The sequence below is a fragment of the Paraburkholderia sp. IMGN_8 genome (assembly GCF_038050405.1).
Taxonomy (GTDB): Bacteria; Pseudomonadota; Gammaproteobacteria; order Burkholderiales; family Burkholderiaceae; genus Paraburkholderia.
Genome location: NZ_CP150900.1, coordinates 1,540,274 through 1,770,959 on the forward strand (window position 1 = coordinate 1,540,274; position 230,686 = coordinate 1,770,959).

Here is a 230,686-nt window from a genome sequence, read left to right on the forward strand (position 1 = left end):
GCACGAGCTTACTTCTGCTTGAGCTTGGCGAACGCAGCGGCCATTGCGCTGCCCGCTTCCGGTTCGCGCGAGCGCTGTTGCGGCGCGCCGCGTCCGCCGCCGCCCGAACGGCCAAAGCCGCCGCGATCCTGCTGGGCGCCGCCACCGCTGCGCGGTGCTGCCGCTGCGCCGAACTCGTCGGCGAGACGCATCGTCAGCGCAATACGCTGGCGCTTGACGTCTACTTCAAGCACTTTCACCTTGACGATCTGACCGGCTTTGACGACTTCGTGCGGGTCCTTGATGAACTTCGTCGACATCGCCGACACGTGCACGAGACCGTCCTGATGCACGCCGATATCGATGAACGCACCGAAGGCCGCCACATTCGTCACGACGCCTTCGAGCACCATGCCCGGCGTCAGATCGCTGACCTTCTCGACGCCCTCGCGGAAAGTCGCGGTCTTGAACTCGGGGCGCGGATCGCGGCCCGGTTTTTCGAGTTCCAGCAGAATGTCGCGCACGGTCGGCAGACCGAAACGTTCGTCGACGAATTCCGCCGGCGACAGGCCACGCAGCGCGTCGCGATTGCCGAGCACTTCACCGACGTGCTTGCTGATTTTCGCGAGCATCCGTTCGACGACCGGATACGCTTCCGGGTGAACCGATGAGCGGTCGAGCGGATTTTCGCCGTTGTTGATACGCAGGAAGCCGGCGGCCTGCTCGAACGTTTTGTCGCCCAGACGCGGCACTTTGCGCAGATGTTCGCGCGACGGGAACGGGCCGTTCGCATCACGGTAATCGACGATGTTGCGCGCGAGCGTCGCGTTCAGACCCGACACGCGTGCGAGGAGGGCGACCGACGCCGTATTCGCATCCACGCCGACCGCGTTCACGCAATCCTCGACCACCGCATCCAGCGAACGCGCCAGTTCGCGCTGATTCACGTCGTGCTGATACTGGCCGACGCCGATCGCTTTCGGCTCGATCTTGACGAGTTCCGCGAGCGGATCCTGCAGACGGCGCGCAATCGACACCGCGCCACGCAGCGACACGTCCATATCGGGGAATTCCTTCGCCGCGAGTTCGGATGCCGAGTACACCGACGCGCCAGCTTCGGACACGACGATCTTCTGCAGCTTGAACTCAGGATGACGCGCGATTAGTTCGCTCGCGAGCTTGTCCGTCTCACGCGACGCCGTACCGTTGCCGATGCTGATCAGTTCAGCTTGGGTCTGCGCGCAGATGCGCGCGAGCTTCGCGATCGAGCCGTCCCAATCGCGGCGCGGCTCATGCGGATAGATCGTGTCGGTGGCGAGCACCTTGCCGGTCCGATCGACCACCGCCACCTTCACGCCGGTGCGCAGACCCGGATCGAGGCCGATCACGGCCTTCGGGCCCGCCGGCGCGGCCAGCAGCAGATCCTTCAGATTGCGTGCGAACACGCGAATCGCTTCGTGCTCGGCTTCGTCGCGCAGATTGGTCAGCAGTTCGTTCTCGATATGCGGCTGCACCTTCACGCGCCAGCACCAGCGGCACACGTCGGAGAGCCACTTGTCGGCCGGCCGGTTCTGATTGGCAATGCCGAAGTGCCGCGCGATCAGCGCTTCGCCCGGATGCGGCACTTGCGCGTCGAGCTCTTCGCCGAGCCCCAGCTTGACCATCAGCACGCCCGCGTTGCGGCCGCGGAACAGCGCCAGCGCGCGATGCGACGGCACGGTTTTGATGGTTTCCGCGTAGTCGTAGTAGTCGCGGAATTTTTCTTCTTCCGCGTTTTCCTTGCCTTCGACCACTTTCGACGAGACCACGCCCTGGCTGAACAGATACTCGCGCAGTTTGCCGAGCAGTTCGGCGGTTTCGCCGAATTGTTCGGAAAGAATGTCGCGCGCGCCGTCGAGCGCGGCCTTGACGTCCGCGACGCCTTTTTCGGCGTCCACGTAGGCGGCGGCTTCGGTTTGCGGGTCGAGCAGGGGATTGGCCAGCAGCGCGTCGGCAAGCGGCTGCAGGCCGGCTTCGCGGGCGATCTGCGCGCGCGTGCGGCGTTTCGGCTTATACGGGAGATACAGGTCTTCTAGGACCTGCTTGCTTTCGGCGCCTTCGATCGCGGCGCGCAGCTCGTCGGTGAGCTTGCCCTGTTCGTCGATGCTGGCGACGATCGCGGCGCGCCGGTCTTCCAGCTCGCGCAGATACAGCAGGCGTTCCTCGAGGTTACGCAGTTGCGTGTCGTCGAGATTGTCGGTCACTTCCTTCCGGTAGCGGGCGATGAACGGAACAGTCGCCCCTTCGTCGAGAAGTTGCACCGCGGCCGCGACCTGGCGCGGCTGGACGGACAGTTCGGCGGCGATGCGCTGTACGATCTTGAGTGCTACGGTTTCCGTCATAAGGTCTTGGTGTTCCTGCCGGACTCAATCAAAGGCCGCGCTACGACACGCCGGGGCACGCCGGGCGTGCGCACTGCGGCCAGGTTGCTGAAGCGGGGCATTTTGCCATAAATGCCAAAGGGCTCAACCGCAGGGTGATAGAATTTCGGGCATGTTCCGTTGACTATCTACGACGTTGCCGATCTCCTTGTCCCTCAACCGCCTGGGCTCCCGCTTGGTCTCTCGCTTGTCACAATTGCCGTCACTTTTGCCGCTTTCGCCACTTACTTCGCTTATGTCGGCGTCGCGGTCCGTGTTCAAGTTCGCGTTCTTGTCCAATGGGACGTCTTTTGTGTCGTGCGCCATCGCCGCCTCGATTGCCGTGTGTGCGCCCGCCTCGGCGCAGCAGCAGAGCGCAGCGCCGATCGGCAGCAGCGCGGCGTTGCCCACCGGCGCCTCGGGTGCTACGGGCACAACGGGCAATTTGGGCGCCGATAGCGCGGAGCCCGCCGGCAACAGCTTCGACGCGCGGCAAAAAGTCCTGGATCAGCGCACTGAGGAGAACAACTACCGCTACGCCGTCGCCGAGCACGACTGTTATAGCAAGTTCCTCGTCAATTACTGTCTAGGCAAGGCGCGCGACAAGATGCGCGTGGTGCAGGCCGACATTCGCAAGGAACAGCTTGCGCTCGACGGCGAGCAGCGGGCGGAGCGGGCCCGTCAGCGCGACGAACAGGCAGCGCTCAAGCGCGCGCAGGACGAAGCGAGCGCGCCGCAGCGCGCCGCGGAAGACGCGCGTAACGCACAGGCTTACCAGGACAAGCAGCGTCAGCACGAACTCGATCAGGCCCAGCGTAACGCCGAAGCGCCGCAGCGCAGCGCCAACGCTCAGGCCTATCAGGACAAACAGCGCCAGCACGCGATCGATCAGGCGCAGCGCGGTATCAGCACGCCGCAGGCCGCGGCTAACCAGCAGGCGTACGATCAGAAGCAGGCCGACTTCCAGCGCAAGCTCGACGAGGCGCATCGGCAGGCAGCGCAAAAGGCCCAGGAGCGCGTGCAGAAGCAGCAGAGCTTCGAGAAAAAGCAGACCGATGCGGCGCAGCACAAGGCCGACGTCGAAGCGCGTCAGAAGCAGGCGGCCGAGAAGGCCGAGCAGAAACGCCAGGACCAGTTGAAACAGCAGCAGCAACTTGAACAGCAGCAAAAGCAGCAACAGCAACAAGGACAGTAATCGTGCTGTAGCTGGCTAAAGTTTTGTAGCAGGGCAGTAGTCGCCGTAACGCGTTTTAAGCCGGACAGCAACCTCAGGCATCGGGCTGCACCACCCAGCCCATGCCGCTGACGAGAGGAGGCGAGCATGCGCGGTAACAATCACGTCATCGACGCGAACACACTTCGCGACCGTATCCTGCAACTGGAATCGGAGCATAGTGGGCTCGATCGTCTGATCGACCGAATGTCGGATGAGCCCGGCATCGACGACTTCGAGTTGCAGCGCCTGAAAAAGCGCAAACTCAAAGTCAAGGACACCATCATCTTGCTGCAATTGCAGCTCGAACCGGACGCGAGCGCCTGAGTTCGCGGCCTGGCAGGTGCCGGGTCGCGCCGCGCGCGCCGGACTTTGCAGGAAACGCTTGCCTTGAATTCACCGCTTGTCACTCCGCCTGTAACTCGATCAGGCACGAGCCCGGACGACGCCGCCGCTATGGCCGGCACTGCCCAGGCCCGCGCCGCTGCGCCCTCATTGGCCGCCACGCTGAACCCGCGCCGCGTCGCCGAGCTCGACGATATCTTCGCCGCCGACGGGCTGCTTGCGCGTCAGATCGACGGCTACCGCTCGCGCGCGTCGCAGATCGAGATGGCGCGCGCCGTGGCCGCGGCTATGGAAGCGTCGGGCCGCGCCATGCCCGAGCCCGCGATGTTCGAAGCGCAGAAGCGTCCCGCGCGGCGGTTGCCGTCGCAGGGTGCAGCCGATGCATCGCTAGCCGCTGAAGCTCGGGCAACCGACGAAGCGAATGGTCTCGACGGCAGCGAAAACACGCTGATCGTCGAGGCGGGCACGGGCACCGGCAAGACCTATGCGTATCTGGTGCCGGCCATGCTGTGGGGCGGCAAGGTGATCGTCTCCACCGGCACCAAGCACTTGCAGGACCAGCTCTTTCAGCGCGACATTCCAACCGTGCGCGATGCGCTGGCCGTGCCGGTGTCGGTCGCGATGCTCAAGGGGCGCGCGAACTACCTGTGCCATTACTACCTGCAGCGCACCGCGGACAACGGCCGCCTGCCGTCGCGTCAGGAAACCTCGTATCTGCAGGACATCGTCCGCTTCGCGAAAATTACGCGCACCGGCGACAAGGCCGAGCTTGCGAGCGTGCCCGAGACGGCGGCGGTGTGGTCGATGGTGACGTCGACGCGCGAGAACTGTCTCGGTCAGGAGTGCCCGCATTACAAGGACTGCTTCGTGATGCAGGCGCGGCGCGAGGCGCAGCAGGCCGATATCGTGGTGGTCAATCACCATCTGTTTTTCGCCGACATCATGTTGCGCGATACCGGCATGGCTGAATTGCTGCCCACGGCCAACACCATCATCTTCGACGAAGCGCATCAATTGCCGGAGACCGCGACGCTGTTTTTCGGCGAGACGCTCTCGACCGCGCAATTTCTCGAACTCGCACGCGACTCGGTGGCTGAAGGCCTCGGCCATGCTCGCGAAACGGTCGATTGGGTGAAGCTCGGCGCGACGCTCGAACGCGCGGCGCGCGACGTGCGGCTCGCCTTCAAGGAAGACTCGGTGCGTTTGTCGATCGGCCAGTTGCCCAACGACCACCCGCTTTTCCCCGCACTGGAAACGCTCGAAACCGAGCTCGATGCATTGGCTTGCGCATTGGCCGGCCAGGCCGAGCGCGCCGAATCCATCGGCGCGTGTTTGCGCCGCGCGCGCGAATTGCAAGGTGTGCTCGCGGGCTGGACTACGCCGCCCACCGAAACCGAACGAGAAGCCGCTGACGCCGCCGCGTCGGATGTCAGGGCTGAACGCGCCGATCCGAATGAAAAGGTCCGCTGGATCGAAGTCTTCGCGCATACCGTGCAGTTGCACGAGACGCCGCTGTCGGTCGCGCCGATCTTCGCGAAGCAGCGCGCCGGCGTGCCGCGCGCATGGATCTTCACGTCGGCCACGTTGTCGGTGCGCGGCGACTTCACGCACTACGCGGCGCAAATGGGGCTGAATGCGAAACGCTCGATGACACTGCCGAGTCCCTTCGACTACCCGACCCAAGGGCTTCTGTACGTGCCGCGCAATTTGCCGCAGCCTTCGTCGCCGATGTTTACCGACGCGGTGTTCGACGCCGCGTTGCCCGCGATCGAGGCGTCGGGCGGTGGTGTGTTCATGTTGTGCACGACGCTGCGCGCGGTCGACCGCATCTCGGCCAAGCTGCGCGACACGATCGAAGCACGCGGCTGGAATTATCCGTTGCTCGTGCAGGGCGACGCGAGCCGCACGGAGTTACTCGAACGTTTCCGCTCGTATGGCAATGCGATTCTGGTGGGCAGTCAGAGCTTCTGGGAAGGCGTGGATGTGCGCGGCGATGCGTTGTCGCTGGTCGTGATCGACAAGCTGCCGTTCGCGCCGCCTGACGATCCGGTGTTGTCGGCGCGTCTCGATGCGCTGACGAAGAAGGGGCTGAGCCCGTTCGCCGTTCATCAGTTGCCGCAGGCTGTGATTACGCTGAAGCAGGGCGCAGGACGTCTGATTCGCGCTGAGACGGATCGCGGCGTGCTGATGATCTGCGATACCCGTCTCGTCGACAAACCGTACGGGCGCCGTATATGGCAGAGCCTGCCGCCATTCAAACGCACACGCGAGATCGACGTCGTTCGCGAGTTCTTTGAAGAGAATGCGACACCGGCTCAGTAAACAATGTAATGGGCGCCGTTTTAAAAAACGGCCCTTAAATGACAAAACGCCACGGATGTGAATCCGTGGCGTTTTGCTTTACTGCCCGGGAAATCAAAGAGATTTCCCTGATGCAGTTTTCGCCCAGAGGCGAACCCTATGCGACAGCTTACTGGCTTGCGCCCGAAGCCGGAGTAGCAACAGCAGCCGAAGCGGCAGCAGTAGCTTCCGAAGCGGCGGCCGTAACCGAAGCAGCAGCGTCGCTCGCAGCAGCAGCAGTGCCCGAAGCAGCTGCAGTCACTTCCGAAGCAGCAGCCGTTGCTGCCGAGGCAGCAGCCGTTGCGTCGCTAGCTGCGGTCGTAGCTGCCTGGTCGCTGCTCTTGTTGCATGCAGCCAGTGCCACAGCTGCCAACAGGGATGCTACGAGGAGGGATTTCTTCATGATCACGTCCTTTTATGGTTAAAGGTAAGCAACAGCGCAAATAATACCGGTAATGTGTGCTCCAACACCGACCTGGGCCGCTGGTGGAGACGCTCTTTGGGCGAGCGTGAATCTTCCCTACGGCTTGGGCGGAAATTATATGCACTTTCGTACTGACAGTCGATAAATCCGGGGTCAATACGTTGTCTTTCTCATACAAAATTTCACAGTACGGTAGTACAAGCAGGCAGAGTTACGCAAGCTCGCCGACTTGTATCCAGCCCGCACAATACCACTCGTGCAGCAGTGCTGTCACCGACGAATCGTATGAGAGTGTTACAAAGCGTTTCGCACTCATAGACCGCCGGTCGGCGAGGTCAAACAACCACTTTTTCCCGCCAACAAACGCTGTTTCCTCTCCATTTAGGAAGAAAAAACGGCGGTTGTACAACAAATTAGTCTTGCGATCCAGCCGCACGCCGGACTTCGACGCCTGTGCGATGAAACGGGCCTCATTGAGGGGCCGTTGCGGCGGATCGAAGACGACGCTCGGCTTCGGTTCGCTGAGATACGAACCAAGAAACGACGCAATGTCCTGCTCATCCCAGTTGACCCTCGCAAGGATCGCGCCAACCCGATCGACCAGCGCCGCGGGCAATTCCGCCGGACGGTCGACGGCGGGTTGCTGCGGATCGCGATAAAGCGCGCCGGGTTGTCCGGCGGCTTCGCCGCGCTCAGCCAGATGGTAGAGAAAATGCGCGGTCAGTTCGCCCGCCGACGGCGCGCGAAAACCGATCGAGCAGGTCATGCATTCGCCTTCCGCGACACCGTCATGCGCGATATGCGGCGGCAGATATAGCATGTCGCCGGGCTCGAGCAGCCATTCCTCTTCCGGTTCGAAATGCTGTAAAACTTTCAAAGGCAGTCCCGGTTGCAGTGTCAGATCTTTCTGCGCGCCGATGCGCCAGCGGCGCTTGCCTTGAACCTGCAACAGAAACACATCGTAGGAATCGAAGTGGGGACCTACGCCACCGCCATCGGTCGCGTACGAAATCATCAGATCGTCCAGCCGCGCGTCCGGCACGAAGCGGAACCGGTCGAGCAACGCACGCGCGCGGTCGTCGTAAAGATCCACGCCTTGCACGAGCAGCGTCCACGCGCGCTGCTTCAGTGGCGGCAATTCGTCGGCCGCGAACGGGCCGTGTTCCAGTTGCCATTTGTTGCGAAAGTGCGTGATCAGGCGCGCTTCCGCTTCATCCTTATCCGCCAATTCGAAAAACTCGTCGCGCGACAGCGGCGCACTTACGTTCGGAATGGCCTGGCGGATCAGCAGGGGCTTCTTCTGCCAGTAGCGGCGCATGAATTGCGACGGCGTCAGATTGCCGAGCAGCGGCATCGGCGCGTCAGGCGAGGGCGGGAGAACCGGCGTCGGCGCCGGTGAAGAATTCCGTGCCGAAGCTGCGTCGGCCAGGTGGTCAGTGGGCCGCTTGGGCATCGTATAATGTGAGTTGTATTCTGGAGAATCGAATGAAAATCGCAAAGAACACCGTCGTGTCGGTCGCTTACAAGCTGTCGGATGCGCAGGGCAATCTGATTGAAGAAAGCGACGAGCCGATGGTCTATCTGCACGGCGGCTATGATGGCACGTTCCCCAAGATCGAGGAAGAGCTCGACGGCCACGAGGCCGGCTTCGAGACCCAGATCCAGCTCGAGCCGCAAGACGCGTTCGGTGAGTACGATCCGGACCTCGTGAAGATCGAGCCGCGCGATCGCTTCCCGGAACCGCTCGAAGTCGGCATGCAATTCGAAGGCACGCCGGAAGAAGGGGACGAGGATCTCGATTCGCTCGTCTACGTGGTGACCGACGTTGCTGAAGACAAAGTCGTGCTCGATGGCAACCATCCGCTCGCCGGCATGGCGTTGCGTTTCGCGCTGACGGTCAAGGACGTGCGTCCGGCAACCGAAGACGAAATCCAGCACGAACATGCGCATGGCGCGGACGGGCTGGAAGTCCTCGACGAAGACGACGACGAAGCCGAAGACGACAAATCAGGGCCCACGCTGCACTGAGCCCGCGGGTGCGCCGGGAATGCCTGAGGCGCCTGGTGCGCCTGGTACATGAGGCAGGGCGGTCGAGGCGGGAGCATTCTCGTTCTCGTCCACCGGTGCGTGTTGTTGCTGATTCAGTTGCTGTTGATCCGGCTGCCCCGGCATCTGCAACAACGGCGGCAATTCGGAAGCAGGACCGAGCGCCGGCACGGCCGGCATCGACGCTGCCGACTCCTCGCGCGGCGGCACAGGTTGTACCGTGGGCATCGGCATCTGCTTGGGCACGTCGCGCACACTCACGCGGAACGGCGGTTTCCTGCCGAGATCCGCTTCAATCCGAATCCACTGGTTAAGACGATCATGCGGCGCAAGCGCGACGCGCGTGAGATTCGTCACCAGCATCCCCTTGTCATTGCGTAGCGGCTGATCGATCACGAAGCCGGCGCTCGTGCGCTCGTCGTCGCAATGAATCACCAGCACCGGTCCGCGAAAAATCTGCGCGAGTTTGACAAGGCTGCGTTTGAATTCCAGAAAGCCGTCACGGCGCGCGTTGCGTGTAAAGCGCAGCCATGCGAAACGGTCGGGCCGTTCGTAACGCTCCGGTTCGGGGTCTCCCTGAATGAACACGACGATCGCGCGCGCGTCGCGCCGTTTCGCGTATTCGGCGGCATGTTCAAGCCAGAACGCATTGGCGATCACGCGATCTTCGAATTCGCCATTACGGCCGCCCGCAGTCAGATAGTGATTGTTCGGACTCGGCGCGTTCAGGCCGACGAACACGGTATCGCCGACTTGCCAGCGCACGTTCTCGCGAAACGGACGAAAGCGCGGCACTTCGCTTTCGCGCGTCAACGCGATCGGGTTCTGACCCATCGACGTCGCGTCGGCGAACATTGTCTGGCGCAACTGATCGAGCCGTTCGACCGGATCGAAGCCGCCCGCCTCAGCGGTGCCGCAGTTGGTCCAGTCGTGTTGGCCCGGAATGAAGAAGAGAGCGGGCCGCGCCGATTCGAGCAGCGCGTGACGCCGCTCGTATAACGCATCGCGGCAGGCTTCTTTCGCGCCTTTCAGGTTGCCGTCGTAGACGATGAACGATATCTCGCGATCACGGCCGATCGCATCGATCAGGCGCTGTGTCGGCGCTTCGTCGGCTGGACCTTGCATCGTGCCGGCGACGATCGCGAACGCGTAATGCGGCGTTTCCGCGTGCGCGAGCTGCATACCGCCGCCAGTGAGCGTCAGCGTGAGGACAAAGGTCAGCGCCGCGCAAAGTTTGCGCGGGCGCTGCGAGGGTCTGTGTGCGTCAATGGTCCGCATCCGGCGCGGCGGCCAGGTCGTGCAATTCGTACAGCAGATCGAGTGCTTCGCGCGGCCGCAATTCGTTTGGATCGATTGCGCGCAGACGCTCGACAAGTGCTTGCATAGCGGGCGAAGCGGCTGCCGTTTCCGGCCTGGCGTCGCGTTCGTCATCGGTATCTTCGACCAGCATCGGTATGGGCGCCGCGAACAGATCGAGTTGCGGCGCGGGCTGCGCCGCCGATTGCTGCTCGAGATGCGCGAGATGCTTGCGCGCCGCGCGAATCACCGCCTCCGGTACGCCGGCCAGTTGCGCAACCTGCAGGCCGTAACTCTGACTCGCCGGCCCTTCGCTGACCGCGTGCAGGAACACGATGCCGTGCCCATGCTCGACCGCCGACAAGTGCACATTGGCCGCGTGCGGAAACTCGGCGGGCAACTGCGTCAACTCGAAGTAGTGCGTTGCGAACAGCGTATGGCAGCCGTTGTGCGCGAGCAGATGCCGAGCGATCGCCCACGCCAGCGCGAGGCCGTCGAAGGTCGAGGTGCCGCGGCCGATTTCATCCATCAGCACGAGACTCTGCGGCGTCGCATCGTTGAGGATCGCGGCGGCTTCCGTCATCTCGACCATGAAGGTCGAGCGGCCACCCGCCAGATCGTCGGCTGCGCCGATGCGCGTGAAAATGCGATCGATCGGCCCGAATGCGGCGCGCCGTGCCGGCACATAACTGCCGACATACGCGAGCAGCGCGATCAACGCGGTCTGTCGCATGAAGGTCGACTTACCGCCCATGTTCGGGCCGGTGATCAGCAGCAGCTTGCGCTCCGGCGTGAGCGTGCAGTCGTTGGCGATGAACTGCTCGACCTGCGCCTCGACCACCGGGTGCCGGCCTTGTTCGATGTCGATGCCGGCGGTCGGCGAAAACATCGGCGCCACCCAATCGAGCGCGCGAGCGCGTTCGGCGAATGCAGCCAGCAGATCAAGTTCGGCGAGCGCCGCGGCGACGCGCTGGCAGTCCGCGATAAACGGCAGTAGCGCTTGCAGCAATGCGTCGTACAGCGAGCGTTCGCGGGCCAGCGCGCGTTCCTGTGCGGACAGCGCTTTGTCTTCGAAGGTTTTCAGTTCCGGTGTGATGTAACGCTCGGCATTCTTCAGCGTCTGACGCCGGCGGTAATCGTCCGGCACCTTGTCGGTCTGGCCGCGCGTGACTTCGATATAGAAGCCGTGCACCTTGTTGTATTCGACGCGCAGATTGCCGATACCGGTACGCGCCCGTTCGCGCGTTTCGAGGTCGATCAGGAACTGCCCACAGTTCTCCGAAATATCTCGTAACTCATCGAGTTCCGCGTCGTAGCCACGCGCGATCACGCCGCCGTCGCGCACCATCGCCGCAGGTTCCTCCGCGACCGCGCGCTTGAGCAGTTCGACACACGCTTGAGGCGGTTCCAGCGACGCGTCGATGCGCGCCAAAGAATCCGCATTGGGTGAAACGGCCGCCAGTTGCATGCGCAGTTCGGGCAACGCAATGAACGTGTCGCGCAGGCTGGACAGATCGCGGGGCCGCGCCGACAGCAGCGCCAGACGCCCGGTAATCCGCTCGATGTCGGAGATCTGCCGCAACGCGCCGCGCAGCGAATCGACACTCGCGCCGGGCGGCGCATCGAGCAACGCGCCGATCGCCTGCTGGCGCGCCTGCGCAATCGCGGCTTCGCGTGGCGGATGATGCAGCCAGTGACGCAACAGGCGGCTGCCCATTGTCGTGCAGCAGGTGTCGAGTAGCGAACACAGCGTCGGCGATTCAGTGCCGCGCAGCGTTTCGGTGAGTTCGAGGTTGCGGCGCGTGGCGGGGTCGAGGCCGATATATTCGGATTCATACTCGACTTTCAGGCTGCGCACATGGCGCAGTTGCTGGCCTTGCGTGGCCGCCGCATACAGCAGCAACGCGCCGGCCGCGCCGCACGCGCTTGTCAGCGAATGCGCGCCGAAGCCGTCGAGTCCCGCTACTTCCAGCTGGTCGCACAGGCGTTGCGTGCCTGACGCGATATCGAAGTGCCAGACCGGCACGCGGGTGAGGGCGCCGGCATTCACGGGCGGCGTCCAGCTCGCCGAATCCGCGGGCGTATCGGCCACCAGAATTTCCGCCGGACGAATCCGTTCGAGTGCGGCGGCCACCTGATCCGGTGCGACTTCCGCGAGACGCAATGCGCCGCTCGCCAGATTCAGCCACGCGAGCCCCACGCTGGTCGCGACGCCGCGGCGGTTGTGCGCGACGCACATTGCCAGCAGGTAGACATCGCTTTTGTCGGACAGCAGCGCGGCGTCCGTCAGTGTGCCCGGCGTGACGACGCGCACCACCTTGCGCTCCACTGGGCCTTTCGACGTGGCCGGATCGCCGATCTGTTCGCAAATCGCGACGGATTCGCCGAGCTTGACCAGTTTCGCCAGGTACTGTTCGACCGCATGATGCGGCACGCCTGCCATCTTGATCGGATTTCCCGCCGACGCGCCGCGCTGCGTAAGTGTTAAATCGAGCAGGCGCGCGGCTTTCTCCGCATCTTCGAAAAAGAGTTCGTAGAAGTCGCCCATCCGGTAGAAGACGAGCGTGCCCGGATGATCCGCTTTAATGCGTAAATACTGCTGCATCATCGGCGTGTGTTGTGCGACGTCGTTGGCCGCTGCGGTTTGAATGCCCATCCTCGGTGTCTTCTTGCGTTAGCTGTTCAGGGCGTGAGTTTAACCTGCCGGCGCGGCGAGCGGACCCTGACCGAACGGCTAATCCGCCCGGCAAAGCGCATGCCGCTGCGCGAAATCTCACGTCGTCATTCTTCGACCAGCGACCGCATGTCCACCGTGCGTTCATTCGCCGCGCTGCGCCGTTTCGCGAGCCACATCATCAAGGTGACGAAGCTGCCGAAGACGACGATGATCCACTGCGCCGGCATCTTCGCCGTCAACAGCAGCGCATAGGCGCCTAGCATCAGCAGTACGGCCAGATTCTGGTTGAAATTCTGCACCGCGATCGAATGCCCGGCGGAGAGCAGAGTCGCGCCGCGGTGCTGGAGAATCGCGTTCATCGGCACGATAAAAAAGCCGGACAGCGCGCCGAGCAGGATCATCAGCGGATAGGCGAGCAAAATATAGAAGGGCGCGACGTACGAGCCGATACGGATGCCGGCGCCGGCAGGAAACAGGTCCTTGTTGTAGAACGCGATCGCGATCGCGACTGCGCCGGTGAGGATGCCAACCGGCAGCACACGCAGCGAGTGACGCAGTGGTATCCACGCGGCCGCTGCTGCCGCGCCGACTGCAATACCCAGGCCCGTGACGCCTTGCATCACCGCCGCTTTGGACAGCGACAGCCCGAGGTTCACATTGGCCCATTTGAGCACCAGCAGTTGCAGCGTGACCGCGCCGCCCCACATTAGCGTCGTGACCCACAGCGCGATCTGCGCGAGCTTGTCGGCCCACAACACGTTGAAAGAGTTCACAAAGTCGCCGACCAGCTTCTTCGGCTCCGTCAGACGGTTCGGATAACGCGCGCCGGTGTCGGGGATGAAGATGTTGACCGCGGCGGCGATCGCGTAGGTGACCATCACCGCGAACATCGCCAGATCGGCGGCGGAGCGGATCAGCGGCAGATGCGCATGCGCGACGAATTTGTCCGCGAAGGTGCTGATCAGCGCGCCGCCGACCATGGTGCCGACGATGGTCGACAGCACGGTGGCCGATTCGAGCCAGGCGTTCGCCTTGACGAGTGTTTCCGCGGGCAGCAATTCCGTGAGAATGCCGTACTTGGCCGGCGAATAGGCAGCCGCACCGAAGCCGACCACGCCGTACGCGATCATCGGGTGAACGCCGGCGATCATCATCAGGCAACCGCTTGCCTTCAGCGCGTTCGAGACGAACATTACGTGCCGCTTCTGCATCGCATCGGCGAAAGCGCCGACGAACGGTGCGAGCAATACATACGAGACGGTGAAGAAAATCTGCAGGAGCGGCGTGACCCAGGCGGCCGAGCGGATTACCGACAGCAACGCGATGGCGGCGATCAGCAGTGCATTGTCCGCGAGCGACGAAATGAACTGTGCCGCGATGATTGTGTAGAAGCCTTTTTTCATGAAGCGGATCGGAAGCTGCGCGGAAATCTCGCGCGAAGCAGGGCGCGACAAAAAGCGCGCGAAACACACCCGGCGTGTCGAGGCGCGCCGGCGCGGCTTCCCGCTTTGTAGCACGAACGCCTGCCGGATGCAGGCTCGCCAACGAAAAAGCGGCCGAAGCCGCTTTTTCGTACTATCTGTTGCCGGCGCGCCATCCACCGGACAAAGGCCTTAACATGACCTTAAGCCGACTGCTGGCGGGTACGGCTAAAGCGCGACAGGATAGGGATCATCTGCGCATACACCTTCGGATTGCCGGCAACGACTTCACCCACGTGCAGGAAGTCCGAGTCGCCCGTGTAGTTGCCTACCAGGCCGCCGGCTTCCGTGATCAGCAGGCTGCCCGCGGCGACGTCCCACGGACTCAGACCCTGCTCGAAGAAGCCGTCCATGCGGCCCGCGGCGACGTTCGCCAGATCCAGTGCGGCGGCACCCGGACGGCGCAGGCCGGCGCAGGCCTCGGTCATTTCGGCGAACTGGCGGCCGTATGCTTCGATGCCGTCCTTTTCGCGGAACGGGAAGCCCGTGCCGATCAGGCCGTCGGCCAAACGGTCGCGCTTGGCCACCCGGATGCGGCGATCGTTCAGGAACGCACCACGGCCGCGCGAGGCGGTGAAGAGATCGTTGCGGGTTGGGTCGTAGACCACGGCCTGCGTCACGATGCCCTTGTGCGCGAGCGCGATCGACACGCAGTAGTACGGGAAGCCGTGGATAAAGTTGGTCGTGCCGTCGAGCGGATCGATGATCCACTGAAATTCGGATTCGTTATCCGACTTGCCGGATTCTTCGGCGAGAATCGCGTGATCGGGGTAGGCGGTCTTCAGCGTATCGATGATCGCCGCTTCGGACGCTTTGTCCACCTCCGTGACGAAATCGTTGTGCTGTTTCTTGCTGACCTGGAGCAGATCGAGGTCGAGCGACGCGCGGTTGATGATCTGTGCTGCGCGGCGCGCGGCCTTCACAGCGATATTGAGCATGGGATGCATGAGCCTGGATCCTTGTGCCGGGGCAGCGCGGCTGCGTACCGGTAATTGTGCGCAAACGAAGCGCGGAAACAACACGGAACGCACGTCCGATACGGGACCAGGTGCGCATTCCGCCGACGGAGACAAATTGAATAAGAACGAGGCGCTCGTGCGAAGACGGCGCGAATCGCGGTATTTTACCTGAGTCCGGGGCGCTCCGGCAGCGTGCGCTGCGTCGGCCGCCGCATAGGCGCGTTCCTGGCCGGGTTCGCGCTACTGTATGTGCAATTCGGCGCCGGCCCCGGTTGGCGCTACCATACGCGTTCTTTAGCTTGTCGAATTCCATCGTGGACCACACCCACCATTCTTCCGATCCCACCGTAGCCGAGCTGCGCGGCGGTTTTACATCAACACGCTTCGTACTTGTCGAGCCGAGCCATCCCGGCAACGTCGGGGCTGCGGCGCGCGCGCTGAAAACCATGGGCTTTTCGCGCCTGGTGCTGGTGTCGCCGCGCGTGCCGCACGTGCAGAGCGATCCGGAGGCCATCGCAATGGCAAGCGGCGCCGACGACGTGCTGGCGTCCGCCCACATCGTGCCGACGCTTGCCGATGCGTTGAACGGCGTGCATTGGTCGATGGCGCTGACCGCACGGCTGCGCGAATACGGGCCGCCACAACTGACGCCGCGTGCCGCGGCCGGCGTCGCGCGCGAGCAGGCGGTGCATGGCGAGATCGCGCTGGTGTTCGGTAACGAGCGCACGGGTTTGTCGAACGAGGACGTCGAGCGCTGCAGCGCGCTTGCGCATATTCCGGCCAATCCGGCCTACAGTTCGCTCAATCTGGCGCAGGCCGTGCAGGTGCTGTCGTATGAGTTGCGAACGATCTACCTGTCCGCGGACGACGCCGTGCCTGCGGCGCCTCGAGCGCCCGGAGGGCCGGGCGAGCCGGTTGGCGCGCGGGCGGCGAGCGACGAAATCGAAAGCATGTACGCGCATCTGGAAAGTGCGCTGGTCGCGCTCGATTTTCTCGATCCCGCCAATCCGAAGAAGCTGATGTCGCGTCTGCGCCGCCTGTTCGCGCGTTCCGGGCTGGAGCGCGAGGAAGTGAATATCGTGCGCGGCATCGCCAAGCATATCCTGCTGAAGACCAAACGCCCGGACGGCGACGCGCCTTAACTGGGCCACAAGGCAGGCCATAAGCCAGACTACAGGCGCACCATAAAAGCGCCTGGCCGACAACTTCGCGACGACCTTGCCGCCAGCGTGGGCTTCCGGCAGGTTTTCCGCAATCGTCCTACAATCGCTCGAAACGTTCTAAGCAAAGCTGTCGATCTGCTATGCGACAGCTAGCCGTCGTGCGTGGGTTTTTCGCGCCGACGGTTTTCTCCCCCCACAACCACGTCCCCTGCCATGTTCACGAGACTTCGCGAAGACATCGCCACGATCCGCGAGCGCGATCCCGCCGCCCGCAGCGCCTGGGAAGTCCTCACGTGTTACCCGGGTCTGCACGCACTCGTGCTGCACCGGCTCGCGCATGCATGCTGGCGCGCGAGGCGCCGCTGGCTGGCGCGTTTCGTCTCGCAGATGGCGCGTTTCATGACCGGCATCGAGATTCATCCGGGCGCGACGGTGGGCCGCCGCGTGTTCATCGATCACGGCATGGGCGTTGTGATCGGCGAAACCGCGCAAATCGGCGACGACTGCACGATCTATCAAGGCGTGACGCTCGGCGGCACCTCGCTTACGCGTGGCGCGAAGCGGCATCCGACGCTCGAGCGCGGTGTGATCGTCGGGGCGGGGGCGAAGGTGCTCGGCGGCTTTACGATCGGTGCGGACGCGAAGATCGGCTCGAACGCGGTGGTCACCAAGCCAGTACCGGCACGCGGTACGGCGGTGGGCAATCCGGCGCGGATCATCGTTCCGGCGGGCGCTGCCACGGCTTCGGCCGCGGCGGCGAGCGCATCCGCGAACGGCGCCGCGCGTGACTCGAGAACCGCGCCGGAACGTTCGGCATTTTGTGCGTACGGCATCACGCCGAACGCGGACGATCCGGTGTCGCTGGCGATTCACGGGCTGATCGATCACGCGGCTACGCAAGCACAACGTATCGATGAAATCGTCGTTGCGCTCGAGCGATTGGGGACGAGTCTGGAAGGGCTGCAAGGCGCCGATGCGGCGTTGCTCGATCTGCGGCGTCTGTCGGCCGCGATTGCGGGAAAAGTGGAAGGGGCTGCGGCGGACCGCTAAGACAATTGCATCGGGCTCACTTCAATCCAGCCGCAGCGCCCGAATTCCTTCCGCGTCGATCCGCAGATAACCGCCACGGCGCTCGCCGTGGTCGAGATCCCAATCGGGCAGGACCCAGCGTGTGCCGCCCGGCTCGTGATGCCGCGCCGGACGATGCGTGTGCCCGTGGATGATCGTTGCCGTTTTCGTCGATTTGAATAGGGCGGCCACGCCTTTAGGCGTCACGTCGTACTTCGGCGATACCGGGCGCGCGCGGCCTTCGTCGCTGCTCGAGCGCATACGCTCCGCGAGCGCCTGGCGCCAGCGAAACGGCCATGCGAGAAACAGCAGCTGCGCGACACCGCTGCGCGCAAAGCGCCGGAACCACTGATAGCCGCGATCGGCCGTGCAAAGCCTGTCGCCATGCGCGAGCGCAATGCGGGTGCCGAATGCGGTGATCACAAACGGATCGGGCAGCCAGATTGCGCCGGCCGCTTTCATGAAGCGTTTGCCCAGCAGAAAATCGCGATTGCCGTGCATGATGTAAAGCGCAATGCCGCGCTCCGACAGCGTGTGCAGCAATGCCGCCATCCGCGCGACGAAAGGCTCGACGAGCATGTCGTCGCCGATCCAGTACTCGAACAGATCGCCGAGAATAAAAACCGAATCCGCCTGCTCGGCGGTCACGCGGACAAAGTGTTCGAACGCGACGACCGTGCGCGGAATCGCCTCGCTCAGATGAATATCGGAGAGGAAAAAAAACGGGCGTGCGGCGTGCGGGCGTTTGCCCTCGCCAGGCACGCCCGCGGCGACGCTTCGCAGCGGCGTTTCTTGCAGCATTGAAGGTGCCTGATATCAGTTCAAACGAGCCAACCTTAGTCGACGATCACCGCTTTTTCGATCACGACGTCGTCGACCGGCACGTCCTGATGGAAGCCCTTCGAACCCGTCTTCACCTTCTTGATCTTCTCGACGATGTCGAGACCTTCGACCACCTTGCCGAACACGGCGTAGCCCCAGCCCTGCGGCGTCGGCGACGAGTGGTTCAGGAAGTCGTTGTCGTTCACGTTGATGAAGAATTGCGCGGTGGCCGAATGCGGATCGTTCGTGCGCGCCATCGCGACCGAGCCGTTGACGTTCTTCAGGCCGTTGTTCGCTTCGTTGGTGATCGGCTCGGCCGTCGGCTTCTGCTTCATGCCGGGTTCGAAACCGCCGCCCTGGATCATGAAGCCGTCGATCACGCGGTGGAATACCGTGTTGTCGTAGTGACCGGCCTTCACGTAGTTGAGGAAGTTCTCAACCGACTTCGGCGCCTTTTCAGCGTCCAGTTCGAGTTTGATGACGCCGTGGTTCGTATGCAGTTCAACCATGATGGAATCCTTTGATGAACGGGGTGGGTAAAAGGCGCGGCGAGTCGTCACATGAGATGACGACGGGCCGCGCCGGGGCGTAGATGTAGCGCTTGCCTGTTTTGTGCAGTTACTTGCCGACAACCGTAGCCGACTCGATCACGATCGGCTTTTGCGGCACGTCGCTCATCGGGCCGCGGGTAGTGGTGGACGTGCCTTCGATCTTCTTGACGACGTCCATGCCGCCCGTGACCTTGCCGAACACCGCGTAGCCGTTGCCGTCCGGATTCGGATAGTCGAGGCCGGCATTGTCCACCGTGTTGATGAAGAATTGCGCGGTGGCCGAATTCGGATCGCTGGTGCGCGCCATCGCGAGCGTGCCGGCGGTGTTCTTCAGACCGTTACGGCTTTCGAGCGGAATCGGCGCGCGCGTCGGCTTCTCGGCAAAGCTCTGCGTATAACCGCCGCCCTGGATCATGAAGCCGCGAATCACGCGATGGAAAATCGTGCCGCTGTACTGGCCGGACTTCACGTAGTCGAGGAAGTTGGCGACGGTCTTCGGCGCTTTCTCAGGATACAACTCGACGCGGATGTCGCCTTCCGATGTTTTGAACAGGACGGACGGATGCGCGGCCTGCGAACCGGACTGGGCAAATGCGGGTGCGTTTGCGATCAGGGCGGCGCTGCCGAGCGCCAACATCAACCATTTCATGAAGATCCTCAGGGTTGGAAAAAACGTATTGGCGAAAACTGTGACGGGCTTAGTTCGACGGCGCCATATACGGTGGCATGGCAAGCGAGCCGTTCGCGCCGCCGAACTGGAAGCTCGGTGTCTCCGTCATGTTCGACGTGGCGCGTTTGGTGTATTCGTCGTCAGGCGTGACGGCGGCTTTTTTCACGGGCGGCGTTTTGGTCTTGGGCGGCGAGACGATCTTCTGGATGTCCGCGAGGCGCTGGTTGGTCGTGGCGCTCGCTTTGCCGAGGCCTTGCGCGCGGCGGTACGCTGCGTCTGCCATGCGCAGATACAGGTCGCCGAGATTCTCATACGCGAGACCGTAGCCCGGATTCACCTTGGTCGCCGTTTCGAGCGCGGCGCGTGCTTCGGCATAACGGCCGTGTTTCGCATAAAGCGCCGCAAGGTTGTTATACGGCTCGGGCAGCTCCGGATACAGCTGCGTCAGCTCGGTGAACGCGGCGATCGCATCGTCGTCGCGGTTCAGATGGGCAAGCACCGTGCCGCGCTTGAATTTGGCCTGCGCGTCGCGCGGATTCGACGCGATTCGCGCGTCGAGCTGCTTCAGCGAGGCTTCCCAGTTCTTCTGCTCAATCGACGCGTCGATCTCCGGCGTGTTATCGCGCACAGCGGGGCCTGTCGGCAACGCGGCGGCTTTCTGCGCGTACGCCGCAGTGGCCGGCAAGACCGTGAGGGCAACGGCGCACAAGGCCGTCGCGGCGAGGGTCGCAGCGCTGCGCGCGCGGCCGCTGGAAGGTTTCATAGGCTCAGGTCTGGATGTTATACTCCGAGCCATTCTAACAAAAGGTCTGCGCGTTCCGTCGAACCGCCGACTGTCTTTTCGCCACTCGTGGTCGTCTCCGCCTTGATCGCAGCCTGATCGCCGCACCAGGTGCGCCGGTTTGCTGCTGTAAGTGAAGCACCCGCCAGTCTGCTAGCGGGGTGCGGCACGCACTAACACATTGCGGATTTCTTTCGGCCCACGCACCGTTCTCTATGGAATCACTGCGCATCTACAACACGCTCGCGCGTGACAAACAAACTTTCGTGCCGCTGCAAGAAGGCGTTGTGCGGATGTACGTCTGCGGGATGACCGTGTACGACTATTGTCACGTCGGTCACGCGCGGGTGATGGTCGTGTTCGATATCGTGCAGCGGTGGTTGCGCACGCTCGGCTACGACGTGACCTATGTACGCAACATCACCGACATCGACGACAAGATCATCCGGCGTGCGGTGGAGAACGGCGAGACGATCAAATCGCTGACCGATCGCTTCATCGCCGCGTTGCATGAGGACGCGGATGCGCTTGGCATCGAGCGACCCGATATCGAGCCGCGCGCCACCGATTTCATTGCGCAGATGCTCGGCATGATCGAGAAGCTCGAAACGAACGGCTACGCGTATCGGGCGAGCGACGGCGACGTGAACTACGCCGTGCGCAAGTTCGTGGGCTACGGCAAGCTGTCGGGCAAGTCGCTCGAAGATCTGCGCGCGGGCGAACGCGTCGCGGCGAACGACGCGAAGCAGGACCCGCTCGACTTCGTTCTGTGGAAGCAGGCGAAGCCGGAGGAGCCGGCGGACACCGGCTGGGAGTCGAAGTACGGGCGCGGCCGGCCTGGCTGGCATATCGAATGCTCGGCAATGGGCTGCACGTTGCTCGGCGATCATTTCGACATTCATGGCGGCGGTCAGGACCTGCAGTTTCCGCACCACGAAAACGAGATCGCGCAGAGTGAAGCTGCGACCGGACAAACATTCGTCAATTACTGGATGCACAACGGCTACGTGCAGATCGACAATGAGAAGATGTCGAAGTCGTTGAACAATTTCTTTACGATCCGCGAAGTATTGGCGCAGTACGATGCCGAGGTCGTGCGCTTTTTTATCGCGCGAGCTCATTACCGTTCGCCGTTAAATTACAGCGACGTGCATATCGACGACGCCCGCAATGCCCTTGCGCGTTTGTACACCGCGCTCAAGGACGTCACGCCGGACAGCGCGGAACTCGACTGGAACGAAGCGCATGCGCAGCGTTTTCAGGCAGCGATGAACGACGACTTCAACACGCCGGTCGCGGTGTCGGTGTTGTTCGAGTTGGCAACTGAAGTAAACCGCACGCGCGACCCCGCGCTGGCCCGTCAATTGCGCTCGCTCGCGCAGGTGATCGGGTTGCTCGGCCGTGAGCCGCGTGCGTATCTGCAGCAGGCTGCGGGCAGCGCTGTCGAAGGCGCGCTCGAGCCCGCCGCGATCGAAGCGAAGATCGCCGCGCGCGTGGCCGCCAAGCAGGCGAAAGATTATGCGGCAGCGGACCGGATTCGAGCCGAATTGCTCGAGGCCGGCGTTGCACTTGAAGACAAACCCGGCGGGTTGACCGAGTGGCGGCGCGTGTGAGCGCACCTCGTACTTCCCTTTGATCGACTCGCCAGGCAGGAGGCAGGATGGCAACGGCCACGAAGACGCCGGCTAAACGAGCCGCGTCTCAAACAAACGCAGCAGCCGCAGCAAAATCGACCAGAACGTCGACTCGCGCGGGCAGCGTCGCGGTAAAGAAAGCATCGTCGAAAGCCACCTTGGTGGCGGCAAAGACCGGCGCGAGTGCAGCGACGGGTGCAACGAAGAAGCCCGTGGTCAAACGCGCGCTCAATGGTGCGTCGGCACACGCGCCCGCTTCGAAGCGGGCCAAAACACAGCGGCCGTCGCGCGCAAAAGGCAACGGCGCATTGCCGGCTGAACTGGCCGGTGACGTGCAGGGACTCGCGCGCGACGCGCACGAGGGCGAAGTCGTGCGCAAGACACGCTCGTCGGGCAACGCAGGCGGCGAAGCGGCGAGCGATATCGAAGTCGCGGTGCCGGTGCAGATCGGCGGGCTCACGCCCGAGGTCACGCGTCCGGCGTATTGGGACAAGGCGTGTGCCGACCTCGTCAAGCGCGACCGGATTCTGAAGAAGCTGATCCCGAAGTTCGGTCCGGTGCATTTGCTGAGCCGCGGCGATCCGTTCGTCACGCTCGCGCGTTCGGTGGTCGGGCAGCAGATTTCGGTGGCGTCCGCGCAAGCGGTCTGGGCGAAAGTCGAGACGGCGTGTCCGAAGCTCGTGCCGCAGCAGTTCATCAAGCTCGGTCAGGAGAAGCTGACCGCGTGCGGACTGTCCAGGCGCAAGGCCGAATACGTGCTCGATCTGGCGCAGCATTTCGTCTCGGGTGCCTTGCACGTCGGCAAGTGGACCTCGATGGAAGACGAGGCGGTGATCGCCGAGCTGACGCAGATTCGCGGCATCGGCCGCTGGACCGCGGAAATGTTCCTGATCTTCAATCTGTCGCGCCCGGACGTTCTGCCGCTCGACGACCTGGGTCTGATCCGGGCCATCAGCGTCAATTACTTTAGCGGCGAACCGGTCACGCGCAGCGAAGCGCGTGAAGTCGCGGCGAACTGGGAGCCGTGGCGCACTGTCGCCACCTGGTATATGTGGCGTAGTCTCGATCCGTTGCCGGTCGACTGCTGAAAAACAAGAAGCGATGCTATTTTAAAAGCTATCAACTGTTAACAATTGATAGTTGCGAGATGGTTTTGACATCCGCGCGCGCGGTTAGAATACGCGCTGCCGGTAAGTCCAAGGATTACAACCAATGAAGACCACCTTTCTGGATTTCGAACAGCCGATCGCTGAACTCGAAGCGAAGATCGAAGAATTGCGCTTCGTGCAGGACGATTCGGCCGTCGATATTTCGGAAGAGATCGAGCGGCTGTCCAAGAAGAGTCAACAGCTCACCAAAGATCTATACGCGAACCTCACGCCGTGGCAGGTTTCGCAAATCGCCCGTCACCCGCAACGCCCGTACACGTTCGATTACGTGAACGAGCTGTTCACCGATTTCCACGAACTGCATGGCGACCGCAATTATGCGGACGACCTGTCGATCGTCGGCGGCCTCGCGCGTTTTAACGGCCAGGCCTGCATGGTGATCGGTCATCAGAAAGGCCGCGATACGAAGGAGCGCGCGCTGCGCAACTTCGGCATGCCGCGCCCGGAAGGCTATCGCAAGGCTGAACGTCTGATGCGCCTCGCCGAGAAATTCGGTTTGCCGATTTTCACGTTCATCGATACGCCGGGCGCTTATCCGGGCATCGGCGCGGAAGAGCGCGGCCAGTCGGAAGCGATCGGCCGCAACCTGTACGTGATGGCCGAATTGAAGACACCGCTGATCGCCACGATCATCGGTGAAGGCGGCTCGGGCGGCGCACTGGCGATTGCTGTCGGCGACAGCGTGCTGATGCTGCAATTCTCGACCTATTCGGTGATTTCGCCAGAAGGCTGCGCGTCGATTCTGTGGAAGAGCGCCGCCAAGGCGCCGGAAGCAGCGGAAGCGCTGGGCCTGACCGCGCATCGTCTGAAGGCGCTCGGCCTGATCGACAAGATCGTCAACGAGCCGCTCGGCGGCGCGCATCGCGATCCGAAGGGCATGGCCGCGATGCTGCGCCGTGCGCTTGCCGATTCGCTGCGCCAGTTCCAGGGCATGAGCATCAACGACCTGCGTCAACGCCGCTTCGAACGGCTGATGTCGTACGGCAAGTTCAAGGAAACCACGCCGGGTGCGTAAGCCCGCGCGCGTTTTCTTTCGTCATCCAGCGCTCAAGGCGCTAACGACGTGACCACCCCCGCAGACTCGCCCGCCGACCGCCTCGTTCTCGAGGCGGTCGGCTTGGCGTTGTCCGCGCTGCCGGCGACGGCGCGCTTTGCGATCGCGTTTAGCGGCGGCGTCGATTCGAGCGTATTGCTCGACGCAGCGGTGCGCGTTGCCGGAGCGTCACGCTGCGTGGCGCTGCATGTGCATCACGGGCTGAGCGCCTTCGCCGATCAGTGGCTCGCGCACTGCGAAGCGTTCGCGCGAGAACGTGGTGTGGAATTCGCGGCGCAGCGTGTCGAAGTGTCGCGCGACGCGGGCGTGAGCGTCGAGGCTGCAGCACGCGACGCGCGTTATCGTGCGCTGGACGCATTGTGCGCGGCGCGTGACGTGCACACGCTGTGGCTCGCGCAACACGCGGACGATCAGGCGGAGACGGTGCTGTTACAACTGCTGCGCGGCGCCGGGCTCGCCGGACTGGCAGCGATGGCGCCCGAGTACTTGCCGCCGGGCGCATCTGCCGTGCGTGTGCGGCCGTTACTCCACCTGCTGCGTGCGCAACTCGAGCAATATGCGATCGCCCGAGATCTGTACTGGATCGAAGACGAATCGAACGCGGATACACGTTACGCGCGCAATGCGCTGCGCCACGACGTCACGCCGGCGCTGGCGGTCCACTTTCCTGGTTTTCGCGACGCGCTCGCGCGCGCGGCGGCGCATGCAGCGTCGGCGCAGCATCTTCTTGATGAGCTGGCGCGCATCGACATGAGCATCGCAGCGCGCGAGGAAGGGCGAGCGCTATCGCATGACGCGCTGCTCGCCCTCGACGACGCCCGCGCGCTCAATCTGATGCGCTACTGGGTGCGCTCGCTGGGTCTTGTCGCCGCATCGACCGCGCGTCTGACCGATGCGTTGCGCCAATTGCGCGAAGTCGGTGAAGCAGGCGAGGGACATAGTCTGCGTGTCGATCATGCGGGGCAGGCGCTGCGCAGCTATCGCGGCCTGATCTACTGGGAAGCGGGCGATAGCAGCGAACCCGCCGATGAAACCGCGCTTGCCACGCGTGCTGTTAGCGAACTTGCATGGCAGGGCGAATCGATCTGGCGTCTGCCGCAATGGCGCGGCACCTTTGTGTTTGCTAATGTCGATGCCGCTTCTGACGATCCTGATGCCATTCCCGTCAGCGCTCTACGCCGCGCATTGCTGAGCGCGCGTTCGCGCAGCGGCGGCGAACGCATGCGCATCGGCGCTGTGCAAAAGAGCCCAAGCCGTACGCTGAAGAACCTCTTCCAGGAGCGCGGCATCCCCGCATGGAAGCGCGATGTGCCGCTGCTTTACGTCGGCGACGAACTGCTGTTCGTGCCCTTGCTCGGCGTGAACCGCGCTGCGCTGTCCGGGCATGTGGACCCGGCCGGATCGAGCGTCAAGATCATCTGGCGTGAGGATCTGCTGATCGCCTGACCGGCCGGTCGGACACTCGGGTTATCTATCCAGTGAATTCCCGAAATAGGGCGTAAAACCGCACCGGATAAGCCTTTTCAGCCCTTATTCTGGCCATTTCGGCTTGTCTTTTTGCGCTCGATCGGGTACGTTACCTTGTTTGCCCGACCCGCTTTTACTGTCGCTTTTGACGTGCTGCCGATCGTGTTCTGTAGTTTCCGGTAAGCCGTTAGCGATCATTCACGGGCAAATCCGCGCGTGCTGCACGCGCGCTGCATCTACGCCGCCACACACTTTGCCGTCGTTCCAGAAACGTTGCGCTCTTGTGCTTTTGTGCGGTCGTCTCCAGCGCGCCAGCGCGGTTTCTCCTCCAGTTCAGAACGACAATGGCACTCATCGTACATAAATACGGCGGCACCTCGATGGGCTCGGTCGAGCGCATCAAGAACGTCGCCAAGCGCGTCGCGAAATGGCACAAGGCCGGCCACAAGATGGTCGTCGTGCCGTCGGCGATGTCCGGCGAAACCAACCGCTTGCTCGGTCTCGCGAAAGAAATCACGACTCAGCCGAGCCCGCGCGAACTCGATATGATCGCCGCCACCGGCGAGCAGGTCAGCTCGGGACTGCTGGCGATTGCGCTGCAGGAAGCGGGCGTCGAGGCCGTCAGCTATGCCGGCTGGCAAGTACCGGTCAGGACCGATAGCGCGTTCACCAAAGCGCGCATTAACGAAATCGACGGCGAGCGCGTGCTGCGCGATCTCGACGCGGGCAAAGTGGTGGTGATCACCGGCTTCCAGGGCATCGATCCTGACGGCCACATCACCACGCTCGGCCGCGGCGGTTCGGATACATCGGCGGTCGCGGTCGCCGCGGCACTGAAAGCGGACGAGTGCCTGATCTACACGGACGTCGACGGCGTCTACACGACCGACCCGCGCGTGGTGGAAGAAGCGCGCCGGCTCGATCGCGTGACGTTCGAAGAAATGCTGGAAATGGCAAGCCTGGGTTCGAAGGTGCTGCAGATCCGCTCGGTGGAATTCGCCGGCAAATATCAGGTGAAGACGCGCGTGCTGTCGAGTCTGACCGATCCGCTGATACCGCTCGACGCTGAAATGAAGTCGGGCACCCTGATTACTTTTGAAGAAGACGAGACCATGGAAAAAGCAGTCATCTCGGGCATCGCGTTTCAGCGCGACGAAGCTCGCATCGCCGTGATGGGTGTGCCCGACAAGCCGGGCATCGCGTATCAGATTCTCGGCCCGGTGGCGGACGCGAATATCGACGTCGACATGATCATCCAGAATCAGAGCGTCGAAGGCAAAACCGCCTTCACGTTCACGGTCGGCCGCGGCGATTATCAACGCGCCATGGATATCCTCACCAACCAGGTGAAGGGTCACGTGCAGGCCGAACAGGTGCTGGGCGATCCGAAGGTGTCGAAGGTGTCGGTGGTCGGCGTCGGTATGCGTTCGCACGTCGGTATCGCGAGCACGATGTTCCGCACGCTGTCGGAAGAGGGCATCAATATCCAGATGATCTCGACCTCCGAAATCAAGATTTCGGTTCTGATCGACGAGAAATATATGGAGCTCGCCGTGCGCGCGCTGCATAAGGCGTTCGAACTGGATCAAGCGTAATTTGCGGTAAACGACAGGGCGTACAAGAGCGTCTTGTCCGTTATGCGCGGTCAGCGTGAACAAATTGCGTCGTTGATGACAAACCTGGCACAAAAAGTGTGCGGTAGACATTGACCTCTGCAGTTCGGCCCGCTATTATCTTGGCTTCGTCGCGCTGACTCCCTGCGCGACCGAAAGTTTGGGAGACGTGGCCGAGAGGTCGAAGGCACTCCCCTGCTAAGGGAGCATCTGGGCCAAAACCTGGATCGAGGGTTCGAATCCCTCCGTCTCCGCCAGCAATGGCGCCAAACCCCGCAGAGTCTAAGCTCTGCGGGGTTTTGTTTTCTGCGACTTACAAATCGACCATCAAATAATAGGCGGCTTCCCGTCCATGGGAAGGTCTTTGACCATTTGTTCACGTCGACCGGAGCCAACGAGAACGGTCGAATCGCAGTACGAGCAATGGCAGCCCGCTGCCTACGAGGCGAAACCGACAGCGAAAGAACCTCTCCGCCTGTCCGAAATAACTTGACCACTACAACTTAACGCACGCTGTGGAAGCACGAAACAGGAAATCGTTGTGCCTGTTTCAGAACGCACGCGCGGCATCCGTATCGGTATCCCTACTCTAAGATATCTCATCCGACGAGATCACCGAATTCATCTTGGAAGCCGCGCGACAGCGCAGCTAACGAGGCTCCGATTGCACAGCAATGCCGAATTGAATGAATCGGGACGCTGCCGCGCTGCGCAGGCGAGCGATCCGTAGGTGGCCGCGGACCGTTCGGGCGTCGTGCGATCTTCACGAGTTGTTTTCCCTGATACACCGCCGCCAATAGGTGCAATGGCGTTCCAGACAGGCTTGTATTTCAACCATGTTCAGCACGAGAGTTTCATGAACGACTCGATTGAAGACGCAGTTTTCTCAGGCCGTCGCCGGATGTTGCTCGCCAGCGCTGGCGCGGGTGCCGCCGCTGCAGTTGTCGGCACGCCCGTATTTGCAGCGACGGGAGAGGGTGCCAAGGCACGCAACGCACATGCACTTCACCAAAAAGGCATGCATACAATGAACACAGTCACGACGAAAGACGGTACGCAAATCTATTTCAAGGATTGGGGTAGCGGGCGTCCAGTTGTTTTTTCTCACGGCTGGCCGCTGGATGCAGACGCATGGGATCCCCAGATGCTCTTTCTCGTGCAGAAGGGCTATCGTGTGATCGCTCATGACCGCCGAGGTAACGGCCGTTCGGATCAGCCTGGTCACGGTAACGACATGGACACCTACGCGGACGACCTCGCGACCGTCATTGACACGCTTGACCTGAAGGACATCACGCTGGTGGGGCACTCGACCGGCGGTGGCGAAATTGCACGCTATGTCGGGCGGCACGGCTCGAAGCGCGTGGCAAAGATGGTCCTGATCGGCGCCGTGCCTCCGCTGATGTTGAAGACCGACGCGAATCCAGACGGGCTGCCAATAGCTGTGTTCGACGGCATTCGCGCGGGCGTCGCAGGCAATCGCTCACAGTTCTACAGGGATCTCGCCGGGCCGTTCTACGGCTATAACCGCCCGAACGCGAAGATCTCGCAAGGCGTTATCGACGAGTTCTGGCGCGAAGGCATGTTGGGTTCGATCCTCGGGCAATACGAGTGCATCAAGCAATTCTCCGAAGTCGACTACACCCCCGATCTGGCGAAGATTAATGTGCCGACGCTGATCCTCCAGGGCGACGCCGACCAGATCGTGCCGCTCGACATTTCGGGGCGCGAGTCCGCGAAGATCATCAAGAACGCAACACTCAAAATCTACCCGGGCGCGCCGCACGGCATGTGTACGACGCACGCGGATCAGGTGAACGCGGACTTGCTCGCGTTCCTGTCGACCTGAGGTTCGTCAGCAGCGGCGAGGCTTAGTCAAACATCCATGGTCCGGTCGGTACGTGTGCACCGATCGGACGATTGCCTGAAACCGATGCTCGGCGCCATTTGACCGATGCAGTCAGTGGAGTTTGACGATCAGCAGTGCACGTTGATGTGACGCATATTTGATGTGCGTGTTCACCGGAACCCCAGCCATGAACCTCAGCGCATTAGACCTTTCGAGAGTGCAGTTCGCGTTCACGGTGCCGACGTCGAGCAGCCGGACGGCAGCTTCCTGCATCGGCGAACTCACACTCCCGACCCGCATCAGCGCGTTCGCGCTGGTCCAAATGCAATGGCTGCTTGCAGACCAAAAACAACCATCTGAGTTCGTCAGACGATGCATCCGGTAGGTTCGGAATAGGAAATGCAACCGAGAGACCCAGCCAGCAGGTAGCATGCTTAACACAACCTTGTGTCGAGCGTGTATCCGCGAATCGCAACGGGCTCCTTCTTGGGAGTACACCGACAGCCTGGCGCTGCGACATAGTTGACGCCATAAAAAAGACTTTGCAGCGAATGGAATGTTTGCCCCGAGACTGTGTTTGCACCTTCGTACACCAGAATCCAGAGTCCGCTTGGAGTCGGAAGCATCGACCGGATGATTGGCCGGGTATGGTTCGTCTATCGACTCGCCGCAACGGCTGAGTGAAATCCGCGAATCTCATCCTTCACATATCTCGGAGAAGTCTCATGAAGTTGAAATCGCTTGTCCTCGCGGGTTTCGCCTGCGCCACCCTGCTTAGCGCAACGACGTCATTCGCGCAGGACAGCACCGCCACCCCATCCGTACCGATCAAGAATGTCGTGCTGGTTCACGGGCTGTTTGCGGACGGTTCGAGTTGGCAAAAAGTGATTCCGCTGCTGCAGGCGAAGGGCCTGCACGTGACGTCGGTGCAGAATCCGACGACCTCGCTCGACGCGGACGTGGACGCGGTCAAGCGCGCGCTTGCGCAACAGGATGGCACGACGCTGCTGGTCGCGCACTCGTACGGCGGGATGGTGATCAGCCAGACTGGCGATGATCCGAAGGTGGCCGGTCTCGTGTACATTGCCGCGCGTGCGCCGGATGCAGGCGAGGACTATCCGGCGCTGACGAAGAAATTCCCGGCCGCGCCCGCATCGGCGGGACTTCAGTGGTCGGCCGACGGCTATGGCAAGCTCTCCGAGCAGGCATTTGTGAAAGACTTCGCCGGCGATCTACCGACGGCTGAAGCAGAAACGTTATATGCGGTTCAGCAGCCGATTGGCAAGTCGATCGCGACGGCGAAGACGACAGTCGCCGCGTGGCACGACAGGCCGACCTGGTACGCGGTGTCGACTGAAGACCGGACCATCAATTCGGATCTCGAGCGCTTCATGGCGAACCGCATGCACGCGCATACAATCGAGCTCAAGTCGAGCCACGTGTCGCTGCTGTCGCATCCGACCGAGGTGGCGAACCTGATCCTCGAAGCGGCCGGTGTGCAGAAGTAACGCAATGCTCACATCGCATTGGCGCATATAGCACGGGCGGTCAGCTGCTGAAGAGCTTGCAGGCCCAAGGCAACAGTGACGCGGACTTTGGTGAGCGGTTGGCCAAGAACGTCCAGGCATGCGTCAGTTCGCCCGTCAGCGTTACCTTCACGTCACGGGCCACCTGCACACGACCAGTTGCCGGAGTGCACGATCCCGCTGCAGCAGGATGCGGTGTTCGTACAGCCAGCGTTTGAGATCCTGCAGCAGGCTAGTGCGATCCTGTCTGCCCATGATCACGGTTTTGAGCCAGCGTACGACATAGCGACGCTGATGTTCAGTCATGGGGCCGAAGCCGAGTGCCCGGTACGCGCAGGACTGGTGTTCGATGAGCGTGTCGGTATGGCCGTCGTACAGCGCGTACATCGTGCCCAGATCGGGCGGCTCGAGACCCAGCTGCTCCCCCGGGTGTTGCCAGAGATTGCGCGGTACGTACTGGCAGGCATCGAGCGTTCGCCCCGTCATGCGCACGAAGCCGATATGCAGCGCAAGCGCGAAGCGGTCAGACGCTTGCGACGCGCATTGATCAACGCGCGCTCCTTCGCGGAGAACGTGAAAAACGTCACCGGTTCGAATTGGTTCTGGGTATGCGGAATGGAGCGCATACCCAGATATGCCTGCCGCCAGTGCTCCATCGGAATCACTGAGGAACGGGAGAGGGGCTGGTCAGCGTAGCGGGAAAACCGCCGCAAGGCAACGGACAGACGCCGGAGCACGGCATCATGCGGCTGCGAGCCAGGCGCAAACAGCAACTCTTTGATTTATATAAATATAATATCAGGAGCGGACCGCCAACCCTTGTCGTGCCTGGAGGTCACTATCCTGGTAAACGGCATCAAAAGAGCTCAAGTCGAGCCACGTGTCGCTGCTGTCGCATCCGACCGAGGTGGCGAACCTGATCCTCGAAGCGGCCGGTGTGCAGAAGTAACGCAATGCTCACATCGCATTGGCGCATATAGCACGGGCGGTCAGCTGCTGAAGAGCTTGCAGGCCCAAGGCAACAGTGACGCGGACTTTGGTGAGCGGTTGGCCAAGAACGTCCAGGCATGCGTCAGTTCGCCCGTCAGCGTTACCTTCACGTCACGGGCCACCTGCACACGACCAGTTGCCGGAGTGCACGATCCCGCTGCAGCAGGATGCGGTGTTCGTACAGCCAGCGTTTGAGATCCTGCAGCAGGCTAGTGCGATCCTGTCTGCCCATGATCACGGTTTTGAGCCAGCGTACGACATAGCGACGCTGATGTTCAGTCATGGGGCCGAAGCCGAGTGCCCGGTACGCGCAGGACTGGTGTTCGATGAGCGTGTCGGTATGGCCGTCGTACAGCGCGTACATCGTGCCCAGATCGGGCGGCTCGAGACCCATCTGCTCCCCCGGGTGTTGCCAGAGATTGCGCGGTACGTACTGGCAGGCATCGAGCGTTCGCCCCGTCATGCGCACGAAGCCGATATGCAGCGCAAGCGCGAAGCGGTCAGACGCTTGCGACGCGCATTGATCAACGCGCGCTCCTTCGCGGAGAACGTGAAAAACGTCACCGGTTCGAATTGGTTCTGGGTATGCGGAATGGAGCGCATACCCAGATATGCCTGCCGCCAGTGCTCCATCGGAATCACTGAGGAACGGGAGAGGGGCTGGTCAGCGTAGCGGGAAAACCGCCGCAAGGCAACGGACAGACGCCGGAGCACGGCATCATGCGGCTGCGAGCCAGGCGCAAACAGCAACTCTTTGATTTATATAAATATAATATCAGGAGCGGACCGCCAACCCTTGTCGTGCCTGGAGGTCACTATCCTGGTAAACGGCATCAAAAACACGGGGACCCCTATGATAGGAATTCGCGCGTACCTTGTTCATCCCCCTTCCTCAGTCAATGGCATGCGTATCGAACGCGCATGGTTGGCGGCTCGTGGATCAATGTTGCGTACATTCCGCAAAAGTGCCGATTTGCAGTGCACGCGTCGCGCATATGCTGAGTCAGGCAACGCCATTCTGCCTCGAAGCCGGAGCCGCACGTATCGGCATGAACAGAGCGCCCGACCGTATCCAAGATGTCGTTGACGGCCTCCTCGAAGTCAATCTCAACAGTTAAGGCTGATGGCTTCGAACCGCTACTGGGCAATAGCCGCTTTGCCGCGCTTTGCACAATTGAAGCTCAACTCGACGACGGTGACCTACGGATAGACGAAGGCGAGCACGCCCAGATAGAAAATCAAGATTGCTATCGGTGAATACTTTGCTTCCAAGATCACGTGGGAGTCCACTAGGCGCAATATCGACGGGGAGACCACACCACTGATGCGCAGGCGCGCGTGGTCGAACTCGACTCGGCAGATCCCACCATCAGTCGCCGGAGCCGATGTCGGTGGTACGGAGCGCGGATTTGAAACATCGTCGATGACCGTTACGGGCAGCAACGGTGTTTGCGGTTCCTGCTGCGATATGAGAGCCGTGTGTGTCGCACCGTTGGCAAACCAAAGGCACGGTGGAGATATTGACGGCGCTACTTGGGCGGCAGATTGGCGTTGATCTCGTTCTGCCGGGCGATCAACGCGACCGACGCTTGGCTGGAAGGATTGCCCCGCAAGCCGCCGCTTGAACTCCATCGGGAAGTTCGGCCGCTTGTACGGATCACTATTGCCACGTCCTCTCAATACGCGTTCCACTTTGGTGCCCACAATGTGATTTGGTGGGCACCAAAATGGCCAAGCTGGTCAGCTACGCAGGATGCATCGCTTACCATCTTTACCCCGGCGGCACGAGAACAACCTTACCACCGCTGTGCCGGCTAGCGAGCGCGCGCTGGGCATTTGCAGCTTCGCGGAGCGGAAACGTTTGTGCGACGATCACGCGGAGTTTTCCGTCGTCGATAAGCTGTGCGAGACGCCTCAGAACATCGGGTTCCTGGCGCGCAAACACGGTGACGATCTCCGGTCCCGCATCCGCCACCGAGCAGACGCGCGCGTCCGCGCGATTCGCTGTTGCTGTCGCACGCAGAGTTCCGTGTCCGACGCAGTCGAGCACAGCTGTGACGCCTTCCGGCACGATTTGCCGGATCCGTCCAACTAGGCCTTCGCCATATTCGACCGGTTCGACGCCCAATGTTCGAAGCAAATCGTGATTGCTCATGGCCGCAGTGCCAATGACACGCGCGGCTGCATTTCGAGCGAGTTGGGCTGCCAACAAGCCAACGCCACCGCTCGCACCGTGAATCAGCACGACATCTTGCGGCGTGACCGCCAGTGTCTGAACGATAGCGCGATAGGCGGTGAGCCCCGCCAGCGGCAAACCGGCAGATTCTTCCCATGACGCCTTAACGGGCTTTCGGACCACAGCGTGGACCGGCACGGCGACCATTTCGGCGTAGCCGCCATGATGCAGAATTTCCTCGCGGATATAGGAGATCACCTCGTCACCTGGGACGAACTCGTTGACGCCTGGACCCACGGCGTCAATGACTCCGGCGACATCCCATCCAGGTATAACGGGAAACCACGCAGACGTATGGGTTTCGCCAAGTCCGGCCTGCAACGCGATGTCCGCGGGATTGAGCGCCGCAGCCTTAACACGAATCAGGACGCTGTTCTGGCTCAGTTTGGGATCGGGGACCTCACGATAGTCGAGCACCTCGGGTCCACCAAATCGGTCATAAACGATTGCTTTCACCGACGCACCTCAAAACGCTACGGGCAGATCAAGAATGATCTGGAGGGTTTCAATCATCCAACGACCATCAACCTGCTTTAGGGTAGGGCGATAGTAGCCGGACTCAATCGGCTTCACCGTCCCCTGTGCGCCCGACGCACCCGCCGGCCACCCACCCTCCGGCTTCAAGTCGCCGACAACGTTATAGACGATGAACTGTGCATCGAGGGTCGCAGTGTCGCCTTCGACGTTGATGATTGCGTCGTGCGTGGTGTGGTGGCTCCAACCCCTTGGCGGGTGCGGTTTCATCATGTTTGTGACTGCATTCGCAATCGCCTCGCGTCCCACGAGTTCGCCAAGCGATTGCGGGGTGCCCCCGTCGTTGTAGAACATCGTTACCTTGCCTTCCGTAAGGAATAACTCGGCCATCGCCGTTCCGTCTCGCCTATCGGCCGCACGAACGTAACGAGCCAAAACCTTCGCGATGTCGTAGTCCACTGACATGAATTCCATCCTCTTATAAAATGAGCTTATGAAAAGCATATATGGCTTGAGTCGTAAATGCAACTTTGAAAGGCGCATATTTTGATGCAAAGGAAATGCTTGTGATAGATGTTCGGTTTCCAACCGCTCTGCAGTTGATGTTGAGTCTCGCTTTGGCGAGATCCGTCCGGGCTGAGCCCGTCAGTTCGACGCGCCTCGCCGAGGGCGTGGGGTCACATCCAACCTTCGTCCGGCGCCTGCTGGTGCCGCTGATCGAAACGGGACTGGTAACTTCCAGCATGGGCCGCGCCGGCGGCTTGGCGTTGGGAAGACCGTCTGAAGAGATCACGTTGTGCGACGTCTACGATGCGGTGATGGGGGAGAAAGAACTGTGGCCACCGCGCAGCGATTTTCCTCATCAGTGTCTCGTTAGTTCGAACTTCAGTGCTTTCTTTGGCAATCTTGCTGCCGAGGTGGACGCCCAGGTTCGAGCGGCACTCGCACGCCAGACACTGGCCGAGAGTTTGGCTATGCTGGGCAAGCTGGATCAGGAGCGTGCATCCGCAACAACGGGTGCGTGATCGCCGCTCGTTTCTCTTGGCAGGCTCTTCACAACTCAAACGGATGTGTATGCAACTTCGTCATACAACTTAGCGAATGACCATCCCGTTTCCAACACCTGCCGTCCAATGATTGCGCAACAGATTTTGCAATAAGGGCACGGTCTGATTAAGCAAGGGTCCGCCCGGACGCTGCGCCGATGTCGCTATCCATAGCGTAGTTTCCAGAGTCGGTTGGCGGATGGGACGCACGTGGAAATCATTCTCGTGTCCGCTCGAGCGAACCGCTTTGAGCGACAGTATCGCGTGTACGCCTTCGTCGCGGACGAGAGTCAGGATCGCCGGGATGCTTTCGATTTCGAGCGCGATGCGTGGTTTCAGCGACGCCTGCGCCATCGTCGCTTCGACCAACATGCGGATAGAGTGCGGCCGGCTTGGCATCACGAGATTTCGCTCAGCGACTTCTGCCAGGCTGATTTCATCATGGAGTGATGCATCGGCTGACGATGTATCGGTTCCGCGGCCGGATACCAGATAAAGCTGCTCGTTGAGTACTGGGGCCAACTCAACCCCCGAAGAAGTGGGGACGGTATAAACCACGGCGCAGTCGGCGCGGCCGATTGTCAGCCATTCCAGCACGTAAGTGGACAACCCCTCAAGCACGCAAAGTGTCGCCTTGGGGAAGCGGTCGCGAAAGGTCCTTACCAGCGGAGCCGTCAGAGTAAGGCTCACGCTTGGCGGTAGCGCCACAACAAGGCGTCCCGTCGAGGCGCCTCGACCTTCCTCCATGTCGAGCTGGGCGCGTTCGATTTGTGCCAGAACGCTACGGCCGTGCTCCAGAAAACGCTTGCCAGCTTCGGTCAAGGTCACCCCCCGACCGTTACGTTCCAAAAGTGCCTGGCGAAATTCCACTTCCAACGCCCGCACCTGCCGGCTGAGCACCGGCTGCGCGACGGAAAGGAAATTCGAAGCCCGGGTAAAGCTTCCCAGCTCTGCGACATGGACGAAAGATTCAAGTTGTCGAAGCTCCATGACAATCTCCGGAATTGCATTTTATGCATATCTAATATGTCGGATATGTCATTGCAGAATGTCAGATAATGTAAAAAAATACAAGCACATCAACGGAGCCAGGTCGATAAATTCCATGCAACACCCCATATCCTGCCTATTCATGCGTGGCGGCACGTCGCGTGGGCCATTCTTCGACGCGGCCGACCTTCCGGTCAATGTGGTTGCGCGCGACCGCGTACTGCTCAATGTGATGGGGTCCCCTGACCCGCGTCAGATCGACGGCCTGGGTGGGGCGCACCCACTCACCAGCAAGGTCGGAATCGTGGGTCGTAGCAGCCGGCCCGGCATCGATCTGGAGTTCCTGTTCGCGCAACTGCAGCCGGACAGCGATACGGTCGACACGACGCCCAACTGCGGCAACATGCTTGCGGCTGTCGTGCCGTTCGCACTGGAAACCGGTCTGGCGACGGCGCAGGGTGACGTCACCACGTTACGTGTCCTGACAATTAACACCAACATGGCATGCGATGTCAGCGTGCAAACGCCGAATGGGCGGCTGCGTTACGACGGAGACGCACGCATCGATGGCGTGCCCGGCACGGCGGCGCCGATCTCGATCAACTTCCTCGATACGGCGGGCTCGGTTTGTTCAGGTCTGTTGCCGACGGGGCAGGTCCGTAACCGTGTTCAGCTCGATGCGACCTCCGCGATTGATGTCACCTGCATCGACAACGGCATGCCGATGGTGTTGCTGCGTGCCGATGCAGTTGGTCGTACCGGCCAGGAGTCGGTCTGGGAACTGAATGCGGATATTGAGCTGAAGTCCATGCTCGAAGCGCTGCGTCTGCGTTGTGGCGAGTTGATGGGCCTTGGCGACGTAACGTCGAAAACCTATCCGAAGATGTGTCTGATCGCCGCCCCAATTTCAGGGGGGAGTCTGGCGACACGCTGCTTCATCCCGCATGTGTGCCATGACGCGATTGGCGTGCTGGCCGCGGTTACCGTCGCCACCGCCTGCGTGCTCGAAGGCAGTATCGCTCAGGGTCTGGCATCGGTGCCGCCCAGCGCAATCAAGCAGATCTCGGTCGAACATCCGTCAGGCGAATTCAGCGTCGAGCTGGAGACCGATCCAGCCAATCCTCAGACAGTGCAGCGTGCAGCGCTGCTGCGAACCGCGCGATTGATCATGCGCGGCGAAGTCATGGTGAGTGATTCCGTATTTATGAAAGGAGATGCAACGTGATCATCGATTGCCATGGCCATTACACAACGGCGCCCAAGGCACTGGAAGAGTGGCGTAACCGCCAGATTGCCGCTTTGAAAGACCCGGCTCAGCAACCACGGGTCGCTGAACTGAACATCAGCGACGACGAACTTCGCGAATCTATTGCCGCTAACCAGTTGAAAAAAATGCAGGAGCGTGGCAGTGACCTGACGATTTTCTCTCCACGTGCCAGTTTCATGGCGCACCACGTCGGTAACTTTGAGACCAGCGCGACCTGGGCCGCGATTTGCAATGAGCTTTGCTATCGGGTCTCGCAACTGTTCCCCGAGAACTTTATCGGTGCCGCCATGCTGCCGCAGTCCCCGGGCGTTGATCCGAAGACCTGTATTCCGGAACTGGAGAGGTGCGTCAAGGAGTACGGCTTTGTTGGAATCAACCTGAACCCTGACCCTTCGGGCGGTCATTGGACCTCGCCGCCACTGTCGGATCGCCACTGGTATCCCATCTACGAGAAGATGGTCGAATACGATATCCCGGCGATGGTGCATGTTTCGACCAGTTGCAATGCCTGTTTCCACACCACGGGCGCCCATTACCTGAACGCCGATACCACAGCGTTCATGCAGTGCCTGACCTCAGACCTGTTCAAGGATTTCCCTGAGTTGAAGTTCGTGATCCCACACGGCGGCGGCGCGGTGCCGTACCACTGGGGCCGCTTCCGCGGACTTGCACAGGAGTTGAAAAAGCCGTTGTTGAAGGAGCATTTGCTCAACAACATCTTCTTTGACACATGTGTCTATCACCAGCCCGGCGTTGATCTGCTGACCAAGGTGATACCGGTCGACAACATCCTCTTTGCAAGCGAGATGATCGGTGCCGTACGTGGCATCGACCCCGAGACCGGCTTCTATTTTGATGACACCAGGCGATACATCGAAGCCTCGGCCAATCTGTCACCGGAAGACCGGCATAAGGTTTACGAAGGCAATGCCCGGCGAGTTTACCCGCGCCTCGACGCAGCACTGAAACGGAAGGGACTGTGAACACGATGACCGATACCAATCTTGGCAGCCAGCTTGGCGTTGTCAAACGCAACATCGTTCGCGCGGACGCGGCTGTGGTCAAGCAGCTTTCGGGCTTTGGCGTCGCGACCGTTCATGAAGCGATGGGTCGTATGGGGCTGATGAAGCACTACATGCGGCCAATTTATGCCGGCGCCTACGCGTGCGGCACCGCAGTGACGGTGTTACTGCATCCGGGCGACAACTGGATGATGCATGTTGTGGCCGAGCAGATTCAGCCAGGTGACGTTGTCGTCGCTGCCGTAACGGCTGACACCACCGACGGCTTTTTTGGCGACCTGCTGGCCACCAGCTTCCGTGCGCGAGGAGCAGTAGGACTTGTGATTGACGGCGGATGCCGCGATGTCAAGGACCTCACGGCCATGAAGTTTCCTGTGTTCTCGAAGGCGGTCAGCGCAAAAGGTACGGTCAAGGCGACTCTCGGATCGGTGAATGTCCCTGTGGTGTGTGCCGGAGCTCTGGTTAATCCGGGCGACGTAGTGATTGCCGACGACGACGGTGTCGTCGTGGTCCCGCTCGCACTCGCGCAGAAAGTCGCCGACGCTGCTGCCGCGCGGGAGGCCAATGAAGCAGAGAAACGGCAGAAGCTGGCAGCAGGCGTGCTTGGATTGGACATGTACTCAATGCGCGAGTCGCTGGAGCGGGCGGGTCTCAGGTACATCGACTGACATTGATTGTGTGATGACCAGGCGTAGCGCTTCTCTGCACTGATGTATCGGCGTTGAAGATCCTGCAGCAGTTAGGCCACGAATAACCTGAGATGGTACGAGAGAGAAGATGAGCCAGCATTTCCAAAAGACACCCGGTTGGTTGGACTGGTATCAGGGTCCTTCCAAACCGCGTTTCCAGCTGCCGCCCGGTTCAGTGGATGCCCACTGCCATGTTTTCGGTCCTGGCGAGCGCTTTCCCTATGCGCCGGAGCGCAAGTACACCCCCTGCGATGCGAGCAAGGAGCAACTGTTCGCGCTCCGCGATCATCTGGGCTTTGAGCGCAACGTGATCGTGCAGGCCACTTGTCACGGCGCAGACAATCGTGCGCTGGTCGACGCCTGCGTTAGTTCGGCGGGGAGGGCACGCGGCGTTGCGACCGTCAAACGCGATGTAAGCGATCAGGAACTGCAGGAGTTGCATGCCGCGGGCATACGTGGAGTGCGATTCAATTTCGTCAAGCGTTTGGTCGATTTTACGCCTAGAGATGAGCTGATCGAGATTGCGCACCGCATCGCCAAACTGAACTGGCATATTGTTGTCTACTTCGAGGCTGTAGATTTGCCCGAGCTGTGGGACTTCTTCACCGGTTTGCCGACGGCTCTGGTGATCGACCACATGGGGCGCCCTGACGTCTCCAAACCCGTAGACGGGCAAGAGTTTGAATTGTTCATGAGATTCATGCGCGAGCATCCCAACGTCTGGTCTAAGGTTAGTTGCCCTGAGCGACTTTCCATATCCGGAAAACCAGCGCTGGATGGGGAGCAAAACGCCTATCACGACGTGGTGCCATTCGCCAGACGTCTGGTCGAAACGTTCCCCGATCGGGCGCTTTGGGGCACCGACTGGCCTCATCCGAACCTGAAGAGCCACATGCCGGACGATGGATTGCTTGTGGACTTTATCCCTCTTATCGCCACTACGCCCGAGCTCCAGCGCAAGTTGCTGGTCGATAATCCCATGCGCCTGTATTGGGGGGAATGATGAATACCACTGCCGCACGCGACTATCGCCAGATCCCAGGCACTTATGTGTTTGATGGAGAGCATTGTCGTAAGGGATACGCGCTGAACATGTTCTGTAAATCGCTGGACCTGGAGAGCAACCGGGCAGCCTTTCGAGCCGACTCCCCGGGTTACCTCGACGGGTTTAAGCTGAGCGACGATCAACGCCGAGCCGTGCTTGATCGCGACTGGCTGATGATGTTGCAGCTAGGCGGGAATATTTACTACACCTTCAAGCTTGCCATTCTGGACGGTCTGACAATGCAACACGTGGGCGCGGCCATGTCGGCAAACAGAATGTCAGTGGACGAATTCCGCGCGATGATGATTTCTGGTGGTCGCTCGATCAAGGGCAACCGCAGCGTTGAGGAGTGGTCTCATGGCTAGGTTTGTTGGTGGTGTCGGTACCTCACATGTACCGTCTATTGGAGCAGCTATCGATCACGGCAAAACTCAAGAATCGTATTGGAAGCCGCTATTCGATGGGGTGAAGGCGGCTCGCGAATGGGTCGACGAGGTCAAGCCCGACGTGGTCATTGTTGTCTATAACGATCACGCGTCCCGATTCGGGCTCGACATGACCCCCACGTTTGCAATTGGCGTGGCCGACCAGTTTCCGCCGCACGACGAGGGATACGGCCCTCGTCCCGTACCGACGTGCCACGGCGACTCGGCGTTGGCATGGCACCTGACTGAATCGCTGATATTGAACGACGAATTCGATGTGACGATGGTCGGCGAGATGTCGGTAGATCACGGTCTGACGGTGCCGCTGTCGCTGTTGTTTGGTCAGCCAGATCAGTGGCCCTGCCGTGTGATCCCCTTGTGTGTCAACGTGATCCAGTATCCCCAGCCGACCGCCTTGCGCTGCTTCAAGCTCGGACAGGCTCTCCGGCGGGCGATTGATTCGTATGAACCCGACATCAAGATTGCGGTGATTGGGACTGGTGGCATGTCGCATCAACTACAAGGGGAGCGTGCCGGACTGATCAACGCGCCTTACGACAATCAATGGCTCGACGGCATGGTAGGCGATCCTCTGTCGCTAACCAAGATCGGACATACCGAACTGTTGCGTGAAGCGGGATCGGAGGGGCTTGAGATCATCATGTGGCTTATCATGCGCGGCGCGTTGAATGAAACCGTGCGTCAGGTTCATCGTTTCTACCACGTGCCTGCGTCGAACACAGCCTATGGCCTGTTGGTGCTGGAGGACGCGTGACAAAGCCGCTGAAGGTCGCAGTGGTCGGTGCCGGGGCGTTCGGTATTCAGCATCTGGACGCTATCTCGAGCTTGGGTGAGGCGGAAGTGGTGTCCCTCGTGGGGAGGGACTTGCGAAAGACACGTGAGGTCGCAGGACGCTATGGGATCCCGCAAGCCAGCGTCGAACTGGACGACGTGTTGGCACAGCCCGAGATAGAAGCGGTGATCTTGTGTACGCCTACTCCGTTGCACGCGGGACAGGCTATTGCCTGCATGCAGGCTGGCAAGCACGTACAAGTAGAGATTCCTCTCGCAGATTCCCTCGACGACGCCGAAACGGTTGAGCTATGGCAGCAACGCACAGGCCTGATTGCAATGTGTGGGCATACTCGACGTTTCAATGCAGGGCACCAGTGGTTGCGCGAACGTATACTGACTGGCGAGTTTTCGTTACGTCAGCTCGACGTGCAGACACATTTTTTGCGTCGCTTCAACTTGAATGCCCTAGGCCAACCACGAAGCTGGACTGATCACCTGCTGTGGCATCACGCGGCCCATACGGTAGACCTGTTTCAATATCAGACCGGTGAAGAGGTGATCGCGGCCAATGCGCTGCAAGGGCCGATCCATCCAACCTTGGGTATTGCGCTCGACATGTCTATCCAGCTCAAGAGCCGCGGTGGTGCGTTGTGCACGTTATCGCTGAGCTTCAATAACGACGGACCGTTTGGGTCGACCTTTCGATATATTGGCGACGGCTTGACCTATATCGCTCGCTATGACGAGTTGACCAACGGCACGGGGGAGAGCCTTGAACTTGATCTGCCCGAGCCCGTATTGGGAGGAGTAGCGCGCCAAGACCACGAATTCTTCACCGCGATCCGCGAGGGCCGCGAACCGAACGCGAGCGTGGCGAGTGTGCTTCCGTGCTATCGGGTATTGCACAAGCTTGCGCGACAACTGGGTTGAACTCGCTGCTAAATGATCGTGCCGGATGTGGCCCACCAGCGATGTGTCGGCGCAGGCATAGCAGCTATGCAAATCAAGATATTTATCGTGCGTCGTTATTCGAATACAGTAAATCATGTCGGTTCGGCACAATGGTTAGTATGACATAAAGATAGCCGAGAACATGTGGGGTTGCGTCGTCCTGGCATTCTTGGTTGGTCTGGTGAATGACGCCAGGTAGAGTCGAGGCGACAACCGTGAAATTCTTGACACGTCGGAACCGTCGACAATCACTATCTTAGTAAAACTAGGTACAAGTAAACGGAGACGCTGCGGGCAGGCGCATGGACCTTCAAGGGCGGCACGGAATCGGCACTGCGTGCCGAGCTCATAGCGGCCGTCGTAGTGAAAAACCTGTTGCCAGCGCTACCCAACTCTCCCGACGTGTCCTTTATCTGTTGTCGTGTGTAGGTGGGTCACGACTTATCAGTCGCGAGTCGTGAAACTATAAAAATTATTTTCTGAAGGATTGGAGACATGAAAAGAGTTCTGACCGGCGCGGTAGTCGCAGCTGCGCTGCTGGTATCTGTTCAGGCGCGTGCGCAAGGCAGCGTGACCCTGTACGGAATTATTGATACCGGTGTGGATTGGGAGAGCCAGGCGGCCAAGGCACCGGGGCAAACCAGCGCGTCTGGTTCAGCCATCCGGATGACGTCGCTCTCCAGCGCGCTCCCGTCGCGATGGGGGTTGCGTGGCAAGGAAGACCTCGGTTCAGGGCTGAATGTCATTTTTGAATTGGAGAGCGGCTTTGCGCCGAATTCCGGCGCTCTTCAGAACGGTAATCGTCTTTTTGGCCGGTCAGCGTGGGTAGGACTTGAAGCGCCGTATGGCACGGTTCGCGCAGGACGTCAGATCAACATGACGTACATCGCGCTAATGAAGTCGACCGTCCTGGGGCCAGCACTCTATTCGTTGGCGGCGCTCGACCCATACCTGCCCAATAGCCGTTCCGACAACACTCTAAGTTACTTCGGTGAGTTACATCATTTCGTGTTGGGAGCCACGTATAGCACAGGTCGAGATGCGGCGAGCGCTGCGGGAAGCTCGGCCGTGAATGGCGGGGCGGCGTTCAATCCCGGCGCGACGAATTGCCCTGGCGGCGTTGCAGGAAACTCTACCGCCTGCCGGCAGATTACTGCGCTGGCCGGGTATTGGGGGCAGCAGTTGGGTCTGCAATTTGTTTACGATCAGTTGCGGGGCGGCCCTGGCTTGTTACCCGGTAGCGTTTCTTACGATCCGTCTATGCCGCTGTTACTTTCGAGCTCAAGTGCGAAGACAACTCGATACATGGTCAGCGGCTACTTCCAACTTGGGGACTTTGCATTGCGAGGCGGTGCAATCCATCGAATGACGACTACGACAACGGATTACCAGACGAACATTTATTACGGCGGTGCATCGTACATGCTTAAGCCAGATGTTGAACTGGACGGTGAGATATCAAGAATTGCCACATCGGATCAAAAGAACGCCAACTACTACGTGATGCGTGCGACGTATTTTCTGTCGAAACGAACTTCCATCTACACGATGCTCGGCTTCATGCAGAATAATAGTCGTGCGTCATATTCAGTTGGTGCGGGCAATTACACGGTGGCGGGCGCGAAACAGACTGGCGTCCTATTCGGTATTCAGCAACGCTTCTAACATTTAGCCGTCGTGCCGAGAAAGGTCCAGGCGCTCTCATCTATATCTTTTTTGAATGCACATCCGCTGCCCCCGACGCGGGAGCGGCGATCAGCTATCGCTATTCGCCAATAGCCTCTATATTGTCCTGGGCTCTCCTAGCTTCACCCGAAACGCAAGAGGCGTTTCGAGTCATGCGTCTATGGCTCTCTCGACGTCTGTATGGAATTGCACGAGCTGCTGTCGCACGACTTCGCGTACCAACGATGTGCCTTGCCCAATCAGCATGTCGTGTAGCGCCCGCGCCGGCGTCGCAACTGAAAGGCTGCATCGTAGAACAGGCTTGGTAATGCGATGCAGTCTCAACTTCGGGTCCCCGATGCACGGGTGTACTCCGCTCAACGGAATCACGGCGCTTCCATAGCCCTTGCGGACCAGATCGAGGATCGCGGTGAGGTTCTCGATCTCGTGCACGACTTGCGGCTTCAGCCCGAGCGCGGCCATCGCGGTCGCCAGTGCCGCGTGCACGGCGTTTGTGGTGCCCGCCGTCACCAGCGGCAGAGCAGCCACGTCGGCGAGTGTCAGCGAACTCGGCAGCGCCTTTCCTGCGCGTTGGATCATAGGCCCTGCGACGAGGTATAGCTCCTCATCGGCCAGCAGACGCAATTCAGCGACGTCGCTAGGCGGCTGGTTGTAGACCACTGAGCAGTCGAGCTTGCCGATACCCACCAGTTCAACCAGATTCGCCGATAGACCGTCAACCGTGCGTAGTGTCACTTCAGGCAACTGCTCGCGGAATGCATCGATGAGCGGCACAACGACCGTGCGCGCAAGGCTAGGTGGCAAGCCGAGCACCAGGGTGCCCTGTGCCGGTCCAATACTCCCTCTGACCGCGCGTTCGGCAAGTGCGATCTGACGCAGAATAATTGGTACGTGATCAAGGAGCCGCTGACCCGCTTCGGTCAGGACGAGGCCGCGGCCGTTGCGCCGGAAAAGCTCAGTGCCGAGCTCTGCCTCAAGCTGCGCGACCTGGCGGCTCAGGGCTGCCTGGGTCAAGCCAAGGACGCTGGCGGCCCGTGTCAGATTTCCAATCTCTGCGATGCGGGAGAAGTGCTGGAGCTGTTTGATTTCCATATGCCAAGTCCTACCGAAAGTGCATAACAGATATGTTGAAAATACGATTTTTTAAAATCAGATATCAATATATCTTAACACTCGTTGACACCGAATGGACTAGCAATGGATTTGCAGCGATTGGTCAGATTATGGCGGCGCGGTTGCACCGTCATCAGGATGGGCCTCTTTTGTTCGTTCCTGACCTCCCTCGCGGGCACGCTGTTCAATGCGTTATTTGACCAACATTTTGACGCGCTAGGCCCGGACGGATTGCTGCGTCGCCTGATCGTTGGCTACGCCGGGGCCGCCGCGGTGGTCGTGCTGGCTTTTCCTTTTCTGTCTGGAGGCCCGCGTCAGCGGAACTCTGACGACGGCGCGTAGATCCTGCCAGTTCCAGCCGAGTGCGCCGACTTTTACTTCAATTGCCCTTTGAACAGAACACAGGAGACATCATGGACACCTCCACACATCCGATCACGATCAAGCCACGTCAGCGAGGAGCCGATCGTTATCAATACCTGACACAGACCAATTCAGGTACGCCAGCAGGTGAACTGCTTCGACGCTATTGGCAGCCGGTGGCATTGATCGACTCGCTGCCGCCTGGTGCAGCGCCACAGCCGATCCGCATCATGGGCGAGGACCTGGTGTTATTCCGCGATGACGATGGAAACGTCGGCCTGATCGACCGGAAGTGTGCTCACCGTTGCACTGACCTTGCACTGGGTCGTGTTGAAGCTGGTGGTATCCGTTGCCCCTATCACGGCTGGCTGTTCGACGTGAATGGCCGCTGTCTTGATCAGCCTGCCGAAGCTTCGCCGACCGCCAAAGATCGTATCCGGATGAAGTCCTATCCGCTCCATGAGGCAGGGGGGGCGTTCTGGGCGTATATGGGTCCTGGCGAGCCGCCGCTCTTCCCGAATTATCCCGCGCTTGCCGGCGGTAGCGAATATCGCTACACGACTCGCTGGTTTGGCGACTGCAACTGGATGCAAGCGAGCGAAGGCAATATCGACCCGGTTCACACCTCTTATCTGCACCAGTTGGAACTGTCTAGTGCCGACATGCAAGCCCGCTGGGGCGTGTTCTCGAATCAGGCTCGACCCGAGCTGGCTGTCGAAGAAACGCGCTTCGGGGTGCGGCTATATACGCTGCGCAAGATCGAAGGTACCGATCGCTCGTCGATTCGCATTACCAACTTTGTGATGCCCAACGCGTGTGCAGTTGGCGGCTTCGAGGGCTACCTGGGCGATGGCGGGGTCACCATGTTGTGGGACGTTCCAATCGACGATGAGCATCACTACCGCTGGGAATTCATCTTTCATCGCAGCGGCAAGCTGGATAAAGTCGCACTCGAAAAGCAATACGAATCGGAGAAGGCCGAAGGCGATCGAATGAGGCGCGCCAAGGATGACCTGTATTCGCAGGATCGCGAATCAATGAAGGGTCAGGCATACCTCGGCCTGGGTGAATGTTTTTCGGTGCATGACATCGCAATCACCCAGTCGCAAGGCACGATCCACGAACAGAGCGGCGAGCATCTTTCGTCATCTGACATCGCCATCGTGCGTGCGCGCCGGATGCTCGACGAGGCGGCACAGGCCATCGTCGAAGGCAAAGATCCTTGCGGCGTGGTCCGCCAGCAGGAAGACAACGATTTCCGGGACATGGTCGTGATAACCGGAGAGATCCGTGTCGGGGAGTCGAAGGAAGCGTATTGCGCGAGTTACACCGAGACCGCCGACCTGTTCAGGCTGCAAGAACCCATGGCGTAACGTACCGCGCGCAATAGCCGCATCGCGCGCGCGTCTCGTCGGTTCGTCCGGCGGGACGCGAGCAATCCCTGCCGCAATGACTTCGTCTTTGTGTTACCCGAATTTTCCCGATGCATCCTGCCATGAATACCATCCCCGTTCGAGTAGTTGCCGCAGAAACCATTGCAGAAGGGATCCGTCTGCTGAAGCTGGCGCCCCAGGACGGATCTATGTTGCCGCCCTGGGAGCCTGGCTCGCACATAGATTTGCATCTTGAACAGGGAATCACCCGACAGTACTCGCTGTGTGGATCGTACACCGACACATCGACGTATGAGGTCGCCGTCAAGCTGGAGGCTGAATCGCGTGGTGGTTCGAAGTTTGTCCACGAGTCGTTGCGAGTCGGTAGCGAACTGAGCATCTCTGCGCCACGCAATCATTTCACGATGAGTGCCCAAGCCGGCCACAGTCTACTCGTAGCCGGTGGGATTGGCATTACACCGATTATCAGCATGGCGCGCCAGTTCCATGATCGGGACCATACGTTCGAGTTGCTGTATTTCACTCGATCCGAAGCGCTCACCGCATTCCGCGACGAACTGGACAGCGGGCCGCTCAAGGGCTCGTGTCGGCTGCTGTTTGGCCAGGAGCGCGATGCCGTCGAGGCGGCGTTGGACGATGCGCTTCGCAACCGGCGCGACGGTGGTCATCTGTACCTGTGTGGACCGAAGCCGTTTATGGACACGGTTCGCATGGTCGCGGCACGTCACGGCTGGCCCGATGACGCGGTTCATCTGGAATATTTCGCCGCTGGGGCGTCGTCGGACACTGAGCCTCAAACGTCATTCGACCTGAAGCTCGCACGTTCGGACAAGACTTTCACGATACCGGCGGACAAGACGATTGTCGACGTGCTCCGCGAGCATGGAACGGACATTGAGACCTCCTGCGAGCAGGGGGTTTGTGGAACCTGCGTGGTGAACGTACTGGAAGGATGCCCCGAGCACCGCGACTATTTTCTCACCGCGCAGGAGCACGCACGGGGAGACTGCATGGCGGTATGTGTCTCACGTTCGCGTTCGAAGTTGCTGGTAATCGATCTATAAGCCAAGGGCCGCCGTCAAAAGCGGACCCCTATTAGAAAAATATCTGGAGACAAGAAGTGTCGAAGCGATTTGGCAGGACCGGCTGTGCGCGCGTGTTAGCCGCAAGCGTGCTCGTAATAATTCCCGCGAAAAACGTGCTGGCAGTCGACGGTATCGCGCTCAGCGGCACCGGGGTCATGTCCGCCGGTATGGGTGGGACCTCGATTGCATTTCCCCAGGACACTACGGCCGCCGCCGACAATCCTGCTGGAATGGGGTTAGTGGGTTCGCGAACTGACTTCGGAGTTCAGTTTCTGGAACCGTTGACCGACTTCGACTACGGGAGCGAGTCCAACAAGCTGCATACCGGGAAAGTGTATCCGGTTCCCAATGGAGGCGCGAACTGGCAGATCACGCCGCGGCTGACGTTGGGTGTGTCGTTGTTTGGGGTCGGAGTGGGCACGAGTTATGGTCGACCCGCGCTTCCGATCGCTGGTGCGGGAGTTGCACAATCGAGCTTGCAGACGGCGATTGCCGCGCCGACAGTAACGTATAGGATTACAGAGCACAACATCATTGGTATCAGTCTCGCGTTGGCCTACGAGCGCTTCTCGGCGAACGGCGCAATCGTCCCCACGAACGACGGGACACTCGAGCCACTACCTTCGCACGGCGTGTCGAACGCGTTCGGCTACGGTGCACGGGTCGGTTATATCTGGCAGCCGACACCGGCATTTACCTTCGGTGCGAGTTATGCCAGCCGCATCCGGATGAGTAAGCTGGCCGGCTACGAAAACGACCTGCTGGCGGGTGGCGGCGGGCGAATCGATATCGGCGCGCAATACGGGGCCGGCATTGCCTACAAGATCATACCGAGCGTCACACTCGCGGCGGACTGGCTGCATATGGAGTTTTCCAACACGGTCATCGGTTCGGCGCAGGGATTCGGCTGGCAAAACCAGGATTTCTTCCGCCTCGGTGCAGCATGGGACGTCAACTCGCGGTGGACCTTGCGGACGGGATTCTCGCGCGGGAACCATCCGATCGGACCGTCAGTGGTTGCGCAGAACCTTCTTTCGGCGATGCCGGTCTCAACGGCGATTTCGGCGGGCGCGACGTACCGCTTCAACAAGACCGATGAAGTGAGCGGAGTATTTGAATATGGATTCCCTGTCACGGTGACCGGTGACGGTGTCAGTACCGGATTCAGCGAAAGAACTAAAACTGAGGTTTTTGGCGTCAGTTACGGGCACAGCTTCTAGTGTCATGAGTTACAAATTCGCATACAAAATCTACGCCTTAGTAACCATGGACACGTTGTCGCGATAACCCTTTACGGATTGTGCGAAGGGACCGAACTCCTTGGGTACTACCTGCGAAGTGGAAAAGGGAACGTCGGCCGACCCTTAAGCAGAGGCGAGTTTGAAGGAGAAGCAAATGGAAAAGGCGGAAAGGTCCTTGCGATTCATGGTGGAAAAATGGCTGGTGATGGCTCCTTTAGTGTCGGTTCGGGTGACGCGAGGAAGTCGCGCACGCTCGAATCAGAGGCGCTATGTCTGCGTCGAGGCATTGCAATCGGCAGGTACGTTTGCAATCTATTTATTCCGTCAAGTCGACGGTACCTGGGATGTGTTCCCGGCTGATGCTGAACGTCCGGCGATGAGTGTTTTTTGATGTGCGGCGCGATTGGGATATCTGCGCATGTGAATGAACGCCGGTTGCGTCTACAACTGAGAAGGGGTTCGCTGTGTTCAACGAATCAAGTCAACTACCGTGTGAGTACGAGCAAGATCTGGACGCGTGGACATGTGCTTGGTACGACGCAGCCGTCGCAATGGACTTTATCCGATCGCCCTACCACCCCGACACTGAGACCCTAAAACGCCTTCATGGCTACTTCCACGCCGGGCTGTTGCCTGCGGAAGCGGCTGAAGCATGCTTTGGGCGAAAACACTGAAAAGGCGTTGCCTAATCGTATCGTTGTTCGAGCAGTTCCCGCTCTGCGAAAGACAAACAACGAGCCAAATAATGTAATGAATTTTCAACTCATGAAACTAGGTCGTATGGCCGGGAATCGCTGCCGGTGAGACCGGATGTCGGATCCCGTAACGAAGAACCCCTAATATCAGGAGAGTCCATGTCTACTTTTCCGTTTGATCCGAAGTCCGAACTGAGTGGCAACGTGTTGTCCGGGTTTTACATCGACGGACAGTGGGTGCAGCCTTGCTCCAACGCATCCGTCTCGCTCATCGCGCCGTCGACCGGGCAGGCATTCGCATCAGTTCCGCTTGCGGACACCGCGGATGTGGACAAAGCCGTCGATGCCGCGCGAAGAGCCTTCGACACGGGTCCCTGGCCGAGCATGTCCGGTGCTGAACGCGCCGCTTGCCTGCAAAGGATGTCGGCGGCGCTCGTTTCCCGTATGACCCTCCTGTCGCGTATCTGGACCGCCGAAGTCGGTGCGCCTCTCTGGTTCGCCAATATGTTCGTCCCTACGGCGAGGGCAATGTTTGACTACTACGCCGAACTGGCGTCGACTTTCGGTTTCGAGGAAAGCCGCTCGACGCGAGGTGGCGAAGCCATGATTATCCGCCACCCCGTCGGCGTGACTGCGCTGATCGCGCCCTGGAACGCGCAGTTGCCGATTCTTTCGTACAAGCTCAGTGCAGCGTTGGCAGCGGGATGTACGGTAGTAGTCAAAGCGCCGCCCGAAGCGCCGCTCGACGCACTGGTCGTGGCGGAATGTGCGCACGAGGCAGGTCTGCCGCCCGGTGTGCTCAACGTGATCACCGCCGACGCGGAACGGGGGGCACATCTGGTGGCGAAGCGGGAAGTGGACAAAGTGAGTTTCACCGGCAGTACTGCGACCGGAAAGCTGATTGCAAAGACCTGCTCAGATCGGCTTGCGAGAGTGACGCTCGAATTGGGCGGGAAATCTGCCGCTATCGTTCTCGACGACGCGGAGCTGAACCCGACCCTTGCTGCGCTGGCGCCGGTCACCATGCCGTTCTCGGGGCAAATCTGCTTCGCGCAGACACGGATACTGGTTCCGCGCAGCCGCGAGAAAGAGTTCATCGAAGCGTATAGCGCGATTATTGGCGGTCTCAAGGTGGGGGACCCCTGGGACATGACCACGCAGATCGGGCCCGTTGCGAGTCAGCGCCAGCTCGATCGAGTCATCAGATACATCGAAACGGGGAGCAACGAAGGAGCGCGGATCACGACGGGAGGTGGCAGGAGTTCTAAATATGATCAAGGGTTCTTTGTCGAGCCTACGGTGTTCGCCGGCGTGACGTCCGAAATGACGATTGCCCGGGAAGAAATATTCGGGCCTGTCGTTTCGATCATCGCCTACGACGACGTCGATCAGGCGGTGGCACTGGCGAACGATACTGACTTCGGTTTAAGTGGCACGGTGTTCACTAGCGATGTCGAGCGCGGCTACGCGACCGCGCGCCGGATCAGGACCGGGAACGTCTCGGTCAACGGCCTCGAGATGGCGCCCAACATACCGTTCGGGGGGTTCAAGCAGTCGGGGATCGGCAGAGAGGGCGGTCCCGAGGGCTTGAGCGCGTTCCTGGAAGACCAGGCGATTTATCTTCCGGCTGGTTCACCGCGCGTGCGGCAGGAGTGAGGCGATGGACTACGACTATATTGTGATTGGTGCTGGCAGTGCTGGCTGCGTGACGGCGAGCCGCCTGGTTCGCGAGTGGGGGGCTCGGGTGCTTCTGCTTGAGGCAGGACCACCGGCGAACAGCGCGCTTATCCGCATGCCGGCCGGCACGTTCAAGATGCTCTTTAACGGTAGCCCTTATATCAAGCGTTACACAACGGCACATCAGTCATCGCTGGGCGACCGCGCGGTTTCCATTCCGCAGGGGAACGTGGTTGGCGGCGGAAGTTCAGTGAATGCGATGGCCTATACGAGAGGATCTCGCGCTGATTACGATCGCTGGGTCGCCGCAACCGGCGATCCCGGCTGGTCGTGGGACGGCCTGATTCCGTATTTCCGCAAACAGGAAGGCAACCAGCGACTCGACAATGAAGCTCACGGTGCGGACGGCCCGTTAAAGGTATCGGATCCGTTGTACAGGGCCGACGTGGCGGACCGGTTCGTGCGGGCGATGCAGCGTCAGGGCTTGCCGTTTGCCACAGACTTCAATGCCGGAACGCTGCGCGGGGTAGGTTACATGCAGACCACCACGCACGGGGGACAACGATGTAGCGCAGCGGATGCGTTTCTCGCTCCGGTTATGTCCGATCCGCGCCTGTCGCTGATTACCCACGCCAACGTGCAACGCATTCTGTTCAACGGGGATCGCGCTATCGGCGTCGAATATATGGCGGGCGGTGCGCTGGTGCGTGCACGAGCGTCGGCTGAAATAATTGTTTGTGCAGGCGCGTTCGCGACACCCAAGCTGCTCATGCTGTCCGGCATCGGTCCCGCTGCGCATCTGCGCGAGCATGGGGTGGACGTGCGCATCGATTCGCCCGGTGTCGGCGAAAACCTGCAGGATCATAACGTCGCAGTCGTGTCGATGACCACCCGCGGACAACACGGATACTTCGGCGAGGACAGGGGGCGTCGTGCGCTGTTGAACGGACTCCAATATCTTGCGTTCCACAACGGCCCGATTGCATCGAACGGTGCGGAAACCATGGCATTCGTCAATCTTCGGGTGCCGAGTGGGGAACCGGATCTGCAACTTTATTGCATTGGCGTCATGTGGCCGGATCCCCTAGCTCCGAAGCCGACCTACGGGATGACGCTGATGGCAAACCTTGTACAGCCTCGGTCTCGCGGAACCGTGCGGCTGATATCGGCAGACCCTGCAGATGACGCGCTCGTCAGTCCGAACTGGCTCGCCGATGATGAAGATACGAAGCGACTCGTCGAAGCGATACGGTATCTGAGAGGCATCGCGGCCCGCGAGCCGTTTGCGTCCATCGTGACAGAAGAGGTTGGACCGGGAACCAAGCTGCAGTCGGACGATGAACTCTCCGATTACATCAGACGAACCACGGAATCCAACTACCATCCGGTTGGCACGTGCAGGATGGGACACCCCAACGATTTTATGTCGGTCTTGACTCCGGATCTCAAGGTGAAGGGCGTCAACGGCTTGCGCGTGTTCGACGCATCGATGATGCCGTCGATCATCAGTTCCAATACGAACGCGACGGTCATGGCCGTTGCTGATCGTGCGGTCGACATAATGATGTCACGGACCATGGCGGCGCCTTCCGCCGGCGGCGATGTGTTAGCGATGCAATCCGAGTGAAACCATGGCGACGGCGCGGGCCTGTGCAGCGGGAGACTCTTCCTGCCGTTTCGGCCGCGTTTCTTAGTGTGCTTTGGGTAAGTGCTCTTTGCACAAACAGGCTGGACTTATGACGTCAAATGCACGCCGCCCCCTCGTAATGGTGGCGCTTGATGGCCAGGTGAAATACGTCAACGAAGCGTTCGTGGAATCGCTCGGCTGGTCCCGCGACGCTTTGCTCGACGTGGCGGCATCGTCGCTACTCGCGGACATACCGAAGGCTGTTTTGCTAGACATTCAGAAGACAGTGAGAGGCAATCGCCCGTGGATCGGATTTCTGCCTTATCGAACTGTGACTGAGGAGATTTTCTGGGCCCGGTCCAATATTATGCCCAGCCGGTCCGGCAAGCGAGCGGTTGCACTTATTGAACCCGTTGAGCCCGCAGAAATAGCGGAAGTGGCCCATGCGTACCAGATGATGGGTGACACCAACACGGACTGGTCGATCCGTGCCGGAAGAGTCACCAGGAAAAGATGGTTCAGTTATCTACCTGGAATCGCGCGCGTGAGCTTGCGTTGGAAGATTGCAAGCATTGTTCTCGGATTATTTCTAGCATCGTTTGTGGCTTGCACCGTAACGTCAAAGGGTATCTCTCCCGAAATCGTGTGCGTTTTCCTGCTTCTGATTTTCGTCATTGCCGGTTCACTGTTGGTAAACATGTTTTATCGGCCTTTGCGGGAAATCACCCGGGTGGCTGTTAGTTTGGCCGCCGGTCAATTGGACATAGCACCTGGCGTACCGCATGATGATGAAATAGGGGATGTGCAGCTTTTGCTCAATCAGGCGATCCTGAACTTGCGGACCACGGTCGCCGATGTGCGTGATGGTGTGATACATCTGTCGTCGGGGACGGGAATGCTTTCTAGTGGAAATCAGGACTTGTCGGTAAGAACCGATCAACAGGTCAGCAGTATTCAAAATACCGCTGCCAGTGTGGAGGAGCTTAACGCGACCATTTCTAACAACATGGAATCAGCCGCTGAAGCCGATCGACTTGCGCGCGAATCGACGCTTGTGGCCCGCGCGGGAGGAGAGATAGTCGAACGCGTCATCGAGATCATGCGCCAGGTTGATGCGTCAAGTTCGAAGAGCGAGAACATAATTGGCGAGATAGACGGAATCGCGTTTCAAACAAACATTCTCGCACTGAATGCAGCGGTCGAAGCGGCTCGCGCTGGGCCCGACGGCCGCAGCTTCGCGGTCGTCGCGTCCGAGGTACGGGCTCTCGCCCAACGAAGCGCAGCGGCTGCTAACGAAATTCGTATCCTTGCCACGAATAGCCTCAATCTGGCACGTGAGGGACGCGGCGTGGCGGAGAAAGCAGGTGCGAGAATGCGAGAAACGGAGTCTGCCGTAGCAGTAGTCAGTAACCTGATTCGAGAGATAAAGGAAGCGTGTTCCGAGCAACGACATGGGATGGTGCAAATCGAGAAGTCCATGGCGGCGATAGACCTGACGACGCAACAGAATTCGGTGCTTGTCGACGCCGTTACATCCATCTCGGAAGAGATGCGCGAGCGAGCCGTTGGAGTCGCGCAAGCCGTTTCCTTGTTTGACATTTGACGTGAAGCTTCCGTTGATCGCGCGAGGGTTCTGCATGGCCAACGCGATGGATAAAGATTACGAACGTCATGTCCCCATTCGAGAGGGCGATCACCCATTTCGCTGGACATCATCACGCCAGGATGTGCTATCCCAGATCCTTACGTTGATCCGTTTGCGTGGGGAAACCGTGTATCGCGGCGAACTGACGGTGGCGTCCGGAATCGTACTACCTACGGGGCCTGCTCACTTTTACTTCGTCGGTCAGGGTAAGATGGTGATCATTCCTGCATCGTCGGAACCGGTGGGAATGCAGAAGGGAGACTTGGTACTATTGTCGCGAGGCGATGGGCATACGATCATCGATAGCGCGTCTTCCCATGACGCAGGCGTCGAACCTCTGGGTCCGGCGCATTTCGACTCGCGTAAGCTTTTTCAGCACTGTGGAAACGATCCTGCAAGTGCTGTGAGCTTCATCGGTGGATCGTTTTTTTTCGACGGAAACCCGCTGACAGCTGCCCTATCTGTGCTGCCTGGTGTCATTCATATTCCGGCTGTTGATGGTAGTGCCCCCGAGTGGCTCAGGGGCATCACCCATTTCCTGCTAGAGGAAGCGCACGATGCAGGTCCCGGTTCGTCATTGATGGTATCGAGACTTATTGATCTGCTTGTGATTCGCGCCTTACGCACCTGGGCCGGCGCGCACACGACAAATCTCGCCCGTTTTGCTGGATTGAATGAGGAGCGAATTGGCCGTGTACTCCGCGCTATGCACGACGATCCGCAAAGAGATTGGACGCTTGCAGCGCTCGCCAATGTCGCCGCTATGTCGCGATCACTTTTCGCCGAGAAGTTTGTGACGGCAGTCGGAGAGCCTCCGTTACGGTATCTGGCTCGATGGCGGCTAACTCTTGCGGCCGACCTGCTAAAGGCAGGCCAGCTGAAGGTTACCGAGGTGGCGCATCGAACCGGATATAACTCGGTCGGGGCCTTCAGTCGCGCATTCAAGGCACAATTCGACTGTCCGCCAAGTGGGGCAAACCGTCTATAGCTACTTGATAACGTTCGGGCTTGGAGGCGCTACTGGTTAGCGCAAGTAAAAGTAGTGTCTCGATGTTGTGGGGGCGCCGGACTCGGCCATGACGTTCTACCGAGGCGACGTAAGACCGCCGCTTCTTATGTCTAGGCTTAAATAATAAACACTGCTACATATGCGATGACCAATGCTGTCAGATCTTCGATAACTGCGGCTGGACGGTCCCTTCCGCCGAATAGCTTTGCGAGACGCGAACGATATTCGAATCCGCTAAACGTACCAATTGCGGCACCGACAACACCGGTCACGGCACATCCAATCAGATTGCCGCTTGAGGCGCCGAGTACCGCTCCGCAAAATCCACCACTCACCAATCTCGGAATGAACTGCATCGGCACCTTCCGGCTGGGCGTCTTCGGTAGCTGATCTGTCACGAACTCCACAATGACAAGAATGCTGAAAATCCCGACGGCCCATACGCTGGACATGAACGAGGCCCACGTACCCAGATAATGGCTGGGGTTCGTGTAAGCTAGCCAGCTGATCGCGGCGGGCGCAATGAAAGTGCGTAGTCCGGCGACAATTCCTATGATAAGGGCGATGAGGTAGATAGACATATAAGGTTCCTTTAAAACGAGTGGATGGTGGCTTATGAACTTCTCATCAGCGATGTCCGGCCACTGGATCTAGTCAATCCCATAGGTAGAAAAATCATTGATGAGCGGCTGTATTCTAGAGAGGCTCTTCCTATCGAAATACCGCTGAGTCTAGAAAGCATGACAATTCGTCCGAAAGCACAAATTCAAGATCGAAAGGTGGGAATGGAGCCACCCAGCCATCGCTGTCCAAATTCTGCCTCCCATCTGCTGGGCCGGTTGCCCGGCAGCTTAAGGGAGAGGCTAGCCACATTTGGCGAGACGTGAGCTCACGGAAAGATGGTTTGATTTCACTTCAAAGGTCGTAGCACGGATGCGCTACGGCATGTAGCATTCGAGATCCGGTTCGATCCGCCCATCCTATGTTCATTCTGCCGAAACGGCATAGACACCTGGCTTCGACAACTAGACGCGTGTGTCACGTTGCCCGCAAGCGGGGCTTTCTGGAGCAGTTCGTGTCAAATCAATTTCGTGCGCAGCGAGCGCCTTACTGGGACAAGACCAGATGATTAGCTGCTCGCTTGCGAGTGACGGCTCCCCGAATGCGCACTTCGGTTACTTCGTTCTCTTGGGTTGACCATGGCCGACAAACGAGCGACCGTCGACGACACATGCTGTCGTCGCCAACAGCCCATCAGGGCGATCTCGATCCCGGCCGGTTACTGGCGGCGAGAACGAAGTCGCTCCCCCGGAAAATTACTAACTTCGGCGGTTAGCGTCTAGTTAGAATTACCACAAGAATGTGAAACAAAAAGTACCTTCATAGTGGTGAGGTCATCGACTGCATCTTGCTTGAAATAGGTGAATCGTTGCCGTTCGGACTATCGGTCAAGGATACGCAAAGAAAATGGTTGATTAGATGGGCTGAGATGGTTAACGCGTTGCTGGTCCTCTGTTCCATTTCTAACCGATCTATGTTCACTAAGCACGTCGACGCCCATGGAGCGGGCTGCGTCAACGCGCGCACGGGTCGGTCGGAGGAAAAAGATATGCTGAACTGCTCAGGTGCGCATTCGATCACAAAATGAGTCACGTTGCTCTGATGGCCCCGAGCCAGGTCATTGTCAAATGGGCGTGCATCGATCGACTAGGATAAAAAAACGAAGGCTTTCTCATCGCCATAGCTAACTAAGACGATCTGCTATTCACCTTCACGTCGTTTGTACCAGGCAACGCCATGTCAGCTGTCTGGTGACGTTGTACTGCTCCGGGCCGATCAAGATCCATGCTCAGAAGCCGAAGCTGCTTAGTCCGGGGTGATCCTCAGGACGAGGACCTTGTGGCCAGAAGAATTTGCGGTCGCTTTCTTGGATCGGGACATCGTTAATACTGGCGTGTCGAACGGCCATGAGCCCATTTTCGTCGAACTGCCAGTTCTCATTGCCGAACGACCGAAACCAATGGCCCGAATCGTCGTGCCATTCGTAGGCGAATCTGACCGCAATGCGATCACCCGTGAAGGCCCACAACTCCTTGATTAGGCGGTACTCGAGTTCGCGTTCCCATTTTCGGTGCAAGAACGCAACGATCTGCTCACGGCCGGCGATGAATTCGGCACGGTTGCGCCAGCGACTGTCAACCGTATAGGCAAGTGCCACTTTTTCGGGGGTACGTGAGTTCCATCCGTTCTCACCCGCGCGTACTTTTAGGGTTGCCGTTTCAAGATTGAACGGAGGGAACGGAGGAAGGGATGAGCTCGCAGACATTTTGATTCCTCTATCTAGATTACCGTTGGGTCAGGGACAGGAAAAATTTACCTCGCTGCGACCGTGACGTGATCTTCAAGAAGGCCGCCAACGAGTGAACGTCTTCTCAACATGCAATGTCCGGTTTGGTTGAAGCAAAGCCAATTCGAACGCTTCACGAACTCCGGTGTGTAAAACGGCTCATCCGGCGCAGCGCCGCGGCGGGTGGGGGTGGCAAAAAACGCGGCTTGGCCGGCATCTCGATCAGATTGCAAGGCGAGCTTGTAACGAAGGTAGCAGCGCACACACCCATCGATGATCTCCGGAAAAAATCTCTCCATCGAATACCAACTTCGCAGCGACCTGCTTGATCATCACCAACTTCTAATACGTCAGGCTGACTACTTCAATGGATTCCCCAAGCCTAACGGCACCGGAGCCATTTCGCTGAAGGCGTATCAACTTTGCCAGTGCAATAACAATCCAAGGTTCCGCCTCCAATCGATAGGATGGCAAAATTACGGGTATGAGTATCGTTACGTATTGTTAAAGATCGTTAAGAATCGTGGGTGGAGGGCTTATTGCTGGTGTCGATCGCATACCGTAGGTACGGGATTGCAAAAAATCGTGACTTGGTGCTGAGGCCTCGATGCTCATCAACCGTAACCAGGCGGGACCGCCATTTTGTTGCCGTGGCAGCTGCGCCGCTAACCTGATCGGCTACCCGGAGCGATATAGTCCTCCAACAAGGAAATCCGCGGCTTCTTGAAACGTTATATCGTCCAGGAGTTGTGCCGGCCCGTTGTGGCCCAGCTCGCCGATTCGACGGACTCTGCTTAAAATAGGTGCGTTGAACCTTCCCAGTGTCTTGAGGCCGGTGTTGGTCGACTCCGGCGCCGCATGATTGGCGCTGCTTTCGTCAATGGTAATGGTCTCAGGTACCCCGTTCTGATCCATCGACTTCTCAAAATAGCGCTTGGCCGCTGTGCTAGTGTGATCGGCTCGCTGCATGAAATCGACAGAGTTGGCCGCCTTGTCGACAGATCAATACAGATATTTCCATGGTCCCCCGACTTTAGCGTGAGTTTCGTTCATTCGCCAGCTGCCAACGGCTCGTTTGCGACACCGAAATGTTTCGTCCGGCGCCGGCAACATCTTGATGGCCCAGCGGCCCACCGTTATATGATTGACATCGATCCCGCGCTAGGCCGTGGCCTGCTCAGGATGACGCAAGAGCAATGGATACGCCACGTACCGGCGGGCACATAGCTGGATGAAAGCCAGCGCATACCGCAGGAACTTGAGAGCTCTCTCCAAAACAGGATTCAGATCTTGCTTCATGGATCAAACGTCCTGACTCGCGCATCCAGCGTAGCAAGCCGGGTTAATGCGTCAGAACACGGAAGGCGTATTGCCGCGGTCTTGTCGCGTCGCTTTTGCACAAACGCGTCGACTTTGATATCACGCTCGCCGACTTCTCGCCACAATAGATGCGGCTCGCTGCATAGCATCACGAACGCCTCGCTCAGATGCCGCGCGGCGAGCAGGATGCACCGTGCCAGGCGAAAATCTAGTGCCGAACTCGTTGCAATAGCAACGAATCGATGTTGCACAAGCGCGGGTTGGACAGGAAATGCCAGCGGAACACGCGGCAGATGACGGTTGCAGGAAACGAGTTGTTGCCGAACGCGACATCGTCGTCACATTCGAGACACGGTGGCTGTGATAGAGCGATTCTGTCGTCTTCATCAAGTCAATTTACCCTAGCGTGGCCTGAAAGCCTCGACCTTCACGCCGGGGATGAAAGGCGGGTGTAGACGGCGCAGCAGGAATATCGTGATCTTCGGAGGGAGAAATGCGACGATCAAGAATTCCCGGAAAGACCCGTTGCACAAGCTTTCGACGGCGCTCGTGAAGGAGTACGGCGCCATCTTCATCGGCAACGTGAACGCTTCGGCGCTCGCGAAGACACGGATGGCGAAATCCGTGCTCGACGCGGGATGGAGCTTTTCCCGGACCATGCTGCAGTACAAAGGCGATCGCGCCGGCGTGTGGTTCGATGAGGTCGATGAACGATATTCAACCCAGACCTGCAGTTGCTGTAGCAGGCGCACTGGCCCGAAGGGCCGGGAAGGTCTCGGAATAAGAGAATGGGCCTGCCCCGAATGTGGCGCCTATCATCATCGCGACATCAACGCAGCACTGAACATTCCATTCTCGCGGCGGGACGTCGCCGTCTTGCAGAAGGAATCCCCGTCCTTTCCGCGCTAAGCGCGGCAGCCGAAGGCTGAGGGCGGGGAGGACGTCAACGCTACCTTTCTTTCAACCTGACAGAACCTCACAAACCTCATCGAGAATTACTGATTTCAAAACTCGTCGCAACAAACTTGTTAAGTGGTGTCAGCCAGTGTGAGATCGCCACCATGTTGGCGGAGTGTTCGCGTAGCATCATACGGTGATGAAAATCGAGTTCAATCCTGAATTCACCTGCAGGTCTTTTAAGGAGCGCTGCGATGCCCGAACTGAAGAAATTGGTTACTATCCTGTTCGCTATGGCTGCTCTCGCTGGAGCAGCGACGGTTCAGGCCCAAAGCGATTCTACTGCGTCCGCTGGTGCGGCAAGTAGGAAGACCATCCGCAGGCAAAACCACCAGCTCGAATCAAAAGTACGGCATGCGTTGACCAAGACCAAGAACCTCGACTCCTCAAGCATCACCATTCTCGCGCGAAGCGGCAAAGTCACGCTCGAGGGTCAAGCACCCAATAAAGATCAGATCGAGCTTGCCGGAAAGACGGCAACAAGCGTCCCCGGCGTGACCAGCGTCACAAATAACGTCGAGGTTCACGAGGCTGGCAACTAGTTTGATTGCTTGTGCTGGGTGCGTATTTCACACCAAGCTGGACAGATTCCGCATGAGGTAGGGACACGGGTCAGCTGTGGCCTGCTCGACGCTTTGTCGGGAGCCGCATGCATTCCCTACCTCGGCGCCTCGCCTACAGCCATCGGGCGATACGTTCGGCGCATGCAGCGCGCCGGGCTCAGCTACCCACAGCTTACGAGACTGTCTGACGACGAACTCGTAGCGGGGCTGCGTCCACTGAACGCAACGGATTGAAAGGTAACATCCCGAACCCGACGGGTCCACCGTGCGGCGCGAACGGTCACGCGATGGCCTCACGCTGGACCTGCCGTGGAACAAGTCCGACGCCCAAGATCCCGATTACTTTGCCTGCGCGAGATTCTGTACCCGCTGCGGCCCTGGGCGTGTCATTGACACTGTCTTGATGTAGCAGCCGAATTGTTTGTGACTGTCCGACCATCCATTAAAAATGGTGAGTGTCAAAGTGATAGACGTTCCTCTTTCCGATGAGGATTGGCAGCGAGTTAGCCATCTACTGATCGTAGATTCCAGGCGGCGGTTTGGCCGCCCAGCTCGAGATCCGCGAGACGTATTGAATGCCATCCTTTGGGTCACCATCCACAAGGAGAAGTGGCACAGGTTACCGTCTAACTACCCGCCGTCACGGACGTGCTACATCAAATGGCTTCAATGGCGACGCGCTGGTCTAATTTCCAAAATATTTGAGGCGTTATGGATTGCAGAAAGCTGAACAGAGGCCGTGACCTGTTGACATTGCAAGATCGGCATGTTCTCAATACCGCTGGTGGTAATGTGCCGGGTCCGTGACTGCATGTACTTGCGAGGTGGGCGTCATGCCTGTATCGTCGTTGACGACCTTCTCAAGCGTGTTCGTTGTGATTTACTGGCCGATCTTCCTCACAGTGAGTCGCATGTGTTACATGTTTCGACGCGAATTGCTGTATCTCGTCGCCTTGGGTCGCGATCGTATGTCACGGGGTCTGGTTTAGATGCCAGATTGGTTTCGGAGAATGATGAGTTGAACAATCTTATTTCCGCAGAACGAGAAATAGAAAGTAAGGACGAGAGGGTTCGGGAGACCACGCTTGTCAAATATTCCGTCAATATGGGCAGTTAGGATTGAATGTCCGTAGTGCTCGACCACCTTGACGACCTCGAGCGTCAGCCGCTCGCCGATAATGTCGCGAGCCGCCCAATTGGCGATGGCGTCTTTACCCCAATAGTCGACAAACTGATCATTGACGAGGGCGTCATCGACGAATGTTTCCAGCAACGCGTCGAGGTCGCCAAGGTTTGTGGCTTGTATGTAAGCGTCAACGAATGGCAATAGTCCTCTGCGCTCCTTTCCGGTAGGAGTCGGCCGCGTAACAGGAAATCCTTGCTTGCCCGAATCAGGTACGTCAGCCATGTCGTATCCTTGCATTACCTCCACGATTATTGCCGCTGTTGAGCAAATGTGGCACGTTATGCAACGTTAAACGCTGTCAAGACGTGATAGCCGCCACGGCTGACCGGCCCGCTGTCAGTATCGATGGAGGCGTAGCACCGCTAGGTCAAGCAGGATTTGACCTGCAGTATCAAGGTCGGCGTTTGGTAGTTGCCAGCAATCGCAATGCTACTTTGGGCGGCTGCGATAGCGCCCTATAAATTGCCGACGCGGATCGGAAAATGGTTAGGCTGGCAAATACATTCAACTGACGACGCAAGCTGCAGAACGAGTCGACCAATCTCAGCCTGTCTTCAATTGCCTTCCGAAGTCCTCGTCGGTCCCGCCGATAAACATAGCCGAAGCAGCCATGGCTTCCTGAAGTGCCAGTTGGGCTGTCCTGTCCGCGTAGCCTTCTGGCCAGGAAGCTAGGGCCTGCTCGCACCAACGATGGCATTCGACGAGCAACGACAGCTCAAGGAACAGCGGCGCCGATGCCGCGGCGAGTTGCACACCGATCACAGTTTCGCCAGCGACAGTAAAGCACCACTCCAACGCTGCACGAATATTGCCCATGTGATGTCCGATGGTCGCCGCGTGCTCGTTCGGGGCTGCAATGCATCCGACGGGATTTCTCGGACGCCACTTCGCATAGTAGAGGGCGTGTCGTCTGGCGACATCCGTGGCATCGGTAGATAGTTCGAGCTTTTCGGCCGCAAAGGCCACTGTGGAGTCGAGCAACCGATGGTATGCGATCCCGTTGATGGGGGCTACCCAGATGAGGGATTTGTCAATTAAGCTGGAAATCGCCTCGGCGACCTTCGTCATGTCAGTCTGGTCGTCAATAGCTACGGCCTGAGCGGCTTCGAGCGTGAACACACCAACGAAGACAGAAAGGCGTACGAGCACGCGTCGGTCCCGATCGGACAAAAGATTGAAGCTCCAGTCCAGCATCGCATATAGGGTTTGGTGACGCGGGAGCGCACTGCGGCGTCCCTGCCAGAGGAGCTTGAATCGATTGTTCAGCAGATAGGCGGTTCCCTGGAGCCCGTACGCGCCTACACGGCTACCGGCCAGTTCGATCGCCAGCGAGATGCCATCTAGTCGGTTGCAGATCGCTGCGACAGTAGGCGCATCGGCATCGGTCAGGTCTGGCGTATAACCGCTGGCGAACGCGCGCTCCATGAACAGTTGAACCGCAGGAAAGGAGAGGGCCTTGGCCGCATTCAAAGCGTTCCCGATCACCGGATACTCCAACGGCATTAAAAGGTGGACGTGCTCGCCCTCTACTCGCAGTGCTTCACGGCTTGTCGTGAGGATATGCACCTGCGGCGCATCGTAATAGAGTCGTTCCGCCAACATAGCGGCGGCGTCGATGACGTGCTCGCAGTTGTCAAGGACCAGCAGAATCCGACGGCCCGCCAGAAATGCCGTAAGACTGGAAAGAGGATCTGTTCCGTGTGTAAAAATACCGAGCACGGTAGCTACTGCGTTTGGGACAAGGGGCGGGTCGATCACCGCACCGAGATCTATGAAATAAACAGCTTCCCCGAAATCGCTGAGCAAGGCGTGGGCGATGGCGACCGCGACAACTGTCTTACCGATGCCGCCGGCCCCAACCACGCTGACAAAGCGTTGAGAAGTAAGCAGCGTCGTCAGAACTGTGACTGTGTCTTCGCGACCGAGCATTCGGGCCAATCGCGCTGGAAGCTTATGTTTTGAAACTTGGGCCGCGTCAAATGGATGCAAAAGCGACTCCGAGGGCTGCGCAGCAGAGCGAACAACGCGTTCGACAAAAAAATATCCTCGTCCCGTCACGTTCGCGATATATCTGATCCCATTCGTGCCGTCTCCGAGGGCATTTCGCAGTTCCGCGATCGCCACCCTGAGGCTGCCTTTCCCCACCACGACATTGGGCCAAGCACGGGCCATCAATTCACGTTGGTCTACGACCTCACCGTCGGCCTCTGCAAGGGCGATAAGGACATCAAGCGCTCGAGAACCGATGTCGACCGCCTCTTCGCCTCTAAGTAGAAGGCGCTCAGCCGCAAGGAGCCGGTATGGTCCGAATGAGATCACATCCATCGCGCCATAGAGCCCTGAAAAGAGGAAGTTGAATGCGAGCGTTTTCTCTTCGAATTACTTTTGCGATTGAGTTCCCTACGTACTGAATTGATCACTCATCGACGTTGGTGGAAACCCGGTTGAGAACACCGCCAAGGAACGGAGCTCAGCATCGGGCCGGAGAGCTGCGAGGGTGCGTCTTCGTTCTGCAGCTTGCTCACAAGCGACAAGGGAAGGTCAAAAACAGTTGAGGCTAGCGCTTGGTTCATATGTAAGGATCCCCTGCGATGTACGAGACGGATTTCGACTTCCGCGCATCGACGGTGTGCCTTGTCACTTATGTCCCGTGGTACCGTCTACCAACTCGTGCAGCGTGGCTGTGCTGCGTGGTCGATGGTAACACTGACGTTTTAAGGATATCGTCCTCGATACCGCACGCTGTGTTCTGTAACGGGCAAATTTATATCGTATTTCTTGCATCCAAGGTTCGACAACAGCAGGGAGGCTGAATTTGACTCGTGAAACACCGAGATAAGTAGAGGAGCAGACTACGTCGCTGATTCTCGAGGAGATCTGCCGGAATGGCGGTCATCTGTTTCTGAGGTAGTCGCGCGCGGTTCCGTATTGATCGAACAGATTGGAAGTACGAACGTTCGGCTAGTGGAGTGGATTCTCGGTCGAGCTGCTACACGGCACCGCTTGGTATTTTGACGAGCGGCTCTGGAGAAACAGATGGCCGCTGAACTGGCGAGCCGATCTTTCAAGTAGGATTTCGGTTGTGAGACTGTGCTCGACAACGGCCGGTCGTAGCACGCATGAATCGCTACAGAGCGTGACGAACATCTCGGCTAGGAGACATGCACTACCCAGCTTACGTCGCACCGCTTTCAACTTTGGTTAAATTTGGTACATGAATGGTCATTTCGCATTAGGCGCACACATGCTTTCATCAACTGTCTAAGTCGGAAACCGCCAAACAACAGATTATTCAGCCTGTACATGTTTACGGAGAAGAAGTCGTCGATCTATCGCGAGTCGGTCCAGGGCTGGATGAACCGGTCCGGCACGGAGCCCGGTATGTGATCCAGCAGGCAATCGAGGCGGAGCTGCCGGCATTGTTAGAACGGTGTGAGAGCATCATGGCCTGCGTGCCAGTACGCAATGGCTATATGTCGGACTGCGGCGTGGCGATAACAGCTGGCTCCATCGCATTACAGGTCCCGAAGGATCGCGATCGATCTGGATTGGGGGTGAAGGTCAATTCTTCGATTGTGCCGCCGCGTGTGCGGATGACGCCAAGGCGGCTGTCGAGCAATTCGGCGAGCGGACGTTCAGCCTCTGGGGTCCCACGACCCTGTAGCGAAGTGTTGAGCGCAAAGCTGGAACGGGATTGAGAAATGTGAAATCAGGAGCCACTGTGTCCCAATATATTACGAGCTTAAGCGGCGACCAAAGAATCGACCCCGTTCACAAAAATAGGTGGACGTCCACTCTTTTACATCGCTACGGAATGAGGAGCAATCTGCACGACTCTCGTTCAGCGGATTGCCAGGTCCGGGATTGGCAGCTAGGAGAGCTTTTAATTCTTGACGTCAATATGGCGCATCAGCTTGTGTCGCCAGTTCTAAAGGAGGACGCCTGCTGGAATGGTGATCATCTGTTTCTGAAGGTGGTTACGCGCGGCTCCATATTGATCGAGCAGAACGGAAGCTCGCGAACCTTCGGCCAGCGCGCTGTGCTCGCGGTCGACCCGTTACACGGCTACAGTGAGATTTTTGGTGAACAGTCATCGTTCACGGTACTGCGAATTCCGAAAGTGGCTTTGCGTGATCGCGGAATGCCCCATACTTTTCGTGATGTACATGTGGGCGATGCGAGCTCGCCGGACGTCCGGGCCGTTTGCGACTTCATACTGTTGCTTGCGCGGCAACACGGGGCAATTAGCAACGACCTGGGAATACGCATGACGGATCAGTGTCTCGATGTCTTGGACGTTGTGTTCGCAGAGGAAGCGAAATCTGGGCGTAGACGTAGCAACGCAATAACTTTGGTGTTGCGCGCGAAACAAGTAATCGGACGCCTTGCTCGAAACCCTGATTTGGACGTGTCTTGGATGGCAAGGGAATTGAACGTATCACCGAACTACCTTACTCGCGTGTTCAGGACGTCAGGTCAAACGCCGATGCGTTATTTAATGTCGTTGCGCCTTGATCGTGCGTCTAAGTTACTCGCCGAAGGAAATCTTCGTGTGAAGGAAATCGCATTTAGTTGTGGGTTTGTCAGCAGTTCCCATTTCTGTAGTGTTTTTAGACGGGAGTTTGGGATGTCACCTCTGGAGTTTGCGTCAACAAAACGGTCTGAATCCTCTTCTGACGGGACGGCGCGTTCGATAACCTGAGTTGCCGCAGTGTTCATTCAGTGCCTCCCGACTGTTCGGCCGTAGGCTCTTTACAGCATCGATTCTGCAATTTGACTCTCGACTAATGATTAGCGGTCAAAATGGCAGCCATTCGAGAGCCTGTCAATGTCTGCCAGCTTGCCCGTAGCCTAGTCGCAATTGTTGTGCATTAGTCGCATTTGCCGGCGCCCGATTGCAGCCTTGAGGATGCCGGTCGAGAGGCAACCCGAGGCCTTGACACACGGCGCTGTAGCTAACGCTACTAGCTTCAGCTTTTCGTCTGTTACATGTTCGAGGTGTACGAACACCATGTGGTCATCAAAGCAAATTGATGGGCGACGCTCTCTGCGGAGCGCAGTATTACCCACGCCGCGTTACCGCTCCAAGGTGGTGATTTGCACCTGTCTTAAAGTCGTTGCAGTTTTTGTCGCGATAAGCTGATCCCGTAGACCCCGATGTCTCGCCGTCGGGCTCGAATCAGATATTTTGTAGAGTTACGCATAATCGTTGTTGGCATACCGCGTAACGAGGCTGCGCCTCACCCAACTGACGAACGCGGCCTCGCGGATTCCGTGCTGTGCAGAGGCCTCTGGTCTCGTCAACATGTCAGGGTCCCACAGTCTATCGCCGACGCTATGTTCGGCACAGCGGGGCCCGCCGTCAAATGCTGTCCTCTTTGCTTCGCTGTACTTGCAGCAAAAAAACGACGTCAGCCATACGCAGTTAAGCAACGGCAACAGCAACAGTTCTTAACGGCCTTTAACACTGGATAACGGCCAGAATGCCCGAAATTTAGGCACTATCAAAGCGCCTGATATCTGGCGGACCTAACTTCCGTTTGAATACACGGCAAGCGTCAAATGTGGGGCGCGTCTGGACTGAAGCCGCATATTGGCTCACGCCGTGACGTGGTGTCGCCCCCCCAGGCAATATATAGTTTCCGCCTTCTGCCGGCGGTTCATGGAGGTCTCATATGACTACGCGACGGGAAGTTCCAGGAATTCGACCGTATGACGGACCCGCTGGAGGGTGGGGGGCGCTCCGTGCTACAGCGCAAGCTGTGCGACTGCAAATGGAAAGCATAAAGGCGCCTATTGCGTTGCTACGAACGAATCAGCCCGACGGTTTCGATTGTCCAGGTTGTGCGTGGCCGGACAAGGAGCACAAGTCGACGTTCCAGTTCTGCGAAAACGGCGCCAAAGCGGTCACGTGGGAAGCGACGACCAAGCGGGTGACGCCGGAGTTTTTCGCAAACAACACGGTGTCATCGCTGCTGCAACGCTCGGATTTCGAACTGGAGGACCTCGGCCGGTTAACGCATCCTCTCGTTTACGACAGCGCTACCGACAAGTTCGTGGCTGTTGAGTGGGAGAACGCATTCGCTCGCATCGGTGAAGTGCTGCGAGGGTTGTCCTCTCCCGACGAGGCCGAGTTCTATACGTCAGGCAGGGCGTCGAACGAGGCTGCGTACCTCTTTCAATTGTTCGCGCGAGAGTACGGGACCAACAATTTCCCCGATTGCTCGAACATGTGCCACGAGGCGACCAGCGTTGGCTTGCCCCAGTCGATCGGGATCGGCAAAGGCACGGTATCGCTGGATGATTTCGACAAGACTGAACTGATCCTCTCGATCGGCCACAATCCCGGCACGAATCATCCCCGCATGATGGGGACGCTCCACGAATGCTCGCGGCGCAACGTCCCGATCATTGTGTTCAATCCGCTTCGCGAGCGCGCGCTGGAACGCTTCGCCGATCCGCAGAGCGTTTTCGAAATGGCGACCTTCGCGTCGACCCGAATCGCGTCGACCTATTTTCAGCTCAGCGCCGGAGGAGATGCGGCCGTCCTCAAGGGAGTTATGAAAGCGCTCCTGGCGATGGACGCAGAGCAAGGCAACACCGTCCTGGACCATGAGTTTATCGCCACGCATACCCAGGGTTTTGAAGCGTTAGCCGCCGATCTGGAAGCGACGTCTTGGGACGATATCGAAAAGGCAGGAGGGCTCAGCCGCGAAGAGCTGGAGGACGTTGCCATTGCCTACGCGAAATCGAACGCGACGATTGTCACCTATGGAATGGGTGTAACCCAGTGTGTTCGAGGGACCGCCAGTGTCCGTCTGATTGCGGATCTGTTGTTATTGCGCGGCAATATCGGCAAACCCGGCGCAGGCATCTGTCCTTTGCGTGGGCATTCGAACGTGCAGGGGAACCGGACGGTCGGCATCACTGAAAAGCCGTCCGGCGCCTTCCTCAAGCAAATCGAAGACGTGTTCGGGTTCAAGCCGCCCGAGGCGCACGGGCACGACGCGGTCAGAGCAATGCAGGCAATGATCGACGGCTCGGCCAAGGCCCTGATTTGTTTGGGCGGAAACTTCGCTGCTGCGTTACCCGATTCAGGGCAGTCCTTTCCCGCGATGGGCAAGCTCGATCTGAGCGTCCATCTCGGCACCAAGCTCAATCGTTCGCACCTGCTGGTGGCAAAAGAAACGTACGTGCTGCCTGTTGTGGGCCGCACGGAACTGGATATCCAGGCGACCGGCCGGCAATCCATTACGGTCGAGGATTCCATGTCGATGGTCCACGCTTCTTCGGGCAAGCTGACACCCGCGTCCGAACACCTGCTATCCGAGCCGGCGATCATCGCCGGTATTGCGAGAGCAACGTTGCCGAACAGCAAGGTGGCATGGTCGGACCTGGTTGCCGACTACGACAGGATTCGGGACTTGATCGAACAAACCGTGCCGGGATTCGACGCCTTCAATGAACGGATCAGGGTACCGGGAGGATTCCGTATGCCGCTTCCCCCGACTGAACGTGTGTGGCCCACACCGTCAGGAAAAGCGATGTTTTCAATATACGAGGGGGTAAAGGAAGACGCAGCCGTCTACGGTGCTGAAAACGTGCTCCGCCTCATTACGATGCGCAGTCACGACCAGTACAACACCACCATCTATGGTTTGGACGATCGTTACCGAGGTGTGTTCGGCCGGCGCGATGTGCTGTTTATGAACGAAGACGATCTTGCCGAGCAGGGACTTGAACACGGTGATCTGGTCGACATCGAGACGGTTACGTCGTCGGGCAGACAGCTTCGCTTGAAGAACATCACTGCGATCGCGTACAGCATCGCGAAGGGCTCGGTCGGGGCCTATTACCCAGAAGCCAACGTGCTGGTACCACTCGACTACATTGACAAGGATAGCGGCACGCCTTCGTACAAGTCTATCCCGGTGCATGTTCTGCGCTCAGCCGGAACTTGATTTCGGGCAAGCTTGACGGTCGGTCGACTGAGCGGGCGCGTTCAGTCGATCGAAATGTGGGAGGCCGGGGTCGAACGCTGTCTTTGCCGGGAACATGCAACGACAATTTCGCGCCCGGGATTGCCGCACAAACCTTCAATTGCCATTAGATCGATTTAACCGGGCTTGCGTCGTCGTGCTCGGTGGGCCGCGTAGCTATTGTGCCGCCCATGGCACTCGTCTTTACGCAAACACCACTAACACCTGGAGTGATTGATCAATCATGGAAATCTTCGATGCATTCCACCTTGCCAGGATGCAGTTTGCGTTCACGGTCTCGTTTCATATCATTTTTCCCGCGATCAGCATTGGTTTGGCGAGTTTCCTCGCCGTCCTGGAATGGCGCTGGTTGCTGACCGGCGACACAGCTTACAAGGACATGTTTCTCTTCTGGTCGAAGATCTTCGCGGTCGGCTTCGGGATGGGCGTCGTCTCCGGTGTGGTGATGGCCTATGAGTTCGGCACTAACTGGAGCGGATTTTCGAGCGTGGCTGGCAACATCACGGGGCCTTTGCTGACCTATGAAGTGCTGACGGCGTTCTTTCTCGAGGCCGGCTTTCTCGGCGTCATGCTGTTCGGGTGGCAACGCGTCAGTCCACGCGCACACTTCTTCGCCACGCTCATGGTTGCGGTGGGTACGCTTATTTCGACTTTCTGGATTCTCGCGTCGAATAGCTTCATGCAGACGCCCCAAGGATTCGCCGTCGAGAATGGCCGTATCGTGCCTGTCGACTGGATGAAAATCATCTTCAATCCGTCGTTCCCATATCGCCTCGCGCATATGACCATCGCCGCGTTCATCGTCGCGGGGTTCATCGTTGCCGCTTGCGGCGCATGGCATCTGTTGAAAGGCCGGCGCGACAAACCGGTCAAGCGTAGCTTCTCAATGGCGCTGTGGATCCTGCTTTTCCTGGCGCCGATACAGATCGTCGTTGGCGATGCGCACGGCCTGAACACCCGTGAATATCAGCCAGCCAAGATCGCTGCAATCGAAGGGCTGTGGGAAACCGAGCACGGTGGCACCGCCCTCAATCTGGTCGGCCTGCCCGACATGGACGCGGAGGTGACGCGATATGCGATCCAGATACCACACTTGGGCAGCCTTATCCTGACGCATAGCTGGAACGGAGAAATCCGCGGCCTGAAGGAGTTTCCGCCGCAGGACCGCCCGTACTCGCCGATCATATTCTGGACCTTCCGGATCATGGCAGGTCTCGGCATGCTGATGCTGTTGACTGCGCTGCTTGGCCTGCTGCTCAGAGTGCGCGGTCATCTCTACGAGACTCGGTGGTATCAGCGTTTCGTGCTGTGCATGGGGCCTTCTGGAATTGTGGCGCTGTTGGCTGGGTGGATAACGACGGAGGTCGGCCGCCAACCCTGGACGGTCTACGGCGTCCTGCATACCGCCGACTCGCTGTCGCCGATCAGTTCGCAGCAAGCAGGCGTTTCATTGCTGATCTTTGTGCTGGTGTATTTCCTGGTGTTCGGTACGGGCGTCTATTACATGATGAAGATGATGAGACGCGGACCGGAAGAGCACATAGAGCACCGCGAGTCCCGCAAGCATCCTGTCTTGCGCAATCGTCCACTCCACGCACTGGAAGGAGAGTAACGCCATGCAAATCGATCTTCCTGTCGCGTGGGCGGCAATTATCGGACTCGGGGTTTTCATCTACGTGATGCTGGACGGCTTCGATCTGGGCATCGGTCTGCTGTTTCCGTTCTTCGAGGCGAAGGGTGACCGGCAAGTGATGCTCAACACCATCGCGCCGGTCTGGGACGGTAACGAGACGTTCCTCGTGCTCGGCGGCGCGGGGCTCTACGGGGCGTTCCCAGTGGTCTATTCGACGCTCCTGCCTGCGAACTATTTGCCGCTCATCCTGATGGTCGTGGGCCTGATTTTCCGCGGCGCGGCGTTCGAGTTGCGTGCCAAGGCCACCCGGACCCAGCATGCCTGGGATATGGCTTTCATTGGCGGGTCCGCGCTTGCGGCGCTGTGTCAGGGCATTGTGCTGGGATCGCTGCTGCAAGGCATCAAGATCGTCGATGGCCGTTTCGCCGGTGGTCCGTTCGATTGGCTCTCACCGTTCAGCCTGTTCTGCGGGATCGGCGTGCTCATCACGTACGCGACGCTCGGCTGCGGCTGGCTCATCCTGAAGACCGATGGTGAACTGCAGCGCAAGATGCGCGAGGTGATGCGGCCGCTCGTGATCATCCTGCTTGGGGTGGTGGCCGCCGTGAGTCTCTGGACCGTGATCGGCTTGCCGGCGGTAGCGTTTCGCTGGTTCGGGAGCGGCAATCTCGGCTGGTTCCTGCCGGTGCCGATTCTTGTCATCGCCTGTGTATGGGGCGTGTTCCGGTCGCTGCGGCTGAAGCACGAAGCTATCCCGTTCCTTCTCACGCTCGCGCTGTGCTTTCTCGGCTACAGTGGCTTGCTCATCAGCATCTGGCCGAACATCGTGCCGCCGTCCCTGACGATCTGGGAGGCCTCGTCGAGTCACTCGAGTCAGTTGTTCGCGCTGGTCGGCACCGTGATTGTGCTTCCGATCATCCTCGTCTACAACGGCATGCAGTACCGCGTATTCCGGGGCAAGGTGCGGGAAGGGGACGTCGGCTACCACTGAAGGTGACGGCGCAATCAGACTACTAAAAGAGCACATCATGATAGTAAGACCAGGGGAAAACTGGTTCCGATTGCTGTTTGTCTGGAACGGTTCCGTGTTGCAGTCGATTATTCCGCAGCTGGTCTTCATGGCGATTGTTAGCAGTGTTGCTGTCCTGACGCAAGGTCGCATTTTCGGCGAGAAGATTCCACTGAATACCGCGCCGTTCACCTTATTCGGCCTCGCGCTCGCGATCTTCCTTGCGTTCCGCAATAACGCAAGTTACGAGCGGTTCAATGAGGCGCGCCATCTCTGGGGCAACATCCTGATCTCGGCGCGCGCGCTGACGTCGCAAATGCTGTGTTACGTCCCACGCGGCGATCACAACGTTCAAGTGGCCCATACACTGATTGCGTGTGTGTACGCGCTGAAGCACCAGTTGCGCGGGACCGACCCGACGCCTGATCTCCTGCACTTTCTCGGACGCACGCGAACCGAGGCCTTGCAGCACACCTGCTACAAACCGACGGCGCTGCTCAATGACGTTCGTCGTGACTTCGCCGATCTGCAAGTTCGGGGCTTGATGTCGGATACGACCCTCTGGATGGCCGATGTGCAAATCAACGAGTTGGGAAGGACGGTAGGAGGATGTGAGCGGATCGCATCCACGCCTATCCCCTTTGCCTACAGTGTGTTGCTGCATCGCACTGTTTACGCCTATTGCGTTTTGCTGCCGTTCGGTCTCGTCGATTCGACAGAGTTCTTCACTCCTCTTCTTTGCGTGTTCATTTCTTATACGCTCATTGCGCTGGAGGCGATTGCCAGTGAAGTCGCCGAGCCGTTCACTACCGCGCCGAATGCGCTGGCGCTCGACGCCATGACCCGCAACATCGAACGATCGATTCTCGAACTGTGTGGAAATGAACTGCCCGCCGAGGTCAAGCCGGTGAGCCCTTATCAACTGACGTAAGGTTTCTCCATGGACGTATCCGATGATCGTGCTCACCAGAAACTGTACTCTTGAAATTCGGCACGGACTGCACGTCCGGTGCTTAGGGCTGACACACCGTCACGTCCGAGGGTCATTCACGAGTTGGCCTTCTAATCACGACGATGACCGCCATTGCTCCGTCCTCTATCGCATTCCGCACACCTCCGGATAGATTGTGAACATCAACCATCCACAAATACCGGCCGATACGGCATTGCGCCATCGCTTATCCGCCGGCGGCACCGCGTCCACGCTTGACAAGCTCAATCGTCCACTGCGGGATTTACGTTTGTCCGTTATCGATCGATGCAACTTCCGGTGTACGTATTGCATGCCGCGGGGCACCTTCGGCGCAGACTATGCGTTCCTGCCGTCTTCGGAGCGCCTATCGTTTACGCAGATCGTCAAGCTCGCGGAAGCATTCGCTTCGCTCGGAGTTGAGAAAATACGCATCACCGGTGGCGAGCCGCTCTTGCGGCGGGGGCTCGAATCCCTTATCGAACAGCTCGCGAAACTGACGACTGAGGGCGGCAAACCGATGGAACTTGCGCTCACGACCAACGGCTCTCTGCTCGCCGCGAAGGCGCGGTCACTGCGCGACGCCGGCCTCGGCCGCGTGACAGTGAGCCTCGATGCTTTGGACGCCGCTGTGTTCCGTCGGATAAGTGACGTCGACATGCACGTGTCCCAGATACTGGACGGGATCGAGGCGGCGCGTGCGGTGGGACTTGGACCGATCAAGGTCAACGCGGTGATCGAGCGAGGCGTCAATGAGGACCAGATCTTGCCGCTCGTTCGGTTGTTCAGGAACACCGGCGTAGCCGTCCGTTTTATCGAATACATGGACGTCGGCGGCGCTGGTGAATGGTCGAACAAGAAGGTGGTCACGGCTCGCGAGACGCGGCACATCGTCGAGTCGGAGTACCCTTTGATCCCCATTGTCGTTCACGAACAAAGGGGTACCGCTGTTAACTATCGCCATGCCGACGGCTCAGGCGAAGTCGGATTCATTGCTAGCGTATCGCAACCCTTTTGTGGTTCGTGTTCGCGCGCCCGCGTCTCGGCCGACGGCAAATTTTATTCATGCCTTTTTGCCACGCATGGTACGGACTTGGGGCCCTGGCTCACCGACACAGCCTCAGTTGAGCAGCTGGCAACGGCCATTCGCAGCCGGTGGATCGATCGCGACGACCACTACTCCGAGCTTCGCTCAACGCAACACAGGTCGGGATCGGGAAAAGTCTACCCCACAGTTCGCATGTCGCTTGTCGGCGGCTGACCCCAAGCCAGCCCTTTCGATGCAGACATGGACTAGAGAGTCGCCATGACAACGTCGCTGCCCCTTGATCGCGCACGGCTTTCGCACACCGACGACAATGCAAGCAATTCAACACATCAGCAGGTCACAAACCCATCAGGCTGTGAGGTGCGTGTCTTGCAGCCGCCAACCGACATGCAGTGGAGAAGTGAGTGTCACTGACTTATAGGAGGGATACCGTGTCACCAAAAAGCCTTGAGCCCAGTAAAACGTTTCGCAACAGCCTGTTATGGTTCGTCGCATTGTGGTTGCTCGGAGTCACTGGAGCGGCTCTACTCGCGTTACCGTTCCATCTTATGGTCGCTGCCGCAATGCGCCACTAAGCCGCTTCTCCCGACTAGAGGCGCGGCCGGCGTGGCCGATTGAGAGGCAGACGGCTCGCGGGTATCAATAGCAAGGAACAAACCGCTAGGGCGAGTGGTTCCATCGGGGACACGATGCCTCCCCACTGCGGTGGATGCCAGCGATCGCTGGTTGCCTAGCACAGGCAAGTGGAGACGGCGATGGACATTGAAGCTGCAAAGGCGCATTCGAATGTAGCACTATTGTTGACGCTGTCGGGCGGCTTTCTCGACGCGTTTACCTTTCTGGGACACGGCAAGGTCTTCGCCAACTCGATGACCGGCAACATCGTGCTGCTGGCGGTCAATCTGGCCACCGGTGACTGGCACCAGGCGTCGAGGCATGTTCCGCCGCTCGTTGGCTTTGCATGCGGAATTCTGGCGGCGCATCTGTTGCAATTGATGTCGCCGCGCTGGGTACGTCAGCCGGCCATCGCTGCACTCATATTCGAAATCGTATTTCTAGCGGCGGCAGCGCTGAAAGGGCTGCCCGAGTTCTGGTTAATACCCGGCATCTCGTTCGTCGCGACGCTACAAACGATGTTCTTCGTGCGGTCTGGAACGGTGACCTACACGTCGGTAATGACCACCGGCAATCTGCGGCGCTGCGCACAACTCTTCTTTGAATCGACAATACCGAGATGGGACTCCGCAAGGTTGCGCGATGCAGCCATGCTTGGCGCGATCAGCCTCAGTTTTGCGCTTGGCGCTATGGTCGGTGGTTTAGCCACACAACACCTGCATGACACCGCGTTATGCGCCCCTGCGGCCTTCCTGTTAGTCGCATTGCTCGACATCTGCCGGCGAGTTTTCACAAACCGGGCGACGTACGTATGAAAACGCGCATCTCGGCCTGATGGCCGGGTTTTATACCGCATAAAGCATCGTATGCGGCCAATTAAGGATGCGGGTCAGAGTTGTGGCTCAAGCCGGGTGACCTAGCGCAGTTCGAATAGCATGCTCCAGGGACGCAGCGCGGCGTAGCCGTCGACGGTCTGTGCGAGTGGGATACGTCGGAACAGCCAGGTGAGGTATCGGGACGGATCGATGCCGCTGGCTTTTTGTTGACTCGACCAGCGAGTAATGACGCTCACAAGCGGGTGCACTAGCAATAGCGTTGGCAAACAGGAAGTTTTTGCGTGCGGCGACGAATGTAGGGAGCTCGCGCCGACTGTTATAGACGGTACCTGTGCGAGACACCAAAGTGATGCCTTTCATTTCTGGTTTGATGGGCACCCCTTTGTCACAGTCTGAAGAGAAGAAGCCGGGTACCTGAACGGGGCGCCCGAATTACCTCCGGGAGCTCCGTGAACGACTGGTCGCAGCAGCTTGCGACCTGGGCGTATCAGTCGCGAAGCTGGCTCGGGAAAATGGCATCAACGCGAACATGCTGGTCACCTGGCGATGGCCATATCTGGCCGAGCAGCAAGGGGCGTCCGCTGGGCCCATTCCGGTTGCCCTTGTAACCGACACGCATGCGGAGGTAGTTGCATCATCTCCGGTAGAACGTAAGCACCCGACCAGTGCCGTAGCTTAGATTGTTGACAGTGGATATGTGAGCGGCTCTAGCGTATGGGTTCAGCGTTCGCGGAGGGCGGTAACGACGACGCGCAGACCCGATCTGGCTATACATTCCGGCCGCGCGTCCGCCGCGGGAGTCGGCACCGGTGAACAGGTAGTTATGCGAATGACCACTCCGCGCAGCGCCCGTTCTGCGATCAGGTTGTCAATTTTCGCAAGGCCGTCATCGTAGTAGTAGCCCAGCGACAGCCAGCGATTGAGCGCGTACCAGATCGCCCAGGTCGTATAGGATTTCGCGGAGAGCGTGACAAGCGTAGCTTCGAACCAGCATTTCAAGTCGTCGAGCAGCGCCACAGCTTGCGTTTGTCGACACGCTTGATTGATACGGCTGCCCGCCCTAGTCCATAGTGGCGCGCACCGGCCAACCAGATCACCTTGTGACCTTCACCTTCTGGGCGACGAGTTGCGTGCAAAACTGGCGAACCGTATCGAGCACTGGCGCCTGAGTTCGCGCCGCCAGCGTGATGAACGCATAGGGAGCGTCAATGTCGAGTGGCCTGTCGAGGTCCAACAACACCAACTCGCCTTTTTCGAGCCAGTTTCGGGCGGTGCCCAATGCGCCGAGAAACACCGCGTCGGTCGCGCTGACAGCATCGATCAATGCCGCGACAGAATCCGACGATGCGCGCAGCAGCTGGGACGCGTGGGCGGCCGGACCGAATTGCTGAACCAGCGTGCGCGTTGCCTCGTCGCTCAGCATGGTTGAGACGACGGGATATTGGACGATCTCGTCGAACCGTACTTTCTGCTGCCGGACCAGCGGGTGCCCGCGTCTGCACATGAACCCGGATTGTGCCGTGCCAATCAGCTCGATCTGAAGATCGTCCTGCGGACGCACCGCGCGCGAATGGACCAGTAGCGCATCGAGCGCCCGTTCCCGCAACGCAGCGAGCTGCAAGTCGGGGCTCGTGGTCGACAGATGCACACAGACCTGAGGGTAATGGGTCAGCATGTAAGAAAGCAGCGGCCCCGCAAACATTGCGTTCGGTGCGTACCCCAGGCCCAGGTTGATCACGCCACCGTCGCCGCGGCTCAACAGTTGGACCATGCGCTTGATGTCGACGGTTTCCGCAACGATCCGTCGCGCTTTCTCGGCGACCGCTGCGCCGAAAGGCGTGAGTTCGTTGCGCTTGCCGATCCGGTCGATCAGCGGTGTCCCCAGATCCTGCTCCAGCATCTGGATGCTGCGACTCAGCGCGGGCTGGGTGAGATGCAAAAGCTCCGACGCCCGGCTGAACGAACCCGTGTCCGCCACCGCCAGAAAATGCACGAGATGGTGCAAGTTCATCCCCGAATCCTCCTTTACGGTCGTCATGTATCAGACAATGTAATGATAATCAAAAAAACAATGCATTGGACACGTGAATTTCGGATTTTTACCCTCTTGGTCATGGTGTGAAGTCAATTCAATTCCAATGACAGGAGGACACGTGAAAATCAGTCGCTATAGATGGGTCATCGCCACGCTGCTATCGATCCCGTTGTTCGCGTGCGGTGGCGGCGGTTCGAAATTGAGTGCGCCGGCGTCCGCGGTACAAACGAATCAGGGCTTCGTGACTGGCGTACAGAAGGCGGACGTGATGTCCTATCTGGGCATTCCGTATGCGCAGCCACCAGTGGGCGCCTTGCGCTGGCGTCCACCGCAGCCGGCTGCCCAACGCAGCAGCCTTCTCGCCGCTACCGCGTATGGCAATGCGTGTCCGCAGTCGACTGCGAACAATGACATTTCGGCCAACCAGATTTCAGAAGACTGCCTGTATCTGAACGTGCAGGAGCCTGCGTCGACGAAGGCATCGAGCAAGCTGCCGGTGCTCGTCTATATCCATGGCGGCGCATTTACGATCGGCTCCGGCGCGCAGGTCGACGGCAGCACCATCGCGAGCAAAGGCAACGTGGTGTACGTGTCGTTCAACTACCGGCTGGGTGCCCTAGGCTATCTCGCCAACGCCGCGCTGCAGGCCAATACTCAGGATCCCAATCTCGGCAATTTCGCCGTCCTCGATCAACAGGCCGCGCTTCAGTGGGTGCATGACAACATCGCGGCATTCGGCGGCGATCCGAACAACGTGACGGTGTGGGGACTCTCGGCGGGCGCCACCTCGACCTTCACGCTGCTCGAATCGCCGTTGTCGAAGGGACTGTTCAATAAAGCCGTGATGGAGAGCGGCGGTGGCGGTCCATACTCCAATCTGGCGCCGACCGCTGCCACCGCGCAGGCCGACACGTTCATTGCAACCGTGGGATGCTCGGGCGCATCCGACGTCGTGGCATGCCTGCGCTCGAAGACCGCAACCGATATCGTCACCGCGCAAGCCGCGGGCAAATGGCGCCCCACCGTGGATGGCCATGTCGTCACGCAGGTGCCGTCGCTTGCGTTTGCCGCGGGCACCTTCAACCGGGTGCCGGTGATGATCGGCGGTGTCTACGACGAGGGAACCCTGTTCGTTCCGCCGAGCTTGCCAGCGCAATACTATCTTCCTGCTCTGGCCTCACTTGCTCCGCCCGGCTACGACATGACACAGATCGATGCTGCGTATCCACTGGCGAACTATGCGGTCCCTGCACAGGGCTTCGCCCGCGCGATGGGGGATGCGATGTACGGATGCGGCAACAGTTCGCGCCGCGACGACCTGTCGCCCTGGGTTCCCGTGTACGGCTGGGAATTCACCGACCCCAGTCTGTCGTTCCCGAACAATCCGACTGCTTTCTACATGGGCTCGTCGCATGGTCTCGATGCGACGTACTGGTTTGGCGCCACGGATGTCGCGACAGCCAGCACGAATCCCGCGATGCAGGCCCTCGGCCAGAAGATGAAGCAATACCTCGCAAACTTTGCGTGGTACGGCAATCCGAACGGCAACGGCACCGATCCCACTTTGCCCAACTGGCCGCGCTATGCGGGCCCAACTGACCGGTCGATGGTCGAGCTGACGATCCCGACGATCACCGCTTCGAATACCGCCTTCGAAGCGACTCACAAGTGCAACACGCTGTGGGGAAAGGGTGTGTTTCCGCCGATCTATTGAAGCCGGCTCATTGCCGCAGGAACGGGTCTGACGTCCGCGCGGTGCCCTAAATTGGATGGATCAATGATTCAGAACGTAATCGACTATTTGATAACTGAGCGCGCGGGGATCATGTCCCGGCTCGACACCCTGCTACGCATTCCCAGCGTCAGTACTGAGCCGGCCTTCACGCCTCACATGCAAGAAGCCAGACTGTATCTTCGGCAACGCTTGTGCGAGATCGGCCTGGCGAATGTCCGCGAGTTGGACGGCGGGGGTGAGCCTGCGGTATTCGGCGAATGGCTCGGCGCGCCAGGTAAAGCAACCGTACTGATATATGGCCACTACGACGTGCAGCCAGCGGAGCCTCTCGAGCTGTGGCGTACACCACCATTCGAACCCACGCACGAGGATGGCCGCATCTATGCGCGAGGCGCATCGGACGTTAAGGGTTCGACCACTATCGCATTGGAAGTCATTGCCGCGTTCCTCAAGGTTGCCGAAGGTTGTCCGGTGAATGTGAAGGTTTTTCTCGAAGGCGAGGAGGAGACCGGAAGTCCTTCGTTGAGAACCATCATCGAGCGGCACAGCGAACTGCTGCGTGTCGATGCTGTGCTATCGGCAGATGGCGGCCGCGCCAGTGCGACTGTCCCCACCATCAACACGGGAGCGCGCGGGAGCGGCCAACTGGAATTTCGCGTGCACACGGCGAGCAAGGATCTGCATTCTGGACGCTATGGCGGCTGTGTGCGAAATGCCTTGCATGAAATGGCGGCACTCGTCGCCTCGTTGCACCGGCCGGATGGCACGGTGGCTGTTCCCGGGTTCTATGCGGGCGCTTGCGAACCGACCTCGCGTCAGAAGGCAGACACGGCAGCGTTTCCGTTTGACGCCGACGCCTTCTTCGACGAGATCGGCGGGCGCAATCATGGCGAGCCTGGCTACAGTGTGCGCGAGCAGATCACGCTTCGACCCGCGCTCGACGTGAACGGAATGTGGGGTGGTTACACTGGGCTCGGCGGCAAGACGATCATTCCGAATACCGCAAGTGCGAAGCTTACGGTGCGGATCGTGGAGGGGCAGACCTCGGAAGAGGTTTTACAGGCAGTCGTTCGGCATTTGCTTGGAACATGTCCAGATGGCGTCGAGCTCGAGATAGTCAGCCAGTTCAACGGTGCCCCCGCCTCCACCCTGGACGAAGCTCATCCGCTCGTGCGTGCAGCGGAAGTCGTGCTGCAAAGCGAGTTCGGCCAAAAGCCTATCCACGTGCGTCTGGGGGCAAGTGTGCCGATAACGGCCGTCTTCAAGGAGATGCTGGGCGTCGATACGCTGATGTTCGGCTACAACCTGCCTGACGAGGATGTCCACGCGCCGAACGAATTCTTTCGCGTGCGCTCGATTGACGAAGGAGTTCGCGGATGGGCCTTACTCCTCGATGAATTGGGCCGCTTCTCGCAAGAGGCGTTTAACAAGGACTGACACGACTGATTTGTCACTCCGACCTAAGAGACAGAAATGCGAAATGAACTAACACACCTATCGGCCTGCCAGCCACGCGCCATGTCGCGAACGAGTCTGCTGGTTGCGACGACCATCGGCAATGCGTTGGAGTTCTTCGACTTCACAGTGTTCGGCTTCTTTGCGATCGTCATAGGGAAAAACTTTTTCTCTCCTCTGAATGCACAAGGCCAGTTGTTGTTGTCGGCAACAACCTTCGGCGTCGGCTTTTTGATCCGACCGCTTGGCGGCGTCCTGATCGGCATTTATGCCGATCGCGCCGGACGTCGCGCCGCGATGACGCTCACCCTGTCACTGATGGCACTGGGCGCCTGCATGGCTGGCCTCGCACCGACCTACGCTGAGGTCGGCATTGCTGCTCCATTGATCATGATCCTGGCACGACTGATTCAGGGCTTCTCCGCAGGCGGAGAGGTTGGACCGTCGACAGTTGTTTTGCTGGAGTACGCGCCGTCCGGCTCGCGCGCCTGGTACACGAGCTGGCAGCTCGCGAGCCAGGGCATCGGCATTGCCCTTGGCGCGGCCTCCGCGACGCTGCTCTCCTATGTCCTGTCTCACGAAGCACTGTACGCCTGGGGATGGCGGATTCCGTTTCTCTGCGGGGCCGCGATCCTGCCTGCCGGCATTCTGATTCGTCGTCGTCTCGGCGAGCTCGAACGCTCCCCGCGTGCCGCTGCGCGAGGCGAGGGGCATCGGCCGTTGCGTGCGTTATTGCGTGGACACGGCAGGAATCTGCTTGGCGGGATCCTGCTGTTGATGGGCGGGACCATCACGGCATACATGGTGATCTTCTTTATCCCAACCTATGCTGTGCATGAATTGAAGCTTGGTGAAGCGGGGTCGTACGCGTGCGCTCTCGCAAGCGGTGTCCTCCTGGCTGTGTTGTCGCCGCTGGCCGGGAAAATCGCCGATGCGGTGGGACGTACCATCCCGATCCTCGCCGGCAGAGTCCTATTGATTGCCAGTCTTTACCCCGCTTATGCGTGGCTCAGCAGCGCGCCCAGTGTGACGCGGCTTTTCATTGTGATGGTTATTCTGATCGTGCCTTACACGATTCAGGGCGCGCCTTCCGTCACCTTGATCCCTGAGTTGTTTCCGAAGTCCATCCGCGTCACGGCGACCGGCACGGTCTACAGCCTTGCTGTGGCCGTCTTCGGAGGCCTGACGCAACCTGCCGCCCTATGGCTTGCCGATTTCACCGGGAGCCGGTTCGCCCCCGCAATAGCGATCACCGCCGGTCTCGTGCTGTCTACTTTTTCGCTACTGATCATCCGGCCGCACATCGAGGATGGCGCGGACGGCTGAGCCTCAAACGTGATGCACGCGTTAAGTCGCGGGAATCGGCTACCTCCATCATTTTAAATGAATATTAATAAGTAGTACATATGTTGGTTGGTAGCGGGACGAGAAAATCATTAAATTTTTTCATGAAACTGGAGATCGAGTTGAACAAAAAAAGTCTGATCATGGCATTGGTCGTCGCACTCCCGGCAATCGCTCAGGCTAGGGGTCCGTCACTCTCTATGGGGTCATCGACGAGGGCATCAATTACCAATCCAACGCGGGAGGGAAGGCGCTCTACAACCTTTCGAGCGGGGTGATCCAAGGCAGCCGGTGGGGCCTGAAGGGCAGGGAGGACCTCGGCGGAGGCAATGCCGCCGTTTTCGTGCTGGAAAATGGCTTCGACATTAATACAGGGGCACTCGGTCAAGGTGGCCGTATGTTCGGCAGACAGGCTTTCGTGGGTCTTTCGTCGAACAGCTACGGTATGTTGACGTTAGGCCGCCAGTACGATTCGGTCGTGACCTCGCTGGGCGATTTTGCAGCGGGAGATCAGTGGGGCGGCTACATCACCGCTCATCCGGGCGACCTGGATAACTTCAACAATACTATCCGAACCAACAACGCGATCAAGTACACGAGCGTTAACTACGGGGGATTTTCCTTCAGCGGGACGTATGCCTTGGGCGGAGTAGCCGGCTCGCTTACCGGCAATCAGGTCTGGGCGCTTGGAGTTAACTATGCGCGAGGTCCAATCCGTCTTGGCGCCGCTTACCTGAAGGCCCGCACACCGAATGCGGGATTCTTCAGCAACAGTAGCTCGGCAGCCGTAACACCGGCCACCGTTGCATTGAGTTCTCCGGTGACGACCGGCTTCGTCTCTGCGCATAGCTATAGCGTGGCCGCCGCCGCTGGCTCGTATACGTTTGGTAACACCACGCTTGGGGTGACTTATTCGAATATTCGCTATGCTGATCTAGGCGATTTGTCGACAGGCGCTAATCCCCACGGGTACTCGGGCAATGCAGTTTTCAATAACGTCGAAGCGAATGCAAGCTACCACTTGACGCCTGCGCTTCTTTTGGGCGCGGCCTACAACTATACCAACGGTGGCAGCGTTTTGAGCGCGACGGGGAAAAAGCCAAGCGCCACTTACCATCAGGTATCGCTAGGTGCCGATTATTTCCTCTCGAAGAGAACCGATCTTTACATTATTGGGCTGTATCAGAAGGCGTCGGGTGTCGATTCGCGCGATGTGACTGCGGTCGCTGCCGTCAACCTGCTCACGCCATCGAGCAATGATCACATGGCGGTTGTGCGCCTCGGCATTCGGCACAAGTTCTAACGAACCAGCCGGGAGACATTCAGGCAGTTGCAGTCGTGTCTCCCAATGATGCCTCACCAGGGTAACGTATGTGCAGGAAACGAAATTTTGTGGTGACTTTCACCAGACTGTGATGGCAACGACAGAAACTCAAAGCGGGCGACGCGTCCGGCTGGGTGCCGGCGCCGGCTTCTCGGGCGATCGTATCGAACCGGCCGTCGAACTGGCGATGCACGGCAAACTCGACTATCTGATCTCCGAATGTCTTGCCGAGCAGACTATTGCAATTGCCCAGCAAGCGAAGCGAAGGGATCCGCAACTCGGCTATGACCCGTTCGCCTGCGCTAGACGCGCATGGCAAATCGATCAGTGCTGCGTTGCTTGGCATGACAATTCCGAACCCAGACTAATTCCGATGATTAGGGCATGAAGAAAGCCAGTGAGGAATAAATAACCGACTCTTCTGCTTCTAGTCTGGGCGACAGCCACTCGAAAGCGCATGTTCAATTTTCACAAGACAAAAATCGTGAAAGCAAATCTTCAGCAACGACGCGGTTTTATGGCAGGACTGGCGGCAGGCGGATTGAGCGCACTGACCCTGTCGGCTTGCGGCGGGAGCGCAGTCGCTAATGCAAGCGCGACATCCCAAGGGCTTCCCATTGTTATTCTGGTTCATGGATCCTGGCACAGCTCCTTTTGCTGGGCTCGAGTACTTCCGTTACTGACTGCACGGGGAGTACGTCCGCTACCTATCGATCTGCCACGGACCGGCTTGAATGTGCGCTTCCCTGCATCGTGGTACGCAAGGCCTTTTGATCCCACAGCCTACGCCGACGAAGTCTCACCCCTAGCTGCCACCACGTTGGCCGACTACAGCAACAGCGTTGGATCGCTTATAGATGCCCTGCATGCCGCCGGACAAGGGCCGATATACGTGCTCGGGCATAGCCTTGGTGGTGCAACGGTCAACGCGGTCGCCGAGAGTCGTGCTGCGAAATTGGCAGGCGTGCTTTACCTGTCGGCCCTCTTGCCACTGCCCAACCAGTCGCTTCTCAATACGATCGCTCGTCCAAGCCTCGCCACTTCACGAGTGGTGCAAGGTCTGGCTGGTGCTATTGCGGTGGGGCCAAACGTTCAGGCAGCGCGGATCGATTCCAACACGCCCGATCCTGCAGTGCGAGCGGCAATACAAGCAACCTATTGCGCGGATGTGTCGGAAGACGATTTTCTGGCGTGGCTGAATCTGCTGGTGCCAGACGATCCCACCGACCTCTATGCAACGGCGATTCCACTGACGGCAGCCGGCTACGGTAGCCTCAAACGCGGCTACATAAAATGCACGGCAGACGAAGCAGTGGTGCCCGCAGCTGCCGACGACATGATTGCTGCGATGGATGCATCGGGAATCGGCGGAAAGACCATCGTTCAGGAGATCAACAGCAGTCATTGTGCATTTCTCTCGCAACCGGCTGCGCTTGCCAGCGCGATTGTCAACTTCGTGTCGTAGTGCGTTTGCAGCGTTGCCTTCGTCTTTCCCGTTTGACCGGCAAAATGGGGATCAAGTTGTTCCTGCGCATTCCGATGTACGCCGGTGAGCCGATTCTTAGCCTCAGCGAAGAATTTCATGCAGGCGAGCAAGCAAACAAACAAGATCAATCTAATGGTGTCCACGTACGTTGGAGTCCATGTGTGGCGGAATCCGGTCGAGAAAGCATGCAGTGCGGCCGCTGACAAGGTTCGGGACGCCATGATCGGCCTGAAGATCGCCGCGCCCTCTGGAGTAGTCGAAACGTCGTCGGGGACAGGCTCGTATCGGTGTGTGAGCGTGCACGCAACACTCAACCCGTCGCGCCTGAATGTGCCCAACGGCTCGAGGGAGCCAAGAAAGCACGAATGGCACGAGGGGTACGTATCGCCGACGACGCCACTGACGTGAATCGTGCACGAAGGCCCGCCAACCTCCATCTGACGTTCGGGCGGTCAGCTTAAAAGGAATAGACCTGCCGCACGTAACGATCAGAACCGTCTGCGCGACGAACACGATAGCAGCCTCTCCGGGTTCATTCGGCAGCAGCACGCATTACAGCGGCGCGGCTTCAACCGTCAGCATTCGAGGCAGTTCGTACGGTTTGCCTTTTACGAAGCCTGCCTCGCCCGTCGGCCACCCGGCTCAGCCGCGCTTTCCTCAAGCGCAAGCGCGATGAATGCTCGCGCTGCCGCGGTTCGATATGCGTCTTTGCGCAGTAGCAACGCAGCGGTTCGCTGCGGCGGCGCCGGTTCCATGTCCACCAGACACAGTTCGCTGTGCGCGCGTGCAATCGCGGCCGGTAGCAGCGTTGCGAGCGCGCTACGCTGCACGACCTCGATAGCCGCGCTGATCGAATTGACCTCCATCGCAATGCGCGGCGCGACGCCATTCTGTTTGCAATATCGATCGATGTAGTGGCGGGTAGCAAACTCTTCGTTGAGCAGCACGAGCGCTTCACTTTCGAACTCGCAAAGCGTCAACGCAGTGCGCTTCTTCGCATGCGGATGGGACTTGCCGACCACCATCGCCAGGGCTTCGACGAAAAGGACCTGGGTCTCGACGTCGGGGGAGTGCGTATCGTCGAACGCAATGCCGACATCAAGCGCATCTTCGTTCAACAACGTCTCCATTCGGTCCTGCGGCATTTCGAGGATGTTCAGCGTGATGTTCGGATAGCTGCGGTTGTACTTCTCCAGCAACGGACCGATCAGGTAAGCGGTGAACGTCGGGGTCATCGCGAGGCGAAGCGAGCCGCGGCTCAATTCCTGCACATCGTGGATCGCCCGCATGCCCGCCTCCAGGTCTTGCAGCGCGCGCTGCGCGTAGCGCACATAAGCCGTGCCGGCGTCGGTCAGCTGGATCGTCCGGCCGGACCGGTCGAGCAACTGCACGCGCAGCGTGTCCTCAAGCTGCCTGATCTGTTGCGACAACGTCGGCTGCGACACGTGCAGTGCCTCGGCCGCGCGCGTGAAATTGCGATGTTCCGCGACTGCCAGAAAGTAACGGATGTGCCGGAGCAGCATAGGACCTCCTCAAACTATTGGTATTGCCTATAGGGAAAATAATAAACTGGTCTTGGACACTATAGTTTGAGCGGTGCATTCTTCGTCCATCGGTTCGCAATAACCCCCGTGACTAACCCCGATGGAGCGAAGCATGCAAGAAATCATTGACGGCTTCCTGAAGTTCCAGCGCGACGCGTTTCCGCAGCGCTCTGAGCTTTTCAAGCTGCTCGCCACGAGCCAGCACCCGCGCACCTTGTTCATCTCGTGCTCGGACAGCCGGCTCGTACCGGAACTCGTCACGCAGCGCGAGCCGGGCGACCTGTTCGTGATCCGCAACGCCGGCAACATCGTGCCATCGTACGGCCCGGAACCGGGCGGCGTGTCCGCCACGGTTGAATACGCGGTCGCCGCACTCGGCGTCACCGATGTGGTGATCTGCGGTCACTCAGATTGCGGTGCGATGACGGCCATCGCCACCTGCAAGTGCATGGACCACATGCCGGCTGTGCGCAATTGGCTGCGCTATGCAGATTCCGCGAAAGTCGTGAACGAGGCGCGCGAGCACAGGAGCGAACGGGACCGGGTCGACTCGATGGTCCGCGAAAACGTGGTCGCCCAGCTTGCCAACATCAAGACTCATCCCTCCGTGCGGCTCGCGCTTGAACAAGGACATCTGGCCTTGCACGGCTGGGTGTACGACATCGAAACCGGCTCGATCGATACGCTCGACGGCACGACGAACCGCTTTGTTTCTCTCGCGGAAAATCCGCATGTTTGTGCAATCCCGGCTCGACTCAACCTCGCTGCCTGAACCACTGCTTTTCAACTTCATTCCAATTCAAGGAGCAAGATCATGACGCAATCTCAATATAGCCAGACCTCCCGTGAAGCCCTGACCGACGCGATCATCGACGCGAAGGTCCGCAAGAACCTGACCTTCGAGCAGATCAACGAAGGCACTGGCCTCAGCCTCGCGTTCGTCACCGCCGCGTTGCTCGGCCAGCATCCGCTGCCGGCGGACGCCGCCAAGGTCGTGGCCGACAAGCTGGACATGGGCGAAGACGCGGTGCGCCTGCTGCAGACGATTCCAGTGCGCGGCAGCATCCCGGGCGGCGTGCCGACCGATCCGACGATCTACCGGTTCTACGAGATAGTGCAGATCTACGGTTCGACGCTAAAGGCGCTGGTTCATGAGAAGTTCGGTGACGGCATCATCAGCGCAATCAATTTCAAGCTCGACATCAAGAAAGTCGACGATCCGGAAGGCGGCTCGCGTGCGGTGATCACGCTCGACGGAAAATATCTGCCGACCAAGCCGTTCTGAGCCGGATAGGGAGTCGTTCGTACGTGAACGACCCCACCAAATTGATCCCGAATACATATTAGGTAATTGAAGCCATGAAGGCTTCAGCCGCACTCGCCAAACTCTCTTCCTCGATGGAGAAAATCATGAAGATCCGCATTCTTGCCGCCCTTATCGTTGCAAGCGCTATCGCCGCTCCCGCTTTTGCAGACCCCGACGCTCCTGCGCTGACCCGCACACAGGTGCGCGCAGAACTCGTCCAGCTGCAAGCGGCTGGCTACGACCAGTCCCGCGGCGACGACGCAAACTATCCGGTCGAGATTCAGGCGGCCGAAGCGCGCGTCGCAGCGCAAAACGGTGGCTCAAGCGCCTATGGCGGTGTGGCTGCCAACGGTTCGTCGGCAGCTGGCGTCCGCAAGAGTGCCCATCATCTTGACAATGACGGCATGCAGCCGGTTTATTTCGGTCAATGACGGCAAGGCTGGATCGTGGGTGGACGGCGGCAGTGCTTTAGGTTGGCGATCGCATGCGAGCTTTGAGTGCCGGTCATCGTCCACAATTTGAAGGGGATCGGTCATTCGCTTACGTGGCGCGACTGACTCTTAATGTCGATAAGCGGCGTAATGCGCGAGTGAAGCGCTGCTCAGCCATTTCAAGGCTCGCTTCCGTCCGTGTTGTCGCCTCATCGCTCGCTCGAACAGACCCACAGCACCCTCCATCCGCTCCCGCTGTTCCCGCGCCGCCACCGCCGCCGCACCGACAAACCGGATGCAGGCGATCCCTGCGACCCGATTGGTCAGCCGTTCGGCCAGCACGTCTTCGCCCGCCTCAAGAAATGGGCGGCCCGCGGAAGTTAGCGTAGGAGGATAGGTGCTGCGGTCGATCAGTTCCGCGCCGACCCACTGTTCGAGCGATTTGATGCGGCGGCTAAGGCCCGACTGCGTGACGTTGCGAACGTCGGCAGCGCGCGAGAACGTGTGATGCCGCGCTACCGCGACGAAGTCCTCGATCTATTGAACTTCCATATGCTCCCTCCGCGCCACTCGCTATCTGGTCACGCCCGGCCGCGTCAGTGGAGAATCTTCGCGAGAAAGTCGCGCGCGCGATCCGACTTCGGATTCGCAAAGAATTCGTCTTTGCGGTCGTCTTCGATGATCAAACCCTTGTCCATGAAGATCACGCGATGCGCGACCTTTTTCGCAAAGCCCATTTCGTGCGTGACGCACATCATCGTCATACCTTCCCGCGCGAGTTCCACCATCACATCCAGTACTTCGTTGATCATTTCCGGATCGAGCGCCGATGTGGGTTCGTCGAACAGCATCGCGATCGGGTCCATCGACAGCGCGCGGGCAATCGCCACGCGTTGCTGCTGACCACCGGATAATTGGCCCGGAAACTTGTCGGCGTGCGCGCGCAGGCCGACGCGATCGAGCAGTTTCAGCCCTTTGACCGTGGCTTCGTCTTTCGAGCGGCCGAGCACCTTGATCTGCGCAAGCGTGAGGTTCTGTGCAATCGACAGATGCGGGAACAGCTCGAAGTGCTGGAACACCATCCCGACTTTCGAACGCAACTTGGACAGATTGGTTTTCCTGTCGCCGAGCGACTGTCCGTCGATAACGATCTCGCCTTTCTGGAACGGCTCGAGGCCGTTCACGGTTTTGATCAGCGTGGACTTGCCCGAACCCGACGGTCCGCACACCACGACGACTTCGCCCTTTTGAATAGAGGTCGAGCAGTTGCTCAATACCTGAAACTGACCGTACCACTTCGAGATGTTGTTGATGGACATCATATTGCCACTCGCCGTTGAAAATATCTGACCGATGCGGACGCCAGCGCGCAGATCACAAGATACGTCGCACCCGCAAACAGTGTCATTTCGATGCTGGTGCCGTCGCGATCGCCGACATTCGTCGCTGTGCGGAAAAAGTCCGCGAGGCTGATCACGTAGACGAGCGATGTGTCCTGAAACAGCACGATCGCCTGCGTCATCAGCAGCGGCACCATCGCTCGAAACGCTTGCGGCAAGATCACGTAGCGCATTGTCTGCGTGTACGGCAAACCGAGCGCGAGCGCGGCGTTGGCTTGCGCGCGCGGCACCGCCTGAATTCCGGCGCGAATGATTTCCGCGTAGTACGCGGCTTCGAACAGCGAGAACGCCACCAGTGCCGACGCAAGCCGCGTATCGAACGCACCGGACAAACCCAACACCGCCTGCAACACCTGCGGCACGATCAGGTAGAACCACAGCAGCACCATCACGAGCGGGATCGAACGGAATGTCGTGACGTAGGCACGTGCGAGCCACTGCAAGGGGCGAAGCGGAGAGAGGCGCATCAACGCGAGCACCGTGCCCAACGCCATACCCGCGGCGAGCGCCACCACCATGATTTTCAGCGTGATCAGCGCACCGAGCCACAACGTGGGCAACGCGGCGGGAATGCCGCTCCAGTCGAGACGATGCATTACTTGCCTCCGATAAAGCCGACAAGCCGCGTGCGCGCCTCGATACGCCGCATCACCTGGAGCACGACGATATTGATCGCGAAGTAGGCGAGCGTCACTGCGATAAACGACTCGTAGGTTTGCGCGGTGTAATCTACCAGCTGACGCGCCTGTGCGGACAGATCGAGCAGACCGATCGTCGAGGCGACCGCGGAGTTCTTGAATACGCTGACGAACTCCGAGGTCAACGGCGGCAGGATCGTCCGGAACGCGACCGGCAGCAGCACGTACCGATAGGTTTGCGATTGCGTCAGACCGAGCGCGAACGCAGCCGCGCGTTGCCCGCGTGGCAACGCAGCGATACCCGAGCGCACCTGCTCGCAGACCCGTGCGCCGGTGAACAGGCCGAGACACACGATCGACGACGAGAAAAACTGCACCGAAGGCGACAACGCCTTGAATGCATTGCCGGCCGGCGCAGGCAGCAGTTCGGGAATCACCAGATACCAGATGAAGAACTGCGCGATCAGCGGTACGTTGCGAAATAGCGCGACGTAGGCGGTGCCGAGCGAGGCGAGTCGTTTGTCGTCCATGGTGCGCAGCACGCCGAAAGCCGTGCCGACGATGAGCGCGATCACCCACGCGGCGAGCGACACGATCACCGTGGTCGCGAGGCCGGACAATAGCCAGCCGAGATAGGTCGTGGGCTCACCCGTTGAGACCGGGCTGAGCAGGATACTCCAGTTCCAGTGGTATTGCATGTGCCGATCCAGAATTCCATAGAGGACGCGACGCTAGCGCGTCCGTGTCGCTTCGCGGTCAATGCGCGATCAGTGCGCGTTTATTGAGCCTGTTACTGCGCATAATCGGGCTCGTCGCGATCGAGCTGTCGCCGAATGCTCGCGAGATGCTGGCGTGCACTGTCTCGTTCTCCTGCACGCATCTGCCGGTAGGTCTTCGCGGCGATGTCGGGATCGATGATCCTCAGCGGCTGTCCGGTCGACAGCGCGAGCCGCTGCACTTCGCATGCGCGTTCGAGGTAGTAGAGGTCGTCCCATGCTTCGGCGATCGTTGCGCCGACCACCATCACGCCGTGGTTCTTCAGGAACGCGACGTCCGCGTCACCGATCACGGCGGCAATGCGGTCACCTTCGGAACTGTTCATCGCGAGGCCGTTGAAGTCTTCGTCGACGGCGGTGCGGCCGTAGAACTTCAACGCGGTCTGCCCCGCCCACAGCAGCGGGGGTCCGTCCAGCATGGCCAGCGCGGTGGCATTCGGCATGTGAGTATGGAACGCGACCTTGATGCGCGGTTGCCGCAAATGCACACGCGCGTGAATGAAAAATGCGGTGATTTCGGGCACGCCGTCGCCCTGCACGACATTGCCGTTCATATCGCAAACGAGCAGCCTGGACGCGGTGATTTCCTCGAACGCGTAGCCGTATGGATTGACGAGGAACAGGTCGTCGCGTCCCGGTAATACGGCCGACAGGTGATTGCATACGCCTTCGTGCATGCCGAGTTTCGCCGCCATCCGGAAGCACGCGGCGAGTTCGATACGTGCTTCGCGAATCGCCGCCGTGTCCAGTTCGCCGGGTTCCACCTTCACACGTTCAGTTGCCTGGCTAGGAGTGAAGCCATGTGCCATTGCTTTCTACCTCGAGAATGGGAATTCGCGCCGCGCAGGCGAACTGCGCGGGGTTTTGCGTCAGTACGCGGCCTGGTCGTCGGGATGCGCGTAGAGCTCGCGCAGTTGCGGCGTCATCGCGAAGTTGAAGTTGATCTCCTTCGGCGGCACCGGCTTCTGGAACCACTTCGCGTAGATCGCGTCGATTTCGCCCGACGTCATCACCTTCGACAACGTACCGTCCACCAGCGTCTTGAACGCGGGGTCATCCTTGCGCAGCATGAACGCGTACGGCTCTTTCGATTGCGCCGTGCCGGTGACGATCCAGTCGTCCGGTTTGCGCGACGTGGTGCGCGCGCCGGACAGCAGCACGTCGTCGAGCATGAACGCCTTCGCGCGACCCGTTTCGAGCGTCAGGAACGACTCGCCGTAGTCCTTCGTCGAGATGATGTTCATGTTCAGTTTCCTGTCGACATTCATCCGGCGGATGATCGACTCCGCGGTCGTGCCGGCATTGGTGACGACGGTCTTGTTCGCCAGGTCACCGAAGTCCTTGATGCCCGAATCCTTGTTCACCAGCAGGCGCGTCAACGCGAGAAAGATCGTGTCCGAGAAAGCGACCTGCGCGTGGCGCGCATTCGTGTTCGTCGTCACGCCGCATTCGATGTCGATCGTGCCGTTTTGCAGCAGCGGGATGCGGTTCTGCGAGTTGACCGGCACGAGGCGCACCGTGAGGTTCGGCTTGCCGAGCTTCGTTTTGACGGCATCGATGACCTTCTGACACAGGTCCTGCGAAAAGCCCACTACGTTCTGATTGCCGTCGTAGTACGAGAACGGAATCGACGCCTCGCGATGGCCGACGACGATCACGCCCGCCGAGTTGATCTTGTTGAGCGTGGGACCGAGGTCCTGCGCGGCAGCCAATTGACACGCAACGATGGTGGTTCCGGCAACGATTGCGCCGATGATGCTTCTGATCGTTTTCATGCTTTGCTTACCTCGGTACATGGGTCAAAGAGATAGTGGAGTTCGTCGGAACCATCCGCGTTTCGCGTTGCGCTGCAAACCGGTCCCGCGACAGTGAGCGCAATATAGCGGCGGCAAAAAGGGCGCACGCCGCTGATCGCGCAAGGTGCGCTGCGAAAACGGTATAGTTAGCCCGAACTCAAGCGGGCATAGGCCAGTGCCGCGATCGCCGCATCCTGCAGCGCGTTGCCGACCGCCTTGTAGACGACGATGCCTTCGCAGTCGAATGCGCGTTTGCGACCGCTGCCGACGACGTCGGCGAGTTCGTCAACCGCCGTACGGGCGAGCACCGTGGGATCGAGTAACCGGAAGTCGCCGGATTCGGCCAGTGCCTGACCGGTCCAGTCGACCACGACTTCAGTCGCTCGCTCGATGCACGCGTCGTCCATCTCGCGCTGATCAGGACGCGTCGCGCCGATACTCGCGACGAACGCGCCCGGTTGCAGCGATGCGCCGTGAATCACCGGTGTGAATGCCCGCGTCGCGAGTACGACGATGTCGGCGCTTGCGGCGTGTTCGGCGCTCGTTGCATGCGCGTGGATACCGTAGCGTCCGTGCAGCGATTCGGCGAAAGCTTGTGCTTCGCCCGCATCCGGCGCATACACGGAGACCTGTTCGAGTGCGAACGTCTCGATGAACAGATCCACGTGCGCGCGCGCCTGCACGCCGCAACCGGCGACGCCCAGCCGGCGGCTGTTCGCGCGGGCCAGATGGGTGGCCGCGAGCACGGTTGTCGCGGCAGTCCTGAAGCGCGTGAGTTCGTCGCCTTCCATTAACGCGAGCAGGTGGCCATCGTCGAGCGACATCAGCGCAATGTAGAAACGGAACTGGCCGTCGAGTGTCGTGTACATCTTCACGGCGGCAACGCGCTCGGTGGCGAGCATCGCGGACATCGTGCTGAACTTCGCGTCGGTCAGCGCGATGCGACTGCGCGGCTGTATCACGGCGTCACCGCGATACATCGCCTCGTGCGCGCCGCGCATCGCCGTGAGCGCGTCGCTGCCGGTCAGAACGGCGGCGATCTGCGCGTTGCTGTAAAGCTTGGTGGACTGGAGCATGGGATCAGGCCTCCTCGATCATGCAAACTGGGCCGCTGAGCCAGCAGCCCTGGCTCGCGTCGGCCGGATCGCGGAAGTTCACGGCGATCGCGGACGGACGTCCCATCGCAACGCCCTGACGCACGAGGATGCCGCGCTCGCCCGCTGCAACGAATCCGTAGCGATGAGCGCCGAACAGCAGCGCGGCGGCCGCGATGCCGGTCGCCGCGTCTTCCGGATAACCGGACGCGCGGGGAAACTGTCGCGCCTCGAACACATGCGGCGCATTGGCGTCGAGCGAAAACGGATACAGGCCGGTCGACGACAACACATCGCATACGGATTCGATGCGCTCCAATTTCGGCGCGATTGCATTCAGCCGCGCGGTCGTGCGGATCGGCACCAGCGTTTTGGTGCGGCTCGTGGTGGCGTTGACGATGCCAAGCGGCAGCAGATCGTTCGCATCGAGGTTCAACGCATCGAGCGTTTGAGCGATGAGCGCGGCGTCGCCGACCGGCTCGACGCGCCCCGCAGGCTGGCTGACTTCGATACGGGCATCGGACGCGTCGTAGCGCGCTTCGACAATGCCGCTCAGCGTCTCGATCCGCGCCGCATCCGTGCACCACACGCCGGCGTGACGCAGCAGCCACAATGCGCCCAGCGTCGCGTGTCCACACATCTCCATTTCGTGATTGGGCACGAAGAAGCGGAAACGGAAGTCGTGACGCGGATCGGCTGCGCGCATCACGAACGCGCTTTCATGACCGTAGGCGCGTGCCACGTCCTTCATCTGCATGTCGGACCAACCGTTCGCGTCGAGCGCAACCGGGGCCGGATTACCGCCGTCGTCGGTTGTGGAAAATACCCGTACAAGTTGTACCGGTTGTACGTTGTGCATGCGCGCGTTCCCTTATTCTGGCGCACCCGTCGGTGCATTGCGTTTCGTGAAGCCGGCCCGAAGCCCGGCCGGTCATGCTTCGCAGCATGCGCGATTGCTTTTTTTTCTTCGCTTCCATTTGGGCCGAAACACCCGCACTATTGGGCCATCGCGGCTTGTGGGCAGTGCATTCGTTGTCCGCGGCCGCCCGGAACCCGAGCCGCAGGACCCCGTTATGTCTTATCAAACCGCTACTTCGCACATTCCCGCTGACCACGTTTCCGCGACCTGCCGCATCACGATGGCCGGTTACGCGACGTCGTGGCACGAGCATGAAGAGTTCATGTTTCTGCTGCCGCGGAGGGGCGCGTTGACGCTGAATTCGGAGCATTCGAAGCACGCGCAACGTATCGGCGCCGGCGTGCTCGCCGTGGTTCCGCCGAGGCGTTTCCACGAAACCGCGAGCATTCGCGGGGAGCATTGCCATACGGCGGTGTATGTGCAGCGGGATTTCGTGTCGTTTTGCGCGCGCAAGGCCAATGGCACGATGGCGAGCGGCGAAGCGCCGCGCTATTGCGCCCCATCGCCCGCGCTGCTCGGGGCGCTGCATCTGCAAAGCCAGTTATCAGGTCAGTCCGATGCAACTGCGGCGACGGCCGTTGACGATGAATTGCCGCGCTATCGACACGATCTGGTTGATCGGCTGATTGCGTCGGCGTGTGTTGAGGCGGCGTTGAGCGGCGGCGCGCAAGGCCGTGTTGATGCTGAACTGTCGCGCGAGGAGTTGGTCGGCGAGATCAAGGGATATCTCGACGCGATGCTCGCGGAGCGCATCGATATTGATATGATCGCGTTGGAGTTCGGGATGTCACGGCGTCATCTGACGCGAGTCTTTCGCGAGGAAGCCGGCGAAAGCATCACCGACTATCAGATGCGCCAACGCGTGGTGCGGGCCGCCGCGCTGCTGAATGTGCCCGGCACGACAGTGCTTGCGGCGGCGATGAGCGTAGGGATCGAATCGCCGTCCTACCTGGCGAGATTATTCAACAAATTTGGGATGCCTTCGCCCCGCACTCTCAGGGCATGAAGCGTACCTTGACGCAACATGACGCTGAACTATCTGGGACGTGCGTTCAGAACAACCGGCCAAACGCCAATGCGCTGTTTGATGTCATTGCGCCTTGAGCTTGCATCGCAGATGCTCACTGAAATGAACCGCCCGGTGAACGAAGTCGCATTTAGTTGCGGGTTTGTCAGTGCCCCGCATTCTTCCAACGTTTTCAAGCGGGAATTCGGAATATCTCCCCTGGCGTCCACATCGGCCCAACGACCCGCGGTTTCTGTTGACGGGAGGGCGACGCCTGCCATGACCTGAGTTCCGATATAGGGTTGCTCCATGAAAGCCACTGCGGAATTCAGCTAAAGACGATCGGGGCTTCGATATGCCGACCTGAGTGCTGAATCGCGGGCTGGTCGACCACGCGCGGAGCGCTGGGTCGAACCGTCCAACGAGGCGTCGGGGAATCCAGGTAGAATGAAAAATGCGACACTGGGCGGACGACGACTTGGTCCGTACGCAGTTCACAATTGCCGGTAGAAATCTCATCATGACCACAATCTCCAAGCACGACAAGCTTATTACACTAATCAACGTATTCACCGTCGAGCCGGCGCGCCAACAGGAACTCCTTGATTTGCTTGCCCGCGCAACGGAAATCGTGCGCTTTGAGCCGGGGTTCGTCTCGGCGAACCTTCATCGCAGCATCGATGGTAGTAAGGTGACTATGTACGCACAATGGCGAAGTATCGAAGACTACCAGGCGATGCGCGAGAATCCCGCGCCTCTACGTTACTTCGAGCAGGCTGTCGCGTTCGCTAGGTTCGAGCCCGGGATGTACGAGGTCGTCGAAACGTACTGCCCCCCAGCCAATGAGGCATAGGGCGATCGTTATGTGGGCAAAGGGCCGCAGGCAAATTTATCGACTCAACGCCACCTTATTCAATGGTATTGCAAACGTCAATTCGGATGCCACAAAGCAGACGTCGGTCACGGACGGCTCTTCTTCGCCTGTGCGAGTTTGGCCTGGACGATCACCGCGCCGCTGAGCGGGTCACGATCCGCCGCAGAAAATGGCCGTTAGCAAGAGCGGGACTACTTGATGAATGACAGCGCCGCTGCCGGTCTGGTGCGCGTGCGCTTCTACTGACTCGGTGGGGCCGATTACTACGACGCCATAGGCTGAGTCCGTAACTGGGTGACCATCTCCGTGCTTGAACAGTGCATCGTCGTGTTCATACCCGAGGACGGCGTAGACGCGAAAGCCAAATGCAGTCAGGTTGCTACCGTGCACCGGTCGAAATGCGTTGACCGAGTTCGCCTCGACGCGCATCGGACTTGGATCGATATACCGATCCTTCAGGAGCGGGGCGATGAACGCATGTGCATTCGATCTACAGTCGAGTTGCGAATCGAGCGCGTAGCCGTAGGACGAGACCGGAGGGAGCCCCGCGGCGATACCGATAAGCACCGCCGCCCAGGCGTGGATCGCGGAAATCTTCATCAGTCTCTCCATCCAATCGAGCTTGTTTCCCGGTGTGAGCAAACTCGATCCGGCACCAGCATGTTCTGCAACCGCTCCAGTTTCATGGCCAGCGGCTAGATGCGCATTCCCAAGTGAGCCTGAGGGTCTCCATGGCGGCGCTCCGGCACCATTTCTTCAAGATGACGAAGACTCCGCACACAGGCTGACCCGACACCGAGATCCATCGGACTCCTCGTTATTCGCCAGTGCCGATTCTAACGCGTGAACAAAGCGCTGAAACGCATCCAGCGTTCCATGGACGCTTCGGTACTCGGTGCGACCGATTCTGCCGTCAAGTACGACCAGCATTCCAGCATCCACCGCCAATTCCAGGATGTTCATTCCGTTCTCCTGAGATCGCCCGACTATCGCCCTGTCGCTCATGCTGCAAGCGGGTAAGCGCGCATCGCCGGCATGCTCGCCTTTGCCGGGAACACGTTCCACGAACCGTCATCGTGCCGGAAGAAGACGATGGTCAAACCTCCGTCCGGGTGCATCACGCCGATGCGCACGTAGCGCCGTCGATCCGATGGTGTGCGACTGAACTCCATCACGCGTACCGTCACCACCGCAGAGTGCCCAAACCACTTTGCGACCAGCGATCGCAAGCACATCTTGCCGGAACCCATCTCGCTCTCCTCTCGCCGCGGCGCCACCATCGTGTCCCACCAATTCGTGGCTGGAACATCGCAACGTCTTGTCGGTTACCTTACCTACAACTATAGGTTGTAAAACCTATAAATCAATCTCTTAATTGACGCGCAGGGGTATACGATATAGACGGAAAATGCGCTGATTCATTGGACATTTGACGTGGCGCTGCTTGGGAAAACCGGTTTTTTAACCTATACTTAAATCGGGTAGGCAACCTATTAATCTGAGCATTTTCCGAAGCGACCGCCGCGCAGATGCGGCGCGACTCGCTAGAGCGTGTTAGGCACTTGGTGTGAGACCTGGTATCCTGGCGGGATGAAAAAAGCAGACCGCAAAGGGTACCCGACCGACGTGTCCGACGAAGAATGGAGCTTCGCGGCCGCCTATCTGACGCTGATGGACGTCACGGCGCCGCAGCGCAAATACGAACTGCGCGACATGTTTGACGCGTTACGCTGGATGGCTCGGGCCGGCGCGCCCTGGAGGATGCTGCCCAATGATTTCCCACCTTGGGAACTGGTGTATCAGCAGACTCAACGCTGGTTACAGGCAGGCTGCTTTGAGCACATGGTCTGCGACCTGCGCTCGGTGATACGCGTGGCACAGGGACGGCAGGGCCAGCCCAGCGCCGTGATTCTGGACGGTCGCACGATACAGTCGACCTGCGAGAGTGGTCCACGCGCGGGCTATGACGGTTATAAGCGCAAACGCGGCAGCAAGGTGCACATTGCTGTGGACACCTTGGGACAGTTGCTGGCGGTGCACGTGACACCAGCCAATGAACAGGAGCGCGCACAGGTGGCAGAGCTTGCGCGTCAGGTTCAGCAAGTAACGGGACATACCGTCAAGGTGGCATTTGCGGATCAGGGATACACGGGCAAAGAGCCAGCGCAGGCCGCACGCGACGAAGGCATTGAACTGCAGGTGATCAAACTGGAGGAAGCGAAAAAGGGATTTGTACTGCTGCCCCGGCGGTGGGTGGTCGAGCGCAGCTTTGGCTGGCTCAACCGTTTCCGCCGTCTCGCACGTGATTATGAACGGCTACCCGAAACCCTCGCCGGGCTTCATTTTGTGGTCTTCGCGATGCTTATGCTTGTTCACGCGGTGCCAGTCCTTCAAAGTTCCTAACACGCTCTAACGGGATGCCCCGGAAAGCATAGAACCGCAACGTTGATTGTTGTCGCGCAGGGTAGCTGCGATTCCACTGGCCGCTGCCAGATGCGAACTTTGCGCCGGACAGCGAGACAGTCGGCGCCTCAGAACGGAGTGCACGTGAAAAAGCTGACCCTCACCTCCGAAGCGATATTCGATCCACGCACCACGATACTCACGAGACGGCGCGGCAATCGGGAGAGCCGGGTGCCTGAGATCATCGATGTGTCGATAAACGTGCTGATTGCGGCGGGTTACGCAGGGTACACAATCAACCGCGTGGCCAATGATGCGGGTATTCGCCTGAGCACCTTGCAACATTATTTTGCGACCCGTGAAGCGTTGTTGCGTGCCACGATCGAGGAGGTCTCAAAGCGGTACTTCGAACGCTTTCGCGGCATTGCTGAAAACAGAAACCGCTCTCCGCAGGTGCGGCTCGAAGCGATCATCGACGACGCTTTCGCCGAACTTGTCAAACCTGGGATGCCTGCAGCCATCTTTGAAAGTTGGGGGTTGGCGCTGCATGAACCGTTTGCGCGCGATGTCGTCTTAGAGAGACAAAAACAGTTCACGGGGCTCTTTTCGAATCTCGTCGGCGAACTCAATCCGGCACTGTCGATGGAAGAATGCGAATTGCGTGGCGCACTGATCCTGTCCAGTTGCCAGGGCCTGGTTGTTTTCCTTCGCTGGACTGAGCACAGTCCGTCGCAACTGAATACCTTCCGCAAGGCTGTCAAGGTTGTATGGAGTGGCCTCGGCAAGGCTGACGAATGAGCACGCGGGACCTGCTGGTATGAGCGTGTGGCGTCTCGCGCGTGATGGCCCACTCGCGTCTGGTGCGGATTTAGCGACCCTTCAACCGATTCTGTCAAGTTGGCGGGCTGGTCGCGTAAGAGTGAGCAATGACGAATACAAAATTACTCTATCGAGGAAACCGCTTTCCGCCCGCAGTCATCAGTTGCGCCATACGCTGGTATTCCGGCTTTGCTTGGGCACGCGCGACCTTCGTAGACGGGAGCGCTAGAAGCCTTGGCGTATGGTGGGTTTCGTGGCTAGGCTTGAGGCATTCTCTGCTTGCTGAGGTGAGAGCCGGCAACCAGAATGTGCTGACTGCCGGTTCCCGTGCAGGACTATCAGCGTATTGAGAAGCTCGCGCCTCAGAATCGTGAGCGTATTGCGAGGCGACCGGTGCAGGCGAAGGCCTGGGGCGCGTACGGAACGCTGTCTACTCCACGATTCCCGGGGCGGTTCAGTTGGCTGATGGAGTCGACTTCAATCCAACTTGTGTCAGGCAATTGTTGGTGCCGCTAATCCAGGCGGGCCTTGTTCGCTCGACCATGGGCCGAGACGGGGTGGGGTAAGCCTAAGCGCCGACGCCGCCGCGATATTCCCCACCGATGCCTCTTCAGTTGCAACATCGAACGATTCTTTGGGAACTTGGCGGACGAAGTAGATGAGTCGGTGCTGCTCTTGTTGAGAAGGCGAATACCGGCCGACGCGCTCTTGGAACTTCGCACCGTCGACGCAGAGCGCGTTTAGCAAGAGGACAAAACCCTGTTGCCGGACTGGCGAGGCGACTACGTCTATCGGTTGGCGTCGTCGCGCTGCCTGTAATCGACGCGCGGCGAGTGACCGAACAGTGCCTTATACGCGCGGCTAAAGGCTGCCTCAGACTCGTAGCCAATGCTGAGCCCGATTTCGCCGACCCGCGCTTCGCGCCTGGCCAGCAAGTCCCTCGCAAGCGTCAAACGCCATTCATTCTGATAGCGCAGCGGGGAGCTGCCTACCAGAGCGGCGAATCGCTCGCAAAAGCTGGAGCGGGACATTCCGGCAATGGCCGCGAGGGTTTCGATGCTCCACTTCTGCGTCGGCCGCTCATGAATGGCCTTCAGAGCATTTGCTATGCGCGCATCGGAAAGTCCTCCCAGCCATCCGGACGTGGGACCCTGCTGGATCCAGCTTCGCAATGTGCGGATGACCACCAGATCGATGAGCCGGGAAACCATCAAGGCAGCGCCCGGCTGCATATCGCCAGCCTCGATCATCAGAAAGTGCACGATCCCCTCAAGCCACCCCGCGCTTTCTGCCCGTCGAATGTGGATGCGTCTGGGTAGAGCGGACACCAAGCCCCGAAGGCTGTCGGGATCGAACCGGAAGCGGCAAAGAACGATAGTCGCGGGGGCGCTGTAGGCTCCCAATCTCAGGTCGCCCGCGCCACGCCGCAACATCATCAGATCGCCCGTATCGATGGCCATGGGTCCGTATTCTTCGCCCTCAATGTGCAAGGCGCCCTGCGTCACGATGAAGACATGCGCCGCCTCGGTTTCCAACTCCAGGCGTTCCCCCGGTGCGAGGGTACAGGAGTAGACGAGGTCTCCCGTGAGACGGATTTGCGCCAACACGTGGGACAGTAGATCGGGTGACACAGGGCTGCCAATTTCCGGATGAATGGTTAAGTTTTTCGGTAGTTCGATCATGGCTGAGTCCGTCTCCTCGAATATATCATTGCACCATACAAATGCACAAAGATGCTGCTGACTAAGTGTTTTTGTAGAAAATCACAATCGTATTTTGCATAAAGTTGCTTGATCAGAAATGTTCTGATCTGCCGATTCACTCATCATGTCGAAAGGCCAATCCGATGAAAACTCTTGCTGTCAGCGCCGCCCTCGCCGCCATTTTGGCGGCGGGCACTCCCATCGCCGCATCCGCCTCAACCGCCCACAATGTCGTGCTCGTGCCCGGCGCCTTCACCGACAAGTCCAGTTGGGACCAGGTGGCTCACTTGCTGCGCGAAAAGGGCTTCAAGGTCACTGAGGTCGATATTCCGCTGAGTTCGCTTGATGCCGATGTTGCCGAGACCCGCAAGGTATTGGAGGCCCAGAAGGGAGCGACCGTCCTGGTCGGCCATTCCTGGGGCGGGGTTGTGATCGGCGAGGCCGGGGACAGCCCGAAGGTCAAGTCGCTGGTCTATGTTGCGGCCTTCGCACCGGACAAGGGCGAAAGCGTCCAGGCGCTGTCGTCCAACGGCCCACCGACTGAAGGCCTGAAGGCAGTTCGTCCGGACGCGAACGGCTTCCTGTCGGTTGACCCCGCCGCGTTCCCGCATGTCTTCGTCGGCGACGTGCCGGCGGCAGAAGGTGAGAAGTTGGCCACGAAACAGCGGCCGATCAGCGGCGCGGCCTTTGGCGCCCAGGCCACTATCGCCGCCTGGCATCTGAAGCCGTCGTACTACGCGATTTCGGCCAACGATCTGATGGTTCCACCGCAGGCCGAAGCCTTCTTCGCCAAACGCATGAATGCCACGACTGTGACGCTGCAGTCCAGCCATGCGTCGCCGGTGTCGCATCCCGAAGAAGTCGCCGCGCTCATCGAACGGGCCGCGAAGGGACAGTGATCCCAAGTCGGATGAGGGGTGACCAAATCTACCCCTCGTCCGACGTGTCAGCGCGTCATTGGGCATGGCCCGCGCCTGCTGTAGGCGCTCAAGATGGGGGCTGGGCGATGAATCAAGCGATGCCGCAGAAGCTAACGCGGAAGGCGGCGTTGGGCTGGTTCGACCGTCGAGTTCAACTGAGGTGGCCTCACTCGTTCGGACAGTCTTCTGAGATTTTTAAGTGGGCAATCATGCTGCCAATTTGATCGCAGGCAGCGTCGCGAAGTATGCCTCATCCGGCGTCTGATCCGACAGGCTCGAATTGGGCCGTTTCCGGTTGTACAGCTCGATATACTCGCTGATGGAGCGCCTGGCGTGGCTGACCGACTCGTACGCTTTCGGGTACCTTGAATCAACCGGCCGGAGATGGCTAGCACGGGTGTAGTCGATGCCACAATGTGAAATAGATCGACTGTCGGATGAAGTGCGGGTGGAAGTAGGGGTGGTCACAGGATTGATAGTTGGGAGTCAAACCCAGCACGGGTTTGCCGCCAGCGTCGCAATCCCTCCGTCTCCGCCAGCAATGGTGGCAAACCCCGCAGAGTCTAGGCTCTGCGGGGTTTTGTTTTATCGGCCCGCAATTGTTTTATCGGCCCGCAATTTATGCGACGGAAAAGCAGCCTGACCGGCTTGATTGATTCGGCAGGTCTCCTGCGTGATCGTCGTGGATGCGTCTGACTTTAGCCGCAGCGCGCATCACATTTCTGGCCATTCTGGAGCGGTCATTCAACCCGCTATCGGCATCAAAACGCGTGCCGCAGCCCCACCATGCCGACGAATTGCGACGGCCCTGACGACGGCGTCGTATTCTGCGAGTCGCCGACGACAGCCACCGCGTCAGTAATGCTCGTTCCGGTGCTGCCCGCCGCAACCAACGTCTTGCCCCGCGCATGCTGATACGCCTCTAATGCGTACAACGTAGTGCGGGTAGAGAGGTTGTACGTCTGCTCGAGCGAAATCTGCTGATAACGCGCAGCATCGCTGATGCCGTTCGCTTTGCTTGCCTGCGTGTAGCTGTAGCCTGCGCCGATAGTCAAGGCCGGCGTGATCCGGTACGTGGAAATCACGCCGTACGTGTTGAACACGCCCACGTTGGCGAACAGCGAACCGGAACCCGGCGTGTACTGCACGTTCGAATAGTTCACGCCGACCATCAGGTCCTGGTGGGTGTAGCGTGCCGCTGCGGCGAACAGTTGCGCGCTGCGTGCCGTCGCATAGCCGCTGTTCACCGGCGAGTTGACCGCGTAGGTGCCAAGCGCCTGGCTCGTCGCGATGTCTTTCAGTTTCACGTAGCCCACCGCGATCGCAAACGGCTGGTAGTCGTAGCGAAGCGCCGCGCTGAACTGGCTGCCGTTGGCCACACTGCCGGGCACGCCGCCCAGACCGTATTGCGCGCTGAATTGCAAGCCCGCGATGTTCGGCGACAGGTAGGTCACCGAATTGTTGAGGCGCAGCGTCGTGTCGAGTGCGTCGATGTCTCCGGGGTGCGCGCCTGTCGCGCCCGTTAGCACGCCCGTTGGTCCGAGTGCGCCGACCATCTGGAAGTAGGGGGTGTACTGGCGGCCGAGTGTCACCGTCCCGTATTTATCATTGCTCAGCCCGACATACGCCTGTCGATTGAAAATGAAACCTGTGCTACTTTGCGCGCCCGTCAGCGAGTTGAAGCCGCTTTCAAGCCGGAAAATTGCCTTCGTGCCGCCGCCGATGTCTTCCGTGCCGAGCAGACCGAACTTGCTTGCCTGCAGGTTGCCCTGGCTCATGTAGAAGTTGGAGTGTCCCTTCTGGTTGCTGACATAGGCGAAGGCGTTATCGACAACGCCGTATAACGTGACGCTGCTTTGCGCCGACGCGCCTGTTGACAGCACCGCGCCCGCAAACGGCAGGCATGAAAGGACGAGTGTGCGCGTACGCGAGCGCTTCAATGGGTTCATAGTCTGCGGGTCTCCGGATTAGAAGTGTGACCTTTGCCCTTCAGGTCAGTTATGCATGGTTTCTCAGTGGGCCATGGAAATCGTCAGGCATCGCCAGCCGTCGGCAGTGTGGTCGGCCAGCAGCGCACGGCCAACGCAGACGGCTGAGCGCACTTCGTCCGCCGGCACGAGGATCCGGATTTCCGGCTGCGGCTGCTGCATCCAGCCTTCGCGCTCGACCGAAATGCGCAAGGTGCTCGCATCGCTCGTGATCGTTACATTCCAGCGGCCTTGCGCGCCTGTGCGCCAGGCTTCGCTTTCGCCATCGTCTTCGATGCAGCCGCCGCTAGCGGTACCGGTACTCGCGAATGGCACGGCGATGAACGCGCGCTCATCGGCTGGACGGCCGAAATGTTGTTCAGCGATGTTCAACGGAATCACGCTGCCTTCTCGCAGCAATACCACTGGCTGGTCGAAGGGGGCGGGCAGGCTCACCGTCTGACCGCCGTCAAACGCTTCACCGCTCCAGTACGACACCCAACGCGCGCCTGTCGGCAGATAAACGTCGCGCGTCGACCGGCCCGCCTCGACGACCGGTGCGACCAGCATCGACGAACCGAGCATCATGTCGTCGCCGTCGACGAGACAGCGCGGGTCGTGCGGAAACTCCGCGAACATCGGACGCGACACCGGCTCGTAGGCGCAGTGCGATTGCCATAGCAATTCGTACAGGTAGGGAATGAGCCGGTAGCGCAGCTTGATCAGACTGGCCACCTGTTGCGTGACTTCGGGATGCATCCAGGGTTCGTTGACGGTGCCGTCGTCGTTCCATGAGTGAATGCTGAAGCGCGGCAGGAAGATGCCGAAGGCGACCCAGCGCGCGAACAGTTCCGGACCTGGCGCAGGTCCGGAAAATCCGCCGATATCGTGCCCGCTGTTCGACACACCGGACATTGCGAGCCCGAGACCCATCTTCAGGTTAAAACGCAACGTTTCCCACGACGTGTAGTTGTCGCCGGACCACGTCTGTACATAGCGGTGCATCCCTACGCCGCCCGAACGGGACACGAGGAACGGCCGACGCTCGGGCGCGTGTTCACGCTGCGCGTCGCGCGACGCGCGCATCATCAGTTGGGTTTGCAGCACCTTTGCCTGATGCGCCGGATACGGTTGGCCGAAGCCTTGGGCCATGGCGTCGGGCGACCAGATCTCGAATTCGTTGTTGTCGTTCCAGGTTGCCGCGACACCGTGTTTCAACAGGCTGTCTTTTACGCGCGCTTTCCACCATTCGATGGTGTGGGGATTCGTGAAGTCCAGATACGCGCCGACTTCGTCCCAGAACTGCACCCACGCCGGATTGCCGTCACGCGACTCGACCAGCAGGCCGGCTTGCGCCACTTCGTCGAACGCCGGATGATCCTGCAGCAGGCAAGGCTTGATGTTTGCGCACAGACGCACGCCATGCTCGAGATAGCTCTGCACGAAGCCGTCGATATCCGGAAACTTCTCGTGGTTCCAGTTGAACACATAGCGCTTCGCACCGATCGACGTATAGCCCGACGACAGATGGAATGAATCGCACAGCACGTCGTGCTCGTTGCATCGCTCGATGAATTCGCCCATCCGTTGCTGCGCATCGGGCGCGTCGGTGTAGCTCATGGTCGAGCCGGAATAGCCCAGCCCCCACTTCGGCATCCAGGCCGGACGCCCGGTCAGCCACGTAAAACGGCGCACCGCATGCAAGGGCGTGCCCGCCGACGCGATGAAGTAATAGTCGAGATCGCCATGCTCGGCGACAAAGTGCCGGTAGTGCCCGTGATAATTATCGAGCTCGCGGCCCATATCGAAGCGGCAGTCGGCGAGCGTGTCGTAGAACAGACCGAATCCCGTCGATGTGTCCGGTTGCCACGTCACGTAGAACGGGATGTGCTTGTAGAGCGGATCTGTCGTGCGTGCGCTATAGCCCATTGCATCGATGTTGCGCAGTTCATAGCTCTGATTCGCGCGATCCAGCGAACCGGCACGCTCGCCGAGGCCGACATACATCTCACCGGGACGGCGCTCGATGTAGTGATACACGCGCGCGTCCCACCAGCCGAAGTTATACGCCTGCGTGTTTCGATCGCTCATCACGCGATGCCATGTCGAGCCGTGCAGGATGTCCCACGAGCAGAACCCGCCATCGAGCGCGACGCTCAGGCGGATGCGCGCCGTCTCGACGATAACGTGCCCTGCGTCGCTCGACAGGTCGAACGAAGGCGGGGTGAAACCGCTCATGTCGCGGCGCTCGCGGCCTTCGAGCGGAACGTCGTCCGCGCCCGGCGCGATGGCCCAGGTCCGCGGTCCGTGCGGCTCGCCATCCGGCAAGACGAGCACGCGAATGATGTCGTCGGCGAGAACGAACAGTTCGATCCTGCAGTTGGCTTGCGCGCTCAGAACGATGTGGTTGCCGGTGCGAGCGGATAACGAAAAGCGCGGTCGATCTTTCAGATTCTTCAATGAACTCATGATATGTCTTGAAGTGAGGTCAAGCTGCAGTGCTGGTGCTCTTATCGACTTGACGCGGTAGCGCGTCGCGTGACACGCCGCGCATCAGAATCACCAGCAACGTGGCGCCGATCAGATCAAAAGCGCCGAGGGCGCCGAATAGCGGCGTGTAGCCGATCGAATCGGCCAGCGCGCCGACGAGCAGCGAAAAACCGAGGCCGCCGATCCACGCGGACATTCCCGCAAAGCCGGCCACGGTGCCGACTTCACTGGGGTCGAACACGTCGGCTGCCAGCGTATTCACGAGCGCCGAGATCATCTGATGCGCGAAGCCGCCCACGCAGAAGAGCGCGATCGCCTGATACGGTGAGGCGACCAGTCCGATGCATGCCGGTCCGATCATCATGAAGGCGCCGAGCACGACGCCCGCAATACGCGACCAGATCAGCGGCACGCGCAAATGCTTCATCAGGAACGGCGACAGATAGCCGCCGAACAGCCCGCCGAGGTCGGCGGCGAGAAACGGCAGCCACGCGAACAGTGCGATCTGCTTCAGATCCATGTGGCGTTGGGTCGCGAGGTAGAGAGGAATCCAGAAGCTGAACGTTTGCCACGCCGGTTCCGCGAAGAAGCGCGCCTGTGCGATAGCCCAGAACCGGCGCGTGCGGAGTACTTCGCGAATGCTGCGCCGTTGCGGTGTGGGCGGGGTTTGGCCACTGATGATCGTCTCGCGTTCCACTTTGCTGATGCGCGCGTGTTCTCTCGGCGAGCGGTACAGCAGATACCAGGCGGCGGCCCAGACGAAGCCGAGCGCCCCCGTTACGGCAAACGCGCTCTGCCAGCCGTACCTCAACGACAGGAAGACGACGAGCGGTGGAGCGAGCAGCGAACCGAGCGACGTGCCCGCATTGAAGTAGCCCACCGCCACGGACTTCTCGCGATTGGGGAACCATTCGGCGACAACCTTCATGCCTGCCGGAATGGCGACGGCCTCGCTCAGACCCATGAGCCCGCGCAATGCCGCCAGCGACAGCCAACCGCTCGCGAAACCGTGTAGCACGCCAGTCATCGACCATAGGCAGGCGAACAGGGCAAAGCCGAGCCGCAAACCGATCAGATCGATGATCAGGCCGCATACGGGCTGCATCAGCGTATAGCCGACCTGAAACGCGCCGACCACATATGAATACTGCTGCGTGCTCATGTGCATGAGCTTCGTCAACTCGGGCGCCATCACGCCGAGTGCGTTGCGCGACAAATAGTTGACGATCGTCCCAGCACACACGAGCGCGATGATCCACCAGCGCAAACCGATGATTGTTTTCAACTTTGTCTCCTACCCAATGTGTCTGCCGTCTGTCCGGTGGGAAAGGCAGATATGCGCGAATTCGAACATTTACCTGTTTATGTGTCAGTCATCGTATCACTTCGATGGTGCTGGACTACCAGGGAAAACCATGGAATAACACGATGATTTTCTTGAAATAGTCGTAGAAACAGGCAATTTGTGTCATGTGGGAAGACAAAGAAGTCTGATGACTGCTCACATCGGGATGTTGTGTAAATGTTCTTTCGAACATCAAATGTTCGTTTCACGTGAACAAAATCCAGATGATCGACTGGGCTTGGAGGCGCTATACGGCGACACGTGGCCCTATGGCACATGCCGCGCCGATCGGGGAGTGACCGGCGTGCTATTGAGGGGGCATGAGGCAGGCACATTCCGGCGACTATCGAGCGTACGTTGCCTGCTGCAACAATACTTCGATGTCCTACTGGTTGTGAGGGGCTGGAAATGCCGTTGGCGATGTGCCGCAGGTCGAGAGGCAGTCACCTGGATTCCTTGTCGCCCGAGAGAGGAGCGAACTGAATTGCCGCGCAACACCGGCTGACGGTGCGGTGCGCCTGCTGACGAACGGGCGCTCCTGGATCGTCACGCCTTCTTCACCATCGCTTGCCTATTGTAACGAGACGTAACCGCGCAGTGACCTGTGCGATCTTGTGCATCAGTTATTACAACCTTGAAATACGCGGAACGTGGCCTTGCGCTATATTTCGCCCAACAACACTCATTCTCCAAAAGGGTGATCAATGAAGTCCGCTCGTCTTGTTCCACTTCTGATCGGGGTTTTCGCGTTGGGTGCGTCAGGCGCTGCATTGGCCGGTGGGCTCAACATCGGTGTCAACATCGGCATTCCTGCGCCGGTCTACGTCGCTCCGGCTCCGGTCTATGCACCGCCGCCGCCCCCGCCGCCGCCCGTCGTCTATCAACCGGCGCCGGTGTACTACGGCGGCCCGGCTGTCGTGATCGGCTGGCACGGCGACCGCTATTGGGATGGCCGCCGCTACTGGGCGCGTGACGACTGGTATCGCCGTCATCCGCCGGGTCGCTATGACTACGGTCGCGACCACTACGACAATCGCCGCGGCTGGCACTAAGCCGAGTCCGGTGCCGCAGTAGCGGTAATCGAGTCGAAAAAAGACCGCCCGGAAAAGGGCGGTTTTTTTATTGCCCGAGCAAAATCCCCGGGCCGTCGACTCGCGTCAACGCAAGCACATTTATTCGGCCACGGCTGCCATGCCGCCGACCACGGCGTTAAAGCCGCTGTCGACGTGCACGATTTCCGCCGTCACGCCGCCCGCCAGATCCGACAGCAGGAACGCCGCCGTGTTGCCGACCTGTTCGATCGTCACGTTGCGCTTGAGCGGTGCGTTGCCTTCAACGAATTCCAGAATCTTGCCGAAGCCCTTGATGCCGCTTGCGGCCAGCGTCTTGATCGGGCCCGCCGAAATGCCGTTCACGCGCACGCCTTTCGCGCCGAGCGACACGGCCAGATAACGCACGCTCGCTTCGAGCGATGCCTTGGCGAGACCCATCGTGTTGTAGTTCGGGATCGCGCGTTCGGCGCCGAGGTAGCTCAGCGTGAGCAGCGACGCATCCGGCGTCAGCATCGATTGCGCGGCTTTGGCGAGGGCCGGGAAGCTGTACGCGGAGATGTCGTGCGCGATGCGGAAATTTTCGCGCGTCATGCCGTCGAGGAAGTCGCCGGCAATTGCTTCGCGCGGCGCAAAGCCGATCGAATGGACGAGGCCGTCGAGGCCGTCCCAGTGTTCTTTCAGCGACGCGAAGAGGGCGTCGATCTGCGCGTCGTCGGCGACGTCGCACGGGAACACCAGGTCGCTGCCGAATTCGGTTGCGAACTCGGTGATGCGGTCCTTGAAACGCTCGCCGACATACGTGAACGCCAGCTCGGCGCCTTCGCGCTTGCAGGCTTGCGCAATGCCGTATGCAATCGAACGGTTCGACAGCAGGCCGGTCAGCAAGATTCGTTTACCAGCGAGGAAGCCCATGAATTCTCCTAATAAGGTCTGTGCGCCGCGCACGTCGCAGACGCGCGTATGCGGATTATGCGAGTTTAATTAGGTAGAATTCTCTCACATTGCAATCGCCCACTGACCAACAAGGCCCCTATGACAACTGGCTCGCGATGGGTTCAAACGCCTCGTGCATTTCGGTGCAGCATGATTCACAGGCTCTCGCGTGTCGATTTACCGGTTGTGCCGCGTTCATTCGGGGCGAGGTTCGCCATCGCACTGTGCAGCGCGTGGGCATTGCTCGCAGCGCCGCAGGCCCATGCGGTCTATGCGATCGCCCAGTACGGCGAGCCGAAATATCCGGCCGGTTTCAAACACTTCGACTACGTCAATCCGGACGCACCGAAGGGCGGCACGTTGGTGCTGGCCAATCCGAGCCGGCTCACCAGCTTCGATAAATTTAATCCGTTCACGCTGCGCGGCAATGCCGCGCCGGGTGTCAGTCTGCTGTTCGAAAGCCTGACGACCGGCAGCAGCGACGAAGTGGCTTCCGCCTACGGCCTGCTCGCCGACGACATCAAGATCGCGCCCGATGGCCTGTCGACCACCTTCCATATCAATCCGCGCGCGCGCTTTTCGAACGGCGATCCGGTCACCGCCGACGACGTCAAGTTTTCCCTCGACACATTGAAAAGTCCGCAAGCCGCACCGCAATTCGCGGCGATCTTCGGCGAAATTACGCGTGCGGTGGTGGTCGATCCGCAGACGATCCGCTTCGAGTTTCATCAGCGCAATCGCGAGCTGCCGTTGCTGGCGGGCGGCATGCCGGTGTTCTCGCGCAAGTGGGGGATGAAGCCGGACGGCAGCCGGATTGCGTTCGATCAACTGGCGTTCGAAAAACCGATCGGCAGCGGGCCCTATCTGATCGAACAGTACGACAACGGCCGCACGATCACGTACCGGCGCGATCCGAATTATTGGGGCGCGGCATTGCCGGTGCGCGTGGGCACGAACAACTTCGAGCGCATTGTCTACAAGCTGTATTCGGATGGCACGGCGCGGCTCGAGGCGTTCAAGGCAGGCGAGTACGACGCGCTTGTCGAGTATGTCGCGCGCAATTGGGTGCGGCGCGACGTCGGCAAGAAGTTCGATAGCGGCGAGCTGATCAAACGCGAGTTTGCGCAACATAACGGCACCGGCATGCAGGGTTTCATGCTGAACACACGGCGGCCGTTGTTTCAGGATGTGCGCGTGCGCAAGGCGCTCGATCTCGCGCTCGACTTCCAGTGGCTGAACCGCCAGTTGTTCTTCAATCAGTACACGCGAATCGACAGCTTCTTTGCCAACACCGATTTGCAGGCGAAGGGGCTACCTTCGCCAGGCGAACTCGCCTTGCTCGAACCGTGGCGCGCGAAACTCGATCCGGCCGTGTTCGGTCCGCCGCCGAAACAGCCGGACACCGATCCACCCGGCTCGCTACGCGCCAATCTGCTGCAAGCGCGTGCATTGTTGCAGCAAGCCGGCTGGACCTATCGCGACGGCGCGTTGCGTAACGCCAAAGGCGAGCCGTTCCAGTTCGAGATTCTCGACGATGCGGGTTCGTCCTCGTCGATGGAGCCGATCGTTGCAACCTTCATCCGGAATCTGCAGAAGCTCGGCATCACCGCGACCTTTCGCGTGTCCGATTTCGCGGTCTATCAGAAGCGTCTCGACGCTTACGATTTCGACACAACCACGATCCGCATGCCGGACGTGCAGGTGCCGGGTTCGGAGCAGATCGACCGCTTCGGCAGCAAGTCCGCGGACACTACCGGCTCGGACAATATGGTCGGCCTGAAATCGCCGGCCGTCGATGCGATCCTGAATGCGCTCGTGCATGCGCAGACGCGCGAGCAACTGGTCGACGCGACGCACGCGCTCGACCGTGTGCTGATGCATGGCTACTATGTAGTGCCGCACTGGTACAGCGCGACGCACCGGGTCGCGTTCAAGCGCGGTCTCGCATGGCCGCGGACGCTACCCTTGTACTATTCAGCGGAAGGCTGGATCACGTCGACGTGGTGGTATGCGCAGCCGCGCTAAAACGTCCATTCACTCACTGCCTTCGCACCGGAAACGCCGCCCATGTGGAGCTACATCCTTAAACGCCTGCTGTTGATGATCCCGACCTTGCTCGGCGTGCTGACGCTGACTTTCGTCGTGATCCAGTTCGTGCCGGGTGGCCCGGTCGAGCAGATGCAGCACGAGCTGCGCAAAGGCGCGGAGGGCGGCTCGCCGTTCGGCCTGCGCGCGCATAACGGCGTCGACGCGCAGCAGATCGCGCAACTGAAGGCGCTGTACGGTTTCGACAAACCGCCGCTCGAACGCTACGGCTTGATGCTCAAGCGTTTCGCTACGTTCGACCTCGGCCAGAGCTATTTTCGCCATCAAAGCGTGTGGTCGTTGATCGTCTCGAAGCTGCCGGTGTCGATCAGTATCGGCTTATGGACCTTCTTTCTCACGTACCTGATATCGGTGCCGTTGGGCATCGCGAAAGCGGTGCGCAACGGTTCGCGCTTCGATGTCGCGACGAGTCTGGTGGTGCTGATCGGCTACGCGATTCCGGGCTTCGTGCTGGGCGTGCTGTTGCTCGTGCTGTTCGGCGGCGGCACCTTCCTGCAACTATTTCCGCTGCGCAATCTCACCTCGGACAATTGGGCGCAGTTGAGCTTCGGCGGCAAGATCGTCGACTACCTGTGGCATATCACGTTGCCGATCACGGCATCCGTGGTGGGCAGCTTCGCGGTTGTGACGATGCTCACGAAAAACGCCTTCCTCGACGAGATCCGCAAACAGTATGTGCTGACCGCGCGCGCGAAAGGCTTGTCCGAGAAACGCGTGTTGTGGAAGCACGTGTTTCGCAATGCGTTGCTGCCGCTGATCGTCGGCTTTCCGGCGGCGTTTATCGGCGCGTTTTTCACCGGCAGCCTGCTGATCGAGACGCTCTTTTCGCTCGACGGCCTCGGCCTGCTGTCGTACGAATCGGTGGTGCGGCGCGACTATCCGGTCGTGCTCGGCACGCTGTATCTGTTCACGCTGATTGGCCTCGCCACCAAGCTGATTTCCGACCTTTGCTATGTGTGGGTCGATCCCCGCATCCAATTCGAACAACTGGAGCGCTGATGAATCGAGCCCGCCTTCCAGCCGATGCGGCGCCGCGTACCGAACCGGCTCGCGCATTCGTGTCGCCTTCGCCCGCGCGCCGTGTGTGGCAGCGCTTTCGCCAGCAGCGTCTGGGCTACTGGAGTCTGATTGTGTTCGTGGTCGCGTTCGCGGCGAGCCTCGCCGGACCGCTGTGGTCGAACGACAAGCCACTGGTGGTGCGCTACGAGGGGCAGTTGTATTTTCCGATGTTCAAGACTTACGCGGAGACTGCTTTCGGCGGTGACTTTCCGACGCCGACAGATTACCTCGACCCGTATATCAAGCATCGATTCGACACGCCCGGCAACTTCGCGCTGTATCCGCCGAATCGCTACTACTACGACACGCTGAACTACTTTTCAAAGGCGCCGAACCCGGCGCCGCCGTCGCGCGATAACTGGCTCGGCACCGACGACCGCGGCCGCGACCTGTTCGCACGCCTGCTATATGGCTTTCGCGTGTCGGTCGAGTTCGCGCTGGTATTGACGCTGATCGGCACCGTGCTCGGGATTGCGGCGGGCGCCGTGCAGGGGTACTTCGGAGGCCGTATCGATATCGTCGGGCAGCGGCTGATCGAAATCTGGAGCGCGTTGCCGGAGCTCTACCTGCTGATCATTTTCACGTCGATCTTCGAGCCGGGTTTCATTCTGCTGATCGTGCTCCTGTCGCTGTTCGGCTGGATCGGTTTGTCCGACTACGTGCGCGCGGAGTTTCTGCGCAATCGTCACCAGGACTATGTGCGTGCCGCGCGGGCGATGGGGCTGTCGAACTGGCAGATCATGTGGCGGCACGTGTTGCCCAACAGCCTGACGCCGGTCATCACGTTCCTGCCGTTCCGTATGAGCGGTGCGATTCTCGCGCTGACGAGCCTCGATTTTCTCGGCTTGGGCGTCCCATCGCCGACACCGAGCCTTGGTGAATTGCTCGCGCAAGGCAAAGCGAATCTCGACGCGTGGTGGATCTCGTTGTCGACCTTCGGCGTGCTGGTCGCGATGCTGTTGCTGCTGACCTTCATGGGCGACGCGCTGCGCAACGCGCTCGACACCCGAATCTCCGATGCCATGCGTGCCGGAGGCAATCAGTGAGCGCCGCTGTGGAGCAGAAAACGCAACAAGGCGTGAGCTCGCCGCTGCTGGAACTCGATCGTCTGCGTGTGACGTTCGGCGACACCGTCGCGGTGAGCGACGTCACGCTCGCGATCGAACGCGGCGAGCGGGTCGCGCTGGTCGGCGAATCGGGTTCGGGCAAGAGCGTGACCGCATTGTCGATTTTGCGTCTGTTGAGCGACGCGCGGGTGAGCGGATCGATCCGTTTCGACGGCGAAGATCTGCTCACCAAAAGCGAGCGCGAAATGCGCGGCATGCGCGGCTCGGACATTGCGATGATCTTCCAGGAACCGATGACGGCGCTCAATCCGCTCTACACGATCGGCGACCAGATTGCGGAGACCATCGTCGTGCACGACGGCGTGGCCGCCGGCGAGGCGCGCAAGCGCGCGGTGGCGCTGCTGGGACGCACCGGCATCACCGAGCCGGGCAAGCGCGTGAACAGCTATCCGCATCAACTCTCGGGCGGCCAGCGGCAGCGCGCGATGATCGCAATGGCGCTCGCGTGCCGCCCACGCCTGTTGCTTGCCGACGAGCCGACCACAGCGCTCGACGTGACGATCCGTGCGCAGATCGTCGACCTTCTACTGGAACTGCAACGCGACGAAGCGGAAAAGCGCGGCATGGCCGTGCTGTTGATCACGCACGACCTGAACCTTGTGCGCCACTTCGCACAGCGGATCGCGGTGATGGAACGGGGCGCGCTAGTCGAGAGCGGGCCGGTCGAGCAGGTGTTCGAGTCGCCGCAGCATCCCTACACGCAGCGGCTGCTGGCGAGCCGGCCTGAACGCACGGTGGTGCCGGTGCTGCCGATTTCACCGGTGCTGCTCGAAGCCCGCGGTGTCTCGGTCGATTTCAAAACGAAACTGCCGGGTTTCAGCGGCTGGTTTCGCGCGGGGCGCTTCCGCGCGGTCGCGGATGCGAATGTATCGGTCCGCCAGGGTGAGACGCTCGGGATTGTCGGCGAGTCGGGTTCGGGCAAATCTACGCTCGCGATGGCGCTGCTCGGTCTGCAACGCACCGCTCATGGCGAGATCGAGTTTCAGGGCAAGGCGCTCGGCACCTATCGCGGCGCCGAACAGACCGCTTTGCGCTCGAACATGCAGGTGGTCTTTCAGGATCCATTCAGTTCGCTTTCGCCACGCCAGACCATCGAGCGGATCGTCGGCGAAGGGCTCGCGCTGCATCGGCCGCAGATGACCCAGGAAGCGCGGCGCGACAAGGTGATTTCCGTGCTGCGCGAGGTCGGCCTCGACCGCACGGTGCTGTACCGCTATCCGCATGAGTTCTCCGGCGGCCAGCGGCAGCGGATCGCGATTGCGCGCGCGCTGGTGCTGGAGCCGCGCATCCTGATCCTCGATGAGCCGACCAGCGCGCTCGACGTTTCGATTCAGCAGCAAGTGCTGAAGCTGCTCGCCGGGTTGCAACACAAGTACAACCTTGGCTTCGTGTTTATCAGCCACGATCTGGCAGTGATCGGGGCGATGGCGCACCGAGTGGCGGTCATGCAAAACGGTTCGATCGTTGAAAGCGGGGAGGTTGAGCAGATTTTTGCGACACCTTCCCACCCTTACACTCGAAAGCTGCTGAAAGCGGCGCTCGACCATTGATTTTTCACCCCTTTCACCAATTGGGTGCGTGTCTCGATTGTATTTTTCTATTTGTTTTGACACACGAATACTTACTGGCTAGTATCGACCAAACTTTTTTCCGTAGCCCACTGATTTTTAGGCAAAAAATACCGACCAATGCAGCACAGAAATCTCACCCAGGCTTGCACGCGCGTCGTCGCCGGGATGTTCATTGGCGTCTTGATGGCAGCAGCTCCCGGCGCGTTCGCCGACGAAGTAAGCAGTTTTAATCAGAATGCCTCATATTCGACCTCTAACGGGTCGAATTCCCTGTCCTTCCAGAATCCGCAATCGCCCGCTCCTGACAGCAACGGCGGCGCCAAATCGTTCCTGTCCGGCATGGCCGGCAAAGCGGGCGACGTGGTGGTCGGCGCGCTGAACATGATCGGCGTTCGCTACCGTTGGGGTGGCAATACGCCCGATTCGGGTCTCGATTGCAGCGGCTTCGTTCGCTACGTGTTCCAGGACACGCTCGGTATGGCGCTGCCGCGCCGCGCCGAGGAAATGAGCCGCGTCGGCGAGAAGGTTCGCGTCAGCGACCTCAAGCCGGGCGATCTGGTGTTCTTCAACACGATGCGTCGCACGTTCTCTCACGTCGGCATCTACATCGGCGACAACAAGTTCGTGCATTCGCCTTCCACGGGCAGCACGATCCGCGTCGACGATATGGATAGCGGCTACTGGGAAAAGCGCTTTACCGGTGCACGCCGGATCGAGACGTCCTATCAGGACGGTGAGGATCTGAAGAAGCGCGTGAACGCTACGATCGGCGGCAATAACTGATCTGACGCGCCGGCAATATCGGCGCGAAAAAAAGCCTGCTTCGAATGAAGCAGGCTTTTTGCGTTGGACCTCCTGGTTGCGCGCATCCCGCCATTGGCCGCCGCCGCGCCGGCCGATGTAGCGGGCGCGGCGGCCAAAGAGCGTTACACCGCTGCGCGGCTCGCCGCCAGCTTGCGTTGCAACTCCGGCATCATCTTCGCCACCGCTTCCTCGCCCGCCAGAATCGCCGCGTTACGTTGCGAAAAATCGCTGCCGCTCATGGCGGCGAGATTCGGCCGGATCACGATGTCGGCGTACTTGTCGAGCTCATAGGACTTGATAGTCTGGCCCATGATCGTGAAGGTCTGCATCAGTACGTCGAACGAGCTGGCCGTCAGGCCGCTTTCAGGGCGCTGCGAGATATCGACGGCGATCACCAAGTCCGCGCCCATTTTGCGCGCGAACGAGGCGGGCACCGGGCTCACCAGGCCGCCGTCGACGTATTCATGACCGCCGATCTTCACCGGCTCGAAAATCGACGGCACGCTGCACGATGCGCGCACAGCGACGCCGGTGTTGCCGCGCTGGAACAGGATCGGCTGGCCGGTCTTCAGATCGGTCGCGACAATGCCTAGCGGCTTGGCCATCTTCTCGATCGGACGGTTGTTGAGCGTAGTGTTCAGGTAGTTTTGCAGCGCGACGCCTTGCAGAAAACCGCGCGTGCGAAACGGCATCGCCCAGTCGCTGATCGACGCTTCGTCCATGCTCAGCGCGAGCTTGTTCAGGGCAAAACCGTTCATCCCCGACGCGTACAGCGCGCCGACCACCGAGCCGGCGCTGGTGCCGGCCACCAGGTCGACCTGGATGTTGCGCGCCTCGAGCGCCTTGATGACGCCGATGTGCGCGAAGCCGCGCGCGGCGCCGCCGCCTAGCGCCAGGCCGACGCGGATCGGCCGCTGTGGTTTGTCGAGCGGCGGCGTGCTTGCCGTGGGTGTGGCGGCGACCGGCGCGCTATCGGTTTTGCCGCCCGTCGTGGTGCAGGCGGCGAGCATCGCCGAAGCGGCTGCAAGCGAGAAATGGCGGCGGGCGAGGCGGGGGGATGACGGTTTCAACGAGTTCTCCAGCAACGGCACAGGCGGCGCAATCAGCGTAACCGTGTACCGCGATCGGGCGGATAGTCAAACGGACGGGATCGCCGGCGGCGATCGCGGTTCGTATGGTGCGCGGCGGTTCTATTCCAACTCGCAGCGCGCGCACATCATAAATCAAAGCTTCAGGTGCGCGGCGGGCCCGTAATGAAACGTTGCAGAGCAAGCCCTCGGGCGCCGCCGGGCGCGCTTCCTGCGCTGCAATTGGCCGTCCGGACGAGGGCAGGTGATGCGCCTTCGGAAGGTATAATTCGGCTCTTGTATTTTTTCCTTCGTGTTCGTGCGCGGCGCTGCCTGCCGCATGGACGCGGTCCGCTGCCGCGCTTTTCTGGCGAGGTTTTGCCAGGCGCCGGCGCCCGTCTTCCGAGTAACCGCTTATGACCACCTCCGTTCGTACCCGCTTCGCACCGAGTCCCACCGGCTTCATCCACCTCGGCAACATTCGCTCCGCGCTCTATCCGTGGGCGTTCGCGCGCAAGATGAAAGGGACCTTCGTGCTGCGGATCGAGGACACCGACGTCGAGCGCTCCACTTCTGAATCGGTCGACGCCATTCTCGAAGGCATGGCATGGCTGGGCCTCGACTTCGACGAAGGCCCGTTCTACCAGATGCAGCGCATGGATCGTTATCGTGAAGTGCTCAAGCAGATGCAGGACGCCGGGCTCGTGTACCAGTGCTACATGTCGACAGAAGAACTGGATGCGCTGCGCGAGCGTCAACGTGAAGCCGGCGAAAAACCGCGGTATGACGGCACCTGGCGCCCGGAGCCCGGCAAGACGTTGCCGCAGCCACCGGCGGGCGTCGAGCCCGTGTTGCGCTTCCGTAACCCGCTTACCGGCGTGGTTGCGTGGGATGACGCTGTGAAGGGCCGCATCGAGATCTCGAACGAAGAACTCGACGACCTCGTGATCGCGCGCCCGGACGGTACGCCGACCTACAACTTCTGCGTGGTCGTGGACGATCTCGACATGCGCATCACGCACGTCATTCGCGGCGACGATCACGTCAACAACACGCCACGTCAGATCAACATCTTGCGCGCGCTCGGCGCCGAGCCGCCGGTGTACGCGCATTTGCCGACCGTGCTGAACGAGCAGGGCGAAAAAATGAGCAAGCGTCATGGCGCGATGAGCGTGATGGGTTATCGCGACGCCGGTTATCTGCCGGAAGCCGTGGTCAACTATCTGGCGCGTCTGGGCTGGTCGCATGGCGATGCGGAAATCTTCTCGCGTGAGCAGTTCGTCGAATGGTTCGACCTGGAGCATCTCGGCAAATCGCCGGCTCAGTACGACCACGACAAACTGAACTGGCTCAACGCGCACTACATCAAGGAAGCCGACAACGCGCGCCTCGCAGACCTCGCACGGCCGTTCTTCGCCGAGGTGGGTATCGACGAAGCCGCAATCGCGCAAGGTGCCGATCTGACGGCGGTGGTGGGCTTGCTGAAGGATCGCGCACCTACAGTGAAGGAAATCGCCGAGAACGCCGCCATGTTCTATCGCACACCGGCACCTGAAGCGGATGCGCTGGCGCAGCACATTACCGATGCAGTGCGTCCGGCGCTGGCCGATCTGGCCGCTGCGCTGAAGACCGCGGAGTGGACCAAGGAAGCGATCACCGCTGCGTTGAAGGCCACGCTCGGTGCGCACAAGCTGAAGATGCCGCAACTGGCGATGCCGGTGCGTCTGCTGGTGGCGGGAACGACGCACACGCCGTCGATCGATAGCGTGTTGATGCTGTTCGGCCGCGATGTCGTCGTGAGCCGTATCGAAAAAGCGCTGGCCTGAGCGCGTGCAATGAGATGGTTTGCATGCGGCTTGCGAAAAAAGTCGCATGCAATTGCTCAAAGGGTATTTACAAAGCGCGATTTGGCCTCTAGAATCTCGTTTCTGTTCTGCAAGGGGGTATAGCTCAGCTGGGAGAGCGCTTGCATGGCATGCAAGAGGTCAGCGGTTCGATCCCGCTTACCTCCACCAAAACATGGTCCGCAGACAGTCAAAGCAGTTCGAAATAAAGCCCTGATTTATCAGGGCTTTATTTTTTCTACGCTCCGTAGCGTTCCCTTGGATTCTGCAGTGCTACACGGTTTGCGTGTGGCGCCAAATAGCCTCGAATCGCGCATCCGCTTGAGTCGCGCCCCATGAAGTGGACGCCATGGGGCGGCTCTCCATCATGTCGGTAAGTTTGTCGGACGCTTTGACGTGTGGTGGTCTGCTGATGAAAAGGGATGAGCTGGCAGCATCATTTTTTCAAGCTCCACCCATGCAGCGGTATGGCGCTTTTTCAAATACGTACTGGCGAGCTGACTGCCTCCACGCGGACGGATGTTGCCCACGCACTAGCTGGAATTTGAGAGCGTCGAAGAGAGTTCGTGCACCGGATCGAACGCGGCCCACTTTGTCCAGTTTGGAGGGGGATTTTGAGTGCCGATCCGCATTGCGCGCGACCCGTCAGGGAAGAGCAGCGACTCGACGCCACATGCGTCACCGTCTGGCCCTTCCGTCAGCATGTGGCCGCGCTGGTGTACAAAAGTAAGCCCGCCCTCACGAAGAAGTTCGAGACTCGTGAGTGCTGCGCGTCCTGGTACCTCGCGCCACCACCGGTTGAGCAGCGTTACGGCAATTTCAGCGTCGAGCATCCGGATCTCCACTTGCGATCTGTATCGCGAACCGATCTCGTCGCAGGGAGGGCGCTGCGATTCCGATCTTGTTTCAAGTAATCAATATAGCCCAAAAAAAGACCGGATGCTGCGTCGCAGCATTATCGTATCTTCTCTTGGGCGTGGGCTGCGTCGGCCGACTTAAGCGCTGGCGGTGTCGGCCGGTTGCCGGTGCCCGCCGCAGGGATGTCGGGCGTCTGCGCTGAACGGCGTCTTTCGCGCGACGCACGGGTGAGACACAGACGAACCGCGAGTGCCGCGGCGTCTGCCGTTTGCGTCGGTCGTTGCAACCCGGCGCCGTCGCCGCAGATCCCAGTCGGTCGCTCGCACGACAGGGATGGCGCAGCCGGCCAGATATCGGGTTCGCCGTGTGCGCGTGCTTTTTGGCTCGGCTATCTGGTCGCGGAAATCCTGTCGGAGCGCCGGAAGGCCAGCTCCGCGAATGAATGTTATGCGTTATTTTTTCGGCAAGGCTGAGTGCTGACACTAGTTAACGATCGTACGCGACGCATTTTGATAGCCTATGTTCGGCTAGTGTGAAGAGCCGGAAATTCGCAGGCAAAGTTGCGCGGTATCAGGCAACGTTGGGCCGCCGGATCGGCTGCAGTATCAGCGCGATCATTAACGGCGCACGCGTCTACAGAGCTATCGAGAATCGTTATGTTCGACGAATCGAAACACATATCGCTAACACACGAACCGGGGCTGGACCAGTGGACGCATGCCTGGTACGACGAAGCCGTCCAGGCAGAATTTATCCACCCGCCCTATCATCCCGACACAGCGACCCTAAAGTGTCTTCGGGACTATTTCGACGCTGGCCTGTCGCCCGCCGAAGCTGCTCAGGCGTGCTTCGGCCGTAAGCACTAACGTATTACCGCGCCATCATCCGCTAGCCGTGTCTGTACGAAAGGTAGAAAACGGCCCGAACAATTCGAAGAATTTCTGACTCACGGCATTAGTGAGCGGTGGCACCCGCTGCATGCGGTGACAGCGCGAAAGTATGCTTTGGCGAGTATCGAAAAGCACTTGAAGAGGGGCGGGCTTTATCATGCTGAGATGGATTGCAAATTGGGCTTCACAGTACGCTCCAACTCCGGAGAAACAGGCTGAGCGCGCGCTAAACGAGTTGCGTATGGAGCTGTTTCGGGCTGAGCAACAGGTGCTGGATGCCCAACTGCGTGCGGATTACTATCGGGCCCGTTTGACCTTTCTCGAAGAGGTAACAAGAAAGGGCATTGAGGAGGTATCCGATCAACGCAAAGGCCAACAGGAGAACACCCAGATGTTGCGACCCGGACTGAGGCTGACCTCGGCGCAATAGTTTCGACCGGTGGCATGCGTGTTCGGGAAGGCAGGTCCGCCGCCGGAACGGTGGCAACTGACAATGCTTTACAGTTTGACGGTTCCCGCGATGATAGTGTTGTCGACGGCGAGCAGCGGCTCGCCATCAGCGCAAGCCATGGTGTCGCCATCGGGAAGTGCTGCAGTTGCGACTGCTGCAGCACTCTTTGATATTGGCGAAGTAGTAACTGTTCACACTTAACACATACGGTGATTGTCATGGGAATTCTGGATACTGTAGGCGAGATCGCAGGTGCAGTTGCAGCGGTTGAGGCAACTGACAAGCTCGATCCGGATGCTTCGCTGCTGACGAAGGGAATCGCGGCGGTGGCGGGATTTAAAGGCGCTGGCGCACTCGAATCACTCGTAGAAAAGAAAGAGGACGAAGGCAATACGCAGCAGGATGCGGATAACGCCGCACCGCAGGCCTGACTTCCCGTTGCCCCCAGGCCGGCCGCTGAAAATTGGCCGGTCTGATGTTTTACCACTTTGCGTGACAGGTAGAGGGAGACGTTCTTCAGCTCGCCCGATACCTTCCAGCCGATGCCATAGCGCAGCCAATTCAGTCCGTCGTCGCCTAAGGGCCGCTCCTCGCCCGTTTCAACCGAACTTCAAAACGATTTCCGAACTCGTGCGAAATAGTGGGCAGGCCATCCGCAACATGCGCCGACAGCTTGTGCTGTTGTGCCGCCTGCCGGGTCTGTTTGCCCAGGCGAGCGCGGCTTGGTTCGAGAAGAAAGTCGAAAGCTGAAGGCGCAGATGAGTGAGGACCCGCAGAAAATACTTGCTGAACAGCGAAAGGGATGCGTATAATTGCGTTCTTCGCTGCTGACGATTCAGCAACGTGTCCCGCAAGCGGTTTCTGTAGGGGGATGTTGCAAAAAAGTGTCTGAAGTGAGTCAGAAGTCTGAAAAGCTTGTAGCAAAAAAGACTTCACAAACAGTTGTAACGTAGTTAAAATAGCGGTCTTCGCCGTTGACGATACGAAGTAGCTGACAAGTTAGCGTGAGTTGACGGCGAGTTAAAGACAGATCTGAAAAGATTATGTCCCCTTCGTCTAGAGGCCTAGGACATCACCCTTTCACGGTGAGTACAGGGGTTCGAATCCCCTAGGGGACGCCAAACATCAGCGTCGCTTTAGTGTTCGATAAGAAGCAGTAAAAGCGGTGCAGCTTGCAGAGAAATAACCGACGCTCGCAAGCTAGGGTGTAAAGACTGGAGTGGTAGTTCAGTCGGTTAGAATACCGGCCTGTCACGCCGGGGGTCGCGGGTTCGAGTCCCGTCCACTCCGCCAGACAAAGCCCGTTCATAAAAACTTGAACGGGCTTTTTCATTAAAGATGTAAGCGTACGTTGTCCCCTTCGTCTAGAGGCCTAGGACATCACCCTTTCACGGTGAGTACAGGGGTTCGAATCCCCTAGGGGACGCCAGGACATCGGCGTCGTTCGGTCAGCAGTATGAGCGGTGCAATTGGTGAGTGAGCCAGGCTCACAAGCCACGGTGCAAAAATCTGGAGCGGTAGTTCAGTTGGTTAGAATACCGGCCTGTCACGCCGGGGGTCGCGGGTTCGAGTCCCGTCCGCTCCGCCAGATTTTAGAAAGCCCACTTCGAAAGAAGTGGGCTTTTTTTATTTCCGCATGCGGGTCTGCCTGGGTATCGTCTGGGTATGCTCGGGACAAACAGCCATTGCCAGCACGCGCGGCCTGTTTTACCGTTGAGCCGACTCTTCTTCGTCGTTCCGTCATGTTCGATCCAACCGAAGCTCCGTCACCGTTTCATCTGCGCACGGCCAGCATGGACGATTTCGAGTTCGCCGAGGCGCTGACTCGCAACAATATGGGCGGCTACTATCGCCGGCATCATCTGGTCTGGCGTGGCGATCTGTTTCTTGGCAGCTGGCGCGAGTCGGAGAACTTCATCCTCGAAATGGATGGTGCGCCGATCGGCGTGCTGCGTATCACGCAAGAAGGCGATTCGCTGCATATCCGTGACGTGCAGATTGCCGAGGGACATCGGCGGCTCGGCGCCGGTACGTATCTGCTGGATATATCGCATCAATGGGCGCGTGAGCGCGGGCTGCGCGAGCTGCAATTGCGCGTCTTCGTCGACAATCCCGCCGCGCGGCTTTATCAGCGCAAGGGCTATAAGCTGACCGGGCCACGTCTCGCGCAACTCGGCGCGATCCGGCATCTGGCACGACGCGTTTGAAGCTTAACGATGCCGGCATCGCTCATACATCCGTTCGGTTTTGAGCCGCCTCGTCGTCCGTCTCTTCATCGCCACGTTCGTCATTTTCCGCACGATGTTCCGAGCCCCGTTCGATGAACGCCCGTGGACTTTCGCCAAAGGCTCGCCGGAACATCGCCGAGAACGCGCTCTGGCTTTGATAGCCCAACTCCAGTGCGACATGCGATAGCGGCCGTCCCTGGCTCAGGAGCGGAATCGCGTGCGCCAGAATCGCCTGCTGACGCCATTGCGAAAAGCTCACGCCTAACTCCTGACGAAACAGCCGCGCGATCGTGCGCGTACTCGCGCCCACGCTCGACGCCCATTGCTCGAGCGATTCGCCGTGAGTCGGGTCCGCGATCACCGCCTCGCACAGCGCGCGCAGGCGCTTCTCGTTGGGCATCGGCACCGATAGCGGCAGTGGCTCCGAACGGGTCAACTCGTCGAGCGCGAGCGCGCCAAGCAGTTGCTCGCGCGTCGCTGAGATGCCGGGCGTATCGAGTGCAGCGATCACCTCGCGCAGCAGATCCGATACTTCGACCACGCGTGGTGTATCGAGCCCTGGCGGCACAGTGCTTTCAGTGATGTATAGCGTGCGCAGGAACGCGTCTTCGACGGCGACCACTTCATGTGTCACATGCGGCGGCATCCAGATCGCCCGCGATGGCGGCACCATCCACGTCGTGCCCGTCGTCGCGACCCGCAGCACGCCGCGCGACGCGTACGCCACCTGCGCCCACTCGTGCGTGTGACGAGCGATACGCCAGCCGGAAGGCATCGGCCGCGAGCGCACGCGGATCGGGTGTGTCAGCGTCGGCTGGAATTCCGGCGGAATGTCGGCAAAGTGGACGAAGCTCGACTGGTCGGAGTCGGCGGACACATTCATGGTGAAGATCGATCCAGTTGGGCAGAAGTCAAAAACGCAGAACTCGAAAGCGCGCAGAACTCAAAAACGGCGCGGGCTTCTCATTGTAGGTTGTGGGGGGGCGACGTTGCATAATGTCCCGATTGCACTGATCCCAAGGAGAACCCCATGAGCTTTACAACCGCGGATTTGTGCGATGCGCACGAGGACCAACTGTCGCTTGGTACGTTGCGCGTGCTCGAGCCGGTCTTTCATCTGTTCAGCCGCACCGAGTGCTTCAGCGGTGAAGCGGTCACGTTGAAGGTGTTCGAAGACAATGCGCTCGTGCGTGCCACGCTCGAAGAAAAGGGGGCAGGCCGCGTACTGGTGATCGACGGCGGCGGGAGTCTGCGCTGCGCGCTGGTCGGCGGCAATCTCGCGAAGATCGCGGAGCAGAATGGCTGGGCGGGCATTGTGCTGAACGGCTGTGTGCGCGATACGCTTGAGCTCAATGAAGCCAATGTCGGCGTGGCCGCGTTGGCAACGTGTCCGCGACGCGGCCAGAAGCTCGGCACCGGCGAGCGCGACGTGCCGGTGCAATTGCCGGGCGCGACGGTACACCCCGGCGAATGGATCTATGCGGATATCGACGGCGTGCTGGTAGCGCGCACGGCGCTGAACTGAGCTGAACTGAATTGCAGGCAAGCGAAACACTCAATCAAGGAGAGCGAACGACGATGCAGACCGTTTTTGTATATGGCACGTTGAGGGCCGGTGAAGTGAACGACATCAGCAAGGCCGCGGCGCGGCACGACGTTGCTGCGCCGAACCTGCTCGGCACGGCCACCGTCCGCGGACATCTGTTCGATTTTGGCTCGTATCCCGGCCTCGTCGTCGACGAAGCGGGCGTCGACGTCAAAGGTGACGTGTACGAGATCGACGACGAACTGGTCGCGGTACTCGATGAAATCGAACGGGTGTATCCCGGGGTCGAGGGTCTCTTTCTCGCGCGCGAAGTCATGGTAAAAGTGGACGGCAACGCGGTGAATTGCCGTTTCTATCCGGTGACGCCTAAGGCCGTGAAAGGCCAGCATGAAATCCGCTCGGGCGACTGGGTCGAGCATCGCAGCACGCGCTAGCCGAACGCAAAAAAAACGGCCCGGCAAGCATAAGCCTGTCGGGCCGTCCGGTCGGTCAGCCTTGCGACTCAGGCGGCTTTCACATCTTGCGTGGCTGGCGAAAGCGGGCCCGGTACGACGTCATTGGTTGCTGATGCATGAGGCTTTTCAAAAGCCTCAGATTTCCTCGTACAGCGGCAGTGTCAGGAAGTCGGTGAACTGTTCCGAGGTCGACATCTCTTCGAAGATCTGTGCGGCACGCTCGTACGGCTTCGTATCGCCGCCGACCGCCTGCTTCACGTTGGCGAGTTCCTGTGCCGACAGCTCGCGCACGAGTTCCGCCGTGACCTTGCGGCCGTCGTTGAGTTTGCCCTTCGGCGAGCGAATCCATTGCCACACCTGCGAGCGCGAGATCTCAGCGGTTGCGGCATCTTCCATCAGGTTGTGAATCGGCACGCAACCATTGCCCGCGAGCCACGAACCCAGGTAGTGAATGCCAACGTTGATGTTGTTGCGCAGACCCGCTTCGGTGATCGGCGCTTCGGGACGGAAGTCCATCAGATCGGCGGCCGTAACGAGCACGTCGCCGCGCTGCTTGCCGATCTGGTTCGGCTTGTCGCCGAGCACCTTGACGAACTCTTCCATCGCGATCGGCACGAGGCCCGGATGCGCGACCCAGCCGCCGTCGTAACCGTCGCCGGCATCGCGCGCCTTGTCCGAACGCACGCCGCCCATCGCGCGGTCGTTGGCCGCCGGATCGTTCTTGATCGGAATCAGCGCGCTCATGCCGCCGATCGCCGGCGCGTTGCGGCGGTGGCAGGTCTTCAGCAACAGCAGCGCATAGGCGCGCATGAACGGCGAGGTCATGGTGATCTGCGAGCGGTCGGCGAGACAGAAATCCTTGTCGCTCTTGAACTTCTTGATTGCAGAGAAGATGTAGTCCCAGCGGCCGGCATTCAGGCCCGAGCTATGCTCGCGCAGCTCGTACAGAATCTCGTCCATTTCGAATGCAGCGAGAATCGTTTCGATCAGCACCGTCGCGCGAATCGTGCCGCGCGGCACGCCGACCGCTTCCTGCGCGGCGACGAAGATGTCGTTCCACAGACGCGCTTCGAGATGGCTTTCCATCTTCGGCAGATAGAAGTAAGGAGCCGTGCCGCGTGCCACCTGTTCCTTCGCGTTGTGAACCATGAACAGCGCAAAGTCGAAAATGCCGCCCGACACGCGCTGGCCGTCCACCGTCACATGCTTCTCGTCGAGGTGCCAGCCGCGCGGACGCACGATCAGCGTGGCGATCCTGTCGTTCAGTTTGTACAACTTGCCGTTCTGTTCGAGCGAAATCGTGCGGCGCACCGCGTCCTTCAGATTGATATGGCCGGTGATCTGGTTATCCCAGCTCGGCGCATTCGAATCTTCGAAGTCGGTCATGTACGAATCCGCGCCGGAATTCAGCGCGTTGATGATCATCTTGCGCTCCACCGGACCGGTGATTTCCACGCGACGGCATTGCAGGTCCTGCGGCAGCGGCGCGATCGTCCAGTTGCCTTCGCGCACGCTCTTCGTTTCAGCGAGGAAGTCGGGACGCTCGCCTGCATCGAGGCGCTTAGTGCGCGCAACACGTGCTTGCAGCAACTGCTGACGGCGCGGTTCGAACGTACGATGCAGCGAGGCGACGAGTTCGAGCGCTTCGCACGTGAGAATGGCTTCAAAGCCCGGCTTGATCTCAGCCGTGATTTCCATGCCCTGCGGCAGTTGCGACGATGAAAGCGTGTTCGCCATGGTTTCTCCTTGGTCGGTCAGATTGCAATAATGCAAATGTAGAAAATGCGGTTGAAATGCGTCGTATGAATCAGTTGCGAATTGCCGTCAGGCGCCAGGGCTGTGGCGCGTGCGGCTGCTACCGCGTTCGGGCGACGCGAGGGTCTTCAGAAAAGCGAGCAGGTCGCTCATGCTCCCGCCCGTGCCATGCGGCATGACGCCCAGTTCTTCGGCTGGTGCGTTTTGCCTGTTAAGCCAGAAAGTGGTGAAGCCGAACCAGGTAGCGCCCGCCACGTCCCAGCCGTTCGACGACACGAAGACGATCTCACGCGGCCCTACGTCGAACGCTTGCGTGCCGAGCGCATAAGCGGCGGGCGAGGGTTTGTAGGCGTGCACTGCGTCGACGGAAAGAACATGGTCGAACAGGCCCGTCATGCCGGCGCTCTTCACGGCGATATCGAGCATTTGCGGATTGCCGTTCGAGAGGATCGCGAGACCAGGCCGCGCGCCATGTTTGCTGCCCGCAAGCGCGGAGGGCGCTTCGCGCAACTGGCGCAGCACGGGCACGGCATCGTGGAACGCGGACAGGCACGCGTATTCATCCATCAGACGCTTTTCGGCGGCGCGATTGAGTGCGAGTTGAAGCTTCTTCGCGGCGAAGCGCAACGCATCGATCGTGATGTCCCAGAACGGCCGGTAATGTGCGCCGGCCGGGTCGGCAAGCGTGCGCAATTGCGTGTATTCGATCTGCTTGAGACGCCACAGCTGCGAGAGCGCGTCGCCGTGGCCGGGGAACATCTGCTCGGCGGCAGCGATCACCGAGTGCACGTCGAAAAGCGTGCCGTATGCATCGAAAATCACTGCTTGAGGGGAGAGTGTCGTTGTGGCCGACATTGCCGTGCGCTCCTATCAGAGGTCGAGACAGATTGTATTAGTGATGGTCTGTGCTAAAAAAGAGGCTAAAGATCACTTGATCTTTTACTTTCATGCACCTAATCTGACGCGCACCGACCACTTTCCCGCGCCGTTGCGGCTCCGCCCACTCATGGACCGTTTCAAGCAGATCGAGACCTTCGTAGCCGTCGCTTCCAAGGGCAGCCTGTCCGCCGCGGCGCTGGCCGAGGGCGTCGCACCCGCGATCATCGGCCGCCGCATCGACGCGCTCGAAGAGCGGCTCGGCGTCAAGCTGCTGGTGCGCACCACCCGCAAGATCACGCTGACCTTCGAAGGATCGGCGTTTCTCGAAGACTGCCAGCGCGTCATTCACGATATGCAGAACGCCGAGGCCAGCGTGTCGGCGGGCGGTGTGAAGGCGAGCGGCCATTTGCGGCTGTCGGCGCCGGCGGGTTTCGGACGCCGGCACGTCGCGCCGCTCGTGCCGGCATTTACTGTCGCACATCCGGATGTGTCGATCACGCTCGATCTGTCCGACCGGCTGGTCGATCTGGTCAACGAAGGTTTCGATTGCGCCGTGCGGCTCGGCGAGCTGCCGGATTCGTCGCTGGTGTCGCTCAAGCTCGGCGAAAACCGCCGCGTGTGCGTCGCCTCGCCGTCGTATCTGAGCCGGCGCGGTGCGCCGCATACCCTGGCCGATCTCGCCCATCACAACTGCCTCGCGCTCGGTGCGAGCGCCAACCAGCAGCGCGGCTGGATGTTCCAGCAAGGCGACAAGGTGGTCTCGATCAAGGTGTCCGGCACGATGGAATGCTCGGACGGCGCGGTGCTGCATGAGTGGTGTCTGGAAGGGTATGGCCTCGCGTGGCGCTCGTGGTGGGAAGTCGGCGCCGATATCGCAGCCGGTCGGCTGGTGAGCGTGCTCGACGAATTCGCCGCACCGCCGATCGGCATCCATGCGGTATTTCCGCAGCGTCGTCATTTGCCGTTGCGGGTGCGGCTCTTTCTCGACTTTCTCAAGCATACGTATGGCGATCCCGGTTACTGGGGCTAAAGCTCGCTAAGGTCAGACGATGCCGCGCAAGGGGTTTCCGATATGCGGACAGACCCGCAGGCGCGCCTTGCGCATCATTTCGGCGCACTACAATCGATTGCAGCGGCTTCCATGCCGGGCTCGTTGGACGCTGACGCCGCGCGGCGAGCCGCAAGGCGACGGAGGGCATCATGTTCAGGCACATCCTGGTTCCGACCGATGGTTCCGACCTGTCACGTAAAGCGATCGAAGGCGCCATCGATCTCGCACAGGCCGTCGGCGCACGCGTGACCGCTTACGCGTGTCTGCCGCAATATCCGTACTCGCCGTTCTCCGAAGTCGTGATCGAACCACCGGCCGAGTTCCTGCAGCGCAGCGAGCATGAAGCCCGCGTGCATCTGCGGGAAGTGGAACTGGCCGCGCGCCGTGTGGGCGTTGCGTTCGACAGCCGCACCAGCGTGCACCCGGCGCCGTATCTCGGCATCATCGAAGCGGCCGAGCAGGGCGGCTGCGACGTGATTTTCATGGCCTCGCACGGACGGCGCGGTCTTGGCAGCCTGCTGATCGGCAGCGAAACGCAGCGGGTGCTCACGCATACGAAAATCCCTGTGATCGTGTATCGCTGAGCCTGACTGTCCTGATCGGCGTGTGCGCGGAGCAAAAAAAGCGCCGACGATGAGGCCGGCGCGCGGTATGCGTTGCCGCACGATCAGTTGTGCGAGCGCTGTCTCCCAGATTCCGGCCCTAAGGGTTCTGGCTCTGCGGCCTGTTGTTCTCCTCCCTGACGGCGGCCCTCTGGCGGGGCCGCTTTTCATCTGTCTGCCTTGCCGTTCCTGCGATCAGACCGCGCAATGAATTACGCGACCTTCTTGTCGAAAAACTGTTCGTCTTCCGTCGAGCCGTGCAGCGCGGTCGTCGATGCTTCGCGTTCGACCGTTTGCGTGACGGCGTCGAAGTAGCCGGTGCCGACTTCGCGTTGGTGCTTCACGGCGGTGAAGCCCTTTTCGGCAGCCGCGAACTCAGCCTGCTGCATTTCGACGAAGGCGGTCATCTGGTTGCGGGCATAGCCGTGCGCCAGGTTGAACATCGAGTAGTTCAGCGCGTGGAAGCCGGCCAGCGTGATGAACTGGAACTTGTAGCCCATCGCACCGAGTTCGCGCTGGAACTTGGCGATCGTTGCATCGTCGAGGTTCTTCTTCCAGTTGAACGACGGCGAGCAGTTGTACGACAGCAGTTGGTCCGGGAATTCCTTGCGGATCGCGTCGGCGAATTTCTTCGCGAACTCGAGGTCCGGCTTGCCGGTTTCGCACCAGATCATGTCGGCGTACGGCGCGTAGGCGAGACCACGCGAGATCGCTTGTTCCAGACCCGGCTTCGTACGATAAAAACCTTCCACCGTGCGCTCACCCGTCAGGAACGGCTTGTCGTTGTCATCGACGTCCGACGTGATCAGGTCGGCGGCTTCCGCGTCGGTGCGAGCCAGCAGCACGGTCGGTGTGCCGGAGACGTCGGCGGCCAGACGCGCGGCGGTCAGCTTGGCGATATTTTCGCGGGTCGGCACGAGCACCTTGCCGCCCATGTGGCCGCACTTCTTCACCGAAGCGAGCTGGTCTTCGAAGTGGACGCCCGCAGCGCCGGCCTCGATCATCGCCTTCATCAGTTCGAACGCGTTCAGCACGCCGCCGAACCCGGCTTCCGCGTCGGCCACGATCGGTGCGTAGTAGTCGATATAACCTTCGTCGCCCGGATTCTTGCCTTCTGACCACTGGATCTGGTCGGCGCGCGTCAGCGTGTTGTTGATGCGCTTCACGACGAGCGGCACCGAGTTCGCCGGATACAGCGATTGATCCGGGTACATTTCGCCGGCGACGTTCGCATCGCCCGCCACTTGCCAACCCGACAGATAGATCGCCTTCAGGCCGGCCTTCACTTGCTGCATGGCCTGGTTGCCGGTCAGCGCGCCGAGGGCGTTGACGAACGGCTCGTTATGGATCGATTCCCACAGCTTTTCCGCGCCGCGCCTGGCCAGCGTGTGCTCGACCGGCACCGAACCGCGCAGGCGCACCACGTCGTCAGCGGTGTACGTGCGCTTGACGCCTTTCCAGCGCGGATCGGTTTCCCATTGCTGTTGGAGTTGCTTGGCTTGTTGTTCGCGGGACATGGTGTGCTCCTTGGTTGCCTGTAGATGAATTGGTGAACTCTGCCTTCGTCGAAGCGGCTGGCCCGGTTAGGCGTTTCGTTTCGCGAAGTCTTATATAAGAGTCTAGGCAAATCACTGGTCGGGCAATAGCCACTTGGGAGCGTTTTTTGAATATTTATATTTGTTTTAAATCAACTACTTATAAAGATAATTTCGCATTAAGAAACGTATTTTTCCATCTTGCAATGGCGCGTGTTGTGCCGTGCAGCACGATTTTTTACGACGCAAAAAAATTTTCCACATCGTGAAATTTTGACGGCGGGCAAAAAAAACCGGTGCATGAGCACCGGTTTCTTCCGACTGACAAACGGCGCGGGGCCGTCCGGGTCTTTTCAAGCTGACTTCTGCACAGATCGAGCTATGCGAATAGCTGCTGCACAGCCGTGGCTTAGCTGCAACTTAGCTGCCGCGGCGCGCCGTACGCGGGCCGTCGCTGCGGCGTGCGCCGTAGCCGCCGTCACGCGAACCGCCGTAGCCGTCACGCGAACCGCCGCCAGCCGACTTGCCGGCCCAGCCGCCGCCATTGCCGCTACCGCTACGAGCGCCGCCGCCGTTACCAGCCGGCTTGCCTGCGCCGCTACCGCTGCCGAAACGACGGCCACCGTTGCCGCCGCCCGGACGGCCACGGCCGCCAAAGCCAGGACGGCCATTGCCCGACGGCGCCGATTTACGCGGCTCGAAGCCTTCGATAACGTTGACCGGCAGCGGCGTGCGCACGAAACGCTCGATGCGCTTCAACGCGCCTTGCTCGGCGTGATGCACGAGGCTCACTGCGATGCCCGAGCGGCCAGCACGGCCGGTACGGCCGATACGGTGCACGTAGTCTTCAGCGAACTTCGGCAGATCGTAGTTGAACACGTGCGTGATGCCCGGGATGTCGATGCCGCGAGCGGCGACGTCCGTGGCGACCAGCACGCGCACACGGCGCTCGCGCAGTGCGCGGATCGTGCGGTTACGTGCGCCTTGCGGCAGGTCACCGTGCAGAGCTGCCGATTCGAAACCGGCGTCGGCCAGACGGCCAGCCAGTTGGTCGGCGTCCATCTTGGTTGCCGTGAAGACGATGGCCTGGTCGAGGCCGGCGTCGCGCAGCAGATGGTCCAGCAGACGATCTTTGTGATCGCGGTCGTCGACATAGTGGACGGTTTGCGCGATGTTGGTGCGTTGTTCGAGGCGCTGAACGATCTCGATACGTTCCGGATCCTTCAGCAGCCGGCCGGTCAGCGAACCGATCTTGCCGTCGAGCGTGGCCGAGAACAGCATCGTTTGACGCGAAGCCGGCGTAGCGGCAACGATCGTTTCGATGTCTTCGATGAAGCCCATGTCGAGCATACGGTCGGCTTCGTCGAGCACGAGGATCTGCAGTTGCGACAGATCGATACGGCCGCGTTCCAGGTGGTCAATCAGACGGCCCGGCGTGGCAACCAGGATTTCCGGGTTCTTTGCCAGCAGCATCAATTGTTGGCCGTAAGCGACGCCGCCCAGAATGCTGACGGTGCGCAGGCGCTTCAGGTGCTTTCCATACGTGGCAGCGGCGGTGGTGACCTGCATCGCGAGTTCGCGGGTCGGCGTCAAAACCAGCATGGTCGGACGGGCAACCGGTTGCGGACGGCGCGTGCGGCCGCCGTCAGCCGGACGCGGTTCACGCGGCTGGCTGGCTTGCGCCTTTTGCAGTTGCGAGAAACGCTCGATGGCGGGCAGCATGAACGCGGCGGTCTTGCCCGAGCCGGTCGGGCTCGAGACCAGCAGATCGCGGCCGGCGATGCCGGCGGGGATCGCGCGTTGCTGAACCGGAGTCGGGTTTTGGTAACCAGCGGCGGTCAGCGCGGAGACGACATCCGCGGAGAGACCGAGCGACGCGAACGTCGGGCCGGTCGGCGCTGCGGCTTCAGCGGCAACGGCTTCCGGAGCGGCAGCGACTGCTGCGGCTTGCGCGGGTGCGTCGGCGAGACCGAGGGCTTGATCGGCGATGGCGTTCAACGGGCTGCTGGGGGTATTGCTCGAAGTCATGAGAATCCTTGGTACACAGGGAATTAATACGTCGGCGCCAATCGGCATACCCAAGTCGTCGGATTCAGCGAGCAAAGAAGCAGCGAGCAAATCGAAAAACGGGGGCAGCTCGCGACAAACAAGGCGAGCTTTTCGTTAGAAGCTGTATCGGTTGCGACATGCCAACACGGCGTGCCGCCAGCCTGGTACATGATCGCCCGTAGGGGGCTAGGCAGGAGGGGACAGGTTCTAAACTGGATTGGAGCTAAACGCTACGAGGCGCTGCGCCGCAAAGGCCGCTAGAGGAGAGCCGGGCAAAGCAGTGAAGCGCAGGCAGCATTGTATAGGGTTTTGTTGCACTGCGCCACCATTAGGATATTTCCTGGCGGAAAAGTTTTGTTTTGTCTGCTGATGCCCGCTGTGGGGCTAGCTTAGGCTGACGCGCCGCTTTTGAGGGATTCGACCAGGTCGATGTATTGTTGCTTCGCGGCGTCCTGGGGCGTGCCTTTCAGGGCGACCCATGCATCGTATTTGTATTTGCCGACGATGTCGGTGAAGCCGGGTTTGTCGCCGTGGACGTCGCCGTCGGTGGCCTGTTTGAAGAGCGCGTAGAGACGCAGGAGAGTGAGATTGCCTGGGCGCTCTGGCAATTGCTTTGCGTCTTCCTGGGCTTGAGTGAATTGGGTGTTGATGTCTGTCATGGTTTGGTTTTGCCCTCCGGGCAGGGTCTGGTTTTGTTTGGGGCTTGGCCGGTGATCATAGCAATTGGTTGCTGCCGCTGGGCTGAGGGGTTATTCCAAACGGTTTTGGGGTTTCCATGATCCTGTTTGCCTTTGGCGGCGGCATTGGTTGTGCGCCTGCGGTGTTGGTTTTTTCCTGGCTTGTTTGCCTTCGCGGCGCTTTTTTCTGTGTGCCTGCGGCGGTGGCCTCTCCTTGATTTGATATTGGTTTATTAGCGTTCCCCCTGTGCGGGGGGGGCACCTACTTTTCTTTGCCGGCCGCAAAGAAAAGCAACCGTATTGGAAGTCAAGCGGCGAGCTGTCCCTCAAGGTGCGAATTGTCGGTCGTGGAGAGCATTTTGTGGGCGCGCGTAATCCTCGCGACCCGCACGATTGAGCAACCTGCAGAAGGTGGGCATGGGCGGCGTGAATGCTTGCGTTAAAAGCGCAACAGCCGGACGCAACCCTGCCGGAAGTCAGTCAGCCGATGGTCTCCAGGGTGTCGAGTTGTGGACCATGGCGTTGAGCGTGACGATGAGTTTGCGGATGCAGGCCGTCATGGCAACCTTGAACGGCTTGCCGGCGTTGCGCAGACGGTCATAGAACGCCCTGATGGTGGGGTTAAAGCGCAGCGCAGGCACGCAGGCCATGTACAGCGCGCGCCGCACGATGGCGCGGCCGCCCTGGATGCGACGCTTGCCGACATGCTTGCCGCTGTCGCAATTGAAAGGTGCGACGCCGGTGAGTGCGGCGATCTCGCGGCGGTTCAGCGAGCCGAGCTGGGGCATGAAGGCGATCAGCGTCGCGGCAGCGCCGGGGCCGATGCCGGGCACGGAGCGCAGCAGGTCTTCCTTCTGGCGCCAGGCAGGTGAAGAACGCAGGAACGAATCGATGTCATGATCCGCGAGCCTGAGCTGCTGTTTGAGCCACTTGATGTGATCGTTCAGGCTCCCGCGGGCTGCGGCATGGGCGCGCTCCAGGCGTGCTTTCTCGGCGACCAGCATGTCCATGAGCTGGGCCCGGCGCAGCAGCAGGGCCTGCAACTGCTCGGTCTGTACATCGTTCAGGGGGCGCACGACGGGCTTGATGGCAGCGGCGAATTGAGCAATGACAAACGCGTCGATGCGATCGGTCTTGGCGCGCGTGCCGGTGGCCCTGGCGAAGTCGCGCACCTGTCGGGGATTGACCGCGACAGCGGGCAGTCCGGCCTGACAGAGCGCCCTGAGTACGGCGAGCTCGAGCTTGCCGGTGGCCTCCATGACGATCAGTGTGGGATTGAGCGCGCCAAGGCGCTGGACCAGCTGGTCGATGGCGACGGTTTCATTGTCGACACTGAAATGTTCGGTGGTGTCGTGGATGGCGACATCGAGGGTGCTGCCGCTGACGTCGATGCCGATATAAACGGAAGAAGAAGGCTGGTTCATCACGGTACCCATACTTGCAGGAAAATACGAGCTCGGGGCTCAGTCAACTGTTCGGGTTAAGAGGATGAAAAGGACAGTCGCTCAGGCTTTTCTGCGGGCTCGAAGCACTTTAGGCAGACGAGCTGACTGTCCATGTGGCGACAACTGATCGGATCGGCGCCACAGGAGGGAATATACAAGTAGGCAAAAGAAAGCGGCTCAAACCGCTAACACTTAAGCGGGTCCCCTGGCTTGGAGGAGGCAGTGGAGCATCTGGAATCTGTGCCCTCGCACATTCGACCTTAGTGACAAGGCAGTCATACTTCCGGCGGCGCTGCGCGCGTCGTAGCGGCATTTCACAAAACCGCGTTTCGAGTCTGGCGCGTGTAGTTCGCCGGACTTGGTGGCTCGCCGTAGCGCACGTCAGCGCGATTCGCCGTAGGCTGGTCGCGCACGCCGCAGTGGTATTTCCAAACCATCGGCGCAATTCAGCGCTTCGCCGAGGCGAAGCCGATGGCCGCCACGGTGCGCAAACGAAGCCCGTGGTTTCCCTGGCAGACCGTTCCGGCGAGCACGCAGTGCGAAGCGGGAAGAATGATGCCGGAGGCGCGTATCCGCTATCGGTTTTGAGAAGTACCGCTACGGCGCGCGCAGCGCCGCCGGAAGTATGACTGCCTTGTCACTCACGTCGAATGCGCGAGGGCACCGACTCCAGATGCGCCACTACCTCCTCCAAGCCAGGGGGCCCGCTTAGGAGTTAGCGGTGTGAAGCCGCTTTCTTTGCTTACTTTCTTTGCGGCGGCAAAGAAAGTAAGTGCCTGCCCCGCACAGGGGCGACGCTAATAGACCAATAACAAATCAAGGAAAGGCCACCACCGCAGGCACACAACTAAAAAGCGCCACGCAAGGCAAACAAACCAGGAAAAAACCAACGCCGTAGGCAGACAAAAGCAAAGACCAAAGCAAAAACCAGAGGACAACCCAAAACCACATTCCCACGAGCAGTGCCGATTACAATACGCCTCATGACTCAAACTGTGCTTCTTGCCCTCGATACATCGACCGAATTCTGCTCGGTAGCGCTTCTATCCGCCGCCGGCGAATCATCGGCCCACGCCGTCCCTGAACCCCGTATCTGGGTTCGCCACGAGCAAACCGGAGCAGTCTCCAGCACGCGCCTCCTTCCCGCGATCCGCGAACTCTTCGACGAAGCGGGTCTGAAACTGGCCGACTGCGACGCCATCGCCTTCGGTTCGGGCCCCGGCTCGTTCACAGGTCTTCGCACGGCAACCGGTGTCGCCCAAGGTCTGGCGTTCGGCCTGAACCTGCCCGTCGTGCCGGTCAGTACCTTGCTCGCTTGCGCGGAAAGCGCCCGGCTGCGCGATCCATCGGCGGCCCGCGTGCTCGCCGCGCTCGACGCCCGCATGGACGAAATCTATTGGGCCGACTACGCATGGGACGACGCTCAAGGCGAATGGCGCACGCTCCAGCCGGCTTCGCTCGATGTCCCCGAGCGCCTCGTCTTGCCCGATGCGCCGTTCACGCTGGCCGGCAACGCTGCCGCGGCCTTCGGCGCGCGATTGCCCGCCGTCGCGGCCGCGCGAACGGTCGACGGCGAAGCGCTGCCGCATGCGTTACCCATCGCGTACGCAGCGCTACGCGCGTTTCGCGCCGGCCGCACCGTGCCCGCCGACCAGGCCGCGCCGGAATACGTGCGCGATAAAGTCGCTCAGACCACGGCGGAACGCGTCGCCGAAAAAGCCGCCAAGGCCGAACTGGCCGCAAAGGTGGCGCACGACGCGCATCAGGGCGAGGGCCAGCAATGAGCGGTGTGTTGCTCGCGGACCGCTACATGTCGCCGATGACCGAAGGCGATCTGGACGAAGTCGCCGCAATCGAAAAGATCGCCTACGAATTCCCCTGGAGTCGCGGCAATTTCGGCGATTCGCTGCGTAATGGCTATTTCGGCATCTGTCTGCGGCACGTGACGGGTACGTTGATCGGCTATTGCGTGCTGATGCCGGTCGTCGATGAAATGCATCTGCTCAATTTGTGCGTGACGCCCGCCGCGCAGGGCGCCGGTGCCGGGCTCACGTTGTTGCGCGAAGCGGTGCGCATCACGCGCGCCGAAAAACTCGACGGCCTGCTGCTCGAAGTACGGCCGTCGAATCATCGGGCGATCCGGCTGTACGAACGCTTCGGCTTTGCGTCGATCGGCCGGCGCAAAAACTATTATCCGGCGCGGCATCGCAGCCGGGAGGACGCCATCGTGATGCGTTATTCGTTTGCCAGGGAGGGCGCAGATGGCGCTGCATGAATCGGTACTGGAAGAGTTCGGACTCGCGCCGCTGTGGGTGCGTCGCGGGATGGCGCCGGTCACGTTGGCCGAGGCTGTTGAGCTCGCCTCAGACGTGCAGGCCGGCAACCCGCAGCCAGCTCCCGACAACGCCGCACCCAACAGCGCGCGCCGCGAAGAACCCGTTGCAGCGGACCTGCGGGTAGCGGCTCCTCAAGCGTCGCCCGCCGCTCGCGAGCAGCGCGACGATCAGCAGCCAACCGCGCAGCAAGCACCCGCGCGCGAGCCGAACGAGCGCCGTTCGCCTACGCAACATGGCGAGCCGGGCCGTCAAACTTCGCCGTCCTCGTTCAGCGAAACCCCGCCCGATGACGATTTCGCGTGGTTCGACGATCTGCCGGCCCCTGAGCCAGCCCGTCAAGCGGCCCACGCGCCTGTCGAAGAAGCGCGCCGTGAGACACCGGACGCATTGCCGATCCAGATGCTCGATTGGGACGCGTTGAGCGACCGCGTCGCCGGCTGCGAACGCTGTCGTCTATGCGAGAAACGCACGAATACGGTGTTCGGCGTCGGCGATCGCAACGCCGACTGGATGCTGATCGGCGAAGCGCCCGGCGAGAACGAAGATCGCCAGGGCGAGCCGTTCGTCGGTCAGGCCGGCAAGCTGCTCGACAACATGCTGCGTTCGCTGACGCTCGCGCGCGACACCAACGTCTATATCGCCAACGTGATCAAGTGCCGGCCGCCTGGCAACCGCAATCCCGAGCCGGACGAAGTCGCGCGTTGCGAGCCTTATCTGCAACGCCAGGTCGAATTGGTCAAGCCGAAGCTGATCGTCGCGCTCGGCCGCTTCGCCGCGCAGAGTCTGCTGAAAACCGATGCGAGCATTTCGTCGCTGCGCGGCCGTGTGCATGAATACGAAGGGGTGCCGGTCATCGTCACGTATCACCCGGCGTATCTGCTGCGCAGCCTGCCCGACAAGGCGAAGGCCTGGGCCGATCTGTGCCTCGCGCGCGATACGTGGCGCAAGGCGGGCGGCGCGGCTTCGAACGAAGCGAAGTGATAGCCGCCACAGGGCCGACGGTGGACCTCACTGCTCGTCAAGGCGCATCCGCCGCGATCCTTGAGATGCTTCTCGACACATTGCGCGTCCCGGCGGTGCGCGATCTGGCGTGGCTGTTGCTGAGCGCCGATTTGTTGCGAGCGCAACCACCGGTGGGCGCGCTGGTTACGCCGTTCGACACGCCGCATGAAGCAAACGCGACCGTCGACTGGTTGCGCGCACTCGACGCCGATCCGGCCGAATTGCAGCGCGAGCTCGCGACGACAAACATCTCGCGCCTTGGCCGATACGCCGAACGTCTGCTTGCGTGGTTTCTGCGGCACGGGCCTGCGGCGCGGCTGGTCGCGGCCGGCGTCCCGCTGCGGCGCTCGGGCGTCACGCTTGGCGAATGCGATTTTCTGGTTCAGACGCGGCAGGGCGCGCGGTTGCATTGGGAATTGGCTGTTAAGTGCTACCTGCATGCCGGCGATGGCCGGGGGCAGCTGGCGGATTACGTCGGCCCGAATCTGAAGGACCGCTTCGATCTGAAGCTCGCGCATCTGCTGAATCATCAGTTGCCGTTGAGCGCGCGCGAAGAATTCGCGGCGCTCGGCTATGGTGGGCCGTGGACGCCGCAGATGTTCGTCAAAGGCTGGCTGTTTTACCGGCATGGCGAGTCGCCGGCAGATCCGGCCGCGCTCGATCCTTCACATGGGCGCGGCTGGTGGGTGACGCGTAGCGATTGGCCGGCTTTCGCCGCGGCGCATGCACAGACGTGGCGCACGCTGCCGCGACTGGAATGGCTCGCACCGAGACGGCATGAGCCCGGCGCGGCGGAAGAGGCGGGGATGGCTTTCGTCGATGCGCAAACGCTCGCTGCGCAAATCTCGCATCAACATGAACCGACGATGGTCGCGGCGTTCGCCAATGGCAGCGCGGGTGGCTGGCTTGAACGCTCACGTGGTTTCATCGTGCCCGATGACTGGCCGCAACTGGCGCAAGCCTACGCGCGGCAATAGCTGTAGTCAGAGGTTTATGGCATCAGCGCGTGGCTGCGCAATGCAGCGGCAGCGCCGGCTCAGCCCCTCACCACCACCGATAAAAATGATGCACCGGTCCGACGCCGTTGCCCACATCGAGCCGATCGCTCGCTTGCAACGCGCCGGTCAGATACAGCTTCGCATCGGCGACCGCGCTCGCCAGATCGTCGCGTTGCGGGATCAGCGCAGCAATCGCCGACGACAGCGTGCAGCCCGTCCCATGCGTGTTTTTCACCGGCACGCGCGGGCCGCCCAGGCGCAGCGTGCCGCTGTCCTGCACGAGCCAGTCGGGACTATCCGCCGCGCTCAGATGGCCGCCCTTCATCAGCACCGCGCGCGCGCCAAGCGCACGTAGCGCTTCGCCTTGCGAGACCATGCCGGCTTCATCCGTTGCGGCTTCTACGCCTAGCAAAGCCGCGGCTTCCGGCAGATTCGGCGTCAGCAGATCGGCAAGCGGCAGCAATTCGTCGCGCACTGCCGCGACTGCATCCGGCAGCAGCAACGCGTGATTGCTCTTCGAGATCATCACCGTGTCGAGCACGATGTGCTTCGGCTTGTACCGGCGCAACGCGCCGGCCACCGCGCGCGCGATCGGCGCGTTCGCGAGCATGCCGATCTTCACGGCATCGATACGGATATCGTCGAACACCGCATCGAGTTGCGCGGTGATGAAGGCCGGCTCCGGCGTGTGGATCGCCGTGACGCCGCGCGTGTTCTGAGCGGTCAGCGCGGTAATCACGCTCGCGCCATAAGCGCCGAGCGCCGAAAAAGCCTTCAGGTCGGCCTGAATGCCGGCGCCGCCGCCGGAATCGGAACCGGCGATCGTCAGCACATTGGGAATCGGTTGAGTCATGGCAAAGCGGGAATGAGAGAAGGCGTGGGCCGTTTGACGACTGCGAACAGCCGCGGGTCAGTGCTTGACTTCGCCGATCAGCGCGACCGAATCGAAGGCGCGCTGATTCGCCTGGTGGCGCCGCATCACGAGCCACATCATCAGGCAGACGAAAGAGCCGAACAGCACGATCACCAACGTGACCGGCACGTCGAGCCATACCAGCACGGCGTACAGGCACAGCATCACGAGCACGGAGAGATTCTCGTTGAAGTTCTGCACGGCAATCGAATGGCCCGCCGACAGCAGCACGTGGCCGCGATGCTGGAGCAGCGCATTCATCGGGACGACAAAAAAGCCCGACAGGCCGCCGACGACCATCAGGAAGATATATGCAACGATCAGATAGCCCGGCACGTGCATGCGGCCGAAATACAGCCCCCAATGCGCCGGGAACAGGTCGCGCGTGTAGAAGGCCATCATCATGACGGCGATGCCCATCACGATGCCGACTGGCAGCACCGACAGCGATTTCTTCAGCGGTATGCGCGACGCCGCGAAGATCGCGCCGGCTGCCACGCCCACGGCCACCACGGCCTGCAGGATCGCGGCTTCCGACAGCGACATATTGAGCGATACCTCGGCCCACTTCAGCACGATGAATTGCAGCGTCGCGCCGGCGCCCCAGAACAGCGTGGTGACGGCAAGTGAAATCTGGCCGAGCTTGTCGCGCCACAGCACGACGAAACAATCGGCGAAATCGGTGATGAGCTTGATCGGGCCGCGTTCCTGTTTCGGATAACGCGCGCCGGTGTCGGGAATGCGCAGATTGAACAGCGCGGCGATCACGTAGATCGCCATGATCACCAGCATCGCCGCTTCGGCGGGTGTGTTGACGGTGGGAATGTGGTGCCGGAGAATCGGCGCGGCGATGTGCGGACTGATCAAGGCGCCGCCCAGTACAGTGCCGAGAATGATCGAGCCGACCGTGGTGCCTTCGATCCAGCCGTTCGCGGCCACCAGCCGGTCAGGCGGCAGCAGTTCGGTGAGAATGCCGTACTTGGCCGGCGAGTAGGCCGCCGCGCCAAAGCCGACGATGCCATAGGCGAGCAGTGGATGCGCGCCCACCAGCATCGTGACGCAACCGACCACTTTGATGGTATTGGTGATGAACATCACGTGCCCTTTCGGGCGGGAGTCCGCGAAGGCGCCCACGAAAGCAGCCAGAACGACGTACGACAGCACAAAGAACAACTTGAGCAGCGGCGTCATCCAGTTTGGGGCGTGAAGATCTTTCAGCAGTGCGATAGCAGCGATCAGAAGCGCATTGTCGGCCAGCGACGAAAAAAACTGCGCGGCCATGATGGTGTAAAAACCTTTTTTCATCTGATGCGATGCTGTCCTCGCTGCGGTCTGTCCGCCCCGGCCGCGTGCAAGGCGTCCGGGCTTATGCCGTTCGAAATGGGTTGTGCGCACGGCTTTATATCACGAAAATAGCTGGATTCGGACTAGCAAAATCCTTGGCCGCACCGCCCAGCGGGCTACCGAGCGCTGAAAACGCCCTGTAAGCTGCTGATTCGCAAGCGTCTTTACGAAAAAATCCCATGCCGCGCCCCCTTTCAGCCACGATCCATACCGCCGCACTCGCCAATAACCTCGCCGTCGCCCGGCGCCACGCACCAAAATCCAAGATTTGGGCCGTCGTCAAGGCAAACGCCTATGGGCACGGCCTCGCACGCGCTTTTCCCGGCCTGCGCGCAACGGACGGCTTCGGTTTGCTGGACCTCGAAGAAGCCGTGAAGTTGCGTGAATTGGGCTGGGCTGGCCCGATTTTGTTGCTCGAAGGCTTCTTCCGTCCGACCGATATCGACGTGATCGACCGCTACAGCCTGACCACGGCGCTGCACTCGGACGAACAGTTGCGGATGCTGGAAATGGCGCGCCTGTCGAAGCCCGTCAACATTCAGTTGAAGATGAACAGCGGCATGAACCGCCTCGGCTATACGCCGGAAAAATTCCGCGCCGCGTGGGAGCGCGCACGCGCCTGTCAGGGCGTCGGTCAGATTACGTTGATGACCCATTTCTCGGATGCCGACAGCGAACGCGGCATCGCCTATCAGATGGAAGCGTTCGAGCGCGGCGCGCAAGGCATTGCGGGCGCGCGCAGCCTCGCGAATTCGGCGGCGACGCTGTGGCATCCCGCCGCGCACTTCGACTGGGTGCGCCCGGGCATCATTCTGTACGGCGCGTCGCCGTCCGGCGTGAACGCCGCGATCGCAGGCACCGGCCTGCAACCGGCAATGACATTCGCCTCCGAGCTGATCGCGGTGCAAACCCTCGCCGAGGGCCAGACCGTCGGCTACGGTTCGTTGTTCAAGGCGCGCGGGCCGATGCGCATCGGCGTGGTGGCCTGCGGTTATGCGGACGGTTATCCGCGGATCGCGCCGGAAGGCACGCCGGTGATCGTCGACGGGGTGCTGACGCGGATCGTCGGGCGCGTTTCGATGGACATGCTGACCGTCGACCTTACGCCGGTCCCGACCGCCAACGTCGGCTCGCGCGTCGAATTGTGGGGTAATTCATTGCCGATCGACGACGTCGCGCAAGCGTGCGGCACGATTGGCTACGAGCTGATGTGCGCCGTGGCGCCGCGCGTGCCGGTGCGGGCTGAATAAGCTCGGCACCGACGAACTGAATCGCCGCATCAATCAATAGAACAGCAACAGGCAAGGGCGCGTGGCTAAACAGAAGACGTTGTACATCTGCAGTGAATGCGGCGGGCAATCGCCGAAGTGGGCCGGGCAGTGCCCTTCGTGCAATGCATGGAACACGCTGGTCGAATCGGTGGCGGAAGCGCCGTCCACGCATCGCTTCCAGTCGCTCGCGAAAAGCGCGCCCGTGCGGCGTCTCGCGGATATCGACGCGTCCGACGTGCCGCGCTTTTCGACCGGCGTCAGCGAGTTCGACCGCGTGCTGGGCGGCGGTCTGGTGCCGGGCGGTGTGGTGCTGATCGGCGGCGATCCGGGCATCGGCAAATCGACGCTGCTGCTGCAATCGCTCGCGGAAATCGCCGCGGACAAACGCGCGCTCTATATCAGCGGCGAAGAATCGGCTGCGCAGATCGCGCTGCGCGCGCAGCGGCTGTCGCTGCTCGAGCCCGGCTCGAAGGCCAGCGAGTTGCAGTTGCTCGCGGAAATCCAGCTCGAAAAGATCCAGGCGACCATCGCCGAGCAGCGACCCGACGTTGCGGTGATCGACTCCATCCAGACGGTGTATTCCGACGCGCTGACCTCCGCGCCCGGTTCGGTCGCGCAGGTGCGCGAGTGCGCGGCGCAGTTGACGCGAATCGCCAAGCAGTCGGGCACCACCATCATCATGGTCGGCCACGTGACCAAGGAAGGCGCGCTGGCGGGGCCGCGCGTGCTGGAGCACATCGTCGATACGGTGTTGTACTTCGAAGGCGACACGCATTCGTCGTTCCGGCTGGTGCGCGCGATCAAGAACCGCTTCGGCGCGGTCAACGAACTGGGTGTGTTCGCGATGACCGAGCGCGGTTTGCGCGGTGTCGCCAATCCTTCCGCGCTGTTTCTGTCGCAGCATGAACAATCCGTGCCGGGTTCGTGCGTGCTGGTCACGCAGGAGGGCACGCGGCCGCTGCTGGTCGAAGTGCAAGCGCTGGTGGACGCGGCGAACGCACCGAATCCGCGCCGACTAGCGGTCGGCCTGGAACAAAACCGGCTGGCGATGCTGCTGGCGGTGCTGCATCGGCACGCCGGCATCGCCTGTTTCGATCAGGACGTGTTCCTGAACGCGGTGGGCGGCGTGAAGATCACCGAGCCTGCTGCCGACCTGTCCGTTCTGCTCGCGATCCATTCGTCGATGCGTAACAAGCCGTTGCCCAAGGGGTTGGTCGTATTCGGCGAAGTCGGGCTGGCCGGCGAGATCCGGCCGTCGCCGCGCGGTCAGGAACGTCTGAAGGAAGCCGCGAAACTGGGCTTTTCGGTCGCGGTGATTCCGAAGGCCAATGCACCGAAACAGCCGATTGACGGCTTACAGGTTGTTGCGGTTGAAAGGATCGAACAGGCGATCGACCGGGTCCGCACGCTCGACTAGCCGGGGCTGTGGCGGCCGCAGGCGCCGTCCACGGCGTAATGAAGTGTAAATATCTCCATATTGGCTGTAACCCAGCCGACATTCCTTTTTCCTAAGCTGGGGGCTATTGCATCCCCCTTCTGATGCCGAAAAAAGGATTGCGCCTTGAAACAGTCATATGAAACCGTGGCCGAGCGGCCGATGCAGGTGCGCGGTTGCCGCGTCTCCGCACCCATTCGCCAGCCTTGGGGCGGTGCTTGCCGGATTGTCGAGTGGATCGACACGACGGGGCAGATTTCCCGGCGGGTGGTGGCCGAACATGTAACCGCCGCGGAAGTGCGGGCCACCATCAACCGTCACGTTGAAGGCCGCAAGCATGTGCTGTTCGACGACGAGAAAACGCCGCGCCAGACCTTGCCGCGGCAAACGGCGGCCAAACGCTGACGCCCCCGGCGCTGGTCGCTTGCCTCAACCGGCGTAGCGGTCCTCGTCATCTTCGGCTTCTATTTCGCTCTCGCTCTCGCTCCCGTTCCCGCTCCCGCTCCCGCTTGAAGCCACGTAGGTCTGCGGATTGAACAGCGGATGCCGCGCAGCTTCCGCCGGGGTCAGCACCGGCGACACGCAACAGTCGAGCGGCTCCAGCAGCAACACCCATTCTTCCAGTGGACGCTTGCCGATCAGGTCGGCCAGTTCCTGCGTCAGCGCGGCGGCGTCCGGGCCGCCGATCGCCTGGCCGAGACTCCAGTGGCGCGTCGCCCATTCGGGCCGGTCCAGCGCCATGCACAAGGTTTCCCAGAACTTCAGTTCGAGCGCGCCGACCGCGAGCCAACGATGGTCGAGCGTGCGGTACAGGTTATAGCAAGGCACGCCGCCATTCAGCAGACCGGCGCCGGCGGCCGGCGCGACGCCGTCATTGGCGAGCGAGACTTGCGCGACGACGTTGTGCGCGTGCGTGACATGGGTCATCGACACGTCGACGAAGCGGCCATCACCACCGCGCGAGACATGCCATAACGCGGCGAGGATCTGCGTCACCGCGCTCAATGCGCCGCCGAGCAGGTCGGCAATCTGGAAGTTCGGCAGGATCGGCACACCGTCGCGGCTGGCCAGCTGATCGAGCACACCCGCGTAGCCGATGTAGTTCAGATCGTGGCCGGCGTGGTCGACAAACGGACCGCTCGCGCCGTAGCCGCTGATCGCGCAATACACCAGTTTGGGATTGGCCGCGTGCAGTGTTTCGTAGCCGATGCCGAGGCGCTCCATCACGCCGGGCCGGAAACTCTCGATCAGAACATCGGCTTCGGCCGCGAGGGCGCGCAACACGTTGCGTCCCGCTTCCGATTTCAGGTCGAGGCGCGTTTCGCGCTTGCCGCGATTGACGAGCCGGTAAAATGCGCCGGGCCGGCCCGCAACGCGGTCGCTCGACGACTGCATCATCGTGCGGGTGGGGTCTCCCGCGCCGGGCGCTTCGATCTTCAACACGTCGGCGCCGAGTTCGGCGAGCCGCAACGCGGCGACCGGGCCCGGCAACAGACGTGTCAGATCGAGCACGCGCAGGCCTTTCAGCGCGGGCGGCGCTGATAACGACGCCGTTGATGACGCAGACGAAGTCACGGATGACAAGGCCAATCCCCTGATCGATGCCGGCGCGGACTTGAGAACTGCGTGCCCGCTAGCCGATTTGTTCGAGTTCCTCGTGAGCATCGAGCCATTCGGCTTCGAGCGCTTCGAGGCGTGCGTTCACCTCTGCCTGACGGCGGATCGCCTCCGTCAGTTTGCTTTTCTGCTCGGGATCGTAACTCGCCGGATCGACGACGAACGCGTCGAGCGTCGCTTTTTCCGCGTTGAGCGAGTCCATTTCCTTTTCGATCTTCGTGATGCGGCTTTGCAGCGGCTTTTTCAGATGCGCGAGCTTTTGCCGCGTTTCGGCTTCGAGACGGCGCTGTTCCTTGCGATTGACGCCATTGTCCGCGCTATCCGCACCATTCGATGCCGCGCCGGCTTTCAGCGCCGCGCGTTGTTCAGCCGCGTGTTGCAGCAGCCAGTCGCGGTAATCGTCCAGATCGCCGTCGAATTCCTGCAGACGATGCCTGGCGACCAGCATGAATTGATCGGTCGTGGCGCGCAGCAGATGCCGGTCGTGCGATACCAGAATCAGCGTGCCCTCGAACTGCGCGAGCGCCATGGTCAGCGCGTGACGCGTTTCGAGATCCAGGTGGTTGGTCGGCTCGTCGAGCAGCAGCAGATTCGGCTTTTGCCAGATGATCAGCGCCAACGCGAGGCGGGCCTTTTCTCCCCCTGAGAAGGGCGCGATTTTCGAGGTCGCCATCTCGCCGGAGAAGTTGAAGCTGCCGAGGAAGTCGCGCAGTTCCTGCTCACGCGTATCCGGCGCGAGCCGCGCCAGATGCTGCAACGGCGTGTCGTCCGGGCGCAGCGTTTCCAGTTGGTGCTGCGCGAAGTAGCCGATCCGCAGACCCTTGCCTTCGCGCACATGACCGCCAAGTGCTTCGAGCGTGCCGGCCAGCGTCTTGATCAGCGTCGATTTGCCCTGGCCGTTCGCGCCGAGCAGGCCGATGCGCTGGCCGTTCTGAATCGACAGCATCACATGCTCGACGATCGGAATCTCGACGCCGTCATTGAGATAGCCGCAGCGCACGCCTTCCATCACCATCATCGGATTCGGCGCGGAATCGGGCGTGCGGAACTCGAACGTGAACGGCGACGACGCATGCGCCGGCGCGATCAGTTCCATTTTTTCGAGCGCCTTCACCCGGCTTTGCGCCTGGCGCGCCTTGGTGGCCTGCGCCTTGAAGCGGTTGATGTAGCTCTGCAAATGCTCGACGGTGCGCTGCTGTTTCTCATACGCGCTCTGCTGCAACGCGATCTGCTGCGCGCGCAGGATTTCGAACTGCGAGTAGTTGCCGCCGTAACGCTTGATCTGCTGATGCTCCAGATGCAGCGTCACGTTGCAGACCGAATCGAGAAACTCGCGGTCGTGCGAGATCACAACCAGCGTGCCCGGATAACGGTTCAGCCAGTCTTCGAGCCAGACGATCGCGTCGAGGTCCAGGTGGTTGGTCGGTTCGTCGAGCAGCAGCAAATCGGAGCGGCACATCAGCGCCTGCGCGAGATTCAGCCGCATGCGCCAGCCGCCCGAGAAGCTGCTGACCGGCTCGCGCGTCTGATCGAGCGTGAAGCCGAGACCGAGCAGCAGCGCTTCGGCGCGGGCGGGCGCGGTGTAGCCGTCGGCGTCGGCGAATGCCGCGTGCGCTTCGCCCTCGGCGGCGCCGTCGTGCGCGGCCGACGCGGCGGCGATACGCGCTTCGATCGCACGTAACGCGGCGTCGCCGTCGAGCGTGTAGGCTAGGGCGGTTTTGTCGGCGGCGGGCGTTTCCTGCGCGACGTGGGCGATCTGCCAAGTCGGCGGGATCGAGAAATCGCCGCCGTCCGCGTGCAGTTCGCCGAGCAGCACGGCAAACAGCGTCGACTTGCCCGCGCCGTTCGCCCCCACCAGGCCGGCCTTTTCGCCGGGGTTGAGGGTGAACGTGGTGTTTTCGAAGAGCGGCTTGGTGCCGCGCGCGAGGCTGAACTGGTTAAAGCGGATCACGAAGAGGCCGGCTGAAGAAAACCGCTATTTTAGACTGCCGGGGCTGACACCGGGCGCTCAGCCAGGATCGGCCATTCAGCCGACTGTACCGGCGAGGCATTTGGCTTAGACTGAAGGCTTTCACGGGGAGAAAACATGACATCGATCTATTCGTATTCGGCACGCACGCTCGGCGGCGAGGAAGTCAGTCTCGAGCGCTATCAGGGCAAGGTGCTGTTGATCGTCAATACGGCGAGCGAATGTGGATTCACGCCGCAGTACGCGGGCCTGCAAAAGCTCTATGACACCTACGCGGCGCGGGGCCTCGCGGTGCTCGGTTTTCCGTGTAACCAGTTCGGCAAGCAGGAGCCGGGCGATGCCGCGCAGATCGGCAGTTTCTGCGAGAAGAACTACGGCGTGACCTTCCCGATGTTCGACAAGATCGACGTGAACGGCGCGAACGCACATCCGCTGTTTCGTTACTTGACGGGCGAGGCGCCGGGCTTGCTGGGGCTCGAGGCGATCAAGTGGAATTTCACCAAGTTCCTGATTGGCCGCGACGGCAATGTGGTCAAACGCTATGCGCCGCTGACCAAGCCGGAGGCGATTACCGAAGACGTCGAGAAGCTGCTGTAACCCGCCGGGCGGTGGAGCTGAGCGGCAGCTACAGTATCGGCGAGAACAACCTTGCGACGTGCATCAGCACGCGCCGCAACGCGCTCGCTTGCCGGTAATCGTTGCGGTCGATTTCGAGCGATTCGGCGAAATCCTTCAGCAGCATCGCTTCGACTTCTTTGGCGAAACCGCGGTCCACGGTCAGTACCATGATCTCGAAGTTCAGGCGGAACGAGCGATTGTCGAGATTGGCACTGCCGATCGCGGCGGCCACGCTGTCGATCAGCACGACCTTCTGATGCAGGAAACCCGGCTGGTAGCGAAAAATCCGGATGCCCGCGCGCAGGGAATCGTACGCATAGAGTTTCGAGGCTTCGAACACGACGAGATGGTCCCGCCGGCTCGGAATCATGATGCGCACATCCACGCCGCGCAGCACCGCAAGCCGCAGCGCCGCGAACACCGCCTCGTCGGGGACGAGGTAAGGCGTGGTGATCCAGATCCGCTCGCGTGCCGCGGTGATCGCCTGGACGAAGAAGAGCGAACAGGTTTCCTGCTTGTCGGCCGGGCCGCTCGGCATCACGAGACAGTGCATGTCTTGACCGGCTGGATCGAATGGCGGGATGTCGAAGTCCGGCAACTGCTGGGTCGCCGAATGCCAGTCTTCGGTGAACACGAACTGGATGCTGGCAACCGCCGGGCCGCGCACTTCGATATGCGTGTCGCGCCATGGCGAGAGCGGCGGCTTGCCGCCCAGATACTCGACGCCGACGTTATGTCCGCCGACAAACGCGCGCTCGCCGTCGACCGAGACGATCTTGCGGTGATTGCGGAAGTTCAGTTGCAAACGGTTGACGAAACGGCGATTGGTGGCGAACGGGTACGTCTCGACGCCGGCCGCGCGCAGCGCCGCCACATAGCGGTGGGGCAGATCGAAACTGCCGATGCTGTCGTACAGAAAGTAGACGCGTACGCCTTGTTGCGCTTTTGCGATCAGCGTGTCTTTGAGCATCTCGCCGAGCGCATCGGCGTGCACGATGAAGAACTGCACGATCACATAGTGGCGCGCGCCTTCGATCGCTTCGAAGATCGCTTCGAAGGTCGCTTCGCCGTTCACTAGCGTGCGCACCGAATTGCCCGGCAGGAACGGCATGCCCCCCAGACGCGTCAACGAATGCACGAGGCTCGCGCCGAGTTCTTCCGTGGGCAGGCCTGCCGACGAGTCTCGCGTGTCCCATTCCAGCGGATGTGCACGCGTGCGCAGCAATTCGTTCTCGGTGCGGCGGGCGTCCGCGTAGCCGGCAAACTTGCTGCGGCCGAGGAACAGGTACGGTACCAGCGTCAGATACGGCATCGCGACCAGCGACACCGCCCAGGCGATCGCGCCTTGCGACGTGCGGGTGTTCAGAATCGCATGGCATGCGGCGACCGCGCCGAGGATATGGGCGAGGGCGACCAGCGGGCCGATGTGAAGCAAGTCGAATTGCATAGGCGGCTGAAGGGTTTCCGGAGCGCTGCCAGGCGGCTTGAAGTCGCGGTGGGCAGTCGACCGCGCCCATCTTACCGAACGCGCGCGCGTTGGGGGGGCGTTACGGCGATTTACGGCTTTGAGGTGAAGCGCAAGGAGGCGAGGCGTGTTGCGCACGGCGGACAGTGACAGGCCGCCGCGCATCGGCAGATGAAGCGATAAGAAGCGATCAAGCGTCAGACCGGCAGATCCGTTGCCTGAATCAGGAACACGTTGTCGTCGCCGGCGCTGGTCGACAACCATACGAGGTCGAGGCCGCCGAACGCTGCCTCGACGTTCGCGCGCTCGTTGCCGATTTCGACCACCAGCACGCCGTCGTCGGTTAGCCAGTTGCGCGCTTCGCCGATGATCCGGCGCACGACGTCCATGCCGTCCGCGCCGCCTGCCAGAGCCATGTCGGGCTCGTGCTTGTACTCGGCGGGCAGCTCCTGCATCGACGCCGCGTTCACATACGGCGGATTGCTGATGATCACGTCGTAGCGGCGCTCGGCGAGCGGAGCGTACAGATCGCCTTCGAAGAGCGCAATGCGGTCGTCGAGGTGGTAGTCCGTGACGTTGCGCGTCGCGACTTCGAGCGCGGGCGCCGACAGATCGACCGCATCGACATCCGCATTCGGGAACGCGTGCGCCGCGAGAATCGCGAGGCAGCCGGAGCCGGTGCACAGTTCGAGCACCGCGCCGACCTGCTCGGGATCTTCCACGTACGGTTGCAGGCCGTCCTGCAGCAGTTCGCCGATAAACGAGCGCGGCACGATCACGCGCTCATCCACGTGAAAGCGGAAGCCGTGCATCCACGCTTCCTGCGTGATGTATGCCGCCGGCACGCGCTCGCCGGCACGGCGTTCGATCACGTTCAGCACGGCGTCGATTTCGGCCGCGCTCAGACGCGCGTCGAGAAACGGCTCCAGCAGATCGAGCGGCAGATGCAGCGTGTGCAGTATCAGATAAGCGGCTTCGTCGTAAGCGTTGGCCGAGCCGTGCCCGAACGACAACTCGGCCTGATTGAAGCGCGACACCGCGAAACGCAGCAGGTCGCGGACGGTGGAAAACGGGAGCGTCATCGCAAATATTCCTTGGTCAGGCGATCAGTTGTTCGAGCACGCGACGATACACGTTCTTCAGCGGGTCGATGTGAGCGAGTTCGATATGCTCGTCGATCTTGTGGATGCTGGCGTTCAGTGGGCCGAATTCGACCACCTGGTCGCAGATGCGCGCGATGAAGCGGCCGTCCGAGGTGCCGCCGGTGGTGGACAGTTCGGTCGTGACGCCGGTTTCGTCCTTGATCGCTTTCGCCAGCGCGTTCGACAGATCGCCGCGCGGCGTGAGGAACGGCAGGCCGCTCACGGTCCACTGCAGGTCGTATTCAAGGTTGTGCCTGTCGAGGATCGCGTGCACGCGCGCTTGCAAACCTTCGACCGTGCTCGCCGTCGAGAAGCGGAAGTTGAACAGCACGTCGGCGTGGCCCGGGATCACGTTGCTCGCGCCGGTGCCGCTGTGAATGTTCGACACTTGCCAGGTAGTGGGCGGGAAGTATTCGTTGCCGTCGTCCCAGCGTTCGGCGACCAGTTCGGCCAGCGCGGGTGCAAGCAGATGCACCGGATTCTTCGCCAGATGCGGATAGGCGATGTGGCCTTGTACACCCTTGACGATCAGCTTGCCCGACATCGAGCCGCGCCGGCCGTTCTTTACCGTGTCGCCGAACTGCGCGCTCGACGTCGGCTCGCCGACAATGCAGTAGTCCATGCGCTCGCCGCGCGCTTGCAGCGCTTCGACGACCTTGACAGTGCCGTCGGTGGCGGGGCCTTCTTCATCGCTCGTGATCAGGAGCGCGATCGAGCCGCGATGCGCGGGGTGCGCGGCGACGAACTCTTCGCTTGCCACCACGAAGCCGGCGATCGACGTCTTCATGTCGGCCGCGCCGCGTCCGTATAGCTTGCCGTCGCGATGGGTCGGCTCGAACGGCGCCGAATTCCATTGTTCGAGCGGGCCGGTCGGCACGACATCCGTGTGGCCGGCGAACGCGAGCAGCTTGCCGCGCGTGCCGTCGACGCCGCGTTTGACGGCCCACAGGTTGGTCACGCCGTTCGATTCGATCGTCTCGTGTTCGAAGCCGAGCGCGGACAGGCGCTCGATCAACAGGCGCTGGCAATGCTGGTCGTCGGGCGTCACGGAGGCGCGCGCGATCAGTTGTTCGGTAAGGGCGAGGGTGCCGGACATGGATTCAGTACAAGCCACTTTGAAATGAAAAAATGCCGGCTGGCGGTGCAGCACCGCAGCCGGCAACAGCTTTTGAGCAACGCGGCGAGGCCGCGCTTTACTTCTTGTTGCGTTCGATCTTGTGCGTCAGATCACGCGAACAGCGCTTCGTATTCGTCCGCCGCAAAACCGAGCGACTTCACACGCCCGTTGACAACGAGCACCGGCCGCTTGATCACCGACGGCTTGTGGATCATCAGCGCGATCGCGCCCGATTGCGTGTCCGCCGCCGACTTCATGTCGTCCGACAGGCCGCGCCACGTGGTGCCGCGACGGTTCAGCAATGCGTCGAGCTTCACGTCTTTCAGCCAGTCCTGCACGAGCGGCCCGGTCACGCCATGCTTCTTGAAGTCGTGGAATTCGAACTCGACGCCGTGCTCTTCCAGCCACACGCGGGCCTTCTTCACGGTGTCGCAGTTCGGGATGCCGTAGACGACGGTTTTGGTGCCGCGTGCCATCAATCGCCTCGCAGCAGCTCGTTCAAGCCGACCTTCGCGCGCGTCTTGGCGTCGACCTTCTTGACGATCACAGCGCAGTAGAGGCTGTGCGAGCCGTCCTTCGACGGCAGGTTGCCCGCCACCACCACCGAGCCCGCCGGAATGCGGCCGTACGTGACTTCGCCGGTTTCGCGGTCATAAATCTTGGTGCTCTGGCCGAGGTACACGCCCATCGAGATCACCGAGTTTTCTTCAACGATCACGCCTTCCACCACTTCCGAACGCGCGCCGATGAAGCAGTTGTCTTCGATGATGACCGGATTGGCCTGCAGCGGCTCCAGCACGCCGCCGATGCCCACGCCGCCCGACAAGTGGACGTTCTTGCCGATCTGCGCGCACGAACCGACGGTCGCCCACGTGTCGACCATCGTGCCTTCGTCGACATACGCGCCGATGTTGGTGTACGACGGCATCAGCACGACGTTCTTCGCGATGAACGAGCCGCGGCGCGCGATCGCGGGCGGCACCACGCGGAAGCCGCCGGCGGCGAAGTCTTCAGCGGTGTAGTTGGCGAACTTCGAGGGCACCTTGTCGTAGAACTGCGAGTAGCCGCCAGCCGGTTGCACCACGTTGTCTTCCAGGCGGAACGACAGCAGCACGGCTTTCTTCAGCCATTGATTGACAACCCAGTCGCCGTCTTTCTTTTCAGCGACGCGCAGCGCGCCTTTGTCCAGTTGTTCGATCGCATGCGCGACGGCTTCGCGCACGTCGGCCGGCGCGGCCTTCGGCGACAGGTCGGCGCGGTTTTCCCAGGCGGTGTCAATGATCTGCTGAAGTTGTTGCGACATATGCGTGCTTTATCGAAGAGTTGAAGTCTGAAGAAGAGGATGCGATGCGCGAGCGTTATTGGCGATAAAGCCTCAACCCGCCAGCGCGCGGCAAAAATCGACGATACGCTGCGCGCCTTGCGTGCATTCGTCGACATCGGCGACGAGCGCCATGCGCACGAAATTGCGGCCGGGATTCACGCCGTGCGCAGTACGCGCGAGGAACGAGCCCGGCAGAACCGTCACATTATAGTCGGCGTAGAGGCGCTGGGCGAACTCGGTGTCCGAGAGGCCCGTGCGCGACACGTCGGCCCACAGGTAGAACGCGGCGTCCGGCAGCCGCACGTCGAGCACCCCGGCGAGCATCGGCGTCACGGTGGAAAACTTCTGCAGATACTTCGCGCGGTTCTCGCGCACGTGCGTTTCGTCGTTCCAGGCCGCGATGCTGGCACTCTGGAACACCGTCGACAAGGCTGCGCCGTGGTATGTCCGGTATAGCAGGAAGGCCTTGAGGATGTCGGCGTCGCCCGCGACGAAACCCGAGCGCATGCCCGGCACGTTCGAGCGTTTGGACAGGCTCGACAGCATCACGAGGCGCTCGAAGCCGCGGCCGAGCTTGTGCGCGGCTTCCAGACCGCCGAGCGGCGGGTTGGCTTCGTCGAAGTAAATTTCCGAATAACATTCGTCCGACGCGATCACGAAGCCGTAGCGGTCCGACAGCGCGAACAGCTCGCGCCAGTCGTCGAGCGTGAGCACGGCGCCGGTCGGATTGCCCGGCGAGCACACGTACAGCAGTTGCGTGCGGGCCCAGATGTCGGCGGGCACCGCTGAATAGTCGCAGGCGAAATTGCGCGCCGGATCGCTATTGACGAAGTACGGCTGGGCGCCCGCCAGGATCGTCGCGCCTTCATAGATTTGGTAGAACGGGTTCGGACAGAGTACGATCGCAGGCTCGCCCGACGCATTCCGTTTCGGGTCGATGACTGTCTGCGCGAGCGCGAACAGCGCCTCGCGCGAGCCCGACACCGGCAACACCTGGGTGGCCGGGTCGACCGGCGGCAGGTTGTAGCGCTGCGTGACCCACCTGGCGATCGACTCACGCAGCGGCGGCGAGCCGATGGTCGCCGGATAGGCCGACAAGCCGCCGAGCGACGCGACCACGGCGTCGCGAATCAGCGCCGGCGTGGGATGTTTCGGCTCGCCGATGCCGAAGCTGATGTGCGCGAGGCTGGCCGGCGGCGTGATGTCCTTGAAAAGCGCGCGCAGCTTTTCGAACGGATAGGGCTGGAGGGAGTCGAGTAGCGGGTTCACTGGGCGGATCGAGCCTGATCGAAGATGGGCGCAGCGGGATGCTGGGCACGCGCGCTGACGGCGAACGCATGAAACACGCAAAACGGACGGCAGCGGCGGCGAGTGGACGATTATAGCCGGGCGCGCCCAGCGTGGGGCGCCCAGCGGGGCGTGGCCGGCGTGGAACGCATAGCCGGGCGCGCCGAACGTGGAGCCCATGCCCCGTGCGCGCAACGGCCATGACATGCCGGCCCGCGCCGCGCTGAATACGGCGCAACCCGCCAGGCAGCGCAGTCAGTGCGCTGCAGCGGGAACGACGCGAACCGCGGACGGTTCGCGTGAAAGGAAGCAGGAGCAGTGATGTACGTCACCACAATTATCGAGACACATGCCGGACGAAGCGGGCGCAACGACGCCGTCGTCCGTGACAGCAACACCGCCGGCGTCTGCGCAAGGGGCGCGCCATGACCAACTGGCTTCGCAACGGTTGGCCGACGCTCGCGATCATGCTGGGCGCGTCGGTGTGGGGGATGATCTGGTATCCGCTGCGCATGCTGGCCGCGCTCGGGGTAACCGGCACGGCGGCAAGCGCGCTGACGAGCGGCGCCGGTTGCCTGTTCGTCCTGCTGGTGCGCTATCGCGCACTCACAACCGTGCGCTGGCATTGGCTGCTGCCCGCCCTCGCCCTGGCAGCCGGTATCACCAACCTCGGCTTCGTGTGGGGTTCGATCCACGGCCAGGTGATGCGCGTGCTGCTGTTGTTCTATCTCACTCCCGCATGGACCGCGCTGTTCGCGCACTTCATCCTGCATGAACGGCTGACGTGGGCCGGAGCCGGGCTGGCCGCGCTGTCGCTCGCGGGCGCAATGACGATGCTATGGTCGCCGCAGCTGGGCATCCCGGTGCCGGGCAATCTCGCCGAATGGGCGGGCCTCGCCGGCGGCATGGGCTTCGCAATGAGCAACGTGCTGATCCTCAAGACGAGCCGCGTGCTGCCTGAGATGAAGCCCGAAATGCGCACCGCGACGATCTTCGGCGGCGCGGCGCTGTTCAGCGCCTGCGCCTCGCTGTTCGAGGCAATGCCCGCGCCGCCCACCGGCGGGCATCTCGGCACGGCCGCGCTGCTGGTGCTCGGCCTCGGTTTTCTGCTGGCGTCGAACAATATGCTGGTGCAGTACGGTCTCTCGCGCGTGCCGGCCAATCGGGCGTCGATCATCATGCTGTTCGAGATCGTGATCACGGCCTTGTCCGCGTGGCTCTTTGCCGGTGAGACGCCCGGCCCGCGCGAATGGGCGGGCGGCGCATGCATCGTGCTGGCCTCCGCATTGTCCAGTTGGGTGCACCGGACCAAGGCCAGCCCGGTTGATCAGACCAAAGAGGATGCAGGCCCCGGCGTGGACCAAGGCACCGGCCGCGACGCAGACCGTAAGGACCGTCAGAACCGTCCGCGCGCGATGGTATGATTGCCCCTCATTAGCTAACGCGCGCTTGACCGCGCGCGATTAGCACCCGTTTCGCGAAGCTTCACGGGCCGTTTCGCTGCATCGGCAAACGGCTTGTGCGGCCTTCACGAGCCACCTTTATTTTCCCTTTTCAATCAGCGATATCGCCGTGCGTCTGACCTCGATCAAACTCGCTGGCTTCAAGTCATTCGTCGATCCCACGCATTTCCAGGTTCCGGGCCAATTAGTCGGCGTGGTCGGTCCCAATGGGTGCGGCAAGTCCAACATCATCGATGCCGTGCGCTGGGTGCTCGGCGAATCGCGCGCTTCCGAGCTGCGCGGCGAGTCGATGCAGGACGTGATCTTCAATGGCTCGACCGCGCGCAAGCCGGGTAGCCGCGCCAGCGTCGAACTCGTGTTCGACAATGCCGATGGCCGTGCCGCCGGCCAGTGGGGCCAGTATGCCGAAATCGCCGTCAAGCGCGTGCTGACGCGCGACGGCACTTCGAGCTACTACATCAACAACCTGCCGGCGCGCCGCCGCGACATTCAGGACATCTTCCTCGGCACCGGCCTCGGGCCGCGCGCCTACGCGATCATCGGGCAGGGCATGATCGCGCGCCTGATCGAGGCGAAGCCGGAAGAGCTGCGCGTGTTCCTCGAAGAAGCCGCCGGCGTGTCGAAGTACAAGGAACGCCGCCGCGAAACCGAGAACCGGCTGCACGACACACGCGAAAATCTGACGCGGGTCGAGGACATCGTGCGCGAACTCGGTTCGAATCTCGAGAAGCTCGAGGCGCAGGCGATCGTCGCGACCAGGTACAAGGATTTGCAAAGCGACGGCGAAGAGAAGCAGCGCCTCTTGTGGCTGTTGCGCAAGAACGAAGCCGGCAGCGAGCAGGAACGCCAGCAGCGCGCCATCGAACAGGCGCAGATCGACCTCGAGGCGCAGACTGCGAAGCTCCGCGAAGTCGAAGCGCAACTCGAGACGCTGCGTGTCGCGCATTACTCCGCCAGCGACGCGATGCAGGGCGCGCAAGGCGCGCTGTACGAGGCGAATGCCGAAGTCAGCCGTCTTGAAGCCGAGATCAAGTTCATCGTCGAGTCGCGCAACCGCGTGCAGGCGCAGATCGCTGCGCTGACCGCGCAGCGCGAGCAGTGGCAGTCGCAGGCCGAAAAGGCGCAAGGCGATCTCGAAGACGCCGAAGAACAACTCGCCGTCGCCGAAGAGAAAGCCGCGCTGGCCGAAGACGAAGCCGCCGCGAAGCACGACGCGATGCCGGCGCTCGAAGCGCGCTGGCGCGATGCGCAGACGGAATTGAACGCCGAGCGCGGCGGCATTGCGCAGACCGAACAGGCGCTGAAGCTCGAAGCCGCGCATCAGCGCAATGCCGATCAGCAATTGCAGCAGTTGCAGCAGCGTCACGAGCGGTTGAAGTCGGAAGCGGGCGGGCTGGACGCCCCCGACGAAGCGCAGCTCGAGGACCTGCGCATGCAGCTCGCCGAGCACGAAGAAATCCTCCACGACGCCCAGGCCCGCTTGGCCGATGCGCAGGAAACGCTGCCGCGCCTCGATGGCGAGCGCCGCAGCGCGCAGGAACGCGTGCAGTCGGAAAGCGCGCAGATTCATCAGCTCGACGCACGGCTTGCCGCGCTCAAGCAGTTGCAGGAAAACGTCCAGACCGAAGGCAAGATCCAGCCGTGGCTCGAAAAGCACGAGTTGAGCGGTCTGCCGCGTCTGTGGAAGAAGCTGCATGTCGAGGCCGGTTGGGAAACCGCGCTCGAAGCGGTGCTGCGCGAGCGGCTCGCCGCTCTGGAAGTGTCGAACCTCGACTGGGTCAAGGCGTTCGCCACCGATGCGCCGCCCGCCAAGCTCGCGTTCTATTCGCCGCCGGTGGCCGGCCAGCCGGCCGCTATGCCGCCCGCGTTGCGCCCGTTGCTGTCGCTGGTTCGCATCGACGACGCAGGCCTGCGCGCGGTGCTGAACGACTGGCTCGGCCTCGCGTTCGTCGCTGACGATCTGGCGCAGGCGCTCGCGATGCGCACGCAGTTGCCGGAAGGCGGTTCGTTCGTCGTCAAGGCTGGCCACGTGGTGACGCGTGTCGGCGTGCAACTGTATGCCGCCGATTCCGAACAGGCCGGCATGCTGGCCCGTCAGCAGGAAATCGAAAACCTGACGCGGCAGGTGCGCGCGCAGGCATTGCTTGCCGACGAGGCGAAGGCTGCCGCGATCCGCGCCGAAGCCGCCCACACGCAAGCTGCGCAAGCGCTGACCGACGTGCGCCAGCAGTCTGAGCGCGCGACGCAACGTGTCCACGCCTTGCAGATGGACGTGCTCAAGCTCACGCAAGCGCACGAGCGCTACATGCAGCGCAGCACGCAGATCCGCGAAGAACTCGAAGAAATCACCGCGCAGATCGAAGAGCAACGCGCGATGCGTACCGAGTCGGAAGCGAACTTCGAGCGCCACGACGCGGAACTTGCCGAATTGCAGGCGCGTTTTGAAGATCACCAGATGGCCTTCGAAGCGCTCGATGAAGAACTCACTGCCGCGCGCGCACAATCGCGCGATCTCGACCGTGCCGCCACTGACGCGCGCTTTGCCGCGCGCAACATGGCGAACCGAATCGACGAATTGAAGCGCAGCATCCAGGTCGCGCATGAGCAGAGCGAACGCGTGGCCGCGTCGCTGGAAGATGCGCGTGCCGAGCTGGAAACGATCAACGAACAGACCGCGCACACCGGTTTGCAGGACGCGCTCGATATCCGCGCGGTCAAGGAAGAAGCGCTGCATGCCGCACGCCTCGAACTCGACGATCTGACCGCCAAGCTGCGCGCTGCCGACGAAACCCGTCTGACCGCTGAGCGTGCGTTGCAGCCGCTGCGTGACCGCATCAACGAATTGCAGCTGAAGGAACAGGCCGCGCGCCTGAACGGCGAGCAGTTCATCGAGCAACTGGCCGCGGCCGGCGTGGATGAAGCCGAATTGCAGGCCAAGCTCACGCCGGACATGAAGCCGTCGTACCTGCAAGGCGAAGTCACGCGGATCAACAACGCGATCGCCGCGCTGGGTCCGGTCAATATGGCCGCGCTGGACGAACTGAAGGCGGCAAGCGAGCGCAAGACGTTCCTCGACTCGCAATCGGCCGACCTGACCAACGCGATCGAAACGCTAGAAGACGCGATCCGCAAGATCGACGGCGAAACGCGTACGCTGCTGCAAGGCACGTTCGACGAAGTGAACCGTCATTTTGGCGAACTGTTCCCGCGTCTCTTTGGCGGTGGCCAGGCCAAGCTGATCATGACAGGCGACGAAATTCTCGACGCCGGCGTGCAGGTGATGGCGCAGCCGCCGGGCAAGAAGAATTCGACGATTCACCTGCTGTCGGGCGGCGAGAAGGCGCTGACCGCCACTGCGCTGGTGTTTGCGATGTTCCAGCTGAATCCCGCGCCGTTCTGTCTGCTCGACGAAGTGGACGCGCCGCTCGACGACGCCAACACGGAACGCTTCGCGAACCTCGTGCGCGCGATGTCCGACAAGACCCAGTTCCTGTTCATTTCGCACAACAAGATCGCGATGGAAATGGCACAGCAGCTGATCGGCGTGACCATGCAGGAGCAGGGCGTGTCGCGGATCGTTGCCGTCGACATGGAAACGGCCGCCGGTTTCGCCCAGAATATCGTTTAAGTTGTCCTTTAAGTTGATCATCGCGGGCGTCCGCGTTCACCGCAGCGGCCGTCGGCCGCGCGAGACGTGGGGCGGGCGCATAGCCGCGCAGACAGAAGAATTGCTGATGGAGCATGCATGGACGAGTTGACACTCGGTTTGATCGGCGCGGGCGCCGTGGTGGTCGGGGGCGTGGTCGTGTACAACGCGTGGCAGGGTGCGAAAGTGCGCCGCAAGATGCCGCGGGCGATGCCGGCCGACGCCGCTGAAAGCATCGCGCGGGACGATCAGCAGGAACAGAGCCCGTTCATCGAGCCGGCCCGTCCGACCACGCGCCGCGAGCCGGTGGTGGGTTCCGATGCGGTCGCGGAAACGGCGGCGGCGCGCGTCGAGCCGACCTTCGGTGCAACAGCTGCGCCGCTCGACACACCGGCCGATATCCAGGCCGAGACGATTACGCCGAACGGCTATCCCGAAGCCGAAGGTGTGGCTGCTGCCGAAAGCGGTGAAGCGGCTGAGGCTGGCAAGGCCTCCAAAGCGGACGAGCGGAACGAACCGATCCTGCCCGCCGCCACGACGATTTCGTCGGCGCCGCCTGCCATTGTCGATCGCCGCATCGACTGCATCGTGCCGATTCGCCTGAATGGCCCGGTGGTCGGCGACAAGGTGATTCCGCTCGCGCAGCGTCTGCGCCGCGCCGGCAGCAAGCCGGTGCATATCGAGGGCAAACTCGAAGGCGGTGCGTGGGAACTGCTGCAAAACGGCGCGCGCTACGAAGAGCTGCGCGCGGCTGCGCAGTTGGCCAATCGCAGCGGCGCGCTCAATGAACTGGAGTTTTCGGAGTTCGTGACCGGCGTCCAGCAGTTTGCCGATGCACTCGACGCGTCGCCAGAATTCCCCGACATGCTCGAAACGGTCGCGATGGCGCGCGAACTCGACGGCTTTGCCGCCCAGTGCGACGCGCAACTCTCGATCAACGTGCTCTCCGACGGCGCGCCGTGGTCGGCCAACTACGTGCAGGCGGTGGCTTCGCAGGACGGCTTGCTGCTGTCGCGCGACGGCACGCGCTTCGTCAAGCTCGACACAAAGCAGAGCCCGGTGTTCATGCTGCAATTCGGCGACACCAACTTCCTGCGCGACGACCTCACGTACAAGGGCGGCCAGATGATCACGCTGGTGCTCGACGTACCGGTGGCCGACGAAGACATCCTGCCGTTCCGTCTGATGTGCGACTACGCGAAATCGTTGGCCGAGCGCATCGGCGGGCGGGTGGTCGACGACGGACGGCGTCCGTTGCCGGAAACCGCGCTGCTGGCGATCGAAAAGCAGTTGATGACGCTATATGCGAAGCTCGAACAGGCGGGCATTCCGGCCGGTTCGCCCGCCACGCGGCGTCTCTTCAGCCAGTAACGTTTCTGTTTTTACGTAGTTCCCGACGGCCGCACGATGTGCGGCCGTCGGCGTTTTCGGGCGGCGCTTTCACGTGGCGCTTTGCAGGATTGGTGAACGCACGAAACTGGCCATGCGGCCGATGTAAAGGGGCACGCTTTCCTGCGATAATCCACTGTCTGAATTTCATCGAAGAACCCTCCGACAGCATGGCCCGAACCTCCGTCTCAAATCCAGCAACCAGCGCTCCGGCAGAGCGGGCCGCGTGGCTGCGCGCGGAACTCGAACGCGCCAACTACGCGTACTACGTGCTCGACCGGCCGGACTTGCCGGACGCGGAATACGACAGGCTCTTCAAAGAGTTGCAACAGATCGAGACGGAACATCCGGACCTGATCGTGCCGGACTCGCCCACCCAGCGTGTGGGCGGCGAGGCGGCGAGCGGTTTCGAGCCGGTCGTGCACGACCAGCCGATGCTGTCGCTGAACAACGGCTTTGCGGACGAAGACATCGTTGCGTTCGACAAACGCGTGGGCGACGCGCTCGGCAAGAACGCGAGCGAGCCGCCGGTGCCGGTCGATTACGCAGCCGAGCTGAAGTTCGATGGCCTCGCCATTTCGCTGCGTTATGTCGACGGCAATTTCGTGCAGGCGTCCACGCGCGGCGACGGCACCACCGGCGAGAACGTCACCGAAAACGTCCGCACGATCCGCTCCATTCCGCTGAAGCTCAAAGGCAAACGCGTGCCGCAGGTGCTCGACGTGCGCGGCGAAGTGCTGATGTTCAAGCGCGATTTCGAGCGTCTGAACGAACGTCAGCGGGCCGCCGGGCAAAAAGAATTCGCCAACCCGCGCAATGCCGCGGCAGGCAGTCTGCGGCAACTCGACTCGAAGATCACCGCACAGCGGCCGCTGTCGTTTTTCGCGTATGGAATCGGCGTGCTCGAAGGCATCGAAATGCCGGCCACGCATAGCGAACTGCTCGACTGGTACACGGAACTCGGCTTGCCGGTCAATGGCGAGCGAGCGGTGATGCAAGGCGCCGATGGCCTGCTGGGGTTTTTTTATGCGGTAGGCGAGAAGCGCGATAGCTTGCCGTACGACATCGACGGGGTGGTCTACAAGGTCAACCGGCGCGATGAGCAGGACGCGCTCGGCTTCGTGTCGCGCGCGCCGCGCTTTGCTTTGGCGCACAAATTCCCCGCACAGGAAGCGCTCACTAAACTCGTCGCGATCGACGTGCAGGTCGGCCGCACCGGCGCGATTACGCCGGTCGCGCGGCTCGAGCCGGTATTCGTCGGCGGCGCGACGGTGACGAACGCGACCCTGCACAACGAAGACGAAGTGCGACGCAAAGACATTCGCATCGGCGATACGGTGATCGTACGGCGCGCCGGCGACGTGATTCCGGAGGTGGTGAGCGCGCTGCTCGAGCGCCGCCCGGACGATGCACGCGAGTTCGTCATGCCGACGCAATGTCCGGTGTGCGGCTCGAGCATCGAACGGCTGCCGGACGAGGCGATTGCACGCTGCACGGGCGGCCTGTTCTGTCCCGCGCAGCGCAAGCAGGCGCTGTGGCACTTCGCGCAGCGTCGCGCGCTGGATATCGACGGGCTCGGCGAGAAGATCATCGATCAACTGGTCGATGAGAACCTGGTGCGCACGCCGGCTGATCTGTTCAATCTCGGCTTTGCGACGCTCGCCGAACTCGACCGTTTCGCCGAGAAGTCCGCGCAGAATCTGCTCGACTCGCTCGAAAAAGCCAAACACACCACGCTGGCGCGCTTTATCTACGCGCTCGGCATCCGCCACGTCGGCGAATCGACGGCGAAAGATCTGGCCAGGCATTTCGGTTCGCTGGATCCGATCATGGATGCATCGGTCGAAGCATTGCTGGAGGTGAACGACGTCGGACCGGTGGTCGCCGAGTCGATTCATCAGTTCTTCGCCGAAGAGCACAACCGTACGGTGATCGAGCAACTGCGTGCGCCCGGCAAGGTCGCTTGGACGGAAGGACCGCCCGCACCGAAGGCGCCACAAGGCATACTGGCCGGTAAGACGGTCGTGCTGACCGGCACCTTGCCGACGCTCGCCCGCGAAGAGGCGAAAGAAATGCTCGAAGCGGCCGGCGCGAAGGTGGCCGGTTCGGTGTCGAAGAAAACCGATTACGTGGTGGCCGGCGCCGAAGCCGGCAGCAAGTTGGCGAAGGCGGAGGAACTCGGCATCCCCGTACTCGACGAAGATGGTATGCGTAAGCTCCTGGAGGGGCAGTTATGATCCGCGAAATTCTCAAGATGGGCGATCCGCGCCTTTTGCGTATTGCCAATCCGGTCGATCACTTCGACACGCCCGAATTGCATGAACTCGTGAAGGATATGTTCGAGACGATGCACGACGCCAACGGCGCAGGCCTCGCCGCGCCGCAGGTCGGCGTCGATCTGCAGGTGGTGATCTTCGGCTTCGGGCACAACGAACGCTATCCGGACGCGCCGCCGGTGCCGGAGACGGTGCTGATCAATCCGACCATCACGCCCGTGTCACTGGATATGGAAGAGGGCTGGGAAGGCTGTCTGTCTGTGCCGGGACTGCGAGGCGCGGTCAGCCGGTTTTCGATGATCCGGTATCACGGCTTCGATCAGTACGGGAAACCGATCGATCGCGTCGCTGAAGGCTTCCACGCGCGCGTCGTGCAGCACGAGTGCGACCACCTGATCGGCAAGCTGTATCCGATGCGGATTACCGATTTCTCGCAGTTCGGCTTCACGGAAGTTCTGTTTCCGGATCTGGACCCGGGTAGCGACGATTGATACCGCCTTTTGTCCGGTGGCAGTTCGTTCATCGCTGCCGCTGGAGAATAAAAAACCCACGCTTTTGCGTGGGGGTTTTTTATTGGGTGTACCTCAAGCGCCTGGCGTCAAAACGACTCGTCCGGCGACAGGTAGCGCCATTGCCCCGGCGGCAACGCGCCCAGCAGCACACGACCCATCCGCACGCGCTTCAGACCGACCACTTCGAGGCCGACCAGCTCGCACATCCGACGAATCTGGCGCTTCTTGCCTTCGCGCAGCACGAAACGCAACTGCTCGCCGTTCTGCCAGCTGACCATTGCCGGCTTCAGCGGCACGTCGTCGAGCGACAGGCCGTGGCGCAGCAGCGCGAGGCTTTCAGGCGGGAAGTGACTTTCGACGTCGGTGGTGTGCTCGCCGTACGACACGCGCACCAGATACTCCTTGTCGATCTCCGAATGGCCGCCGATCAGCTGCTTGGCGATGCGGCCGTCCTGCGTCAGCACCAGCAAGCCCGTCGAATCGATGTCCAGACGTCCGGCCGGCGCGAGTTGGCGCAGATGCGCAACGGAAAAACGAATGTCCGAGCGGTCGCCTTCCCAGCGGTTTTCCGGCGTGACCAGCGTGATGGCCGGCTGATAACCGTCTTCCGCCTGGCCTGACACGAAGCCAATGGTCTTATGGATCAGGATTGTCACCTGGCTCGCTTGCGCGGCCTCGGCGGCGGGGTCGATCTCGATACGCTGATCCGGACGCACCTTGGTGCCAAGCGTGTCGATCCGTTCGCCGTCGACCAGCACCCAGCCTTTTTCAATCCATTCGTCGGCTTCGCGGCGCGAGCACAGGCCGAGTTCGGACATCAGCTTCGACAGACGGAGGGTGCCTGGCGCGTCTTCGTAATCGCGACGCGGCGTGCGCGGGGCGGCATCGGTGTCACGTTCGGCTTTGGCTGAGTGCGACGGTCCGCGCGGCTTGTCGGCGTGTGCCGGGCGATCGTTGTCGCCGAAGCGGCGCGCAGCAGCCGGCAGCGGTTTGTCGAAGCTGCGTGCCGGGCGGTCGCTACGTTCCGTGCGTTCGCCGCGTTCGGCACGCGGCGGCCGGTCGCCGAATTCGCGTTTTGCGGGTGCCCGGTCGCCACGGTCGTCACGTGGCGCGCGGGCCGGACGGTCTGCACGGTCGCCATAGCCGCTTTTGACGGGTTTCGAGAAGGTGCGTTCGCCACGGTCCGAAGCGCCACGCTTGTCGTCGAAACGGCGCGGCGTGCTGTCGCTGCGCGGCGGGCGCTCGCCGGTGCGGCGCTCTTGCGGGGCGCCGCGGTCGCTGCTAAAGCGCGGCCGATCGGACGCATCGCGCTCACGGCGCGGTCCGCCTTCCGGCGGACGGCCTGCGCCCGGGCGAGTACCACTGAACGAGCGGCGCTCGCCCTCGTCACGACGCGGCGCACGGCTGCCTTCGTAACTGCGCGGGGCACGTTCGCTACGGTCCGCACTGCTTTCGAAGCGGCGCGGGGCGCGCTCAGAACGCTCGCTGTCGGTGCGACGAGGGACGCGTTCGCCGCGGTCCGTACTTCCTTCGAAACGCCGCGGCGCCCGTTCGCTACGATCGCCGCTGCCTTCGAACCGGCGTGGCGCGCCTTGGCCGCGCTCGCCTTCAGCGCGGCGCGGGGCGCGTTCGCCGCGCTCACCCTCTGTGCGTCGCGGAGCGCGTTCACTGCGATCCGCGCTGCCTTCAAACCGACGAGGTGCACGTTCGCTACGATCGGCACTCCCTTCAAACCGGCGTGGGGCGCGTTCGCTACGCTCAGCGCCGCCTTCAAACCGCCGCGGCGCCCGTTCACCACGCTCACCTTCAGCCCGGCGCGGCGCACCAGGCGCACCCTCACGCCGCGGCGGCCGATCCGACGTCGGCCGGCGCGCAGCGCCAGGGCCACCCGCATCCCGCTCACGCGAGAACGACCCTTCTGCCCGTGCCGGACGCGCGCCGGCACCCGGTGGCTTGCCAGCCGGCCGCTTGCCGCCACCCGCCGTTGCGCCAGCGCCTTGGCCCCGCGCCCCGCTAAACCCCGGCGTCGACGGCTTGGGTCCGGCCGGGCGCGTCGGCTTACGCGCCGATGTGCTTCCGGTACGGACAGGAGCGCGTTCGGACGAAGCCGGCCGCGGGTGCTTGGCTGTTAATTTGACTCGCATGAAATCTCACACTGCAATCGCGCGCAGCAGCTCGGTCTCAACCTGAATTTGCAGGCGGTTGTCCGACAGACCGTGCCCATCCAGCAGGAACACGTCTTCGACGCGTTCGCCGAGCGTATTGATCCGCGCCGAAGAGACGCCGACCCGGTGCTCGGCCAGCACGCGCGCGATCGAATAAAGAAGGCCTGGCCGGTCGTTCGCAGACACGGACAGGATGTAATATTGGCCGCGCTCGTCGGCCCGGAGATCGACGCGCGGCGTAACAGGGAAGGTCCGCGACAGCCGCGACAGACGGCCTTTCGACGGCCCCGGGAGCAGGGTGCCGTTGCCAGTCAGGCGTGCGGCCAGTTCCTGTTCTACCAGATTGGCAATATCGCGATAATGCACGTCTTCTTCGGTATGCGCGACGAGGAAATTATCGAGCGCGTACCCGTGACGGGTCGTACTGACCCGCGCATCGAGCACCGACAGGCCGTTGCGGTCGAAATACGCACAAATGCCGGCGAACAGATCGGGCTGGTCTTTCACGTAAACCAGCACCTGGAGCGCTTCGCCGATCGGCGCCGGCCGGGCGCGCACGATTGGCGCCGTGGTTTCGACATGGCGGTACAGCACACGGGTTTGCCAGGCGATATCCGCTGCGTCGTGGCGCAGGAAATAGCCGATGTCCAGCTTGTCCCACAGCGCCGTTTGCGCACCTTCCGGCACGGTTTCGAGGCGCAGCAGCGCGAGTGCCTCTTCCTGGCGGGACTTGAGCTCCGAATGCGCGTCGGGCCGTGCGCCGCCGAGCACCGCCAGCGTCGCTCGATAGAGATCTTCGAGCAGCTTGGCTTTCCAGGTATTCCAGACTTTCGGGCTGGTGCCGCGAATGTCGGCGACGGTCAGCAGGTAAAGCGCCGTCAGGCGCCGCTCGGTGCCGACCACTTCGGCAAACCGCTTGATTACCTCGGGGTCGCTCGTGTCCTGCTTCTGCGCGACCTGGCTCATGGTCAGATGCTGCTGGACCAGCCAGACGACCAGTTCGCCGTCATCACCTTCGATGCCGTGATTGCGGCAAAAGCGCCGCGCGTCGGCCATGCCGAGCACCGAGTGGTCGCCGCCGCGGCCCTTGGCGATATCGTGAAACAGCGCCGCCACGTACAACACCCACGGCCGGTCGAGGTTGGCGATCAACTGGCTGCAGAACGGATATTCGTGCGCATGCTCGGCCACCGCGAAACGGCGCAGATTGCGTAGCACCATCAGGATGTGCTGGTCGACCGTGTACACGTGATACAGGTCGTGCTGCATCTGTCCGACGATGCGCCGGAAATTCAGCAGATAGCGCCCGAGCACGCTAGTCTGGTTCATCAGCCGTAGCGCGTGCGTGATACCTGCCGGCTGCTTGAGGATATCCATGAACAGGCGCCGGTTTTCCGGGTCGCGCCGCCAGTGCTGATCCATCACTTCGCGGGCGTTGTAGATCGCGCGCAGCGTGCGCGCCGACAAGCCTTTCACGCCCGGCGTCTGTTCGTACAGCAGGAATGCTTCGAGAATCGCATTCGGTTCGCGTTCGAACACGTCGTCGCTGGCGATTTCCAGCATGCCTTGCTTCTCGACAAAGCGATCCGACAGCACGCGCGTAATGCCGCTCGTGCTGGGGAAGAGTTGCGCTTCGATGTTCTGGATCAGGATCGTCGCGAGCTGCGTGACGGCTTTGGCCGACCAGTAGTAGCGGCGCATCAGCTGTTCGCTGGCGCGCTTGGTGGCGGTCGGCTTGTAGCCGAAGCTCTCGGCCACCGGCGTTTGCAGATCGAACACCAGAATGTCCTGGCGGCGGCCCGCGATCACATGCAGCCGGGCGCGCAGCGCTTTCAGGAAGCCCTCGTTGCGGCGCAGTTCGCGCGCTTCGCGCTCGGTAATCAGGCCGCGCGCTTCGAGTTCGCGCCAACTGCTGCCGAAACCGGCCGCCTGGGTGATCCACAGAATCAGTTGCAGGTCGCGCAAGCCGCCCGGGCTTTCCTTGATGTTCGGCTCGAGCGCGTACGGCGTGTCCTGAAATTTGGCGTGCCGCTGGCGCATTTCCAGCACTTTCGCCTGGAAAAATGCGCGCGGGTCGAGCGCTTCGCGGTAACGCTGCGCGAAGTCGTCGAACAGCGGGGCGCTACCGGTGATGCGCCGCGCTTCGAGCAGCGACGTGCGTACGGTGACGTCGTTGGCGGCTTCTTCGAGGCACTGTGATACGCTGCGCACGCTGCTGCCGAGTTCCAGCCCCAGATCCCACGCGAGGCTGATGAAGCGTTCGATGCGCGCTTCGAGATGCGCGATCGGCGCGTCCGGCAGCAGCACCAGGATGTCGATGTCCGAATGCGGCGCGAGCTCGCCCCGCCCATAGCCGCCGACCGCCAGCAGCGCCAGCTCGGACGGCAGTTCGCAGGTGTTCCAGGCGGCGCGCAGGGACTCGTCGGTGGCGCGCGCGAGAGCCGCCATCAGCGCATCGACGTTGGTGGCCGTTTTGAAACGTTCCAGCAACTGGGCTTTGGCCACTTTGTAGTCCGCCTTGAGCGACGTGGCATGGGATGGGGCGACGGCTGGAACACTACTCATTGGCAGGCGGGCGAGTGGGGGCGCAAAGCGGTCAGGCCGTCGCGGCCGCGACCGGCGGACGCGCGGGTGTGCCGGCGGAGACGGTCAGCACGTCATAGCCGGTTTCCGTGACGAGAATCGTGTGTTCCCACTGCGCCGACAGGCTGCGGTCCTTGGTCTTGACGGTCCACTGGTCCGGCATGGTGCGAATGTCGCGACGGCCGGCGTTGATCATCGGCTCGATCGTGAAGATCATGCCCGTCTCCAGTTCGAGCCCCGTGCCCGGACGGCCGTAGTGCAGAATCTGCGGATCTTCGTGGAACACCGTGCCGATGCCGTGGCCGCAGTATTCTCGCACCACGCTGTAGCCCTGCGCTTCGGCATGCTTCTGGATCGCGTAGCCGATGTCGCCCAGATGGGCGCCCGGGCGCACCTGATTGATGCCGAGCCACATGCATTCGAAGGTGGTCTGCACGAGGCGCTTGGCCATGATCGACCCTTCGCCGACGATGAACATCCGGCTGGTGTCGCCGAAATAGCCTTCTTTGATCACGGTGACGTCGATGTTCAGCGCATCGCCGTTCTTCAGCGTCTTGTCGCCCGGAATGCCGTGACAGATCACGTCGTTGACCGAGATGCAGGTCGCTTTCGGATAGGGCGGGTAGCCGGGCGGCTGGTAATTCAGCGGCGCCGGAATCGTGCCTTGTTCCTTAAGCATGTATTCGTGGCACAGCCGGTCGAGTTCCCCGGTCGTGATGCCGGCCGTGACGAACGGCGTGATGTAGTCGAGCACTTCGCTTGCGAGCTTGCAGGCGACGCGCATTTGCGCGATATCGTGTTCGTTTTTGATGGTAATAGCCATGAGTCGGGCCTGAAATGCGATTTATTGCGGGATTATCGCACCATATTCCGGCCGCCGCAGGCTTTTGCGATAGCGTCGGCGTGCTTTACTGCTGTGTTCCCGGCCTGTTTCTGGTGCCTCGGGTGCGGCGGCGAAGCTGGTTTGTGTGGACGCGGGCCGAAGCGGGTCTTCAATCGTGTTGGCGCCGGCGGCAATAGGACAGGCGCAACCCGGCCGCGGCAAACGGGAGCTACCGCGCGGGTTGAGTCGGCCGATAGTCACGTGCTATAATCTCTGGCTAAGTCGATCTTTGTTCTCGCTTGCAATATGTAAGCTATGCAGTGTGAGAGAAGGGGAGGCCGCTCATGGCGATAGTTGCCTGCGCCACGAGCGAAAGCAGTACCAAGGTAGCAGACTCGCAAGCCGGCGCACCCAGGGTGTCCGTCGCATTCAGCCAGGTAGGCGGATGCGGCCGATACGGCAGCCGGCTTAAGACCCAACCCTCGCGGAGAATTTCATGGCAGTTACCATGCGTCAAATGCTGGAAGCCGGTGTCCACTTCGGTCACCAAACGCGCTTCTGGAACCCGAAGATGGCTCCCTTCATTTTCGGTCATCGCAACAAGATTCACATCATCAACCTCGAAAAGACGCTGCCGATGTACAACGACGCGCTGAAGTACGCGCGTCAACTGGCAGCGAATCGCGGCACGATCCTGTTCGTCGGCACGAAGCGTCAATCGCGCGACACGATCGCTGAAGAGGCGCAACGCGCTGGCATGCCGTACGTCAACGCACGCTGGCTCGGCGGCATGCTGACCAACTTCAAGACGCTGAAAGTATCGATCAAGCGCCTGAAGGACATGGAAGCGGCGCTGGAAGCAGGCGAAACCGAGCGCATGAGCAAGAAAGAAGCGCTGCTGTTCGAGCGCGAAATGCTCAAGCTGCAAAAATCGATCGGCGGCGTGAAGGACATGGGCGGTATTCCGGACGCGATCTTCGTGGTCGACGTCGGCTACCACAAGATTGCCGTCACCGAAGCTAACAAGCTCGGCGTGCCGGTCATCGCCGTGGTCGACACGAACCACTCGCCGGAAGGCATCGACTACGTGATCCCGGGTAACGACGACGCCAGCAAGGCTGTCGCTCTGTACACGGCTGGCGTGGCTGACGCGATCCTCGAAGGCCGTGCGAACGCGGTCAACGAAGTGGTGCAAGCTGCCCGTGGCGGCGACGGCGACGAGTTCGTCGAGGTCAACGGGGAAGCGTAAAGCTGCCCCGTGTCCGGCAAAAAAGGGGGCTTTCTACAGGCCCCCTTTTTTTAAGCCGTGACACTGTAGTGGGGTGTCGCGAACGGTGCCCGCAGCGTTGCTCGTAAAAAATATGCGCAACGCTGAAACGAATTCTTGCCGCCGGTATCGAAGTCCGGGCGGCGTGTGACAGACGGAACTCAAGGAGCAAATGATGGCGGCAATTACCGCAAGCATGGTTGCAGAACTGCGCGCGAAGACCGACGCGCCGATGATGGAATGCAAGAAGGCGCTGACGGAAGCCGACGGCGACATGGCGCGTGCCGAAGAGCTGCTGCGCGTGAAACTGGGCAACAAGGCCAGCAAGGCAGCGTCGCGCGTGACGGCTGAAGGCGTGGTCGCATCGTTCATCGGCGGCAACGCTGGTTCGCTGGTCGAACTGAACTGCGAAACCGACTTCGTTTCGAAGAACGACGACTTCCTGGCTTTCTCGAAGACGATCGCCGAACTGGTCGCTACGCAAAACCCGGCTGATGTCGCTGCTCTGTCGGCGCTGCCGCTGGACGGCTCGACGGTCGACGCAGTGCGTCTGGCGCTGGTAGGCAAGATCGGTGAAAACCTGTCGATCCGCCGTTTCGTGCGTTTCGAAACCTCGAACAAGCTGGCAGCGTACCTGCACGGCACGCGTATCGGCGTGCTGGTCGAGTACACCGGCGCGGACGAGCAGATTGGCAAGGACGTGGCAATGCACATCGCCGCAATGAAGCCGGTCTCGCTGTCATCGGACGACGTCCCGGCGGATCTGATCGCCAAGGAACGCAGCATTGCTGAACAGAAGGCCGCCGAATCGGGCAAGCCGGCTGAAATCGTCGCCAAGATGGTCGACGGCAGCGTGCAGAAGTACCTGAAAGAAGTGTCGCTACTGAACCAGACGTTCGTTAAGAACGACAAGCAGACGATCGAACAGATGCTGAAGGCCGGCAACTCGAGCGTACAGAAGTTCGCGCTTTTCGTGGTCGGCGAAGGCATTGAGAAGAAGCAGGACGACTTCGCAGCTGAAGTGGCCGCTCAAGTCGCTGCTGCAAAGCAACAATAAGCCTCACCGCAGTACCGTTGGATCCGCGGCGGAGCAAGACTTTGCCGCGGTCGGCAGCGCCGCAAGGCTACGCGCGGGTTGACCCTCGCCGCGCAGCCGCCGCTGGCGAACCTCAGGGTTCGTCAATTTGGCGACGCTTGCCCGAATCAGCATTTCACCCCTACAGTTCCACGTTGTTGTCCTATTCTGCGCGATCGGATATCCCTATGCCCACTGCCTATAAACGCGTCCTGCTCAAACTCTCCGGCGAAGCCCTGATGGGCGACGATGCCTTCGGCATCAATCGTGCAACCATCGAACGAATGGTAGCGGACGTAGCCGAAGTGGTCCGGCTCGGCACGCAGTTGGCCGTGGTGATCGGCGGCGGCAATATTTTCCGCGGCGTCGCGGGCGGCGCGGCCGGTATGGATCGCGCCACGGCTGACTACATGGGTATGCTGGCCACGATGATGAACGCGCTGGCGCTGCAGGACGCAATGCGCCACGCCGGCATCGAAGCGCGCGTGCAATCCGCGCTGCGCATGGACCAGGTGGTTGAGCCGTATATCCGCCCGCGCGCGATTCGCCAGCTCGAAGAAGGCAAAGTCGTGATTTTCGCGGCCGGCACCGGCAACCCGTTCTTCACCACCGACACCGCTGCCGCGCTGCGCGGCTCGGAAGTCGGCGCGGAAGTCGTGCTGAAAGCCACCAAGGTGGACGGCGTCTATTCGGCCGACCCCAAGAAGGACCCGAGCGCGACCCGTTACACCACGATCAGCTTCGACGAAGCGATCGGCCGCAATCTGCAGGTGATGGACGCCACGGCGTTCGCGCTGTGCCGTGACCAGAAGTTGCCGATCCGGGTGTTTTCGATCGTCAAGCCGGGCGCGCTCAAGCGCATCGTACTAGGCGAGGACGAGGGCACCCTCGTCCACGTGTAAACTCTCGTTCACATAACGTGGGCTTTGACGCGAGCCCAGGTCGCCGCCTTTGGCGCGCGCTGGCCGGCTCGCTCCGTTTTGAAGGTTCGGAGGTTTAAAAATGTCTGTGGCTGATATCAGGAAGGGCGCTGAACAAAAGATGCAGCGCTCGATCGACGCGTTCAAGAACGACTTGTCGAAGATCCGTACGGGCCGTGCGCACACCGGTCTACTCGATCACATCCAGTGCGATTACTATGGTTCGCCGGTGCCGATTTCGCAGGTTGCGAACCTGACGCTGATCGACGCACGCACGATCGGCGTGCAGCCGTGGGAAAAGAAGATGGTCCAGGTCGTCGAAAAGGCGATCCGCGAGTCGGACCTCGGTCTGAATCCGGCCACCCAGGGCGACGTGATCCGCGTGCCGATGCCCGCGCTGACCGAAGAGCGCCGCCGCGAACTGACCAAAGTGGTCAAGAGCGAAGCGGAAACGGCCAAGGTGGCAGTGCGCAATCTGCGCCGTGACGCAAACGAGCAACTGAAAAAGCTCGTGAAAGACAAAGAAATTTCAGAAGACGACGAGCGTCGTGCCGGTGACGACGTTCAGAAGCTGACGGACAAGTTCGTCGCTGAAATCGACAAACTTGTGGTGACCAAAGAAGCCGAGATCATGACGGTCTGAGGCCGCTCGGCTCCCAGGAAAACGCCGGGCCGCCCCAAGTTTTCCGCCCCGAAGGAAGTCCCCTTGGGGGATTGCCCCCTCGGGGGGCTTGGCGCGAAGCGCCAGGTTTGGGGGCACACTCAGTACTTTCAGGGTTTTCACTTCTTTATTTGCAGTCACTGTCCCAACGGCCATGACCTATACCAGCTCAACCGTGCGCGTGCCTGATGTCGCCGCGGTGCCGCGACATATCGCGATCATCATGGACGGCAACGGCCGTTGGGCAACCCAGCGGCGCCTGCCGCGCGTGGCCGGCCATACACGCGGCGTCGACGCGGTGCGCGCGGCCGTCGAGGCGTGCGCACGGCAAGGCGTCGAATATCTGACGCTATTCGCGTTCAGCTCGGAAAACTGGCGCCGTCCGACCGACGAAGTGTCGTTCCTGATGCGCCTGTTCGTCACAGCGCTCGAACGCGAAATCGGCAAACTGCACGCGAACGGCATCCGTTTGCGGGTAGTCGGCGATCTGTCGAAGTTCGACACGCGCATCCGCGATCTGATCAGGCGCGCGGAAACCAAAACCGCGCGCAATACCCGTCTCACGTTGACCATCGCCGCCAATTACGGCGGCCGCTGGGACATCATGCAGGCCACCCGCAAGCTGGCCGAGCAATCGGCGCTGGCGGGCCAGGCAGTCGAGGTCAACGAGGAATCGTTCGCCGAACACCTGTCGATGGCCTATGCGCCTGAGCCGGACCTCTTCATCCGCACCGGCGGCGAGCGCCGCGTCAGCAATTTTCTGCTGTGGCAGCTCGCATACACCGAGTTCTACTTCACCGACACCTTCTGGCCGGATTTCGACGCCGATGCCCTCGGCCACGCGATCGCTTCGTACGCGGAGCGTGAACGCCGCTTCGGCCGCACCAGCGCTCAACTCGAGCCGCAATCGCAAAACGTCGATTCGCTTCCATGCTAAAAACCCGTGTCATCACGGCGATCATCCTGCTGGCGGTGTTCTTGCCGGTCACGTTGTTCGCGCCGGTGGGCGCGTTCGGCGCGCTGATCGCTTTCGTGGTCGTGTTTGCCGCGTGGGAATGGGCCCGTCTGCTGAAGCTCGGCGGCGCGGGGCCCGTCATTTATGCGCTGATCGCCGCGGTGGCGCTGGTCGCGAGCACACGCCTCGGCACCGGCGTCGAAGAGCCGCGGCCGCTGTTTCAGGCGGCTGCCATCTTCTGGGTGATCGCAGGGCCGTTCGTGCTGCTGCGCAAGCCAGCGCTGGCGCAAGGCGCGTGGCGCACCTTTCTGTTCCTTGCCGGCATTGTGGTATTCGTCGCGTGCTGGCATGCTCTCGTCGCCGCGCGCATGAAGGGCGTGCCGTTCGTGCTGTCGTTGCTGCTATTGGTATGGCTTGCCGATATCGGCGCATACTTCTCAGGAAAAGCCTTCGGAAAACACAAGCTGGCGCCTGCCATCAGCCCGGGTAAGACTTGGGAGGGCGCGATCGGCGGCTGGCTGGTGGTGATGATCGTCGCGGCGGCGGCGGTCTTTTTGCATGCGTTCGAGCCGACCCTGTATTCTGCGCTGCTGGCGCAATTGGGCGCTGTGCGCACGCTGCTCGCACTGACCGTGCTGGTGGCATTCAGCGTGGTGGGCGACCTGTTCGAATCGATGTTGAAACGCCAGGCCGGAGTCAAGGATTCAAGCGGCCTGCTGCCGGGACACGGCGGCGTGCTCGACCGCATCGACGCATTATTGCCGGTGCTGCCGCTTGCCATGCTGTTGCTCGGCTAGAGAAAGAGATATGCAAAAACGTCTGACATTGCTCGGTTCCACGGGCTCGATTGGAGACAGTACGCTCGACGTCGTCGCGCGTCATCCCGAGCGCTTTTCGGTTTACGCGCTCTCCGCGCATCGCAACGGCGACAAGCTCGTCGAACAATGCCTGCGCTTTCAGCCCGAGGTCGCGGTAGTCGGCGATGCCGATACTGCTGCGCGCGTCGCGGCGAAGCTGCTTGACGCGGGTTGCAAGACCGAAGTCACCTACGGGCCGCAAGCACTCGTCGACGTGTCGAAGAGCGACGGCTGCGATACGGTGGTGGCGGCGATCGTCGGCGCGGCCGGCCTTGCGCCGAGCCTTGCCGCCGCGCGCGCCGGCAAGCGCATTCTGCTCGCCAACAAGGAAGCGCTGGTGATGTCCGGCGCGATCTTCATGGACGCGGTGCGCGATAACGGCGCGGTGCTGCTGCCGGTGGACAGCGAACACAACGCGATTTTCCAATGCCTGCCGCGCGAAGCCGCGTTGCATGGCGGTGTGTCGAAGATCATCCTGACCGCTTCGGGCGGTCCGTTCCGCACCCGCGAACCAGCCACGCTCGCCGACGTCACGCCGGAAGAAGCCTGCAAGCATCCGAACTGGGTCATGGGCCGCAAGATTTCGGTCGACTCAGCCACGATGATGAACAAGGGGCTCGAGGTCATCGAAGCGCACTGGCTGTTCGGCTTGCCGGGCGAGCGCATCGAGGTGCTGATCCATCCGCAGAGCGTGATTCACTCACTGGTCTCCTACGCCGACGGCTCGGTGCTCGCACAACTCGGCAACCCCGACATGCGCACGCCGATCGCGCATGCGCTGGCGTTTCCGGAGCGCGTCGATTCGGGCGTCGCGCAACTCGATCTGGCGGAGATCGCGTTGCTGTCGTTCGAAAAGCCTGACTACACGCGCTTCCCGTGTCTCGCGCTCGCCATGAAGGCGCTGGCCGAGGGTGGGGTCGCGAGCGCGGCCCTGAATGCCGCGAACGAAATCGCTGTTGAAGCCTTCCTGTCGCGTCAGATCGGTTTCATGGCGATTGCCCAGGTGGTCGACGCGGTGCTCAACGCGTTACCGAACCGTAGCGCGCACGTGCTCGAAGACGTGATCGAGGCCGACGCCGCTGCGCGTCGCGCCGCAGCCGAATTCATCGCGCGTCTGCCGGACGACGCTCGTCGAGCGGAACGCGCCGTTCAGTGAGGCGCTTATGAATCTGCTGATCGAACTGCTTGCCTTCGCGGTCGCGATCGGCGTACTCGTGGTCGTCCACGAGTACGGCCACTACAGCGTTGCGCGCCTGTGCGGCGTGCGGGTGCTGCGCTTTTCGATCGGCTTCGGCAAGCCGCTGTTCCAATGGGTGAGTCCGAAGACGGGCACCGAATGGATCATCGCCGCGTTGCCGCTCGGCGGCTATGTGAAGATGCTCGACGAGCGCGAGACCGGTACGCCGATTTCCGCTGAAGCGTTGCCGTATGCGTTCAACCGGCAGTCCGTGTGGCGCCGTTTCGCGATTGTCGTGGCCGGGCCCGTAGCCAACTTCCTGCTGGCGATCGTGCTGTTTGCCCTCGTGTTCGCCACCGGCGTGACGGAACCGGCGGCCGTGGTCGCGGCGCCCACGCCGAATACGCCGGCGGCATTGGCGGGCTTCGACGGCGGCGAGACCATTGTCGCGGCGCGTGCCGAGAACGCTAGCGAATCGGAGCCGGTGCGTTCATGGTCCGACTTGCGCTGGAAGCTGTTGGGCGCGGCATTCGATCACAGGCGGATCGTACTGAGCGCGAAGGATGCCCACGGCACCTCGGATTTCCAGCTCGATCTGCGCGGCATCACCGAGAAAGATGTCGACGACGACTTTATGTCGCATCTCGGCTTCGAGCCGGGGGGCGGCAAGTTGACGGTTGCGGGCGTGCAGCCGGGCAGCGCGGCACAAAAGGCAGGCCTTGTAGCCGGTGACCGTTTGCTCGCAGTCGACGGCATACCCACCGACAACGCCACGGCATTCATCGCGTACGTAAAATCGCACGCCGGCAAGCCGTTTACGCTGCAAGTGGAGCGTGGCGTGCAAGGCGCGCCGGGCGCGCAAGCCGTGGGTAGGCTCGAAGACGTTCGGATCGTCCCGCAGACGCAGCGTGACGACGCGACGGGCCAGCAGATCGGCCGCATTGGCGCGGAACTGGCGACCCAGGTTCCGTCGATCGACGTGCGCTATGGGCCGATCGAAAGTCTGCAATTGGGCGCGCGCCGTACATGGGATCTCGCTGTTTATTCGGTACGCATGTTCGGCCGGATGATCGTCGGCGAGGCTTCGCTGAAGAATCTTTCCGGCCCCGTGACGATCGCCGACTATGCAGGAAAGAGCGCACGTCTAGGTCCTTCTGCATTCCTGTCGTTCCTGGCCCTTGTCAGTATTAGCCTCGGTGTACTGAACCTGTTACCAATTCCGGTATTGGACGGGGGTCATCTGTTATATTATTTGGTTGAAGCTGTAACCGGCAAAGTTGTCTCCGATCGCTGGCAACTCGTTTTTCAGAGGGCGGGTCTCGCCTGCATCGTCGCGTTGTCGGCGATCGCGCTGTTCAACGATCTGGCTCGTTTAATCCATTTTTAAAGTGTCTGGCGGCGCTCACGATGGCGACCGTCTGACCTGATGCAGCTATACACACTGGGGAAGCACGTTGTTTAAACCTCATCGCTTTGTTCCAAAGACGGTTATAGCCGCGGCATTCGCCGCGCATGGGCTGGTTGCTCACGCAACGACGCCCTTCGTGGTGCAAGACATCCGGATCGAGGGATTGCAACGCGTCGAACCCGGTACCGTGTTCGCGTACCTGCCCATCAAGCAAGGCGATACCTTTAGCGACGACAAGGCTTCCGAAGCCATTCGCGCGCTGTATGCCACCGGCTTCTTCAACGACGTCAAGATCGCGACCGAAGGCAACGTGGTCATCGTGCAGGTGCTGGAACGCCCGGCCATTGGCACGATCGACTTTGCCGGTATTCACGAATTCGACAAGGAAAACCTGACCAAGGCGCTGCGCGCGGTCGGTTTGTCGCAAGGCCGTTACTACGACAAGGCGCTGGTCGACAAGGCCGAGCAGGAATTGAAGCGCCAGTATCTGACGCGTGGCTACTACGCCGCTGAAGTCACCACCACGATCACACCGATCGACCGCAACCGCGTGTCGGTGCTGTTCTCGGTGGCTGAAGGCCCGAGCGCGAAGATCCGCCAGATCAACTTCATCGGCAACAAGGCGTTCAGCACCGGCACGCTGCGCGACGAAATGCAACTGTCCACGCCGAACTGGTTCTCGTGGTACACGAAGAACGACCTGTACGCGAAAGACAAGCTGACCGGCGACCTTGAAAATGTCCGCTCGTATTACCTGAATCGCGGGTACCTCGAGTTCAACATCGAGTCGACCCAGGTGTCGATTACGCCGGACAAGAAGGACATGTATCTCACGGTCACGCTGCATGAAGGCGAGCCGTACACGATTTCGAGTATCAAGCTGGCGGGTAATCTGCTCGACCGCGAGCCGGAGCTGAACAAGCTCATCAAGATCAAACCGGGTGACCGCTTCTCGGCTGAAAAGCTGCAAGCCACCACCAAGGCGATCGTCGACAAGCTCGGCGAGTATGGCTATGCATTCGCCACCGTCAACGCGCAGCCGCAGATCGATCAGGAACACCATAAGGTCGACCTGACGCTGCAAGTGGACCCGAGCCGCCGCGTGTACGTGCGCCGCATCAATGTGGTCGGCAACACGCGTACGCGTGACGAAGTGGTGCGCCGCGAAATGCGCCAGCTCGAAAGCTCGTGGTTCGACTCGAACCGCCTCGCGCTGTCGAAAGACCGGATCAACCGTCTGGGCTACTTCACGGATGTCGACGTGACCACGACGCCTGTCGAAGGCACGCCTGACCAGGTCGATGTGGACGTCAAGGTGGCCGAAAAGCCGACCGGCGCAATCACGCTGGGTGCGGGCTTCTCGTCGACCGACAAGGTGGTGCTGTCCGCGGGCGTGTCGCAAGACAACGTATTCGGTTCGGGTACGAGTCTCTCCGTGAACGTGAATACCGCCAAGACCTACCGTACGTTGACGGTGACGCAGGTCGACCCGTACTTCACGGTCGACGGCATCAAGCGGATTACCGACGTCTACTACCGTACGTACCAGCCGCTGTACTACTCGACGGATTCGAGCTTCAAGATCGTCACGATCGGCGGCGACCTGAAGTTCGGCATTCCGTTCTCCGAAGTCGACACGGTCTACTTCGGCGCGGGCCTCGAGCAGAACCAGCTGGATATCGACGCGAACACGCCGCAGAGTTACATCGATTACGTGAACCAGTTCGGCCGCCGGTCAACCAACGTGCCGATTACAGTGGGCTGGTCGCGCGACGCGCGTGACAGCGCGCTGGTGCCGAGCCGCGGTTACTTCACGCAGGCGAACGCCGAATACGGCACGCCGATCGGCGGCACGCAGTACTACAAGGCCGACATCAACGCGCAGTACTATTACTCCTTTTCGCGCGGTTTCGTGCTGGGCTTCAACTTCCAGGGCGGTTATGGTAACGGCCTCGGCGGCAAGCCATACCCGATTTTCAAGAACTACTACGCGGGCGGTATCGGTTCGGTGCGGGGCTACGAGCCGAGCTCGCTGGGCCCGCGCGACGCGAAGACGAACGACCCGATCGGCGGCTCGAAGCTGCTGGTGGGTAACATCGAATTGACGTTCCCGCTGCCGGGCACGGGCTATGACCGCACGCTGCGCGTCTTCACGTTCCTCGATGGCGGTAACGTGTGGGGTACGGAAGGTAACAGCATCGGCGCGAACGGCCTGCGTTACGGCTACGGTGTCGGTCTGGCGTGGATCTCGCCGATCGGCCCGCTCAAGCTCAGCCTGGGCTTCCCGCTCACGAAGCACACCGGCGACCAGTATCAGAAATTCCAGTTCCAGATCGGGACGGCATTCTGATCCGGCGGCGGGCGACCCCGGCGACGGGCGGCTCCCGGCGGCGGGCCCGGCCAAACTACAGTATCGAGAGGATGACTTTGCGAACCGGTATGTTTTCGAAACGTGTGGCGTGCGCGCTGGCGCTGGCAATGACCTTGGGTGTCGGCGTAGCGCATGCGCAGGAAGCCAGGATCGCTGCGGTGAATTCGGACCGTATCCTGCGCGAATCGGCTGCCGCGAAGGCCGCGCAGGTCAAGCTCGAGGCCGAGTTCGCCAAGCGTGACAAGGATCTGGCCGACATGGCGCAGAAGCTGAAGTCGATGTCCGATTCGCTCGACAAGAACGGCGCGTCGATGTCGGCCGCCGATCGCGCACAGAAGCAGCGCGATCTGTCGCAGCTGGATACCGACTTCCAGCGCAAGCAACGCGAGTTCCGCGAAGACCTGAACCAGCGCCGCAATGAGGAGCTGGCGGCGGTGCTCGACCGTGCCAACAAGGTGATCAAGCAGATCGCCGAGGCGCAGCACTACGACCTGATCGTTCAGGAAGCGGTGTACGTGAGCCCGCGCATCGATATTACCGATCAGGTCCTCAAGGCGCTGGCGGCGTCGGGCAACTGAACGCGAAGAGCGGGCCGTGGAACCGGGCCGCGGAACTGACAAGTTGGACTGAACAGCAAGAGACAGGATACGCATGGCATTTACGCTCGAGGACATCGTCCAGCGGTTCGGCGGTGAAGTAGTCGGAGACGGTTCGCAGCGCGTCGGCAGTCTGGCGCCGCTCGACCAGGCAGGCCCGAACCAGCTGGCGTTCCTCGCCAATCCGAAGTACCTGTCGCAGGTCGAGACGACCCGTGCGGGCGCGGTATTGATCAATGCCGACGACCTCGCCAGGCTCGCCTCCCGCAACGGTCGTAACTTCATCGTCACGCCGAATCCGTACGCTTACTTCGCGCGCGTCGCGCAAACCTTCATCGACCTGGCCGCGCCGAAGGCAGTGCCCGGCGTGCATGCCAGCGCGGCGGTCGATCCGTCGGCGCAGATTGCCGCGAGCGCAGTGATCGGCCCGCACGTCACAGTCGAGGCGGGCGCGGTGATCGGCGAGAACGTGCGGCTGGACGCGAGCGTGTTTATCGGCCGCGGCACACAGATCGGCGCGGGTTCCCATCTGTATCCGAATGTTGCGGTGTACCACGGCTGCAAGCTCGGCGAGCGCGTGATCGTGCACGCGGGCGCGGTGATCGGTTCGGACGGTTTCGGCTTCGCGCCGGACTTCGTCGGCGACGGCGATGCGCGTACCGGCAGCTGGGTGAAGATTCCACAGGTCGGCGGCGTGTCGATCGCGGCGGACGTGGAAATCGGCGCGAACACAACGATCGATCGCGGCGCCATGGCCGACACGATCATCGAAGAGTGCGTGAAGATCGACAACCTCGTACAGATCGGCCACAACTGCAAGGTCGGTGCCTACACGGTGATCGCCGGTTGCGCGGGTATCGCCGGGAGCACGACCATCGGCCGCCATTGCATGATCGGCGGCGCGGTCGGCATCGCCGGGCATGTCACGCTGGCCGACTATGTGATCGTCACGGCGAAGTCGGGCGTCTCGAAGTCGCTGTTGAAGCCAGGCCTGTATACCAGCGCTTTCCCGGCCGTGAACCATGCGGACTGGAACAAGAGCGCCGCTTTGCTGCGTAACATCGACAAACTGCGTGGCCGTATCAAGGCACTCGAAGCGGCCGCCGCGACCGATGGATCGGTCAAGGCGGCGAGCAATTCCGCGGGCGATAAAGCCTGAGATATCAGAGCAACTCGCAGAATAACCCGCAGGGCAACCTGCCGGCACCGCGTAAAATGGCGGGCAAGCATCAGGAAGCAAGTCGGTTGCCGTGACCAGGTGGCATGGCCGCCGGGTCACGGCAAGCGGCGGCAGCACGCGTTACCAACCCACCTGCACCAGCATCCGCAGTCATCATCGCGCAGTCAATGCGTGAGCAGAAACACCATGAGCACCGAAAAAATCAATCTCGACATTCATAAGATTCTCACGCTGCTGCCTCATCGTTACCCGATCCTGCTGGTTGATCGGGTGCTCGAACTTGAACCGCACAAGAGCATCAAAGCGTTGAAGAACGTGTCGATCAATGAGCCGTATTTCCAGGGTCACTTTCCGACCCGTCCGGTAATGCCCGGCGTGCTGATTCTCGAGGCGCTCGCGCAAACGGCAGCGTTGCTGACGTTTTCGGAAGAGCCGAGCGATCCGTCGAACACGCTGTATCTGTTCGTGGGCATTGACAACGCACGCTTCAAGCGCGTGGTCGAACCGGGCGATCAGCTGATCCTGAACTGCACATTCGAGCGTCATATGCGCGGCATCTGGAAGTTCAAGGCGCGCGCCGAGGTGGATGGCGCCGTGGCGGCGGAAGCCGACCTGATGTGCGCGGTGCGGCACACGGACAGCGACGCTTAATTTAGCGTCGGGCAGTCAGCGGCTTTTCGTGAGCCCTGCAAGCCCGCCCAAGCCCATCCAGACAACGCAACAGAATCAGAAGCGAGGACGCATGAGCAGGATTCATCCCACTGCGATCGTCGAACCGGGCGCGCAACTCGACGAATCCGTCGAAATCGGACCGTATGCCGTGATCGGCGCACATGTGACGATCGGCGCACGGACCACGGTCGGTTCGCACAGCGTGGTCGAAGGTCACACGACTCTCGGCGAAGACAACCGGATCGGCCACTACGCATCGGTCGGCGGCCGTCCGCAGGACATGAAGTACAAGGACGAGCCGACCCGGCTCGTGATCGGCAACCGCAATACGATCCGTGAATTCACCACGATCCACACCGGCACGGTGCAGGACGCGGGCGTCACCACGCTGGGCGACGACAACTGGATCATGGCGTACGTGCACATCGGTCACGACTGCCACGTCGGCAGCAACGTCATTCTGTCGAGCAATGCGCAGATGGCCGGCCACGTGACGATCGGCGACCACGCGATTATTGGCGGCATGTCGGGTGTGCATCAGTTCGTACGCATCGGTGCGCACTCCATGCTCGGCGGTGCGTCGGCGCTGGTGCAGGACATTCCGCCGTTCGTGATCGCGGCCGGCAACAAGGCCGAACCGCACGGCATCAACGTCGAAGGTTTGCGCCGCCGCGGCTTCTCGCCGGACGCGATCTCGGCGCTGCGTTCGGCGTACCGGCTGCTCTACAAGAACGGCTTGTCGCTGGAAGAAGCGAAGCTGCAGTTGTGCGAACTCGCATCCGCGGGTGGCGATGGCGATGCGCCGGTGCAAACGCTGCTCGCGTTCGTCGAAGCGTCGCAGCGCGGCATCATCCGCTAACCGATGGCATTGCAACCGAGTCCGCTGCGCGTCGCGATGGTGGCCGGCGAGCCGTCCGGCGACCTGCTGGCGGCGTCGCTCCTCGACGGCCTCGCGAGCCGTCTGCCTGCCGCCACCCATTACTATGGGATCGGCGGTCCGCGCATGATCGCCACGGGTTTCGACGCGCATTGGCCAATGGAGAAGCTGACGGTGCGCGGCTATGTCGAAGCACTGCGGCACATCCCCGAAATTCTCGGCATCCGCAACGAACTGAAGCGCCAACTGCTGGCTGAGCCGCCGTCAGTGTTCGTGGGCGTGGATGCACCCGATTTCAACTTTGGCCTCGAACACCCGCTGCGCGATGCGGGCATTCCGACCGTTCACTTCGTCTGCCCGTCGATCTGGGCCTGGCGCGGCGGCCGGATCAAGAAGATTGCCAAAGCGGTCGATCATATGCTGTGCGTGTTCCCGTTCGAAACGGCGCTGCTGGAAAAGGCGGGCGTCGCGGCATCGTACGTGGGCCACCCGCTGGCGGATGAAATTCCGTTCGAACCGGATACGCTCGGCGCACGCCGCACGCTCGGCCTGCCGGAAAGCGGTCCCATCATCGCGGTGCTGCCGGGTAGCCGGCGCTCGGAAATCGATCTGATCGGTCCGACGTTCTTCGCCGCGATGGAGATGATGCAGCACCAGGAACCCGGTTTGCGTTTCGTGATGCCGGCGGCGACGCCCGCACTGCGCGAGATGCTGCGGCCGCTGGTCGATGCGCACCCCGGTCTCGCACTGACGATTACCGACGGCCAGTCGCAACTCGCGATGACCGCTGCGGACGCGATCCTCGTCAAGAGCGGCACCGTGACACTGGAAGCCGCGCTGCTGAAAAAGCCGATGGTGATCTCGTACAAGGTGCCCTGGCTGACCGGCCAGATCATGCGCCGGCAAGGCTATCTGCCGTACGTCGGCTTGCCGAATATTCTGGCCGGGCGTTTCGTGGTGCCGGAAATTCTCCAGCATTTCGCTACGCCCCAGGCGCTCGCCGAGGCCACGCTGAAGCAGTTGCGCGACGAGGCCAACCGGCGCACGCTGACGGAAATCTTCACGGAGATGCATCACGTGCTGAAGCAGAACACCGCGCAGCGTGCGGCGGAAGTCGTGGCGAGCGTCATCGAAACGCGCAAGGCGCGGCCGTGACCTCGGCACGCGCACCACGCCGTAAAGCTGCGACCGTCGCCGGGGCGGCGGAGCAGGCCGGCTTGGACTTCGAAACGCCGGATGAGATCATCTGCGGCGTCGACGAAGCAGGACGCGGCCCGTTGGCCGGTCCGGTTGTCGCGGCTGCGGTGATTTTCGATCCGTCCAGGCCGATGATTCGCGGGCTCGACGATTCGAAAGCGCTTACCGCCAAAAGGCGCGACAAACTGTACGACAAGATTGTCGACCGGGCGCTCGCGTACTGCATCGCGTCCGCAAGCGTCGAGGAAATCGATAGGCTGAACATCCTGCACGCCACGATGCTGGCGATGAAGCGCGCGGTCGAAGGTTTGTCGGTGGTGCCGACGCTCGTGAAAATCGACGGCAATCGTTGCCCGACGCTGAGCATTCGCAGTGAGGCGATCATCGGTGGCGATGCGCTGGTCAAATCCATTTCGGCGGCGTCGATCCTCGCGAAAGTCACGCGCGACCGGATGCTGCTCGAACTGCATCAGACCTATCCCGTCTACGGCTTTGACGCACACTCCGGCTACGGCACACCGCAGCATCTCGCGGCGCTGCGCGAGCATGGACCGTGCGAGCATCATCGGCGATCGTTTGCGCCGGTGCGGGAAGCGTATTTGCGATTCGGCGCGGGCGTCCCGCAGCGCTCGGGCGACGTCATCGTCGTGCCGGGCAGGATCAACGACACCATGCTCGACGACGACGCTTTCGGCGAATGCACCGGCGCCTGAGCGCCGTTGCCTCGCGCGTCGCCAACTCTTTCCCCATTCTCACTGTCTTCGCTGCCTGTGAAAGCCATCACCTCGCGGGACAATCCGCTCTATAAGCGCCTCAAGGCATTGGCCGGCTCGACGCATCAGCAGCGTCGCAGCGGTCATGCGTTGCTCGAAGGCTTCCATCTCGCGAGCGCGTATCTCGACGTCGCCGGGCAGCCGGAAATGTGCATCGTCACGGACGGCGCGTTACGTCACGACGAAGCGCAGGCAATCGTGTCGCGCATCGACGAGAATCGGATCATCACGCTGCCGGATGCATTGTTCGGTCAGTTGTCGAATGTGGTGCACGGCGTGGGGATCTTGCTGCTGGTCGAAAAGCTCGACACGCCGTTGCCGGATCAGGTGACGCAAACCTGCCTCGTACTCGATGGCGTGCAGGACGCCGGCAACGTCGGCTCGATTCTGCGCAGCGCGGCGGCCGCGGGTATTCAACAGGTGTTTTGCGCGCCGGGCACGGCGTACGCGTGGTCATCGAAGGTGTTGCGCTCGGGCATGGGCGCGCATTTCCTGCTGCAGATTCATGAGGACGTCGAAGCGCAGGCGCTGATCGAGCGACTTGCGGTGCCGGTCGTCATCACGGATTCGCATGGCGCCGAGGCGCTCTACGACTGCGATCTGAGCGGACCGTTGGCGTGGGTGTTTGGTAACGAAGGGGCGGGGGTGTCGCAGACGTGGCGCGATGCGGTCGCGTTGCGGGTGACGATTCCGCAGCCGGGCGGCATGGAATCGCTGAATGTGGCAGCGGCGGCGGCTGTCTGCGTGTTCGAGCAGTGCCGCCAGCAACGCCGCGCGTGAGGTCAGCGCCACGCGCGTGTCGAGACAAGGCCGCGCTCAATAGACCGGCCGGTCCAGCTTGATCTCCTGCAAGATCGTCGTCGCGATCTCTTCGATCGATTTATGCGTCGACGACAACCACTTGACACCTTCGCGCCGCATCATCGCTTCCGCTTCATTGATCTCGTAACGGCAATTTTCCGGCGCGGCGTACTTGCTGCCCGGCCGGCGCTCGTTGCGAATCTCTGAGAGCCGTTGCGGATCGATCGACAAACCGAACATCTTCTGCCGATGCGCCAATAGCGGCGTAGGCAGCTTGCCGCGCTCGAAATCCTCCGGAATCAGCGGATAGTTGGCCGCTTTCACACCGTACTGCATCGCCAGATACAGGCTCGTCGGCGTCTTGCCGCTGCGTGACACGCCCACCAGAATCACATCGGCGTCGGCGAGATTGCGGTTCGATTGACCGTCGTCGTGCGCGAGCGAAAAATTGATCGCCTCGATGCGGTTCTTGTACTCCTCGGTGTCAGCGTTCTGGTGACCGCGGCCCATCGCATGGCTCGACTTCAACTCCAATTCCTGTTCGAGCGGTTCGACGAAGGTCTGGAACATGTCGAGTACGAGCGCATTCGAACCCTTGACGATCTGATTCGACGCGCTGTCCACCAGCGTCGTGAACACGATCGGACGGCGGCCGTCCTGCTGGGTCGCTTCGTTGATCTTTTCGAGCGTGGCGTAGGCTTTGTCGATCGAGTCGACGAAAGGCACGCGAACCAGGCGGAATTTCTGGTCGAACTGGGAGAGGATCGAATGCGCGAAGGTTTCGGCAGTGATCCCGGTCCCGTCAGAGACGATGAATACGGTGGGCGGCATCAGTGGGGCTGGGGAACGTGAGCGGCAAAAAAGCGCTCGAATGAAACATCGCTGCGTTGACGTCGCTGCACGGTGGCTAACCGGAGACTGCAGCGGCGTCGACAGAGCGCGCCGTGGGCACCGCAATAGCGCCCGGGTGCGGCTCGGGCCTCGCAAAAGCCGGTCGGCCGGTCCGGGGCGCGATTCGAGGCGCAATTCTCGTCCGACTGTCACACTTTGAGAGTCGGCACGGTAGAATAGCGGCAACCTGTTGGATAAGCAATTGCAGGCGATTGGCGTCTAACTTGCCTTGAACGGTCGGTCAACGCGTCGCCTTCGGTCGGTAACTTGCGATGAACTCGGTGAATTGACCGGTAAATTCGTTCAACCGCATGCTTCGTCGTGCTTCTTGCGATTTTCAGCGATTGTTTCTCCAACAGGTTGTGCAAGACGCGAGGTCGCGCTTCCTATGAGCGCTCGCGTTCGAGCCCACTTGCACAGCCGTGAATTTCTTTCACACTTAGGGGCTTGTATGACTAACGCAGTTACCGTCGCAAAGGATGAGGCGTATGTAGTTCCGTTCGAGCAGTTGCGGATGACCGATGTGGAAATTGTCGGCGGCAAGAACGCGTCGCTTGGCGAGATGATCAGTCAGCTCGCTCAAGCCGGCGTGCGCGTGCCGACTGGCTTCGCCACTACGGCGCTGGCTTTCCGTGACTTCCTGCATCACAACAATCTGACTGAACGCATCGCCAAACGTCTCGAGACGCTCGACGTCGACGACGTGAAGGCGCTCGCCGAAGCGGGCAAAGAGATCCGTCAATGGATCGTCGATGCGCCGCTGCAGCCGCGTCTCGAAGCGGATATCCGCGCAGGCTTCGACACCCTGCAAAACAGCTCGCCTGAAGAGCTGTCGTTTGCCGTGCGTTCTTCGGCAACGGCAGAAGACTTGCCGGACGCATCGTTCGCGGGTCAGCAGGAAAGCTACCTCAACGTGGTCGGCATCGACGACGTGCTCGATCGCATGAAGCACGTGTTCGCCTCGCTGTATAACGATCGAGCTATTTCCTATCGTGTCCACAAGGGCTTCACCCACGCGGAAGTCGCGTTGTCGGCGGGCGTGCAGCGCATGGTGCGCTCGGACGTCGGCGCGGCGGGTGTGATGTTCACGCTGGACACGGAATCGGGCTTCAAGGATGCGGTCTTCATCACGTCGAGCTACGGTCTGGGCGAAACGGTGGTGCAGGGCGCGGTGAATCCGGACGAGTTCTACGTCTTCAAGACCACGCTCGCTCAAGGCAAGTACCCGATCATCCGCCGTTCGATCGGCTCGAAGCTGATCAAGATGGAATTCACCAAGGCCGGCGAAGAAGGCCGCGTGAAGACTGTCGACGTCGCGCACGAACAGCGCAACCGCTTCTCGATCACCGACGAAGACGTGATCGAACTCGCGAAGTATGCCGTCATCATCGAAAAGCACTACGAGCGTCCGATGGACATCGAGTGGGGCAAGGACGGCCGCGACGGCAAGATCTTCATTCTGCAGGCGCGTCCGGAAACGGTGAAGAGCCAGGCCGCGGGCAAGGCTGAGCAACGCTTCAAGCTGAAGGGCCAATCGAACGTGCTGGCAACCGGCCGCGCGATCGGTCAGAAGATCGGCGCGGGTCCGGTGCGCGTGATTCACGATCCGTCGGAAATGGACCGCGTACAGCCGGGCGACGTGCTGGTGGCCGACATGACCGACCCGAACTGGGAGCCGGTGATGAAGCGCGCTTCGGCGATCGTCACGAACCGTGGCGGCCGTACCTGCCACGCGGCGATCATCGCGCGTGAGCTGGGCGTGCCGGCCGTGGTCGGCTGCGGCGACGCGACCGACGTGCTGAAGGAAGGCGCGCTCGTCACCGTATCGTGCGCGGAAGGCGACGAAGGCAAGATCTACGACGGTCTGCTCGAAACCGAAATTACCGAAGTGCAGCGCGGCGAACTGCCGCCGATTCCGGTGAAGATCATGATGAACGTCGGCAACCCGCAACTCGCGTTCGACTTCTCGCAACTGCCGAACGCAGGCGTGGGCCTGGCACGGCTCGAGTTCATCATCAACAACAACATCGGCGTGCATCCGAAGGCGATTCTCGAGTACCCGAACATCGATCAGGACCTGAAGAAGGCCGTGGAAAGCGTCGCACGCGGTCATGCATCGCCGCGCGCGTTCTATGTCGACAAGCTGACCGAAGGTATCGCGACGATCGCGGCGGCCTTCTATCCGAAGCCCGTGATCGTGCGTCTGTCGGACTTCAAGTCGAACGAGTACAAGAAGCTGATCGGCGGTTCGCGTTACGAGCCGGACGAAGAAAACCCGATGCTGGGCTTCCGTGGCGCGTCGCGCTACATCGCCGAAGACTTCGCTGAGGCGTTCCAGATGGAATGCCTCGCGCTGAAGAAGGTGCGTGAAGAGATGGGCCTCGACAACGTCGAGATCATGGTGCCGTTTGTGCGTACGCTGAAGCAGGCGGAACGCGTGATCGGCCTGCTGGAGAAATTCGGCCTCAAGCGCGGCGAGAAGGGCCTGCGCCTGATCATGATGTGCGAAGTGCCGTCGAACGCGATTCTTGCCGAGGAATTCCTGCAATTCTTCGACGGTTTCTCGATCGGTTCGAACGACTTGACGCAGCTCACGCTCGGCCTCGACCGCGACTCCGGTATGGAATTGCTGGCAGTCGATTTCGACGAGCGCGATCCGGCCGTCAAGTTCCTGCTGAAGCGCGCGATCGACACGTGTCTGCGACTGAACAAGTACGTCGGTATCTGCGGCCAGGGCCCGTCGGATCACCCGGACTTCGCGCAATGGCTGACCGATGAAGGCATCAAGTCGATCTCGCTGAACCCGGACTCGATCGTCGAAACGTGGCAGAAGTTGGCGAAGTCGTCGGCGAAGTAAGCGTTTGAACAGCCGCCGATAAGCGGCTTGCATAACGGGCGGTGCGGTATGTCAACCGCTTGCTGCATCGCCCGGTAAAATGTGCCCGCTTCGTGCTATAAACACCCCGGTAGATCCGGGGTGTTTTGTTTTGTGGAGGTCGACGTGGCGCCAGGTGGATTGTTCTGGTGGATCGGGGCGGGCGTGCTTATCGCGCTGGAGTTGATGAGCGGCACGTTCTATCTGTTGATGATCGCGTTGGGTTTTGTGGCAGCGGCTATTGCGCGCATTGCGGGCGCCGCCGCCGACCTTCAATTCGCGGTCGCCGCCGTGGTGGCGCTAGCGGCCGTGGTGATCTTGCGGCGCTCGGGCTTTGGCCGCAGACCGCGCAAGGAGGCGTCGCGCAACCCGGACGTCAATCTGGATATCGGTCAGACGCTGACCGTGCCCGCCTGGCATGAGCGCCGCGCGCGCGCCAATTATCGCGGCGCGGAATGGGACGTCGAACTGGCCGCTGGCGAGCCCGAAGACGCGCAGGTCTACGAAATTACCCAGTTGCGCGGCAGTTGCCTCGTCGTCGTAGCAAGCAGACGCCCGACGGCGGCCTGATCGTTCACAAGACACACCACACACGCACCATACACTCGCAACTATTCGAACTACGGACGGGAGGGTAGCAATGGATTCGACCATCGTCGGGGCGGTGCTTCTGATCATCGTGATCGTGCTGGCAGCGCAGACGCTCAAGATCGTGCCGCAGCAGCACGCATGGGTGCTGGAGCGGCTCGGCCGCTATCACCGCACGTTGACGCCGGGTTTAAGCTTCGCGTTTCCGTTCGTCGACCGGATCGCTTACAAGCACATCCTCAAGGAAATCCCGCTCGAAGTGCCGAGCCAGGTCTGTATTACGCGCGACAACACGCAGTTGCAGGTGGACGGCGTGCTGTATTTTCAGGTCACCGATCCGATGAAGGCGTCGTATGGGTCGAGCAACTTCGTGTTCGCGATCACGCAATTGTCGCAGACCACACTGCGTTCGGTGATCGGCAAGCTCGAACTCGACAAGACTTTCGAGGAGCGCGACTTCATCAACCACAGCATCGTGTCCTCGCTCGATGAGGCGGCGTCGAACTGGGGTGTGAAGGTATTGCGCTACGAGATCAAGGATTTGACGCCGCCCAAGGAAATTCTCCACGCGATGCAGGCGCAGATCACCGCCGAGCGTGAGAAGCGCGCGTTGATCGCGGCGTCGGAGGGGCGCAAGCAGGAGCAGATCAATATCGCCTCGGGTGGGCGTGAGGCGGCGATCCAGAAGTCGGAGGGCGAGCGGCAGGCGGCGATCAACCAGGCGCAAGGGCAGGCGTCGGCGATTCTGGCGGTGGCTGAAGCCAATTCACAGGCGATTCAGAAGATCGCTGCGGCGATCCAGTCGCACGGCGGGATGGAAGCGGTGAACCTGAAGGTGGCCGAACAGTATGTGAACGCGTTCGCAAACCTGGCAAAGCAGGGCACCACGCTGATCGTGCCGGGCAACCTGGCGGATATGAGTTCGATGATCGCGTCGGCGCTGACGATCGTGAACAAAGGCAAGGGCGTATCGGACGTGCGCTGAGCGCCTCTATCCTTGCCGAAAAAAATGGCCCGCTGAGTGAGCGGGCCATTTTTCGTTGAATCTTGCGTTGGAACACCCGGCAGTCGGCTAACGTAGCCAGCTAACACAGCCGGATAAAGCGCGGCAAATCCGCGCACCGCGCGGCGCCAGTCAAGATCATGTAGGCGAGCGCATCAAGCGCGCCTTTTCGCGTTCCCAATCGCGTTTCTTCTCGGTTTCACGTTTGTCGTGCATCTTCTTGCCCTTCGCCAGCCCGATTTCACATTTGACGCGGCCACCCTTGTAGTGGAAGTTCAGCGGCACAAGCGTATAGCCGCGCTGCTCGACCTTGCCGATCAGTTTGCTGATTTCCTCGCTGTGCAGAAGCAGCTTGCGCGTGCGCACCGGGTCCGGGTGGATGTGGGTGGAGGCCTCGGGCAACGGGCTGATGTGCGTGCCGATCAGGAACAGTTCGTTATCGCGGATGACCACGTAACCTTCCTTGATCTGGCCGCGCCCGGCGCGCAGCGCCTTGACCTCCCATCCTTCGAGCACGAGCCCTGCTTCATAGCGTTCTTCGACCGAGTAGTCGTAGAAGGCTTTTCTGTTGTCGATGATGCTCATGAATGGAAAGTGCCCAACTCGTTTAAAATCACGATTTTAGCAAAGCGGGGCAAGGAAAGCCCGCGGCGCTTGTCCACCCTTGCCACGCGTTGTTCAATTTATGGCAGATGTCCAGAAAACCGTGTTGATCCGCCATTCGGCGGAACAGATGTTCGACCTCGTTACCGACGTCGCCGATTACCCCAATTTCCTGCCTTGGTGCGGGGGAGTCGAAATCCGCCGCCAGGACGAAACCGGCATGGAGGCGAAGATCGATATCAACTTCAAGGGCATCAAGCAGCATTTCGCCACGCACAATAGTATGGAGCGGCCCACGCGTATCGATATGGAATTCGCGGACGGCCCGTTTCGCAAGTTCACCGGCTTCTGGCGTTTCACGCCGCTGCGGGCCGACGCCTGCAAGATCGAATTCGCGTTGCACTACGAATTTACCAGCATCATTCTTGAGAAGATTATCGGGCCGGTGTTCAGCCATATCGCCAACACCTTCGTCGAATCGTTTGTGAAGCGCGCCGATCAGCGCTACGGTAAGGCATGAGCGCGCGCTTGTCGATTGAAGTCTGCTACGCGCTTGCCGACGCGCAAACGCTGATTGCCGTGGAGTTGCCCGAAGGCGCCACGGTGCAGCAGGCGCTCGACGCGAGCGGCATCCTGCAGCGCCACCCGCAGATCGATCTGACGAAGCAGAAGGTCGGCGTGTTCGGCAAGCTCAAGACGCTGGATACGGTGCTCGCCGATCACGATCGGGTTGAGATCTACCGGCCGCTTCTGGTGGATCCGAAGGTGTCACGTCAACGGCGGGTCGAGAAGACCCGCAAGGCGGGCTCGATCGAAGGCCGCCGCTGGCAGAACAAGGATTCGCGTTGAGCGCATCTTGAGGCGGCGCAGCATTCAGGCGCCGACTCACACGCGCACTGACTCACTCGCGTGAACCGTTGCCGTGGCACGGCGCTGGCCGCGCCACAGTTCAATGCGCCGAAACCTGCGCTTTTTCCTCGATCGACGGCTCGCCGGACGAATCGTCGCCGGCATGCTGGCGCACCGACCAGCTCACGCCCGCCACCAGCAGCAGAATCGCCGCTGTTTCCAGCGGACGTGGCAGCCGCTGGTCGTAGATGAACGCGTAGAGCAGTGCAAACAGCGTTTCGAATACGATCAGCTGACCGGACAGCGTCAGCGGCAAGCGCTTTGACGCGGCATTCCACAGGCCATTGCCGAGCCACGAAGCGCCGATCGCGAGAACCAGATTCAGCACCCAGAAAGTGTGCCAGCGATTGTCCGCGAGCGTGCTTTGCAGGCTGCCGGACGGCAACACGGCGACCACCAGCCACAGCGCCGCGCCGAGCGCGCCGGTCACCACACCCCATAGAACCGACCACTCGTTACCGCTGAAGTGCGTCTGACGCTGCAGGTAGCGTGAGTTTTCGACCGCGAACCACGTCCAACAAGCCAGCGCGCCGACCGCGCAGGCGAGGCCGGCCAACTTCGTGACGATGCTCACGGGCGTGCTGTCCGCCACGGTAAACACGTCGACGTTGATGCAGGCGATGCCCGCTATCACCATCATGAGCGGCCACGCGAGGCGTGCGAGCGGCACGGCGCCATGGTCCCGCCGGCCGAGCAGCGTCACCGTGACCGGCAACACGCCGACGATCAGCGATGCCGGCGCGATACCGATCAGGTGGACGGCAGCCGTCAGCAGCAGGTAGTAGAGCAGGTTGCCGGCCAGCGCCAGCTTGACGAGCGCGCCGAGATCCTTGCGGGTCAGGCGTTTGACGAGCGAGCGCGCCATCGGCAGCGCGGCGGCCAGAGACACGATGCCGTACATCGTGTAGCGGCCCGCGCTCAGCAGCAGCGGAGAAAAATCGGGCAACACCCGCGGCACCAGAAACACCATGCCCCATAAGGCTCCGGCCATCACCCCATATGCCACACCGCGCTGCATCGACTGCCCCTGCAAAAAAACTGGAATGGTGCGGAGAATAGCCGGTCGGCGGGCGGCGCGTCTTGTTTGATTCTGCATTCGACCGCATTCAGTGGCTTCAGTGGCGTCTGGTGGCACTCGGTGGCGCATTTCGCCGGTTCGCTGTGGCTCGAGCGCCGGCAAATCCCGGCGCTCGTTCCGTCCGGCGGCCCGTTGCCTACGAACGCGCAAACGAAACCCGATCGAACCCGAGCCGAACGTGGAAGCGAAATCGACGTACCCGAAGTCGCGAAAAAAATCGCCGGAAATTCGCTAAGCTGCTGTTAGTGCAGTGAAAACCGGGGAGGTATCGCGTATAATTCGCTTTTGCGCCTATAGGATTTGCCATGCGTCTGATCCAAACAGCACTCACGTTCGATGACGTGCTCCTCGTCCCGGCCTACTCTGATGTTCTGCCGCGCGATACCAGCCTCAAGACCCGGCTGACCCGCAACATCTCCCTGAATATGCCGCTCGTGTCCGCCGCCATGGACACCGTCACCGAAGCCCGTCTCGCGATCGCGATGGCGCAAATGGGTGGCGTGGGCATCATCCACAAGAATCTCACGCCGGCCGAACAGGCGCGTGAAGTTGCCAAGGTCAAGCGTTTCGAATCGGGCGTCGTGCGCGATCCGATCACGGTGCCGCCGCAAATGAAGGTGCGCGATGTCATCGCGCTGTCGCAACAGCATGGCATTTCCGGCTTCCCGGTCGTCGAAGGCGCGCAGCTGATCGGTATCGTCACGAACCGCGACTTGCGTTTTGAAGAGCGTCTGGACGAGCCGGTACGCAACATCATGACGCCGCGCGAGCGCCTCGTCACCGTCAAGGAAGGCACGCCGCTCGCCGAAGCCAAGGCGCTGATGCACAGCCACCGCCTCGAGCGCGTGCTGGTGATCAACGACGCCTTCGAACTGCGCGGCCTGATGACCGTCAAGGACATCACCAAGCAAACCGAACACCCGGACGCCTGTAAAGACGAACACGGCAAGCTGCGCGCGGGCGCGGCGGTCGGCGTGGGCGAAGACAACGAAGAGCGCGTGGCGCTGCTGGTGCAGGCAGGCGTTGACGTGATCGTCGTCGATACCGCGCACGGCCACAGCAAGGGCGTTCTCGAGCGCGTCAAGTGGGTCAAGCAGAACTTCCCGCACGTCGAAGTGATCGGCGGCAACATCGCCACCGCCGCGGCGGCGAAGGCGCTGGTCGAGTACGGCGCGGACGGCGTGAAGGTCGGTATCGGCCCGGGCTCGATCTGCACGACGCGGATCGTCGCCGGTGTGGGCGTGCCGCAGGTTACCGCGATCGCCAACGTCTCTGAAGCGCTGAAGGGCACCGGCGTGCCGGTCATCGCCGACGGTGGCGTGCGCTTCTCGGGCGACGTCAGCAAGGCGCTGGCAGCGGGCGCAAATGCCGTGATGATGGGCAGCATGTTCGCCGGTACTGAAGAAGCGCCGGGCGACGTGTTCCTGTATCAAGGCCGCCAGTACAAGTCGTACCGTGGCATGGGTTCGGTCGGCGCGATGAAGGACGGCGCGGCGGACCGCTACTTCCAGGACAACTCCGCGAACATCGACAAGCTGGTGCCGGAAGGCATCGAAGGCCGCGTCGCCTACAAGGGCTCGGTCAACGCGATCCTGTTCCAGCTGATCGGCGGCGTGCGCGCCAGCATGGGCTACTGCGGTTGCCGCACGATCTCGGAGATGAACGACAAGGCCGAGTTCGTGCAGATCACGGGCGCGGGCTTGCGCGAGTCGCATGTGCATGACGTGCAGATCACCAAGGAAGCGCCCAACTACCACGTGGACTAAACGCCAATGAAGCCATTGCTGCGCGCTGTACTCATCATCGATGCCTTGCTGTTGCTCGCGTTCGGCCTGCTGTTTCTGCTGACGCCGTGGACTTCGCTGTACAACGCGCTGCAACTGGTGCAAACCCAGCCGGCTTTGGCCGGCCAGGGGTTTGGCGTTGCGCTGATCGGGCTGGCGTGGCTGGCGTTGCACGCGTCGATCGACGGTGCGCTGACGTCGACGGTCGCCAAGGTCGTCGGGCATGTGAACTGGCTGACCGGCGTGCTGATGCTGGTCTGGCTGGTTGGCTTGCATACGCCTGCGCTGACTGGCTTCGGGCAGATCGTCGCGGTGTTGACCGGTGTGGTGCTGCTGCTGATCGGCCTTGGCGGTGTGCGTTTGTCAGGCGCGGTGAGGCGTCGCGAGAAGGGGCGGCTGGCTGAGGCCGCTGTTGCCGGGCGCGCTGAACGGCAAGCCGCGAAAGATGCGGCCAGAGATGCCGGCAACAAACGTGAACCCGGCCGCGTGACGGCTGGCGTTCCTGTCTATCCCGCCGAGCCGGTGGTCGAGCCAGTCTTGCCGGCGACGCGCCCCGTCAGTCCAGTTTCGGCCGCGCAGGTTCATCAGGTAGTCGGCGAACCCGGTCTGACGGCGTCCGAACGAACTGCGCGCGACGAGGCCCGCAACGCAGCCGCCGATACGCCCGGCGCGCCCCGGCCGCCGTTTCATGGCTGACGCGCCGAGCGCCACACCGTCTGCCGAAGCTACCGGAAATCGTTCGCGCGTGCCGCCAGTGAGTGCCTGCGGCGCCGGACGTCCCAGCGTGCTTCAACGTTGCGCTTTACGCGCGATGGTCCTCCACGTGGACCGCTTTGAATTCAACGCCGCGCTTCGTGCGCGGCATCCCGTATCCGTTCACTTTTGACTCCGTCCGCTGCCATGCACGACAAGATCCTGATCCTCGACTTCGGTTCGCAAGTCACCCAACTGATTGCACGTCGCGTTCGCGAAGCCAACGTGTATTCGGAAATTCATCCGTACGACGTCGACGCGTCGTTCATTCGCGACTTTGCGCCCAAGGGCGTGATCCTGTCCGGCGGCCCGAGCTCGGTCACCGAGACGGAAGCGCCGCGCGTGCCGCAAGCGGTGTTCGAACTCGGCGTGCCGGTGCTCGGCATCTGCTACGGCATGCAGGCGATGGCCGAGCAGCTCGGCGGCAAGGTCGATATGGGCCACCTGCGCGAGTTCGGTTATGCCGAAGTGCGCGCGCGCAACCATACGAGCCTGCTCGAGGGCATCAGCGATTTCACCACGCCGGAAGGTCACGGCATGCTGAAAGTGTGGATGAGCCACGGCGATAAAGTGCTGGAAATGCCGCCGGGCTTCGCGCTGATGGCGTCGACGGAATCTTGCCCGATCGCGGCGATGGCCGACGAAAAGCGCCATTTCTACGGTCTGCAATGGCACCCGGAAGTCACGCACACCGTGCAGGGCCGAGCGATGCTCGAGCGCTTCGTGCTGCAGATTTGCGCCGCCAGGCCTGACTGGGAAATGGGTCATTACATCGACGAAGCGGTCGCGAAGATTCGCGAGCAGGTCGGCAATGAGCACGTGATTCTGGGCTTGTCGGGCGGCGTGGATTCGTCGGTGGCCGCGGCGTTGTTGCATCGCGCGATCGGCGATCAGCTGACCTGTGTGTTTGTCGATCACGGCCTCTTGCGCCTGAACGAAGCCGAGCAGGTAATGGCGACCTTTGCCGATCACCTCGGCGTGAAGGTGATTCACGTCGACGCGAGCGAAGTGTTCCTTTCGAAGCTGGCCGGCGTGACCGACCCGGAAGCGAAGCGCAAGATCATCGGCGCGGAATTCGTCGAAGTGTTCCAGACCGAAGCCGGCAAGCTCACCGACGCCAAGTGGCTGGCGCAAGGCACGATCTATCCGGACGTGATCGAATCGGCCGGCAAGGGAAAGAAGGCGACGCAGACGATCAAGAGCCACCACAACGTCGGTGGCCTGCCTGAGACGCTGAATCTGAAGCTGCTCGAGCCGCTGCGCGAACTGTTCAAGGACGAAGTGCGCGAACTCGGCGTCAAGCTCGGTTTGCCGCCGGCGATGGTGTATCGCCATCCGTTCCCGGGCCCGGGTCTGGGCGTGCGGATTCTCGGCGAAGTGCGCCGCGATTTCGCCGACCTGCTGCGTCGCGCGGATGCGATTTTCATCGAGACGCTGCGCACCTTCATCGACAAGGACACCGGCAAGTCCTGGTACGATTTGACGAGCCAGGCGTTTGCCGTGTTTCTGCCGGTGAAGAGTGTCGGCGTGATGGGCGACGGCCGCACTTATGAGTACGTCGTTGCGCTGCGCGCCGTGCAGACGCTGGACTTCATGACCGCGCATTGGGCGCATCTGCCGCATGAATTGCTGGGGCATGTGTCGAACCGGATCATCAACGAAGTGCGCGGGATCAACCGGGTGGTGTACGACATTTCGGGTAAGCCGCCGGCGACGATCGAGTGGGAGTAGGGGCTCTTGAAATTCCCTTTTGAATCAATGACTTGTGATGGTCGATAAATCACGCGTGCCCGATTCTAAATTGCCGAGCGCAGGTCCGTAAGTCCTTGATCGCTAGGGGGATTGTCAACCTGCGCCTGCGCCCTGTGTGGAGGCCGAGCAACCGTCATTTGACGGTATTTCTGACGGTATGTGCGGGCGGCATGCGGATGGGCTTGCTTGATACCGTCAGCGGTGCCGACGGCATCCTTGACTTGTTAAAGCCATGCGCTTTGACGCTTAGCCGTCCAAGCCGCCAGTGGATGCAGCCTTGATGCCAATGGCGCCAGCATGGAGTTGCTCAGTGCCCAGCGCCTCCTGAGGCAGCCACATGCCCGCAGACCAAACTGCTTCTAGTTTCGCGGCCAGCTCTGCGCCGAGCCAGGCAGCCGCCAGTCCTGTTAAATAGGTTGCACACTCGGGTTTTTCACGCCGCACACCGTTCGTAAGCAACCAGCGGTACAACGGGAGCGCCGCAGAAACGGTCGGATAGCCTGGCTCGACGGAACGGTTGAAGTCCAGCGGAATCGACAAGCCCTTCGGGTCCAGGTCGCCGAAGTACTCCGCTGAAGAAGCTCCTGTTTCTTGCATCGCTTGGCGCAATGCTCGCCCAGTGAGCCTGAAGTTTTCACCTCCGCCATAGATGACCGCCGTGTATCGTCGCGTGGCCTCGTTCCATTCGGTGAAGCTCCAGTACGTGTTGTGGTTTTCGACAACGAGTACGGACTTGCCAGGCGCACCAACCTCGCGATACGGCAGCGGCTGGGGCACCCGGAAGCAACCGATGACGGAGATTGGAAGCCGCCCACCAAAGAGGAAGTCTCCGGTACACATGTTGTCGAGCCGCTTCTCGTCGCCGAAGATTTCCAAGGAACGCTCCTTGATTGGAACCGAGGAGAAAGCCCCTCGGCGTCGGAGTAGGAAGTCATTGATGGGCCGTAGCGCTGACAACTGCGATGGCCTCAACTCCGGCCAGAACCCCAGCTCCGGCGCCCAGATCACGTCGGCATGGTTGACAGAAGCCTTGGAGCGAGGTGAGCTATTCAACGTGACCCAAAGTGGAAGAGCGGGCGAGCCAGCCTGTTCCCAACTTCTGGTAGCCGGCAGCGAGATGGCACCGTCAGCTTCCAGCTCCTTCAGCGCCCTCAGCAGCAGCACACCACGGTCTGGGCTGTTCTGGACATCTGGGTACAGCGAGAAGTAGTGCCGGCGCAGCTCGTCGAGTGGCACACGCTTGCGCGGCGATGACAGCAGCGCTTCAAGGAACTCGCTCAATCCGTCAACTCCTCGGGCAGGTTGTTGAGCTTCAGGTTCGCGAACTCGAGGTGCCAGCGTCTTGTCTTGCTGTTCTGTCCGGCGCGGCGCAGGCGGATGAATCGCTGGAACTCGCCGAGAGCGTTGAAGTCCTGAAGCGCCGTGGCGAATATCAATTGGACGTTCATGGCCTCGGCCAGCAGCCGTTGGGCGCGCCACATGGCGGGGCTGGTGGCCTTCGCGAACGGGTTGTCGAGGATGAGCGGCCCACCGGCAATGCGATATACCTGCGCGTGGTTCTCAGCCCGCAACTGGTTGATAACCAGGTATAGGAACATCGCCATGACGACGCCTTCGCCACCGGAGTTCGAAACCCGCTCAACCGGTACGTACTGCTCTGTCTCCTCGATGGACATCTTCAGGACTTGCAGTCCTAGCGGACGCCCATAAACGCGCGCCACAGCGTCGGCGATGAGGTCTGTACCGCGCGGAGGGAACACGTTTGTATCAACCAACGTGTCGAGGTAGGCGCTGAGAGTCAGGCGTCGCGTCTCGACTGGCACCGAGCCGAAGTTTGCCCGCATCTTCAGGACTTGCTTGCCACCGACGTATGGGGCACCCACCGGCACTGACTTGTCCTTGCTCGTCGCGCGATTCAGCGTCGTGATGGCCGAGCGGACGACGGCGAGAACCTCCTCGACGCAGGCATCGAAGTCAGCTTGCATCGACCGTAGCGTTGCCTCGGTCGTCGCGATGCGGTCGTCCAGATGCTCTAGGAGCCGTTTCGCGTCCGTACACGCCGCACCGAACTCGTTGGCGACCATCTGCTGCGCGACATCGGGGTCGACCTCGCGGAACGACTGCTCCGACGCAGCCGCCTTGAGGAGGTCGAAGGCAGCGCGGGCCTTGGTCTGCAGTTTGCTGACACCTTGGTTCTTCCCCGTGTAGTTCTTTAGCAGGGCGTTGACTTGGTTGCTGGCGTCGGCCTCGAGAACCAGACTGTCGGGGTCCGGCACCTCTAAGGTCATTCCCACTTGGGCGCCGATTTCCGCTGCAATGAGCACTGGGTTGGGCTTGTCTTCAAACCCCATGCTGCTGCGCAGCAGCTCCTCAACCTTACCGTCGGCCTCCGCGTCCGTGCGCTTCCGATTGGCTCGGTCCGCGGCTTGGTTCGCGGCTTCGTTGGCCGCACGCATCCGTTCCAACGCCGCGATCACGCGGTTCTCGGCCTCAGCCATGAGAGCGGCCAGAGCATCCAGGTCCAAAGCCTCGTGAGCAGGTACCGCGGGGCCAAGGTTCGTCTTGTTTGAGTCCAACCACTTTCTTGACTCGCCGTTCACGACCTGCAGATTTGAAGCGGCGTTCACCTGCTCTGGCTTGGCCGCCTCCAGCGCAGTCTCGACGTTGGCCAACGCATCTTCATGGTTCACGTCCAGGAAGGGAGCAAGGTCCGCCATCTGAACACCCTTGTATTCGCGGGTGAACTCCTTGGCCTTGTCCTCGCGGCGCTTTCGAGCATCTTCCAGCTTGTGCGCCAACAGCCCCAATCGCTCGCTCTCTTCGGCCAGATAGGCCGCTTCTGCATCGCTGTAGATGCGGCGCAACGTCTCTACCGGTCGCGGGTTCCGCAACAGCTGTTCGTGAGCCGGATAGTCCTTGTCGTAGTGAGCAACGCCCGCACGCTCTTCGCCCGCGACCTTGAGTTCATGGTCAGTGCTCACGCGCAAACCGTGGTCGCGGTCGTGTTCACCCTGCAGTCGCTCAAGGCCCTCATCGGCTGCGGACTTGCTCTCCTGTGCTGCGGTGATGCTTTGCGCTACATCCGCCAGTCGGCGGACGCGCTCCGCATGGCCGGCTTCGTGTTCGCTCTGGAACGTGCGAACTGCTGCGGAAGATAGAAGTGCAGCCTGGCGTCTCGCATCGGCGGCTTGGGCTTGCAGCTCCAGCCCTTGAGCCTTCTCATCCAGCTCAAGCGAGAGCGATTCGAGGGACTCCGCGCGTGCTGTCGCCGCGGCAGCGTCTTCTTCGAGGGCCACCTTGTCGGCTCGTGCCCGTCCAAGTTTTCCGTCGCCGAATTCCTTCGCATACGTATCCAGCTCGTGGATTGCCTTCAGCGTTTGGTCGTGGCGCTCCCGATACGCGGATCGACGCTCGCTTTCATCAGAGACGCGGGTCTCGAGGTTCGAGCCCAGCTTGGCGGCAGCCTCGATGTTAAAGGCCGAATCGTCCTCGGCAGGGACGACCAGGCGCTCCGCCAGTTGCGCTGCAGGCTCAAGGGTTGTCGCTGATACCACCACAGGACGGGTAGGCCGCCGTGCCTCCCAGGAGACGGCCCTGGCCTTATCAAGTTCCGTGGACGCCACGGAGACGCCGAGGAAGCGTGCGGGGTCGCTGGCGACGAGCGCCCGCGCCTTGGAGGCATCCGGCAGGGCGCGTGAGATGTACTCGCTATAGGCTTTGGCCGAGCGGACCCCTGCCTGTAGAAGTGTCTCGACGACGAGTGCAACGTCTATGCTGTTGCCAGCAACCCCGGTCTCATCAATAGCCTGCTTGGTGGCGCGTAGTTCCGCCAGGCGAACGTCCCCTAGCGATACTTGTTTTGCCGACTCGGAGACGACTTCGCGTAAGCGGGCAGGCAAGGCCGCAGACAGCGGGTCGACGCGGTCGGATTCGACGGCGCTCAGAAGAGCAGGCAACTGTGCCAGGCGTTCGAGCTCGGATTCCCCTCGTGCGATGAACTCGTCGAGTGCTCGGGCCTTGCCAGCCAGCTCGGCTACGCGCACGCGCTCTGCTGCTGCGGCATTCCGATGCTCCCCTGCCTCCTTGGTGCATCTGGCCCTGGACTCTCGATGCACATCTCGCTCCGCAGCTGCGGCCGCGACCAACGCATCGAGTCGCTCGAGCGCCTCCGCAGTTGTCTCCTCGGGCCCGAGAAGGGTCCCATCGACTTCAAGAGATTGCCTCCGACGCGTGTAGGACTCTTCGGCCGCTTGAAGCTTCGAGCGTGCTTCTACCTGACGGAGCTCGTCAGCTTCGGCTTGCGCTCGTTGCTTGCGAAGGGTCGTTCGTTCTTCCTCTCGCGCGGTAGCTCGCTCATCGAGCACTTGGAGCGTTGCCTTCAGTCGCTGCTCTTCGTTGAACAGTGCTCGGCGCAGCAGCGCCCCTTGAATCTTGACGTGGTCCTTCGTCGGTTTGAGATTCGCGCGCTCGGCTTCGGCCAGCGCGTCAAGCTCCTTGAGTTCTTCGTCGACGCCGACGATTTCCTTCTGCAGTCGCGCCGCTCGAATGAGTCGTTCGTCCCGCTCCAACTTCTTCACCTGGCCATCGGCCGCCTCCTTGCGCGCCTTCGCCTGCGTGCTGCGCTTCTGGTGCCAGGCCCAGGTGACCGTCGCCTGCTCCTTCGTGTACAACGTCGAGTCCGCGAGCGCAGCCGAGGCCAGTCCTCGCTGGGTCTGCTCAAACTCCACTTCTCGGTCGTGGTCAAGGCGCAAGGAGACGGCCCGGGCCTGCAAGGCCTGGACCATCTGAGCGCCCCGAATTAGCATCGAGCGCTGCGCGGCAAGCGTCTCAAGGTACAGATGAGCAGACTCGGCGAAAGCGTTCAGTGATGCCCTGAACTTGGTTAGCTCATCACGACGCTTCTGGAACTGAGGCTTGCGGCGATGCTTCTCGCATACCGCAACCACCAGCTTGCGTGCCTCGTCGGCCTTCGTGGTGTCGCTGGTCAGATTCAGGAATTTGCGCAGGAACTCGCCTTCCGTCTTGAAGTCGAGGAAACCCGTGTCGAAACCGCCTTCCTGCGCCGAGAAGTTGACCTGCATGCGCAACATGTCCAGGTCAATGAGACGCTCGTCTTTCAGATGCCGCTGCCACTCCGCTTGGCGGTTGTGGCTGATGAAAACGTCACCCGGGTACTTCTTCTGCTGCGTGTGTAGCCAGCGAGAAAACTCCTGCATGGAGGATGGCGTGGGCTGCGCCAGACCTGGGGCCGGGATGTCTACCAGGCCGAGATCGGCGTGCTCCTCGAATGAAAAGAACATGCGGTCGACTTCCGGTGGCTCGGTGTGCGACCTTACCGCGATCGCCTGGCCGGTCACCAGACGGTAGGGCTTGCCTCCTGCCATTCTGGACGGCATGAGCCATTCAAGGATGATGAAACCAGGCGCGCCATCGTGAGTGAAGTACTGAGAGAACGTGTTGTGCTTGCTCTGGATGTGTTTGAGAAACCTCTCTTGAGCGGTCTCGAAGCACGAGAACACAAGCCCGATGAGCGTGGTCTTGCCGCCGCCATTCTCCAGGTTGACGAGCGTGTCGGTGGGTTGGCCGCTGTCCGGGTCGGTCAGCTCGAAAGTCATCCCTTCGTACCATGCGGTGCGGTATCCGCAGTTGCCCAGGTGAATGCGGGAAATCTTCTGCATGGTCACGCCGCCTTGCGCTCGGTCGTAGCCAGTTGCGCCATCTCGTAGAGTCGCCGTAGCGCCAGTTCTCGCAGCTGCACACGCAGCCGAAAGGTGGGCGTGTAGGTCGCAGCCGCCTCGTCTTCCGCGTCGTGGTCAAGCCGAACAAGTCCGTTCTGCGCCATCTGGTTCAGCGCAATCTTGACGACGCCGACAACCGAGGCATGCGACGCTCGCTGACCGGATGGGATTGCTACTGGAAGTGCTGAAATCGTCTCCCAGCCGGGAGCAAGCTCAGGTGGCACGTCCGGCGGAAGGTCAGATGTCTCCTTAAGGCGCCGCGCCAGTGCATAGAGTGTGTCGCGGCAGGTGGCCACAGACGCCGGGGGCGGGGAGTAGCTGTCGTCGTCCAATCCATCAGTCGTTGGGAAGAAGACCGCGGCGATGGCGATGTGGGCAAGCACGAGTGCGGCCTTCTGGTCTGGAGTCATGCCGCTGCGGATATCCGTGAGACGCACTGCGAAGCGGCTATCCTTGGAGGCCGGAACTACGATGAGCCCACGCTGCTCGCTCAAGTCGAGAATTTGCAGTTCCATGCCGGCCGCGACATCCTCGACGTAGCGTCTGAATGCGGGGTCGGCCCTGCACAGGGCAAGCAGTTCGCGGTACTCCGAGTCATTGATGGGCGACAACGTCGTGTGCAGCGCCTTGTAGGTCAGTCGCGCGGCGTTGCGCACGGTAGGTTCTGCATTCATTCTGACTCTCCCTGGGGAACGAACTCGAGAGCGCTGCCCTGAGCGATGTCGAGATGAAAGGTGTCTCCCGTGAGTTCGACGCTCACGTTCTTGAACTCGCTCTCAGACCGCGCAAACGAGCGGAACAGGATGAGAACGAGGCACCGCCGCGTCGTCCGGTCTAGGCCTTCGTCCTCGGCGGCATCCAGCAGCTGGTCGATGCGCAGCCGTTGGCCGGCGGAGAACTTGCCTGCCAGCCAGTCGTTGGCGCGTTGTACGAGTTCCTTCGAAAACTGGTCGGGCAGGGGTTCGAGCTTCTCAATCGAGCCTGGGTCAGTCTCGACCTCTGCATCTTCCCCACGCCGCTCCAGTAGCAGGGCGAACACCGAGTTCAGGTCGTACACCCTCGGCCACACCGGTGGGTATAACGCACTGATGAAGACGTCCGCCTCTGCCGAGAGTACTTGGGTCGGAAGGTTGCCGAGCTGCGGAAGGAGTTGCGGCTCAAGGTCCGGGAGACCGGTGGGCTTGCGTGCACGGAAGACCGCGCGCTGCGCCTCGATGAAACGCTCGGGCGCTACGTTGATATCAGTGACAAGCTGTAGTCGGATGAGGCTGGCGCTACGGATGGTTTCCTTCAGCTGTACGAGACTTTCGCGCGTCTTCGGCTCATCGGCGCCAAGCAGGGCCTCGCCAACGGCTTCCTCCATCCGGGCGTCTTCGGCTTGGCGCTGACGAACGTGCGTCCGCGCCTCGTCGAGCCGCCCGGCCATGTCGCGGCTCCAGTTGACGCTTCCCGGGGCGCGGTAGGCTTGGTAGAGGCGATCACGAATGAGCTGACGGTACTCGATGGATAGCTTGCGGGCGCGGCGTGCGATTTCCAGAGCTGCGTCGAAGCGCCCGCGTTGCACCAGAAGGTCCAGCATCTTTTCCATCAACTCCTGGGAGTCCTCCGGCGAGAGATCCAACATTCCGAGGTAGACCAGATAGCCTTCCGCCGTTGGGCGGTACCGATATACATCTTCGGCGTCGGGCTCGAACCGTACAAGGCGGAACCGAATGCTGTTGGTGCTCCCGCTTGGGGCATCAAAATACTCGAAGCTGAACTCGCGATGGTTGTTGGCCTTGTTGTCCAGTGCATCGAGGACGACTTCCGCTACGCGCCGGGCCTGAGGCGCCGAGAGTGTCGGTTTCATCCGTATTGCGACTTCGGCAAGATACGTCAGGATTTCCGTCGAGGTACTTCCACTGGAGACCGTGGTGGCTTCCATCATCTGATCGAGTGCTGACAATGCAAGGTAATGCGTGTCGACACCCTGGAAGAGGCTGCGGTCTAAACCGCTTTCGTCCCCGAGCATCATCTTATAGCGCTCAAGCTGGAATACCGGGCGAAGAAGCAAGAGGTTGCGCTGTTGCCGGGACAGGTCGAGCAGGCCAAAGCCACCCAACGTTGTCAGCGTGGCGGCAGGGGCGGTGGTTGTCGCTTGGCCATCCATCAGGACCTATCCGTATTTTTATATGAAAGGAATTCGAAAGATCGTCATGCTACCGCAATTGTTACCAGACTTTGCCGAGATCAGCGACGAGTATGACGGTACTGATTGCCGCATCTCTCACGAATTATCTGAAATGTCGGCGCTTCGCGGTTTATGAAATGGCTTGGCCCCTGATCGTCCTCCGTAGTCATGTCGTTAGGGGGGGGGCGTCATTTTCATGATACATTGTCAGGCATAAAGACTTACGAAGGTAGCAAAATGCCGACTCCTCACGCTCCTTCTGCTGGCGTCCGGCGGGCGCTGCGCAAGTTGGGCGCCGATATTCACGACGCGCGTCGTCGTCGCCGGTTGACCATGGCGGTGATTGCCGAGCGGGCTTTCACGTCGAGAGCGACTTTGCAGCGCGTCGAGGCGGGCGATCCAGGCGTGAGCATCGGCATCTATGCGGCCGTGCTGCAAGCACTTGGGCTTTTGGATGGACTACTGGAGGTTGCCGACGCCACCCGGGATACTGTGGGGCAGTCGCTGGCAACCGCGGCGTTGCCTCAGCGCGTCCGGTTGCCCCGTATCAGGGGGAAGAGTGATCATGGCTGATGTCGAGGTGTATATCGATCTCGACGGCACGCCGCGACCAGTGGGGTTGCTCAGACGCCATGCATCGCGCCGAGAAGAAACGGTCACGTTCGAATATGACGAGACCTGGCTGGCCGACGACGAGCGCTTTTCGATTGAGCCGGCGCTGGCGTTGACGCGCGGTGTCTTTCCACCGCCGCCAGATCAATCCATCTTTGGTTCGATCGGCGATTCAGCGCCCGATACCTGGGGGCGCCGCCTCATGCAGCGCGCGGAGCGTCGACAGGCCGAACGGGAAAGACGGCGCGTCCGCACGCTCGGTGAACTGGATTATCTGCTGGGCGTAGCTGATGAAACGCGCCTGGGCGCGCTGCGATTCCGCTGGAGCGGAGAAGACGAATTCCAGGTGCCGGTGCCCGCCGGTGTCCCCGCGCTGATCGAATTGGGGCGGCTGCTGCAAATCACCGAGCGCATCCTGCGGGACGAGGAAACTGATGAGGATCTGCAACTGATCTTCGCGCCGGGGTCGTCACTCGGTGGCGCGCGCCCCAAGGCATCGGTCATCGACCAGTACGGCCATTTGTCGATTGCCAAATTTCCGAAGGAGACCGACGAATACAGCATCGAGGCTTGGGAGGAAGTCGCCCTGCGATTGGCTGAACGCGGCGGCATTTCCACCCCGCATCACGAACTGCTACAGGTAGCGGGCAAGCCTGTGCTGTTGTCACGTCGCTTCGATCGCGCTGGGAGTACTCGCATTCCCTTTCTCTCGGCCATGTCGATGACAGGATCGCGGGACGGCCAACGCGGCAGCTACCCCGAACTGGTTGATGCACTGACGCAACACGGTGCGAAGGCGCGGGCCGATGCTGCACAGTTGTATCGCCGCGTGACTTTCAACGTACTGGTTTCCAATGTCGATGACCATTTGCGCAACCACGGTTTCCTCTGGGCCGGTCGCGACGGTTGGGTATTGTCACCGGCCTATGATCTCAATCCCACGCCAACCGACGTCAAGGCGCGCATCCTGACGACTAACATCGATCTCGACGAGGGAACGTGTTCGGTTGCCCTCCTTGAAAATGCGGCGGAGTTTTTCGGCTTGTCGCTGAAACAGGCTCGGGCCACGATCCGGGAGGTGGCCGATGTGACACGGACATGGCAGGCAGTTGCTCAGGAAGTCGGTTGCAGGCGCGCAGAGATCGCACGCATGGCAAGCGCCTTCGAGCACGACGATCTTAGTGCAGCATTGCGGTTGTGACGGTATGGAGGGCCGCGTTCGAACGAGCCTGACGGTATCAGCGACGGTATCGCGCTCACAATTCGTCCTGAGACGACCAGTGTTCGCGATTTTTGAAACCAAGTGGGCAGGGATTCTCCCGTGCGGTCCGACGAAAGCCGTTGAGTGCCGGGCAGGATTTTCGGTATAGCTGACGGTATCGGCGCCGCATGATTGGGCGGAAGCGCCCGTCTCGACAAGGCTCCAGCCATTGGATTGACGATCGAGTGGGAGTAGGGGGGAATCCTCGTTAAATCAATTGGTTACGCTGATCGGTGAATAATGTGTACCGAATGCTCTATTGCCGAATTCGGTCCGTAACTTTTTGAAAAATATAGCGGTTTTCCCTCTCATCGGCACCTTTTCGGATCCCGGTACGCGAAATTTGACGGTATTTTGTGGCAGCCTGCAGGGCTGTCATCTTGATACCGTCAGATGCGTCAACGGTATCGGGAACGAGTGGCAGGCCCCTAATTGTCGCCGCGACGAAGCGTGAGCTTCGAATTGCAGAATCGTTCGGGATTCTCATCGGAGTCGGAAGGTTTTGATCTGTATGAAATTAGGATTGCTGTTCATCGAGGGTGCCTATTCGCTCGCGGAACGTCACTTGCCAACTTGCCGAACCTCGTTCTCGTGCTAGGGCGAGTCTCCGTCAATTTTCTGACAGGTAGAAACCGACCAATTGTTGCCGCCCGCCCATCCCATAGAGCCGTCACTCGAACGACAGGTCCACTCCGAAACCTGCCCGATGCCCAATGCCAGCATCTCGGCCATACCGGCCATTCGCAATGGCCGGTATCGGGCGCCCGCGAATTGGCGCTTCTATGAGGACTTGTTTGTCAAGCCGTTCACATCACGTGGGTGGGTTCGACTTCATGGCGGCGCCAGTATGTCGCTTTGAACCGATGAGGCCGTGGCGCCCAGGTGCTGACGTCGGAGATCGATCGTGGTCCAAGGTCGGGGTGTGACGAGCGCTCCAGCCGCCAGTGCCGGAACGAACTTCTACCCGTGCAGGACGTGAAGATCCTGCACCTCATGCAACATGCGCGCGAGGCGCACTGGCAAACCGCAGTTATGGGCGCGCCCCAATCTATCAGAACGGTCACGGCGTCGTGACCCGCGCCAATTACGAGCGCGTCTACCTTTGATCGTGATGATGTGTTCCGTGCCAAGCCACCCGTGAGCAGCCGCGCTGTCCGGAACTTCAGGCGGCAGCGGGCCTAGCGAGGCCCCGGCTGGGATCTCGCCGTGCTCGAGGTAGCGCCATAGCGCGACGGCCAGGCGCCGCGCCAACGGCACAATGCCCACGCGTCGCATGCGCTCGCCGAAGCCGGCAAAACGCCGGTTGAACCACTGGGTCAAGGGCTAGTGCAGCACAGACCAGACACGCTCACCGGCGAGGTGGCGCCTGAGTATCGCCAGCAGATCGTCGCCGTCGAGCAGGTCGGTCTTGGCGCGCCTAGCGCGTCGAACACCTCAGTGTCGTGGCTCGAGCTCCAGCCGTCTATAAGCACTCGCTCTAAGCGTTTGACAGATCGCTTCCGCAGCAACCTCGCATGTTTCGGATACTCGGGGTATGCAGGTATTGCGATGTTGTTCCAATTCTTGCATCAGTTCTACCCCACGTGCTTCCCGAGCGAGCTTAATCAGCTTCGAATTTGCTGCCACCACTTGTTCATCTGAAGGGGTGACGTCATCCAAATCGTGTCCCACGGTGTTTTCACCACGTATCAAGTCAAGACTGCATAAAATTCCGTAAACGTACGTGCTGTGATACCCATGCACCATGGCATATTCTATTTTCTGATTATCCGGTAGCGCGCTATATGTTTCGGCAATGAAATTGGGGCCCGGTATGAACCAGTCGCGCGAAAACACATCCGATAATACGGAACTCGCTGTTTTTGAAAAAATGGAATCGCGAGATCGAAGAAAACGCTGAACCATGACAATCTCACCGAGCAGATCCCAATCAGAATAGGCAAGACACCAAGAGATGGAATGGTCAATAAATCCACATAATTTCCATCGATCTATACTAGGCAAAAATGTCGAGCGACCGAAATCGGTTAGATACATCGCCGCATGAGTGACTGCATATGCGTCTTCCCGCCGCATGAAAATGGGATGCATGGGTTTATTAATGATGCTGCACGGAAGCAAATCCGAGAAATCGGGGATTGTATTGGAGTAGAGACTGTATAGCCATCTGATCTCCATCTGTCGAAAATTGGGTCGATCAATTGAATCAATATAGGGCGATGCAAATGCTGCCTGTACTGCGGCGTCGAAAGTTTCATCCCGCTCGCCTAGACACGTCAGTGCAATATGAGCTAGGGCAATGCCTCCGACGGCTTGCGGGCTCGAAGCCAGCAGGAAGAGATGCCGAGCGGTGCGGGCGTGTGGGGATAAAATCGTGCTCAGCTCACGAATATCTGTTTGAAAACCGTAGTTTTGAGGGATACGGTTTGCTATGAGGAGCAGCAGCGCCGTTTCAGCAATTAGCTTATCCAGGATTTGATGTCTATCCAGCGTAGGATCATAACCGGATGACGATTCCGCAAAGCTGTCCAGATCCATTAGCAAGGATCGCGCAAATCCAAGAACGTGTGCAAGATTATTTCGGGTGTCGCGCATTGATGGGCTCGCTTGGAAAATTCGCCCGCACCTTCGCGGGCGGAAATGGCTACGTGCACCACGTCTGGGGCTTCTACGGCGCGTTACTGGCCGTTTCCTTGCGCAGCGGCACCTTGATTGATCACAGTAGCGCCCGGGTTTTGGCCACAGACGATGACATAATGATCGCCACCCAACGCGTACCAGCCGGCTTGAACGCCTGGATTGGTGATACTGTCCGCAGAAATCGATAGCAAATCGTTCAGCGTGGTGCTGGTATTCAGGATGTTCTTGTTGTTCATGTCAGTGACGAGGCGATGAATATCGCTGATGTTCGGCATGATGGATCTCCTTGAGTGGTTGAAAATCACGTCAGGGTTGACGTGGCAATCAGTAAACGGGGAGTGCCCGCTTTTTTATGAAGAATTGGGCAATTTTTTATTGGGACGATCCGCTTGTTCAATTGTCTCGTAGCAACGAACGTATCAATGCAGCTACTTATTTAGCGACGAACTGGACGTGCGACGCTGCTGGTGAGATTTCGCGCGAGGTGCGGGCATCGATCGCGGCAGGCCGCGCGTCACCGGCACGCCTGGTGAACGAAATCGCCCGAGCCATCACCGCACTGATAACCATAAACGCCGCGACGCCAAAAAGGCAGATCCGTTCGATGCAGCCAAGGCAAAGACCGTCAAGGGCCGATACTGTTGCAAGGACTTCCCCCGAGAGTCAAGATCGGGGGAAGTCCTTGCAACAGTATCGGCCATCAACCGACGTTGACCGGCGCTTTCACGCGTAGACCACATTAAAAGTGTCACCGACCAGACCTCGGAACATCGGGCCGCCGCGCTGTTGCAGTGACAGTTTTGCTTGCAGTCCGAACGAAATAAAAGCGTCAATTCGCATAAGTCCGCATTAAATTTGTCACTTCACCTCCTACACTTCGAATCCCGTTCGTAAGGTATTGATCTTATGGAAAATTCCCTGCACATCACGGAGCCGGTCGCGCTTGGCCGCCCGCGTGGCGCACACCGGTTCGAAGCCTTCAGCCCGAAGCTGGCCCGACGGCTGACGTTTTACAGGCACGCCTTGCTTGAGCAGTGGATTCTGCTCGAAGCGGATCCTGCGGCGATCACCTTTTGCGAGCGGCCCGGCTATGTGCATGTCGACGGGCAGCAGCGCCTTGCCGACTTTTGGGTTCGTTACGTCGATCGACAGGAGTTAGTTATCCTTGATGATTTGCATACTGAGGAGCACACCGCCAAGTCCCACCGCGATCTCGATGGAGCGGCACGAAATTTGCAATACTCTCAAATAGTCTGAGTACGGGATTCGCCCTAGGAAGTGAACCCGTGACAGGTCTAGTGGTTGGATCGAAAACCGCACCCGTGGAGGAGGTCATTGAGGATGGTCAGAATGGATTCCTTGTCGATTTCTTTTCGCAGGCAGACCTCGTTGAGTCTATAGCGCTTGCGTGTGACAGCGGCCGTCGGATGGACGAAGTACGTCACGCTTCAACGCGAACGATCCGGGAGAGTTTGCGTCTTCGTGAGCAGTGTCTTGCGCGTCAGCTGGATATCTTGGGAGTATCAATTTCATCGGTCCGGAGGGAGGCAGTCGCAGCACCAGTTGCTTCGGTTTTGCCGTAGACGGTCGCTTTGGCGACTCGAAGTGACACAGTCCCTCAACACCGACGGTGACACTTTTATTTCGCACGGGCGAATCCATTGAATTTTCGACAGATTTGTCTGCCGTGCGGGTTCGCTCACGGCAAGTGACAGTTTTATTTACGAACTGGTGACACTTTTAATGCGGTCTACGGCCATCTTGCGACGTTCGCTGAGCCGCGAGCGTCTGCCGCGGGCGGCTCCGCGCGCCTCTACCGCCAGTTTTTGCACTCTTAAGTGCGAATACCCCCAATGGTCGACAACGGGATCCTTGCCTTGATTGGCCGCGACGTGCCGCTCCCTCTAATTGAAGAAACCACATGCACTCGCGCTCGCGAAAGTGCTGCGGGCCCACGAACCTATGTCTGATACGACGGATCCCGCCGATCGAGAAAGCGCAGCATCGCGGGCCATTCCATTTCGCCATAGGGGCGGCGCGTTTCCGGCTTGTAGAGGTGCGCAGTCTTGTCGATCACGTGCTGCGGCGGCAAATGAAGCTCCGTATTGCACGCCATCGCATCGACTTGCGCGCGGCACGCGTTTTCCAGCCAGTAAATCGCGTTGAAGGCTTGCGGTATCGATGCGCTTGCAACCAGCAGACCATGATTGCGCAGAATCATCGCCTCGGCGTTGCCCAGATCTTCAGCAAGCGTCTTGCGCTCTTTAAGGTCGATTGCGACGCCCTGATAATCGTGATACGCGACAGGACTGAAACGCATCGCCGTTTGCGTGAGCGGCAAGAGCCCGCACGACAGCGCCGAAATGGCGAGCCCGCCGCGGCTATGCGTGTGGATCACGCATTTCACGTCGTGCCGCGCCGCGTGCACCGCGCTGTGAATCACATAACCGGCGGCGTTGACGCCGTACGCGCCATCGTTCGGATTGAAGAGCACCTTGCCGTCGATATCGATGGTGATGAGGCTCGACGCCGTGATCTCTTCGTACATGTAGCCATACGGGTTGATCAGCAGGCGTGTGTCGTCGCCTGGAATGCGCGCGGTGATGTGGTTGTACACGAGGTCGCTCAAGCCGAAATAAGGCATCAGCCGGTAGCATGCGGCCAGGTCGACGCGCGTATTCCACTCCGCTTCGGATACCATCGACTTCACGTCCTTGTGTTCCATCTGCATGGTCGTCTCCAGAATTCATCGGATAGCACGGCTCATTGCGGGTCGAACCCGTAGAGCGTGACGGGGTTGTCCACGAGGATGCGTTGCTGCGCCTGCATCGACGGCGCCCAACGCGTCAGCGCGTCGAGCAGTTCGCCTTCGTCGGGCATCGTGCCTTCGAGATTGGGATGAGGCCAATCGGTGCCCCACATGCAACGTTCCGTCGCCACGCGCGCGAAGAGCGTCGCAAGCGCATCGACATCGCCAAACGGATAACCGTCGTTCGAGCAACGATATCCGCATAGCTTCAACCATGCACGGCCGCCATCGAGCAGCGCGCGCAACGCCGCGACGGCGGGATGCGCGGTGCCCCACGCGGCGGGAATCTGCCCCATGTGATCGATGACGACGTCGGTCGGCAGGCGGCGCAGTATCGGCATCAGGTCGGGCAGATCGGCGCCGTTCGCGTAGATCTGCGTGTGCCAGCCGAAGGGCGCAATCTTCTGCGAAAGTTGTGTCAGATGCTCGACGGGCGGGCCGCCCGGCGTGACCAGATTGACCCGCACGCCACGCACGCCGGCTTCGTGCATCTGTCGCAACTCCGCATCGCCGATATGCGGATCGATCACGACGACTGCTCGGCTGCGCTGCGCGCCGAAGTGCGCCACGGCATCGAGCGTGCAACGGTTGTCGGTGCCATAGAAGCTGGGTTGCACGATGACGACGCGCTGCACGCCAAGTACCTCCTGCACATGCTCGTACTGGCGCAGCTTCGCTTCGGGCGGCGTGTACGCGCGGCCTTCGCTCAACGGAAAGCGTTCGAATGGACCGGCGATATGAATATGGCAGTCGCACGCGCCGGGCGATGCCTTGTGCTCGGGCGTGCTGATCGTCGTGCGTGGTGCCTGGCAGGTTGCGGACATGAAGGGTATCGGTATCAGGAAGGGGTATAGCTCTTGGCGGTGCCGCCTTCGCGCTGCTGCGACGGCTCGACATCGTCGGGCAAGGGCCTGCCGAGCGTTTCGGGCAACAGCAGCACGGCGAGGAACATGACGGCATAAGCCGCGATGCCGAACGCCGCGATCGCGTTGCCCAGTCCTATCACGCTTGTCAGCTTGCCGACCAGCGCCGGAAAGAGCGCGCCGATGCCACGCCCGAAGTTGTAGCAGAAGCCTTGCCCCGCAGCGCGGATGCGCGTCGGAAACAGCTCGGTCATGTACGGGCCCATCGGCGAGAACATCATGAACGCGCAGAGACCGAGCGGAAAACCGAGCACGAGCATTGCGCCGTTGCTGATCGGCATCAGCATGTAGGCGGCGAGTACTGCCGCCGAGCCGATCGCGCTCACCATGAAAGTCCGCTTGCGCCCGATCGAATCGGCCAGATACGCGCCAAGGATGAAGCCGGCGAACGCGCCGAGGATCATCACGGTCGTATAGCCCGTCGTGCCGATGACGGAGAGACCGCGCGCCGTTTTCAGATAGGTTGGCAGCCAGATCAGGAATGTGTAAGAGCCGCCGATCGATCCCGTTGCCAGCGCGGAGACCCTGAGCGTGGTCGCCAGGTAGTCCAGGTGGAAGATGGCGAGCAGCTGGCGCACCATTCCGCGGCTGCGCCGCTCGCGCCGGCCCTTCTTGAAGACGCCTGACTCCGGCACGTGACGCCGCACCCAGAAGACCAGCAACGCGGGCGCGAGGCCGACCCAGAACAGCGCGCGCCACGCGAGATGCTCCGGCATGATCGAGAAGAACAGGCCGAACAGCAACGCGGCCAGACCCCAGCCCACGGCCCAGCCGCTCTGCACGACGCCGACCGCGCGGCCCCGGTAGGCGCCGCGCACCGTTTCGCCGATCAGCACGGCACCCGCCGCCCATTCGCCGCCAAAGCCGAAGCCTTGCAGTGCGCGGCAGAGGAACAACTGCTCGTATGTCTGCGTGAAGCCGCATGCGAACGTGAAGATCGCGTACCACAGTATCGTGGCCTGGAGCACGGCGACGCGGCCGTAGCGATCGGCGGCAAGCCCGCTCAGCCATCCGCCGACAGCCGATGCCAGCAGCGTCACCGTGCCCAGCATGCCGGCCTCGGCCACCGTGATGTGCCAGCCGATCAGCAGCGTGGGGATGACGAAGCTGTAGACCTGCACGTCCAGCGCGTCGAGCGTCCAGCCGAGGAAGCAGCCGGCCATGGTGCGCCGCTCAGTCTTGTCGAGCTCTGTCATCCACATGTCTGTCTCCGGATCGGACGTCGGCTTTATCGGCATCGGGAAATCATTCGTCATCCGAATCGTTTCGATGCCGCCCGCGATGTGGCAGGGATTTGATCCAGCCGGTGAGCGGCTGCGTCGACGTTTACTTTTCGCTATTTAGAAACTACTTTCGAAAATATAAAACGACTATAGGAGCCAGTTTTTGACGTGTCAAGCAAGGTCACGACCGCGTCGGACGCGACGGGAGCCTCGCCAGTCGTGCCTGCTGCGGGACGAAGCAGCATCCGGGCACGCCGCACCAGGGATTTCCATTAGCACTCGGCACTGGCGGATGCGAGCGATTGCCCTATACTGGATTTCTAAATAGCAAATTATGTTTCGAACATACGAAATGAAACCGACCGATCGCGCACTGGGCATCTTTGAAGCATTCGAGAACGAGGGACGTCCGATGACGCTCAGCGAACTCGCCGAGGCGGCAGGCCTGCCCGTGAGCACGAGTCACGGCATCGTGCGCGTGCTGCTCGAACGCGGCTATCTGTATCTGACGAGCCGCCGGAAGGACCTGTTTCCCACGCGCCGTCTGTACGACATGGCGGCGAAGATCATCGCGAACGATCCGTACCTCGAACGCATCGAGCCGCAGCTTCAGACGCTGCGCGACGCAACGCAGGAAACGGTCATCGTCGGCAAGCGGCAGCACGACGAGATCGTCTATCTGAGGGTGCTGGAAGGACCGCAGACGATCCGCTACAGTTCGGCGGCGGGCGCCTTTAAGCCGCTGCATTCGACTTCGATCGGCAAGGCGATGCTGAGCCGGGTCGACGCGGGCGAGTTGCAGCGCTTCCTCGCGCAGGCCGCGCTGCCGAGCGTCACGGACAACACGCTCACCATGGCCGATGCGCTGTTCGACGACATCGCGCAGTCGCGCGAGCGGGGGTACTTCGTGACGCGGGGCGAAAGCGTGAGCGACGTGTTCGCGGTTGCGGTGCCCGTCGATGTGAACCGCGACGTGCTGGGCATCGCCGTCGCCGGGCCGCGTCACCGGATGGAGGACCAGATCAAGCGGATCGGCGCGGTGCTGCTCGAAGCGAAGCGCGCGATCGAAGCGGGCGGCCATTGAAGAAAGCGTGCCGGGGAGACAAACAGTCATGACCGACCGACAGGACGCGGCCGAAGCTCGTGTGCAAATGAACACGCAAGCAAACGTCCAGACGGATGTGCGCGACGGCGTCCTGTACGTGACCATCAACCGCCCGGACAAACGCAACGCGCTGAACCGGTCGACGCTCGACGCATTGCGCGAAGTGTTTGCCGATGCCGCGCACGATCCCGCATTACACGCCGTCGTGCTGACTGCGGCGGGCGAACGTAGCTTTGCGGCAGGCGGCGACTTGCACGAGTTCGCCGCGTTGCGCAGCGTCGCCGATGCAGCCGCGCTATTCGATCACGCGGCCGCCGCGCTTGACGCGATCCGCGCGGCGCCCGTGCCTGTGATCGCCGCGTTGAACGGGACGGCGCTGGGCGGCGGAGCGGAACTGGCGGTCGCGTGCGACTACCGCGCCGCGGCGGCGCATGCGTGCATCGGCTTCGTGCAGGCGACGCTCGCCATCACGACGGGCTTCAGCGGTTCGGCCGATCTGTTCGCGCTACTCGGCCCCGCGCGCGCGATGCGCGTGCTCGCCGAAGCGCGTTTGATGGATGCGAAAGAAGCGCTGGCGCTCGGCCTGATCGACGATGTGTGCGAGCCAGGGCAGCCGCTCGACGAACGCGTCGCGCAGTTCGCTCAGCCGTTTGCGGGCCGCGCGCCGCACGTGGTTCGCGCAATGAAGCAGATCGCGGCCGCGCATCGCCGGGCATTGGCGCAAGCGACGCGCGATGCAGAGCGCGCAGCCTTCGTCGCGACGTGGACTGCGCCCGCGCACTGGGAGCAGGCGCAAAAGTTTCTCGACCGGCAGCGCGCATCGACAACCGACCCAAAGGCGTAGCCGGTGCTGCATGCGCCGTCCGCGCCTTGCCAAGAAAGGAGCCTCCGAGCATGAAGTCAAGTGCAGCCGAACTCGACGAAGCGATGGCCATGCCGCATCCCGACCGCACGCCATCGGGACTGCATGTGCCCGTCGTGGTCGGTCCCGGCGAAGCGAGCGGGACGAATGACACGAATGACACGAATGACACGAATGGCACGAATGGCACGAATGGCGACGGCGGAATCGGCGCGCCGGGACAATTTCCGTTCACGCGCGGCATCTTCGCGGACGGTTATCGCGGGCGCCTCTGGACGATGCGCCAGTACTCGGGATTCGGCACGGCGGAAGAATCGAACGAACGCTACCGCTTCCTGTTGCAGCAAGGGCAGACGGGACTTTCCGTCGCTCTCGACCTGCCGACGCAGTGCGGTCTCGACCCCGACGATCCGATGGCGCGCTCCGAGATCGGCAAGGTCGGCGTATCGCTTTCGAACCTGTCCGAAATGGAGCTGCTGTTTCAGGGCATCGACTTGAGCCGCATTTCGACATCGTTCACGATCAACGGCACGGCGGCGATGATCTACGCGATGTACGTCGCCTGCGCGGACAAGAAGGCAGTGTCGCGCGACAAGCTGACGGGCACGATCCAGAACGACATCCTGAAGGAGTACGTGGCGCGCGGCACGTGGATCTTCCCCGTGCGTCCGTCGATGCGCCTGATCGCCGATTCGATTCTGTACTCGAACGAAGTGTCGCCGCGCTTCAATCCGATTTCGATTGCGGGCGCGCACATGCGCGACGCGGGCTGCACGGCCGTCGAGGAAATGGCGTACACGCTCGCCAACGGCCTTGCGTATGTCGATGCCGTCGTCGCGCGAGGTGGCGACGTCGCGAAGTTCGCGCGGCGCCTGAGCTTCTTCTTCTATGTGCACATGGACCTCTTCGAAGAGGTCGCGAAGTTTCGTGCGGGGCGCCGCGCGTGGGCGCGGCTCATCAAGAAGCGGTACGGCGTCGATGACGAGAAGGCGCAGATGTTCCGCTTCGGCGTCGTCTGCGGCGGCTCGTCTCTGACGTCCGCGCAACCGTACAACAACGTCGTGCGCGTCGCGATCGAAGCGTGCGCGGCCGTGCTCGGCGGCGCGCAATCCGTCTTCACCTGCGCCTACGACGAAGCGTTCCAGATCCCAACCGAGTTTTCCGCCGAGCTTGCGCTGCGCACGCAGCAGATCATCGGCTACGAAAGCGGCATCGCGCGCACCGTCGATCCGCTCGGCGGCTCGTATTTCGTCGAGGAGCTCACCGACCGTACGGAAGCGCGCATCCGCGAACTGATGGACGAGATCGACGCCTATGGCGGCGCGGTGAAAGCGATCGAAGACGGCTGGCTGCAGCTGCGCATTGCAAAGAGCGCATTGCAGCGCAAGCGCGAAACGGATGACCAGGAGCGGCTCGTCGTCGGACAGAACTGTTTCCGGCGCGAGAACCAGGCCGAGCAGCCGGGCGAACTGTTTCATCTGAATCCGCAGGCGAGCGCGACCGTCGTCGAGCGTTTCGAGCGGCTGCGCGACACGCGCAATCAGACGGAAGTGCAGAAGTCGCTGGATTCGCTGGGCGCGGCTGCCGCGCGCGAAGAAGGCAACCTGATGCAGTACCTCGTCGATTGCTGTCATGCGTATGCGACCGTCGGCGAAATGGTTGCGCGGCTGAAGGAGCAATGGGGCGAATTCGAGGAGCCAGTCCATCTATGAACAGCACGAGTAGCCGTTCCGTCGAACAGCCCGGCAATGTCGCCGCCGCGACCTCGCGCAGCGCGCATGCGCCGCTCAAGGGCAAGCGCATTCTGGTCGCCAAGCCTGGGCTGGACGGTCACGACATCGGCGCCAAAGTGATCGCGCTGGCGTTTCGCGATGCCGGCGCGAGCGTGATCTACACGGGCCTGCGCAAGAGCCCGGAGTACATCGCGCGCATCGCTGTCGACGAAGACGTCGACGCCGTCGGGCTGTCGATCCTGTCGGGCAGCCACAACGAACTGGTCGCGCGCACGGTCGAATTGCTCGCGGATCAGGGCGCAGGCGAGATTCCCGTGTTCGTCGGTGGCACCATACCGGCCGACGACCGCGCGGCGTTCCTGAAGGCGGGCATACGCGGCGTGTTCACCAGTGACATGCTGCTCGACGATGTGATCGACGCCGTTGCGAAGGTGCTCGGATGAACGCTCCCGGGTTTGCCGCGCCGGATCAAACGCCTGAGCGCCGTGCGTCCGGTGGACCGCTCGACGGCATTCGCGTGATCGAGATCGGGCACATGCTGATGGGCCCGTACTGCGGCATGCTGCTCGCCGATCTCGGCGCCGAGGTCATCAAGATCGAGCCGCCCGAGGGCGACATCGGGCGTTCGATCAGTCCGCACGCCATCGGTTCGCACAACGCGTATTTCGCCAGCCTGAACCGCAACAAGCAGAGCGTCGTGCTGGATCTCGCGAGCGAAACCGGCAAGCAGGCGCTGGCGGCGATGGTGCGCGACGCGCACGCGCTCGTGACGAACCTGCGGCCGTCCGCGATCCGCAAGCTTGGCCTCACGTACGACCGGCTGCGCGAGCACAACGAGCGGATCGTCTGCGTCGCGCTGACGGGATTCGGCCTTGACAGTCCGCACGCGGAGCTGCCCGCATACGACTACGTGATCCAGGCGCTGACGGGCATCATGCATCTGACGGGCGACCCCGACGGTCCCCCGACCAAGGCCGGCTTCTCCACGGTCGATAACTCGACGGGCATCATGGGCGCCGTCGGCCTGCTCGCGAAGATCGTCGAAGGACGCGGCGGTCAGGTCGATATCGCGATGTTCGACGTGATGGTCTCGCAGCTCAACTATGTCGCGGGCGCCGCGCTCAACGGCGGCGAGCAGCCGGCGCGGCACGCGCTGTCGTCGCATCCGTACATCGTGCCAGCGCAACTGTTCAAAACGCGCGACGACTGGTTGATGCTCTTCATCACGCACGATAACTTCTGGCGCATCTTCGCGCAACGCGTCGGGCATCCCGAGTGGATCACGCAACCCGGCTTTGCGACGATGGCTGAGCGGCGCATGCATCGTGCGAGCGTGCTCGGCGCGCTGTCGGAGATGTTCGCGGGCGAAACCACGCAGTACTGGCTCGACAGGCTGGCGTCGTCGGGCGTGGTGGTGTCGCGGCTTGTGTCGATTGCCGAGGCGCTCGAAAGCGCGCAGTCGCAGGCGCGCGAACTCGTGGTGGAGATCGAATCGGAAGCGGGGCCGCTGAAGGTGGTCGGCAATCCCATCCATATCGACGGCGTGCGTACACGTTACGGATTGCCGCCGATGCTTGGCGAACACACGGCGGCGTGGTGCGGCGAGGTATCGACGTGAGCTGCGCGAATGACAGCACGCCCACGGCCAACGTCGCGAGCAGTGCGCGCCGCCAGCTGGCGCGCGACCTCTCGCGGATCGCGCGCGCGAGCGTCGCCGGGTCGCTACAGTATCTGCGCGACCATGGCGCCGTGCCGGCGCGCCGCATCGGATTCACGGGACCGCCGGGCGCAGGCAAGAGCACGTTGATCGGTCGCGTTGCCAAAGCGCGCGCCGCGCGCGGCGAACCGATCGCGATCATCGCCATCGATCCGAGCAGCCCGGCGACCTCGGGCGCGTTGCTCGGCGACCGCGTGAGAATGGACGCGGTGCTCGCCGACACCGACGTCTTTATCCGTTCGCTGCCGAGCGGCTGGTCCGCCGACGGCCTGTCCGACAACCTCGCCGACGTGCTCGCTGCCGTCGAAGGCGATGGCTTCGACGAAATTCTGCTGGAGACGGTCGGTGTGGGGCAGGTCGAAAACGGCGCGCGCGCGCTTGTCGATACGCTCGTGCTGACGATGGGTCCGCAATCGGGCGATCAGATCCAGGCGATGAAGGCGGGCGTGCTGGAGACAGCCGATATCGTCGTCATCAACAAGTGCGATCTGCCGGGCGCCGAGCGCATGGCGCAGGACATTCGCAACGTGCTCGAACGCAACCGCGCGAACGGACACCGTATCGCGCCCGTGCTGTTGACGCGGGCGAACGACGACGCGTCGATCGCGCAACTGTCGTCCGCGATCGACGAACACACGCAATGGCGTGCAGCACATGTGGACGCCGCGCGCGCCGAAGAGATGCGCAAGCTCTTTCATGTGCGCAGCCTGCTGACGCGTCGCGTGGCGGAGCTCATCGATACATTGCCTGAGGATGCGCGGGCCGCATCGGTTGCCCAGCTTTATGCGTGCATCGCGAAGCAGATAGGCGACACGGGATGATGCCGACGTAGCGAGACATCATTCCGCACAACGACAAACCAACATGGAAGGAGACGCGGATGAAACGACTTCGTTATCTGATGACGACGCTGATGGCAGTCGTGGTGTGTACCGTCGCCGCGTTGCCCGCGGCGCACGCGGACGACACGATCACACTGAAGATGGCTCACCAGTGGCCCGACGATCCGAACGACTACGTCGTGCAGACGGGCAAGAAGTTCGCGCAGGAAGTGACGCAGCGCTCGGGCGGCAAGATTCATATCGACATCTTTCCCGCCGAATCGCTGGTGAAGGCGCTGAACATGCATACGGCCTTGCGCAGTGGGAGCGTCGATCTGGCGATCTATCCGTACATCTATGCAGCGGGCGCGATCCCGCAGATGAACCTGATCCTGTTGCCGGGTCTCTGGAAGACGCCCGACGACGTCTACCGCTTCCGCACGTCGGCGCCGTGGCGCGAGCTCGAAGCGAAGATGGAAGCATACGGCTTCAAGACCTTGTGCTGGATACAGATATCGGGCGGCATGGCATCGAAGGGAAAACCCGTCAATGTGCCCACCGATCTCGCGAAAACGAAGGTGCGCGGCGCCGGCAAGATGATGGAAGCGGCGCTGCAGAGCGGGGACGCGAGTACGGTATCGATGGCTTCGTCGGAGACGTATAACGCGATGCAACTGGGGTTGCTGGACGGCCTGTGGACGTCGTCGGGCACGTTCGGCTCGTACCGTCTCTATGAGGTGGCCAAATACTACGATTCGCCCGAGCAATACAGCATCTATTACACGATCGAGCCGATCGCGATCAGCATGAAGACATGGAACAAGCTGACGCCCGCGCAGCGGAAGATCATGACGGACGTGGGGCAGAGCCTCGAACAGAGCGCTTTTGAAGGCGCGAAAGCGGACGACCGCCGGGTCGCGCAACTCTTTGCCAGCCATGGCGTGCAGATCCACAAGATGACGCTCGACGAATGGACGCAATGGCAGAAGCTGTTCCAGCAGGTCAGCTTCCCGAAGTTCCGCAATGAAGTGCCTGACGGCGCGCGGCTGCTCGATCAGAGCATCGCGCTTTACAAGTAGGAGGCCGGCATGCGAGGGCCGCTCGATTGTTTCGTCCATCTGCTCGACGTCTTTTGCAAGGGCGTCGCGCTGTCGGCCGGTGTCGCCGTGATCGCGACGGTCGCGGTGATTTCGTATGGCGTGGTGGCGCGCGAGGTGTTGCACCTGTCGGACGTCTGGGTGACGGAAGTCACGACGTATCTGATGGCGTATATGACCTTCGTCGGCACGGCGGCGCTCGCATGGCAGTCGCGTCATCTGAAGATCGACGTGCTCGGACATCATCTCGGCGAAGGCGGCAAGCGTGTGCTGGCGGCCTTCTCGACCATCGTGATGTCGGCCGTCGCCGTCGTGATCGCGGTGCTGGCGGCACAGTTCTGGTGGGATGCGTACACGAGCGGCGAGCGCTCGTGGGGCATGTTCTCGCTGCCGCTGTGGATTCCGTATCTGTGCCTCGTTGCCGGCACGTTGCTGCTGACGCTCGTGCAACTGGTGCGGCTCGCGACGATCGTCTTCGCGCGCCGCGAATTGACTCATGATCTGTCCGTCGACGAACTCGTGCTCGGGAGAGACAAGTGACCCAGCTATTCATCGGCGCCGGCATGTTCGGCGGGCTGCTCGCGGTGTTGTCGTTCGGCGTGCCGATCGCGTTCGCGCTGTTGTTCGTCGCGCTGGTATCGCTGTTCGTCACGGGCGGCGGCTGGGATGCGCTGAACCTGATTCCGAGCACGTACTGGGGATCGGTGGCGACGTTCACACTGACTTCCGTGCCGATGTTCATGTTCATGGGTGCGATCGTGTCGGCGTCGGGTATGGGCGCGCGGCTCTATAGCGCGCTCGCGACGATCCTTGACGGCGTGCCGGGCGGTCTCGCCGTCGCGACGACACTGGCGTGCGGCGTAATGGCGGCCGTCTCGGGATCGAGTGTCGCGACGGCGGCGGCGATCGGCGGGTTCGCCGTCTCCGAGATGCGGCGGCACGGCCTGCCTGCGTCACAGGCATGCGGTTCGGTGGCGGCGGGCGGAACGCTCGGCATTCTGTTGCCGCCGAGCATTCCACTCATCGTCTACAGCGTGATCGCCGAGCAATCGATCGGCCGCCTGTTCGTCGCGACGCTGGTGCCGGGCGCGATCATGGCGACGGCATTCGGCCTCTATCAGATGGCGCTCGCGCTGCGCCGCAAGTCGCGCGGCGAACGCCGCACGCGCCCGCTCGCGCCGCTCAGCGCGCGCATCGTCGCGCTGAAGGACATCGGGCCGTTCGCGCTGCTGATCCTGATCATTCTCGGCTCGCTGTATTGCGGGCTCGCCACGCCGCAGGAAGCGGCGTCACTCGGCATCATCGCGAGCCTGATCCTGGCGGGTGTCGTCTACCGCGAGCTGAACTGGCGGAAGTTTCACGAGATCCTCATCAACGCGGCGCAAAGCAGCGTGATGATTCTTGCCGTGATCTCATCGGCGATCGTGTTCGGCTATGTGATGACGACGAGCCAGGTGGCCGCCTCGTTGACGCAGACGGTTGCGGGTGCGCATGTCGAGCCGTGGGTGCTGTTCATCAGCATCAACCTGCTGCTGATCTTTCTTGGCTGCTTCATGGAGACCATCGCGATCATCGTCGTGACGATGCCCGTGCTCGTTTCTGTGGTGCAGGCGTATCACTGGAATCTGATCTGGTTCGGCGTCGTCGTCGTGATCAACATGGAGATGGCGCTGATTCATCCGCCCGTCGGGCTCAATCTCTTTGTCGTGCAGAGCGTCGCGCCAGACGTGCCGCTGCGGCGCATCGTGCTGGGGACGCTGCCCTATGTGTTCATCATGGCGGGCGTGCTCGCGCTGATCGGTATATTTCCGCAACTGACCATGCTGATTTTAGGGGCGAGGTGAGAGAGCGGGTGCCCTTTTCCTCAGGCGCGAACCGAGTGTGAGACCGTACAGCAGCGCGGGGGGGCCCTCGGTGCAGCCGTGTGCGTGTCTGACTAACTTGGCGCGGCGTTGTCACGTTGACTCGTCCACGACACAATACTGCAGAAGGCATGTGTTTGCTCAGACAGGTGACGGATTTTGGGCGAGCTCGGTGAAACGATGCCATGCGGCAAGTGGCGGGCTCACCACATGGCTTTGTTTGCGTAAAAGCATGATTATCTCAAACGTAACGCTACGGGCCGGCGTGCAAGGCAGCAGTTCAGGGGACAACCCGATTCATTACGTCAGTCGTGTTGGCCGAGCGGGCGAGAGGGAAATATTCTGGAATGCAGAAAATCGCGGAATCAAGCTGCGTCTGCCGTGAACGCGAGACGTCACGGCGACAGCATACGCTATATTCGTCGCCGTTGAGTTGGAGGGCCTCGTCCGAAACACGCGTACACGGCGCTCGAAAAATAAAAATCGCGACAGAGTCACCAGATGCGCCCAAACTGCGCGACATGGCTGTCGCTTTCGCGACGGGCAAATCAGGAGAAACATGTTGGCGAAGAGCACGATGCGCGGTAATCGCGAGGTTAAAAAGCCCAAACAACCCCAAAAGGTGATCTCTCCTGCGGCAGTCGTGTCCTCGGCGATTGCGCCGAAGACCGCCGCGGGCAGCGCACCGGCCAAGAAGAAATAGCAGGCACTCCGGGGCACGGATCCGTGTCCTTTTCTGCTCCACGCTTTCCGGGTGTTCGGCCGGAAACTGCGTCTACAGGCTGGGCAGGTGCTCCTGTCCCTCATTCATTGCCGCATCGGTCTGATCGAAGCTCATCCGACGTTTAATGTGCCGCTAAACGGCAGCTACCGGTTTGCGCATGGGCGCGTTATCGCGGACCGTGCCCGCAGAAGCTGTACGCCTGCTTTTTCGTCCTGACGGTTCCTCGCGCGTCCATCCGCACCCGTGAATCAAGCCACACCCCGGAGGCTTGCATGCATGCGACACGCGTGGTGCGGCCTCCCGAAGGAAGATCCGATCATGTCTCAACTCGATGAACTGCCCAGCGAAACAACGATAGCGAACGATGTGCGCGCCACTAACATGACACGCCACAGCGACCAGTCCACCCCGCCGAACTCACCGACATCGCAGGAAGTGCTCCTGTGAAAGCGATCCTTCGATATGTCGCGGGACATCGCTCGCCGTCGCCGCCATGGACTGACATCGCGCCGGTGCGCGAAGAGCTGTTCGGCGTCGAACGGCTCGAGCAACACGCGCAGAGCCTCGCCGCCGCGCAGCCGGTAACGAAGACACCACCTGCCGTTTTATCGCTGCACACGAGACTGAACGATAATGCCGCAGTCCTGCTCGCGGCCTACCGTGCGAGCGCCGAAGAACTGGAAAGCGGCCGGGGCGTGGTGCCCGCCGCGGAATGGCTGCTTGACAACTATCACCTCGTCGAGGAGCAGATTCGCGAGATTCGCGACGATCTGCCGCCCGGCTACTACCGTCAGTTGCCCAAGCTTGCCGCTGGCCCGTTCGCCGGTTATCCGCGCGTATTTGGTCTCGCGTGGGCGTTCGTTGCGCATACCGACAGTCACTTCGACCCGCAGATCCTGCGGCGTTTCATCAGAGCGTATCAGCGGGTTCAGCCGCTGACGATCGGCGAATTGTGGGCCGTGGCGATCACGTTGCGTATCGTGCTGATCGAGAACCTGCGACGCCTGACGGACCAGATCACCGCAGGCCGCAGCGCACGCGCCGACGCCGATGCGCTCACCGACCGTCTGCTCGAATCGGGCAGCGCGCGCTCGGCGCTCGAAGCGGACATTTCCACGCGCTCCTCAGGCCTGTTGTCGGAGCTGTTCGCTGCACAACTCGCGAAACGGCTGCGCGACCAGGATCCACGCACCACGCCCGCACTTGGCTGGCTGGAAGAGCGGCTCAGGCTCCAGGGCGCCAGCGTCGAGGAAGTGGTGCAGCACGCACAGCAGCGGCAGGGCGCGTCGAATGTCACCGTGCGCAATGTGATTACCAGCATGCGGCTGATTTCCGACATCGACTGGGCGGAACTGTTCGAGAGCGTGAGTCTCGTCGACGCACGGTTGCGTGCAAGCAGCGCCTTTGCTGCGATGGATTTTCCGACCCGCAATCTGTACCGCAGCGCGATTGAGCAACTGGCGCGCGGCTCGCGCTTTACCGAACTCGAAGTCGCCGATCTCGCGCTGCGCTCGGCACAAGCGGCGGTCGCGGAAACGGGCGATGCCGCGCACGCGGAGCGTGCCGGTGACCCCGGCTACCACCTGATCGCCGAGGGCCGCCCTGCGCTCGAACAGGCGATCGGGTTCCGTCCGCCGTCACGTGTGCGGATCACGCGATTCAACGTCCGCCTCGGCATCGGCGGCTACGTGGGCGAGATCCTGACGCTCGCCACGACCTTGCTGACGCTGGCGTTGTGGATGCTCTGGTCGGTGGCGCCGCGAGGTCTCGATGCCAGTGTGTTCGTGCTGTTTGCCGTATGCGGATTCCTGCCCGTCACTGAGATCGCGACCGCCCTTGTCAACCGTGCGGTGACATGGAGTTTCGGCGCGATTACGTTGCCGGGTCTCGAACTGACTGCTGGCGTGCCGTCGTCGTTGCGCACGCTGGTTGCCGTGCCGACGCTCCTGACAAGCGTTGCCGATCTGCGCGAGCAGGTCGAACGTCTTGAGGTCCATCACCTCGCGGGCGCCGGCGGCGACCTGTCCTTCGCGTTGCTGGCGGACGGGCTCGATGCGGACCAGGAAGTGCTGGCTGGAGATGCGCATCTGCTCGCCGTGGCCGCCGACGCCATCGAAGCACTTAACCGCCGTTACGAGCCAGGCCCCGGGGGCAACCGTTTCCTGCTGCTACACCGCTGCCGCGTGTTCAACGCGAGCGAGAACAAATGGATGGGCTGGGAACGCAAGCGGGGCAAGCTGCATGAACTCAACCGCCTGCTGCGCGGCGCGACTGATACGACCTTCGTGTCGATCGCCGGACGCGCGCCGCAGGTGCCGTCCGACGTGCGCTACGTCATCACACTCGACGCCGATACGCGTCTGCCACGAGACGCCGTGTTGCGGCTGATCGGCAAGATGGCG

At 61.1% G+C, this 230,686-nt stretch carries 195 protein-coding genes, 6 tRNA genes and 8 pseudogenes (1 of these 209 only partly in view); 131 read left to right on the forward strand and 78 right to left on the reverse strand.

All coding sequences use genetic code 11. The features are described from left to right. Positions 1-8: 8 nt before the first annotated feature. On the reverse strand, positions 9-2,360 hold the full coding sequence (locus tag WN982_RS07310) for a Tex family protein (RefSeq protein WP_341315072.1): 2,352 nt from the start codon (positions 2,358-2,360) through the stop codon (positions 9-11). 274 nt (positions 2,361-2,634) lie between these two features. Here WN982_RS07310 and WN982_RS07315 point away from each other — a divergent pair, with 274 nt between their 5' ends. The 3 genes from WN982_RS07315 to WN982_RS07325 all read left to right on the forward strand — a co-directional run bounded on the left by WN982_RS07315 (position 2,635) and on the right by WN982_RS07325 (position 6,258). Next, a complete protein-coding gene (locus tag WN982_RS07315) occupies positions 2,635-3,573 on the forward strand; it encodes a hypothetical protein (protein WP_341315073.1) in 939 nt (312 codons plus the stop codon). A gap of 126 nt (positions 3,574-3,699) precedes the next feature. Further along, entirely contained in the window at positions 3,700-3,918 is a 219-nt protein-coding gene (locus tag WN982_RS07320) for a DUF465 domain-containing protein (RefSeq protein WP_341315074.1), read from the forward strand. Positions 3,919-4,047: 129 nt separating this feature from the next. Then, positions 4,048-6,258, forward strand: a complete 2,211-nt coding sequence (locus WN982_RS07325) for an ATP-dependent DNA helicase (protein ID WP_341315075.1) — start codon at positions 4,048-4,050, stop codon at positions 6,256-6,258. Positions 6,259-6,406: 148 nt separating this feature from the next. Here the strand turns inward: WN982_RS07325 and WN982_RS07330 are convergent, their stop codons facing one another. Both WN982_RS07330 and WN982_RS07335 read right to left on the reverse strand, forming a co-directional pair. Next, entirely contained in the window at positions 6,407-6,679 is a 273-nt protein-coding gene (locus tag WN982_RS07330; RefSeq protein ID WP_341315076.1) for a hypothetical protein, read from the reverse strand. A 232-nt stretch (positions 6,680-6,911) separates the two neighbouring features. Beyond that, a complete protein-coding gene (locus WN982_RS07335; protein ID WP_341315077.1) occupies positions 6,912-8,153 on the reverse strand; it encodes a cupin domain-containing protein in 1,242 nt (413 codons plus the stop codon). Positions 8,154-8,185: 32 nt separating this feature from the next. Between WN982_RS07335 and WN982_RS07340 the strand changes: the two genes are divergently transcribed. After that, positions 8,186-8,728 carry a peptidylprolyl isomerase gene (locus WN982_RS07340; protein ID WP_341315078.1) on the forward strand — a complete coding sequence of 181 codons (543 nt, stop codon included), beginning with the start codon at positions 8,186-8,188 and terminating at the stop codon, positions 8,726-8,728. Here the strand turns inward: WN982_RS07340 and WN982_RS07345 are convergent. The 4 genes from WN982_RS07345 to WN982_RS07360 all read right to left on the reverse strand — a co-directional run bounded on the left by WN982_RS07345 (position 8,708) and on the right by WN982_RS07360 (position 15,147). Next, positions 8,708-10,024 carry a hypothetical protein gene (locus WN982_RS07345; protein WP_341315079.1) on the reverse strand — a complete coding sequence of 439 codons (1,317 nt, stop codon included), beginning with the start codon at positions 10,022-10,024 and terminating at the stop codon, positions 8,708-8,710. The genes WN982_RS07340 and WN982_RS07345 overlap by 21 nt on opposite strands. Next, the gene (mutS, locus tag WN982_RS07350; protein WP_341315080.1) at positions 10,011-12,698 is read right to left on the reverse strand and encodes a DNA mismatch repair protein MutS; all 2,688 of its coding nucleotides are present in this window, start codon (positions 12,696-12,698) and stop codon (positions 10,011-10,013) included. The genes WN982_RS07345 and mutS overlap by 14 nt, the downstream gene beginning before the upstream one ends. 125 nt (positions 12,699-12,823) lie before the next feature. After that, positions 12,824-14,122 (reverse strand): lysophospholipid transporter LplT, encoded by a 1,299-nt coding sequence (gene lplT, locus WN982_RS07355; RefSeq protein ID WP_341315081.1) that lies wholly within the window; start codon positions 14,120-14,122, stop codon positions 12,824-12,826. A gap of 221 nt (positions 14,123-14,343) precedes the next feature. Next, the gene (locus tag WN982_RS07360; RefSeq protein ID WP_341315082.1) at positions 14,344-15,147 is read right to left on the reverse strand and encodes an inositol monophosphatase family protein; all 804 of its coding nucleotides are present in this window, start codon (positions 15,145-15,147) and stop codon (positions 14,344-14,346) included. A gap of 326 nt (positions 15,148-15,473) precedes the next feature. Here WN982_RS07360 and WN982_RS07365 point away from each other — a divergent pair, with 326 nt between their 5' ends. Beyond that, positions 15,474-16,301, forward strand: coding sequence for an RNA methyltransferase (locus tag WN982_RS07365; protein WP_341315083.1), 828 nt, complete (start codon positions 15,474-15,476; stop codon positions 16,299-16,301). Between the two features lie 234 nt (positions 16,302-16,535). After that, on the forward strand, positions 16,536-17,372 hold the full coding sequence (gene cysE, locus WN982_RS07370; protein ID WP_341315084.1) for a serine O-acetyltransferase: 837 nt from the start codon (positions 16,536-16,538) through the stop codon (positions 17,370-17,372). 21 nt (positions 17,373-17,393) lie between these two features. Here the strand turns inward: cysE and WN982_RS07375 are convergent, their stop codons facing one another. The 4 genes from WN982_RS07375 to WN982_RS07390 all read right to left on the reverse strand — a co-directional run bounded on the left by WN982_RS07375 (position 17,394) and on the right by WN982_RS07390 (position 20,196). Beyond that, a complete protein-coding gene (locus WN982_RS07375; RefSeq protein WP_341315085.1) occupies positions 17,394-18,191 on the reverse strand; it encodes a UDP-2,3-diacylglucosamine diphosphatase in 798 nt (265 codons plus the stop codon). 35 nt (positions 18,192-18,226) lie between these two features. After that, positions 18,227-18,721, reverse strand: coding sequence for a peptidylprolyl isomerase (locus WN982_RS07380; RefSeq protein ID WP_341315086.1), 495 nt, complete (start codon positions 18,719-18,721; stop codon positions 18,227-18,229). Positions 18,722-18,830: 109 nt separating this feature from the next. Beyond that, positions 18,831-19,412, reverse strand: a complete 582-nt coding sequence (locus WN982_RS07385; protein ID WP_341315087.1) for a peptidylprolyl isomerase — start codon at positions 19,410-19,412, stop codon at positions 18,831-18,833. Positions 19,413-19,461: 49 nt separating this feature from the next. Then, positions 19,462-20,196, reverse strand: coding sequence for a tetratricopeptide repeat protein (locus WN982_RS07390; RefSeq protein WP_341315088.1), 735 nt, complete (start codon positions 20,194-20,196; stop codon positions 19,462-19,464). A 233-nt stretch (positions 20,197-20,429) separates the two neighbouring features. On the opposite strand from WN982_RS07390, the gene cysS reads away from it, so the two are divergent. The 6 genes from cysS (at position 20,430) to WN982_RS07420 (ending at position 27,408) form a co-directional block, all read left to right on the forward strand. Beyond that, positions 20,430-21,827, forward strand: a complete 1,398-nt coding sequence (gene cysS, locus WN982_RS07395; protein ID WP_341315089.1) for a cysteine--tRNA ligase — start codon at positions 20,430-20,432, stop codon at positions 21,825-21,827. Positions 21,828-21,874: 47 nt separating this feature from the next. Beyond that, a complete protein-coding gene (locus WN982_RS07400) occupies positions 21,875-22,936 on the forward strand; it encodes a DNA-3-methyladenine glycosylase (protein ID WP_341315090.1) in 1,062 nt (353 codons plus the stop codon). Between the two features lie 124 nt (positions 22,937-23,060). Then, positions 23,061-24,032, forward strand: a complete 972-nt coding sequence (locus WN982_RS07405) for an acetyl-CoA carboxylase carboxyltransferase subunit alpha (protein ID WP_007181378.1) — start codon at positions 23,061-23,063, stop codon at positions 24,030-24,032. A gap of 48 nt (positions 24,033-24,080) precedes the next feature. Continuing rightward, positions 24,081-25,517 carry a tRNA lysidine(34) synthetase TilS gene (tilS, locus tag WN982_RS07410; protein WP_341315091.1) on the forward strand — a complete coding sequence of 479 codons (1,437 nt, stop codon included), beginning with the start codon at positions 24,081-24,083 and terminating at the stop codon, positions 25,515-25,517. Between the two features lie 365 nt (positions 25,518-25,882). Continuing rightward, positions 25,883-27,133: an aspartate kinase gene (locus tag WN982_RS07415; protein ID WP_341315092.1), complete on the forward strand. Its 1,251-nt coding sequence runs from the start codon at positions 25,883-25,885 to the stop codon at positions 27,131-27,133. Between the two features lie 181 nt (positions 27,134-27,314). Beyond that, positions 27,315-27,408: transfer RNA gene (locus tag WN982_RS07420), tRNA-Ser, on the forward strand. 70 nt (positions 27,409-27,478) lie between these two features. Here WN982_RS07420 and WN982_RS41095 read toward each other — a convergent pair. Continuing rightward, positions 27,479-27,533: pseudogene (locus WN982_RS41095) on the reverse strand (hypothetical protein); the annotation flags it as partial. Positions 27,534-28,007: 474 nt separating this feature from the next. Between WN982_RS41095 and WN982_RS07425 the strand changes: the two are divergent. Both WN982_RS07425 and WN982_RS07430 read left to right on the forward strand, forming a co-directional pair. Continuing rightward, complete coding sequence (locus tag WN982_RS07425; RefSeq protein WP_341315093.1) at positions 28,008-29,000, forward strand: alpha/beta hydrolase; 993 nt, start codon at positions 28,008-28,010, stop codon at positions 28,998-29,000. A gap of 725 nt (positions 29,001-29,725) precedes the next feature. Then, positions 29,726-30,508, forward strand: coding sequence for an alpha/beta hydrolase (locus WN982_RS07430; RefSeq protein WP_341315094.1), 783 nt, complete (start codon positions 29,726-29,728; stop codon positions 30,506-30,508). A gap of 147 nt (positions 30,509-30,655) precedes the next feature. On the opposite strand, the gene WN982_RS07435 is transcribed toward WN982_RS07430, so the two are convergent. From WN982_RS07435 to WN982_RS07455, 5 genes are all read right to left on the reverse strand, one after another. Next, positions 30,656-31,018: a DUF4158 domain-containing protein gene (locus WN982_RS07435; RefSeq protein ID WP_341315095.1), complete on the reverse strand. Its 363-nt coding sequence runs from the start codon at positions 31,016-31,018 to the stop codon at positions 30,656-30,658. Positions 31,019-31,622: 604 nt separating this feature from the next. Then, on the reverse strand, positions 31,623-31,985 hold the full coding sequence (locus WN982_RS07440; protein ID WP_341315096.1) for a DUF4158 domain-containing protein: 363 nt from the start codon (positions 31,983-31,985) through the stop codon (positions 31,623-31,625). A gap of 731 nt (positions 31,986-32,716) precedes the next feature. Further along, on the reverse strand, positions 32,717-33,208 hold the full coding sequence (locus WN982_RS07445) for a hypothetical protein (protein ID WP_341315097.1): 492 nt from the start codon (positions 33,206-33,208) through the stop codon (positions 32,717-32,719). A gap of 79 nt (positions 33,209-33,287) precedes the next feature. Then, on the reverse strand, positions 33,288-34,208 hold the full coding sequence (locus tag WN982_RS07450) for an NADP-dependent oxidoreductase (protein ID WP_341315098.1): 921 nt from the start codon (positions 34,206-34,208) through the stop codon (positions 33,288-33,290). A 9-nt stretch (positions 34,209-34,217) separates the two neighbouring features. Further along, positions 34,218-34,691, reverse strand: coding sequence for a nuclear transport factor 2 family protein (locus tag WN982_RS07455; RefSeq protein ID WP_341315099.1), 474 nt, complete (start codon positions 34,689-34,691; stop codon positions 34,218-34,220). 137 nt (positions 34,692-34,828) lie between these two features. On the opposite strand from WN982_RS07455, the gene WN982_RS07460 reads away from it, so the two are divergent. Beyond that, entirely contained in the window at positions 34,829-35,251 is a 423-nt protein-coding gene (locus WN982_RS07460; protein ID WP_341315736.1) for an Rrf2 family transcriptional regulator, read from the forward strand. Between the two features lie 69 nt (positions 35,252-35,320). Here the strand turns inward: WN982_RS07460 and WN982_RS07465 are convergent, their stop codons facing one another. After that, entirely contained in the window at positions 35,321-36,262 is a 942-nt protein-coding gene (locus tag WN982_RS07465) for a LysR substrate-binding domain-containing protein (RefSeq protein WP_341315100.1), read from the reverse strand. Between the two features lie 115 nt (positions 36,263-36,377). Here WN982_RS07465 and WN982_RS07470 point away from each other — a divergent pair, with 115 nt between their 5' ends. The 8 genes from WN982_RS07470 (at position 36,378) to WN982_RS07505 (ending at position 44,121) form a co-directional block, all read left to right on the forward strand. Then, entirely contained in the window at positions 36,378-37,487 is a 1,110-nt protein-coding gene (locus WN982_RS07470; protein ID WP_341315737.1) for a 4-oxalomesaconate tautomerase, read from the forward strand. After that, positions 37,484-38,512 carry an amidohydrolase family protein gene (locus WN982_RS07475; RefSeq protein ID WP_341315101.1) on the forward strand — a complete coding sequence of 343 codons (1,029 nt, stop codon included), beginning with the start codon at positions 37,484-37,486 and terminating at the stop codon, positions 38,510-38,512. The genes WN982_RS07470 and WN982_RS07475 overlap by 4 nt, the downstream gene beginning before the upstream one ends. Before the next feature lie 5 nt (positions 38,513-38,517). Then, positions 38,518-39,219, forward strand: coding sequence for a 4-carboxy-4-hydroxy-2-oxoadipate aldolase/oxaloacetate decarboxylase (gene ligK / locus WN982_RS07480; RefSeq protein ID WP_341315738.1), 702 nt, complete (start codon positions 38,518-38,520; stop codon positions 39,217-39,219). A 109-nt stretch (positions 39,220-39,328) separates the two neighbouring features. Beyond that, complete coding sequence (locus WN982_RS07485; protein ID WP_341315102.1) at positions 39,329-40,243, forward strand: amidohydrolase family protein; 915 nt, start codon at positions 39,329-39,331, stop codon at positions 40,241-40,243. Further along, on the forward strand, positions 40,243-40,650 hold the full coding sequence (gene ligA / locus WN982_RS07490) for a protocatechuate 4,5-dioxygenase subunit alpha (RefSeq protein WP_341315103.1): 408 nt from the start codon (positions 40,243-40,245) through the stop codon (positions 40,648-40,650). Before WN982_RS07485 ends, ligA (WN982_RS07490) begins: the two co-directional genes overlap by 1 nt. Next, complete coding sequence (locus tag WN982_RS07495) at positions 40,643-41,485, forward strand: class III extradiol dioxygenase subunit beta (protein WP_341315104.1); 843 nt, start codon at positions 40,643-40,645, stop codon at positions 41,483-41,485. Before ligA (WN982_RS07490) ends, WN982_RS07495 begins: the two co-directional genes overlap by 8 nt. Then, entirely contained in the window at positions 41,482-42,435 is a 954-nt protein-coding gene (locus WN982_RS07500) for a Gfo/Idh/MocA family oxidoreductase (RefSeq protein ID WP_341315105.1), read from the forward strand. The genes WN982_RS07495 and WN982_RS07500 overlap by 4 nt, the downstream gene beginning before the upstream one ends. 516 nt (positions 42,436-42,951) lie before the next feature. After that, complete coding sequence (locus tag WN982_RS07505; protein WP_341315106.1) at positions 42,952-44,121, forward strand: porin; 1,170 nt, start codon at positions 42,952-42,954, stop codon at positions 44,119-44,121. 171 nt (positions 44,122-44,292) lie between these two features. On the opposite strand, the gene WN982_RS07510 is transcribed toward WN982_RS07505, so the two are convergent. Further along, positions 44,293-45,234 (reverse strand): LysR family transcriptional regulator, encoded by a 942-nt coding sequence (locus WN982_RS07510; protein WP_341315107.1) that lies wholly within the window; start codon positions 45,232-45,234, stop codon positions 44,293-44,295. Between the two features lie 105 nt (positions 45,235-45,339). Between WN982_RS07510 and WN982_RS07515 the strand changes: the two genes are divergently transcribed. The 9 genes from WN982_RS07515 (at position 45,340) to WN982_RS07555 (ending at position 55,970) form a co-directional block, all read left to right on the forward strand. Next, complete coding sequence (locus WN982_RS07515) at positions 45,340-45,597, forward strand: hypothetical protein (RefSeq protein ID WP_341315108.1); 258 nt, start codon at positions 45,340-45,342, stop codon at positions 45,595-45,597. A 41-nt stretch (positions 45,598-45,638) separates the two neighbouring features. After that, positions 45,639-46,991, forward strand: coding sequence for a Rieske 2Fe-2S domain-containing protein (locus WN982_RS07520; RefSeq protein ID WP_341315109.1), 1,353 nt, complete (start codon positions 45,639-45,641; stop codon positions 46,989-46,991). Between the two features lie 122 nt (positions 46,992-47,113). Beyond that, positions 47,114-48,076 carry a PDR/VanB family oxidoreductase gene (locus WN982_RS07525; RefSeq protein ID WP_341315110.1) on the forward strand — a complete coding sequence of 321 codons (963 nt, stop codon included), beginning with the start codon at positions 47,114-47,116 and terminating at the stop codon, positions 48,074-48,076. Positions 48,077-48,132: 56 nt separating this feature from the next. Continuing rightward, positions 48,133-49,317, forward strand: a complete 1,185-nt coding sequence (locus WN982_RS07530; protein WP_341315111.1) for an outer membrane protein transport protein — start codon at positions 48,133-48,135, stop codon at positions 49,315-49,317. A 175-nt stretch (positions 49,318-49,492) separates the two neighbouring features. After that, complete coding sequence (locus WN982_RS07535; RefSeq protein WP_341315112.1) at positions 49,493-49,729, forward strand: hypothetical protein; 237 nt, start codon at positions 49,493-49,495, stop codon at positions 49,727-49,729. 409 nt (positions 49,730-50,138) lie between these two features. After that, a complete protein-coding gene (locus WN982_RS07540; RefSeq protein WP_341315113.1) occupies positions 50,139-51,689 on the forward strand; it encodes an aldehyde dehydrogenase in 1,551 nt (516 codons plus the stop codon). Positions 51,690-51,693: 4 nt separating this feature from the next. Then, the gene (locus tag WN982_RS07545) at positions 51,694-53,337 is read left to right on the forward strand and encodes an FAD-dependent oxidoreductase (RefSeq protein WP_341315114.1); all 1,644 of its coding nucleotides are present in this window, start codon (positions 51,694-51,696) and stop codon (positions 53,335-53,337) included. A gap of 109 nt (positions 53,338-53,446) precedes the next feature. Beyond that, positions 53,447-54,940 (forward strand): methyl-accepting chemotaxis protein, encoded by a 1,494-nt coding sequence (locus WN982_RS07550; protein ID WP_341315115.1) that lies wholly within the window; start codon positions 53,447-53,449, stop codon positions 54,938-54,940. Positions 54,941-54,974: 34 nt separating this feature from the next. After that, positions 54,975-55,970 carry an AraC family transcriptional regulator gene (locus tag WN982_RS07555; protein ID WP_341315116.1) on the forward strand — a complete coding sequence of 332 codons (996 nt, stop codon included), beginning with the start codon at positions 54,975-54,977 and terminating at the stop codon, positions 55,968-55,970. 137 nt (positions 55,971-56,107) lie between these two features. Here the strand turns inward: WN982_RS07555 and WN982_RS07560 are convergent, their stop codons facing one another. The 3 genes and pseudogenes from WN982_RS07560 to WN982_RS07570 all read right to left on the reverse strand — a co-directional run. Continuing rightward, a complete protein-coding gene (locus WN982_RS07560; RefSeq protein ID WP_341315117.1) occupies positions 56,108-56,572 on the reverse strand; it encodes a DUF4126 family protein in 465 nt (154 codons plus the stop codon). Between the two features lie 1,268 nt (positions 56,573-57,840). Then, positions 57,841-58,317, reverse strand: coding sequence for a nuclear transport factor 2 family protein (locus tag WN982_RS07565; protein ID WP_341315118.1), 477 nt, complete (start codon positions 58,315-58,317; stop codon positions 57,841-57,843). Between the two features lie 873 nt (positions 58,318-59,190). Beyond that, positions 59,191-59,571, reverse strand: a pseudogene (locus WN982_RS07570) (DDE-type integrase/transposase/recombinase); the annotation flags it as partial. 612 nt (positions 59,572-60,183) lie between these two features. Between WN982_RS07570 and WN982_RS07575 the strand changes: the two are divergent. From WN982_RS07575 to WN982_RS07585, 3 genes are all read left to right on the forward strand, one after another. Next, positions 60,184-60,567, forward strand: a complete 384-nt coding sequence (locus WN982_RS07575) for a transposase (RefSeq protein WP_341315119.1) — start codon at positions 60,184-60,186, stop codon at positions 60,565-60,567. 242 nt (positions 60,568-60,809) lie between these two features. Next, on the forward strand, positions 60,810-61,157 hold the full coding sequence (locus WN982_RS07580; RefSeq protein ID WP_341315120.1) for a BON domain-containing protein: 348 nt from the start codon (positions 60,810-60,812) through the stop codon (positions 61,155-61,157). A gap of 469 nt (positions 61,158-61,626) precedes the next feature. Further along, a complete protein-coding gene (locus WN982_RS07585) occupies positions 61,627-61,908 on the forward strand; it encodes a transposase (protein ID WP_341315121.1) in 282 nt (93 codons plus the stop codon). Between the two features lie 255 nt (positions 61,909-62,163). Here the strand turns inward: WN982_RS07585 and WN982_RS07590 are convergent, their stop codons facing one another. Together WN982_RS07590 and WN982_RS07595 are read right to left on the reverse strand one after the other, a co-directional pair. Beyond that, positions 62,164-62,586, reverse strand: coding sequence for a nuclear transport factor 2 family protein (locus WN982_RS07590; RefSeq protein ID WP_341315122.1), 423 nt, complete (start codon positions 62,584-62,586; stop codon positions 62,164-62,166). A gap of 321 nt (positions 62,587-62,907) precedes the next feature. After that, on the reverse strand, positions 62,908-64,689 hold the full coding sequence (locus tag WN982_RS07595) for a winged helix-turn-helix domain-containing protein (protein WP_341315123.1): 1,782 nt from the start codon (positions 64,687-64,689) through the stop codon (positions 62,908-62,910). 965 nt (positions 64,690-65,654) lie between these two features. Between WN982_RS07595 and WN982_RS07600 the strand changes: the two are divergent. The 8 genes and pseudogenes from WN982_RS07600 to WN982_RS07635 form a co-directional block, all read left to right on the forward strand. Continuing rightward, positions 65,655-65,969 (forward strand): annotated as a pseudogene (locus WN982_RS07600) (IS256 family transposase); the annotation flags it as partial. A 116-nt stretch (positions 65,970-66,085) separates the two neighbouring features. Further along, positions 66,086-67,066 (forward strand): AraC family transcriptional regulator, encoded by a 981-nt coding sequence (locus WN982_RS07605; protein WP_341315124.1) that lies wholly within the window; start codon positions 66,086-66,088, stop codon positions 67,064-67,066. A gap of 973 nt (positions 67,067-68,039) precedes the next feature. Next, positions 68,040-70,325, forward strand: coding sequence for an FdhF/YdeP family oxidoreductase (locus WN982_RS07610; RefSeq protein ID WP_341315125.1), 2,286 nt, complete (start codon positions 68,040-68,042; stop codon positions 70,323-70,325). Positions 70,326-70,587: 262 nt separating this feature from the next. Then, positions 70,588-71,976 carry a cytochrome ubiquinol oxidase subunit I gene (locus tag WN982_RS07615; protein ID WP_341315126.1) on the forward strand — a complete coding sequence of 463 codons (1,389 nt, stop codon included), beginning with the start codon at positions 70,588-70,590 and terminating at the stop codon, positions 71,974-71,976. A gap of 4 nt (positions 71,977-71,980) precedes the next feature. After that, on the forward strand, positions 71,981-72,988 hold the full coding sequence (cydB, locus tag WN982_RS07620) for a cytochrome d ubiquinol oxidase subunit II (protein WP_341315127.1): 1,008 nt from the start codon (positions 71,981-71,983) through the stop codon (positions 72,986-72,988). Between the two features lie 37 nt (positions 72,989-73,025). Beyond that, positions 73,026-73,937: a bestrophin family protein gene (locus WN982_RS07625; RefSeq protein ID WP_341315128.1), complete on the forward strand. Its 912-nt coding sequence runs from the start codon at positions 73,026-73,028 to the stop codon at positions 73,935-73,937. Positions 73,938-74,172: 235 nt separating this feature from the next. After that, positions 74,173-75,237 carry a GTP 3',8-cyclase MoaA gene (gene moaA / locus WN982_RS07630; protein ID WP_341315739.1) on the forward strand — a complete coding sequence of 355 codons (1,065 nt, stop codon included), beginning with the start codon at positions 74,173-74,175 and terminating at the stop codon, positions 75,235-75,237. Positions 75,238-75,767: 530 nt separating this feature from the next. After that, positions 75,768-76,454: a YoaK family protein gene (locus WN982_RS07635; RefSeq protein WP_341315129.1), complete on the forward strand. Its 687-nt coding sequence runs from the start codon at positions 75,768-75,770 to the stop codon at positions 76,452-76,454. Between the two features lie 101 nt (positions 76,455-76,555). Here WN982_RS07635 and WN982_RS07640 read toward each other — a convergent pair whose 3' ends face one another. Further along, positions 76,556-76,711, reverse strand: coding sequence for a transposase domain-containing protein (locus WN982_RS07640; protein WP_341315130.1), 156 nt, complete (start codon positions 76,709-76,711; stop codon positions 76,556-76,558). A 242-nt stretch (positions 76,712-76,953) separates the two neighbouring features. Between WN982_RS07640 and WN982_RS07645 the strand changes: the two genes are divergently transcribed. Continuing rightward, positions 76,954-77,154, forward strand: coding sequence for a hypothetical protein (locus WN982_RS07645; protein WP_341315740.1), 201 nt, complete (start codon positions 76,954-76,956; stop codon positions 77,152-77,154). Between the two features lie 69 nt (positions 77,155-77,223). Here the strand turns inward: WN982_RS07645 and WN982_RS07650 are convergent. Beyond that, positions 77,224-77,507 (reverse strand): annotated as a pseudogene (locus tag WN982_RS07650) (transposase); the annotation flags it as partial. A gap of 61 nt (positions 77,508-77,568) precedes the next feature. Beyond that, a complete protein-coding gene (locus WN982_RS07655) occupies positions 77,569-78,486 on the reverse strand; it encodes a LysR family transcriptional regulator (RefSeq protein WP_341315131.1) in 918 nt (305 codons plus the stop codon). A 142-nt stretch (positions 78,487-78,628) separates the two neighbouring features. On the opposite strand from WN982_RS07655, the gene WN982_RS07660 reads away from it, so the two are divergent. From WN982_RS07660 to WN982_RS07685, 6 genes and pseudogenes are all read left to right on the forward strand, one after another. Further along, positions 78,629-80,224 carry a carboxylesterase family protein gene (locus WN982_RS07660; RefSeq protein ID WP_341315132.1) on the forward strand — a complete coding sequence of 532 codons (1,596 nt, stop codon included), beginning with the start codon at positions 78,629-78,631 and terminating at the stop codon, positions 80,222-80,224. A 63-nt stretch (positions 80,225-80,287) separates the two neighbouring features. After that, positions 80,288-81,682 (forward strand): M20/M25/M40 family metallo-hydrolase, encoded by a 1,395-nt coding sequence (locus WN982_RS07665; RefSeq protein WP_341315133.1) that lies wholly within the window; start codon positions 80,288-80,290, stop codon positions 81,680-81,682. 126 nt (positions 81,683-81,808) lie between these two features. Continuing rightward, positions 81,809-83,026: an MFS transporter gene (locus WN982_RS07670; RefSeq protein WP_341315134.1), complete on the forward strand. Its 1,218-nt coding sequence runs from the start codon at positions 81,809-81,811 to the stop codon at positions 83,024-83,026. 238 nt (positions 83,027-83,264) lie between these two features. Further along, entirely contained in the window at positions 83,265-84,347 is a 1,083-nt protein-coding gene (locus WN982_RS07675; RefSeq protein ID WP_341315741.1) for a porin, read from the forward strand. A 112-nt stretch (positions 84,348-84,459) separates the two neighbouring features. Further along, positions 84,460-84,660: pseudogene (locus tag WN982_RS07680) on the forward strand (acyclic terpene utilization AtuA family protein); the annotation flags it as partial. Positions 84,661-84,825: 165 nt separating this feature from the next. After that, entirely contained in the window at positions 84,826-85,833 is a 1,008-nt protein-coding gene (locus WN982_RS07685) for an alpha/beta hydrolase (RefSeq protein ID WP_341315135.1), read from the forward strand. Between the two features lie 629 nt (positions 85,834-86,462). On the opposite strand, the gene cynR is transcribed toward WN982_RS07685, so the two are convergent. Continuing rightward, positions 86,463-87,377, reverse strand: coding sequence for a transcriptional regulator CynR (cynR, locus tag WN982_RS07690; protein ID WP_341315136.1), 915 nt, complete (start codon positions 87,375-87,377; stop codon positions 86,463-86,465). Positions 87,378-87,510: 133 nt separating this feature from the next. Here cynR and WN982_RS07695 point away from each other — a divergent pair, with 133 nt between their 5' ends. The 3 genes from WN982_RS07695 to WN982_RS07705 all read left to right on the forward strand — a co-directional run bounded on the left by WN982_RS07695 (position 87,511) and on the right by WN982_RS07705 (position 89,135). Next, a complete protein-coding gene (locus tag WN982_RS07695) occupies positions 87,511-88,170 on the forward strand; it encodes a carbonic anhydrase (protein ID WP_341315137.1) in 660 nt (219 codons plus the stop codon). Positions 88,171-88,212: 42 nt separating this feature from the next. Then, entirely contained in the window at positions 88,213-88,683 is a 471-nt protein-coding gene (gene cynS / locus WN982_RS07700) for a cyanase (protein WP_341315138.1), read from the forward strand. Positions 88,684-88,808: 125 nt separating this feature from the next. Then, complete coding sequence (locus WN982_RS07705; RefSeq protein ID WP_341315139.1) at positions 88,809-89,135, forward strand: DUF4148 domain-containing protein; 327 nt, start codon at positions 88,809-88,811, stop codon at positions 89,133-89,135. A gap of 336 nt (positions 89,136-89,471) precedes the next feature. On the opposite strand, the pseudogene WN982_RS07710 reads toward WN982_RS07705, so the two are convergent. The 8 genes and pseudogenes from WN982_RS07710 to WN982_RS07745 all read right to left on the reverse strand — a co-directional run. After that, positions 89,472-89,672, reverse strand: a pseudogene (locus WN982_RS07710) (LysR family transcriptional regulator); the annotation flags it as partial. A 59-nt stretch (positions 89,673-89,731) separates the two neighbouring features. Then, positions 89,732-90,457, reverse strand: coding sequence for an amino acid ABC transporter ATP-binding protein (locus tag WN982_RS07715; protein ID WP_341315140.1), 726 nt, complete (start codon positions 90,455-90,457; stop codon positions 89,732-89,734). Further along, positions 90,454-91,131, reverse strand: coding sequence for a glutamate/aspartate ABC transporter permease GltK (gltK, locus tag WN982_RS07720; protein ID WP_341315141.1), 678 nt, complete (start codon positions 91,129-91,131; stop codon positions 90,454-90,456). Before gltK ends, WN982_RS07715 begins: the two co-directional genes overlap by 4 nt. Further along, positions 91,131-91,871, reverse strand: coding sequence for an amino acid ABC transporter permease (locus tag WN982_RS07725; protein ID WP_341315142.1), 741 nt, complete (start codon positions 91,869-91,871; stop codon positions 91,131-91,133). The genes gltK and WN982_RS07725 overlap by 1 nt, the downstream gene beginning before the upstream one ends. Before the next feature lie 92 nt (positions 91,872-91,963). After that, positions 91,964-92,758 carry an aldolase gene (locus tag WN982_RS07730; RefSeq protein WP_341315143.1) on the reverse strand — a complete coding sequence of 265 codons (795 nt, stop codon included), beginning with the start codon at positions 92,756-92,758 and terminating at the stop codon, positions 91,964-91,966. A 60-nt stretch (positions 92,759-92,818) separates the two neighbouring features. After that, positions 92,819-93,724 carry a glutamate/aspartate ABC transporter substrate-binding protein gene (locus tag WN982_RS07735; protein WP_341315144.1) on the reverse strand — a complete coding sequence of 302 codons (906 nt, stop codon included), beginning with the start codon at positions 93,722-93,724 and terminating at the stop codon, positions 92,819-92,821. 167 nt (positions 93,725-93,891) lie between these two features. Continuing rightward, on the reverse strand, positions 93,892-94,821 hold the full coding sequence (locus WN982_RS07740) for an ornithine cyclodeaminase family protein (protein WP_341315145.1): 930 nt from the start codon (positions 94,819-94,821) through the stop codon (positions 93,892-93,894). Positions 94,822-94,825: 4 nt separating this feature from the next. Beyond that, positions 94,826-95,698, reverse strand: a complete 873-nt coding sequence (locus WN982_RS07745; protein ID WP_341315146.1) for a PhzF family phenazine biosynthesis isomerase — start codon at positions 95,696-95,698, stop codon at positions 94,826-94,828. A gap of 214 nt (positions 95,699-95,912) precedes the next feature. Between WN982_RS07745 and WN982_RS07750 the strand changes: the two genes are divergently transcribed. Together WN982_RS07750 and WN982_RS07755 are read left to right on the forward strand one after the other, a co-directional pair. Then, on the forward strand, positions 95,913-96,764 hold the full coding sequence (locus WN982_RS07750) for a helix-turn-helix transcriptional regulator (protein ID WP_341315147.1): 852 nt from the start codon (positions 95,913-95,915) through the stop codon (positions 96,762-96,764). A gap of 520 nt (positions 96,765-97,284) precedes the next feature. Beyond that, a complete protein-coding gene (locus WN982_RS07755; protein ID WP_341315148.1) occupies positions 97,285-97,617 on the forward strand; it encodes an antibiotic biosynthesis monooxygenase family protein in 333 nt (110 codons plus the stop codon). A gap of 171 nt (positions 97,618-97,788) precedes the next feature. Here the strand turns inward: WN982_RS07755 and WN982_RS07760 are convergent, their stop codons facing one another. The 3 genes from WN982_RS07760 to WN982_RS07770 form a co-directional block, all read right to left on the reverse strand. Further along, positions 97,789-98,238, reverse strand: coding sequence for a hypothetical protein (locus WN982_RS07760; RefSeq protein WP_341315149.1), 450 nt, complete (start codon positions 98,236-98,238; stop codon positions 97,789-97,791). 156 nt (positions 98,239-98,394) lie between these two features. Continuing rightward, positions 98,395-98,601, reverse strand: coding sequence for a hypothetical protein (locus WN982_RS07765; RefSeq protein ID WP_341315150.1), 207 nt, complete (start codon positions 98,599-98,601; stop codon positions 98,395-98,397). A 38-nt stretch (positions 98,602-98,639) separates the two neighbouring features. After that, positions 98,640-98,888 (reverse strand): hypothetical protein, encoded by a 249-nt coding sequence (locus WN982_RS07770; RefSeq protein ID WP_341315151.1) that lies wholly within the window; start codon positions 98,886-98,888, stop codon positions 98,640-98,642. Positions 98,889-99,228: 340 nt separating this feature from the next. Between WN982_RS07770 and WN982_RS07775 the strand changes: the two genes are divergently transcribed. The 3 genes and pseudogenes from WN982_RS07775 to WN982_RS07785 all read left to right on the forward strand — a co-directional run. Then, positions 99,229-100,041 carry an IS5 family transposase gene (locus tag WN982_RS07775; RefSeq protein ID WP_341312036.1) on the forward strand — a complete coding sequence of 271 codons (813 nt, stop codon included), beginning with the start codon at positions 99,229-99,231 and terminating at the stop codon, positions 100,039-100,041. Positions 100,042-100,185: 144 nt separating this feature from the next. After that, positions 100,186-100,839, forward strand: coding sequence for a TetR/AcrR family transcriptional regulator (locus WN982_RS07780; RefSeq protein WP_341315152.1), 654 nt, complete (start codon positions 100,186-100,188; stop codon positions 100,837-100,839). 284 nt (positions 100,840-101,123) lie between these two features. Beyond that, a pseudogene (locus WN982_RS07785) lies at positions 101,124-101,289 on the forward strand (catalase); the annotation flags it as partial. Positions 101,290-101,648: 359 nt separating this feature from the next. Here the strand turns inward: WN982_RS07785 and WN982_RS07790 are convergent. After that, the gene (locus WN982_RS07790; protein WP_341315153.1) at positions 101,649-102,542 is read right to left on the reverse strand and encodes an AraC family transcriptional regulator; all 894 of its coding nucleotides are present in this window, start codon (positions 102,540-102,542) and stop codon (positions 101,649-101,651) included. A 164-nt stretch (positions 102,543-102,706) separates the two neighbouring features. Between WN982_RS07790 and WN982_RS07795 the strand changes: the two genes are divergently transcribed. Further along, positions 102,707-103,462, forward strand: coding sequence for an alpha/beta hydrolase (locus tag WN982_RS07795; RefSeq protein WP_341315154.1), 756 nt, complete (start codon positions 102,707-102,709; stop codon positions 103,460-103,462). Positions 103,463-104,244: 782 nt separating this feature from the next. Here WN982_RS07795 and WN982_RS07800 read toward each other — a convergent pair. From WN982_RS07800 to WN982_RS07810, 3 genes are all read right to left on the reverse strand, one after another. Further along, the gene (locus WN982_RS07800; protein WP_341315155.1) at positions 104,245-105,432 is read right to left on the reverse strand and encodes a porin; all 1,188 of its coding nucleotides are present in this window, start codon (positions 105,430-105,432) and stop codon (positions 104,245-104,247) included. 63 nt (positions 105,433-105,495) lie between these two features. Continuing rightward, entirely contained in the window at positions 105,496-107,919 is a 2,424-nt protein-coding gene (locus tag WN982_RS07805; RefSeq protein ID WP_341315156.1) for a glycoside hydrolase family 31 protein, read from the reverse strand. Between the two features lie 19 nt (positions 107,920-107,938). Continuing rightward, positions 107,939-109,225, reverse strand: coding sequence for an MFS transporter (locus tag WN982_RS07810; RefSeq protein WP_341315157.1), 1,287 nt, complete (start codon positions 109,223-109,225; stop codon positions 107,939-107,941). 764 nt (positions 109,226-109,989) lie between these two features. On the opposite strand from WN982_RS07810, the gene WN982_RS07815 reads away from it, so the two are divergent. Next, positions 109,990-110,337 carry a hypothetical protein gene (locus WN982_RS07815; RefSeq protein WP_341315158.1) on the forward strand — a complete coding sequence of 116 codons (348 nt, stop codon included), beginning with the start codon at positions 109,990-109,992 and terminating at the stop codon, positions 110,335-110,337. Between the two features lie 120 nt (positions 110,338-110,457). On the opposite strand, the gene fabI is transcribed toward WN982_RS07815, so the two are convergent. Beyond that, entirely contained in the window at positions 110,458-111,249 is a 792-nt protein-coding gene (gene fabI, locus WN982_RS07820) for an enoyl-ACP reductase FabI (protein ID WP_341315159.1), read from the reverse strand. A gap of 120 nt (positions 111,250-111,369) precedes the next feature. Between fabI and WN982_RS07825 the strand changes: the two genes are divergently transcribed. The 5 genes from WN982_RS07825 to WN982_RS07845 all read left to right on the forward strand — a co-directional run bounded on the left by WN982_RS07825 (position 111,370) and on the right by WN982_RS07845 (position 117,916). After that, positions 111,370-113,295 (forward strand): extracellular solute-binding protein, encoded by a 1,926-nt coding sequence (locus WN982_RS07825; protein WP_341315160.1) that lies wholly within the window; start codon positions 111,370-111,372, stop codon positions 113,293-113,295. A gap of 42 nt (positions 113,296-113,337) precedes the next feature. Beyond that, on the forward strand, positions 113,338-114,375 hold the full coding sequence (locus tag WN982_RS07830) for an ABC transporter permease subunit (RefSeq protein ID WP_341315161.1): 1,038 nt from the start codon (positions 113,338-113,340) through the stop codon (positions 114,373-114,375). Further along, entirely contained in the window at positions 114,375-115,481 is a 1,107-nt protein-coding gene (locus WN982_RS07835) for an ABC transporter permease (protein ID WP_341315162.1), read from the forward strand. The genes WN982_RS07830 and WN982_RS07835 overlap by 1 nt, the downstream gene beginning before the upstream one ends. After that, positions 115,478-117,112: a dipeptide ABC transporter ATP-binding protein gene (locus tag WN982_RS07840; protein WP_341315163.1), complete on the forward strand. Its 1,635-nt coding sequence runs from the start codon at positions 115,478-115,480 to the stop codon at positions 117,110-117,112. Before WN982_RS07835 ends, WN982_RS07840 begins: the two co-directional genes overlap by 4 nt. Positions 117,113-117,250: 138 nt before the next feature. Continuing rightward, on the forward strand, positions 117,251-117,916 hold the full coding sequence (locus WN982_RS07845; RefSeq protein WP_341315164.1) for a C40 family peptidase: 666 nt from the start codon (positions 117,251-117,253) through the stop codon (positions 117,914-117,916). Between the two features lie 143 nt (positions 117,917-118,059). On the opposite strand, the gene WN982_RS07850 is transcribed toward WN982_RS07845, so the two are convergent. Further along, complete coding sequence (locus WN982_RS07850) at positions 118,060-119,007, reverse strand: patatin-like phospholipase family protein (protein WP_341315165.1); 948 nt, start codon at positions 119,005-119,007, stop codon at positions 118,060-118,062. A 413-nt stretch (positions 119,008-119,420) separates the two neighbouring features. Here WN982_RS07850 and gltX point away from each other — a divergent pair, with 413 nt between their 5' ends. After that, positions 119,421-120,830, forward strand: coding sequence for a glutamate--tRNA ligase (gene gltX, locus WN982_RS07855; RefSeq protein WP_341315166.1), 1,410 nt, complete (start codon positions 119,421-119,423; stop codon positions 120,828-120,830). Positions 120,831-120,943: 113 nt separating this feature from the next. Further along, positions 120,944-121,019: transfer RNA gene (locus WN982_RS07860), tRNA-Ala, on the forward strand. 362 nt (positions 121,020-121,381) lie between these two features. On the opposite strand, the gene WN982_RS07865 is transcribed toward WN982_RS07860, so the two are convergent. Further along, positions 121,382-121,681: a hypothetical protein gene (locus WN982_RS07865; RefSeq protein ID WP_341315167.1), complete on the reverse strand. Its 300-nt coding sequence runs from the start codon at positions 121,679-121,681 to the stop codon at positions 121,382-121,384. A gap of 681 nt (positions 121,682-122,362) precedes the next feature. Between WN982_RS07865 and WN982_RS07870 the strand changes: the two genes are divergently transcribed. The 8 genes from WN982_RS07870 to WN982_RS07905 all read left to right on the forward strand — a co-directional run bounded on the left by WN982_RS07870 (position 122,363) and on the right by WN982_RS07905 (position 125,254). Next, positions 122,363-122,572 (forward strand): hypothetical protein, encoded by a 210-nt coding sequence (locus tag WN982_RS07870; protein WP_341315168.1) that lies wholly within the window; start codon positions 122,363-122,365, stop codon positions 122,570-122,572. Positions 122,573-122,837: 265 nt separating this feature from the next. After that, positions 122,838-123,026 carry a hypothetical protein gene (locus tag WN982_RS07875; protein ID WP_341315169.1) on the forward strand — a complete coding sequence of 63 codons (189 nt, stop codon included), beginning with the start codon at positions 122,838-122,840 and terminating at the stop codon, positions 123,024-123,026. A 239-nt stretch (positions 123,027-123,265) separates the two neighbouring features. After that, positions 123,266-123,478, forward strand: a complete 213-nt coding sequence (locus WN982_RS07880) for a hypothetical protein (RefSeq protein WP_341315170.1) — start codon at positions 123,266-123,268, stop codon at positions 123,476-123,478. 614 nt (positions 123,479-124,092) lie between these two features. Further along, a tRNA-Glu gene (locus WN982_RS07885) sits at positions 124,093-124,168 on the forward strand. A 95-nt stretch (positions 124,169-124,263) separates the two neighbouring features. Then, positions 124,264-124,340: transfer RNA gene (locus tag WN982_RS07890), tRNA-Asp, on the forward strand. A gap of 60 nt (positions 124,341-124,400) precedes the next feature. Then, a tRNA-Glu gene (locus WN982_RS07895) sits at positions 124,401-124,476 on the forward strand. A gap of 82 nt (positions 124,477-124,558) precedes the next feature. Continuing rightward, a tRNA-Asp gene (locus WN982_RS07900) sits at positions 124,559-124,635 on the forward strand. Between the two features lie 154 nt (positions 124,636-124,789). Further along, positions 124,790-125,254 (forward strand): GNAT family N-acetyltransferase, encoded by a 465-nt coding sequence (locus WN982_RS07905; protein WP_341315171.1) that lies wholly within the window; start codon positions 124,790-124,792, stop codon positions 125,252-125,254. A 22-nt stretch (positions 125,255-125,276) separates the two neighbouring features. Here the strand turns inward: WN982_RS07905 and WN982_RS07910 are convergent, their stop codons facing one another. Next, complete coding sequence (locus WN982_RS07910; protein ID WP_341315172.1) at positions 125,277-126,158, reverse strand: helix-turn-helix transcriptional regulator; 882 nt, start codon at positions 126,156-126,158, stop codon at positions 125,277-125,279. Between the two features lie 147 nt (positions 126,159-126,305). On the opposite strand from WN982_RS07910, the gene rraA reads away from it, so the two are divergent. Both rraA and WN982_RS07920 read left to right on the forward strand, forming a co-directional pair. Next, positions 126,306-126,800, forward strand: coding sequence for a ribonuclease E activity regulator RraA (gene rraA / locus WN982_RS07915; protein ID WP_341315173.1), 495 nt, complete (start codon positions 126,306-126,308; stop codon positions 126,798-126,800). A 53-nt stretch (positions 126,801-126,853) separates the two neighbouring features. Beyond that, the gene (locus tag WN982_RS07920; protein WP_341315174.1) at positions 126,854-127,255 is read left to right on the forward strand and encodes a gamma-glutamylcyclotransferase family protein; all 402 of its coding nucleotides are present in this window, start codon (positions 126,854-126,856) and stop codon (positions 127,253-127,255) included. 156 nt (positions 127,256-127,411) lie between these two features. Here WN982_RS07920 and aceB read toward each other — a convergent pair whose 3' ends face one another. Further along, a complete protein-coding gene (gene aceB / locus WN982_RS07925; protein WP_341315175.1) occupies positions 127,412-129,013 on the reverse strand; it encodes a malate synthase A in 1,602 nt (533 codons plus the stop codon). Positions 129,014-129,100: 87 nt separating this feature from the next. Then, the gene (locus tag WN982_RS07930; protein ID WP_341315176.1) at positions 129,101-129,886 is read right to left on the reverse strand and encodes a haloacid dehalogenase type II; all 786 of its coding nucleotides are present in this window, start codon (positions 129,884-129,886) and stop codon (positions 129,101-129,103) included. A 151-nt stretch (positions 129,887-130,037) separates the two neighbouring features. Here WN982_RS07930 and WN982_RS07935 point away from each other — a divergent pair, with 151 nt between their 5' ends. Beyond that, positions 130,038-130,940, forward strand: coding sequence for a LysR family transcriptional regulator (locus WN982_RS07935; RefSeq protein ID WP_341315177.1), 903 nt, complete (start codon positions 130,038-130,040; stop codon positions 130,938-130,940). Between the two features lie 170 nt (positions 130,941-131,110). After that, entirely contained in the window at positions 131,111-131,545 is a 435-nt protein-coding gene (locus WN982_RS07940; protein WP_341315178.1) for a universal stress protein, read from the forward strand. Positions 131,546-131,775: 230 nt separating this feature from the next. On the opposite strand, the gene aceA is transcribed toward WN982_RS07940, so the two are convergent. The 4 genes from aceA to WN982_RS07960 form a co-directional block, all read right to left on the reverse strand. Beyond that, a complete protein-coding gene (gene aceA, locus WN982_RS07945; protein ID WP_341315179.1) occupies positions 131,776-133,080 on the reverse strand; it encodes an isocitrate lyase in 1,305 nt (434 codons plus the stop codon). Positions 133,081-133,518: 438 nt separating this feature from the next. After that, positions 133,519-135,126 (reverse strand): DEAD/DEAH box helicase, encoded by a 1,608-nt coding sequence (locus WN982_RS07950; RefSeq protein ID WP_341315180.1) that lies wholly within the window; start codon positions 135,124-135,126, stop codon positions 133,519-133,521. Between the two features lie 410 nt (positions 135,127-135,536). Beyond that, a complete protein-coding gene (locus WN982_RS07955) occupies positions 135,537-135,806 on the reverse strand; it encodes an acyl-CoA-binding protein (RefSeq protein WP_341315181.1) in 270 nt (89 codons plus the stop codon). Positions 135,807-136,300: 494 nt separating this feature from the next. Continuing rightward, the gene (locus WN982_RS07960) at positions 136,301-137,248 is read right to left on the reverse strand and encodes an IS110 family transposase (RefSeq protein WP_341312542.1); all 948 of its coding nucleotides are present in this window, start codon (positions 137,246-137,248) and stop codon (positions 136,301-136,303) included. A gap of 1,004 nt (positions 137,249-138,252) precedes the next feature. Here WN982_RS07960 and tsaB point away from each other — a divergent pair. From tsaB to WN982_RS07980, 4 genes are all read left to right on the forward strand, one after another. Then, the gene (tsaB, locus tag WN982_RS07965; RefSeq protein ID WP_341315182.1) at positions 138,253-139,053 is read left to right on the forward strand and encodes a tRNA (adenosine(37)-N6)-threonylcarbamoyltransferase complex dimerization subunit type 1 TsaB; all 801 of its coding nucleotides are present in this window, start codon (positions 138,253-138,255) and stop codon (positions 139,051-139,053) included. Then, positions 139,050-139,544, forward strand: a complete 495-nt coding sequence (gene rimI, locus WN982_RS07970; protein WP_341315183.1) for a ribosomal protein S18-alanine N-acetyltransferase — start codon at positions 139,050-139,052, stop codon at positions 139,542-139,544. The genes tsaB and rimI overlap by 4 nt, the downstream gene beginning before the upstream one ends. Further along, entirely contained in the window at positions 139,531-140,586 is a 1,056-nt protein-coding gene (locus tag WN982_RS07975; protein WP_341315184.1) for a uracil-DNA glycosylase family protein, read from the forward strand. The genes rimI and WN982_RS07975 overlap by 14 nt, the downstream gene beginning before the upstream one ends. A gap of 65 nt (positions 140,587-140,651) precedes the next feature. Further along, positions 140,652-141,584, forward strand: coding sequence for a DUF1853 family protein (locus tag WN982_RS07980; RefSeq protein ID WP_341315185.1), 933 nt, complete (start codon positions 140,652-140,654; stop codon positions 141,582-141,584). A 67-nt stretch (positions 141,585-141,651) separates the two neighbouring features. Here the strand turns inward: WN982_RS07980 and thiD are convergent, their stop codons facing one another. Continuing rightward, positions 141,652-142,458, reverse strand: coding sequence for a bifunctional hydroxymethylpyrimidine kinase/phosphomethylpyrimidine kinase (thiD, locus tag WN982_RS07985; protein WP_341315186.1), 807 nt, complete (start codon positions 142,456-142,458; stop codon positions 141,652-141,654). Between the two features lie 57 nt (positions 142,459-142,515). Continuing rightward, a complete protein-coding gene (lplT, locus tag WN982_RS07990; protein WP_341315187.1) occupies positions 142,516-143,823 on the reverse strand; it encodes a lysophospholipid transporter LplT in 1,308 nt (435 codons plus the stop codon). 218 nt (positions 143,824-144,041) lie between these two features. Here lplT (WN982_RS07990) and alr point away from each other — a divergent pair, with 218 nt between their 5' ends. From alr to WN982_RS08005, 3 genes are all read left to right on the forward strand, one after another. Continuing rightward, positions 144,042-145,112, forward strand: a complete 1,071-nt coding sequence (alr, locus tag WN982_RS07995; RefSeq protein ID WP_341315188.1) for an alanine racemase — start codon at positions 144,042-144,044, stop codon at positions 145,110-145,112. A gap of 61 nt (positions 145,113-145,173) precedes the next feature. Further along, a complete protein-coding gene (gene radA / locus WN982_RS08000; protein WP_341315189.1) occupies positions 145,174-146,550 on the forward strand; it encodes a DNA repair protein RadA in 1,377 nt (458 codons plus the stop codon). A 144-nt stretch (positions 146,551-146,694) separates the two neighbouring features. Next, positions 146,695-146,973 (forward strand): DUF2866 domain-containing protein, encoded by a 279-nt coding sequence (locus tag WN982_RS08005; RefSeq protein WP_341315190.1) that lies wholly within the window; start codon positions 146,695-146,697, stop codon positions 146,971-146,973. 24 nt (positions 146,974-146,997) lie between these two features. Here the strand turns inward: WN982_RS08005 and WN982_RS08010 are convergent, their stop codons facing one another. Together WN982_RS08010 and WN982_RS08015 are read right to left on the reverse strand one after the other, a co-directional pair. Continuing rightward, the gene (locus WN982_RS08010) at positions 146,998-148,095 is read right to left on the reverse strand and encodes a CaiB/BaiF CoA-transferase family protein (RefSeq protein WP_341315742.1); all 1,098 of its coding nucleotides are present in this window, start codon (positions 148,093-148,095) and stop codon (positions 146,998-147,000) included. A 106-nt stretch (positions 148,096-148,201) separates the two neighbouring features. Then, positions 148,202-150,136 (reverse strand): ATP-binding cassette domain-containing protein, encoded by a 1,935-nt coding sequence (locus WN982_RS08015; protein WP_341315191.1) that lies wholly within the window; start codon positions 150,134-150,136, stop codon positions 148,202-148,204. Between the two features lie 135 nt (positions 150,137-150,271). On the opposite strand from WN982_RS08015, the gene WN982_RS08020 reads away from it, so the two are divergent. After that, positions 150,272-150,751 (forward strand): glutathione peroxidase, encoded by a 480-nt coding sequence (locus WN982_RS08020; RefSeq protein ID WP_341315192.1) that lies wholly within the window; start codon positions 150,272-150,274, stop codon positions 150,749-150,751. 28 nt (positions 150,752-150,779) lie between these two features. On the opposite strand, the gene cls is transcribed toward WN982_RS08020, so the two are convergent. From cls to dapC, 6 genes are all read right to left on the reverse strand, one after another. Then, positions 150,780-152,219 (reverse strand): cardiolipin synthase, encoded by a 1,440-nt coding sequence (gene cls, locus WN982_RS08025; protein ID WP_341315193.1) that lies wholly within the window; start codon positions 152,217-152,219, stop codon positions 150,780-150,782. A 215-nt stretch (positions 152,220-152,434) separates the two neighbouring features. Continuing rightward, positions 152,435-153,319, reverse strand: coding sequence for a 50S ribosomal protein L3 N(5)-glutamine methyltransferase (prmB, locus tag WN982_RS08030; RefSeq protein ID WP_341315194.1), 885 nt, complete (start codon positions 153,317-153,319; stop codon positions 152,435-152,437). Positions 153,320-153,335: 16 nt separating this feature from the next. Then, positions 153,336-154,475: a succinyl-diaminopimelate desuccinylase gene (gene dapE / locus WN982_RS08035; RefSeq protein WP_341315195.1), complete on the reverse strand. Its 1,140-nt coding sequence runs from the start codon at positions 154,473-154,475 to the stop codon at positions 153,336-153,338. A gap of 131 nt (positions 154,476-154,606) precedes the next feature. After that, positions 154,607-154,972: an ArsC family reductase gene (locus WN982_RS08040; RefSeq protein ID WP_341315196.1), complete on the reverse strand. Its 366-nt coding sequence runs from the start codon at positions 154,970-154,972 to the stop codon at positions 154,607-154,609. Further along, the gene (dapD, locus tag WN982_RS08045) at positions 154,972-155,799 is read right to left on the reverse strand and encodes a 2,3,4,5-tetrahydropyridine-2,6-dicarboxylate N-succinyltransferase (protein ID WP_097389616.1); all 828 of its coding nucleotides are present in this window, start codon (positions 155,797-155,799) and stop codon (positions 154,972-154,974) included. Before dapD ends, WN982_RS08040 begins: the two co-directional genes overlap by 1 nt. Before the next feature lie 72 nt (positions 155,800-155,871). Then, positions 155,872-157,089: a succinyldiaminopimelate transaminase gene (dapC, locus tag WN982_RS08050; RefSeq protein ID WP_341315197.1), complete on the reverse strand. Its 1,218-nt coding sequence runs from the start codon at positions 157,087-157,089 to the stop codon at positions 155,872-155,874. Positions 157,090-157,532: 443 nt separating this feature from the next. Here dapC and WN982_RS08055 point away from each other — a divergent pair, with 443 nt between their 5' ends. From WN982_RS08055 to def, 5 genes are all read left to right on the forward strand, one after another. Continuing rightward, positions 157,533-158,531, forward strand: a complete 999-nt coding sequence (locus WN982_RS08055) for a DMT family transporter (RefSeq protein ID WP_341315198.1) — start codon at positions 157,533-157,535, stop codon at positions 158,529-158,531. Positions 158,532-158,679: 148 nt separating this feature from the next. Then, positions 158,680-162,198, forward strand: a complete 3,519-nt coding sequence (gene smc / locus WN982_RS08060) for a chromosome segregation protein SMC (RefSeq protein WP_341315199.1) — start codon at positions 158,680-158,682, stop codon at positions 162,196-162,198. A gap of 117 nt (positions 162,199-162,315) precedes the next feature. Then, positions 162,316-163,587 carry a cell division protein ZipA C-terminal FtsZ-binding domain-containing protein gene (locus tag WN982_RS08065; protein WP_341315200.1) on the forward strand — a complete coding sequence of 424 codons (1,272 nt, stop codon included), beginning with the start codon at positions 162,316-162,318 and terminating at the stop codon, positions 163,585-163,587. Between the two features lie 188 nt (positions 163,588-163,775). Then, positions 163,776-165,842 carry an NAD-dependent DNA ligase LigA gene (ligA, locus tag WN982_RS08070; protein WP_341315201.1) on the forward strand — a complete coding sequence of 689 codons (2,067 nt, stop codon included), beginning with the start codon at positions 163,776-163,778 and terminating at the stop codon, positions 165,840-165,842. Beyond that, positions 165,839-166,372 carry a peptide deformylase gene (gene def, locus WN982_RS08075; RefSeq protein WP_341315202.1) on the forward strand — a complete coding sequence of 178 codons (534 nt, stop codon included), beginning with the start codon at positions 165,839-165,841 and terminating at the stop codon, positions 166,370-166,372. The genes ligA (WN982_RS08070) and def overlap by 4 nt, the downstream gene beginning before the upstream one ends. 107 nt (positions 166,373-166,479) lie before the next feature. Here def and WN982_RS08080 read toward each other — a convergent pair whose 3' ends face one another. The 3 genes from WN982_RS08080 to map are packed head-to-tail and all read right to left on the reverse strand — an operon-like array spanning position 166,480 to position 171,964. Next, positions 166,480-168,537: a pseudouridine synthase gene (locus WN982_RS08080; protein ID WP_341315203.1), complete on the reverse strand. Its 2,058-nt coding sequence runs from the start codon at positions 168,535-168,537 to the stop codon at positions 166,480-166,482. Between the two features lie 6 nt (positions 168,538-168,543). Further along, positions 168,544-171,123 (reverse strand): [protein-PII] uridylyltransferase, encoded by a 2,580-nt coding sequence (locus tag WN982_RS08085; protein ID WP_341315204.1) that lies wholly within the window; start codon positions 171,121-171,123, stop codon positions 168,544-168,546. A 31-nt stretch (positions 171,124-171,154) separates the two neighbouring features. After that, positions 171,155-171,964 (reverse strand): type I methionyl aminopeptidase, encoded by an 810-nt coding sequence (map, locus tag WN982_RS08090; protein ID WP_341315205.1) that lies wholly within the window; start codon positions 171,962-171,964, stop codon positions 171,155-171,157. 496 nt (positions 171,965-172,460) lie between these two features. On the opposite strand from map, the gene rpsB reads away from it, so the two are divergent. From rpsB to WN982_RS08170, 16 genes are all read left to right on the forward strand, one after another. Further along, positions 172,461-173,213 carry a 30S ribosomal protein S2 gene (rpsB, locus tag WN982_RS08095; RefSeq protein WP_341315206.1) on the forward strand — a complete coding sequence of 251 codons (753 nt, stop codon included), beginning with the start codon at positions 172,461-172,463 and terminating at the stop codon, positions 173,211-173,213. 193 nt (positions 173,214-173,406) lie between these two features. Beyond that, positions 173,407-174,288: a translation elongation factor Ts gene (gene tsf, locus WN982_RS08100; RefSeq protein WP_341315207.1), complete on the forward strand. Its 882-nt coding sequence runs from the start codon at positions 173,407-173,409 to the stop codon at positions 174,286-174,288. 206 nt (positions 174,289-174,494) lie between these two features. After that, positions 174,495-175,208 (forward strand): UMP kinase, encoded by a 714-nt coding sequence (gene pyrH / locus WN982_RS08105; RefSeq protein WP_054926390.1) that lies wholly within the window; start codon positions 174,495-174,497, stop codon positions 175,206-175,208. 100 nt (positions 175,209-175,308) lie between these two features. Beyond that, a complete protein-coding gene (gene frr / locus WN982_RS08110; protein WP_012433445.1) occupies positions 175,309-175,869 on the forward strand; it encodes a ribosome recycling factor in 561 nt (186 codons plus the stop codon). Between the two features lie 172 nt (positions 175,870-176,041). Then, positions 176,042-176,824 (forward strand): polyprenyl diphosphate synthase, encoded by a 783-nt coding sequence (gene uppS, locus WN982_RS08115; RefSeq protein ID WP_341315208.1) that lies wholly within the window; start codon positions 176,042-176,044, stop codon positions 176,822-176,824. Next, positions 176,818-177,639, forward strand: coding sequence for a phosphatidate cytidylyltransferase (locus WN982_RS08120; protein ID WP_341315209.1), 822 nt, complete (start codon positions 176,818-176,820; stop codon positions 177,637-177,639). The genes uppS and WN982_RS08120 overlap by 7 nt, the downstream gene beginning before the upstream one ends. A 10-nt stretch (positions 177,640-177,649) precedes the next feature. Beyond that, positions 177,650-178,855, forward strand: coding sequence for a 1-deoxy-D-xylulose-5-phosphate reductoisomerase (locus WN982_RS08125; protein WP_341315210.1), 1,206 nt, complete (start codon positions 177,650-177,652; stop codon positions 178,853-178,855). 7 nt (positions 178,856-178,862) lie between these two features. Continuing rightward, complete coding sequence (gene rseP, locus WN982_RS08130; protein WP_341315211.1) at positions 178,863-180,263, forward strand: RIP metalloprotease RseP; 1,401 nt, start codon at positions 178,863-178,865, stop codon at positions 180,261-180,263. Positions 180,264-180,330: 67 nt separating this feature from the next. Next, positions 180,331-182,634: an outer membrane protein assembly factor BamA gene (bamA, locus tag WN982_RS08135; RefSeq protein WP_341315212.1), complete on the forward strand. Its 2,304-nt coding sequence runs from the start codon at positions 180,331-180,333 to the stop codon at positions 182,632-182,634. Positions 182,635-182,711: 77 nt separating this feature from the next. Continuing rightward, positions 182,712-183,233, forward strand: coding sequence for an OmpH family outer membrane protein (locus tag WN982_RS08140; RefSeq protein WP_341315743.1), 522 nt, complete (start codon positions 182,712-182,714; stop codon positions 183,231-183,233). Between the two features lie 73 nt (positions 183,234-183,306). Continuing rightward, a complete protein-coding gene (lpxD, locus tag WN982_RS08145) occupies positions 183,307-184,410 on the forward strand; it encodes a UDP-3-O-(3-hydroxymyristoyl)glucosamine N-acyltransferase (RefSeq protein ID WP_341315213.1) in 1,104 nt (367 codons plus the stop codon). 207 nt (positions 184,411-184,617) lie between these two features. Beyond that, entirely contained in the window at positions 184,618-185,082 is a 465-nt protein-coding gene (gene fabZ, locus WN982_RS08150; RefSeq protein ID WP_341315214.1) for a 3-hydroxyacyl-ACP dehydratase FabZ, read from the forward strand. Positions 185,083-185,173: 91 nt separating this feature from the next. Then, positions 185,174-185,962, forward strand: a complete 789-nt coding sequence (lpxA, locus tag WN982_RS08155; protein ID WP_341315215.1) for an acyl-ACP--UDP-N-acetylglucosamine O-acyltransferase — start codon at positions 185,174-185,176, stop codon at positions 185,960-185,962. A gap of 3 nt (positions 185,963-185,965) precedes the next feature. Beyond that, positions 185,966-187,135, forward strand: a complete 1,170-nt coding sequence (lpxB, locus tag WN982_RS08160) for a lipid-A-disaccharide synthase (RefSeq protein ID WP_341315216.1) — start codon at positions 185,966-185,968, stop codon at positions 187,133-187,135. Continuing rightward, positions 187,132-187,890, forward strand: a complete 759-nt coding sequence (rnhB, locus tag WN982_RS08165; protein WP_341315217.1) for a ribonuclease HII — start codon at positions 187,132-187,134, stop codon at positions 187,888-187,890. The genes lpxB and rnhB overlap by 4 nt, the downstream gene beginning before the upstream one ends. A gap of 57 nt (positions 187,891-187,947) precedes the next feature. Then, the gene (locus WN982_RS08170; protein ID WP_341315218.1) at positions 187,948-188,730 is read left to right on the forward strand and encodes an RNA methyltransferase; all 783 of its coding nucleotides are present in this window, start codon (positions 187,948-187,950) and stop codon (positions 188,728-188,730) included. Between the two features lie 36 nt (positions 188,731-188,766). On the opposite strand, the gene WN982_RS08175 is transcribed toward WN982_RS08170, so the two are convergent. Beyond that, a complete protein-coding gene (locus WN982_RS08175; RefSeq protein WP_341315219.1) occupies positions 188,767-189,582 on the reverse strand; it encodes a pyruvate, water dikinase regulatory protein in 816 nt (271 codons plus the stop codon). A 511-nt stretch (positions 189,583-190,093) separates the two neighbouring features. Here WN982_RS08175 and ppsA point away from each other — a divergent pair. The 3 genes from ppsA to WN982_RS08190 all read left to right on the forward strand — a co-directional run bounded on the left by ppsA (position 190,094) and on the right by WN982_RS08190 (position 194,090). Next, on the forward strand, positions 190,094-192,499 hold the full coding sequence (ppsA, locus tag WN982_RS08180) for a phosphoenolpyruvate synthase (RefSeq protein ID WP_341315220.1): 2,406 nt from the start codon (positions 190,094-190,096) through the stop codon (positions 192,497-192,499). Positions 192,500-192,643: 144 nt separating this feature from the next. Continuing rightward, a complete protein-coding gene (locus WN982_RS08185) occupies positions 192,644-193,087 on the forward strand; it encodes an NfeD family protein (RefSeq protein WP_341315221.1) in 444 nt (147 codons plus the stop codon). Between the two features lie 70 nt (positions 193,088-193,157). Continuing rightward, positions 193,158-194,090 (forward strand): SPFH domain-containing protein, encoded by a 933-nt coding sequence (locus tag WN982_RS08190; protein WP_341315222.1) that lies wholly within the window; start codon positions 193,158-193,160, stop codon positions 194,088-194,090. Between the two features lie 156 nt (positions 194,091-194,246). On the opposite strand, the gene smpB is transcribed toward WN982_RS08190, so the two are convergent. Next, entirely contained in the window at positions 194,247-194,693 is a 447-nt protein-coding gene (gene smpB / locus WN982_RS08195) for an SsrA-binding protein SmpB (protein WP_341315223.1), read from the reverse strand. Between the two features lie 100 nt (positions 194,694-194,793). Between smpB and WN982_RS08200 the strand changes: the two genes are divergently transcribed. Together WN982_RS08200 and WN982_RS08205 are read left to right on the forward strand one after the other, a co-directional pair. Further along, positions 194,794-195,231, forward strand: coding sequence for a type II toxin-antitoxin system RatA family toxin (locus WN982_RS08200; protein WP_341315224.1), 438 nt, complete (start codon positions 194,794-194,796; stop codon positions 195,229-195,231). After that, a complete protein-coding gene (locus WN982_RS08205) occupies positions 195,228-195,560 on the forward strand; it encodes an RnfH family protein (RefSeq protein WP_341315225.1) in 333 nt (110 codons plus the stop codon). The genes WN982_RS08200 and WN982_RS08205 overlap by 4 nt, the downstream gene beginning before the upstream one ends. A gap of 100 nt (positions 195,561-195,660) precedes the next feature. On the opposite strand, the gene WN982_RS08210 is transcribed toward WN982_RS08205, so the two are convergent. Then, a complete protein-coding gene (locus WN982_RS08210) occupies positions 195,661-196,638 on the reverse strand; it encodes a DMT family transporter (RefSeq protein WP_341315226.1) in 978 nt (325 codons plus the stop codon). A 365-nt stretch (positions 196,639-197,003) separates the two neighbouring features. Here WN982_RS08210 and guaB point away from each other — a divergent pair, with 365 nt between their 5' ends. The 3 genes from guaB to guaA all read left to right on the forward strand — a co-directional run bounded on the left by guaB (position 197,004) and on the right by guaA (position 200,966). Further along, positions 197,004-198,464, forward strand: a complete 1,461-nt coding sequence (gene guaB, locus WN982_RS08215; protein ID WP_341315227.1) for an IMP dehydrogenase — start codon at positions 197,004-197,006, stop codon at positions 198,462-198,464. A gap of 6 nt (positions 198,465-198,470) precedes the next feature. Continuing rightward, on the forward strand, positions 198,471-199,178 hold the full coding sequence (locus WN982_RS08220; protein WP_341315228.1) for a hypothetical protein: 708 nt from the start codon (positions 198,471-198,473) through the stop codon (positions 199,176-199,178). 204 nt (positions 199,179-199,382) lie between these two features. Continuing rightward, positions 199,383-200,966 carry a glutamine-hydrolyzing GMP synthase gene (guaA, locus tag WN982_RS08225; RefSeq protein WP_341315229.1) on the forward strand — a complete coding sequence of 528 codons (1,584 nt, stop codon included), beginning with the start codon at positions 199,383-199,385 and terminating at the stop codon, positions 200,964-200,966. 267 nt (positions 200,967-201,233) lie between these two features. On the opposite strand, the gene WN982_RS08230 is transcribed toward guaA, so the two are convergent. Genes WN982_RS08230 through WN982_RS08245 form a run of 4 tightly spaced genes read right to left on the reverse strand, consistent with a single transcriptional unit; the run spans position 201,234 to position 208,874 of the window. Then, positions 201,234-202,268 carry a Wadjet anti-phage system protein JetD domain-containing protein gene (locus WN982_RS08230; protein ID WP_341315230.1) on the reverse strand — a complete coding sequence of 345 codons (1,035 nt, stop codon included), beginning with the start codon at positions 202,266-202,268 and terminating at the stop codon, positions 201,234-201,236. Beyond that, positions 202,265-206,665 carry a hypothetical protein gene (locus WN982_RS08235; protein ID WP_341315231.1) on the reverse strand — a complete coding sequence of 1,467 codons (4,401 nt, stop codon included), beginning with the start codon at positions 206,663-206,665 and terminating at the stop codon, positions 202,265-202,267. Before WN982_RS08235 ends, WN982_RS08230 begins: the two co-directional genes overlap by 4 nt. A 2-nt stretch (positions 206,666-206,667) precedes the next feature. Then, positions 206,668-207,399, reverse strand: coding sequence for a hypothetical protein (locus WN982_RS08240; protein ID WP_341315232.1), 732 nt, complete (start codon positions 207,397-207,399; stop codon positions 206,668-206,670). After that, entirely contained in the window at positions 207,396-208,874 is a 1,479-nt protein-coding gene (locus WN982_RS08245) for a hypothetical protein (protein WP_341315233.1), read from the reverse strand. The genes WN982_RS08240 and WN982_RS08245 overlap by 4 nt, the downstream gene beginning before the upstream one ends. Before the next feature lie 258 nt (positions 208,875-209,132). Here WN982_RS08245 and WN982_RS08250 point away from each other — a divergent pair, with 258 nt between their 5' ends. Together WN982_RS08250 and WN982_RS08255 are read left to right on the forward strand one after the other, a co-directional pair. Then, positions 209,133-209,468: a helix-turn-helix transcriptional regulator gene (locus WN982_RS08250; protein WP_341315234.1), complete on the forward strand. Its 336-nt coding sequence runs from the start codon at positions 209,133-209,135 to the stop codon at positions 209,466-209,468. Then, positions 209,461-210,708: a type II toxin-antitoxin system HipA family toxin gene (locus tag WN982_RS08255; protein ID WP_341315235.1), complete on the forward strand. Its 1,248-nt coding sequence runs from the start codon at positions 209,461-209,463 to the stop codon at positions 210,706-210,708. The genes WN982_RS08250 and WN982_RS08255 overlap by 8 nt, the downstream gene beginning before the upstream one ends. 1,494 nt (positions 210,709-212,202) lie before the next feature. Here WN982_RS08255 and WN982_RS08260 read toward each other — a convergent pair. Next, positions 212,203-213,363 (reverse strand): hypothetical protein, encoded by a 1,161-nt coding sequence (locus WN982_RS08260; protein WP_341315236.1) that lies wholly within the window; start codon positions 213,361-213,363, stop codon positions 212,203-212,205. An 83-nt stretch (positions 213,364-213,446) separates the two neighbouring features. Beyond that, on the reverse strand, positions 213,447-213,683 hold the full coding sequence (locus tag WN982_RS08265; protein WP_341315237.1) for a hypothetical protein: 237 nt from the start codon (positions 213,681-213,683) through the stop codon (positions 213,447-213,449). A gap of 631 nt (positions 213,684-214,314) precedes the next feature. Between WN982_RS08265 and WN982_RS08270 the strand changes: the two are divergent. Beyond that, positions 214,315-214,584: pseudogene (locus tag WN982_RS08270) on the forward strand (hypothetical protein); the annotation flags it as partial. A gap of 784 nt (positions 214,585-215,368) precedes the next feature. Here WN982_RS08270 and WN982_RS08275 read toward each other — a convergent pair. From WN982_RS08275 to WN982_RS08285, 3 genes are read right to left on the reverse strand one after another with little or no spacing between them, the layout of a single operon-like run. After that, complete coding sequence (locus WN982_RS08275; RefSeq protein ID WP_341315238.1) at positions 215,369-216,139, reverse strand: class II aldolase/adducin family protein; 771 nt, start codon at positions 216,137-216,139, stop codon at positions 215,369-215,371. Positions 216,140-216,171: 32 nt separating this feature from the next. Next, positions 216,172-217,041, reverse strand: coding sequence for an amidohydrolase family protein (locus tag WN982_RS08280; RefSeq protein ID WP_341315239.1), 870 nt, complete (start codon positions 217,039-217,041; stop codon positions 216,172-216,174). A 14-nt stretch (positions 217,042-217,055) separates the two neighbouring features. Further along, complete coding sequence (locus WN982_RS08285) at positions 217,056-218,342, reverse strand: MFS transporter (protein WP_341315240.1); 1,287 nt, start codon at positions 218,340-218,342, stop codon at positions 217,056-217,058. Positions 218,343-218,715: 373 nt separating this feature from the next. On the opposite strand from WN982_RS08285, the gene WN982_RS08290 reads away from it, so the two are divergent. From WN982_RS08290 to WN982_RS08345, 12 genes are all read left to right on the forward strand, one after another. Further along, on the forward strand, positions 218,716-219,447 hold the full coding sequence (locus tag WN982_RS08290) for an IclR family transcriptional regulator (protein ID WP_341315241.1): 732 nt from the start codon (positions 218,716-218,718) through the stop codon (positions 219,445-219,447). A gap of 28 nt (positions 219,448-219,475) precedes the next feature. After that, entirely contained in the window at positions 219,476-220,312 is an 837-nt protein-coding gene (locus WN982_RS08295) for an enoyl-CoA hydratase/isomerase family protein (protein ID WP_341315242.1), read from the forward strand. 50 nt (positions 220,313-220,362) lie between these two features. Continuing rightward, the gene (locus WN982_RS08300; protein WP_341315243.1) at positions 220,363-222,042 is read left to right on the forward strand and encodes a methylmalonyl-CoA mutase family protein; all 1,680 of its coding nucleotides are present in this window, start codon (positions 220,363-220,365) and stop codon (positions 222,040-222,042) included. Further along, entirely contained in the window at positions 222,039-222,506 is a 468-nt protein-coding gene (locus tag WN982_RS08305; RefSeq protein WP_341315244.1) for a cobalamin B12-binding domain-containing protein, read from the forward strand. Before WN982_RS08300 ends, WN982_RS08305 begins: the two co-directional genes overlap by 4 nt. Then, entirely contained in the window at positions 222,503-223,681 is a 1,179-nt protein-coding gene (locus WN982_RS08310) for a CoA transferase (RefSeq protein ID WP_341315245.1), read from the forward strand. The genes WN982_RS08305 and WN982_RS08310 overlap by 4 nt, the downstream gene beginning before the upstream one ends. Beyond that, positions 223,678-224,601 (forward strand): GTP-binding protein, encoded by a 924-nt coding sequence (locus tag WN982_RS08315; RefSeq protein WP_341315246.1) that lies wholly within the window; start codon positions 223,678-223,680, stop codon positions 224,599-224,601. Before WN982_RS08310 ends, WN982_RS08315 begins: the two co-directional genes overlap by 4 nt. A gap of 59 nt (positions 224,602-224,660) precedes the next feature. Beyond that, on the forward strand, positions 224,661-225,680 hold the full coding sequence (gene dctP, locus WN982_RS08320; RefSeq protein WP_341315247.1) for a TRAP transporter substrate-binding protein DctP: 1,020 nt from the start codon (positions 224,661-224,663) through the stop codon (positions 225,678-225,680). A gap of 9 nt (positions 225,681-225,689) precedes the next feature. After that, positions 225,690-226,238: a TRAP transporter small permease gene (locus tag WN982_RS08325; protein ID WP_341315248.1), complete on the forward strand. Its 549-nt coding sequence runs from the start codon at positions 225,690-225,692 to the stop codon at positions 226,236-226,238. Then, on the forward strand, positions 226,235-227,542 hold the full coding sequence (locus WN982_RS08330) for a TRAP transporter large permease (protein WP_341315249.1): 1,308 nt from the start codon (positions 226,235-226,237) through the stop codon (positions 227,540-227,542). The genes WN982_RS08325 and WN982_RS08330 overlap by 4 nt, the downstream gene beginning before the upstream one ends. Before the next feature lie 577 nt (positions 227,543-228,119). Next, positions 228,120-228,263 carry a hypothetical protein gene (locus WN982_RS08335; RefSeq protein ID WP_341315250.1) on the forward strand — a complete coding sequence of 48 codons (144 nt, stop codon included), beginning with the start codon at positions 228,120-228,122 and terminating at the stop codon, positions 228,261-228,263. Between the two features lie 339 nt (positions 228,264-228,602). Beyond that, on the forward strand, positions 228,603-228,731 hold the full coding sequence (locus tag WN982_RS08340) for a hypothetical protein (RefSeq protein ID WP_341315251.1): 129 nt from the start codon (positions 228,603-228,605) through the stop codon (positions 228,729-228,731). Then, on the forward strand, positions 228,728-230,686 hold the 5' portion of the coding sequence (locus WN982_RS08345) for a glucoamylase family protein (RefSeq protein WP_341315252.1). It continues 6,639 nt past the right edge of the window; only the first 1,959 of its 8,598 coding nucleotides appear in the window; its start codon is at positions 228,728-228,730; its stop codon lies off the right edge, out of view. The genes WN982_RS08340 and WN982_RS08345 overlap by 4 nt, the downstream gene beginning before the upstream one ends.

Excerpts from the sequence above, each read along its gene's own strand:
- WN982_RS07310 (WP_341315072.1), bottom strand. The coding sequence starts at position 2,360 with ATGACGGAAACCGTAGCACTCAAGATCGTACAGCGCATCGCCGCCGAA.
- WN982_RS07315 (WP_341315073.1), top strand. The coding sequence starts at position 2,635 with ATGTCGGCGTCGCGGTCCGTGTTCAAGTTCGCGTTCTTGTCCAATGGG.
- WN982_RS07320 (WP_341315074.1), top strand. The coding sequence starts at position 3,700 with ATGCGCGGTAACAATCACGTCATCGACGCGAACACACTTCGCGACCGT.
- WN982_RS07325 (WP_341315075.1), top strand. The coding sequence starts at position 4,048 with ATGGCCGGCACTGCCCAGGCCCGCGCCGCTGCGCCCTCATTGGCCGCC.
- WN982_RS07330 (WP_341315076.1), bottom strand. The coding sequence starts at position 6,679 with ATGAAGAAATCCCTCCTCGTAGCATCCCTGTTGGCAGCTGTGGCACTG.
- WN982_RS07335 (WP_341315077.1), bottom strand. The coding sequence starts at position 8,153 with ATGCCCAAGCGGCCCACTGACCACCTGGCCGACGCAGCTTCGGCACGG.
- WN982_RS07340 (WP_341315078.1), top strand. The coding sequence starts at position 8,186 with ATGAAAATCGCAAAGAACACCGTCGTGTCGGTCGCTTACAAGCTGTCG.
- WN982_RS07345 (WP_341315079.1), bottom strand. The coding sequence starts at position 10,024 with ATGCGGACCATTGACGCACACAGACCCTCGCAGCGCCCGCGCAAACTT.
- mutS (WP_341315080.1), bottom strand. The coding sequence starts at position 12,698 with ATGGGCATTCAAACCGCAGCGGCCAACGACGTCGCACAACACACGCCG.
- lplT (WP_341315081.1), bottom strand. The coding sequence starts at position 14,122 with ATGAAAAAAGGCTTCTACACAATCATCGCGGCACAGTTCATTTCGTCG.
- WN982_RS07360 (WP_341315082.1), bottom strand. The coding sequence starts at position 15,147 with ATGCATCCCATGCTCAATATCGCTGTGAAGGCCGCGCGCCGCGCAGCA.
- cysE (WP_341315084.1), top strand. The coding sequence starts at position 16,536 with ATGTTCACGAGACTTCGCGAAGACATCGCCACGATCCGCGAGCGCGAT.
- WN982_RS07375 (WP_341315085.1), bottom strand. The coding sequence starts at position 18,191 with ATGCTGCAAGAAACGCCGCTGCGAAGCGTCGCCGCGGGCGTGCCTGGC.
- WN982_RS07380 (WP_341315086.1), bottom strand. The coding sequence starts at position 18,721 with ATGGTTGAACTGCATACGAACCACGGCGTCATCAAACTCGAACTGGAC.
- WN982_RS07385 (WP_341315087.1), bottom strand. The coding sequence starts at position 19,412 with ATGAAATGGTTGATGTTGGCGCTCGGCAGCGCCGCCCTGATCGCAAAC.
- WN982_RS07390 (WP_341315088.1), bottom strand. The coding sequence starts at position 20,196 with ATGAAACCTTCCAGCGGCCGCGCGCGCAGCGCTGCGACCCTCGCCGCG.
- cysS (WP_341315089.1), top strand. The coding sequence starts at position 20,430 with ATGGAATCACTGCGCATCTACAACACGCTCGCGCGTGACAAACAAACT.
- WN982_RS07400 (WP_341315090.1), top strand. The coding sequence starts at position 21,875 with ATGGCAACGGCCACGAAGACGCCGGCTAAACGAGCCGCGTCTCAAACA.
- WN982_RS07405 (WP_007181378.1), top strand. The coding sequence starts at position 23,061 with ATGAAGACCACCTTTCTGGATTTCGAACAGCCGATCGCTGAACTCGAA.
- WN982_RS07415 (WP_341315092.1), top strand. The coding sequence starts at position 25,883 with ATGGCACTCATCGTACATAAATACGGCGGCACCTCGATGGGCTCGGTC.
- WN982_RS07425 (WP_341315093.1), top strand. The coding sequence starts at position 28,008 with ATGAACGACTCGATTGAAGACGCAGTTTTCTCAGGCCGTCGCCGGATG.
- WN982_RS07430 (WP_341315094.1), top strand. The coding sequence starts at position 29,726 with ATGAAGTTGAAATCGCTTGTCCTCGCGGGTTTCGCCTGCGCCACCCTG.
- WN982_RS07455 (WP_341315099.1), bottom strand. The coding sequence starts at position 34,691 with ATGTCAGTGGACTACGACATCGCGAAGGTTTTGGCTCGTTACGTTCGT.
- WN982_RS07460 (WP_341315736.1), top strand. The coding sequence starts at position 34,829 with ATGTTGAGTCTCGCTTTGGCGAGATCCGTCCGGGCTGAGCCCGTCAGT.
- WN982_RS07465 (WP_341315100.1), bottom strand. The coding sequence starts at position 36,262 with ATGGAGCTTCGACAACTTGAATCTTTCGTCCATGTCGCAGAGCTGGGA.
- WN982_RS07470 (WP_341315737.1), top strand. The coding sequence starts at position 36,378 with ATGCAACACCCCATATCCTGCCTATTCATGCGTGGCGGCACGTCGCGT.
- ligK (WP_341315738.1), top strand. The coding sequence starts at position 38,518 with ATGACCGATACCAATCTTGGCAGCCAGCTTGGCGTTGTCAAACGCAAC.
- WN982_RS07485 (WP_341315102.1), top strand. The coding sequence starts at position 39,329 with ATGAGCCAGCATTTCCAAAAGACACCCGGTTGGTTGGACTGGTATCAG.
- ligA (WP_341315103.1), top strand. The coding sequence starts at position 40,243 with ATGAATACCACTGCCGCACGCGACTATCGCCAGATCCCAGGCACTTAT.
- WN982_RS07495 (WP_341315104.1), top strand. The coding sequence starts at position 40,643 with ATGGCTAGGTTTGTTGGTGGTGTCGGTACCTCACATGTACCGTCTATT.
- WN982_RS07505 (WP_341315106.1), top strand. The coding sequence starts at position 42,952 with ATGAAAAGAGTTCTGACCGGCGCGGTAGTCGCAGCTGCGCTGCTGGTA.
- WN982_RS07510 (WP_341315107.1), bottom strand. The coding sequence starts at position 45,234 with ATGGAAATCAAACAGCTCCAGCACTTCTCCCGCATCGCAGAGATTGGA.
- WN982_RS07515 (WP_341315108.1), top strand. The coding sequence starts at position 45,340 with ATGGATTTGCAGCGATTGGTCAGATTATGGCGGCGCGGTTGCACCGTC.
- WN982_RS07525 (WP_341315110.1), top strand. The coding sequence starts at position 47,114 with ATGAATACCATCCCCGTTCGAGTAGTTGCCGCAGAAACCATTGCAGAA.
- WN982_RS07535 (WP_341315112.1), top strand. The coding sequence starts at position 49,493 with ATGGAAAAGGCGGAAAGGTCCTTGCGATTCATGGTGGAAAAATGGCTG.
- WN982_RS07545 (WP_341315114.1), top strand. The coding sequence starts at position 51,694 with ATGGACTACGACTATATTGTGATTGGTGCTGGCAGTGCTGGCTGCGTG.
- WN982_RS07550 (WP_341315115.1), top strand. The coding sequence starts at position 53,447 with ATGACGTCAAATGCACGCCGCCCCCTCGTAATGGTGGCGCTTGATGGC.
- WN982_RS07555 (WP_341315116.1), top strand. The coding sequence starts at position 54,975 with ATGGCCAACGCGATGGATAAAGATTACGAACGTCATGTCCCCATTCGA.
- WN982_RS07560 (WP_341315117.1), bottom strand. The coding sequence starts at position 56,572 with ATGTCTATCTACCTCATCGCCCTTATCATAGGAATTGTCGCCGGACTA.
- WN982_RS07565 (WP_341315118.1), bottom strand. The coding sequence starts at position 58,317 with ATGTCTGCGAGCTCATCCCTTCCTCCGTTCCCTCCGTTCAATCTTGAA.
- WN982_RS07580 (WP_341315120.1), top strand. The coding sequence starts at position 60,810 with ATGCCCGAACTGAAGAAATTGGTTACTATCCTGTTCGCTATGGCTGCT.
- WN982_RS07585 (WP_341315121.1), top strand. The coding sequence starts at position 61,627 with ATGGTGAGTGTCAAAGTGATAGACGTTCCTCTTTCCGATGAGGATTGG.
- WN982_RS07590 (WP_341315122.1), bottom strand. The coding sequence starts at position 62,586 with ATGGCTGACGTACCTGATTCGGGCAAGCAAGGATTTCCTGTTACGCGG.
- WN982_RS07595 (WP_341315123.1), bottom strand. The coding sequence starts at position 64,689 with ATGGATGTGATCTCATTCGGACCATACCGGCTCCTTGCGGCTGAGCGC.
- WN982_RS07610 (WP_341315125.1), top strand. The coding sequence starts at position 68,040 with ATGACTACGCGACGGGAAGTTCCAGGAATTCGACCGTATGACGGACCC.
- WN982_RS07615 (WP_341315126.1), top strand. The coding sequence starts at position 70,588 with ATGGAAATCTTCGATGCATTCCACCTTGCCAGGATGCAGTTTGCGTTC.
- cydB (WP_341315127.1), top strand. The coding sequence starts at position 71,981 with ATGCAAATCGATCTTCCTGTCGCGTGGGCGGCAATTATCGGACTCGGG.
- WN982_RS07625 (WP_341315128.1), top strand. The coding sequence starts at position 73,026 with ATGATAGTAAGACCAGGGGAAAACTGGTTCCGATTGCTGTTTGTCTGG.
- WN982_RS07655 (WP_341315131.1), bottom strand. The coding sequence starts at position 78,486 with ATGAACTTGCACCATCTCGTGCATTTTCTGGCGGTGGCGGACACGGGT.
- WN982_RS07665 (WP_341315133.1), top strand. The coding sequence starts at position 80,288 with ATGATTCAGAACGTAATCGACTATTTGATAACTGAGCGCGCGGGGATC.
- WN982_RS07685 (WP_341315135.1), top strand. The coding sequence starts at position 84,826 with ATGTTCAATTTTCACAAGACAAAAATCGTGAAAGCAAATCTTCAGCAA.
- cynR (WP_341315136.1), bottom strand. The coding sequence starts at position 87,377 with ATGCTGCTCCGGCACATCCGTTACTTTCTGGCAGTCGCGGAACATCGC.
- WN982_RS07695 (WP_341315137.1), top strand. The coding sequence starts at position 87,511 with ATGCAAGAAATCATTGACGGCTTCCTGAAGTTCCAGCGCGACGCGTTT.
- cynS (WP_341315138.1), top strand. The coding sequence starts at position 88,213 with ATGACGCAATCTCAATATAGCCAGACCTCCCGTGAAGCCCTGACCGAC.
- WN982_RS07705 (WP_341315139.1), top strand. The coding sequence starts at position 88,809 with ATGAAGATCCGCATTCTTGCCGCCCTTATCGTTGCAAGCGCTATCGCC.
- WN982_RS07715 (WP_341315140.1), bottom strand. The coding sequence starts at position 90,457 with ATGATGTCCATCAACAACATCTCGAAGTGGTACGGTCAGTTTCAGGTA.
- gltK (WP_341315141.1), bottom strand. The coding sequence starts at position 91,131 with ATGCATCGTCTCGACTGGAGCGGCATTCCCGCCGCGTTGCCCACGTTG.
- WN982_RS07725 (WP_341315142.1), bottom strand. The coding sequence starts at position 91,871 with ATGCAATACCACTGGAACTGGAGTATCCTGCTCAGCCCGGTCTCAACG.
- WN982_RS07730 (WP_341315143.1), bottom strand. The coding sequence starts at position 92,758 with ATGGCACATGGCTTCACTCCTAGCCAGGCAACTGAACGTGTGAAGGTG.
- WN982_RS07735 (WP_341315144.1), bottom strand. The coding sequence starts at position 93,724 with ATGAAAACGATCAGAAGCATCATCGGCGCAATCGTTGCCGGAACCACC.
- WN982_RS07740 (WP_341315145.1), bottom strand. The coding sequence starts at position 94,821 with ATGCTCCAGTCCACCAAGCTTTACAGCAACGCGCAGATCGCCGCCGTT.
- WN982_RS07745 (WP_341315146.1), bottom strand. The coding sequence starts at position 95,698 with ATGCACAACGTACAACCGGTACAACTTGTACGGGTATTTTCCACAACC.
- WN982_RS07750 (WP_341315147.1), top strand. The coding sequence starts at position 95,913 with ATGTCTTATCAAACCGCTACTTCGCACATTCCCGCTGACCACGTTTCC.
- WN982_RS07755 (WP_341315148.1), top strand. The coding sequence starts at position 97,285 with ATGACCACAATCTCCAAGCACGACAAGCTTATTACACTAATCAACGTA.
- WN982_RS07760 (WP_341315149.1), bottom strand. The coding sequence starts at position 98,238 with ATGAAGATTTCCGCGATCCACGCCTGGGCGGCGGTGCTTATCGGTATC.
- WN982_RS07765 (WP_341315150.1), bottom strand. The coding sequence starts at position 98,601 with ATGAACATCCTGGAATTGGCGGTGGATGCTGGAATGCTGGTCGTACTT.
- WN982_RS07770 (WP_341315151.1), bottom strand. The coding sequence starts at position 98,888 with ATGGGTTCCGGCAAGATGTGCTTGCGATCGCTGGTCGCAAAGTGGTTT.
- WN982_RS07775 (WP_341312036.1), top strand. The coding sequence starts at position 99,229 with ATGAAAAAAGCAGACCGCAAAGGGTACCCGACCGACGTGTCCGACGAA.
- WN982_RS07790 (WP_341315153.1), bottom strand. The coding sequence starts at position 102,542 with ATGATCGAACTACCGAAAAACTTAACCATTCATCCGGAAATTGGCAGC.
- WN982_RS07795 (WP_341315154.1), top strand. The coding sequence starts at position 102,707 with ATGAAAACTCTTGCTGTCAGCGCCGCCCTCGCCGCCATTTTGGCGGCG.
- WN982_RS07800 (WP_341315155.1), bottom strand. The coding sequence starts at position 105,432 with ATGAACCCATTGAAGCGCTCGCGTACGCGCACACTCGTCCTTTCATGC.
- WN982_RS07805 (WP_341315156.1), bottom strand. The coding sequence starts at position 107,919 with ATGAGTTCATTGAAGAATCTGAAAGATCGACCGCGCTTTTCGTTATCC.
- WN982_RS07815 (WP_341315158.1), top strand. The coding sequence starts at position 109,990 with ATGAAGTCCGCTCGTCTTGTTCCACTTCTGATCGGGGTTTTCGCGTTG.
- fabI (WP_341315159.1), bottom strand. The coding sequence starts at position 111,249 with ATGGGCTTCCTCGCTGGTAAACGAATCTTGCTGACCGGCCTGCTGTCG.
- WN982_RS07825 (WP_341315160.1), top strand. The coding sequence starts at position 111,370 with ATGACAACTGGCTCGCGATGGGTTCAAACGCCTCGTGCATTTCGGTGC.
- WN982_RS07830 (WP_341315161.1), top strand. The coding sequence starts at position 113,338 with ATGTGGAGCTACATCCTTAAACGCCTGCTGTTGATGATCCCGACCTTG.
- WN982_RS07835 (WP_341315162.1), top strand. The coding sequence starts at position 114,375 with ATGAATCGAGCCCGCCTTCCAGCCGATGCGGCGCCGCGTACCGAACCG.
- WN982_RS07845 (WP_341315164.1), top strand. The coding sequence starts at position 117,251 with ATGCAGCACAGAAATCTCACCCAGGCTTGCACGCGCGTCGTCGCCGGG.
- gltX (WP_341315166.1), top strand. The coding sequence starts at position 119,421 with ATGACCACCTCCGTTCGTACCCGCTTCGCACCGAGTCCCACCGGCTTC.
- WN982_RS07865 (WP_341315167.1), bottom strand. The coding sequence starts at position 121,681 with ATGCTCGACGCTGAAATTGCCGTAACGCTGCTCAACCGGTGGTGGCGC.
- WN982_RS07870 (WP_341315168.1), top strand. The coding sequence starts at position 122,363 with ATGTTCGACGAATCGAAACACATATCGCTAACACACGAACCGGGGCTG.
- WN982_RS07875 (WP_341315169.1), top strand. The coding sequence starts at position 122,838 with ATGGAGCTGTTTCGGGCTGAGCAACAGGTGCTGGATGCCCAACTGCGT.
- WN982_RS07880 (WP_341315170.1), top strand. The coding sequence starts at position 123,266 with ATGGGAATTCTGGATACTGTAGGCGAGATCGCAGGTGCAGTTGCAGCG.
- WN982_RS07905 (WP_341315171.1), top strand. The coding sequence starts at position 124,790 with ATGTTCGATCCAACCGAAGCTCCGTCACCGTTTCATCTGCGCACGGCC.
- WN982_RS07910 (WP_341315172.1), bottom strand. The coding sequence starts at position 126,158 with ATGAATGTGTCCGCCGACTCCGACCAGTCGAGCTTCGTCCACTTTGCC.
- rraA (WP_341315173.1), top strand. The coding sequence starts at position 126,306 with ATGAGCTTTACAACCGCGGATTTGTGCGATGCGCACGAGGACCAACTG.
- WN982_RS07920 (WP_341315174.1), top strand. The coding sequence starts at position 126,854 with ATGCAGACCGTTTTTGTATATGGCACGTTGAGGGCCGGTGAAGTGAAC.
- aceB (WP_341315175.1), bottom strand. The coding sequence starts at position 129,013 with ATGGCGAACACGCTTTCATCGTCGCAACTGCCGCAGGGCATGGAAATC.
- WN982_RS07930 (WP_341315176.1), bottom strand. The coding sequence starts at position 129,886 with ATGTCGGCCACAACGACACTCTCCCCTCAAGCAGTGATTTTCGATGCA.
- WN982_RS07935 (WP_341315177.1), top strand. The coding sequence starts at position 130,038 with ATGGACCGTTTCAAGCAGATCGAGACCTTCGTAGCCGTCGCTTCCAAG.
- WN982_RS07940 (WP_341315178.1), top strand. The coding sequence starts at position 131,111 with ATGTTCAGGCACATCCTGGTTCCGACCGATGGTTCCGACCTGTCACGT.
- aceA (WP_341315179.1), bottom strand. The coding sequence starts at position 133,080 with ATGTCCCGCGAACAACAAGCCAAGCAACTCCAACAGCAATGGGAAACC.
- WN982_RS07950 (WP_341315180.1), bottom strand. The coding sequence starts at position 135,126 with ATGACTTCGAGCAATACCCCCAGCAGCCCGTTGAACGCCATCGCCGAT.
- WN982_RS07955 (WP_341315181.1), bottom strand. The coding sequence starts at position 135,806 with ATGACAGACATCAACACCCAATTCACTCAAGCCCAGGAAGACGCAAAG.
- WN982_RS07960 (WP_341312542.1), bottom strand. The coding sequence starts at position 137,248 with ATGAACCAGCCTTCTTCTTCCGTTTATATCGGCATCGACGTCAGCGGC.
- tsaB (WP_341315182.1), top strand. The coding sequence starts at position 138,253 with ATGACTCAAACTGTGCTTCTTGCCCTCGATACATCGACCGAATTCTGC.
- rimI (WP_341315183.1), top strand. The coding sequence starts at position 139,050 with ATGAGCGGTGTGTTGCTCGCGGACCGCTACATGTCGCCGATGACCGAA.
- WN982_RS07975 (WP_341315184.1), top strand. The coding sequence starts at position 139,531 with ATGGCGCTGCATGAATCGGTACTGGAAGAGTTCGGACTCGCGCCGCTG.
- WN982_RS07980 (WP_341315185.1), top strand. The coding sequence starts at position 140,652 with ATGCTTCTCGACACATTGCGCGTCCCGGCGGTGCGCGATCTGGCGTGG.
- thiD (WP_341315186.1), bottom strand. The coding sequence starts at position 142,458 with ATGACTCAACCGATTCCCAATGTGCTGACGATCGCCGGTTCCGATTCC.
- lplT (WP_341315187.1), bottom strand. The coding sequence starts at position 143,823 with ATGAAAAAAGGTTTTTACACCATCATGGCCGCGCAGTTTTTTTCGTCG.
- alr (WP_341315188.1), top strand. The coding sequence starts at position 144,042 with ATGCCGCGCCCCCTTTCAGCCACGATCCATACCGCCGCACTCGCCAAT.
- WN982_RS08020 (WP_341315192.1), top strand. The coding sequence starts at position 150,272 with ATGACATCGATCTATTCGTATTCGGCACGCACGCTCGGCGGCGAGGAA.
- cls (WP_341315193.1), bottom strand. The coding sequence starts at position 152,219 with ATGCAATTCGACTTGCTTCACATCGGCCCGCTGGTCGCCCTCGCCCAT.
- prmB (WP_341315194.1), bottom strand. The coding sequence starts at position 153,319 with ATGACGCTCCCGTTTTCCACCGTCCGCGACCTGCTGCGTTTCGCGGTG.
- dapE (WP_341315195.1), bottom strand. The coding sequence starts at position 154,475 with ATGTCCGGCACCCTCGCCCTTACCGAACAACTGATCGCGCGCGCCTCC.
- WN982_RS08040 (WP_341315196.1), bottom strand. The coding sequence starts at position 154,972 with ATGGCACGCGGCACCAAAACCGTCGTCTACGGCATCCCGAACTGCGAC.
- dapD (WP_097389616.1), bottom strand. The coding sequence starts at position 155,799 with ATGTCGCAACAACTTCAGCAGATCATTGACACCGCCTGGGAAAACCGC.
- WN982_RS08055 (WP_341315198.1), top strand. The coding sequence starts at position 157,533 with ATGACCAACTGGCTTCGCAACGGTTGGCCGACGCTCGCGATCATGCTG.
- WN982_RS08065 (WP_341315200.1), top strand. The coding sequence starts at position 162,316 with ATGGACGAGTTGACACTCGGTTTGATCGGCGCGGGCGCCGTGGTGGTC.
- ligA (WP_341315201.1), top strand. The coding sequence starts at position 163,776 with ATGGCCCGAACCTCCGTCTCAAATCCAGCAACCAGCGCTCCGGCAGAG.
- def (WP_341315202.1), top strand. The coding sequence starts at position 165,839 with ATGATCCGCGAAATTCTCAAGATGGGCGATCCGCGCCTTTTGCGTATT.
- WN982_RS08080 (WP_341315203.1), bottom strand. The coding sequence starts at position 168,537 with ATGCGAGTCAAATTAACAGCCAAGCACCCGCGGCCGGCTTCGTCCGAA.
- WN982_RS08085 (WP_341315204.1), bottom strand. The coding sequence starts at position 171,123 with ATGAGTAGTGTTCCAGCCGTCGCCCCATCCCATGCCACGTCGCTCAAG.
- map (WP_341315205.1), bottom strand. The coding sequence starts at position 171,964 with ATGGCTATTACCATCAAAAACGAACACGATATCGCGCAAATGCGCGTC.
- rpsB (WP_341315206.1), top strand. The coding sequence starts at position 172,461 with ATGGCAGTTACCATGCGTCAAATGCTGGAAGCCGGTGTCCACTTCGGT.
- tsf (WP_341315207.1), top strand. The coding sequence starts at position 173,407 with ATGGCGGCAATTACCGCAAGCATGGTTGCAGAACTGCGCGCGAAGACC.
- pyrH (WP_054926390.1), top strand. The coding sequence starts at position 174,495 with ATGCCCACTGCCTATAAACGCGTCCTGCTCAAACTCTCCGGCGAAGCC.
- frr (WP_012433445.1), top strand. The coding sequence starts at position 175,309 with ATGTCTGTGGCTGATATCAGGAAGGGCGCTGAACAAAAGATGCAGCGC.
- uppS (WP_341315208.1), top strand. The coding sequence starts at position 176,042 with ATGACCTATACCAGCTCAACCGTGCGCGTGCCTGATGTCGCCGCGGTG.
- WN982_RS08120 (WP_341315209.1), top strand. The coding sequence starts at position 176,818 with ATGCTAAAAACCCGTGTCATCACGGCGATCATCCTGCTGGCGGTGTTC.
- WN982_RS08125 (WP_341315210.1), top strand. The coding sequence starts at position 177,650 with ATGCAAAAACGTCTGACATTGCTCGGTTCCACGGGCTCGATTGGAGAC.
- rseP (WP_341315211.1), top strand. The coding sequence starts at position 178,863 with ATGAATCTGCTGATCGAACTGCTTGCCTTCGCGGTCGCGATCGGCGTA.
- lpxD (WP_341315213.1), top strand. The coding sequence starts at position 183,307 with ATGGCATTTACGCTCGAGGACATCGTCCAGCGGTTCGGCGGTGAAGTA.
- fabZ (WP_341315214.1), top strand. The coding sequence starts at position 184,618 with ATGAGCACCGAAAAAATCAATCTCGACATTCATAAGATTCTCACGCTG.
- lpxA (WP_341315215.1), top strand. The coding sequence starts at position 185,174 with ATGAGCAGGATTCATCCCACTGCGATCGTCGAACCGGGCGCGCAACTC.
- lpxB (WP_341315216.1), top strand. The coding sequence starts at position 185,966 with ATGGCATTGCAACCGAGTCCGCTGCGCGTCGCGATGGTGGCCGGCGAG.
- WN982_RS08175 (WP_341315219.1), bottom strand. The coding sequence starts at position 189,582 with ATGCCGCCCACCGTATTCATCGTCTCTGACGGGACCGGGATCACTGCC.
- ppsA (WP_341315220.1), top strand. The coding sequence starts at position 190,094 with ATGACTAACGCAGTTACCGTCGCAAAGGATGAGGCGTATGTAGTTCCG.
- WN982_RS08190 (WP_341315222.1), top strand. The coding sequence starts at position 193,158 with ATGGATTCGACCATCGTCGGGGCGGTGCTTCTGATCATCGTGATCGTG.
- smpB (WP_341315223.1), bottom strand. The coding sequence starts at position 194,693 with ATGAGCATCATCGACAACAGAAAAGCCTTCTACGACTACTCGGTCGAA.
- WN982_RS08200 (WP_341315224.1), top strand. The coding sequence starts at position 194,794 with ATGGCAGATGTCCAGAAAACCGTGTTGATCCGCCATTCGGCGGAACAG.
- WN982_RS08205 (WP_341315225.1), top strand. The coding sequence starts at position 195,228 with ATGAGCGCGCGCTTGTCGATTGAAGTCTGCTACGCGCTTGCCGACGCG.
- WN982_RS08210 (WP_341315226.1), bottom strand. The coding sequence starts at position 196,638 with ATGCAGCGCGGTGTGGCATATGGGGTGATGGCCGGAGCCTTATGGGGC.
- guaB (WP_341315227.1), top strand. The coding sequence starts at position 197,004 with ATGCGTCTGATCCAAACAGCACTCACGTTCGATGACGTGCTCCTCGTC.
- WN982_RS08220 (WP_341315228.1), top strand. The coding sequence starts at position 198,471 with ATGAAGCCATTGCTGCGCGCTGTACTCATCATCGATGCCTTGCTGTTG.
- guaA (WP_341315229.1), top strand. The coding sequence starts at position 199,383 with ATGCACGACAAGATCCTGATCCTCGACTTCGGTTCGCAAGTCACCCAA.
- WN982_RS08235 (WP_341315231.1), bottom strand. The coding sequence starts at position 206,665 with ATGCAGAAGATTTCCCGCATTCACCTGGGCAACTGCGGATACCGCACC.
- WN982_RS08240 (WP_341315232.1), bottom strand. The coding sequence starts at position 207,399 with ATGAATGCAGAACCTACCGTGCGCAACGCCGCGCGACTGACCTACAAG.
- WN982_RS08245 (WP_341315233.1), bottom strand. The coding sequence starts at position 208,874 with ATGGATGGCCAAGCGACAACCACCGCCCCTGCCGCCACGCTGACAACG.
- WN982_RS08250 (WP_341315234.1), top strand. The coding sequence starts at position 209,133 with ATGCCGACTCCTCACGCTCCTTCTGCTGGCGTCCGGCGGGCGCTGCGC.
- WN982_RS08255 (WP_341315235.1), top strand. The coding sequence starts at position 209,461 with ATGGCTGATGTCGAGGTGTATATCGATCTCGACGGCACGCCGCGACCA.
- WN982_RS08260 (WP_341315236.1), bottom strand. The coding sequence starts at position 213,363 with ATGCGCGACACCCGAAATAATCTTGCACACGTTCTTGGATTTGCGCGA.
- WN982_RS08265 (WP_341315237.1), bottom strand. The coding sequence starts at position 213,683 with ATGCCGAACATCAGCGATATTCATCGCCTCGTCACTGACATGAACAAC.
- WN982_RS08275 (WP_341315238.1), bottom strand. The coding sequence starts at position 216,139 with ATGCAGATGGAACACAAGGACGTGAAGTCGATGGTATCCGAAGCGGAG.
- WN982_RS08280 (WP_341315239.1), bottom strand. The coding sequence starts at position 217,041 with ATGTCCGCAACCTGCCAGGCACCACGCACGACGATCAGCACGCCCGAG.
- WN982_RS08285 (WP_341315240.1), bottom strand. The coding sequence starts at position 218,342 with ATGTGGATGACAGAGCTCGACAAGACTGAGCGGCGCACCATGGCCGGC.
- WN982_RS08290 (WP_341315241.1), top strand. The coding sequence starts at position 218,716 with ATGAAACCGACCGATCGCGCACTGGGCATCTTTGAAGCATTCGAGAAC.
- WN982_RS08295 (WP_341315242.1), top strand. The coding sequence starts at position 219,476 with ATGACCGACCGACAGGACGCGGCCGAAGCTCGTGTGCAAATGAACACG.
- WN982_RS08300 (WP_341315243.1), top strand. The coding sequence starts at position 220,363 with ATGAAGTCAAGTGCAGCCGAACTCGACGAAGCGATGGCCATGCCGCAT.
- WN982_RS08305 (WP_341315244.1), top strand. The coding sequence starts at position 222,039 with ATGAACAGCACGAGTAGCCGTTCCGTCGAACAGCCCGGCAATGTCGCC.
- WN982_RS08310 (WP_341315245.1), top strand. The coding sequence starts at position 222,503 with ATGAACGCTCCCGGGTTTGCCGCGCCGGATCAAACGCCTGAGCGCCGT.
- dctP (WP_341315247.1), top strand. The coding sequence starts at position 224,661 with ATGAAACGACTTCGTTATCTGATGACGACGCTGATGGCAGTCGTGGTG.
- WN982_RS08325 (WP_341315248.1), top strand. The coding sequence starts at position 225,690 with ATGCGAGGGCCGCTCGATTGTTTCGTCCATCTGCTCGACGTCTTTTGC.
- WN982_RS08335 (WP_341315250.1), top strand. The coding sequence starts at position 228,120 with ATGTTGGCGAAGAGCACGATGCGCGGTAATCGCGAGGTTAAAAAGCCC.
- WN982_RS08340 (WP_341315251.1), top strand. The coding sequence starts at position 228,603 with ATGTCTCAACTCGATGAACTGCCCAGCGAAACAACGATAGCGAACGAT.